Source organism: Rhizobium sp. BK529 (assembly GCF_014194105.1).
Classification (GTDB): Bacteria; Pseudomonadota; Alphaproteobacteria; order Rhizobiales; family Rhizobiaceae; genus Rhizobium.
Genome location: NZ_JACIAU010000001.1, coordinates 2797165 through 3023781 on the forward strand (window position 1 = coordinate 2797165; position 226617 = coordinate 3023781).

General features: G+C 59.8%; 217 protein-coding genes, 5 tRNA genes, 1 pseudogene and 1 riboswitch (1 of these 224 only partly in view). Of the genes and pseudogenes, 98 read left to right on the forward strand and 125 right to left on the reverse strand.

Annotation, left to right across the window (positions count from 1 at the left end; all coding sequences use genetic code 11):
• Positions 1-379 precede the first annotated feature (379 nt).
• On the forward strand, positions 380-2299 hold the full coding sequence (locus FHX08_RS14075) for a glycosyl transferase (protein WP_132652642.1): 1920 nt from the start codon (positions 380-382) through the stop codon (positions 2297-2299).
• A 104-nt stretch (positions 2300-2403) separates the two neighbouring features.
• Here FHX08_RS14075 and fliP read toward each other — a convergent pair whose 3' ends face one another.
• The 13 genes from fliP to flgF form a co-directional block, all read right to left on the reverse strand.
• Positions 2404-3141: a flagellar type III secretion system pore protein FliP gene (gene fliP, locus FHX08_RS14080; RefSeq protein ID WP_132652643.1), complete on the reverse strand. Its 738-nt coding sequence runs from the start codon at positions 3139-3141 to the stop codon at positions 2404-2406.
• Positions 3138-3644 carry a flagellar basal body-associated FliL family protein gene (locus tag FHX08_RS14085; RefSeq protein WP_132652644.1) on the reverse strand — a complete coding sequence of 169 codons (507 nt, stop codon included), beginning with the start codon at positions 3642-3644 and terminating at the stop codon, positions 3138-3140. Before FHX08_RS14085 ends, fliP begins: the two co-directional genes overlap by 4 nt.
• 11 nt (positions 3645-3655) lie before the next feature.
• Positions 3656-4369, reverse strand: a complete 714-nt coding sequence (gene flgH / locus FHX08_RS14090; RefSeq protein WP_132652645.1) for a flagellar basal body L-ring protein FlgH — start codon at positions 4367-4369, stop codon at positions 3656-3658.
• On the reverse strand, positions 4366-4905 hold the full coding sequence (locus FHX08_RS14095; RefSeq protein ID WP_132652646.1) for a MotE family protein: 540 nt from the start codon (positions 4903-4905) through the stop codon (positions 4366-4368). The genes flgH and FHX08_RS14095 overlap by 4 nt, the downstream gene beginning before the upstream one ends.
• Complete coding sequence (locus FHX08_RS14100; protein WP_132652647.1) at positions 4902-6023, reverse strand: flagellar basal body P-ring protein FlgI; 1122 nt, start codon at positions 6021-6023, stop codon at positions 4902-4904. The genes FHX08_RS14095 and FHX08_RS14100 overlap by 4 nt, the downstream gene beginning before the upstream one ends.
• Positions 6020-6502, reverse strand: coding sequence for a flagellar basal body P-ring formation chaperone FlgA (flgA, locus tag FHX08_RS14105; protein ID WP_132652648.1), 483 nt, complete (start codon positions 6500-6502; stop codon positions 6020-6022). Before flgA ends, FHX08_RS14100 begins: the two co-directional genes overlap by 4 nt.
• Positions 6503-6517: 15 nt before the next feature.
• Positions 6518-7306: a flagellar basal-body rod protein FlgG gene (gene flgG, locus FHX08_RS14110; RefSeq protein ID WP_132652649.1), complete on the reverse strand. Its 789-nt coding sequence runs from the start codon at positions 7304-7306 to the stop codon at positions 6518-6520.
• 19 nt (positions 7307-7325) lie between these two features.
• Positions 7326-7667, reverse strand: a complete 342-nt coding sequence (locus FHX08_RS14115) for a flagellar hook-basal body complex protein FliE (RefSeq protein ID WP_132652650.1) — start codon at positions 7665-7667, stop codon at positions 7326-7328.
• Positions 7667-8086, reverse strand: coding sequence for a flagellar basal body rod protein FlgC (flgC, locus tag FHX08_RS14120; protein ID WP_132652651.1), 420 nt, complete (start codon positions 8084-8086; stop codon positions 7667-7669). Before flgC ends, FHX08_RS14115 begins: the two co-directional genes overlap by 1 nt.
• A 4-nt stretch (positions 8087-8090) precedes the next feature.
• Positions 8091-8483, reverse strand: coding sequence for a flagellar basal body rod protein FlgB (flgB, locus tag FHX08_RS14125; protein ID WP_132652652.1), 393 nt, complete (start codon positions 8481-8483; stop codon positions 8091-8093).
• Between the two features lie 170 nt (positions 8484-8653).
• A complete protein-coding gene (locus FHX08_RS14130) occupies positions 8654-9196 on the reverse strand; it encodes a flagellar protein (RefSeq protein WP_132652653.1) in 543 nt (180 codons plus the stop codon).
• A 2-nt stretch (positions 9197-9198) separates the two neighbouring features.
• Positions 9199-10599 (reverse strand): flagellar protein export ATPase FliI, encoded by a 1401-nt coding sequence (gene fliI, locus FHX08_RS14135; RefSeq protein WP_132652654.1) that lies wholly within the window; start codon positions 10597-10599, stop codon positions 9199-9201.
• 15 nt (positions 10600-10614) lie between these two features.
• A complete protein-coding gene (gene flgF, locus FHX08_RS14140) occupies positions 10615-11349 on the reverse strand; it encodes a flagellar basal-body rod protein FlgF (RefSeq protein ID WP_132652655.1) in 735 nt (244 codons plus the stop codon).
• A gap of 238 nt (positions 11350-11587) precedes the next feature.
• On the opposite strand from flgF, the gene motA reads away from it, so the two are divergent.
• The 6 genes from motA (at position 11588) to FHX08_RS14170 (ending at position 16831) form a co-directional block, all read left to right on the forward strand.
• Entirely contained in the window at positions 11588-12460 is an 873-nt protein-coding gene (motA, locus tag FHX08_RS14145; RefSeq protein ID WP_132652656.1) for a flagellar motor stator protein MotA, read from the forward strand.
• On the forward strand, positions 12461-13408 hold the full coding sequence (locus tag FHX08_RS14150; RefSeq protein ID WP_132652657.1) for a FliM/FliN family flagellar motor switch protein: 948 nt from the start codon (positions 12461-12463) through the stop codon (positions 13406-13408).
• A gap of 66 nt (positions 13409-13474) precedes the next feature.
• Positions 13475-14101, forward strand: a complete 627-nt coding sequence (fliN, locus tag FHX08_RS14155; protein WP_132652658.1) for a flagellar motor switch protein FliN — start codon at positions 13475-13477, stop codon at positions 14099-14101.
• 28 nt (positions 14102-14129) lie between these two features.
• Complete coding sequence (gene fliG / locus FHX08_RS14160) at positions 14130-15167, forward strand: flagellar motor switch protein FliG (RefSeq protein ID WP_132652659.1); 1038 nt, start codon at positions 14130-14132, stop codon at positions 15165-15167.
• A 138-nt stretch (positions 15168-15305) separates the two neighbouring features.
• Entirely contained in the window at positions 15306-16385 is a 1080-nt protein-coding gene (gene flhB, locus FHX08_RS14165; RefSeq protein ID WP_132652660.1) for a flagellar biosynthesis protein FlhB, read from the forward strand.
• A gap of 5 nt (positions 16386-16390) precedes the next feature.
• Complete coding sequence (locus tag FHX08_RS14170) at positions 16391-16831, forward strand: hypothetical protein (RefSeq protein ID WP_132652661.1); 441 nt, start codon at positions 16391-16393, stop codon at positions 16829-16831.
• Positions 16832-16887: 56 nt separating this feature from the next.
• Here FHX08_RS14170 and visR read toward each other — a convergent pair whose 3' ends face one another.
• The 13 genes from visR to FHX08_RS14235 all read right to left on the reverse strand — a co-directional run bounded on the left by visR (position 16888) and on the right by FHX08_RS14235 (position 29217).
• Positions 16888-17634, reverse strand: a complete 747-nt coding sequence (gene visR, locus FHX08_RS14175; RefSeq protein ID WP_132652662.1) for a transcriptional regulator VisR — start codon at positions 17632-17634, stop codon at positions 16888-16890.
• An 8-nt stretch (positions 17635-17642) separates the two neighbouring features.
• Complete coding sequence (gene visN, locus FHX08_RS14180; RefSeq protein WP_132652663.1) at positions 17643-18389, reverse strand: transcriptional regulator VisN; 747 nt, start codon at positions 18387-18389, stop codon at positions 17643-17645.
• Positions 18390-18977: 588 nt separating this feature from the next.
• Positions 18978-20669, reverse strand: a complete 1692-nt coding sequence (fliF, locus tag FHX08_RS14185; RefSeq protein ID WP_132652664.1) for a flagellar basal-body MS-ring/collar protein FliF — start codon at positions 20667-20669, stop codon at positions 18978-18980.
• Positions 20670-20782: 113 nt separating this feature from the next.
• The gene (locus FHX08_RS14190; protein WP_132652665.1) at positions 20783-21169 is read right to left on the reverse strand and encodes a hypothetical protein; all 387 of its coding nucleotides are present in this window, start codon (positions 21167-21169) and stop codon (positions 20783-20785) included.
• Between the two features lie 16 nt (positions 21170-21185).
• Complete coding sequence (gene cheD / locus FHX08_RS14195; RefSeq protein WP_132652666.1) at positions 21186-21740, reverse strand: chemoreceptor glutamine deamidase CheD; 555 nt, start codon at positions 21738-21740, stop codon at positions 21186-21188.
• The gene (locus FHX08_RS14200; protein ID WP_132652667.1) at positions 21737-22126 is read right to left on the reverse strand and encodes a response regulator; all 390 of its coding nucleotides are present in this window, start codon (positions 22124-22126) and stop codon (positions 21737-21739) included. Before FHX08_RS14200 ends, cheD begins: the two co-directional genes overlap by 4 nt.
• Positions 22126-23175 carry a protein-glutamate O-methylesterase CheB gene (cheB, locus tag FHX08_RS14205; protein WP_132652668.1) on the reverse strand — a complete coding sequence of 350 codons (1050 nt, stop codon included), beginning with the start codon at positions 23173-23175 and terminating at the stop codon, positions 22126-22128. The genes FHX08_RS14200 and cheB overlap by 1 nt, the downstream gene beginning before the upstream one ends.
• Entirely contained in the window at positions 23172-24083 is a 912-nt protein-coding gene (gene cheR / locus FHX08_RS14210; RefSeq protein ID WP_132652669.1) for a protein-glutamate O-methyltransferase CheR, read from the reverse strand. Before cheR ends, cheB begins: the two co-directional genes overlap by 4 nt.
• A complete protein-coding gene (locus FHX08_RS14215; RefSeq protein ID WP_132652670.1) occupies positions 24080-24547 on the reverse strand; it encodes a chemotaxis protein CheW in 468 nt (155 codons plus the stop codon). Before FHX08_RS14215 ends, cheR begins: the two co-directional genes overlap by 4 nt.
• Before the next feature lie 6 nt (positions 24548-24553).
• Positions 24554-26845, reverse strand: a complete 2292-nt coding sequence (locus FHX08_RS14220) for a chemotaxis protein CheA (protein ID WP_132652671.1) — start codon at positions 26843-26845, stop codon at positions 24554-24556.
• Positions 26846-26863: 18 nt separating this feature from the next.
• Complete coding sequence (gene cheY1 / locus FHX08_RS14225; protein ID WP_003570362.1) at positions 26864-27229, reverse strand: chemotaxis response regulator CheY1; 366 nt, start codon at positions 27227-27229, stop codon at positions 26864-26866.
• Entirely contained in the window at positions 27229-27522 is a 294-nt protein-coding gene (locus FHX08_RS14230) for an STAS domain-containing protein (protein WP_132652672.1), read from the reverse strand. Before FHX08_RS14230 ends, cheY1 begins: the two co-directional genes overlap by 1 nt.
• Before the next feature lie 63 nt (positions 27523-27585).
• Positions 27586-29217: a globin-coupled sensor protein gene (locus tag FHX08_RS14235; RefSeq protein ID WP_132652673.1), complete on the reverse strand. Its 1632-nt coding sequence runs from the start codon at positions 29215-29217 to the stop codon at positions 27586-27588.
• A 648-nt stretch (positions 29218-29865) separates the two neighbouring features.
• Between FHX08_RS14235 and FHX08_RS14240 the strand changes: the two genes are divergently transcribed.
• Positions 29866-31290 (forward strand): glycosyltransferase family 39 protein, encoded by a 1425-nt coding sequence (locus FHX08_RS14240; protein ID WP_132652674.1) that lies wholly within the window; start codon positions 29866-29868, stop codon positions 31288-31290.
• A 6-nt stretch (positions 31291-31296) separates the two neighbouring features.
• Here FHX08_RS14240 and FHX08_RS14245 read toward each other — a convergent pair whose 3' ends face one another.
• Entirely contained in the window at positions 31297-31602 is a 306-nt protein-coding gene (locus FHX08_RS14245) for a helix-turn-helix transcriptional regulator (protein ID WP_132652675.1), read from the reverse strand.
• A 34-nt stretch (positions 31603-31636) separates the two neighbouring features.
• On the opposite strand from FHX08_RS14245, the gene ybaL reads away from it, so the two are divergent.
• From ybaL to FHX08_RS14265, 4 genes are all read left to right on the forward strand, one after another.
• The gene (gene ybaL / locus FHX08_RS14250) at positions 31637-33460 is read left to right on the forward strand and encodes a YbaL family putative K(+) efflux transporter (protein WP_132652676.1); all 1824 of its coding nucleotides are present in this window, start codon (positions 31637-31639) and stop codon (positions 33458-33460) included.
• A 13-nt stretch (positions 33461-33473) separates the two neighbouring features.
• Complete coding sequence (locus FHX08_RS14255) at positions 33474-33893, forward strand: hypothetical protein (RefSeq protein WP_132652677.1); 420 nt, start codon at positions 33474-33476, stop codon at positions 33891-33893.
• A gap of 86 nt (positions 33894-33979) precedes the next feature.
• Positions 33980-36529, forward strand: a complete 2550-nt coding sequence (gene secD / locus FHX08_RS14260) for a protein translocase subunit SecD (protein WP_132652678.1) — start codon at positions 33980-33982, stop codon at positions 36527-36529.
• A 96-nt stretch (positions 36530-36625) separates the two neighbouring features.
• A complete protein-coding gene (locus FHX08_RS14265) occupies positions 36626-37342 on the forward strand; it encodes an ATP-binding protein (RefSeq protein WP_132652679.1) in 717 nt (238 codons plus the stop codon).
• Positions 37343-37443: 101 nt separating this feature from the next.
• On the opposite strand, the gene FHX08_RS14270 is transcribed toward FHX08_RS14265, so the two are convergent.
• The 3 genes from FHX08_RS14270 to FHX08_RS14280 all read right to left on the reverse strand — a co-directional run bounded on the left by FHX08_RS14270 (position 37444) and on the right by FHX08_RS14280 (position 39437).
• Complete coding sequence (locus FHX08_RS14270) at positions 37444-37881, reverse strand: response regulator (RefSeq protein ID WP_132652680.1); 438 nt, start codon at positions 37879-37881, stop codon at positions 37444-37446.
• A gap of 30 nt (positions 37882-37911) precedes the next feature.
• On the reverse strand, positions 37912-38616 hold the full coding sequence (locus FHX08_RS14275; protein WP_132652681.1) for a helix-turn-helix transcriptional regulator: 705 nt from the start codon (positions 38614-38616) through the stop codon (positions 37912-37914).
• 449 nt (positions 38617-39065) lie between these two features.
• Positions 39066-39437 (reverse strand): response regulator, encoded by a 372-nt coding sequence (locus FHX08_RS14280; RefSeq protein WP_132652682.1) that lies wholly within the window; start codon positions 39435-39437, stop codon positions 39066-39068.
• Positions 39438-39697: 260 nt separating this feature from the next.
• Here FHX08_RS14280 and FHX08_RS14285 point away from each other — a divergent pair, with 260 nt between their 5' ends.
• The 4 genes from FHX08_RS14285 to FHX08_RS14300 are packed head-to-tail and all read left to right on the forward strand — an operon-like array spanning position 39698 to position 45458.
• A complete protein-coding gene (locus tag FHX08_RS14285; RefSeq protein WP_132652683.1) occupies positions 39698-41785 on the forward strand; it encodes a sensor histidine kinase in 2088 nt (695 codons plus the stop codon).
• On the forward strand, positions 41772-42197 hold the full coding sequence (locus FHX08_RS14290; RefSeq protein ID WP_132652684.1) for a response regulator: 426 nt from the start codon (positions 41772-41774) through the stop codon (positions 42195-42197). Before FHX08_RS14285 ends, FHX08_RS14290 begins: the two co-directional genes overlap by 14 nt.
• Positions 42198-42200: 3 nt before the next feature.
• Positions 42201-43796, forward strand: coding sequence for a response regulator (locus FHX08_RS14295; protein ID WP_132652685.1), 1596 nt, complete (start codon positions 42201-42203; stop codon positions 43794-43796).
• A 21-nt stretch (positions 43797-43817) separates the two neighbouring features.
• Positions 43818-45458 (forward strand): VOC family protein, encoded by a 1641-nt coding sequence (locus tag FHX08_RS14300; protein ID WP_184327261.1) that lies wholly within the window; start codon positions 43818-43820, stop codon positions 45456-45458.
• On the opposite strand, the gene FHX08_RS14305 is transcribed toward FHX08_RS14300, so the two are convergent.
• The 4 genes from FHX08_RS14305 to FHX08_RS14320 form a co-directional block, all read right to left on the reverse strand.
• Positions 45459-47156, reverse strand: a complete 1698-nt coding sequence (locus tag FHX08_RS14305) for a hypothetical protein (protein WP_132652687.1) — start codon at positions 47154-47156, stop codon at positions 45459-45461.
• 64 nt (positions 47157-47220) lie between these two features.
• Complete coding sequence (locus FHX08_RS14310) at positions 47221-48114, reverse strand: DMT family transporter (RefSeq protein WP_132652688.1); 894 nt, start codon at positions 48112-48114, stop codon at positions 47221-47223.
• Between the two features lie 80 nt (positions 48115-48194).
• The gene (locus FHX08_RS14315; RefSeq protein WP_132652689.1) at positions 48195-49682 is read right to left on the reverse strand and encodes an FAD/NAD(P)-binding protein; all 1488 of its coding nucleotides are present in this window, start codon (positions 49680-49682) and stop codon (positions 48195-48197) included.
• A 95-nt stretch (positions 49683-49777) separates the two neighbouring features.
• The gene (locus FHX08_RS14320; RefSeq protein WP_132652690.1) at positions 49778-50206 is read right to left on the reverse strand and encodes an OsmC family protein; all 429 of its coding nucleotides are present in this window, start codon (positions 50204-50206) and stop codon (positions 49778-49780) included.
• Between the two features lie 154 nt (positions 50207-50360).
• On the opposite strand from FHX08_RS14320, the gene FHX08_RS14325 reads away from it, so the two are divergent.
• From FHX08_RS14325 to ligD, 4 genes are read left to right on the forward strand one after another with little or no spacing between them, the layout of a single operon-like run.
• Positions 50361-50630 (forward strand): hypothetical protein, encoded by a 270-nt coding sequence (locus FHX08_RS14325; protein ID WP_132652691.1) that lies wholly within the window; start codon positions 50361-50363, stop codon positions 50628-50630.
• Between the two features lie 15 nt (positions 50631-50645).
• A complete protein-coding gene (locus tag FHX08_RS14330; RefSeq protein WP_132652692.1) occupies positions 50646-50879 on the forward strand; it encodes a DUF2188 domain-containing protein in 234 nt (77 codons plus the stop codon).
• 12 nt (positions 50880-50891) lie between these two features.
• Positions 50892-51734, forward strand: coding sequence for a Ku protein (locus tag FHX08_RS14335; RefSeq protein WP_132652693.1), 843 nt, complete (start codon positions 50892-50894; stop codon positions 51732-51734).
• Positions 51735-51736: 2 nt separating this feature from the next.
• Positions 51737-54253 (forward strand): DNA ligase D, encoded by a 2517-nt coding sequence (ligD, locus tag FHX08_RS14340; RefSeq protein ID WP_132652694.1) that lies wholly within the window; start codon positions 51737-51739, stop codon positions 54251-54253.
• A gap of 9 nt (positions 54254-54262) precedes the next feature.
• Here ligD and FHX08_RS14345 read toward each other — a convergent pair whose 3' ends face one another.
• From FHX08_RS14345 to FHX08_RS14400, 12 genes are all read right to left on the reverse strand, one after another.
• Entirely contained in the window at positions 54263-55069 is an 807-nt protein-coding gene (locus FHX08_RS14345; protein ID WP_132652695.1) for a Ku protein, read from the reverse strand.
• 665 nt (positions 55070-55734) lie between these two features.
• Positions 55735-55998 (reverse strand): DUF982 domain-containing protein, encoded by a 264-nt coding sequence (locus FHX08_RS14350; RefSeq protein WP_132652697.1) that lies wholly within the window; start codon positions 55996-55998, stop codon positions 55735-55737.
• A gap of 293 nt (positions 55999-56291) precedes the next feature.
• Positions 56292-56367 (reverse strand) — tRNA-Phe (locus tag FHX08_RS14355).
• Between the two features lie 177 nt (positions 56368-56544).
• A complete protein-coding gene (yacG, locus tag FHX08_RS14360; RefSeq protein WP_112541619.1) occupies positions 56545-56757 on the reverse strand; it encodes a DNA gyrase inhibitor YacG in 213 nt (70 codons plus the stop codon).
• 122 nt (positions 56758-56879) lie between these two features.
• On the reverse strand, positions 56880-57500 hold the full coding sequence (locus FHX08_RS14365; RefSeq protein WP_132652698.1) for a Maf-like protein: 621 nt from the start codon (positions 57498-57500) through the stop codon (positions 56880-56882).
• A 59-nt stretch (positions 57501-57559) separates the two neighbouring features.
• On the reverse strand, positions 57560-57778 hold the full coding sequence (infA, locus tag FHX08_RS14370) for a translation initiation factor IF-1 (protein ID WP_003545338.1): 219 nt from the start codon (positions 57776-57778) through the stop codon (positions 57560-57562).
• A 120-nt stretch (positions 57779-57898) separates the two neighbouring features.
• Positions 57899-58375, reverse strand: a complete 477-nt coding sequence (locus FHX08_RS14375) for a low molecular weight phosphatase family protein (RefSeq protein WP_132652699.1) — start codon at positions 58373-58375, stop codon at positions 57899-57901.
• A 5-nt stretch (positions 58376-58380) separates the two neighbouring features.
• The gene (locus FHX08_RS14380) at positions 58381-58854 is read right to left on the reverse strand and encodes a UPF0262 family protein (protein ID WP_132652700.1); all 474 of its coding nucleotides are present in this window, start codon (positions 58852-58854) and stop codon (positions 58381-58383) included.
• Between the two features lie 4 nt (positions 58855-58858).
• On the reverse strand, positions 58859-60157 hold the full coding sequence (gene hisD, locus FHX08_RS14385; protein ID WP_132652701.1) for a histidinol dehydrogenase: 1299 nt from the start codon (positions 60155-60157) through the stop codon (positions 58859-58861).
• Between the two features lie 34 nt (positions 60158-60191).
• Positions 60192-60629, reverse strand: coding sequence for a DUF2948 family protein (locus FHX08_RS14390; protein WP_132652702.1), 438 nt, complete (start codon positions 60627-60629; stop codon positions 60192-60194).
• 113 nt (positions 60630-60742) lie between these two features.
• Positions 60743-62035 (reverse strand): UDP-N-acetylglucosamine 1-carboxyvinyltransferase, encoded by a 1293-nt coding sequence (gene murA, locus FHX08_RS14395; RefSeq protein WP_132652703.1) that lies wholly within the window; start codon positions 62033-62035, stop codon positions 60743-60745.
• Positions 62036-62150: 115 nt separating this feature from the next.
• Positions 62151-62360 carry a hypothetical protein gene (locus FHX08_RS14400; RefSeq protein ID WP_132652704.1) on the reverse strand — a complete coding sequence of 70 codons (210 nt, stop codon included), beginning with the start codon at positions 62358-62360 and terminating at the stop codon, positions 62151-62153.
• 154 nt (positions 62361-62514) lie between these two features.
• Here FHX08_RS14400 and FHX08_RS14405 point away from each other — a divergent pair.
• Together FHX08_RS14405 and FHX08_RS14410 are read left to right on the forward strand one after the other, a co-directional pair.
• Positions 62515-62589: transfer RNA gene (locus tag FHX08_RS14405), tRNA-Thr, on the forward strand.
• Between the two features lie 149 nt (positions 62590-62738).
• Positions 62739-62981: a DUF982 domain-containing protein gene (locus FHX08_RS14410; RefSeq protein WP_132652710.1), complete on the forward strand. Its 243-nt coding sequence runs from the start codon at positions 62739-62741 to the stop codon at positions 62979-62981.
• A 235-nt stretch (positions 62982-63216) separates the two neighbouring features.
• Here FHX08_RS14410 and FHX08_RS14415 read toward each other — a convergent pair whose 3' ends face one another.
• Together FHX08_RS14415 and FHX08_RS14420 are read right to left on the reverse strand one after the other, a co-directional pair.
• Positions 63217-63480, reverse strand: coding sequence for a hypothetical protein (locus FHX08_RS14415; protein WP_132653216.1), 264 nt, complete (start codon positions 63478-63480; stop codon positions 63217-63219).
• Positions 63481-63563: 83 nt separating this feature from the next.
• Positions 63564-63827: a BON domain-containing protein gene (locus FHX08_RS14420; protein ID WP_132652711.1), complete on the reverse strand. Its 264-nt coding sequence runs from the start codon at positions 63825-63827 to the stop codon at positions 63564-63566.
• 159 nt (positions 63828-63986) lie between these two features.
• Between FHX08_RS14420 and FHX08_RS14425 the strand changes: the two genes are divergently transcribed.
• Together FHX08_RS14425 and FHX08_RS14430 are read left to right on the forward strand one after the other, a co-directional pair.
• Positions 63987-64268 carry a hypothetical protein gene (locus tag FHX08_RS14425; protein WP_132653217.1) on the forward strand — a complete coding sequence of 94 codons (282 nt, stop codon included), beginning with the start codon at positions 63987-63989 and terminating at the stop codon, positions 64266-64268.
• A 116-nt stretch (positions 64269-64384) separates the two neighbouring features.
• On the forward strand, positions 64385-66445 hold the full coding sequence (locus FHX08_RS14430) for an ATP-dependent helicase (protein WP_184327262.1): 2061 nt from the start codon (positions 64385-64387) through the stop codon (positions 66443-66445).
• A 58-nt stretch (positions 66446-66503) separates the two neighbouring features.
• Here the strand turns inward: FHX08_RS14430 and FHX08_RS14435 are convergent, their stop codons facing one another.
• The 5 genes from FHX08_RS14435 to mscL form a co-directional block, all read right to left on the reverse strand.
• Positions 66504-67565: an enoyl-CoA hydratase/isomerase family protein gene (locus FHX08_RS14435; protein WP_132652713.1), complete on the reverse strand. Its 1062-nt coding sequence runs from the start codon at positions 67563-67565 to the stop codon at positions 66504-66506.
• Positions 67566-67632: 67 nt separating this feature from the next.
• On the reverse strand, positions 67633-69588 hold the full coding sequence (locus FHX08_RS14440; RefSeq protein ID WP_132652714.1) for a putative bifunctional diguanylate cyclase/phosphodiesterase: 1956 nt from the start codon (positions 69586-69588) through the stop codon (positions 67633-67635).
• Between the two features lie 109 nt (positions 69589-69697).
• Positions 69698-70732: a UDP-glucose 4-epimerase GalE gene (gene galE, locus FHX08_RS14445; protein WP_132652715.1), complete on the reverse strand. Its 1035-nt coding sequence runs from the start codon at positions 70730-70732 to the stop codon at positions 69698-69700.
• 581 nt (positions 70733-71313) lie between these two features.
• A complete protein-coding gene (locus FHX08_RS14450) occupies positions 71314-72480 on the reverse strand; it encodes a pyridoxal phosphate-dependent aminotransferase (RefSeq protein ID WP_184327263.1) in 1167 nt (388 codons plus the stop codon).
• A 122-nt stretch (positions 72481-72602) separates the two neighbouring features.
• Positions 72603-73040 (reverse strand): large conductance mechanosensitive channel protein MscL, encoded by a 438-nt coding sequence (gene mscL, locus FHX08_RS14455; protein WP_132652717.1) that lies wholly within the window; start codon positions 73038-73040, stop codon positions 72603-72605.
• Between the two features lie 219 nt (positions 73041-73259).
• Between mscL and FHX08_RS14460 the strand changes: the two genes are divergently transcribed.
• Complete coding sequence (locus FHX08_RS14460; protein ID WP_132652718.1) at positions 73260-76760, forward strand: PAS domain-containing hybrid sensor histidine kinase/response regulator; 3501 nt, start codon at positions 73260-73262, stop codon at positions 76758-76760.
• Positions 76761-76763: 3 nt separating this feature from the next.
• On the opposite strand, the gene FHX08_RS14465 is transcribed toward FHX08_RS14460, so the two are convergent.
• The gene (locus FHX08_RS14465; RefSeq protein ID WP_132652719.1) at positions 76764-77327 is read right to left on the reverse strand and encodes a TetR/AcrR family transcriptional regulator; all 564 of its coding nucleotides are present in this window, start codon (positions 77325-77327) and stop codon (positions 76764-76766) included.
• Between the two features lie 236 nt (positions 77328-77563).
• Here FHX08_RS14465 and FHX08_RS14470 point away from each other — a divergent pair, with 236 nt between their 5' ends.
• Positions 77564-78751 carry an MFS transporter gene (locus FHX08_RS14470; RefSeq protein ID WP_132652720.1) on the forward strand — a complete coding sequence of 396 codons (1188 nt, stop codon included), beginning with the start codon at positions 77564-77566 and terminating at the stop codon, positions 78749-78751.
• A gap of 112 nt (positions 78752-78863) precedes the next feature.
• Here the strand turns inward: FHX08_RS14470 and FHX08_RS14475 are convergent, their stop codons facing one another.
• The 6 genes from FHX08_RS14475 to FHX08_RS14500 form a co-directional block, all read right to left on the reverse strand.
• The gene (locus tag FHX08_RS14475) at positions 78864-79886 is read right to left on the reverse strand and encodes an LLM class flavin-dependent oxidoreductase (RefSeq protein WP_132652721.1); all 1023 of its coding nucleotides are present in this window, start codon (positions 79884-79886) and stop codon (positions 78864-78866) included.
• A 188-nt stretch (positions 79887-80074) separates the two neighbouring features.
• A complete protein-coding gene (locus FHX08_RS14480) occupies positions 80075-80545 on the reverse strand; it encodes an SRPBCC family protein (protein WP_184327264.1) in 471 nt (156 codons plus the stop codon).
• Positions 80542-80889 (reverse strand): helix-turn-helix transcriptional regulator, encoded by a 348-nt coding sequence (locus tag FHX08_RS14485; RefSeq protein WP_132652723.1) that lies wholly within the window; start codon positions 80887-80889, stop codon positions 80542-80544. Before FHX08_RS14485 ends, FHX08_RS14480 begins: the two co-directional genes overlap by 4 nt.
• Positions 80890-81043: 154 nt before the next feature.
• The gene (locus FHX08_RS14490; protein ID WP_132652724.1) at positions 81044-83257 is read right to left on the reverse strand and encodes a 3-hydroxyacyl-CoA dehydrogenase NAD-binding domain-containing protein; all 2214 of its coding nucleotides are present in this window, start codon (positions 83255-83257) and stop codon (positions 81044-81046) included.
• A gap of 12 nt (positions 83258-83269) precedes the next feature.
• The gene (locus FHX08_RS14495) at positions 83270-84478 is read right to left on the reverse strand and encodes an acetyl-CoA C-acetyltransferase (RefSeq protein ID WP_132652725.1); all 1209 of its coding nucleotides are present in this window, start codon (positions 84476-84478) and stop codon (positions 83270-83272) included.
• A gap of 99 nt (positions 84479-84577) precedes the next feature.
• Positions 84578-86371 carry an acyl-CoA dehydrogenase C-terminal domain-containing protein gene (locus FHX08_RS14500; protein ID WP_132652726.1) on the reverse strand — a complete coding sequence of 598 codons (1794 nt, stop codon included), beginning with the start codon at positions 86369-86371 and terminating at the stop codon, positions 84578-84580.
• Positions 86372-86584: 213 nt separating this feature from the next.
• Here FHX08_RS14500 and FHX08_RS14505 point away from each other — a divergent pair, with 213 nt between their 5' ends.
• From FHX08_RS14505 to FHX08_RS14540, 8 genes are all read left to right on the forward strand, one after another.
• Positions 86585-86974 (forward strand): hypothetical protein, encoded by a 390-nt coding sequence (locus FHX08_RS14505; protein WP_132652727.1) that lies wholly within the window; start codon positions 86585-86587, stop codon positions 86972-86974.
• 93 nt (positions 86975-87067) lie between these two features.
• Positions 87068-87751 (forward strand): DNA-3-methyladenine glycosylase I, encoded by a 684-nt coding sequence (locus FHX08_RS14510; protein WP_132652728.1) that lies wholly within the window; start codon positions 87068-87070, stop codon positions 87749-87751.
• A 76-nt stretch (positions 87752-87827) separates the two neighbouring features.
• Positions 87828-88529 (forward strand): SDR family NAD(P)-dependent oxidoreductase, encoded by a 702-nt coding sequence (locus FHX08_RS14515; protein ID WP_132652729.1) that lies wholly within the window; start codon positions 87828-87830, stop codon positions 88527-88529.
• A gap of 89 nt (positions 88530-88618) precedes the next feature.
• Entirely contained in the window at positions 88619-88984 is a 366-nt protein-coding gene (locus tag FHX08_RS14520) for a VOC family protein (RefSeq protein WP_184327265.1), read from the forward strand.
• 285 nt (positions 88985-89269) lie between these two features.
• Positions 89270-93001 (forward strand): peptidoglycan-binding protein, encoded by a 3732-nt coding sequence (locus FHX08_RS14525; protein ID WP_132652731.1) that lies wholly within the window; start codon positions 89270-89272, stop codon positions 92999-93001.
• Between the two features lie 224 nt (positions 93002-93225).
• Positions 93226-94149 (forward strand): sulfite exporter TauE/SafE family protein, encoded by a 924-nt coding sequence (locus FHX08_RS14530; RefSeq protein ID WP_132652732.1) that lies wholly within the window; start codon positions 93226-93228, stop codon positions 94147-94149.
• Positions 94149-94946, forward strand: coding sequence for a TIGR02186 family protein (locus FHX08_RS14535; protein WP_132652733.1), 798 nt, complete (start codon positions 94149-94151; stop codon positions 94944-94946). Before FHX08_RS14530 ends, FHX08_RS14535 begins: the two co-directional genes overlap by 1 nt.
• Before the next feature lie 230 nt (positions 94947-95176).
• On the forward strand, positions 95177-95737 hold the full coding sequence (locus tag FHX08_RS14540) for a dihydrofolate reductase family protein (protein WP_184327266.1): 561 nt from the start codon (positions 95177-95179) through the stop codon (positions 95735-95737).
• Here FHX08_RS14540 and FHX08_RS14545 read toward each other — a convergent pair.
• Entirely contained in the window at positions 95724-96320 is a 597-nt protein-coding gene (locus FHX08_RS14545; protein WP_132652735.1) for a TetR/AcrR family transcriptional regulator, read from the reverse strand. The genes FHX08_RS14540 and FHX08_RS14545 overlap by 14 nt on opposite strands.
• Before the next feature lie 86 nt (positions 96321-96406).
• Here FHX08_RS14545 and FHX08_RS14550 point away from each other — a divergent pair, with 86 nt between their 5' ends.
• Both FHX08_RS14550 and FHX08_RS14555 read left to right on the forward strand, forming a co-directional pair.
• Positions 96407-97324 (forward strand): alpha/beta fold hydrolase, encoded by a 918-nt coding sequence (locus FHX08_RS14550; RefSeq protein ID WP_184327267.1) that lies wholly within the window; start codon positions 96407-96409, stop codon positions 97322-97324.
• A gap of 57 nt (positions 97325-97381) precedes the next feature.
• On the forward strand, positions 97382-97963 hold the full coding sequence (locus FHX08_RS14555) for a transglycosylase SLT domain-containing protein (RefSeq protein WP_132652737.1): 582 nt from the start codon (positions 97382-97384) through the stop codon (positions 97961-97963).
• Between the two features lie 31 nt (positions 97964-97994).
• On the opposite strand, the gene pdeM is transcribed toward FHX08_RS14555, so the two are convergent.
• Both pdeM and FHX08_RS14565 read right to left on the reverse strand, forming a co-directional pair.
• The gene (pdeM, locus tag FHX08_RS14560; RefSeq protein ID WP_132653218.1) at positions 97995-98720 is read right to left on the reverse strand and encodes a ligase-associated DNA damage response endonuclease PdeM; all 726 of its coding nucleotides are present in this window, start codon (positions 98718-98720) and stop codon (positions 97995-97997) included.
• Between the two features lie 19 nt (positions 98721-98739).
• Positions 98740-101250: a ligase-associated DNA damage response DEXH box helicase gene (locus tag FHX08_RS14565; protein ID WP_132652738.1), complete on the reverse strand. Its 2511-nt coding sequence runs from the start codon at positions 101248-101250 to the stop codon at positions 98740-98742.
• Positions 101251-101345: 95 nt separating this feature from the next.
• On the opposite strand from FHX08_RS14565, the gene FHX08_RS14570 reads away from it, so the two are divergent.
• Positions 101346-101846 (forward strand): RrF2 family transcriptional regulator, encoded by a 501-nt coding sequence (locus FHX08_RS14570; protein WP_132652739.1) that lies wholly within the window; start codon positions 101346-101348, stop codon positions 101844-101846.
• A 31-nt stretch (positions 101847-101877) separates the two neighbouring features.
• Positions 101878-102339 carry a carboxymuconolactone decarboxylase family protein gene (locus tag FHX08_RS14575; protein ID WP_132652740.1) on the forward strand — a complete coding sequence of 154 codons (462 nt, stop codon included), beginning with the start codon at positions 101878-101880 and terminating at the stop codon, positions 102337-102339.
• Between the two features lie 68 nt (positions 102340-102407).
• On the opposite strand, the gene FHX08_RS14580 is transcribed toward FHX08_RS14575, so the two are convergent.
• From FHX08_RS14580 to FHX08_RS14590, 3 genes are all read right to left on the reverse strand, one after another.
• Entirely contained in the window at positions 102408-102575 is a 168-nt protein-coding gene (locus FHX08_RS14580) for a hypothetical protein (protein ID WP_184327268.1), read from the reverse strand.
• A 98-nt stretch (positions 102576-102673) separates the two neighbouring features.
• On the reverse strand, positions 102674-103309 hold the full coding sequence (locus tag FHX08_RS14585) for a YitT family protein (protein ID WP_132652741.1): 636 nt from the start codon (positions 103307-103309) through the stop codon (positions 102674-102676).
• Positions 103310-103504: 195 nt separating this feature from the next.
• Positions 103505-104437 carry a class I SAM-dependent DNA methyltransferase gene (locus tag FHX08_RS14590; protein WP_132652742.1) on the reverse strand — a complete coding sequence of 311 codons (933 nt, stop codon included), beginning with the start codon at positions 104435-104437 and terminating at the stop codon, positions 103505-103507.
• Between the two features lie 141 nt (positions 104438-104578).
• Here FHX08_RS14590 and FHX08_RS14595 point away from each other — a divergent pair, with 141 nt between their 5' ends.
• The 3 genes from FHX08_RS14595 to FHX08_RS14605 are packed head-to-tail and all read left to right on the forward strand — an operon-like array spanning position 104579 to position 106723.
• Positions 104579-104845, forward strand: a complete 267-nt coding sequence (locus FHX08_RS14595; RefSeq protein WP_132652743.1) for a DUF6460 domain-containing protein — start codon at positions 104579-104581, stop codon at positions 104843-104845.
• Between the two features lies 1 nt (position 104846).
• Positions 104847-105344 (forward strand): CAP domain-containing protein, encoded by a 498-nt coding sequence (locus tag FHX08_RS14600; RefSeq protein WP_132652744.1) that lies wholly within the window; start codon positions 104847-104849, stop codon positions 105342-105344.
• 32 nt (positions 105345-105376) lie between these two features.
• The gene (locus tag FHX08_RS14605) at positions 105377-106723 is read left to right on the forward strand and encodes an MATE family efflux transporter (protein ID WP_132652745.1); all 1347 of its coding nucleotides are present in this window, start codon (positions 105377-105379) and stop codon (positions 106721-106723) included.
• Here FHX08_RS14605 and FHX08_RS14610 read toward each other — a convergent pair.
• Together FHX08_RS14610 and FHX08_RS14615 are read right to left on the reverse strand one after the other, a co-directional pair.
• Positions 106699-107787, reverse strand: a complete 1089-nt coding sequence (locus FHX08_RS14610) for a quinone-dependent dihydroorotate dehydrogenase (protein ID WP_132652746.1) — start codon at positions 107785-107787, stop codon at positions 106699-106701. The genes FHX08_RS14605 and FHX08_RS14610 overlap by 25 nt on opposite strands.
• The gene (locus FHX08_RS14615; protein ID WP_132652747.1) at positions 107784-108137 is read right to left on the reverse strand and encodes a DUF952 domain-containing protein; all 354 of its coding nucleotides are present in this window, start codon (positions 108135-108137) and stop codon (positions 107784-107786) included. Before FHX08_RS14615 ends, FHX08_RS14610 begins: the two co-directional genes overlap by 4 nt.
• Positions 108138-108251: 114 nt before the next feature.
• On the opposite strand from FHX08_RS14615, the gene FHX08_RS14620 reads away from it, so the two are divergent.
• The 5 genes from FHX08_RS14620 to FHX08_RS14640 all read left to right on the forward strand — a co-directional run bounded on the left by FHX08_RS14620 (position 108252) and on the right by FHX08_RS14640 (position 111511).
• Positions 108252-108650 (forward strand): hypothetical protein, encoded by a 399-nt coding sequence (locus FHX08_RS14620; RefSeq protein ID WP_132652748.1) that lies wholly within the window; start codon positions 108252-108254, stop codon positions 108648-108650.
• Between the two features lie 90 nt (positions 108651-108740).
• Complete coding sequence (locus FHX08_RS14625; protein ID WP_184327269.1) at positions 108741-109385, forward strand: response regulator; 645 nt, start codon at positions 108741-108743, stop codon at positions 109383-109385.
• Positions 109386-109501: 116 nt separating this feature from the next.
• Entirely contained in the window at positions 109502-110170 is a 669-nt protein-coding gene (locus FHX08_RS14630; RefSeq protein WP_132652750.1) for a helix-turn-helix transcriptional regulator, read from the forward strand.
• Between the two features lie 10 nt (positions 110171-110180).
• Positions 110181-110951 carry a thermonuclease family protein gene (locus tag FHX08_RS14635; protein WP_132652751.1) on the forward strand — a complete coding sequence of 257 codons (771 nt, stop codon included), beginning with the start codon at positions 110181-110183 and terminating at the stop codon, positions 110949-110951.
• A gap of 146 nt (positions 110952-111097) precedes the next feature.
• On the forward strand, positions 111098-111511 hold the full coding sequence (locus FHX08_RS14640; protein ID WP_132652752.1) for a tellurite resistance TerB family protein: 414 nt from the start codon (positions 111098-111100) through the stop codon (positions 111509-111511).
• Between the two features lie 159 nt (positions 111512-111670).
• Here FHX08_RS14640 and FHX08_RS14645 read toward each other — a convergent pair whose 3' ends face one another.
• Positions 111671-112546 carry a transporter substrate-binding domain-containing protein gene (locus tag FHX08_RS14645; protein WP_184327270.1) on the reverse strand — a complete coding sequence of 292 codons (876 nt, stop codon included), beginning with the start codon at positions 112544-112546 and terminating at the stop codon, positions 111671-111673.
• A 444-nt stretch (positions 112547-112990) separates the two neighbouring features.
• Between FHX08_RS14645 and FHX08_RS14650 the strand changes: the two genes are divergently transcribed.
• Entirely contained in the window at positions 112991-114991 is a 2001-nt protein-coding gene (locus FHX08_RS14650) for a methyl-accepting chemotaxis protein (RefSeq protein ID WP_184327271.1), read from the forward strand.
• A gap of 62 nt (positions 114992-115053) precedes the next feature.
• Here FHX08_RS14650 and FHX08_RS14655 read toward each other — a convergent pair whose 3' ends face one another.
• The gene (locus tag FHX08_RS14655) at positions 115054-115437 is read right to left on the reverse strand and encodes a VOC family protein (protein ID WP_132652755.1); all 384 of its coding nucleotides are present in this window, start codon (positions 115435-115437) and stop codon (positions 115054-115056) included.
• Between the two features lie 360 nt (positions 115438-115797).
• Here FHX08_RS14655 and FHX08_RS14660 point away from each other — a divergent pair, with 360 nt between their 5' ends.
• Positions 115798-116079, forward strand: a complete 282-nt coding sequence (locus tag FHX08_RS14660) for a hypothetical protein (protein WP_132652756.1) — start codon at positions 115798-115800, stop codon at positions 116077-116079.
• 10 nt (positions 116080-116089) lie between these two features.
• Here the strand turns inward: FHX08_RS14660 and FHX08_RS14665 are convergent.
• Positions 116090-116163 (reverse strand) — tRNA-Gly (locus tag FHX08_RS14665).
• A gap of 59 nt (positions 116164-116222) precedes the next feature.
• Entirely contained in the window at positions 116223-117317 is a 1095-nt protein-coding gene (locus tag FHX08_RS14670) for a 2'-deoxycytidine 5'-triphosphate deaminase (protein ID WP_165911862.1), read from the reverse strand.
• 73 nt (positions 117318-117390) lie between these two features.
• A riboswitch (SAM riboswitch) is annotated at positions 117391-117469 on the forward strand.
• A gap of 46 nt (positions 117470-117515) precedes the next feature.
• Between FHX08_RS14670 and FHX08_RS14675 the strand changes: the two genes are divergently transcribed.
• The gene (locus FHX08_RS14675; protein WP_132652757.1) at positions 117516-118700 is read left to right on the forward strand and encodes an O-succinylhomoserine sulfhydrylase; all 1185 of its coding nucleotides are present in this window, start codon (positions 117516-117518) and stop codon (positions 118698-118700) included.
• Between the two features lie 190 nt (positions 118701-118890).
• A complete protein-coding gene (apaG, locus tag FHX08_RS14680) occupies positions 118891-119283 on the forward strand; it encodes a Co2+/Mg2+ efflux protein ApaG (protein ID WP_132652758.1) in 393 nt (130 codons plus the stop codon).
• Between the two features lie 10 nt (positions 119284-119293).
• Here apaG and FHX08_RS14685 read toward each other — a convergent pair whose 3' ends face one another.
• From FHX08_RS14685 to FHX08_RS14695, 3 genes are all read right to left on the reverse strand, one after another.
• Positions 119294-120286: an Hsp33 family molecular chaperone gene (locus tag FHX08_RS14685; RefSeq protein ID WP_132652759.1), complete on the reverse strand. Its 993-nt coding sequence runs from the start codon at positions 120284-120286 to the stop codon at positions 119294-119296.
• Positions 120287-120377: 91 nt separating this feature from the next.
• The gene (argF, locus tag FHX08_RS14690) at positions 120378-121295 is read right to left on the reverse strand and encodes an ornithine carbamoyltransferase (protein ID WP_132652760.1); all 918 of its coding nucleotides are present in this window, start codon (positions 121293-121295) and stop codon (positions 120378-120380) included.
• A gap of 45 nt (positions 121296-121340) precedes the next feature.
• Positions 121341-122540, reverse strand: a complete 1200-nt coding sequence (locus FHX08_RS14695; RefSeq protein ID WP_132652761.1) for an aspartate aminotransferase family protein — start codon at positions 122538-122540, stop codon at positions 121341-121343.
• Positions 122541-122963: 423 nt separating this feature from the next.
• Between FHX08_RS14695 and FHX08_RS14700 the strand changes: the two genes are divergently transcribed.
• Positions 122964-123494 carry a GcrA family cell cycle regulator gene (locus FHX08_RS14700; protein WP_132652762.1) on the forward strand — a complete coding sequence of 177 codons (531 nt, stop codon included), beginning with the start codon at positions 122964-122966 and terminating at the stop codon, positions 123492-123494.
• Positions 123495-123793: 299 nt separating this feature from the next.
• A complete protein-coding gene (locus FHX08_RS14705; protein WP_132652763.1) occupies positions 123794-124582 on the forward strand; it encodes a pyrroline-5-carboxylate reductase in 789 nt (262 codons plus the stop codon).
• 125 nt (positions 124583-124707) lie between these two features.
• Here FHX08_RS14705 and phoB read toward each other — a convergent pair whose 3' ends face one another.
• The 7 genes from phoB to phoR form a co-directional block, all read right to left on the reverse strand.
• On the reverse strand, positions 124708-125391 hold the full coding sequence (phoB, locus tag FHX08_RS14710) for a phosphate regulon transcriptional regulator PhoB (RefSeq protein WP_003570612.1): 684 nt from the start codon (positions 125389-125391) through the stop codon (positions 124708-124710).
• Positions 125392-125619: 228 nt separating this feature from the next.
• A complete protein-coding gene (gene phoU / locus FHX08_RS14715; protein WP_132652764.1) occupies positions 125620-126333 on the reverse strand; it encodes a phosphate signaling complex protein PhoU in 714 nt (237 codons plus the stop codon).
• A gap of 44 nt (positions 126334-126377) precedes the next feature.
• The gene (gene pstB / locus FHX08_RS14720) at positions 126378-127193 is read right to left on the reverse strand and encodes a phosphate ABC transporter ATP-binding protein PstB (protein ID WP_132652765.1); all 816 of its coding nucleotides are present in this window, start codon (positions 127191-127193) and stop codon (positions 126378-126380) included.
• 14 nt (positions 127194-127207) lie between these two features.
• Complete coding sequence (pstA, locus tag FHX08_RS14725; protein ID WP_132652766.1) at positions 127208-128530, reverse strand: phosphate ABC transporter permease PstA; 1323 nt, start codon at positions 128528-128530, stop codon at positions 127208-127210.
• The gene (pstC, locus tag FHX08_RS14730; RefSeq protein ID WP_184327272.1) at positions 128527-130008 is read right to left on the reverse strand and encodes a phosphate ABC transporter permease subunit PstC; all 1482 of its coding nucleotides are present in this window, start codon (positions 130006-130008) and stop codon (positions 128527-128529) included. The genes pstA and pstC overlap by 4 nt, the downstream gene beginning before the upstream one ends.
• A 166-nt stretch (positions 130009-130174) precedes the next feature.
• A complete protein-coding gene (locus FHX08_RS14735) occupies positions 130175-131209 on the reverse strand; it encodes a substrate-binding domain-containing protein (protein ID WP_132652768.1) in 1035 nt (344 codons plus the stop codon).
• A 198-nt stretch (positions 131210-131407) separates the two neighbouring features.
• Positions 131408-132631, reverse strand: a complete 1224-nt coding sequence (gene phoR, locus FHX08_RS14740) for a phosphate regulon sensor histidine kinase PhoR (RefSeq protein ID WP_132653220.1) — start codon at positions 132629-132631, stop codon at positions 131408-131410.
• Between the two features lie 245 nt (positions 132632-132876).
• On the opposite strand from phoR, the gene ppk2 reads away from it, so the two are divergent.
• Positions 132877-133758 (forward strand): polyphosphate kinase 2, encoded by an 882-nt coding sequence (ppk2, locus tag FHX08_RS14745; protein ID WP_132652769.1) that lies wholly within the window; start codon positions 132877-132879, stop codon positions 133756-133758.
• Between the two features lie 19 nt (positions 133759-133777).
• Here the strand turns inward: ppk2 and FHX08_RS14750 are convergent, their stop codons facing one another.
• Entirely contained in the window at positions 133778-135004 is a 1227-nt protein-coding gene (locus tag FHX08_RS14750) for a regulator (protein ID WP_132652770.1), read from the reverse strand.
• A 410-nt stretch (positions 135005-135414) separates the two neighbouring features.
• On the opposite strand from FHX08_RS14750, the gene FHX08_RS14755 reads away from it, so the two are divergent.
• The 3 genes from FHX08_RS14755 to FHX08_RS14765 all read left to right on the forward strand — a co-directional run bounded on the left by FHX08_RS14755 (position 135415) and on the right by FHX08_RS14765 (position 137159).
• On the forward strand, positions 135415-136374 hold the full coding sequence (locus FHX08_RS14755; RefSeq protein WP_132652771.1) for a nitronate monooxygenase family protein: 960 nt from the start codon (positions 135415-135417) through the stop codon (positions 136372-136374).
• 124 nt (positions 136375-136498) lie between these two features.
• Positions 136499-136574: transfer RNA gene (locus tag FHX08_RS14760), tRNA-Thr, on the forward strand.
• A gap of 78 nt (positions 136575-136652) precedes the next feature.
• Positions 136653-137159: a hypothetical protein gene (locus FHX08_RS14765; protein WP_132652772.1), complete on the forward strand. Its 507-nt coding sequence runs from the start codon at positions 136653-136655 to the stop codon at positions 137157-137159.
• A 139-nt stretch (positions 137160-137298) separates the two neighbouring features.
• Here the strand turns inward: FHX08_RS14765 and FHX08_RS14770 are convergent, their stop codons facing one another.
• From FHX08_RS14770 to FHX08_RS14790, 5 genes are all read right to left on the reverse strand, one after another.
• A complete protein-coding gene (locus FHX08_RS14770; RefSeq protein ID WP_184327273.1) occupies positions 137299-137826 on the reverse strand; it encodes a hypothetical protein in 528 nt (175 codons plus the stop codon).
• A 122-nt stretch (positions 137827-137948) separates the two neighbouring features.
• A complete protein-coding gene (locus tag FHX08_RS14775) occupies positions 137949-138227 on the reverse strand; it encodes a hypothetical protein (RefSeq protein WP_132652774.1) in 279 nt (92 codons plus the stop codon).
• Positions 138228-138595: 368 nt separating this feature from the next.
• Positions 138596-139309, reverse strand: coding sequence for a hypothetical protein (locus FHX08_RS14780; RefSeq protein ID WP_132652775.1), 714 nt, complete (start codon positions 139307-139309; stop codon positions 138596-138598).
• Between the two features lie 330 nt (positions 139310-139639).
• Positions 139640-140602 (reverse strand): sterol desaturase family protein, encoded by a 963-nt coding sequence (locus FHX08_RS14785; protein ID WP_132652776.1) that lies wholly within the window; start codon positions 140600-140602, stop codon positions 139640-139642.
• Positions 140603-141296: 694 nt separating this feature from the next.
• A complete protein-coding gene (locus FHX08_RS14790) occupies positions 141297-143738 on the reverse strand; it encodes a VapE domain-containing protein (RefSeq protein ID WP_165911863.1) in 2442 nt (813 codons plus the stop codon).
• Positions 143739-144547: 809 nt separating this feature from the next.
• On the opposite strand from FHX08_RS14790, the gene FHX08_RS14795 reads away from it, so the two are divergent.
• Positions 144548-146056: a glycosyltransferase family 39 protein gene (locus FHX08_RS14795; protein ID WP_132653221.1), complete on the forward strand. Its 1509-nt coding sequence runs from the start codon at positions 144548-144550 to the stop codon at positions 146054-146056.
• A gap of 33 nt (positions 146057-146089) precedes the next feature.
• Here the strand turns inward: FHX08_RS14795 and FHX08_RS14800 are convergent, their stop codons facing one another.
• Both FHX08_RS14800 and FHX08_RS14805 read right to left on the reverse strand, forming a co-directional pair.
• Positions 146090-146593, reverse strand: coding sequence for a hypothetical protein (locus FHX08_RS14800; RefSeq protein WP_132652778.1), 504 nt, complete (start codon positions 146591-146593; stop codon positions 146090-146092).
• A gap of 78 nt (positions 146594-146671) precedes the next feature.
• Entirely contained in the window at positions 146672-147514 is an 843-nt protein-coding gene (locus FHX08_RS14805) for a glycosyl transferase (RefSeq protein WP_132652779.1), read from the reverse strand.
• Positions 147515-147881: 367 nt separating this feature from the next.
• Here FHX08_RS14805 and FHX08_RS14810 point away from each other — a divergent pair, with 367 nt between their 5' ends.
• Positions 147882-149372 carry an MDR family MFS transporter gene (locus tag FHX08_RS14810; RefSeq protein ID WP_184327274.1) on the forward strand — a complete coding sequence of 497 codons (1491 nt, stop codon included), beginning with the start codon at positions 147882-147884 and terminating at the stop codon, positions 149370-149372.
• A 616-nt stretch (positions 149373-149988) separates the two neighbouring features.
• Here the strand turns inward: FHX08_RS14810 and FHX08_RS14815 are convergent.
• Positions 149989-150885 (reverse strand): GntR family transcriptional regulator, encoded by an 897-nt coding sequence (locus FHX08_RS14815; RefSeq protein WP_132652782.1) that lies wholly within the window; start codon positions 150883-150885, stop codon positions 149989-149991.
• A 260-nt stretch (positions 150886-151145) separates the two neighbouring features.
• Here FHX08_RS14815 and FHX08_RS14820 point away from each other — a divergent pair, with 260 nt between their 5' ends.
• From FHX08_RS14820 to FHX08_RS14850, 7 genes are all read left to right on the forward strand, one after another.
• The gene (locus tag FHX08_RS14820) at positions 151146-152648 is read left to right on the forward strand and encodes a UxaA family hydrolase (RefSeq protein WP_132652784.1); all 1503 of its coding nucleotides are present in this window, start codon (positions 151146-151148) and stop codon (positions 152646-152648) included.
• 30 nt (positions 152649-152678) lie between these two features.
• Positions 152679-153698 (forward strand): aldo/keto reductase, encoded by a 1020-nt coding sequence (locus tag FHX08_RS14825; protein ID WP_132652785.1) that lies wholly within the window; start codon positions 152679-152681, stop codon positions 153696-153698.
• A 9-nt stretch (positions 153699-153707) separates the two neighbouring features.
• Positions 153708-154154, forward strand: coding sequence for an RbsD/FucU family protein (locus tag FHX08_RS14830; protein WP_184327275.1), 447 nt, complete (start codon positions 153708-153710; stop codon positions 154152-154154).
• A 212-nt stretch (positions 154155-154366) separates the two neighbouring features.
• Positions 154367-155356, forward strand: a complete 990-nt coding sequence (locus FHX08_RS14835; protein WP_132652787.1) for an ABC transporter substrate-binding protein — start codon at positions 154367-154369, stop codon at positions 155354-155356.
• Positions 155357-155457: 101 nt separating this feature from the next.
• Positions 155458-157011 carry a sugar ABC transporter ATP-binding protein gene (locus FHX08_RS14840; protein ID WP_132652788.1) on the forward strand — a complete coding sequence of 518 codons (1554 nt, stop codon included), beginning with the start codon at positions 155458-155460 and terminating at the stop codon, positions 157009-157011.
• Positions 157012-157037: 26 nt separating this feature from the next.
• Positions 157038-158012, forward strand: coding sequence for an ABC transporter permease (locus FHX08_RS14845; RefSeq protein WP_132652789.1), 975 nt, complete (start codon positions 157038-157040; stop codon positions 158010-158012).
• A 65-nt stretch (positions 158013-158077) separates the two neighbouring features.
• Positions 158078-159097 carry a zinc-binding alcohol dehydrogenase family protein gene (locus FHX08_RS14850; protein WP_132652790.1) on the forward strand — a complete coding sequence of 340 codons (1020 nt, stop codon included), beginning with the start codon at positions 158078-158080 and terminating at the stop codon, positions 159095-159097.
• Here FHX08_RS14850 and FHX08_RS14855 read toward each other — a convergent pair.
• Entirely contained in the window at positions 159094-159816 is a 723-nt protein-coding gene (locus FHX08_RS14855; protein WP_132652791.1) for a copper homeostasis protein CutC, read from the reverse strand. The genes FHX08_RS14850 and FHX08_RS14855 overlap by 4 nt on opposite strands.
• 181 nt (positions 159817-159997) lie before the next feature.
• A pseudogene (locus FHX08_RS14860) lies at positions 159998-160138 on the reverse strand (arginase family protein); the annotation flags it as partial.
• A gap of 94 nt (positions 160139-160232) precedes the next feature.
• Here FHX08_RS14860 and FHX08_RS14865 point away from each other — a divergent pair.
• Positions 160233-161099 (forward strand): alpha/beta fold hydrolase, encoded by an 867-nt coding sequence (locus FHX08_RS14865; RefSeq protein ID WP_132653222.1) that lies wholly within the window; start codon positions 160233-160235, stop codon positions 161097-161099.
• 13 nt (positions 161100-161112) lie between these two features.
• On the opposite strand, the gene FHX08_RS14870 is transcribed toward FHX08_RS14865, so the two are convergent.
• A complete protein-coding gene (locus tag FHX08_RS14870) occupies positions 161113-162363 on the reverse strand; it encodes a LysR family transcriptional regulator (RefSeq protein ID WP_132652792.1) in 1251 nt (416 codons plus the stop codon).
• Positions 162364-162798: 435 nt separating this feature from the next.
• Here FHX08_RS14870 and FHX08_RS14875 point away from each other — a divergent pair, with 435 nt between their 5' ends.
• From FHX08_RS14875 to FHX08_RS14900, 6 genes are all read left to right on the forward strand, one after another.
• Complete coding sequence (locus FHX08_RS14875) at positions 162799-163707, forward strand: ABC transporter substrate-binding protein (protein ID WP_132652794.1); 909 nt, start codon at positions 162799-162801, stop codon at positions 163705-163707.
• A 160-nt stretch (positions 163708-163867) separates the two neighbouring features.
• Complete coding sequence (locus tag FHX08_RS14880) at positions 163868-165034, forward strand: ABC transporter permease (RefSeq protein WP_132652795.1); 1167 nt, start codon at positions 163868-163870, stop codon at positions 165032-165034.
• Positions 165031-165975, forward strand: a complete 945-nt coding sequence (locus FHX08_RS14885) for an ABC transporter ATP-binding protein (RefSeq protein WP_132652796.1) — start codon at positions 165031-165033, stop codon at positions 165973-165975. The genes FHX08_RS14880 and FHX08_RS14885 overlap by 4 nt, the downstream gene beginning before the upstream one ends.
• Entirely contained in the window at positions 165972-166721 is a 750-nt protein-coding gene (locus tag FHX08_RS14890) for an ABC transporter permease (protein ID WP_132652797.1), read from the forward strand. The genes FHX08_RS14885 and FHX08_RS14890 overlap by 4 nt, the downstream gene beginning before the upstream one ends.
• A gap of 148 nt (positions 166722-166869) precedes the next feature.
• Positions 166870-167265, forward strand: a complete 396-nt coding sequence (locus FHX08_RS14895) for a VOC family protein (RefSeq protein WP_132652798.1) — start codon at positions 166870-166872, stop codon at positions 167263-167265.
• A 15-nt stretch (positions 167266-167280) separates the two neighbouring features.
• A complete protein-coding gene (locus FHX08_RS14900) occupies positions 167281-169731 on the forward strand; it encodes a glycoside hydrolase family 2 protein (protein ID WP_132652799.1) in 2451 nt (816 codons plus the stop codon).
• A gap of 49 nt (positions 169732-169780) precedes the next feature.
• Here the strand turns inward: FHX08_RS14900 and FHX08_RS14905 are convergent, their stop codons facing one another.
• Positions 169781-170173, reverse strand: a complete 393-nt coding sequence (locus FHX08_RS14905) for a PRC-barrel domain-containing protein (protein WP_132652800.1) — start codon at positions 170171-170173, stop codon at positions 169781-169783.
• Between the two features lie 249 nt (positions 170174-170422).
• Between FHX08_RS14905 and FHX08_RS14910 the strand changes: the two genes are divergently transcribed.
• From FHX08_RS14910 to FHX08_RS14920, 3 genes are all read left to right on the forward strand, one after another.
• Complete coding sequence (locus tag FHX08_RS14910; protein ID WP_184327276.1) at positions 170423-172123, forward strand: long-chain fatty acid--CoA ligase; 1701 nt, start codon at positions 170423-170425, stop codon at positions 172121-172123.
• Between the two features lie 140 nt (positions 172124-172263).
• Positions 172264-173889, forward strand: coding sequence for a glucose-6-phosphate isomerase (pgi, locus tag FHX08_RS14915; protein ID WP_132652802.1), 1626 nt, complete (start codon positions 172264-172266; stop codon positions 173887-173889).
• Positions 173890-174007: 118 nt separating this feature from the next.
• Entirely contained in the window at positions 174008-174811 is an 804-nt protein-coding gene (locus tag FHX08_RS14920) for an alpha/beta fold hydrolase (protein ID WP_132652803.1), read from the forward strand.
• A 3-nt stretch (positions 174812-174814) separates the two neighbouring features.
• Here the strand turns inward: FHX08_RS14920 and FHX08_RS14925 are convergent, their stop codons facing one another.
• The 3 genes from FHX08_RS14925 to FHX08_RS14935 all read right to left on the reverse strand — a co-directional run bounded on the left by FHX08_RS14925 (position 174815) and on the right by FHX08_RS14935 (position 177227).
• Positions 174815-175741 (reverse strand): carbohydrate kinase family protein, encoded by a 927-nt coding sequence (locus FHX08_RS14925; protein WP_132652804.1) that lies wholly within the window; start codon positions 175739-175741, stop codon positions 174815-174817.
• 61 nt (positions 175742-175802) lie between these two features.
• Positions 175803-176498, reverse strand: a complete 696-nt coding sequence (locus FHX08_RS14930) for an orotate phosphoribosyltransferase (RefSeq protein ID WP_132652805.1) — start codon at positions 176496-176498, stop codon at positions 175803-175805.
• A 75-nt stretch (positions 176499-176573) separates the two neighbouring features.
• Positions 176574-177227 (reverse strand): TetR/AcrR family transcriptional regulator, encoded by a 654-nt coding sequence (locus FHX08_RS14935; RefSeq protein WP_132652806.1) that lies wholly within the window; start codon positions 177225-177227, stop codon positions 176574-176576.
• A gap of 102 nt (positions 177228-177329) precedes the next feature.
• Here FHX08_RS14935 and FHX08_RS14940 point away from each other — a divergent pair, with 102 nt between their 5' ends.
• From FHX08_RS14940 to FHX08_RS14950, 3 genes are all read left to right on the forward strand, one after another.
• The gene (locus FHX08_RS14940; RefSeq protein WP_132652807.1) at positions 177330-178154 is read left to right on the forward strand and encodes an NmrA family NAD(P)-binding protein; all 825 of its coding nucleotides are present in this window, start codon (positions 177330-177332) and stop codon (positions 178152-178154) included.
• Positions 178155-178156: 2 nt separating this feature from the next.
• Positions 178157-178639: a DUF1772 domain-containing protein gene (locus tag FHX08_RS14945; RefSeq protein ID WP_132652808.1), complete on the forward strand. Its 483-nt coding sequence runs from the start codon at positions 178157-178159 to the stop codon at positions 178637-178639.
• Positions 178640-178735: 96 nt separating this feature from the next.
• Entirely contained in the window at positions 178736-179377 is a 642-nt protein-coding gene (locus FHX08_RS14950; RefSeq protein ID WP_132652809.1) for a glutathione S-transferase family protein, read from the forward strand.
• Between the two features lies 1 nt (position 179378).
• Here the strand turns inward: FHX08_RS14950 and FHX08_RS14955 are convergent, their stop codons facing one another.
• The 7 genes from FHX08_RS14955 to FHX08_RS14985 form a co-directional block, all read right to left on the reverse strand.
• The gene (locus FHX08_RS14955; protein ID WP_132652810.1) at positions 179379-179915 is read right to left on the reverse strand and encodes a glyoxalase superfamily protein; all 537 of its coding nucleotides are present in this window, start codon (positions 179913-179915) and stop codon (positions 179379-179381) included.
• 186 nt (positions 179916-180101) lie between these two features.
• Positions 180102-181280 (reverse strand): GGDEF domain-containing protein, encoded by a 1179-nt coding sequence (locus tag FHX08_RS14960; RefSeq protein WP_184327277.1) that lies wholly within the window; start codon positions 181278-181280, stop codon positions 180102-180104.
• A 178-nt stretch (positions 181281-181458) separates the two neighbouring features.
• Positions 181459-182499 (reverse strand): dihydroorotase, encoded by a 1041-nt coding sequence (gene pyrC, locus FHX08_RS14965; protein ID WP_132652812.1) that lies wholly within the window; start codon positions 182497-182499, stop codon positions 181459-181461.
• A 63-nt stretch (positions 182500-182562) separates the two neighbouring features.
• Positions 182563-183195, reverse strand: coding sequence for a nucleoside triphosphate hydrolase (locus FHX08_RS14970; RefSeq protein ID WP_132652813.1), 633 nt, complete (start codon positions 183193-183195; stop codon positions 182563-182565).
• The gene (locus tag FHX08_RS14975; protein WP_132652814.1) at positions 183192-183974 is read right to left on the reverse strand and encodes an ATP-binding cassette domain-containing protein; all 783 of its coding nucleotides are present in this window, start codon (positions 183972-183974) and stop codon (positions 183192-183194) included. Before FHX08_RS14975 ends, FHX08_RS14970 begins: the two co-directional genes overlap by 4 nt.
• A gap of 2 nt (positions 183975-183976) precedes the next feature.
• Positions 183977-185041 carry an ABC transporter permease gene (locus FHX08_RS14980; protein ID WP_132652815.1) on the reverse strand — a complete coding sequence of 355 codons (1065 nt, stop codon included), beginning with the start codon at positions 185039-185041 and terminating at the stop codon, positions 183977-183979.
• Positions 185042-185196: 155 nt separating this feature from the next.
• Positions 185197-186216 (reverse strand): sugar ABC transporter substrate-binding protein, encoded by a 1020-nt coding sequence (locus FHX08_RS14985; RefSeq protein WP_132652816.1) that lies wholly within the window; start codon positions 186214-186216, stop codon positions 185197-185199.
• Between the two features lie 232 nt (positions 186217-186448).
• Here FHX08_RS14985 and FHX08_RS14990 point away from each other — a divergent pair, with 232 nt between their 5' ends.
• Positions 186449-187696 carry an ROK family transcriptional regulator gene (locus tag FHX08_RS14990; protein ID WP_132652817.1) on the forward strand — a complete coding sequence of 416 codons (1248 nt, stop codon included), beginning with the start codon at positions 186449-186451 and terminating at the stop codon, positions 187694-187696.
• Complete coding sequence (locus tag FHX08_RS14995) at positions 187680-188156, forward strand: RbsD/FucU family protein (protein WP_132652818.1); 477 nt, start codon at positions 187680-187682, stop codon at positions 188154-188156. Before FHX08_RS14990 ends, FHX08_RS14995 begins: the two co-directional genes overlap by 17 nt.
• Before the next feature lie 4 nt (positions 188157-188160).
• Here the strand turns inward: FHX08_RS14995 and FHX08_RS15000 are convergent, their stop codons facing one another.
• From FHX08_RS15000 to FHX08_RS15010, 4 genes are all read right to left on the reverse strand, one after another.
• A complete protein-coding gene (locus FHX08_RS15000; RefSeq protein WP_132652819.1) occupies positions 188161-189198 on the reverse strand; it encodes a 4-hydroxyproline epimerase in 1038 nt (345 codons plus the stop codon).
• 85 nt (positions 189199-189283) lie between these two features.
• Positions 189284-190534, reverse strand: coding sequence for an NAD(P)/FAD-dependent oxidoreductase (locus tag FHX08_RS15005; protein WP_132652820.1), 1251 nt, complete (start codon positions 190532-190534; stop codon positions 189284-189286).
• Positions 190535-190951: 417 nt separating this feature from the next.
• Positions 190952-191167 (reverse strand): hypothetical protein, encoded by a 216-nt coding sequence (locus FHX08_RS31450; protein ID WP_245508244.1) that lies wholly within the window; start codon positions 191165-191167, stop codon positions 190952-190954.
• Positions 191168-191206: 39 nt separating this feature from the next.
• Complete coding sequence (locus tag FHX08_RS15010) at positions 191207-191830, reverse strand: SDR family oxidoreductase (RefSeq protein WP_245508245.1); 624 nt, start codon at positions 191828-191830, stop codon at positions 191207-191209.
• Between the two features lie 107 nt (positions 191831-191937).
• Here FHX08_RS15010 and FHX08_RS15015 point away from each other — a divergent pair, with 107 nt between their 5' ends.
• Complete coding sequence (locus FHX08_RS15015) at positions 191938-192855, forward strand: LysR family transcriptional regulator (protein WP_132652821.1); 918 nt, start codon at positions 191938-191940, stop codon at positions 192853-192855.
• A gap of 34 nt (positions 192856-192889) precedes the next feature.
• Here the strand turns inward: FHX08_RS15015 and FHX08_RS15020 are convergent, their stop codons facing one another.
• On the reverse strand, positions 192890-193771 hold the full coding sequence (locus FHX08_RS15020; RefSeq protein ID WP_132652822.1) for an aldo/keto reductase: 882 nt from the start codon (positions 193769-193771) through the stop codon (positions 192890-192892).
• Between the two features lie 26 nt (positions 193772-193797).
• Complete coding sequence (locus FHX08_RS15025) at positions 193798-194634, reverse strand: oxidoreductase (RefSeq protein ID WP_132653223.1); 837 nt, start codon at positions 194632-194634, stop codon at positions 193798-193800.
• A 132-nt stretch (positions 194635-194766) separates the two neighbouring features.
• On the opposite strand from FHX08_RS15025, the gene FHX08_RS15030 reads away from it, so the two are divergent.
• Positions 194767-195696 carry a LysR family transcriptional regulator gene (locus FHX08_RS15030; protein WP_132652823.1) on the forward strand — a complete coding sequence of 310 codons (930 nt, stop codon included), beginning with the start codon at positions 194767-194769 and terminating at the stop codon, positions 195694-195696.
• Between the two features lie 11 nt (positions 195697-195707).
• Here FHX08_RS15030 and FHX08_RS15035 read toward each other — a convergent pair whose 3' ends face one another.
• From FHX08_RS15035 to FHX08_RS15055, 5 genes are all read right to left on the reverse strand, one after another.
• Positions 195708-196367, reverse strand: coding sequence for a TetR family transcriptional regulator (locus FHX08_RS15035; protein ID WP_210288202.1), 660 nt, complete (start codon positions 196365-196367; stop codon positions 195708-195710).
• 10 nt (positions 196368-196377) lie between these two features.
• Positions 196378-197043: a class I SAM-dependent methyltransferase gene (locus FHX08_RS15040; RefSeq protein WP_132652824.1), complete on the reverse strand. Its 666-nt coding sequence runs from the start codon at positions 197041-197043 to the stop codon at positions 196378-196380.
• 311 nt (positions 197044-197354) lie between these two features.
• Positions 197355-197630: a hypothetical protein gene (locus FHX08_RS15045; protein ID WP_132652825.1), complete on the reverse strand. Its 276-nt coding sequence runs from the start codon at positions 197628-197630 to the stop codon at positions 197355-197357.
• A gap of 154 nt (positions 197631-197784) precedes the next feature.
• Entirely contained in the window at positions 197785-198156 is a 372-nt protein-coding gene (locus tag FHX08_RS15050) for a cell surface protein (RefSeq protein WP_132652826.1), read from the reverse strand.
• A gap of 200 nt (positions 198157-198356) precedes the next feature.
• Positions 198357-198671 (reverse strand): hypothetical protein, encoded by a 315-nt coding sequence (locus FHX08_RS15055; protein ID WP_132652827.1) that lies wholly within the window; start codon positions 198669-198671, stop codon positions 198357-198359.
• A 392-nt stretch (positions 198672-199063) separates the two neighbouring features.
• Here FHX08_RS15055 and FHX08_RS15060 point away from each other — a divergent pair, with 392 nt between their 5' ends.
• From FHX08_RS15060 to FHX08_RS15075, 4 genes are all read left to right on the forward strand, one after another.
• Positions 199064-200221 carry a site-specific integrase gene (locus FHX08_RS15060; protein ID WP_281412349.1) on the forward strand — a complete coding sequence of 386 codons (1158 nt, stop codon included), beginning with the start codon at positions 199064-199066 and terminating at the stop codon, positions 200219-200221.
• An 84-nt stretch (positions 200222-200305) separates the two neighbouring features.
• On the forward strand, positions 200306-200503 hold the full coding sequence (locus FHX08_RS15065) for a helix-turn-helix transcriptional regulator (RefSeq protein ID WP_184327279.1): 198 nt from the start codon (positions 200306-200308) through the stop codon (positions 200501-200503).
• A gap of 14 nt (positions 200504-200517) precedes the next feature.
• On the forward strand, positions 200518-200718 hold the full coding sequence (locus FHX08_RS15070; protein WP_184327280.1) for a hypothetical protein: 201 nt from the start codon (positions 200518-200520) through the stop codon (positions 200716-200718).
• A 27-nt stretch (positions 200719-200745) separates the two neighbouring features.
• Positions 200746-203409 carry a CHC2 zinc finger domain-containing protein gene (locus FHX08_RS15075; RefSeq protein WP_184327281.1) on the forward strand — a complete coding sequence of 888 codons (2664 nt, stop codon included), beginning with the start codon at positions 200746-200748 and terminating at the stop codon, positions 203407-203409.
• 45 nt (positions 203410-203454) lie between these two features.
• Here FHX08_RS15075 and FHX08_RS15080 read toward each other — a convergent pair whose 3' ends face one another.
• Positions 203455-203964 carry a hypothetical protein gene (locus FHX08_RS15080; protein ID WP_184327282.1) on the reverse strand — a complete coding sequence of 170 codons (510 nt, stop codon included), beginning with the start codon at positions 203962-203964 and terminating at the stop codon, positions 203455-203457.
• Positions 203965-204274: 310 nt separating this feature from the next.
• Here FHX08_RS15080 and FHX08_RS15085 point away from each other — a divergent pair, with 310 nt between their 5' ends.
• The 6 genes from FHX08_RS15085 (at position 204275) to FHX08_RS15110 (ending at position 213952) form a co-directional block, all read left to right on the forward strand.
• Positions 204275-205393: an FRG domain-containing protein gene (locus FHX08_RS15085; RefSeq protein ID WP_184327283.1), complete on the forward strand. Its 1119-nt coding sequence runs from the start codon at positions 204275-204277 to the stop codon at positions 205391-205393.
• 273 nt (positions 205394-205666) lie between these two features.
• Positions 205667-205855, forward strand: a complete 189-nt coding sequence (locus FHX08_RS15090) for a hypothetical protein (RefSeq protein ID WP_184327284.1) — start codon at positions 205667-205669, stop codon at positions 205853-205855.
• Positions 205812-208463 carry a hypothetical protein gene (locus FHX08_RS15095; protein WP_184327285.1) on the forward strand — a complete coding sequence of 884 codons (2652 nt, stop codon included), beginning with the start codon at positions 205812-205814 and terminating at the stop codon, positions 208461-208463. Before FHX08_RS15090 ends, FHX08_RS15095 begins: the two co-directional genes overlap by 44 nt.
• Positions 208464-208467: 4 nt before the next feature.
• Complete coding sequence (locus FHX08_RS15100) at positions 208468-211788, forward strand: hypothetical protein (protein WP_184327286.1); 3321 nt, start codon at positions 208468-208470, stop codon at positions 211786-211788.
• Between the two features lie 820 nt (positions 211789-212608).
• Positions 212609-213058 (forward strand): hypothetical protein, encoded by a 450-nt coding sequence (locus FHX08_RS15105; protein WP_184327287.1) that lies wholly within the window; start codon positions 212609-212611, stop codon positions 213056-213058.
• A gap of 183 nt (positions 213059-213241) precedes the next feature.
• Positions 213242-213952, forward strand: a complete 711-nt coding sequence (locus tag FHX08_RS15110; protein WP_184327288.1) for a hypothetical protein — start codon at positions 213242-213244, stop codon at positions 213950-213952.
• Between the two features lie 165 nt (positions 213953-214117).
• Here the strand turns inward: FHX08_RS15110 and FHX08_RS15115 are convergent.
• The 3 genes from FHX08_RS15115 to FHX08_RS15125 form a co-directional block, all read right to left on the reverse strand.
• Positions 214118-214194: transfer RNA gene (locus FHX08_RS15115), tRNA-Arg, on the reverse strand.
• Between the two features lie 123 nt (positions 214195-214317).
• On the reverse strand, positions 214318-215838 hold the full coding sequence (locus tag FHX08_RS15120; protein ID WP_132653225.1) for a sensor histidine kinase: 1521 nt from the start codon (positions 215836-215838) through the stop codon (positions 214318-214320).
• Positions 215839-215992: 154 nt separating this feature from the next.
• Positions 215993-217984 carry a methyl-accepting chemotaxis protein gene (locus FHX08_RS15125; RefSeq protein WP_132652828.1) on the reverse strand — a complete coding sequence of 664 codons (1992 nt, stop codon included), beginning with the start codon at positions 217982-217984 and terminating at the stop codon, positions 215993-215995.
• 453 nt (positions 217985-218437) lie between these two features.
• On the opposite strand from FHX08_RS15125, the gene rpmH reads away from it, so the two are divergent.
• From rpmH to yihA, 4 genes are all read left to right on the forward strand, one after another.
• The gene (gene rpmH / locus FHX08_RS15130; RefSeq protein ID WP_016552555.1) at positions 218438-218572 is read left to right on the forward strand and encodes a 50S ribosomal protein L34; all 135 of its coding nucleotides are present in this window, start codon (positions 218438-218440) and stop codon (positions 218570-218572) included.
• Between the two features lie 18 nt (positions 218573-218590).
• The gene (rnpA, locus tag FHX08_RS15135; RefSeq protein ID WP_132652829.1) at positions 218591-218992 is read left to right on the forward strand and encodes a ribonuclease P protein component; all 402 of its coding nucleotides are present in this window, start codon (positions 218591-218593) and stop codon (positions 218990-218992) included.
• The gene (gene yidC, locus FHX08_RS15140) at positions 218992-220782 is read left to right on the forward strand and encodes a membrane protein insertase YidC (RefSeq protein ID WP_132653226.1); all 1791 of its coding nucleotides are present in this window, start codon (positions 218992-218994) and stop codon (positions 220780-220782) included. Before rnpA ends, yidC begins: the two co-directional genes overlap by 1 nt.
• Positions 220783-220912: 130 nt before the next feature.
• Positions 220913-221566 carry a ribosome biogenesis GTP-binding protein YihA/YsxC gene (yihA, locus tag FHX08_RS15145; RefSeq protein ID WP_132652830.1) on the forward strand — a complete coding sequence of 218 codons (654 nt, stop codon included), beginning with the start codon at positions 220913-220915 and terminating at the stop codon, positions 221564-221566.
• Positions 221567-221611: 45 nt separating this feature from the next.
• On the opposite strand, the gene FHX08_RS15150 is transcribed toward yihA, so the two are convergent.
• The 3 genes from FHX08_RS15150 to FHX08_RS15160 form a co-directional block, all read right to left on the reverse strand.
• Positions 221612-222169: a fasciclin domain-containing protein gene (locus FHX08_RS15150; protein WP_132652831.1), complete on the reverse strand. Its 558-nt coding sequence runs from the start codon at positions 222167-222169 to the stop codon at positions 221612-221614.
• Between the two features lie 108 nt (positions 222170-222277).
• A complete protein-coding gene (locus FHX08_RS15155; protein WP_132652832.1) occupies positions 222278-222997 on the reverse strand; it encodes an anti-sigma factor domain-containing protein in 720 nt (239 codons plus the stop codon).
• On the reverse strand, positions 222994-223530 hold the full coding sequence (locus FHX08_RS15160) for a sigma-70 family RNA polymerase sigma factor (protein WP_132652833.1): 537 nt from the start codon (positions 223528-223530) through the stop codon (positions 222994-222996). The genes FHX08_RS15155 and FHX08_RS15160 overlap by 4 nt, the downstream gene beginning before the upstream one ends.
• Before the next feature lie 154 nt (positions 223531-223684).
• Between FHX08_RS15160 and argB the strand changes: the two genes are divergently transcribed.
• Positions 223685-224572 carry an acetylglutamate kinase gene (gene argB / locus FHX08_RS15165; RefSeq protein ID WP_037100983.1) on the forward strand — a complete coding sequence of 296 codons (888 nt, stop codon included), beginning with the start codon at positions 223685-223687 and terminating at the stop codon, positions 224570-224572.
• Here argB and FHX08_RS15170 read toward each other — a convergent pair whose 3' ends face one another.
• Together FHX08_RS15170 and FHX08_RS15175 are read right to left on the reverse strand one after the other, a co-directional pair.
• Positions 224573-225346, reverse strand: coding sequence for an isocitrate lyase/phosphoenolpyruvate mutase family protein (locus FHX08_RS15170; RefSeq protein WP_132652834.1), 774 nt, complete (start codon positions 225344-225346; stop codon positions 224573-224575).
• Positions 225343-226413 (reverse strand): bifunctional transcriptional activator/DNA repair enzyme AdaA, encoded by a 1071-nt coding sequence (locus tag FHX08_RS15175; RefSeq protein WP_132652835.1) that lies wholly within the window; start codon positions 226411-226413, stop codon positions 225343-225345. The genes FHX08_RS15170 and FHX08_RS15175 overlap by 4 nt, the downstream gene beginning before the upstream one ends.
• Before the next feature lie 104 nt (positions 226414-226517).
• Between FHX08_RS15175 and FHX08_RS15180 the strand changes: the two genes are divergently transcribed.
• Positions 226518-226617 carry the 5' end (the start) of a pyrimidine 5'-nucleotidase gene (locus FHX08_RS15180; protein ID WP_132652836.1) on the forward strand. The gene runs 608 nt beyond the window's last position, so 100 of the gene's 708 nt are visible here — the first part of the coding sequence; it begins with the start codon at positions 226518-226520; its stop codon lies off the right edge, out of view.

A 226617-nucleotide genomic window follows, 5' to 3' on the forward strand; every position in this document is an offset into this window, starting at 1 on the left:
AACTAGATACAAAAAGGAGGACATACCGGACTATGAATACCGGCGATGACGGACCAGCTTCATGCCACTCGGTGCCTTATTTCTTGGCCCAAACCCGTCATGTCCAGGGCAATCTCGCAGCCAATACTTGCCAACTTCTTAAAAGCAGGGCTCCCGGCCAAGCGCTTCAAATCCATGGTTAATGTTGCTTGAATCAGCCTTCGAAGATGGAGCTTCCCGGAAAGCCCGCATCCAGTTGCACCGGTTTCAAGCAAGCTTCGAATGCCAATATGGCAGAAGCCGGGATCGTATCGTCGGGCAACCTGTAGTCTGCGGGCGGCCTGATTGCGCACCGTCAATCACCATTTCATGCCGGAACATTTCCTCACGGAGTTAGGTTTTGAACAGCAAAGTTTCGTTCTCGGCGGCGTCCCGGGATTATCAGGCCGGTCGCTACACACAGTCCTTGGCAACGCTCAACCAGCTCATCAATACGCAGCAGGACGCCAAGACCTACGCTCTGCTGGCAAAGAATTTGCTGCAGCTCGGCTTCAAGAGCGATGCCGCCAAGGCATATAGCCTTGCCGCCGATCATGCCGGACAGGGCTCGTTCGAATTCCTGAAGACCGCTGCCAAGATCCACCTCGAGGCCGGCAATGAGGACGAAGCCCTGCTGATCGCGATGCGCCATCTCAACAAGGCGCAGGAAGATCCGGAACTTGCCTATATCATTTCATCGATCTATTTCCGCCGCCACCGGCGCGACCTGCTGCGACCGTTCAAGAAAGTGCTGTCCGAGAGCCAGAATCCGGACCATACGCGTCTTGCCGCCCTGCTGCTCAGCGACGACCTCATGGACGAGACAAACCAGACGCTCGCCCGTAATATCTTCCGGCGGTTTCCGGGCAATGCGGCCTTCCGTTTCCTCTATCTCGTCTGCGTCCGTGAATTCAACGAATTCGCCGAGGTAAGCAAGCACCAGGCGCCGATCGACGCCGCGCTCGCCAAAAACGACCTCGACATCTTAAGGAAGGATAACCCCTTCTATCATCTGCACTGGTGCGGCAACGAGGATTACAATCGTTACGCAACCATCGGCACAAAGCCGCTCGACCCGGCTCGGGTGGCCTACCGGCGCGGCCTGCCGCATACGTGGTCCGAGAAGATCCGCATCGGTTACATGTCCTCGGACTTCTGGGATGCGCACGCGACGATGAAGCTGCTGCAGCGCGTCCTCGAGCTTCACGACCGCAACCGTTTCGAAATTACGCTCTTCGACCACACGCAGCCTGAATATCTGGAAAAGAACACCACAGATCGCGGTCGCTGGGGCAAGATCGTCGATGTCTACGGCCTGTCCGACGAGGCGATCCTGAAGGCCGTCCATGCCGAAAACATCGACATCATGGTCGATCTCAAGGGTCATACTTCTGGAAGCCGCGCTTCCGCCTTCAATCTACCGTTGGCGCCAATCCAGGTCGCCTGGCTGGGCTTCCCCGGCAGCACGGTCAACGTCGATCTCGATTATGTCATCGGCGATCATTCGGTGCTGCCTGATGTGGCCAAACCCTTCTACCACGAGAAATTTCTGCGCATGCCGGAAAGCTATCAGCCGAACGACCCGGCAAATCGCCCACGGCCGCAGCCAGTGACGCGCGAGGAGCTCGGCCTGCCGGAAGATGCCTTCGTCTTCGCATCCTTCAACGGTAACCGCAAGATTACCTCGCAGGTGGTCGACAGCTGGTGCCGAATCCTCAAGCGTGCACCTGACAGCGTGCTCTGGCTGATGGCGAATACGGCCCGCAACAAGGAAAACCTGCTGGAGCGCTTCCAGGCTGGCGGTATTTCGCCGAAGCGGATCATCTTCTGCCCGCGTGCGCCATATGAGCAGCATATCAGCCGCCAGCAGGCCGCCGACCTCGGTATCGATACCTTCCCCGTCAATGGTCACACCACCACCTCGGAGCAGCTCTGGGGCGGCCTGCCTGTGCTGACGGTGAAGGGCACGAATTTCGCCTCGCGCGTCAGCGAAAGCCTGCTCAGGGCAATCGATCTGCCGGAGCTCGTCGCCCACGATTTGCAGGCCTACGAGGATCTGGCTGTCGAGCTCGCGCTCAATCCGGGACGTATCGCCGGCTATAAGAAACATCTGCAGGAGAAGCGGTACATCGCGCCGCTCTTCGATGCCGAGCGCTTCTGCCACCACCTCGAGCATGCCTACGAGCTGATGGCCGCGCGCGCCAAGCAGGGTCTCGACCCCGACCATATCGACGTTCCAGCGCTACCGCCGCGCACTCAGCCTTTCGGTTCGAATGACTAAAGTCACGGAGGCACATCCAGCAAACACAAACCCCGCCGAGCGATCTGGCGGGGTTCGTGTTTGTGAAAGGGGACGGCGCAAAATAGCGAGCCGGCTTTTGCCGGTCAGCTGAAGGAGCGCACGAGACTGCCGACCAGAAGGTTCCAGCCATCGATCAATACGAAGAAGAGGATCTTGAATGGGAGCGAGATCGAGGTTGGCGGCAGCATCATCATACCCATCGCCATAGTGATCGTCGCAACAATCAGGTCGATGACGAGAAAGGGCAGGACGATGAGGAAGCCGATTTCAAAACCGCGCCGGATCTCAGAAATCATGAAGGCGGGCAGCAGGATGCGATAGTCGATGAGTCCCGTCGTCTGAACGTTCTGGCCGCGCTCGCGGGCAAGGTCGGCGAAGAGGGCCAGGTCTTTGTCGCGCGTATTGGCCGACATGAACGTGCGGAACGGCTCGGCGATGCGCTGAACGGCTGTAGCCTCATTGATCTGGTTGGCGAGCAGCGGTTGGACGCCGTCCTGCCAGGCCTTATCGAAGGTCGGCGACATGACGTAGAAAGTCATGAATAGCGAGAGCGAGAGAAGGATCATGTTCGAGGGGGTCGAAGAAAGACCCATGCCCGAACGCAGGATCGAAAAGGCAATGATGAAGCGCGGAAAGCTCGTCACCATGATTAGGATGCCCGGCGCAACCGAAAGCACGGTCAGCAGGCCGAATGTCCTGATGATCCAGGCGGCGACGGAGCCGTCGACCGGAATATTCAATAAATCCGTCGGCAGCTGCTGTGCTACCGCCAGTTCCGGCACCGCCATCATGGCAGCAAGGAAAACTATGAGTCGAATCATTCGATGACAAAGGTCCTGAAGATGACCTTCGATACGCGCCCTTGAGAGCGAAGGTCAACACGTTCCTGGATGTCATCCTTGAGATATTGAAAGCCGCGCGGCCCCTCGATCTGCTGGAGAGAGACGGTCCTGATATAAGCGAGGATATCCTGATGAATATCCTCTGCAACCTTGACATCCGGCGGCCCATTGAACATCAGCGCCACTTCGAGTCGAATCCAGTTCTCCGAGGGATAAGCGAGATTCGACGTGACCGGGTCCAGCAGCACGATATTGTTGGCTTCGGTGGCAATTTTCGGAAGACCGCCCTCCGCCTTCCTCTTGGCCTCGGCCTCCTTCGCCTGTTCGGCCTCCGCGGCGCTGCGGATGTTCGGGGCCACGATGTTGCCCACCGCCCAACCGCCGCCGGCGCCGACGAGCGTCAGCGCGGCGAGGCCGATGATCGTCATCACCATGCCGCTCGACTTCTTTTTCTTGCCTTCGCCTGTTTCGTTGTCTGCCATCTTATTCAGCCTCAGAGCGGCGAAAAGAGATCGATAGCCTGCTGGCCGCGTGGCGGCTGCTGCACTTCCATCAGGCGGCCACGGCCACCATAGGAGATGCGGGCTTCGGCGATCTTGTCGTAGGAGATCTGGTTGTCGGAATTGACGTCCTGCGGACGCACGATACCAGCAACGTTGAGGATGCGCAGTTCCTGGTTCAAGCGGACTTCCTGCGAACCGCTGATGACCAGGTTGCCGTTTTCGAGAATGCCTGTCACGACCGCGGCCACGAGAAGGTTGAGTTTGTCGGTGCGCTCGATCTTGCCCTTACCGTCCGTGCTCGTATCGGAGCCATAGGTCAGGTCTGTCTTGGATTGAGGTGTCCAGCCGAAGATCTGAGCATCAACATCCCAATTCATTCCGCTCGAATTTTTGCGGCTGCGGTTGGTCTCGTTGTCGAAGGACCCCTTGTCGTTGATCTGGATAACGACCGTCAAGATATCGCCAACATTAAGCGCGCGCGCATCCTTGAAGAGGGCAGCCTGAGAATCGCTCCACAACGAATAACCCTGTGCGACGGCACGCGGCTGCTTCGGATAGAGCGCCATCTGCGGCGTTTGACCATAGGCGAGACCGCTGCCGATCGGGCTCATGGCGGGCGCGCGGCCGATCTCTCTGACTGCCGTGGACTGGCAGCCTGCAAGGAGGGCGACGGCGGCGATCACAGCCGGTAAACGCTTATTCATGAAGGATCCTTCGAGGTATTGGGATCAGATGCACTTGCGATGATGCCGGCGATTTTTGCGGCCTTGGTGGAATCCATCTCGTTCAGGATCTGGCTCGACTGGCGCGGCCCGAGCCGCATGATGACGGCGGCGGCGAGTTCGGGCCTGACGTCCTGCAACTGCAGGGCGGCCGCATCCGGCTTCATCTTCTTATAGATATCCGTCAGCCCGGCTTCGGCCTGCTTGAGGAAATCATCGCGCCGCTTCAGCCAGTCCTGATATTCTGCCTTGCGTTTATCCATTTCGGCAATGCGACTGTCGATGTCAGCCCGCAACTTCTCAAGTTCCTGCTTCTGCAGAAGGTAGCGCTGATCGCGGGCGGGATCGGCGATATTCGTGCAGAACTGCTTGACCTCGTCCGTCGAGGTGATGTCGCCTGCCGGCGCCACCTCCTGAGCGAAGGCACCGGGAATGGAAAGCAGCACCAAGCCTGCCGCCGGCAGGGTCAGCCGGCGCAGAAGGTCGATAATTGTGCTCCGATTCGTAATATCCATCATTGCAGCACAAGCTCCGCCTGAAGGGCGCCAGCTGATTTGATGCCCTGGAGAATGGCGATGATGCCATCCGGTTTGACGCCGATATTGTTCAGGCCGGAAACGAGGGTACGCAGATCAGGACCATCTATGATGGCCACCCGTCCGCCGGTTTTCTGCGCTTGGATATCCGTCTGCGGCTGGACTGCGGTCTCGCCACGCGAGAAAGGCTCGGGCTGGATGATTTGCGGCGTTTCCGTCACCTGCACCGTCAATGTGCCGTAGCTGACGGCAACCGGCGAGACGCGGACATCCGAGCCGATGACGATCGTTCCGGTGCGTTCGTTGATGACGACCTTGGCTGGCGTGTCGGTTTCGACCACGAGATTTTCGAGATCGGCCATCAGACGCGTCAGATCGGCCTCGCGCGGCTTCGCGATCACGACTTCCTGCGAATCCTTGGCTTCTGCGACAGGACCGCCGAAGCGTGCCTTGGCGTAGCCGTTGACGATATCGGCAATACGGATCGCAGTGGAGAAGTCCGGGTTGCGGAGCTGCAGGACGAGATTGATCGAATCCTTGAAGCGGGACGGCAGCTCGCGCTCGATGATGGCACCGCCTGGTACACGACCGGCTGTTGTCACACCTTCGGTCACCGACGCTGCCTGCCCCTGGGCTTGAAAGCCGTTGACGACGACCGAGCCCTGCGCGACGGCATAGATCTGACCATCGGCACCCGACAACGAAGTCATGACGAGTGTGCCGCCGCGCAGCGACGTCGCATCGCCAAGCGAGCTGACCGTCACATCGATGCGACTGCCGGGGCTAGCAAAGGGAGGCAGGTTGGCGGTGACCATGACGGCAGCCGTATTTTTGGCGTTCGACTGGTTACCCTGCGTGGAAATGCCGAGGTTCTGCAGCATCGCGCGCATCGACTGTTCGGTGAAGGGCGAAGCACGGAAACCATCGCCGGTTCCCTGAAGGCCGAAGACGAGGCCGTAACCGATGAGCTGGTTGTCGCGACCGGCTTGAAGCGAGGCAATGTCCTTGATGCGGGACGTCAGCGCCCAGGCGGGCGCGACGTCGGTCAGGCTCATCGCCAGAACCGCAACCAGGCTCAGGATGCGAAAGAAGAACTTCATTTTGCCCTCACATGGACCGTGCCATCGGCGAGCACGGTGCCGCTGACGATGACGCCGGAATCCATATTGCGTGCACGGATCAACTGGCCGGTCGCGCCATCTTCGAGAGGCGTGCCGGCAGCGGAAATGGTCATCTGCCCGAGCTGGAAGACCAGCCGGATGTTGGAGCCGCGCGTGACCGTATAGGGCTCGCGCAGGGCCGAAACCGAAATCGTCCGGCCCGGCAGGAGGGTGCGCTTGGAAACTAACCCCTCCACCTGGGAGACCGACTTCGCGTAGTCTCCGGCGAGATTGGGATTGGTGACCTCGACTTCCTGAAGCTGGCTGCTCGAAATCGTATCGCCGGGGTAGATGATCGTCGTCGGGACGACGGCATAACCCATGCCGGCCTCCGCCGCTGCCGGCATGACCATGCCGGCGATTACGATCGTGGCCGCAGCCACCCATCCTTGGACGTATCCTGCCTGGCGAAACGTCATGTTCGGCCCTTCCTCTTACTTCAGGTTCTTGCTGACGATGGATGCCATTTCATCAGCTGTCGTGATCACCTTGGAATTCATTTCATAAGCACGCTGGGCCGATATCAGCTCAGTGATTTCCTTGACCGGATCGACGTTCGAGGATTCCAGGTAACCCTGCTTGAGGTAACCCATGTTGTCTTCGTCTGGATTGCTGACGACGGCTTCACCTGATGCCGGCGTTTCCTGGAAGAGGTTGTCGCCGATCGGCTGCAGGCCCGCCTCGTTGACGAAGTCGGCAAGCGTGATCTGGCCGAGCGTGGTCGGCGTGGTCTGGCCAGGCAGCTTGGCAGTGACTTCGCCGGAGCGGCTGATCGTCAGTTCGGTAGATCCCTGCGGAATGGTGATGCCCGGAATGACTTCATAACCGTCGATGGTGACGAGCTGACCCTGGTCATTCTTGTTCAGTGCACCGGCGCGGCTGTAGAGCGTCGTGCCATCGGTCGACTGAATCTGGAAGAAGCCCTTGCCGACGATTGCGATGTCGAGATCGTTGCCGGTCTGGGTCAATTCGCCCTGGAGATGCAGGTTACGCACGGCCGAGGTCTGCACGCCGAGACCGATGTTGGCGCCTTCCGGAACGACCGCCTGGTTGGCGCGGTTGGCGACACCCTTGGCGCGTTCGGTCTGGTAGAGAAGGTCGGTGAACTCGGCGCGGGCGCGCTTGAAACCGGTCGTATTGATGTTCGCGATATTATTCGCGATGACTTCAAGATTGGTCTGCTGGGCATCCATGCCCGTTGCTGCGATGGCGAGCGCTCTCATGTGTTCGTCCTCAAATCAGTTACATCTGCATCTTGGTGACTTCGAGGAAGGCCGAGACGACCTTGTCGCGAATGGCGATTGCAGTCTGGAGGGTCTGCTCGGCCTGCAACATGGAATCGACGACTTCGCGCGTCGAAGCCGTGCCCTTGATGCCGGCGAAGGACATATTTTCCGCGCCTTTCAGGCTGTTGACGGCTTCGGTCGCCATGTTGCCCATAACGGAGGCGAAGCTCAGGCCATTCGATGCGCCGGCCGCAGCCGAAGACGTCGCGGTCGTGGAAGATGCGGAGTTTTCGGTATCGATGCCGCCAAGGGCGCGAGCCATCGAGAGATTGCTGACATTCTGTACGCTGGTGATCATTATTGTCCGCTCTTCAGGAGATCGATCGTCGAGGAGATGAGGTCGCGTGTCTGCTTGATCGTCTGCAGATTGGCGTCATACGAGCGGTTGGCTTCGCGCATGTCGGCCATCTCGATCAGGATATTGACGTTCGGCATCTTGACGATGCCCTTGTCGTCCGCAGCAGGATTGCTCGGGTCGTATTCTTTGGTGAAGTCGCCTTCGTCGACACCGATCTTCTTGACATTGACAGTCTCGACGCCGCTGGCGCGATCGAGCTGCTGACCGAAGGTGATAGTCTTGCGGCGATAGGGATCGGCACCGGGCGTGTCGCCGGTCGAACGGGCGTTGGCAATGTTTTCCGAGACGATACGCAGACGCGTCGACTGCGTTTCGAGCCCGGAACCTGCGATTTTCATTGCTGCTGAAAGCGGATCCATCCGTCTACTTCCTTACCGTCATCAACATCATTCGATGAAAGGAGCTGACCAGCGAGGTGTTCAGGTCGTACTGACGCTTGATCTCGCCGGATTTGGAAAGTTCTTCAGCCACACCGACGGTGTTGCCGGATTCCTGAACGCCGATTTCCTGGTCGAGTGCTGCATCCTTGACGTCGATGTCGCCACTCGTGCTGAAATCGTTGCCGCTCAGATGCATCGGATTGGTGCGCGTCATGGTCACGTCCGACTGATCGAGCACGGCCTGAAAGGGCGTCACGTCCTTCGCACGGAACTTCGGCGTGTTTGCATTCGCAATGTTGCCGGCAACAACCTCCTGACGGATCGTCAGCCATTCGGCCTGCTTTGAAGCCAAGTCGAAAAGTTGAATCGGTTGCATGAGAACTCTCCGTTTTTACTGGGCCGAACCTAGGGCGGTAATCTTGCGTGGGACTTGCGGTAAATGCAGGCTTTACAGGCCATTCTACGGGGTTATTTGCAAACATCGATCAACCGCCGCCAAGCGGTTTCTCCGACAGGGCCTTGCAGCGATTCATCCATTTGCCTGAACTAGTTGTTCTGGTAGACCTCGCCCTTGGAGGTGACGATTACCCACTTGCCGTCACGCTGTTCCAATGTGGCAAGGCGGCTTTCGTCAGGCAGGATCGAGCCGACGCGCACGACATACATGCCCGAGGGATCCTCGATGAGTGCCCGGCCGTTGGCCACATGCAGCAGACGGAAAGAGCCCTTGCCGGGGAACGGCTGGTCCTCCATCGAGGCGTCGCCGTCGCGCTCCTTGCCAAGTTCGGAAACTGTTGCGGTCGTCACATTGTCGAGCGGCGGAACCTTCTTGTCGGGCTCGTTCTTGTTGACCATGGCGAGTGGCGAAACGCTGAAGACATTGCGCGCGGGCCAGTCTGGCAACGTCCGCGAAGTTCCCGTGTCGGCGACGTTGATGCCGAACTTGTCTTCGTTGAAGAAGACGTACCAGGGGAAAAAGGCAGAAGCGCCCGCAAGCGCCAGACCCAAAAAGGTCAGCATGCGGTCAAGCAGCTGCCCCTTATTGCGCGCCTTCAGCGCCGCGATCTGTTCGTCGTCGTAACCGGCCATGATCAGGCCCTCCTTTGAATGGGCGCACTCGGAGTGGGTACGCCAGCGGCGGCTTTGAGAGCACCGGCAAGATCGGCGAAGGCATCGAGCGATTCGCGGTCCCCGGGAGACTGTTTCAGGACGTCATAGATGATCGGCACCTGCTTGACCGCCATGTCGAGATCGGGATCGGCTCCGGGGCGGTAACCACCGATGAGGCGCAGGTCTCGCGTTTCCTCAAAGCGGTGGATCAGCACCTTGAGGCGCGAAACCAGCTTCTCTTGATCGGGAGTCCAAGCCTTGCGGGCAAGACGCGAGATGGAGGCCAGCGGATCGATCGGAGGATAGCGCCCCTCCTCCGCGAGACTCCGCTGGAGAACGATATGGCCGTCCAGAATCCCGCGCGTGGAGTCGGCAATCGGGTCGTTATGATTGTCACCATCGACGAGGATGGAGATGATCGCGGTGATGGTGCCGGCACCTTCTGGACCGGGACCGGCGCGCTCGAGAAGACGCGGCAGTTCGGTGAAGACGGAAGCTGGATAGCCGCGCGCGATCGGCGGCTCGCCGGAGGCGGTTGCCACTTCGCGAATCGCGTGGGCAAAACGCGTAACACTATCGACGATGAAGAGAACGTTTTCGCCTTTGTCGCGGAAGTGCTCCGCAATCGTTACGGCCGTCAACGGCGCCATCTTGCGCAGCATCGGGCTCTCATCGCTGGTAGCCACGACGGCAATCGCCTTCTTCATATTGGCGCCAAGCGTATCTTCGATGAATTCGCGGACTTCGCGGCCGCGTTCCCCGACCAGCGCTATTACCACCTTGTCGAAGGCGTCGGCGCGGGCGAGCATCGACAGCAGCGTCGATTTGCCGACACCGGAGCCGGCGAAAATACCAAGACGCTGGCCGAGGCAGAGCGGGGAGAAGATATCGATCGCCCGCACACCGGTCTTGAAACCGTTTTCGACGCGCTGACGCGTCATCGAAGGCGGCGCAGTATTCGAGATCGAACGGCGCTCCAGGCCTTCGGTGATCGGGCCGAGACCGTCGATCGGCTCGCAGAGGGAATTGATGGTGCGGCCGCACCAGCCATCTGATGGAGAGATACGGAAAGCGCCCTTGCGGATGACGACGTCATGGATGCCGATCGGTTCGCCCGGCTCGATGGGGCAGACATAGATCAGATCCGGCTCCACCCTGACTACTTCGCCGAGATGGATGCCTGTCGCGGATTTATGCGCCACGAACTCGCCGAGGCGCACATACCGGGAAAGGCCGCGGACAGTATAGTGGCCAGCGGCGATCGTGTGCACGCGACCGCCATGGGTCACCGAGAATTCCGGCGAGGCGTAGCGTTTTGCCAGGTCGCCGAGATGTGTGAGCTTCGGCGAGAGAGCGTCCTCGGTCAGCAGCGTGGTGTTCATGCTTCACACCCTGCCTTAGCGGCTGCCGCCCAGCGTCTGCACCGCTTCCTTGAACGAATCTTCGCTGTCACGCATCAGCGACGACACGCTTTCGAAGGCACGATTCACTTCGATGAGCTGCGTCATCTCATGCATCGCATTGACGTTGGAATTTTCGAGATAGCCCTGCTCGACACCGACATTGAAGCGGTCGACCACAGCACGAGGCTGGTCTGTCGTCATGATGCCGCTGTTTTCGAAACGCAGATAACCCTTGCTGATATCGGCTTCGAAGAGGCCGAGCGAGCCAACCTGGCGGTCATTCTGATAGATGATGCCATCAGTGCCGACCTTCGGTTCTCCGCCGGCGGTGTTGAGGACGATTGGCGCGCCGCCTGCATCGAGAACCGGATAGCCACGGATGGAGACCAACTCGCCAGTGTCACGAATCGTGAAGCGGCCGTCCCGCGTCAGAACGCGGCCAGCGGGCGTGTCGAGAGAGAACCAGGCATCGCCCTTGACGGCGAAGTCGAGCATGTTGCCGGTATGCTGCATTTCGCCATGGGTGCCATCCAGGTAGTCGTTGCCCTGAGAGACGAAGGCGACTTTGGTGTTCGTCTTGTTCTGGTTATTCGCCATCATTTCGTCGAACTTTACCTCGGTGCCGCGAAAACCGGTGGTGTTCACGTTGGCCATATTGTCGGCGATCGTCGTCAGGCGTTTTTCGAGGGCCATCTGCGACGACAGGGAAACGTAAAGACCGGATTGCATGTCGGTAAGCTCCACATTGGCGATAAACGGGACGAAACACCGGGCTCCTTTTCGTTCGGCCACGGGTTCCGCTGAGCGGCATCTCAGACATGGGCGCGCATAGGCCCACTCGTCACGTTCAATGTGAAGGCAAATGCTTGCGCGAAGCTGGCAGCGCGCAAAGCCGCTCTCATCAGCCTCACGCAAGGCACAAACCCTATCCGTCGCAAAGAAAACTAACGTTCAGATTGGGCTGACGATGAATATTATTATCGGATTTGTAGTTGTCTGCGGCTGTATCGTCGGTAGCTTCATGGCGATGGGCGGCGAGGTCGATGCTCTTTTTCAGCCCTTCGAATTCCTGATCATCGGCGGCGCCGGCATCGGCAGCTTCATCATGGCGAACCCGATGAAAGTGGTGAAAGATTCCGGCAAGGCGCTCGGCGAAGCCTTCAAGCATGCCGTCCCCAAGGAGCGCAACTACCTCGATACGCTTGGCGTACTCTATTCGCTGATGCGCGATCTGCGCACCAAGTCGCGCAACGAAATAGAAGCGCATATCGACAACCCGGCCGAATCGACAATCTTCCAGTCAGCCCCGACGGTTCTGAAGAACAAGGAACTGACGGCCTTTATCTGCGACTATGTGCGCCTGATCATCATCGGCAACGCCCGCTCCCACGAGATCGAGGCGCTGATGGACGAAGAAATCAATACCATCCTACATGACAAGATGAAGCCCTACCACGCGATCCAGATCATGGGCGATTCGTTCCCGGCCATCGGTATCGTTGCGGCGGTTCTCGGCGTCATCAAGGCCATGGCGCATATCAACGACTCGCCGGAAGTGCTCGGCCACCTCATCGGTTCGGCACTCGTCGGCACATTCCTCGGCATTCTGCTTTCCTACTGCGTCTGCGCGCCCCTGATCTCGCAGATCAAGGTTGTCCGCTCCAAGCAGCATCGTCTCTATGTCGTCGTCAAGCAGACCCTGCTTGCCTACATGAATGGCTCGGTGCCGCAAGTTGCCCTCGAATACGGCCGCAAGACGATTTCGGCATATGAACGCCCGTCGATCGACGCAGTGGAGCAGGAAATGATGAACCCAGGTGGCGAAAACAAGGCAGCTTAAATGACTACGAGCAATGCTTCGCATGACAACCAGACAATGGATCCGGTCCTGCTTGCCAAATTGACCGGCGGTCTTGGCGACAAGGGCAGGGTTGCCAAGCTCTGCAGCTCCTTCGGCGAGATCTACAGCGAATTCCTGCCCGATATCCTGAAGAGCGAAACCGGCCTCGACGTGACAGTCGGCTATCTCGGTTGCGAGATCGGCTACAAGAATCATCTGATCGACGACCTCAGCACCAACATGACGCTGGTCGATGCGACCCTGCGCAATTGGTCCCAGAACATCACCATCGGCTGCGGCAACGGTTTCGTCATTACCCTGATGGAACATCTGCTTGGCGCTACCGCCGAAACGATCGAGGAGCCGGCCGACCGGCTCCTCTCCGTGATCGAGCTCGACCTCGCCAGCATGGTGTTCGACAAGATTTCCAAGGTGCTGCGTTCGGCCGTCAACGCGCCGGGCGGCTTCGAACCCAGCCTGTCTGCTCCCTACGCTCTTGAAGCCCGCGTTCGCCCGCCGGAAGACCGCCCGGATGAATTTGCGGCTGCGATCAACATGTCGATCACGCTTGCCGGCATCGTCTCCGAGTTCAGCCTAATCGTTCCCCAGACAGCGCTCCTGAAGACCAAGGTTGCGCCTCCAAAGCCGAAGAAGCAGCCGAGCAAGTCGCCGGAATGGACGGAGCAGATTGGTGACCAGGTCCGTCGTTCGCAGGTGACCCTCGAAGCGAAGATCCGTCTGCAGGATCTGACGCTGCGGACGATTTCCAAACTGATGGCCGGCGACGTCATTCCGTTCCGCGACAGCGGTGACGTTCGCGTCGAAGTCAGCGCCAACAGCCGGGAATTGTATGTGTGCGAGTTCGGGCGTTCAGGCGACAACTACATGGTGCGAGTGAAAGACACCATGAATTCGGATGATGAGCTGATCCGGCACTTAATGAATTAATCGGTTCTCTCGCTTTCAGCGCTGTAAAGGCAGTTTGAGGCAAGTTTCAACTGGAATAGTGATTTCATGGCTACGAAGAAGACACAGCAGAACAGTGACCTCTCCCTGGACATGCCGGGCAATGAAGCAGATCTGGATCAGGCTATCGACGATCTGCGCGGCGTGCTGAAGAAAGACTCCGACGGCGATCTTCCGCAGTTCGGCGACGACCTGCAGAATGATGCTTTCGCAACAGGAACGGATCTCTCGCCTTTTGGCGGCGATGCCGGCGAAACCTCGTTCGGTGGCGCCGATTTCGCGGGCAGCGATTTCGGTGGAGACGATTTCGGCGGCAGTGCTGCGGGCATGGGCGGGGCAAGTGCCTCGAGCTTCGGTGCAACGCAAAGCTTCGGCGGCAATTCCTTCCAGTCCGCGCCGGCTCCGCTCGGCAGCGCACTGAACTCGAACCTCGACCTGATCATGGATATTCCTATCGACGTCCAGATCGTGCTCGGGACGAGCCGCATGCAGGTTTCGGGACTGATGAACCTCACCGAAGGTGCCACCATCGCGCTCGACAAGAAGATCGGCGAGCCGGTCGAAATAATGGTGAATGGCCGCAGGATTGCGCGCGGCGAGATTACGGTTCTTGATAATGACGACACGCGATTCGGTGTAAAACTGATAGAAGTTTTGAGCACGAAAAAAGCCTGATCCCTGTGTGGGACGGAGAGGTTAGACCATGATGGACTTTGACGATTTCGGCGGCGCACTTGCCGGGAAACCGTTGACCCAGGCTGAAAAGGCGGCGGCAGTTCTTCTCGCTATGGGGAAGGGCGTCGCCGGGCGACTGCTGAAATATTTCACGCAGGCCGAGTTGCAGACCATCATCGGATCTGCCCAGGCGCTTCGCGCCATCCCGCCGGACGAACTTCTGCAGCTCGTCAGCGAATTCGAGGATCTCTTCACCGAAGGCGCCGGCCTGATGGACAATGCCAAGGCGATCGAGGCCATCCTCGAGGAGGGCCTGACACCTGATGAGGTCGACAGCCTGCTTGGCCGCCGCACTGCCTTCCAGGCATACGAGACATCCATCTGGGACCGCCTCGCCGAGGCTGAACCCGCTTTCGTCGCCCAATTCCTGCTGCGCGAACATCCGCAGACCGTTGCCTATATCCTGTCCATGATGCCTTCGTCCTTCGGCGCGAAGGTATTGCTGCAGCTTCCCGACAATCGCCGCGCCGACATCATGAACCGCACGGTTAACATGAAGGGCGTCAGCCCGAAGGCTGCGCAGATCATCGAAAACCAGGTCATGACGCTGCTTGCCGAAATCGAAGCAGAACGCAACGCATCTGGCTCGACCAAGGTCGCCGATCTGATGAACGAGATGGACAAGCCGCAGGTCGATACGCTGCTTACCTCGCTCGAATCAATCAGCCGCGAAGCAGTCAACAAGGTCCGCCCGAAGATCTTCCTCTTCGAGGACCTCATGTTCATGCCGCAGCGCAGCCGCGTCATGCTGCTCAACGATATCTCCGCCGACGTTCTCACAGTCGCGCTGCGTGGTGCATCAGCCGAAATCCGCGAATCGGTGCTTTCGGCCATCAGTCCGCGCCAGCGTCGCATGATCGAATCGGATTTGCAGAGCGGCATGGCCGGCGTCAATCCGCGCGAGATCGCGATCGCCCGTCGTGCCGTCGCGCAGGAAGCGATCCGCTTGGCCAATGCCGGCCAGATCGAGCTCAAGGAAAAAGAAGGCGGTCCTGCGGCCGCCTAGATGTAGAGCCATCGCAGCTGTTGACAAAACCGTTCGACGGCAAGGCAACGATTGATCGGCAGCAAACACGAGGTTACCCTTCATGGAAACAGGCCGCGCTCCAGCAGTGGCCTTTTTCTTTGACGGGAGGCCGGGCATTTGGCCGATGAAGACAAGGACAGCAAAACAGAGGCCCCGACCGCGAAAAAGCGGTCTGATGCTGCCGAAAAAGGTAACACCCCCCACTCACGCGAAATCTCGATCTTCGCGACGATTCTGGCGACTTTCATCTATCTCGTCTTCTTTCTTCCGAACGCGACGTCACGCATGGCCGAAACGCTGCGCGACATTTTTGAACAGCCGGACCAGTGGAGGATCGAGACCGGGCCTGACGTCATCTCGCTTTTTGCGAAACTCGGCTGGGCCGTGGCCGCGTTTCTGGCTCCTGCCTTCATCATGTTCATGGTGTTCGGTATCGCCTCGTCCGTCTTTCAGAACTTGCCGACGCCGGTTCTCGAACGCATTCGCCCACAGGCCTCGCGTATTTCAGCGATCAAGGGATGGTCGCGGCTCTTCAGCCTTCAAGGCCTCATCGAATTCGGCAAATCGCTCTTCAAGGTGGTGGCCGTCGGGGTGATCCTCTCCTTCGTCCTCAGAAGCGAATATTTCGGGTCGATCGATGCGATGTTCTCCGATCCGCAGACGATCATGGTTCGCATGATGACGGCGATGCGCAAGATCATCATCGTCATGCTGGTCGCCACCGCTATTGTCGCCATCGCGGACGTCTTCTGGACGCGTTATCACTGGTTCACCGAACTGAAGATGACGAAGCACGAGGTGAAGGAAGAAAACAAGCAGTCGCAGGGTGACCCCTTCGTCAAGAGCAGGCAGCGTTCCGTCATGCGCGACCGCGCCCGCCGGCGTATGATCTCCAGCGTCCAGCGCGCCACCCTCGTCATCGCCAATCCGACCCACTATGCCGTGGCGCTGCGTTATGTGCGCGAGGAAAATGACGCGCCGGTCGTCCTTGCCAAGGGCCAGGACCTCATTGCCTTAAAAATCAGAGAGATCGCCGAAGAGAACAACATTCCCGTGTTCGAGGATCCACCTCTCGCACGCTCCATGTTTGCGCAAGTCTCGGTGGATAGTGTCATCCCGTCAGTCTTCTATAAGGCCGTCGCAGAACTCATTCATCGGGTTTACGCAGCGGAGGCCAAGAACAAACGGGTAAGATAAGTCGAATGAAAAAATGCCCCTACTCTGCCCAGCGTGAAAAAATCCTTGCAGAAGCGATCATACCGGTCGCAACCGAGCTCAGGCTCCTGGATGCATCCGATCTCATTTCTTTGCTGCGCTTCGAGTATTACGGCAATCTCACCGACCTCGTCGCCTCTGCGGCGGAACTGTTTTTCCATCCCGGCACTGTCAACTTCGGCCTGGGTGGGAATTATACGCTGGAATGGGGCGGCAAGCCCGAAGTTGTACTCGACCTCGAAATCAAACCGCGCGGCGTGACCATCTATGCTCAGCTGACGCTGGCCGAAGATCATGCCGGGATCGAGATCAATCATATTTCCTTTCAGAACGCGTCGAGCGATCCGGATGAAAACACAGCTTTCCTTAAAAAGAGCCTGCGCGAAGCGCGCTATACAGTGGCAGGACCACAGGCGCTCGCCGGCTAAGGTATTTTTCGTTGGGACTATCAGGCCCGGCCCCACAAGTGCCGGGCCTTGCTGTGTCAGCTGATATAGCCCAGGCGTATTGCCTTGGCGATCGCCTGGATCCGGTTGACCGAATCAAGTTTGATGGTCGCCGAACCGAGATAGGCGTTCACCGTATGCACCGACAGACCGAGCTTGTCGGCGATTTCTTCGCTTATGCGGCCGTCGCCAGCAAGCTGAAGACACGCGATCTCGCGTTCGCTCAGCGCTTCGGTCGCCGCCGCACGCCGCTCATCGAGCGACAGCAGATCCATCATGACATTGCAGCAGCGGCCGTGCAGCTCGATGATCGTGTCGCTCGACGGATCGATATCATCGCCGGTGAAGACAACGAAGCCATTGCCGATAGCGCCGAGGCGCACCGGAAAGGCAAGGCCGGAGAAAGGCACGATACCGTCTTTCAATCTCACCATGAAGGGAGAGAAGTCGGCAGGACCCGGAGCCGCACGATCGTGACTACCGGCCCAGAACAGCGGCAAAAGCGAACGATCGATATGGTCGAGCAACGCCTCGCCATGAGCATCGACGAGGGCCTTGCCGAAGCCGGTATTCGAGGGACCCCAATTCTCCAGCTCGCAAATTAGTCGCTGCTTTGCCGGCACACCGGAGCCGCTGACGCGAAAGACGGCGAAGCCCTGCGCATCCGCGAGCTTCTGCATGGCAATCAGGCGCGGGAAAAGGTCGGACCGGCTGGAAATCCTGTTCACACGTACCATGCGCATCTGGTCCGCATTGCTAATCGCCCTGCCCGGTTGCTGCCCCATAATTCCCCTCAGACGAGATTGTTGCGAACGGCGAAGGCTATCGCCTCGGAACGCGTCTTCGTTGCAGTCTTGCGCATCACGCTGGTGATGTAGTTATTGATGGTATTGCGGGAGATACCAAGGATCATGGCGATCTCGTCGCTCGTCTTGCCCTCGGCGATCCAGAAGAGACATTCCAGCTCCCGCTCCGTCAGCTCGAAATCACGATCAACTTTGGTGCCCCCGCAACGAAGGAAGCTCGCGAAATAGCCGGCAAGGAGGCCCACGTCGCGCAGACGTTCCGGGGAAAGAACGAAGCCCTCCGCGAAGAGGAACATCAGCGCCAGCCGGGAGCGGCCGACATTGAAGGTCAGCGAGCAATATTGGCGGCTTGCGTCATGCGGCACCTCGGCGCTTTCGGGAAGGAGCGCGAAGCCTGGCTGCAGCACCTGCATGCACTTGTCGAATTCCGTCGAGCGCGCATAACCGGCAACCAGGTCATTGGCGACCTCCTTCACTAGATCGAAGGGCCAGTCAGACGAGACGATAAAATCCAGACCGCTTTCCTGGATGAGGTCGCAGCGCGCCATCAGATAATGCATGGCGCCGACATAGTCGGTCAGCGCCCGCAAGCCAGCCTGCAACTTTCCGGTTTCAGCAACGACACGCAGACGATCGATCAGTTCGTCGCGCGGCTGAAGATCCGGCACATTGGCTCCGGCAAAACTTGCCATATGCTTCTCGCCTTTATTCGCCTGAAATATATCCATATCCATTGGCAGTGCCCTGCGGCTGAGAAACTATCTATTCTCGGAAAGAAGTTCGGTTTTTGTGAAAGAGATTCAATCACATGCCCCAGCGAATCCCACTTCGAATCACTTAAGGGTAAGCCAAGCAGCATAAATCACCATCTCCGACTTCTGGGGATTTACATTTGAGGCCTTCCGTGCGGTGATTCGATCACCCTCCACTCTCGCAAAGATATATTGAGCTAAGATGATTCTGACTTTGGCCGCAACGTTCCTCGCCTTATGCGCGAGTCAAGGCGGAGAGGATTATTATTAAGCATGATTAAATTACCACAGTCATGACAGGGTGAACGATGCGTCCACATGCCCGCAGGAAGCAAATTTCAAGCCCAGAAGAGCAATGCGCTGTCGCTCTGAGGGCTAAATACTTACATCGCATGGCCTGTGCATGGCCGCTGGACCCGATGCCATGCTGTCTAACGCTCTTTACATCCGAATTCTCTATCGCAAAGAAACCGGCTCTTCACGGGCCGGTTGGGATTGCCGATGACGCTTTCGTGACCACGCGACCGATCCACGGATGAAAAGAAAAAGGCCGGTTTCCCGACCTTTTCATCATGCTGCTTCGTCGATGGCCCATTTTCTGAGGATCTTCGCGGCGCGCTCCTCGTTGATCTCCACCATGCGAGCGAGCTTGCGTTCCGGACCTTCCTTGACGCGGCGATTGAAATTGCCGTCGTCGTCGCCGAGGCTGAGCAGATCCTCGGTGCTGTCGAAGCCGAAGTCGGAACCGAAGCCATCCATAAGGGCGCCGCCCGGGGAAGCGCTTGCCGGTGCAAAATCCGGCAGTTCCAGGCCAGCCGATTCCGGCGACGCATCGCCGAGCGCCGCAATGGAGCCGGAACCGTTGACAGTGCGGATGAGAGGACGGACACCAAGCCAGACGACCACGAAGGCAACTGCGACAAAGGCCAGCGAGTTGATGATGCCGGCGAGATTGCGGCTCAGCATATCCATGACATGGATGCCGCTGTTTGCCTCGTCGAGAAGCTGGTTTTCAAGGAAGTCCATCGCCGTGACGGTGACCACGTCGCCGCGGTTGGTATCGATGCCGGCGGCCGAAGCGACAATCTTCTGCATTTCGGCAATATAGGCATCGATCTTGGCCTGATCAGCCGGTTCGCCAACCATCTTGGCGATACGCCCCCTGTTGACGACGACGGCGACCGAGAGTTTTTCGACCCGGTAGCTGTTGCGCGTCGTGGCCGTGGTCTTGCTATTGATTTCGTAGTTGGTCTGTTCTTCGCGCTTGTCGGACTTGTCCTCCGACTGCGGACCATTGGCGCCGCCGGAGTCGGGTGCCGCTTGCGGAATGTTCTGTTCGACCGTCGTAGCGTTGTCGGACTGACGCTGCTGGGACTGCGCGTTTTCCTTGGTGGAACGAACCGAGCGCTCGACCTTGGATTCGGGATCGTAGATGGTTTCCTGGATCTGTTGGGCGTCAGTGTTCAGGTTGGCCGTGACGCTGGAGCGGAAGTTGTCCATGCCGAGGAAAGGTGCGAGCGCCTTATCGATATTCGATTCGACTTCCTGCTGGACGTTCTGAACGATGTTGAGCGAGCGGTTCAAGGTGCCGTTGGCGGCGTCATCGCCGGAGGCAAGGAGCTGGCCAGCGGAATCGAGGATCGTCACGTCAGCGACATCAAGCCCCGGCACAGCCGAGGCGACGAGGTGGCGGATCGAGGTGGCTGCGTTTCGCCCTGTCGCAGCACTGGCGCGAATCATGACGGATGCCGTGGGCTTCTGTTCAGCCTTACGGAAATTGCCAACTTCGGGCATGACAATGTGGACGCGCGCGGCGGTGATGCCTGAAATCGATTGAATGGTTCGAGCAATTTCACCTTCGAGAGCGCGTACGCGGGTCACTTCCTGCATGAAGGAGGTGAGGCCGAGCGAACCGACGTTGTCGAAGAGTTCGTAGCCGGCATTGGCGCTGTTGGGCAGACCGCGCTCAGCAAGCAACAGGCGGGCTTTGCCCGTCATGCCGGCCGGTACAGTGATGCTGGAACCGTCCGTTCCGACCTGGAAATCTATATTGCTTTCGGCGAGCGCCATGCTGATCTGGTTGAGGTCAGGGGTCTCCAAGCCGATATAGAGCGTTTCCTGGGCCGGTTTGTTGACGAAAATGGCCGCCGCCAGGATGATTGCGATGGAAGCGGCGCCGACCCCACCAAGGATCATCAAACGCGTCCGCCCAAGGGAACCAAAGTTCTTAAAAATCTGAACTAATTGATTTAACAGATTCATTCTGTTCTCGCACGATCCGTCAAAGACAAAGCAGGCTTATTGCCTCATTTGACGAATAGACGCCGAAACTTGTGCGAGCGTTTCGTTCAGCGCCTGCAGGAATGAATCACTTATCAGAAGAAATCGAAGTCACCGGCCGCCTTGCTGAGCGGCTGCGAGTGGCCGTGACGGGTGCCGCCGCCAAGGGCTTTCTGCATTTCGGCAAGCTTGACGAGGCTCAGCGCGGTAGCGACATCGATCGACCAGCCCTGTGGAATCTCGCCTGTGATGGTGTCGATGAATTCGGCCAGACCACGCGACTTTTGTACGGCCAGATCGATGCCCTGCATCACCTTCATGCTATCGGGAGAGTTCAGAATTTCGCTGCCGCCGAGTTCGATCAGCTGGGGTTCGATCCGCTCGATCAAGTAGGCAACGTCGTGAAGCTCGGAGACAATGCGCATCAAGATGTCGCTCAACGCCTCGACCGGCGCTGGCGGGTCAATCGGTGTAAAAGTCATATAAAAATCCTCGCCATCAAAAGAATTCGATACTCGTCTCGGCGGGCTTCTGCGGAGCGGCGGGACGCTGTTCGAGAGCGACGGTTCGCTGCGTTTCGGCACCGGTCAGGGGGTATTGCCGGGCACGGCCGGAAACCGGCCAATATTCGATCTTGCGTCCATGCTCTCCGCCGGTGCTGGAGCTGACCACCGGAATGCCTTCATCCCGCAGGAACTGCACCGCGAAGGCCGCGTTCTGCTCACCGACGTTCGAGAATGTCGAGATCGTCTTCGCGCCTCCGAATATCTTGGCCTCCAGCCGGTCGCGCCGGGCGCCCTTTTTCAGCAGGCCGTTGATCAGCAGTTCCATGAGATGCACGCCATATCGCGTGGCATCGCCGCCGGTCATCGGGGTGTTGCCAGTCCCCGGCAGCAGGAAGTGGTTCATGCCGCCAACACCAGCGACGGGATCTCTGAGGCAGGCTGCCACGCACGAGCCAAGGATGGTCGTGAGCACCGCATCGGGGTCGTTCAGGACCTTATATTCACCCTGGATGATGTGCACGCGGCGGGCCGCACCCTCGATGATCATTTCAGGGCTCCAAACACGGCTTCGATAGCCGCTTTCATCTTTTCGATGGTGAAGGGCTTCGCCAGAACGTTGTTTGCACCTAGCTGTGCAGCCTTCGTCACCAGCGCACGGTCACCCTGTGCGGTGAGGATGATGAAGGCCGCCTTCTTGGTGTTGGGGTTGCTGCGAACAGCCTGCAGGAAGCCAAGGCCGTCCATCTTCGGCATGTTGAAGTCCGAGATCACGAGGTGGTGGGGCTGCTCCGACATGATCTTCATACCCTGCTCGCCATCGCCGGCGGCCGTGATCTGCTTGAAGCCGAGCTGCGTCAGTGCATCACTAAGCAGCAAGCGGCTCGTAACCTGATCGTCAACGATCAGAACTTTGATTTTCTCCGCGATCGACATTATTCGGTCCCTTCCTTTCGGGCGGCTGTCATTTTCAGTATTTCTTCGCCGATAGCAGCCAGCGGAAGCTGCTGCTCAACTGCGCCAAGTTCGTAGGCAACTCTTGGCATTCCGTAAACAACGCAGGTTTTTTCGTTCTGGCCGAGCGTTCTTGCCCCTGCATGTCGCATTTTTAACAGCCCGGCAGCCCCATCGCGACCCATGCCGGTCAGGATGACACCCACGGCGTTGCGGCCGGCAAGCTCGGCAACAGAATCGAAGAGCACATCGACCGATGGGCGATGGCCGTTGACCGGCCCTCGCTCGACCAGTCGGCAGCATGGTGCCGATGCGTTGGATACCTGCAGATGGCGCTCGCCACCGGGCGCAAGATAGACCTTGCCGATCTCGAGACGGGCGCCGTCGGTCGCTTCTTCCACGACCGGCGCGCAGAGGCGGTTCAGTCGTTCGGCAAAGCTCTTCGTGAAGGTCGGCGGCATATGCTGGGTGATGACGGTCGGCGGACAATTCGCCGGGTATTTCTGCAGAACGGCGATCAAGGCTTCCACGCCACCGGTCGAAGAACCGATCGCCACGATCTTGCGGCCGACGCGAAAGTCAGCGACTGCGGGCGGCGGCGTGACGGCCGTAGGCCTGGCGGGCTGGGCGAAATTGCGCTGCGTGCGAGCAGCAGCCTTTACCTTTTCGATCAGGTCGCCGAAGGGGCGCGGTTCGCCCGGCTGCGGCTTGCCGACACAATCGAAGGCACCGATTTCAAGGGCTGCGAGTGTTGCCTCCGCACCGCGATGCGTCATGGTCGAGACCATGATGACGGGCATGGGGCGCAGGCGCATGATCTTTTCGAGGAAGTCGAGGCCGTTCATGTTCGGCATCTCGATATCCAGCGTGACGACGTCAGGGTTGAGCCGCTTGATCGCCTCGCGGGCCTCCAGGGCGTCACCCGCCTGGCCTATGACGTTGACTTCAGGATCGGATCTCAAGACGGCCGAGATCAGGCCGCGCATGGTAGGTGAGTCGTCAACAACGAGAACTCTTGCCGGAGCGCTCATGCCTTCCTCCCGATACCCTTGGTCGTATAGCGATAGGTGGTGATGCCGATATTGTCGAAGACGTGCTTGGCCTCGCCCGAGACGCGTTCGGAGTGGCCGATGTAGAGATGGCCGCCCTCCGGCAACAGGCCGGCGAACCGCTGCCAGATCTTCATCTGCGTCGGTTCGTCGAAGTAGATCACGACGTTGCGGCAGAAGATGACGTCGAACTTGCCCTTGAACGGCCACTGGGCCATCAGATTCAGCTCGTTGTAGGTGATGAGACGCTTAACGCGGTCGTCGACCTGGAATTTGCGGCGCCCCTGCATCTCGACCTCGGTAAACCATTGCTTACGCATAGCCGGGGAGACAGTTTCCAGCGCGTTTTCGTCGTAGGCGCCGGTCCGGGCGATCGCGAGGATCTTTGGGTCGATGTCGGTTGCGAGAATCTTGAAGTCGTAGTCGGCAACGTTCGGCATCATCGACAGAACGGTAAGTGCGATCGAATAGGGCTCCTGCCCGTCAGAAGATGCAGCCGACCAGATCCGGACGCGACCGCCTGCGCGCGCCCGGTTCAAAAGATCGGGCAGCACATGGTCGCGCAAGTGTTCGAAATGATGGTTTTCCCGGAAAAACCGCGTGAAATTCGTCGTCAGGTGCGACAGCATTTCACGCCGGGCGGCAGCACCTGCCGGCGCGGCGACAAGCTCGCAATATTCGCGGAACCCTGAAAGGCCAAGACTACGGATATGCTTCGACAAACGCGAATAGACCAGCGAGGCCTTCGTCTCGTTGAGATAGATGCCCGCATCCGCGTAGATCATGGCCGCGATTTCCGAGAGGTCACGACGCGTTAGCGGGTACTCCCCGCTCGCCAGAACCTCGTCGGCACCGGATTGCCGCTGATCTTTTATGCCAAGTGCATTCATGCGGCTTCGCTTTCAGTGTCGAGGAACAAGGCTTCGAGTTCGATCAGGCAGATCATACGCTTGTCGATCGAGAGTATGCCGCGGGCGAACTGGCGCTGGAGGTCGGAGGAGATCTCCGGCGTCGGCTGGATGTCACTGTCGGTGACCGTCAGGATATCGGAGACGGCATCGACCAGCAGGCCCACCACCTTGCGGCGGACCTGGGCGACGATGATGACGTGGCGAGCGGTCGGAGCGGTCGGCCTCATGCCGAGCCGGGCCGACAGATCGATGATCGGCAGCACCGCACCACGCAGGTTGATGACGCCCACCATATAGGATGGCGAATGCGGCATTCCGGTCGCCGGGGTCCAGCCCCGGATTTCGCGGACCGCCATGATGTTCACGCAGAATTCCTGATCGCCGATACGAAACGCGATAAGCTCGTTTCCACCCAGGGTCAGATTTTTCGCCGTGTACGACATTGCCTCTTATCCTACTGCCGCCAGAGACATTTCCGCCTTCAGGGACTGACCGCGAGAGGCGCCGACCACCGCGTCCACATCCAGGATGAGGGCCACGCGGCCGTCGCCAAGGATCGTTGCTGCGGCAATGCCCGGAACGTGGGTGTAGTTCGCCTCGAGGCTCTTGATGACGACCTGGCGCTGACCCTGGATCGCATCGACCATGAGCGCGCGTTGACCGCCGCCTTCGGATTCGACGAGCAGGGCGACACCTTCGACCGGATTGGCCTGGGTGGCGCGGAAGTTCAGGATGCGACCGACATCGACCAGCGGGCAGAAGGAATTGCGGATCGAGATTAGGCGGTGGTTCGCGCCGAAGGAATGGATCGCAGCAGCTTCCGGCTGGAGGGTCTCGACGATGGCGGTCAACGGGACCACCAGCGTCTGGCCGGCGACCGTCACCACCATGCCGTCGAGAACGGCGAGCGTCAGCGGCAGGCTCATCGTGAAGACCGAACCATGGCCCGGCTTCGAGGTGATATTGATGCGGCCACCAAGTGCCTGGATCGAGCGCTTGACGACGTCCATGCCGACGCCGCGGCCGGAGATGTCGGAGATCTTGTCGGCTGTGGAGAAGCCCGGCAGGAAGATCAGATTGTCGATTTCCTCGTCCGACAGGTTGGCGTCAGCCGGGATGAGATCGTTCTGGATTGCCTTTTGGCGTACTTTTTCGCGGTTGATGCCGGCGCCATCGTCTGCCAGTTCAATCAGGATGCGTCCCGAACGATGTTTTGCAGTCAGGCGGACCGTACCCTCGGTGTTCTTGCCGGCGGCAGCACGCTTTTCAGGCGTTTCGATACCATGGTCGACGGCGTTACGGATCATGTGCGTCAGCGGCTCGGCCAGCTTGTCGATGACCGTCTTGTCCACCTCGGTGTTTTCACCTTCGGTGATCAGGCGGATAGACTTGCCGGTCATGTCGGCGATTTCGCGAACGATACGCGACATGCGCTGGAAGACCGGTTTCACCGGCTGGGCGCGGATCGCCATGACCGAGTCCTGGATCTCGCGGGTGAGTTGCTGCAGCTCTTCGAGGCCCATATTGATTGAGGACGTGCCGGTCGTGTCGTTTTCGATGACACTTTGGGAAAGCATCGCCTGGTTGATGACAAGCTCGCCGACGAGGTTGATCAGGCGGTCGACGCGATCAAGATCGACGCGGATCGTCTGGCCGGCACCGGCGGCATTGTTCTGAGCGGCGGCATTGGCTGCTGCGGCAGCAGCGGCGGCCGATTCCTTCTTTTCGACGCGGGCAGCGGCGGCAGCCATCTGCGTGACGTTGGTCGCCGTCTCCGCGGCGGCAATGGCGGCGGCGGTATCGCTCGCCTTCGCTTCGGCGGCGGTCGCTTCGGAAGCAGCGCCATCGTCGAGGATCGAGAGATCGAACGGAACCGGGATCATCGGCAGTTCTTCGTTGGTATCGCCCGGCTTGCTGTCTTCCGCCGGTCTGACAGTCAGCTCGCAATCCCATTCGGCGAATTCGAAGACCGTGCGGATGGCGTCTTCACCTTTGTCGGTCTTGAGCGTGACGTTCCAGTAGAGGTAGGCGCCTTCGGGATCGAGCTCTTCGAGACCCGGCAGGGCATCGGCGTTGCAATAGATGCTCATTTCGCCGAGACGGGAGAGATCGCGCAGCAGAAGGGTCGCGTCATTGCCCTTCGAATAGAGTTCGAAGCGCGGTTTGAAGATGATTTCGTAAGCAGGCAGATCAATCGGCATCTCTTCCCCGTCGAAGCCATCGAAGGAGAAGGGGATCGGCTGGAAGCCGCTTTCGTCGGTGGGCTTGGGAGCCGGGGCTGCGGCAACCGGAGCGGGGGCAGCCTTCGGCGCCGGCTTCGGTGCAGGCGCCTCGGAGGCGGCCGACGGGGACGGCAGCTCGCCATTGGCGAGCGCTTCCAGTTCCTTGACGAGGCCGCGGCTTCTGCTTTCATCGACGCTGCCGCCGTCGCGGGCAGCATTGGTCAGGTCGGCGAGAACGTCGGCCGACTTCAGCATGACCTTCAGGACATCCTGAGTAGGCTCAAGCTTGTTGGAACGAACGCAATCAAGTGTGGTCTCAAAGACGTGGGCGAAGGCGACGAGATCATCGAGACCAAAGGCGCCCGCGCCGCCCTTGATCGAATGTACCGCGCGGAACACCGCATTGACGGTTTCCGGGTCGCGATCGCCATCATTCATTTTCAGGAGACCGGATTCCAGTTCAGCGAGCTGTTCCTCGCACTCCTGGAAAAAGATCTCTTTGATTTCGTTCATATCCATAGGAGCAAATCCTGGGCTTTAAGCGGTTACACGCTCGATGGCATCGATCAGCTTGGCAGGGTCGAAGGGCTTGACGATCCAGCCGGTGGCACCGGCTTGACGAGCGCGGTTCTTCTTTTCCGCGTCGCTTTCGGTCGTAAGCACCAGGATCGGGATCGCGCGATACTTCTCGTTGCGGCGTACACCTTCGATGAAGCCGAAACCGTCGAGGCGCGGCATGTTGATGTCGGTGACGATAACATCGGGATTGGATTCCTCGAGAACTTCGAGGCCTTCGACGCCATCTTCAGCCTGGATCGTCTCGAAACCTGCATTGTTCAGCGTCACGAGAAGCATGTTTCGGATGGTGCGGGAATCGTCCACCGTCAGTACTTTTTTCTTCATTACCGGATCTCCTTGGCAAGCAGGTGGTCGATGTCGACGCCAACCAGCTGCATGGTTTTCGTAAATGCGTCGGACACCTTCGAGAATGTGAACGACTGCTTGTCCTGGTCCCAGGTCTTCTCGGCGGCCATCAGAACCTGGGCGCAAAGAGCGCCGACGCGTTCGACTGCGGATGCATCGATCGCCAGAGGGTTGCCTCGCATGGAGAGAAGCTTGTCGCGCAATGCGGAAGCCTCATTGAGATCGAGAACCGCTGCCAAATTCAGCGTCTTGGCACTCTTCTTTGCTGCCATCAGCTTTTCCTTATCCCTTGTCCCCGGCCCCGCAAAAACGAGCCGGCGTCATATTCCGACAGGTTAGTAAACATTCCGCCCACCTCTAGCGCTGGCGAGAGGCAGCGGCATGCCGAAATCCTCATTCTGGTATTCGTCGTCGTCGGCCGCTTCCGATCGGGCCGCGATCGCAATCGGGCGAGAGGGCGCGGCACGCACCGGCTGCGGTCGAGTTGCATGGGCGCTTTCGCGAGCAATGCGAAATTCGCGGATGGTCCGGCCGAGTTCCAGAATGACAGTGTGGAGATGATCGGCACCTTCGGCCGAACGCTCCGCAAAACCAGCATTGTCAGCCATTTCCCTACCCAGATCCTTGACGTCGGTAGTGAGAGCTTCGAGACCGGCGGCGTGTTCGTCTGTTTCGCTGGCGATATTGGCGATGGCGGCGTTGATGTCCGTCACCTGACGGACGATGCCGGCAATCGAGTCCTGTGTGCGCCCGACCATCTGGACGCCGGCATCAACCTGCGTCTTGGTGGTCGTCACCAGCGTCTTGATCTCACGCGCAGCCTCCGCCGAACGCTGGGCTAGCGCGCGGACTTCTTGTGCCACGACGGCAAAGCCGCGACCGGATTCGCCGGCGCGGGCAGCTTCGATGCCGGCGTTCAAGGCGAGCAGGTTCGTCTGGAAGGCAATCTCGTCGATCGCACCGATGATCTGGCCGATCTTTTCGGCCGACTGTTCGATATCGGCCATAGCGTTGATGGCGCGGCCGACAACCTCGCCGCTTTCCTCGACAGCCGCGCGTGTGGCCGCTGCGGCCTTCTCGGCAGCCCGGCTGCCGACGGCCCCCTCGCGCACACGCTCGGCGATCCCGGCGATGGAAGCGGCAGAAAGCTGAAGGCGTTCGGCCTGGCTGGACGCATTGCCGGCAAAATTGCGGGATGCGCCGGCGAGAGACTGCGTTGCGGCTTCCGCCTTGGCGTTGCGTTCGGCAATTGCGGCAAATTCGGTCTGGAGGCCATCGAGCGCTGCGTTCAGTGCCTCGGCAATATCGGCATGTGCGCCATCGACCGGAGCGCGCAGCGTCAGGTCACGTGTCTGCAGACCCTCGATGACATCGTGAAAGATGCGGGCGACTTCCGTCTCACCTTGGGCGCGCTGATCGGCGAGCGCGCGCTGCTGGGCGGAGCGAAGCGAATTAAAACGTAAGGAGACGGCGATTTCGACATCCACCATGACGAGGCGGATGATCGACGTCATCAGATCGGTGATCTCACGGGCGCGACGCTTGGCCGAGGGCAGCATCGGCCGGCCGGCCAATTCGTCGGCGAGACCCGATATCACATGTTCCAGCATGACGCCGTGACCGGCCACATGCCAGCGGGGGTCTAGACCCATCTTGCTTTCGGTATCGGAGAGAACCTTGACGCGCTCCGCATAGAGGCTGTCGAAGCGCGCATCCGTCAACACGTCCCAGTGCGAGGATTGCATGTCGTGGAGGCGCTCGATCTGACGTTCGCTTTCGAAATTGCGGGCGGCATCCGGGAAAGACTGGAAACGATGGAAGAGATCGCGCAGGCCGGCCTTCAAGTGGGCTTCAAGCGCCGGCCGGCTACGGCGGACCATCTCGCACTGCTCTGTGTCGAGACCGGCAAAGCGCAGGCGATCGCGCAGGCTGCCTGCCTGTGCTCCTCGAGCCTGATCTGATGGCATATCCTGCCTCAACGCCTGTCCCCAACCACTTTTCCGGGCGAACCCGGCCAAAAACTTTCGCCGCTTCGGAAGAACGCAACACGCGGAGACCGCCTTCGCCATTGGTCACGACCGATGGGCTGAAGCCTCCTGCTCAGCAATTCTGTTTCGGAGCTGCCTGAAGAGATGGATACCGGATCAACCGGTACGGCGGTACGGCGTCATGCCTGGTGGGAACGAGTGCATCTTCCCATTCCGACGTGTAATCCAATGTTTATGGTTAATTCCTTGCTTGAAGGTTAATAAGCCGTTCCAGCCCGTAGCTTTTGAAACAATTAGAGACTTCCCGTAGTAAATACTGGCGATAAGTTGCATCGCTGCTACAAGGCACGCGCAAGCTCTATGTTATAGAGCCAGGTAAAAGAGCCAGACATGATGTCGACAAGGAAAGAGAAATGATAATTCTCGGAATGGGTTCCTGCCTGATCACGATTACGATCGCCGCAGCCATTGCCCTCCTCGATACGATCGCGGCGCACCGCGACAACCGTACGCTTCGCGTCTTCTAAGACGTCCGGCGCCTTAAGCATCCCTTTACCTTTCCCGTTGGCAGCCCAACACCGTTGGTGTATCGACACGCGCTCCTGTGTCAGCGGAAGTAAGGGATTTATGTCAGCTCGGACCGGTCTTATCATCATCCTGGCGTTTACGATCTTCCGCATCGTGACGCTATATTTCGACACGACGGACCTGTTCGTCGATGAGGCGCAATACTGGTTCTGGTCGCAGAATCTCGATTTCGGCTATTATTCGAAGCCGCCGATGATCGCATGGGTGCTCAGGATTTTCACCGAGCTTGCCGGTTCCAGCGACATCTATTGGCTGCGGCTTCCCGGTCCCCTCTTCCATATGGCGACGGCGCTCGTGCTGATGAAGATGGCCAAGCGCTTCGTCGGTTCCAAGATCGAAGGCTGGGTTGGCGCGACCTACATCACGCTTCCGGCAGTCGCGCTCTCTTCGGTATTCTTCTCCACTGACGTCATCCTGCTCTTCTTCATCGCGATCGCGCTTTTTGCCTATTTCGAGCTGACGCAGCGCCGCTCGATCGGGCTCGCTCTTCTCATGGGCTTGGGCGTCGGGCTGGCGTTCCTGTCGAAATATGCGGTGCTCTTCGTCGTGCCGGGCGGTGCGATCGCGATGCTGCTCATTCCGGCAGCGCGGATTTCCGTGCGCGATTTTATCATCGCGGTCGTTACCTCGGCGATCGTTGCTTTCCCGAACCTCTGGTGGAACCTCCAAAACAACAATACGACGGTGCGCCACACGCAGGATATCGCCCACTGGAGCGATCTCGGCATCGATCTCCGCGGCGGGCTGGAATTCTTCTCCGCGCAGTTCGGCGTCGTCGGCCCGATCATCTTCTTTGCCATGCTCTGGGCCGTCTGGAACATGATCCGCGGCCGCAGCGAGCCACGTGAAAAGATGCTTGTCTGGCTGTCGATCCCCGTCGTGCTGCTCATTACCCTGCAGGCGACCGTTGCCAAGGCCTATGCCAACTGGGGCGTGACCGCCTATGTCGCAGGCATCGTGCTTGCGGTCTGGCTGCTTCAGCGCCTGTGGCCGAACGGTCTCAAAACCTCGCTCTGGATCAATGGCGTCGCTTGCCTGCTCTTCCCATTCGCAACGATCTTCTCGCACCAGCTGGTTCTGCCTGGTGGCAAGGAGGTCATGCAGCGCTATCTCGGCCGCTCCGAGGTCAGCCGGCAAGCGGCCGATCTTGCCGCACAGGCCGGCGCCGGTGTCATCGTGACCGATAACCGGGACATGGTCGCCGACCTCTTCCATACGTTGCGGGCCACACCCTACAAGATCTATGCCCGTCCGCCGGCCGACTTACCGGAAAGCTATTACGAGCAGGAATTTGCCCTGCCGGCCGATACCAACGCGCCGGTCCTCTTCCTGACGATCAATCCGCTGACCTGCGCGAACGAGGCGCCGGAGATGCTGAAGAGCTGGCAGCCGACCAATGGCAACTACCGGGGCAAAACGATTTATGCCTACAAGGTTGCCGCCGCCTGTTTGAGGCACCCCTAAAGCGGATCAGTTCACGGGATCAGGCATGCAAAGCCCGGTCCCGCCGCCTTCCACCTCGATAAATCTAACGCCCCCTCCCTCGAAGGCGTGGCGCAGCTGCGCCTCTGTCGCGCGATGGATTTCATGGTGGCGACCTTCATAGTCGCGTATCGTGCTGCGTGAGACGGCTGCTTTTTCAGCAAGGTCCGTCTGCGTCCAGTCGAGCAAACCACGAGCTGCACGGCATAAAGCGGGCGTCAGAATTGTTTCTTTTGCGCCTTGACCCATAGTTCCAAACCACCCATATTGGTCATTATAGATCATATATGTCATGTTTTGAACGGGATTTCCAGATCGGGAGAGCACTATGCCACACGATACGCCTTTGATTTCGACCATCGTCGGGGGCCTCGTGCTGGCATTCATCCTAGGCGCCATCGCCAATCGCCTGCGCCTTCCGCCTCTCGTGGGATATCTTGTCGCAGGCGTTCTCGCCGGTCCGCACACGCCGGGTTTCGTTGCTGATCAGAGCCTCGCGCCTGAGCTTGCCGAAATCGGCGTCATCCTGCTGATGTTTGGTGTGGGCCTGCACTTTTCGCTGAAGGATCTGCTTTCGGTGCGTGGCATCGCGGTGCCGGGCGCCGTTGTGCAAATCGGATTCGCCACCTTGCTCGGCTGGGGACTTGGCGCGCTTATGGGCTGGCCGACGGGGGGCAGCCTCGTCTTCGGCCTCGCGCTTTCCGTCGCTTCGACGGTCGTGCTGTTGAAAGCGCTTCAGGAGCGGCGCCTCGTCGAAACCGAGCGCGGACGCATTGCTGTCGGCTGGCTGATTGTCGAGGATCTCGCCATGGTGCTGGCGCTGGTGCTGATCCCGGCAGCCGCGAGCATTACCGGTGACGGTCACGGTCCTGTCGAGCCGCTTTCGGCGGGTCTCAACCGGCTCCTCGGCCTCGATCTCGGGGTCGGCGGCATCATCGCCATGACGCTGGTCAAGGTGGCGCTGTTCGTCGCTCTGATGCTTGTCTTCGGCCGCAAGCTCATTCCCTGGACCATGCACCGCATTGCTCATACCGGCTCGCGCGAACTCTTTCGCCTCGGAGTGCTGGCGATCGCACTCGGCGTCGCCTTCGGTGCTTCAAAGCTTTTCGGCGTGTCGCTGGCGCTCGGAGCTTTCTTCGCCGGCATGGTTCTGGCCGAAAGCGAGCTCAGCCATCGCGCAGCACAGGAAAGTCTGCCGTTGCGCGACGCCTTCGCGGTCCTCTTCTTCGTCTCCGTCGGCATGCTCTTCGATCCCTATATCCTGATCGAGCGGCCGTTGCCCGTGCTTGCAACCATCTTCATCATCGTCATCGGCAAATCGGTCGCCGCCCTCCTGATTGTCCTGCTTTTCAAGAAGCCGCTCAGCACCGCGCTAACGATTTCAGCAAGCCTCGGGCAAATCGGCGAATTCTCCTTCATCCTCGCAGCGCTCGGCGTCGAACTCGGTCTACTGCCGGGGGAAGGCCGCGACCTCATCCTTGCCGGCGCTATCATCTCGATCATTCTCAACCCGCTGCTGTTCTTCATCTGCGACCGTATGCGGCCGCTGCTGGAAAGCCCGAAGCGCGAGGAGCCGGCGGCAGAAGCCGCTGCTCCGGCGGCCGATCCCGGACACGCACATGAAGAAGAGCAGCTCGAAAGCGATGAGGTTCATCCGACGACTCTCAGCGGCCACGCGATCCTCGTCGGTTATGGCCGCGTCGGCAGCATTGTCGGCCAGAACCTGAAATCGTCAGGCACGCCTTTCCTCGTTATCGAGGATTCCGACAAACGTATTGCTGAACTGCGCACCCAGGGCATTGAAGTGCTGTCAGGCAACGCGGTCGCCCGCGAAACACTCGATCTCGCCAATCTCGCCGGCGCGCGCAGCCTCGTCGTCGCCATTCCGAACGCCTTCGAAGCCTGCCGCATCGCAGAGCAGGGGCGCGCGGTCAATCCTTCGATCCTGATCGTCGCGCGCGCCCATTCCGATGCGGAAGTGGAGGAGCTGCGGCAATACGGCGCCGACACCGTGATCATGGGCGAGCGGGAAATTGCGCTTGGCATGGTTGACCGGCTCGCCCAAGTGCATCATGACAGTGCACCCTATGAAGACGGCCCCTCGGCTGGTACAATCCTGCCGCCGGTGGTGCCTTCGCCGGAAAAAGAATGAGAGATTGGCGCCTTTGAGCCGATGTGGGAGTGAAATTGCCGAGACAGGAGAGACGGAGCTGGAACAGCGCCGCCTGGCAAGCCGTATTGCCGCTTCCGTGGTCATCGCGATTTTCGCCTATCTCGGCCTGCTCTTCGGCGGCAATATCGTCATTGGCCCGTCGTCTGCGCCGAACAGCCTGTCTTCCTCCAGTCGGGATTCGCAGCAGACGCAGGTGACGGCGCGCGACGCTATCCGCGGGCTGCTGATCAGCGACCGCAAGCTGGCACCGAAACAGCAACTCCAGGATGCCGGCCCGGCCGCTCTCAATGCTGCTCCGGCGCTGCAATTTGGCGACTGGCGCCAAGTTGCCCCGGCATCCGAATTCGAGGCTCCGCTGCGCTCTGCCGCCGCCCGGGCCTACCAGTCCCGCGCACCGCCGCTGGCTGCCTGAATCACGTCGCCTTCGGGCGCTTCTGATCCAATAGATACGCCGTAGCGCGATGGCGCCGGCCAAAGCATTATCCAAGGACTTAAAACATGCGTAATTCACCATGGCTGGTGTTCACCTATTCGGTGATCATCGTGCTCGGCCTGTTGATCGCCCTGCCAAACGCGCTGCCACAGAGCGTTTTGCAGCGCGTGCCCTCCTGGTTGCCGCACAACCAGGTTTCTCTCGGCCTCGACCTTCGCGGCGGTTCGCACCTCGTGCTCGAAGTCGATGAAGCCGACCTCACCAAAGAGCGCTTGAATTCGCTGCTGCAGGACGCACGCCGGGTGCTGCGCGAAAAGAACATCCAGCCGAAGTCGGTCGTGCGCAACAACAACAATATCGTTGTTTCGCTTGCCGACCCATCGCAGAGCGACGCGGCCGTCACCCAGCTTCGCACCCTTGGCAATGTGATCTCCAGCGGCATCAGCGCCGGCCAGTCCGACCTTGCGGTCACGGCCGACGGCGGCAACATTACCATTGGCTTCTCGCCGGCCGGTATTGCAACCAATGTCGACAATGCCGTCGCGCAGAGCCTTGAAGTCATACGCCAGCGCGTCGACCAGGTCGGCGTTGCCGAGCCGACGATCCAGCGCATCGGCGCAAACCGCATTCTCGTGCAGCTTCCGGGTGCGCAGGATCCGTCCCGCCTTCGCGAGCTTCTCGGCTCTACCGCCAAAATGTCCTTCCATATGCTCGCCCCGAACGGCCAGGCCGGTCCGGGTGTGACGATCATGAAGGATGACCAGGGCAACTCCTATCCGGTTCTCGATCGCGTCGAGATTTCCGGCGACCGCCTCTCGGATGCTCGCGTCAGTTTCGACCAGAGCCAGCAGCCGGTCGTCACGTTCCGCTTCGACAGTGCCGGTGCAACCCGCTTTGCCGATATCACCCGCCAGAATGTCGGCAATCCCTTCGCGATCGTGCTTGATGACAAAGTGTTGAGCGCGCCCGTTATCCGCGAGCCGATCACCGGCGGTTCGGGCCAGATCTCTGGCAACTTCACCACCGACAGCGCCAATACGCTGGCGGCCATGCTGCGCGCCGGCGCCCTGCCCGCCAAGCTGACCGTCATCGAAGAACGCACCGTCGGCGCCGACCTCGGCGCGGATGCGATCCGCATGGGCCTCTATGCCGGCGTCGTCGGCTTCGTGCTCGTCGCCGCCTTTATCCTGGTGCTCTACGGCACTTGGGGCATCCTGGCGAATATCGCACTTCTCATCCACACGATCCTGACCTTCTCGGCGCTGACGCTTGTCGGCGCGACACTGACCCTGCCCGGCATTGCCGGCGTCGTGCTCGGTATCGGCCTCGCGGTCGACGCGAACGTTCTGATCAACGAGCGTATCCGCGAAGAAACCCGCAAGGGCAAGAGCGCCTTTGCGGCCATCGACACCGGCTTCCGCCGTGCCTACTCGACCATCATCGACGGCAACATGACAGCGCTTATCGCAGCCGCTATCCTGTTCTGGTTCGGCTCCGGTCCGGTTCGCGGTTTTGCCGTCACCATGGCGCTCGGCCTCATCATCTCGATGTTCACCTCGGTCGCCTTCGTGCGCGTGGCGATGATCGAGATCACCCGTCGCCGGAAGATGAAGGTCCTGAACATCAAGCCGCTGATCCCCTTCAGCCCCTACGATAAGCATATCCAGTTCATGAAGGCGCGCTTCTTCGGCGTGACCGTCTCCGCGCTGCTGTCAATCGCTTCGATCGCCCTCTTCATCTATCCGGGCCTCAACTATGGCGTCGACTTCCGTGGCGGTATCCAGATGTCGGTGAAGACACAGGAAGCCGCCGATCTTGGCCGCTTCCGCGAGGGCCTGAATGGCCTTGGCCTCGGCGAAGTGGCACTGCAATCCTTCGGCGACAACAACACCATGCTGGTGCGCGCGCAGCGGCAGGAAGGCGGCGAAGAGGCTCAGACCGCAGCCGTCACCAAGCTCAAAGCCGAGATCGTCAAGATCGACCCGTCCGCGATCGTCACCGGCACTGATGTCATCGGCCCGAAGGTCAGCGGCGAGCTTGCCTGGGCAGGTATCCTGTCCGTCGTGATCGCCAGCCTCGCGATGCTGTTCTACATCTGGTACCGCTTCGAATGGCCCTTCGCGGTCGGCGCTATCGTCACCCTCATCCTCGATGTGACCAAGGCGATCGGCTTCTTCGCGCTGACGGGGCTCGACTTCAACCTCACAGCCATCGCGGCGATCCTGACGCTGGTCGGCTATTCGGTAAACGACAAGGTCGTCGTCTATGACCGCATGCGTGAAAACATGCGCCTCTATAAGTCGATGCCGCTCCGCGAGATCATCGACAAGTCGATCAACGAAACACTAGCACGAAGCCTCTACACAAACGCAACCGCCTTCCTCTCGCTGCTGCCGATGGCGATCTGGGGCGGCAGTGCGGTCGAAAGCTTCGCGATCCCGATGGCTTTCGGCATTCTCGTTGCGGCCGCGTCCTCGATCTTCATCGCAGCACCGATCCTGCTCTTCCTCGGCGACTGGCGCCGCCGTCATGCCAAGGCAGCCGCGCCTTCGAACGATGCAGCCGTGGAAATCATTCCGCCGGATGCCGGCCAGCCACGCAAAACGGCAGGCTGAACCGCCGATATTTAAGTTGAACTTGGAGAGGGCGCCGGTTGCACAGCCGGCGCCCTCTTTCTATGTTCGCTTTAAAGAGATCGGGAGCACCGTCACATGTCTTCCAGCCCGACGCCGAAGAAACCGGAAACCGTTTCCACCGGGTATCAGGAGGAGCGTATCAAACGCTTCCTCGCAACCGCCGCACACGACCTGCAATCGCCTCTCCGTCACATTGCCATGTATGCGGAAATGTTGCTCGACGATCTGGAACCGATGCTGGACAGTGAACAGCTGCAGAGCCTCAAGACGATCATGGACAAGGCCCAGACGGCACAGCGGCTCACCAAGGCACTGATGAGCCTTGCGGGAACGACCCCGCAAGTCACCATCGGTGACGTGCACCTCGCAGACGTTGTGCGGGATGCCTGGAGGCAGGTGCTCGAGGAATCTCCCGCCGGCGGCGCGACATTCGATGCGGAGAATCTACCCCTTATCCGCAGCGATGCTGCGCTTCTGACCATTGTCATGAAGCACCTCTTCTCCAATGCGCTGGCCCATCACGGCACCGCCGCGCCGCATGTTCGCATAAGGGCCGCACGGGAGGGTGCAGATTGGCGCATCATCGTTGGCGACAATGGCTGCGGCATCGAGCCGGCCTACCAGGACAAGATCTTCGATGCCTTTTGGAAGCTGCCGAAGGCCGGCGGTATATCTGGTCCGGGGTTGGGTCTGACGACTACTCGCGAACTGCTCAGCGCGCTCGGCGGCGATATCAGGCTAGACTACTCCGACGAGAACGGCAGCCGCTTTGCGATCCGTCTGCCGGCCTGACCAAAGCGCGCAGCAATCTTACAGATTTGCTTAGCGGGCTCTAAGCCCGGGCTTTCGCGTATCGTTGTCGCAAAACCGCTGCACACTTTGGGCGACATGCCCTAGGCGCTGTAATCGTCCTTCCAGAAATCCGGCACGTCATAGGTCACGTATTCGCGGAGGATGTGCTGCAAGGTTTGCACGTCGATCTCATCCTTACCAATCCGGAAGTCTACACCGTATTCTGGGAATTCCTGGAAATAATTGCCTGAAATATCGGTCGAGATGACGCCGATCGGACCGGTATAGCCGATGCCCCTGAGCTCTGGCACAGTTTCGCGAAAATCTGCGTTCGGCAATAAGCGGTTGTCGAGAAGAATGAGATCGAAGCGGGCAGCCTTCACCTTGTCCAGTGCATCTCCGATCGATTGCGAATATTCGACATCGACGCGCGGTTCGGGAAGATCCGCGATCTTCTTCTTGAGCGAACGGAACTCGATGAATTCGTCATCGACGAACAGTACCTTCACCGCATTCCTGCGTGTTGCTTCCGCACTCATCGTTTCATCTTTCCCTGACATGACGCCAGCTCACGAAACCAGACCGTTTCGCAACGCAATCGCCACCATATGAACGCGGTTGACGGCATCGAGTTTTCGGACCGCGGCCGTTATATGCGAATTGACGGTGTGTTCGGAAAGGCCGAGGATGATGGCAATTTCTGCGGAGGTCTTGCCTTCGCTCGTCCACTTGACGATTTCGGTTTCGCGCTGCGTGAGCCGACCTGACATTTCCTGCGTCAGGATTTCCTCATACAATTTGTCGAAGATGCGCATTGCATCGAGCAGGATATCCGCCACTTCGCCCTGGTCCGGCTCCTGACGCTGGCCGCTGAGCACCAGACAGTAGCGACGTCCTTCAGGCGTAAACAGCGGAATGAACAGGAATGAGCTACCGCTGAATTCATTGAAGATGAGGTCTGACGGATAACCTTCTATCGCCGTACTTTTCCCGTGAACCGGTGCCGTCAAAAACTGTGCCGTCCGCGCCTTCGCGGTTCCGAGCGCCTCCTTGAGGGTCTTGATGAAGAGGCTCATGCGCCGTTCGACGACATTGGTGATGACAACTTCGCGTTCGCCGAAAGGGGTAGCGACTTCCGAGATGCGCGCCAGAGTAAAATTATCGAAATTGTAATGCTGTGCGGCCGCCTTCAACAGTCGAAAAAAATCCGTGCGATTGATGGCCCGGCTAAGTTCCGGACCTGCATGAAAGGGGACTGCGCCAGCATTGGTCATTCCCACTCTTCCTCCTCCCCAATTCCCAGTCCGCCGATCCCGAAATCTTGGGATATACGTCTTAAACGCGAACAGTTACAAAAATTGCGAGGCAGTTGATGATCGGTAACGAAACGGGGGCCTTTCGATATCGCAGGCGGAGACATCTCGACTACAGGTGGTGCATAGGGCAGTTTACGCGAATAGTGGCTCTTACCTAGGTATCCCAATCTCTCTGCATTCAACATCCATGGATGCGGAAGACAGTGCCAGAAGTAAGCGCGGGAGAGCCGGTCGGTCTTTCAGCTAAGGGGTTGGCTGACGTTCGTGGCGGCGAACACGGATCGGGCGGCTCTCTCAGCGCTTTTTTCTTCTCTTTGGTTGCATCTTGAAATGCACCGCCAAGCTTGTCAATTGTGCTTTCTTGCGGTCATCTACCTTTGCATGCGCAGAGATTGCGGTTATCGCAATCACCGATTGCCAACGATGCCTGCGAAATCCAGTGGCTTCTCCAGGTAGAAATCGGCTCCGGCAGCAAGCGCCCGTTCACGGTCTTCCACCGCATCCGAACCGCTGCAAACACCAAGACGCATGGCAGAAAAGCGGTCATCCCGCCGCAGTTGCGCGATCAGCCCGCTACCGCTGTCGAGTGGCATGTAGAGATCGGCGATCAGTATATCCGGCACGCCTTCGCCTCCTTCCAGACGCCTCTCAAGCGCCTCGAATGCGGCCTGCGCGGTGGAAAAGCAGAATAGATCAATATTCACCTGCTGTTTCTTTCGGATATAGTCGAGATAGAAGAGATCATCCCTGCTGTCGTCGACGTAAAACAAGATCGGCATCTGGCCCCACAATCCGGATATTGTTTTCGTTCGCCCCTGCATTGTCCTTCGCTGGGACATTAACGCCACTTCACTAAAATTCGATATCGACCTTCAAGGATTTGCTGTCGAAAGCATGTTTCACGCAAAAAAATCTGCCTATTGAGTATTCGGCGATTTCGGAAAAAATATCTTGCCAACAGGAATGTGGCAGGGAGGTAGCGCGCGTGGGGGATGCCGTTAGATCAGGTCGACACGGTGCGGAAAGCAAACGCTACCGCATGATCGCGCTTATCATCGGCTGTCTGCTGGTCCTGCTCGGTCTGACCGCCCTGATTGGGTGGTTCCTCGAGATCGAAATTATCATCTCGATCGTACCGGGCTTTCCGTCCATGGCGTTCAATACCGCCCTCTGCTTCGTGCTCTCGGGTATCGGTCTCGCCATGTCGATGGAGACGGGCAAGCGCTATCGCATCGCGTCCTCCATTACGTGCGGCCTTGCCGCCCTGCTTTCCGCGGTGCGCCTGACGGAGATCATCACGCTCGGCCGCACGATTCACAATGTCGATGTGTTCCTGACACAGTTTGTCATCTCTCCAGCCTTTGCCGAGCAGATCGGCGGCGGTATGGGGCCGAACACGGCGCTGATCTTCCTGATATCAAATCTGTCCATTCTCCTCGCTCTCCACGAGAGGGAGTGGCGCGGACAGCTTGTACAGGAACTCACCAGCTATATCGCGATCACACTCGGCATGATCGCGCTTGCCGGATATGTCACCGATGCCGAACAGGGGTATCGCTGGGGTCCCTATGCCGCGATGGCACTGCATACTGCTATCGGTCTGGTGGCTTTCGGCTGTGGGCTTCTCGCCAGATCCTGGTGGATGTTGCCAGCCAACAGGGCGCAAATCCCCCTCTGGATACCGGCAACGATCTGTTTTACGGGACTCGTCGTTGATCTCTATACACCGCTTGGCGTGGCGAACGGTATTCTGTATGTCCCGCTCGTGATGACGGCGCTCTGGTTCGGCAATCGCAACGCCCCGATCTTCTTCGCTTTCGTTTGCACCGTCCTGATCCTGCTCGGTTTCTTTGCCGTCGATTATCCACAGGACGAATTCTGGCGAGAGGCTGCCAACCGCTCGATCACAGCTGCGACGCTCTGGCTGGTCGCCATCTTCGTCTTCTATTTCATGCGCAATAGTCAGCATCTGGAGACGGAGCGCATCCGCTTCAGCGCGCTGGTGCGTAATACGCCTGACGCGGTTATCAGCATCGACGATGCGGGCTGGATCACAAGTTTCAATCCCGCTGCCGAGGCGATGTTCGGCTACACGCCGCAGGAGGCGATCGGCAACAACATCAAAATGCTGATGCCGGAACCCTATCATTCCGAACACGACACCTATCTCGGCAATTACCGCCGCACTGGAGAGGAACGCATCATCGGCACGACGCGCATGGTTTCCGGCCGGCGCAAGAACGGCGTGATCTTTCCGATCGACCTCTCGGTTAGCGCTATCGTCACGGGCTCGGGCAAGACCTTCGTCGGCATCGTGCGAGATATCAGTGAGCGCGTGCAGCAAGAAGAGCGGATGAAGACAACGCTCGTCCAACTTGAGGAATATACCGCTGATCTCGAACGCTCCAATCACGATCTCGATGAGTTCGCTTATATTGCCTCGCACGATCTCAAGGAGCCGCTGCGCGGTCTGCACAATCACTCCCGTTTCCTGCTGGAGGATTACGAAGACAAGCTCGACGAAGACGGCGTGCGCCGGCTGAACCGGCTGGTCCGCCTCAGCCAGCGCATGGAAAAGCTCGTCAACGATCTCCTTTATTTCTCGCGCATCGGCCGCCAGCAGCTCGCCGTCAAGCGAACCGATATCGGCACTATTGTCCGCGACGTCGTGTCCACCATGGAGCTTCTTCTGGAGGAGCGGCATGCGAAGGTCATCATCGATGGCGTGCTGCCGGAAGTCATCTGCGATGCTCCACGTCTGACCGAAGTGTTTCGCAACCTCGTGACAAATGCCGTGAAATATAACGACAAGCCCCTGCCACTCGTCAGCATCGGCTATCTGGACCATTATTCCGGCCAGGATGGGACGGCGGCGCGCAACGTCTTCTATGTGAAGGACAACGGCAAAGGCATACCCCAAGAATTCTACGAGGATATTTTCCGCATTTTCAAACGGCTCGAAAAATCGCAGGATTCCGACGACGGCACCGGCGCCGGGCTCACCTTCGTGCGCAAGATCATTGGGCGTCACAATGGTGAGATATGGCTTGAATCCGAAGTCGGCGTCGGCACGACATTTTATTTCACTCTGGGAAGGAAGCGCGAGGGGCAGAATGCAGCAGCGTGACACGCAACCGATCCTCATCGTCGAGGACAGTGAGGACGATTTCGAAGCGACCATGCGGGCATTCAAGCGCACCAATCTGCGCAATCCCATCCGCTGGGCCGCCTCCGGACAGGAGGCGCTCGACGCGCTCGCGTCCATGGCACCGAAGCCCGGCCTTATCCTGCTCGACCTCAACATGCCGGGTCTCGACGGTCGCAAAACGCTGGAAGCGATCAAATCCAACGCGCATTGGCGCAAGATCCCGGTCGTGATCCTGACGACATCGGACGACGAGCGCGACATTGAGGGCTGCTATGCACTCGGCGCCAATACCTATGTACAGAAGCCGGTCGATCTCGACGGGCTGTTCGCCGCCATCCAGCGGCTCAAGGAATACTGGTTCGAAATCGCGATCCTGCCCCTAGAGGACTGACGTTTGGCGGAAGACTGCAGCGTTCTCATCATCGACGACAGCATAGACGACCGAGAAGCCTATCGCCGCATGCTGGCGCGCTTCTCCGGCACGAACTATACTATCATCGAGGCCGAGAGCGGTGACGAGGGTCTTACCCTCAACAGCCAGAGGCGCCCTCACTGTATCTTGCTTGACTATTCGCTTCCCGGCCGCGACGGCCTTGGCGTGCTCTCGGAAATCCTCGAGCAGGATGCCGCCGCCAATGTGGTGATGCTGACCGGCCAGGGCAACGAAACCGTCGCCGTCGAAGTGATGAAGAGCGGCGCGCGCGACTATCTCACCAAGGACGCGCTTTCGCCCGAGACGCTGCATCGCTGCATCCAGAATGCCGTGATGCATGGCGCGCTGGAAGCAAAGCTCGAGCAGAAGCGGCAATCGCTGGAGATCTTTACCCGCGCCATGGCGCATGATCTGAAGGAACCGCTGCGAACGATCAAATCCTTCAGTCGGATCCTGCACGGCTCTGCCGATCTGCCGGCCGAAGATCGCGAACTCCTCGACTATATCCTGAGCGCCGCCGACCATATGGAGGACCTGATCGTCAAGGTGTCGGGCTTCACGAGGCTTGAGGTTTCGAGCGATCTCGAGCTCAAGCCGGTTTCGCTGTCGGCAGTACTCGATCAAGTGGAGCACAATCTGCATCAGCAGATCGAAAGCCGGCAGGCGATCATCATCCGAGGTCGATTGCCGGAGGTGATGGGCGATGCGACGCTGCTCATCCAACTCCTGCAGAACCTCGTCTCCAATGCGATCCGCTATTGCGATGATACGGTGCCTGAAGTGTGCATCTCGGCCGTCACAGAAAGTGGTACGTGCCGTCTGGCGGTCAGCGACAACGGGCCGGGTATCGATCCCAATCATCGCGAATTGATCTTCCAACCGTTCAAGCGTCTTGTCGGCCGCGGTATCGAAGGCACCGGGCTTGGTCTTGCAATCTGTCGGCGCATCGCGCAGCTTCATGGCGGCTCGATCTGGTGCGATGCAAAGATCGGTCGCGGCGCGACTTTCCTTCTCGAAGTGCCGCTTGCCGAGATATCAGGCGAGCGCCCGGTGGCCGCCGAGCAGCCGCAGGCGGCAAAGTCATCCGACCATACGAGCGAAAGCAGCGGCAGACTGGCCGAGGTATTGCTGGTAGAAGACAGCCCGGCGGATATCCAGCTTCTGAAGATCAAGCTGATGCGGCGCGAGAAGGTGAACTTCAACCTGCATGTGGCCACCAACGGCCGCGAGGCGATGCAGCTTCTGGAGCAGCGCGCCGGCATTGCGGACGAGCCGCAGATCGACCTGATGCTGCTCGACATCAACATGCCGATCATGGATGGTTTCGAGGTGCTGCACGCACTTTCGGCCGACGAGCGGCTGAGCCGGATTCCGGTCTGCGTGCTCAGTACGTCAAGCGACGAAAGCGACATGCAACGGGCAAAAGATCTCGGCGCGCTTGCCTATATGGTCAAGCCGCCGACGCTCCAGCAACTGGAGGAAGCACTTGAAGATGTCGACACACTGGAGCTCTTGCCGCGCGGTGACGCACTTGTGCTTTTTGCGGAACAAAACTAGGAAAACATCATTGGCACGGGTATGACGCTGGCAACGACACTCTTACTCGCTCTCCTGGCCTCGCCTTTTCAATTTGGGCTTTCGTCAATGGCTTCAGGCATACACCATATCACCCTGATCACCCGGAAGGTGCAGGCGAATGTGGATTTCTACGCCGGATTCCTCGGCATGCGTCTGGTCAAGCAGACGGCCGGCTTCGAGGACGCAACCCAGCTTCATCTCTTCTACGGCGATGCCGAGGGCACGCCAGGCTCACTCGTCACCTTTCTCGTCTGGGAGGACGGAGCGCCCGGTCGTGCAGGCTATGGCCAGATCAGCGAAGTGTCGTTGGCAGTCGACCCCGCCAGCATCGGTTACTGGCTGACGCGGGCCATGCGTTTCGGTTTCCGCTCCGAAGGTCCGGCAGACGAATTCGGCGAACCGGTGCTGCGGATGAAGGATCCGGATAACGTCATCGTCAAGCTTGCCGGTGCCAAGGATCTGAAATCACCAGCTGTCTGGGATGGCGCCGATGTGCCGGTTGAGCATGCCATACAGCGTGTGCGTGGCGCGACGATGCTGACCGAACGGCCGACTGAGAGCCGCCATTTCATCGAAAGCCATTTCGCTTACCGGTTCTTCGCCAACCGTGGCACGATTGACCGCCTCGTCTCGCAGTCGGGCGACATCATTGACGTGCGCGATGCGCGCGGTTTCTGGTCCGGCGCACCGGGTACCGGCACGGTCGACCATGTGGCCTTCCGAGCAGATGACGACGAAGCCGTGCTCGCGGTTCACAAAGCGCTCGAAAAGGAAAACGCCTCGGCAACCAATCTGCACGACCGCAAATACTTCCGCTCGCTCTATGCTCGTGAGCCCGGCGGCACCCTGGTGGAGCTTGCCACCAACCAGCCGGGCATGCTGGTGGATGAACCGCAGGCGACGCTCGGTACCAAGCTCTTCATTCCGCCAAAAGATTCGATTACCAGTCTCGATGATCTGAAGGTCGTGCTGCCGCAGTTTTCCATGCCCGGCAAGCCGCGCATCAACTATCGCGACCTGCCGTTCGTCCACCGCTTCTATACGCCACCCGATCCAGACGGCAGTGTTTTCGTGCTGCTGCACGGCTCCGGCGGCAACGAGACGACTCTGATGCCGCTGCTGCACAAAGTCGCTCCGCGCGCGACGCTTCTCGGCGTGCGCGGCCGCGCGACCGAGGAAGGCTTCCCGCGCTGGTACAAGCGCATCACGCCCTTCTCTTTTGATCAGGACGATATCAAGAACGAAGCCGAAGCCTTTGCTGCGTTCATCGAAGGTGCAGTCAAATCCTATGGTCTCGATCCGAAGAAAGTCGTCTACGTCGGCTATTCCAACGGCGCGAATCTTCTGAATTCGCTGCTCTATCTGCATCCGAACCTAGTGCATAAGGCTGTGCTGCTGCGCTCCATGCCGGTACTCAACACCTATCCGCATGCTGATCTCAAGGGAACCGACCTGCTCGTCATCAGCGGAAAGATGGATGCTTACGGCAAATATGCAAGCGAGCTGGAAGAGCGGTTGAAGACCTCGGGCGCGACTGTCGATTCCGATATCATCCCCGGCGGTCACGACCTCGGCGACGCCGACGTGCCGATCATCCAGAAATGGCTGCTGCAGGAGAACAAACTGCAGGAAACTCAATAGCTACCAGTGGAAGCGGTCGGGACAAGACGTCGGCACGATATCCGTCGCTGGCGGCGCATTGCGGTCGATGGCATAGAGCCTTGCAAAACCCTCGTCCTTCACAAGATTGACACCTTCCGGCATCACCTCGCCGACATTCTGATCGACCACATCGGCATTGAGGACCAGGACGAAATCGAACTTGCTGCGCCAGTCGACAAGATAGGGTGTGAAGCCTGCGGCTTGCGCCATCAGACCTGGGCAGGAGAGCACGCCTGTCGAAAAGAGGCTTCCTTCCGGCACCGATTTCTCCAACCAGGCAGGAAGAACGGCGAGTGGTTGTTTGCCGCGCGCGCTGAAGAGGGTCGGGACGAAAGCATGCGCCAGCGGGACGGCGATCGTCGGCAGGTGCCGGAAAGTATCCTCGGTGAATGCGTAATGCCGCTGATCGGATTTAATCTCGGCAAAGGCCGGATCGTGCTGCAGCGGCAGAATCGCAGAGCCCGCGGGGACGGCTTCGAGCACCCTCTCCACGCTTGCAACATCTGCCTGGCCCCGCCACCAGTTGAAACCGATCCACGCCGTCCGGCCGAAGACGACGATGTTCAGAACAAGGAACAGGATCAGGGCCTGTCGCCTACCGACCTTTTGAAAGGGGCAGATCATCGCCATGCCGACAAGGGCGGCCATGATCGGAAAGCGCCAGCTTATCCATCCAGTGCCGAAGGCATGCCGTGGCGAGAGGATGGACAGGACAAGAAGGCCCGCCGCAGTGACGGCAAGCCCCGCGTGGACGCGCAGGTTTTTCCCGGCAAGCGCCCTGCTGCAGACCAGCAGGATCGGTACGAGGAAAATCGCGTCGATGAATGCAACATAGGTCCAGATGGCCGAGAGAAGGTTGGAAACCAACAGCACCGGGCTGTCGTTCCAGTCCGCGAGGATGTTGCCGACCTGACTTCCCGGAAGATCGGCTGCAGTCAGCGCCAGCGCGGCCGGCGGCAGCAGACAGGCGATCATTGCGGCCACAAGCCTGCCGGCAAGGCGCAGAACTGCCGAACGAGATTTGACGACATCGAAGCGCCAGGAAAACTCCAGTCCGCAGACAATTGCGAGGAAGAAGCCTACCGAAAACAGATGGACAATGGTGAGCAGTAGCGAGACTGTCACCCGCCACAGGAACAGCCTGATCGCGGAACCAGACTGCAGGCGATGATCCAGCGTCGCAAACAGCAATGCGAGGCCGAGGCCGATCTGAAAATTGATGAAACCGCCGATCAGCGTGGCGCACCAGGCGAAATATAGCATGCCGATCTGCCAGTAATAGCTGCCGCCGAACAGGTGTCGGTGCAGCATGATGGCACCGAACGGCGGCAGGACAATCGCTAAAAACAATAGGATACGAGCGAGCAGCGAGACGCCGATGAAAGGACCGATGAAGCGCGCGAGCAAATCAATGCCGACATTCGTGAAGGCACGGTCCCACTCAATCCCATAGATTTCGGGGAATGGTGCCTCCCTTATGCCGCCGGCAAGCAGCCACATGCGAGCATAGTGGTTCGGATAATCGAGGAGCGGTGGAAATTTGAAGGTTGCAACGAGGATAGCGATCACGGCGATGAAGCAGAGCAGAGGCGCCGTTGAAACCTGCCGCACGGCAACGTCCCGCGGCTTTTCCACCGCGTGAATTTCAGCTGAAAATATTTGATTAAGGTTCGCCATAGCCGATCCTGTCCGAACTTCGGGACAGGTCTAGCAGCCAATGGTCAAGCTTCCTTTAAGCGGGTCACCCTCGCCTTGCGATCATGATGCCGGCAAGAACGATCAAGCCGCCCAGAGCTTGCATTGCGGTGATCGATTCACTGAGAAAAGCCCAGGCGAGAATGGCCGCCACGACCGGCTGGAGAAGCAACGTCAGCGAGGAGAAAGCCGCTGGAAGATAGGCAAGCGCGTAGGCAATCGCCACCTGCCCGCCCGCATGGCTGACAAAAGCCAGGCCGAAGACCACCGACCAGCCGTAGACGCTTGCAGGCAGCATGTGGCCTTCAAAGAAGAATGCGAGCGGGAAAATTCCGACTGCAGCGGAGGCCGTGCTCCACAACATGATGCGGATCGTATCAAAACGGCTGCGAAGCGCGCCAATCGCCAGGATGTAACAGGCGTAGAAGAAGGCGGCGATCATGGCGACGCCATCACCGCGCAAATCGCCACTGCCAAAAGCGGCAGGTCCACCCTTCAGGACGACCACGCCGGCCAATGCCAGGACCAGGCCGAGTACGAAGACGCGGGTCACTTTGGCGCCGAAAAACAGGAAGCCGATGACGGTCACGAAAACCGGCGCAAGATTTGCGAGCAGCGTTGCATTGGCAACCGAGGTCATGGTGATTGACAGGTGCCAGGCGGAGAGATCCAGCGCCAGCACGGCGCCCGGCAGGATCAGCATCCCGTAATCGGAAAGGTTCTTCGGTTTCGGCCCCGTATCCTTGCGCAAAACCGAGAAGATGAAGATCGGGATCAGCGCCAGCGCCACGCGCCAGAAGGCTGTCGCCATCGGCCCGACTTCGGAAAGCCGCACGAAGATCGGCGATCCGCCGATCGCCGCACCGCCGAGAATGAGGGCGATGAGCGGAAGGCGGCTGGACGAGGGAGTTTCGGAAACGGCGGAAGCGGCCTGTGACATGAGATCTCGATGCTTTCTGCGCAGCTTACTCGCAAGCCACGGCTATGCCGCCACTATCAGAAGTCGCGCGCTGACGACAGTCAAAGAACGACAGATCGATCAGAAATAGGTCGTAAATTATGCCGCGCGGCGTCTTTCAGCTTTTCAGTGATTTCGCGGGCGATGAAGACCGTATGTTCGGTTATCTGCGGCAATCCCATCAGTTCGCCGAAAGTACCGCGGGCAAGCGGACCGGAAATGAGCAGGGATGAGATCACCCGGCCATCCGGTCCTAGTGCTTCGGAGTGTTCGGAACAGGCAAGGCCGAGGCCGGTAGGATCAAGAGCGAGATAACCATCCCGCGCAAGCTCGCCGAGCCAGGGCTGTGTCTCCAAAATGCCGCCATGCGCCGGACCGGTCGTGACTATGACTGCGTCGAAGATCCGATCCACTTTTGCGCGGGCATGTCGCGGCTGCAGAGTGACGCGGATCGTTTCATCTTCGATCCTTGCATCGGCGAGAAATGCCGCCAGGATCTCCAGTCGGCCGCCTTCGACCGCCATATCGAGAACTGCCTCGACCTGCGGGGCGATGCGGAAACGATGCACATCCCAATAGGGTCGCAAATGCCGGACGATGCGCCGCCGTTCGGCAACCGGCAGTGCACGCCAGACATCGTGGCCTTGAGAGCGAACCTGATCGATCACCGCATGCCAGCTCAAACCCTGTTCGGCCGCCTGACGGATGGTAAGCCTTACCTTACGTAATAAAGCAGTTGCCGAAAATGCAGGCTCAGTGATGAAATCACCAAAGGCCTCTTGTGGGACCTCCGCGTGACCGCGTGAACGCAGACCGCGGCGGGAAATGGCGACGACTGGACCTTCATGACCGTTTCGCGCAAGGGACGCGATCACGTCCGCTGCCGTCAGCCCATTGCCGATGACGAGAACCCTATCTTGCGGCCGCACGACTTCAAGGGCACCTCGTTTCGTGGTGTCCGCGATGAAACGTGGATGGCCGGCTAGAGTGGCGGCTAGCCTGCCAGGTGCGGCTGGTGGCGGATGGCTGGTGGCGATTACGACGATTTCAGCTTCGGTGAGGCCACCCTTATCATCGAGGATCACCCAGCCGTCGGTCTTGCGATGAACGGCTGTCACGGTTAACCGACGATGACGGATGGCCCCCGACTTCAGGAAGGGTTGCAGAAGCGAGCCGACATAATCGCCAAAGACCCGGCGGCGCGGGAAAAGCTGACCATTCTCGCGCGTGGCTTCGGGATCGTCGCGCACGGCATTGTTCGCCTCGATCCAGCGTTGGAATTCTTCCGGATCATCCGGCTGCAGGCTCATCTTGGCAGCCGGCACATTGATGCGATGGGCAGGGTCGACTGTATCATAGGCAAGGCCGCGGCCAAGCATGGGACGCGGCTCGAAGACCACGATATCGGGTATGTCGCTGCCGACAAGCTTCAGCAGATGATAAGCGACGCCACCGCCGGAAACGCCGCCGCCGATGATGGCGACGACCGGCCGATGAGATTTCTGTTCCGTCGAAGGCTTTATCTGGGACTGCATCTGGGCCGGCATCATTTCATTCGATGCCCGAGCATAAAAGCAGCGCGGAGACTGCGCAATGCTTCCAGCCTATCGTCTATATTTTTTATGGATAATCCATGACGGCCCGATCAGCCGGAGATCGTGGTCGCGAATTCCGGCGTACCTCTGATCGTATTGCTGACCGTACAAATCTCGTCTTCGGCCATGTGGGCGATCTTGCGACGCGTTTCCTCGTCGATATCCCCCTTGATGGAGAAAGCGATATTGAACTTGGCGACACGAGACAGGCCTTCCGTTGCCTTTTCGCCGGTCACATCAGCAGTGATTTCGGTAATCTTGTCGAGAATGCCGAGCTGGCTTGCTGCCATGCGAGCACTCAAAACGAGGCATGCCGAAAGCGAGGAATAGAGCAGATCGAGCGGATTGAAACCCGGCTGGGACGGGCTGGTGACGATATCGAGTTTTCCGCCGGTTACCGACGTGACATGTGGGAAGCCGGTACGGCCGAGAACGGCGTTTGCACCTGTGGGACGGGGACGAGCCTTGAGATCGGCCATTTTGAAATCCTCTATCGAGTACAGGTCTGAGATAATGTTTCCGGCCGAAAGCCGCAATGCGGCGATTTGATTTTCGCTTGGTTGCCCAGCGGAACCTTTCCATCAGTCATTGGTTTTTTCACCTGAGCAATCTGATGAAGAGGCAGGATTTTCCATGCCCGACATCCGCAAGATCAACCGCAAGCCAACAAGCCGTATGGACGCGCGCGACCGGCTGATCGTTGCGCTCTATGCGCAGCTCAGGGCCGAGCGGGAAACACGTGAGACATTGGAATGGGCAATCCGCAACGGTGCAATTTCCAACGACGTGCTGGAGGCGATTGCGTCCGACCCGGTACCCGTCGTCACCAGCGAGGACATCGCATCGCTCGAAAAGATCATCGCGCTCGACGAGCGGCGTAGCCGCTCACGCGGCAACGGCTGACGAGAAGGAACACACATGGCCTATATTACCTATCAGATCGTTCCGCATGACAATGGCTGGGCCTACAAGCTCGGCGACACGTTGTCCGAACCCTACGCAACGCCGGAGCAAGCGATGGACCGCGCAAGGGACGTCGCCTCACGCCAGAAGATCGGCAACGGCGATGCGCTGCTTGCCTATCCCTCACCTGATGGCAGCGGCTGGAAATTTCAGCCGCTTGAAACAGATAAGAGTAGTAGCAGGCTTTGAACGGAGACGAGCATGGCGGCGCGCGCAAGCTGGAAGGGCCATCTGAAGATCGACGACCTTGCCTGCGCCGTTGGCCTCTATACGGCCGTCTCCTCGTCCGACCGTCTCTCCTTCAACATCATCAACCGCAGAACAGGGCATCGCGTGGAACGCCAGTTCGTCGACAGCGAAACCGGCAAGCCGGTGGAGCGCGACGACCAGGTCAAAGGCTACCGGATGGAGAGTGGCGACTATCTTCTCATCGAAGGCGATGAGATCGCCGAGATCATGCCGGAAAGCGACAAGGTGATGGACGTTAAGGGGTTTATTCCCTTCGACGGCATCGACAAGCTCTATTTCGACCGACCTTATTATCTGGCGCCGGTCGATGAACATGATGCCGAAGCGCTTGCATTGATCGCCCGCGGCATGCAGGACGGAAAGGTAGCGGCACTCGCCGAAGCGGTGCTTTTTCGCCGCAACCGCACGCTACTCATTCGCGCGCATGACGACCACATCATCGCAACCTTGCTGAACTTCGACTACGAGGTTCGCTCCGCGACTTCCGCGTTCAAAGACATTCCCGACATCAAGTTCGACAAGGAGATGCTGGAGCTCGCCGGTCATATCATCGGAACCAAAAGTGGCAGCTTCGACCCCAGCGAATATCACGATCGGTACGAGGCGGCACTTGTCGAACTCGTGAAAGCCAAGATCGAAGGCCGCGCGCCGCCGAAACGCAAGCGCGAGCCGGAGCGCAAGGTGGTGGATCTCATGGAGGCTCTGCGCCAAAGTGCCAAGATGGGCGGCAAGGCGCCGGCGAAAAAACCCGCTGTGCGTAAAACTTCCGATAGAAGCAGCAGAAAGGCGAGCTGACCATGGCGCTCGAAACCTATCAGGCGAAACGTGATTTCAAGATCACGCCAGAGCCGCGCGGCAAACAAGGCCGCGCGAAGGGCAATAGCTTCGTCATCCAGAAGCACGACGCCACGCGCCTGCATTATGATTTTCGCCTTGAGATGGATGGCGTGCTGAAAAGCTGGGCTGTCACCAAAGGCCCGAGCCTCAATCCGGAAGACAAGCGCCTCGCCGTCCATGTGGAGGACCACCCCCTCTCCTACGGCGATTTCGAAGGCACCATTCCAAAGGGCCAATATGGCGGCGGCACTGTGATCGTCTGGGACCGCGGCACCTGGACGCCGCTCGGCGACCCGCATAAGGCCTACCGCAAAGGCCACATGGAGTTCGAGCTCGACGGCGAGAAGCTTAGGGGGCGCTGGCATCTGGTGCGTATGCACGGAAAACCCGGCGAGAAGCGCGAGAACTGGCTGCTGATCAAGGGGGACGACGTGGAGGCCCGGCACGAGGGCGCGCCCGATATCCTCGAAGAGCGACCAGAATCGGCCAAAACCGGGCGGCAACTCGAGGAGGTCGCAAAGAATCCGGACGCCATGTGGCAGTCCAAGCCAAAGGGCGGCAAGGCGGTTGTGACCGAAGCACGCTCGCAGAAGGCACGCCCTCGTATCGCCGCAAAGCGCGACTGGCCGAGGGGCGCGAAAAAGGCGGCCATGCCCGACTTCACCGAACCGGAGCTTGCCAAGCTCAAACCAAAGCCGCCGATCGGCGAGCGCTGGATCCATGAGATCAAGTTCGACGGCTACCGGCTGCAGGTGAAGATCAAGGACGGGCGCGTGACGATGCTGACGCGCGGTGGGCTCGACTGGACGGAGAAATTCGGCAAGCACATTGTCGATGCCTTTGCCTCCCTGCCGGTCGCAACGGCTGTTATCGACGGAGAACTCGTCGTCGAGCGCGATACCGGCGCCTCGGATTTCTCCGCCCTGCAACAGGATCTCAGCGAGGGCCGTTACGACCGCTTCGTCTTCTACGCCTTCGATCTGCTCTATCTTGACGGTTACAGTTTGCTGGACGTAGGCCTTCTCGAACGCAAAAATTTGCTGGAAAAGCTGCTGTCCAACGACAGTGGTAAGCTGCGCTACAGCGCGCATTTCAATGAGAATGGCGGCCTGGTGCTTGAGCACGCCTGTCGGCTCAGCCTCGAAGGTGTCGTCTCGAAACACCGCGACAGCAAATATGTGTCCGGCCGAAACGGCGAATGGATCAAATCGAAGTGCTCGCAGCGCCAGGAATTCGTCATCGGCGGCTATGTGCCTTCCACTTCGACGAAGAATGCCATCGGGTCGCTCGCCATGGGCTATTACCAAGACGGCGCCCTGAAGCATGTCGGCCGCGTCGGCACCGGCTATACGGTCGCGACGGCGCAGATGCTTTACGAGCGGCTATCGGCGATGGAGATGAAACAGAATTCCTTCGACGATAAGCTGACAGCAGAGGAACGGCGCGGCCTGCATTACGTCAAGCCGCAGCTCGTTGCCGAAGTGGAGTTCCGCGCCTGGTCGGCCGATGGTAATCTGCGCCACGCGGCTTTCCGCGGATTGCGAGAGGACAAGCCGGCAAAGGATGTTGGGCGCGAGATGGAAAAGACGACGGCGAAAAACCTGCCGGAATCGGCAGTGCAGCTCACTCATCCCGACCGTATCTATTGGCCGGATGAGGGCGTTACCAAAGAAGGCCTCGCGGATTATTACGCGCAGGTCTGGCACTTCATGGCGCCTTATGTCGTCAACCGGCCGTTGGCGCTCCTGCGCCTGCCAGATGGCATTTCCGGCCACCAGCGCTTCTTCCAGAAACATGCCTGGAAGGGCATGAATGACCATATCGAGCAAATTACCGACCCCAAGGACAAGAGCGGTGAAAAGCTGCTGCGCATTACCGATTTCGATGGTCTCGTAGCGCTGGTGCAATCGGCCGTGCTGGAAATCCATCCCTGGGGCGCGACAACGGACAATTGGGAAAAGCCAGACATGATCACCATGGACCTCGACCCCGGCGAGGACGTGCCATGGGAAAATGTGATATCTGCGGCTTATGAACTGAAGGAGCGCATCGAGGGCGAAGGCCTCGCAGCCTTCGTCAAGACATCCGGCGGCAAAGGGCTACACGTGGTGACGCCACTGGAGCCCAAAGCCGGATGGGAGGAGGTGAAAGCCTTTGCCAAATGGCTTGCAGACAGCATGTCTGAGGATGATCCCGATCACTATCTAGCAACTGCGACCAAGGCAAAACGCAGCGGCAAGATTTTCATTGATTATCTCCGCAACGGTCGCGGCAATACTGCCGTTGCTGCTTATTCCGCACGCGCTCGTCCGGGTGCTGCCGTGTCCATGCCGCTGGAATGGAGCGAACTGACCACCGAAATCGGTCCTGCCTATTTCACCGTTGATAACACGCCGGCACGGCTGCAGGCGCTTTCCAAGGATCCGTGGGATGGGTTCTTTGCCGCGGCAAAGCCGCTTCGAAAGCGGAAGCGATAGGCTTCGCTCCTATCGCGGCTTTCCGCGCCCGCTTTCGGCCGCGAGGCTCTTTTTCATAGCATCCATAATATTGATGACGTTGCCCGTCGATTTGACCGGGGCGGGCTTGCGAACTGGTGCTGCTTTCTTGAAGCTCTTCTCCTTGCCACGGATCAGTGCCTTCAGCCGCTTCTGAACCGGATCCTGAACCAGGGATGGGCTCCAGTCCTTTGTCTTTTCCTTGACCAGTTTTTTCATGAGAGTCAGCAACGCGCTATCGACCTTCGCCTTCATGTCGAGTTCGGCCGCCGGTTCGCGGAGTTCATCGCCGTAACGCAGCGTCCACAGAATGATGCCCTTGTCCTGCGGCTCCAGGAGTACGGCGCGTTCGCGTCGATAGAGCACCAGCCGGGCAATGCCGACCACGTCATTGGCGCGCATCGCCTCGCGGATCACACAGAAGGCTTCGGTGCCGACCTTGTCTTCCGGCGCCAGGAAATGCGGCTTGTCGTACCAGATCCAGTCGATCGATCCGCGCGGCACGAAACTGTCGATATCGATGGTGCGGGTGCTTTCCAGCCCTACTTCCTCGATCTCCTCGTCTTCAAGGAGAACATAGTCATCCTCGCCGCGCGGATAACCCTTTACCTGATCCTTTTCGGCGACAGGTTTATGCGTGACGCTATCGACATAGCGGCTTTCGGCACGGTTCTTCGTCGCGCGGTTCAATACATGAAACCGCACCTTGCTCGACTCCGTCGTCGCCGGCGTCAGGGAAACGGACGCGGTGACAAGGGAGAGCTTGAGATAACCTTTCCAGAACGCTTGCCGGGCCATTCGCCATAAACGGAAATAGTCGCGCGAGGTTCCGCCCGAAAGTATCTGTCGAGCAAAAATTCCGGTTTAGCGGCGAAGCTGCTATGAAGAGCAACGGCTTGGCGCGTGAGACCATCACATATGCGCTTCGACAACTTCCTGACACGATTTGGTATCAACTGGTTCCATGTCGTTATGAGCAGGCAAGCAAATGCGAAAAGAAGATGTCTATCGGGCGAAATGGATCGCTCTCGTGCTCACATTGTTTTTCGGCGCGATGATATCCTACGCGAAATTCGCTGGATTGTTTCCACCGCCGAATTTGGACGACGAGGCCCAATATGGACCGCCGGGTTGGTTCTCGAGCTTCGATCTCGGACCACCGCCATTCCTCCGCCCGCCGGAATTCCGACCGGTTAAAGAGCCGCACGACATTTCCGTTTGAACGAAGCATCTCCGGACGAGCCCGTCCCGGGCGAAATAACTGCGTCCATTCAACGAGCGGCTTTTGAGCAAAATGAAGGGCTCCCACTCAATACTCGGCGAGCCCCCCGCATCGGGTTCGGTCCTAGTAATCCTACTACCGCCGCATAGCTACTTTCCTCGCCGCGCTACCGATTCGCAACTCATCCAAAAGGGCTAGGCGTCACGCAGCCCCTTCAGTATGTTAGGCGGCGGGTCACGGTTTATTGGAGAACGGTGATAACTGTGACGTCCGCTTCGTCCGCAGCTCGCATGATCGCTTCCCGGAGTCGGTCCGCATCCGCCTTGCCAGTCATCACATCCAGACAGGCTTTTACGGCAGATAGAAACTCCTCGCCATCGTCGGACGGCCAGTCTCTCATCAAGGCGTTGGCAGCTTCTCCAACCGTGCGAACAGTCATGCGTTCGCCCCTGTCCTTGAAGACAAGGATAAGTGGAGCGAATTCGGCCGAGGTGTCCCATTTCATGGCACTTGGTTCCTGATGGGAAAATATATTGGTAACCACTGCAAGAGGTGTGCCACCGGCGCGCGTAGATGAATGCGGTTACCTGTTAGGGTCGTTTGACGCTGCGTTTCGCGATCATCGAGGCCAATTCGAACGCTTAATCGAATGGGCAAAACATCGGAGGGAGAAAAGCTGACACAGGCTCATCAAATCCTGTGGGCCGATCTTGGCGCCGCTGCCATCGCAGCTATCACGACGTCTAAGAGAATGTCTTTTGGCGCGCAGGAAATGGCTAATCACACAGAAAGATCAGATGGTGCCCAGGACCGGAATCGAACCAGTGACACGCGGATTTTCAATCCGCTGCTCTACCAACTGAGCTACCTGGGCTAACCACGCTTCTTGAGAAGCATTCCGCTTTGGAATGTCGGGGCCTTGGTGCACCCCGGAAGCGAGCGGGGTTATAGCATCTTGTTCGCCCATGGCAAGCATCAAATGATAGTTTTTTGACGGCCCCGAAGTTTTTGGCGATTTGCGAGGAAAAATAAGAGCTTCGCCGTGGAAAACCTAGTTTTCCTCATCCGGATAATCCGCCTTCGTTTCGTCGTCGGCGACAGGAATGGCATAGGAGCCCGTCAGCCAGCGCGACAGGTCCACTTCGCGGCAACGATTGGAGCAGAAGGGATAGTGTTCACGGTTCGACGGTTTGCCGCATTCCGGGCAGGGACGTGTCTTACGCAACGGCTCAACCTTGCCGCCGGTCTTCATTTCATCAGACATGGTTTCCTCCTACGGCATTGGCCCGAAAACTGGAACGAATTTCGGGATGCATGACGCGTAGATTCAAAAAGGTAGAACGTCCTTGGTGTGTCCGAATGGACGCACGGCGCTCTAACCGCAGATCAACCCTCGGGCCAACGGCTATGGACATCGAAGCCTTCGCCAGTCAGAAGCACGATGGTTTCATAAAGTGGCAGTCCCACGACATTTGTGTAGGAACCCACCATTTTTTGCACAAAGGTACCTGCCAGACCCTGGATACCATAAGCGCCGGCCTTGCCGCGCCATTGGCCAGAGGCAATGTAGTTTTCGATCTCAAAGCTCGACAGGCGTTTGAAACGCACTTTCGTCTCGACGATTTTCTGGCGCACCTTGCGGTCGGGCGTGATCAGGCAGATGCCCGTATAGACCACGTGGTTGCGGCCGGAGAGCAGGTGCAGGGAATTCGATGCCTCATCGGCGAATTCCGCTTTGCCGAGGATGCGGCGGCCGACGGCGACGACCGTATCGGCGGACAGAATGTAGCTGCCGTTCCACGTGATGTCGCCCTTGATGGCGGCAAGTGCGGCTTCCGCTTTTTCGCCCGAGAGACGGCGGGCGAGCGAGCGCGGATGCTCCGACTTCTTCGGCGTCTCGTCTATATCCATCGGCAGCAGACGCGAGGGCTCGATGCCGGCCTGATTGAGCAGATCGACGCGGCGGGGCGAGCCCGAGGCCAGAATGAGCTTGTATTTCAGCGCCATGGAACCTCGACCATCGGCAGGCGGGAGCAGAAGCTCTTTGGGAGCTTCGCAGACCAAGCTTACTTGAAGCGGTAGGTGATGCGGCCCTTCGTCAGGTCGTAGGGCGTCATTTCGACCAGAACCTTGTCGCCGGCGAGAACGCGGATGCGGTTCTTGCGCATGCGGCCGGCGGTATGAGCTATGATCTCATGCTCGTTTTCGAGCTTCACGCGGAACGTCGCATTCGGCAGAAGTTCGGTTACGATACCCGGGAATTCGAGGACTTCTTCTTTCGGCATATAAGGGTTTTCTTCCTGTGTGTTGGGTAAAAAGGCGCAAGGCGCCTGAAAATTTGCGCGGAAACTACACAATCAACGGGGATTTGTGAACCTCGTAGATCGGGCTTTCCGACTTTTGTTTCACGCCGATTGTGCGGCGATGCCATTTCTCTTGAGTAGCCGGCTTTCGATAAGGCCGGCCAGGTGATCGCGAACCTCGCGATAACCATCCAATATCTGCTCGCGCGTACCGGTCGCCACTGTCGGATCCATGGTCGGCCAGTAGACGACATCGACGGCGTTGGAACGTGTCAGTTCGAGCGCTGCGTGATGAGCCTGCGGTGAAAGCGTAATGATGAGGTCGAAATAGTCGTCCTCGAGCTCCTCCAGCGTCTGCGGCTGCCGGCGGCCAAGTGAAAGGCCGATTTCCTCCAGCACGACGTCGACGAAAGGATCGCGCTCGCCGGCGCGAACGCCAGCAGACCTTATATAGGTATTGGCAGGCAGAATGCTACGGGCGATCGCTTCCGCCATCGGCGACCGGATGACATTCAGCCCGCACATGAAGAGGATGGCGCCCGGTCGTTTTCCATCCTCCGCTTCGACGTGCGGTCCCATCGCCATCACCCGCGCCAATAGAGTACGCAGACAAGCGTGAAGAGGCGTCGGGCCGTATCGAAATCGACGTCGATCTTGCCGGAGAGCCGGTCCTTCAGGGTCTGCGAGCCTTCGTTGTGGATGCCGCGCCTGCCCATGTCGATCGCTTCGATTCGGCTCGGCGAAGCCGAACGAATCGCCTCGTAATAGCTTTCGCAGATCATGAAATAGTCCTTCACGATCCGCCGGAACGGCGTCAGCGACAGGATATGGGTCGCGACATCCTCGCCCTTTTCCGTGGTGATGGAAAATACGAGCTTGGAATCGACAAGCGAGATGTTCAGCCGGTAAGGACCGCCGGAATGGCCGACGGGGGTGAAGGAATTTTCTTCGATCAGATCGAAGATCGCGACTGCCCGCTCATGCTCGACATCGGGCGTCGAACGGCCGATCGTATCGTCAAGGACAACGTCGCAGAGCCGGAAGTCGTCCTTCGCCATTCCCTCACCTTTCGAGGTTGAGGCGGATCGCGACCGATCGCGCATGGGCATCGAGGCCTTCCGAAACAGCCAACGCAATCGCCGCCGGGCCGAGATTCCGAAGCTGCTGGGGGCCGAGCCGAAGGATCGAGGTGCGCTTGACGAAATCGAGAACCGAAAGGCCGGAGGAGAAACGGGCCGAACGGGCCGTCGGCAGCACGTGGTTGGAGCCGCCAACATAATCGCCGATCACTTCGGGCGTATGGGCGCCGATGAAGATCGCGCCGGCATTGCGGATCTTGTCGACGAAGGTATCTGGATTGGCGACGGCGAGTTCCAGATGTTCGGCGGCGATGCGGTTTGCGAGCGGAATGGCGTCTTTGAGATCGGATACGAGGATGATTGCGCCAAAATCGCGCCAGCTTGTAGCGGCGGTTCCCGAACGGTTCAGCGTCTTCAGTTGCCGTTCGACGGCCGCTTCGACCGCCTTGCCAAATTCCTCGTCGTCGGTGATCAGGATGGCCTGGGAGCTTTCGTCATGCTCGGCCTGGGCTAGCAGATCAGCGGCAACCCAATCGGGATTGTTGTCCTTGTCGGCGATGACGAGCACTTCTGACGGGCCGGCGATCATATCGATACCAACAGTGCCAAACACCTGGCGTTTGGCGGCAGCGACATAGGCATTGCCAGGGCCAGTGATCTTGGCAACCGGGGCAATCGTCTCGGTGCCGTAGGCCAGCGCGGCAATCGCCTGCGCGCCACCGATGCGGTAGATTTCATTGACACCGACAAGCTTTGCAGCAGCCAGCACCGCCGGATTGACCAAACCACTGGTCGCCGGCACGGCGATGACGATGCGATCCACACCAGCGACCTTCGCCGGGACAGCGTTCATCAAGACCGAGCTCGGATAGCTCGCCGTGCCGCCCGGCACATACAAGCCGACGGCTTCGATCGCCGTCCAGCGTGAGCCGAGGCCGACGCCCATATCGTCTTCGTAGATATCGTCCTTCGGAAGCTGACGGCGGTGATGGGATTCGATGCGCAGTGCGGCAACTTTCAGAGCGCCGAGAACCTCGGAGGGGACGACCTCGACGGCTTTCTCGATTTCTTCTTCGGTGACGCGCATCGGCACAGTGGAAAAATCGATGCCGTCGAACTTCTTCGAATATTCGGCCAATGCGATATCGCCGCGGCTGCGCACATCATCGATGATGGCGCGCACGACGGTGTTGACGTCTTCGGAGACCTCGCGCTTGGTTGTGAGAAAAGCCGCGAAGCGCTGCTCGAAACCATCGGATGTCTGATTGAGCCAGATTGCCAAGACCGGAATTCCTTCTTTACTCGAACTGTTTCGCTCAGGTGCCGGGATGGCGCGGTTTGGAGCCCGTTTCCCAGGCGCCGCCGATATCGGCAAGCTGCACCTCGATGCATTCGACATCGAGGGCAATCGAGGCCGTTCCCGCCAGCGAGAGCTCGAGCGTGCCTTCCGGCCCCTCGCCCTTCTGGTCAAATTGCAGGGCGAGCAGCGACAGTACATCGTCTCGTCGGGACCGGTCGATGCCGATCGAGCGGACGGAGAGCACACGTTTGAAAACAAGCGCGGCGCGGCGGCGTTCGAAACCCTTACGCTTGCGGACTGCCTCTTCCCAAACGAAGCGGTTGACGGCGAGCGCAAATTGCTTACCGCGCGGCGACCAGTCGATATCGGCCACCTTGAAGACACTATCCTGCACATGCGCGGAAATGACGGCGAGGTCCTCGGCATCGAGCGCAACAAGCTTCAGGTCGGTCATCCAGCCTCTATCCCGTGTCTTTAAGCCGCGACTGCGGCGATCTGTCAGACAACGGAAATAAGGCGCGGCGTCCAAATACGCAACCGGGATAAAGGGCGTAGAAGCGCCCTTTCTTATTCGCTGACGCGTTCGACGATGGCGCCGCAGCGGGTGAGCTTTTCTTCCAGCCGCTCGAAACCACGATCGAGGTGATACACGCGGGAAACCATGGTTTCGCCTTCGGCCGCAAGGCCGGCAATGACGAGGGAAACGGAGGCGCGCAGGTCAGTCGCCATGACAGGGGCGCCTTTCAGCCGCTCTACACCCTCGATCTTCGCCGTCTGGCCCGACAGCGAAATCTTCGCGCCTAGTCGGGCAAGCTCCTGCACATGCATGAACCGGTTTTCGAAGATCGTTTCCGTAACATGCGAGATGCCGGAAGAGCGGGTCATCAGCGCCATGAACTGCGCCTGCAGATCGGTCGGGAAACCCGGGAAAGGATCGGTGACGATATCGACCGGCTGGATACCAGCTCCATTGCGCTTGATGCGCATGCCATTGTTAGTCGACGAAATCTCCGCTCCGGCGCGGCGCAACGTTTCCAGCGCCGTTTCCAAGAGGACCACATCGGTATTCTCGAGCACGACATCGCCGCCGGCCATGGCAACAGCCATGGCATAGGTGCCGGTCTCGATGCGGTCCGGCAACACCCGATGGCGCGCACCGGAAAGCGAGGTGACGCCTTCGATCGTGATAGTCGACGTGCCGGCGCCGGAAACCTTGGCGCCCATGGCGTTCAGGCAGTTGGCGAGATCCACGACTTCAGGCTCGCGGGCGGCATTGCCGATAACGGTTGTGCCGCGGGCAAGCGTTGCCGCCATCATCAGCACATGGGTCGCGCCGACGGAAACCTTCGGGAAGGTGTAGTGCGTGCCAATGAGACCGCCCTGCGGTGCCTTGGCATTGATATAGCCGCCGTCGATCTCCATCGTGGCGCCGAGTGCTGTCAGGCCTTCGATGAAGAGATCCACCGGGCGCGTGCCGATGGCGCAGCCGCCCGGCAATGAAACGCGGGCATGGCCCTCGCGAGCCAGAAGCGGACCGATGACCCAGAAGGAGGCGCGCATCTTCGCAACCAGTTCATAGGGAGCGGTCGTATCGACGATGGTTCGGCAGGTGAAATGGATCGTGCGGGCATAGGAATCTTCCTGGCGCTCGCGGCGGCCGTTGACCGCAACGTCGACACCGTGATTGCCGAGGATGCGCATTAGCAATTCGACATCGGCAAGATGAGGCACGTTTTCGAGCGTCAGCGTATCGCTCGTCAAAAGCGAGGCGATCATCAGCGGCAGCGCGGCATTCTTGGCGCCGGAAATCGGAATGATGCCATTAAGCTCATTACCGCCGACAATTCTGATACGATCCATGTGCACTTACGGGCGAGGCCCGCCTTTCCTGAAAGTGTTGCCTGTGGGGGCAAGGCAAGAGGTGGGGGTCTTTAGAGCAAATCCCATGACGCTTCAATTCGTCGCGGACCGAACATTACGATTCGTCCATTTTTGCGGCGGGCTTTTTTGCAGCGGGCAGGCCATTCGTCTCGTCCGCCCGGCCGGATCGGCGAGCGCGCACCTGCTGTTTGCGTTTTGAAAGATTTTCTCTCAGCTTTTCGGCCGCCCGTTCCCGGCGCAATGCCGCCTGGGCCTCTATGGCCGCTTTCCGGCTCTGCCGGGCCTTTTCAGTCTCTTCGGTCATTCCCCAGAATTAACCGGATTCGCGCCATTCCAAAAGTGCCTCATCCGTTATTCCCAGAGAAGTTGGAAATTGCGGCTTGCGCTCCTGCCGAAGCTGTGGCAATAGGCGCCCCGTTCACGCGAATTGAGCGTTTCCGCTTCACGCGTCTGGTCCTGCTGCCGTAGCTCAGTGGTAGAGCACACCCTTGGTAAGGGTGAGGTCGGTGGTTCAATCCCACTCGGCAGCACCAGTTTTCTCCCTTAGCATTATTCCCTCGCGCCCATCGGCGCCATTGCTGCCGGCAAAAATCTCGCTAGAATATTAGCATTCTGAAGTCTTCGCGGAGGGAACTCGAAGGCTTCGTCAATGTTTCTATCGAGATATGCTGGAGGAGCGTCGATGGCAACTGAACGCTGGAATAGTCCGATCAAGGTGGGTTTCGAAGAGGCGGGAGCACGCACAGTTAACGGACCGTTTGACGCACTGGCCTGCCTTAGCGATCTCTGGCCTGCCGCACGCGGATTGCAATATCTTAGGGCACGCAGCGTTTGCCGCGCCGCGCTCGATGGCCGCAAGAGCGTTGAGGAGGCCCGCGCGGAGTTCGTGGCGGCCGCCCAGGAAGCAAAGCTTAAAGTGCATTAAGCTTTGGACGGCGGTATTGGACAATAAAGGTCCGATCCGTTCCGAAACAGAGCAATATTTAATTTTCACTTAACCCTGCACAGAGCTCGCGCGAGGCTTTGTCCCCAAAGACATTGCGCCACTCAGCTGTTCATCAATAGAACGACGCCAGCCATCATGATGATGGTTAGGGGCTCGTCACCCTCTGTGGGAGACTGCAGGCGAGCCTCGTCCGAAAGAAACTTCGAATATTCGATCAGCAACCCGAAGTATTCTCATCCTGGATCTGAAGATATCCAACTCCGATGATTGTGCCATCGGCGGTACGGATGAAGGACGGCAGGTAATGCGGTTCGGCGGGCCTACAGACGGCGGCGCTGGTATATTCATTCAGTCCGATCTGGTCCTTCGGCAGGGCCGAATAATTCATATCAGTCTCGAGTGAGGCGGAGGCGGAGCCAGCAAAGGCGCTGCACCCGAGCAGGAGGGCGGCAACCCACAGGCGTATAAGCGTTTGCATCATTGTCTCCAGTCTTGAAATCAGCTCTTCAACACGTGAGACGGGAAGTTGGTTCCTTGAAAAATCCTGTTCCTAGGCGTGATTTACCTCACCAACATGCGGCAATGAACATAACCACTTCCGACAATGGCCTCGGCAATCGCCAGAGCCCGCTCGCTATCACCCCACTGCCGCACAAAGCCCTCGAGGATGACGTAGGGACCGACGGTGGAGACGATGATTTCGGCAGCATCGAGACCGGCTTCGGCATGCAGGGCGCTTTCCACGGACGCGCGTATAGCGGCCGTATTATGGCCCTTTATCCAGGCTTCCTCCTGGGTTGGCGAGATGTGAAACCGCGGCACCATGACCGTCCCTGAGATCGGCTAATGGGATTTAACGCAAGAAGACGACGTTTTGTTGCCACGCATTGCCGGCGCGATGCATAGTCGTCAGGGTGGTGGTGCTTCGAACGCGCGCTGGAGGTGTCAGCCGCCGCTCTGTGATCGCCGTCTGAGGAGACGATGATGAAACTGCTGGTGCCTGCTCTTCTTGCCACGACTCTTTTGGCTGCTGCCCTGCTAGCCGGGTGTTCTGCGGCGGATGGGCCTGCGTTGGAGCCCATTCCCGGCAGCATCACCTATGGTGGGCAGCCGCGGACGAAGCTGACCAAGTCGCCGATCGGCAGCGCCGTCTATAACGACTTTTACAATCAGTATGGCGAGCACGTCTACGAAACCTACATCCTCCAGCCCGACCGTAGCCTGAAGCTGACGCGCCGCGATGTCGTGCCGGACTTTCCGCAATAGCGCACCATGCGTCCACCACGCCCGCTTGACAGCAGAGCCAATCGAGAACATCCAAAGAACATCTGATTTTTATTCGCGGGCGCTGATTCTCTCGCGAGGCCCAACCGGACGGCTGGATGTATCTCGAAAGACTCAATCCCCAGCAGCGGATGGCCGTGGAGCACGGCACTCTCATTGACGGAAGTCATGTGGCCGGGCCGCTCCTGGTCATCGCCGGCGCCGGTTCGGGCAAGACGAATACGCTTGCCCATCGTGTCGCCCACCTCATCCTCAAGGGCGCCGATCCGCGCCGCATCCTGCTGATGACCTTTTCGCGCCGGGCGGCAGCCGAAATGGGCCGGCGCGTCGAACGCATCTGCGGCGAGGTTCTCGGTAAGAATTCCGGCATATTGGCCGATGCCCTGGCCTGGAGCGGCACGTTCCATGGCGTTGGTGCGCGGCTCCTGCGCGACTATGCCGAACAGATCGGCCTCGATCCGGCCTTCTCGATTCACGACCGGGAAGACAGCGCCGACCTGATGAATCTCGTGCGTCACGAGCTCGGCTTCTCGAAGACCGAAAGCCGTTTTCCGACGAAAGGCACCTGCCTTGCGATCTATTCGCGTGCAGTAAATTCGGAAACGAAACTGCCGCTGGTGCTGCGTGACGCTTTTCCATGGTGCGCCACTTGGGAAAAGCAGCTTCGCGAACTTTTCGCCTGTTATGTCGAGGCCAAGCAGAGCCAGAATGTACTCGATTACGACGACCTGCTGCTCTACTGGGCACAGATGGTGGCGGAACCGATGATTGCCGAGGATATCGGCAGCCGCTTCGATCATGTGCTTGTCGACGAGTATCAGGACACGAACAAACTTCAGTCTTCGATCCTGCTTGCGCTGAAGCCCACCGGCCTGGGGTTGACGGTCGTTGGCGACGATGCGCAGTCGATCTATTCCTTCCGCGCAGCGACAGTGCGCAATATTCTGGATTTTCCGGCCTCCTTCAGCCCGGCCGCCAATATCGTCACGCTCGACCGCAACTACCGCTCGACGCAGCCGATCCTTGCCGCGGCCAATGCGGTGATCGACCTTGCTTCGGAGCGCTTCACCAAGAACCTTTGGACGGAACGGGAATCGCCGGAGCGGCCGCGGCTGGTAACGGTGCGCGACGAGAACGATCAGGCGCGCTACGTGGCCGACAAGGTTCTCGACAATCGCGAAGAAGGCGTGAAGCTGAAAAGCCAGGCCGTGCTCTTCCGCGCCTCACATCATAGCGGTCCGCTGGAAGTCGAACTCACTCGCCGCAACATTCCCTTCGTAAAGTTCGGCGGGCTGAAATTCCTCGACAGCGCGCATGTGAAGGACATGCTGGCGGCACTGCGCTTTGCTCAGAACCCGCGCGACCGGGTAGCAGGCTTCCGGCTGATGCAGATCCTGCCGGGTGTCGGCCCTTCGACTGCACAGAAGATGCTGGACCAAATGGCTGACAATGCGAGCCCGATAAACGCGCTTGCTGCCATGCCTGCGCCGCCGCGCTCGGGCGACGACTGGACCTCTTTCGTTTCCACGATGCAAGAGCTGAAAACCGGCAAGGCCGGCTGGCCTGCCGAAATTGAACTGGTGCGGCAATGGTACGAGCCGCATCTGGAACGGCTGCATGAGGACGCGAGCGCCCGGCTTGCCGATCTCATACAGCTCGAGCAGATTGCTGGTGGCTATGTCTCGCGCGAGCGCTTCCTGACAGAGCTCACGCTCGATCCACCCGATGCAACCTCCGGCCAGGCGGGTGTCCCGCTGCTCGATGAGGATTATCTCATCCTTTCAACCATACATTCGGCCAAGGGGCAGGAATGGACAAAGGTCTTCATGCTGAATGTCATCGACGGCTGCATTCCTTCCGATCTCGCCGTCGGCACCACGGCCGAAATCGAAGAAGAGCGGCGGCTGCTCTATGTGGCGATGACGCGCGCCAAGGATAGCCTTGATCTCGTCGTGCCGCAGCGCTTCTTCACCTACGGGCAAAATTCGCAGGGCGACCGGCATGTCTACGCATCGCGCAGCCGCTTCATTCCGGCCACGCTGCTGCAGTTCTTCGAAGTCTGCGGTTGGCCGCAGGTGAAGGCCGATACGGGAGCAGCACAGCAGGCACGGCAGGTGCGTATCGACGTCGGCGCGCGCATGCGCGGGATGTGGCGTTAAAACGCTCCCCGGGAGGCGTACGAGGCGGTTTTCTGAGCAGAATTGCGTTAAGAGAAGCTTAGAGCGAAAGCGGCGGTTTGGCCGGTTCGAAGAAACGGCCAATCATTTCATCGTTGACCAGGGCGATCGTCGGCGGCGACCATTTCGGATTTCGGTCCTTGTCGATGACCGCAGCACGGACGCCCTCGTAAAAATCCGGTCCGAGCAGAATATGCATGCAGGCACCGAGTTCGCGGGCCAGGCATTCGGCAAGCGTGCGGCTCTGGCGCCCGGCTCTCAGCAGCCGCAAGGCGAGCTTGAGGCTAGTTGGCGAACGTGTGAGCATCACGCGGCGGGTCTCGGCGGCGAACTCGCCCTCCTCCTGAGCAAGAGCCGATACGATGTCCTCAACGCGATTGAAGTGGAAGGCACGGTCGATCGTCGCGGCATTGGCTTGAAGCCTGCCCTCGCCCGGTTGATCCGACAGAGCCCGCAGAGCGGCGTCCACATCGTCCGACGAACCTCCCACAGGCAGATCAGCGAGGCGCCGGACCGCCTCTTCGAGACGCGAGGACGGCATATAGAAATCGGCGAGCCCGGCATGGATTGCGTCGGCGGCATTGATATCGAGCCCGGTCAGGGCCATCCATGTGCCGCTTTCACCCGGCATATGGGGCAGCAGCCAGGTGGCGCCGACATCAGGGAAATAACCGATGCCGGTTTCGGGCATGGCAAGGCGGGTGCGCTCGGTGACGACACGGTGGCGCCCGTGGCTGGAAAGCCCGACGCCGCCGCCCATGGTGATGCCGTCCATCAACGCCACGTAAGGCTTCGGATAGGAAGCGATCCTGTGGTTGAGACGAAACTCTTCGCGCCAGAAGGTTTCCGCCAGGCCATCGCCAGCACGTCCGCTCAGGTGAATGGCGCGGATATCGCCGCCGGCGCAGAAGCCGCGCTCCCCCTCGCCCATCACGACAACGCTCGTCACGGAGCGATCCTCCGTGAACTCATCAAGGGCGGCAGCAATCGCGCGTACCATCGGGATCGTCAGACTGTTCAACGCCTTTGGTCGGTTCAGCCGGATGAGGCCGGCTGAACCGCGTCGTTCAACGATGACTTCGCTCTGATTCCTGTTATCCATGGTCCACCTCGCTCCTGCCCTATGAATAAACGGGGTTGGGCCGAGGTTCCAGTGGGCGGTTGTTCAATCAGGCTGAGAGGGACTGCGAAACGTTGGCGTCGCGTCTGACGGCATAGTCGATCGCCAGCTCCAATGGCAGCGGCCGGGAAAAATAGTAGCCCTGAGCCAGGCGCACGCCGAGGCCCTTCAGCGAGTCCGCGACATCTTCGCTTTCCACACCTTCCGCGACGGAGGCGATTCCGAGGTTCTGACAGAGATTGGCGACGGAGCGGGTAATGTTCATGCAGCGCGCATCGCGATCGAAATTCATCACGAAGGCCTTGTCGATCTTCAGCTTATCGAAGGCCAGGCGGTGGATGTGGCTCAAGCTCGAATAGCCCGTACCGAAATCGTCAAGCGCAATCGAGATGCCGGCCGCCCGCAGCACACCGATCACCTGATCGGCTGTGTCGAAGTCTGAGAGCAGCGCCGTCTCAGTGATCTCGAATTCGATGCGCTTCGGATCGACACCAGAACGCCTGATCATGGCGAGCAGGGCCATCGATGTTTCGTGATCACAGATATCACGGGCCGACAAGTTGAAGGAAAGGCGCAAGTGTGACGGCATGATCTTCACCGCGTCGAGCGCCTGACCAAATAGGATGCGGGTCATGCGGCCGATCACGGCGGTGCGCTCTGCCGCGGGAATGAACGCATCCGGGCTGATACGGCCGAAGCGCGCGCTGTCCCAGCGTGCAAGCGCCTCAAAACCGACGACGCCGCCGCTGCGCAGCTCAACGATCGGCTGATATTCGAGCTTCAACTCCTTGGCAAAATTCTCCGCCTGCAATTCGAGCTCAATGAGATATCGCTGCGTCAGGATCTTTTCATGCTCGGGTGAAAAGAGTTCAACACCGCCGGTGCGCTTGCTCTTCACCTGATAGAGGGCGAAGTCTGCTTTTTCATAGAGATCTTCGGCGATGTAGTCGCCCGCTTCCGGATAGACGATGCCGCAGGAGCCGGAGACACGCACCGAACCGTCGGGAATTTCATATGGGTCGCGTACGGTCGCGCATAGAGCAAAGCCGAGATCAGAAACGGTTCTGAGCGTCATATTGCAGGGAAAGATGATACCGAACTCGTCGCCGCCGAGGCGCGACACGATGCCTTGGTCGCCGACCAGAGAGACGAAGCGGCGTGCCGTTTCTTTCAGCACGAGATCGCCGGCGGCATGGCCGAAGACATCGTTGACCGGCTTGAAGCCATCGAGATCGATGATGCCGATAACGGGCGGTGAAGCCGGATTTTTCTGCAGCATCTTTTCGAGCGAGAGGAAGAAGCTTCGGCGGTTGGCAAGGCCTGTCAATTGATCCTGCAGAGCATTGCGGCTGTTAACGAGGTTCAGTTCCTCCGCTTCCGCCTGCTTCTGCTTGAGCTCTTCTGCGAGCCGGACCAGATGCGCGAAATTCTGGAAGTAGCTGTTGATGACACGCAGGAAGGGCAGCACCAAGAAAAGGCCGCTGACCGCTGTGGCAACGAAAACCGGATTGCCGGAAAAGAGGAAGGTCACGACCATGGCCGTGAAGGTAATGACTGTGGTGATTGCCGCCGCGAGCGGCAGATGCATCAGGCAAAAAACGCAGGAAATGCCGGTTACGACGAGGAAATAGGCAATCTGGCCCTGCTGCGAGGCGTCACCATATTGATAGAGGGCGATAGCCCAGCCGCCGAAGCCGATCGTTAGGATCGTGGCGCCTATCAGCGTGACCTTCATCAGCCGCAACGCGCGCTCGGGCGTGACATTTTCCTTGCCTAATATCTCCCACCAGCAGAGACGGAAAACGCAGACGATACTAAGACCGACGGGAATGTAGAGCGAAAGCCAGAGAGGCGCCGACTTGATGTGCGTGATAGCCACCGCCAGCGCATTGATAACAAGAAGAACGTAGAGAATCGGAATCTGTGATGACAAAGCTTTGAACTGCGCCACCAGAAACTTCGGATTATCCTTTTGCAGCCGTAACGATTCTATGAAGTTCTTCATGATTCCTGTTCCCTTGGCTGAACCGGGCCAGAGAAATCTTGATTATTCCTTACTCACGTAACGTCAGGCCACCCGCCCCTACGCCGGAAGGTAAATGTTCAGTTGCGACTCAGAAGGATGCCGCAGCCAGCGCGCGATGGATGCTGTGCAGATCGTCGACACTCTTGTTCATCAGGAAGAGCTCCCAATCGAGAGAACTGCGGACGATGGTTTCGAGCGAGTCATGCTGCGGCACCCAGTCCAGCACGCGGCGTGCAAGCGTTGGGTCGGCGACGACGCTTGCGGCATCGCCCGGCCGGCGCGGCGCCATGTTGATCTTGAAGGAGTGGCCGTTCAGGCGGGTGACCATGTTCAGGACATCGAGCACGGAATAACCGTTGCCATAGCCGCAATTGGCAACCAGCGGACCTCTGCCCTTGCGCAGATGCTGAAGCGCCTTCAGATGTGCTGCAGTCAGGTCGCTCACGTGGATATAGTCGCGCACGCCGGTGCCATCATGGGTCGGGTAGTCGAAGCCATAGACGGCGACGCTGTCGCGCTTTCCAAGCGCGGCTTCGCAGGCGACCTTGATGAGGTGGGTCGCGCCCGACGTGGACTGCCCGGCGCGCAGCTGTGGATCGGCGCCGGCGACGTTGAAGTAGCGTAGCGCTACGTAATCGAAATCATAGGCGGCGGCGGCATCTCGCAGCATCATTTCGGTCATCAGCTTGGACTGACCGTAAGGATTTTCCGGATTGAGCGGCGCCGTCTCCTTGACCGGAGCGGAACTCTTCTGCTGACCATAGACGGCGGCGGTCGAGGAGAAGACGAAGTTGCGGATACCGGCCTTGATTGCAGCGCTCAACAGCACGCGTGTCTTGCCGGAATTGTTGTCGTAATAGGAAAGCGGATCGGAGACGGAGACCGGCACAACCGCAGAGCCGGCGAAATGGATGATCGACTCGATATCGTTCTCGATGAAGATCTTCTTCAGAACGTCGGGATCGGCAATATCGCCGAGATAGAAGCGCGCCGCCGGCGCTACGGCCCAGCGAAACCCGGTGGAGAGGCTGTCAAGTACGACGACGTCTTCACCGGAATCAAGCAGCGTCCAAACCATGTGGCTGCCGATATATCCAGCCCCACCTGTAACCAGAACCGCCATGTCTGCATTCCCTGTTTTATCTTTTTCGGGAGCATCAGAACGGCTTTTTCCTTTCCGATTTTATTATCGAAAGGCCCCGGAAAGGCTTTGCGGCCAGTATGTTTGGAGATGTGGTTAGAGGCGCATTTCAGCCTCTGCTACAATTTTATCGACCAACCGATTTTCGGGGCAAAACGGCTTCGATCCCCTCTTTCTAGGTTCGTCGACATCACGCAGGCGACGAGGCAAATTGGCGCCATGAACAACTTCGCGTTCCAGGCCATGACGATGGGCGTGACGACCACCCTTTGCGGTGGAGGCGTCGGCTTGTGACCTGAAACTGTTCATTTCACCCGACCCAACCCGGCCGGACACGTGCGGGGTTTTCTGTTTCTGCCCCAATGTCCGGCTGATGCATAGGACTCTGGATTTCATTCCGGCCGGAGCGCGCTGCTCTGACCATGATGAAGCTGAAGCGGCTGAAAAGGCCTGGGGGAGGCCAACATGCCCTTCCAACCGCTCAGAGACGGCGAAGTCATCATCGTCGAGGGGCGGAATGTGACGCTGCTTCCGGTCCTGCCGGAAGCGATGCGCCGCTCAGCTTAAATCTTCAGAATATAGTCGCAGAGCCGTTCGGCCGCGACCGTGACCTGCGCGGGATCACGCAGGAAGCAGGCGCGCAGGAAACGCTCGCCGCCTGCTCCGAAGGCTGTGCCAGGTGCGAGGCCGACACCGGTCTTGTCGACGATATCGATCACCGCCTTGCGGCTGTCGTTAACGCCGTCGATACTCAGGAACGCGTAAAGCGCGCCATCCGGCTTCAGCGTCTGGACGCGGTTGGTAGCGATCAGCGCATCGCAGAGGATATCGCGGGCAAGGGTTGCCTTGTCGATATTCGACTGAACGAAGGCATCGCCTTCGTTGAGGGCAGCGACCGCGCCCTTCTGCATGAACTGGGCGACACCCGAGGTCGAATATTGGATCAGGTTTTCCAGCACCTGTCCGGTTTCCGGCGGGGCGACGATCCAGCCGACGCGCCAGCCGGTCATAGACCAGTTCTTGGAGAAGGAGTTGACGAACATCACCTTGTCGCCCGGCTCCATGACATCAAGGAAGGACGGCGCGCGTCCGCCGGCATAGAAATAACGCGCATAGATCTCATCAGCCATGATCCAGAGATTATGCTTGCGCGCCAGCGTCAGGATGTCGCTCAGATCCTTTTTCGTTGCAGTCCATCCCGTCGGATTCGACGGCGTGTTGATGAAGAGACCACGGGTCTTCGGCGTGATCGCCGCCTCGATACGACCAAGATCGACCGTCCAGGTGCCGCCTTCGAACTGAAGCTCTACACCGACCGAACGCGCGCCGGCGATTTCGAGAGCGGCTGCGATATTCGGCCAGGCCGGGGTGAGGTAAACGAATTCGTCGCCGGGCGAGGTTATTGCATGAATGGCGATCTGGATCGCCTGCATACCGGAACCGGTCACATAGAAATGCTCCGATGGCAGCCGGATGCCGAAATGCCTGAGATAATAATCCGATAGCGCCTGACGCAGTTCGGGGATACCCCGCTGCCAGGTATAGAACGTCTCGCCGGCAGCGAGTGCCTGCATGGCCGCCTGATTGATGAAATCCGGAGTCGGAAGATCGCCCTCGCCGACCCAAAGCGGCAGAAGGCCTTCGCGCCCGCGGGCATAGTTGACGACTTCGACGATCCCGCTTTCTGGCGCTGCGACAGCGCGCGGGCTAAGGCTGCTTATGATCGACATGCATATCTCCGGTTCACGCTTTCATAGCGGATTTGCAAAAGCAAATCCCATGACAATGCGTGATGGCATATCGATTTTCGTGATGAATGAGCCCGGCCAGAACGGACGGGCTCGTGCCATCATCAGACGGCCGGGCGTTTAGCAAGAAGGTCGCGGATTTCCGTCAGCAGCGCGACATCTGCCGGCGGCGGCGGAACCTCTGCCGGTGCAGTCTTTTCCTTGCGTTCGACCTGCTCGCGCAGCATGTTCACGCCCTTGACCATCAGGAAGATGATCCAGGCGAGAATCAAGAAGTTGATGAGGACCGTGATGAAGTTGCCATAGGCGAAAACGGCGCCCTGTGCGCGGGCGGCTGCAAGGGTCGGCGCGTTGACCGCCGAGGACAACGGAAGGAAGAAGTTCGAGAAGTCGAAACCGCCGAAGATCGCACCGACGATTGGCATGATGATATCGTCAACCAACGATTTGACGATGCCGCCGAAGGCGCCACCGATGATGACACCGACAGCAAGGTCCATGACGTTGCCGCGAGCGATGAAAGCTTTGAATTCGTTGAGCATCCGATCTGTCTCCCTTTGATGCATCTTCAAAGACATGCCATTGTTTTCATTAGCACACCATCGTCTCAATTAATCAATCGGCAATTGGAAAGATTCAGGCACTGTCCCCTTCCGCGTAGAACTTAAGACCAAGACCGCGGGAATTTTCAAAGTTGCTGAATTGCCCTAAGCTCGAATGCGTTCCGGGAGGACGGCGGATAATCCGCCGGCGGAGGGTCGATGCTTCCAGGCTGGGTCATATTTGCGTTTGCCTTGGGTTATCTTCTGCTGCTTTTCGCAGTGGCAAGCTACGGTGACCGCCGGAGCCGGAAATTCGGCGTGCCGGAAGGCGGCCGGCCTGTAGTCTATGCGCTCAGCCTTGCGATCTACTGCACGTCCTGGACCTATTTCGGCGGCGTCGGCCTAGCTGCCCACCACGGGCTGGAATTTGCCGGCATCTATATCGGGCCGATCCTCGTCTTTACGCTCGGCATGCCGCTCTTGAAGCGCATCATCGAACTTGCCAAGGCCGAGAAGCTGACCTCAGTCGCCGATTTCGTTGCCGCGCGTTATGGCAAGAATTCCACCGTCGCGACCATCGTGGCATTGATCTGCCTCATCGGCACCATTCCCTATATCGCACTGCAGCTTAAATCCATTTCGGCAACGGTCACGGCCATGGTCAACCCTTCGGATTATGGCATCGGCAGCGGCAATCTCTATTTCCTCGACCTGCCCCTGATCGTCACGCTAGTGCTCGCATGCTTCGCCATCATGTTCGGCACCCGCCACACGGATGCGACCGAACATCAGGACGGGCTTATCCTCGCGGTGTCCATGGAATCGATGGTGAAGCTCGTTGCTTTCCTGACTGCCGGCATTTGCGTCATCTGGTTTCTTTTCGACGGGCCGACGGACGTATGGCAAAAGGGATCGGAGAATGAACTGGTCTCTTCTGCCCTTGGCTATCAGACACCGCTCAGCCGCTGGATCACGTTGACGCTGCTTTCCGCCTTCGCGATCATCATGCTGCCGCGTCAGTTTCATGTAACCGTCGTCGAAAATCGCACTGCCAAACAGCTTCGGCTCGCCGGCTTTCTCTTCCCGCTCTATCTGATCGCCATCAATCTCTTCGTGTTGCCGGTAGCGATCGGCGGGCTGCTCACCTTCGGCGGCAGCGGCAATGCCGACCTTTACGTGCTCTCTCTACCGCTTGCAGGGCAAATGCCTGTTGTCTCGCTGATCACCTTCGTCGGTGGATTTTCGGCGGCGACCGCCATGGTGATCGTCGATTCCGTGGCGCTTTCCATCATGGTGTCGAACGATATCGTCATGCCGTTCTTCCTGCGCAGGAAGCTTGCGGGCCTTGCGAGCCAGCGTGACGACTTCGCGAAGAGCCTGCTCAATATCCGCCGCAGCGCCATTTTCGGGGTGCTGCTGCTTGGCTATGCCTATTATCGCTCGACCGACAGCACGGCAGGCCTCGCCTCAATCGGCCTGCTGTCCTTTGCTGCCATCGCGCAGATCGCTCCTGCCCTCTTCGGCGGCATGATCTGGCGCCGGGCGAATGCGCGCGGCGCAATCCTCGGTCTCTCGTCCGGCTTCATCATCTGGTTCTACCTACTGTTCCTCCCCTCATTCGGAGGCCCCGATTATTCCTATGTGGCAAGCAGTTTCCTCGGCTTCATCTTTCCCGGCACGACGCTCTTTACCGGCCCGGATGCCGATCCGCTCGTCAATGCGACGGCGATGAGCCTGCTTGTCAACACCGCAGCCTTCATCGTCGGCTCGCTGACCCGCAACGCCAAGCCGCTGGAGCGAATTCAGGCCGGCATCTTCGTGAAACGGCATTCGCGTTCGCAATTTGCCACGCGCGGCTGGAAGACCCGCATCAGCGTCGGCGATCTCAAGACGGCCATCGCCCGTTATCTCGGCGAGGAGCGCATGGAGCGCTCGCTTGCGACCTATGAGCAGACCTCTGGCCGCAAGCTGGAGGACGACCAGCCGGCCGATATGGCGCTCATCCATTTCACCGAGCAGCTTCTCGGCAGCGCCATCGGCTCCTCATCGGCGCGGCTGGTGCTGTCGTTGATCCTGCAGAAGATCGAGGACGCATCTTCCGACACGGCTTGGCTGCTCGATCAGGCGAGCGAAGCGCTGCAGTATAATCAGGACATGCTGCAGACCGCCCTTTCGCAAATGGACCAGGGCATTGCCGTCTTTGACAGTTCCAACCGATTGACGATTTGGAACCGGCGCTTCCGGCAGCTGCTGGACCTGCCGGAAAATGCCGGCCAGGTCGGTTTTCCATTGTCGGAGATCGTCAATATTCTCAGCCAGCGCGGCGATATTGCGCCCGGCGACCAGTCTCAGGCGGTGCGGCATTTCCTGACGCTCGACAAGCCCTTCCCCCTGGTGCTCGGCGGCGGCGAACGGATCATCGAGGTGCGTTCCAACGCCATGCCGGACAAGGGCATCGTCGCGACCTTCACCGATATCACCCAGCGTGTTGCCGCCGACCGGGCATTGAAACAGGCAAACGAGACACTGGAGCAGCGCGTGGCGGAGCGCACGGCGGAACTCACCCGGGTCAACAAGGAGCTTGCCGAGGCGCGGGCGGCCGCAGATGAGGCCAATATCGGCAAGACCCGCTTCTTTGCCGCTGCCGGCCACGACATTCTGCAACCGCTCAATGCCGCCCGGCTCTATTCGTCGGCACTTGTCGAGCGCATGGCGCTATCGGAAAACGGCCCGATCGTGCGCAATATCGATTCTGCGCTGGAATCGGTTGAATCCATCCTCGGCGCAGTGCTCGATATTTCCCGCCTCGATACCGGCGCCATGCGCCCCAGGTTGGCCGCGGTGCCGCTCTCCGATCTGCTGGAGCGTATCGAGACCGATTTTGCGCCGATCGCTCGCGAAAAGAAGCTCAAGCTCACGGTGATGCCAACGTCGCTGCGGGTGCGCTCCGATCCAAACCTGCTGCGCCGACTGGTACAAAACCTCGTTTCCAACGCCATCAAATATACAATCAGCGGCAAGGTGCTGATCGGGGCAAGGCGGCGAGGCAATCAGGTCATCATCCAGGTGATGGATTCCGGCATCGGCATTCCGCCTTCGAAATTTCGGACCGTGTTCAAGGAATTCGCGCGGCTGGATGAGGGAGCCCAGACCGCCTCGGGCCTCGGGCTCGGACTTTCCATCGTCGACCGCATCGCTCGCGTGCTCAACCACAAGGTCGAGCTTCATTCGACGCATGGCAAGGGAACGGAATTCCGTATCCTCATGCCGCTCGATACGTCGAAGAGCGCGGAAGCTGCGGCGGCCGTCCCTCCCGCCGACGCCACGGCCCAGCCGCTGAAGGGATTGCGCATCCTTTGCATCGACAATGAGCCCAAGATCCTCGAAGGCATGCGGCTGCTGATAGAGGGCTGGGGCTGCGATACGCAGGCGGTCGATTCGCTCTCCGCCGTGCAGGCTCTTTCCATCCGGCAGCCGCCGGATCTCGTCATTGCCGACTACCATCTTGCCGATGGAACCGGGATCGAAGCGATCCTGCATCTCAGGCAGCATTTCGGCATCGATATTCCTTCCCTGCTCGTGACCGCCGACAGGACGCTCGAAGTGCGAGCCGAGGCGGAAAAGCATGGTATTGCCGTTCAGCACAAGCCGGTGCGCCCGGCGGCACTACGCGCCTACATAACCCAGATTTCCGGCATGAAGCGCGCTGCGGCCGAGTGACACTCAAGCCGCCTTGCGCCCTCCGAAAACCTGGCCGACGAGTTCGCTGACCCGGGCCGATGTCGGGACATCGCCGAAGAGGATGCGGTACATGATGGGTGCCACGACGCGGTCCATGACAGCGTCGACATCCGGGAAAGGCTCGCCTCTCTCCTTCGCCCGGATGGCAATCGCCTCGATCTGCTGACGCGTGAAGTTGCAGCACTTATTGGCGTTGTCGCCGGTCTGTGCCGCGAGCACATCGCGGATATATTCACGGCCGGGGCCGGACGACATTTCCTCGGCATACTGCTCGGCCCAGGCTTCCAGATCACCGGGGCCGCTGCCGGTATCAACCGGCTCCATGTCCGGGCGCAGACGCTCGACGGCGACGTCGGCAAGCAATTCCTGCAGATCGCCCCAACGGCGGTAGATCGTGGATGGGGTCACGCCGGCGCGCGTCGCAATCAGCGGAACGGTAATCTCCGCGCGACTCATCTTTGCCAACAGGTCGCGGACCGCTTCATGCACGGAGGCCTGAACGCGGGCGCTTCTGCCCCCAGGGCGGATATTCTCTTTCACTGCCATTTCGAACCCAACCTTTTCCTCCCTGAAGCGAGCGCGATCGTTCAGATTCGGCTGGCACGCTTCAGGTTCCTTTTACGCATAGCGCGACCGCAAAACCGCTGCACACTTTTGCGCGACATGCTCCGGCACCGATCGTTCAAAAACTTTCATACATCCATTAATGCAAATTATTTGCTTTTAGGTTTCGGCTTGCCTAGATAGAGCTAACGCAACGATTTAGCTTTAAGGAGCTATATATGGTCGCCGCTCCCGAATCCATCAAGAATTCATCGCCCATGGGCTTCCATGCTCTGACGCTTGCCATCTTCTTCGGTGCTTCGGCGGCGCCAACGCCGCTCTACCGTATCTATCAGGAAGCCTTCGCCGTTTCCCCCTTCCTCATCACCGTGATCTTCGCCGTCTATTCCTTTGCGCTGCTCGCAGCCCTGCTGATTGCGGGCTCCATCTCCGATCACCTCGGAAGGCGTCCGGTCATTTTCGCCGCGCTGATGCTCGAGATCATCGCCATGGGTCTGTTTTCCATCGCCAGCGGTGCAGAATGGCTGATCGCGGCGCGCATCGTGCAGGGTCTTGCAACCGGTATTGCCGGTGCGTCGCTGGGTGCCGCCCTTGTCGATATCGACCGTGCAAAGGGGCAAATCGTCAACTCTATCGCACCGCTTTCCGGCATGGCGATCGGTGCGATTGGCACCAGCGCATTGATCCAGTACGGACCGGAGCCGCTGCATCTCATCTATGCGCTGCTGCTTGTCGGTTTTGCGGTGCAGGCGGTTGCAGTATGGCTGACGCGGGAGACCGGCGGCAAGCGGCCCGGCGTCTTCACCTCGCTGAAGCCAACGATTTTCATTCCGCAACAGGTGAAAAAGCCGCTGTCTCTGGTGACGCCGATCAATATTGCCAACTGGGCACTCGGCGGCTTCTATCTATCGCTCGTGCCTTCACTGGTCGCTTCGACCACCGGCAGCCGGGCGCCTCTGACGGGTGGCGCAGTCGTCGCCGCGCTGATGCTGTCAGGCGCAATTGCCGTTTTCCTGCGCCGTGGCCGCAGCCCCAAGGCCAATCTCGTCTTCGGCGTCTCCTCTCAAACGCTCGGCATCGCAACGGTCGTTGCTGGCGTGCATCTCGCCAACGTGCCGCTGCTGCTTGTCGGCACGCTTTTCACAGGCGCCGGTTTCGGCACCAATTTCCTCGGCTCGATCGGTACGATTGTGCCGCTTGCCAAGCCGGAGGAGCGAGCCGGTCTGCTTTCGGCCTTCTATATCCAGAGCTACCTGGCCTTCAGCCTCCCGGCGATTCTTGCCGGCTTCCTCGTCAAGTCGATCGGTTACGGCACCACGACGGACATCTATGCCACGGCCATATTGCTTGTCAGCATCACCGGGCTGCTGGTGATGCGCACGACAAGAGAAACAGCGACGGCTTAAAGCGCGTCGCGATCTTCAGATCCGCCACGCTCTAAGCTCCTGTTTCGTATGTCGTTACTGCAAAACCGCACACACTTTTGTGGGACATGCTCTATGCCGTCGCCCCATGTCATCACCGCCAGCCGAGTGCCGGGGCGACGTATTTCAGGATCGATTCAATGACGTGGGCATTGTATTCGACGCCGAGCTGATTCGGGACGGTGAGCAGCAGCGTATCAGCCTCGGCTATCGCCTCGTCCTTCTTCAGTTCCTCGATGAGAGCATCGGGTTCGGCCGCATAGGAGCGACCGAAGATTGCCCTCGTATTCTCGTCGATGAAACCGATCTTGTCCTGCCCTTCGTTGCCGTAGCCGAAATAGGAGCGGTCGCGATCGTTCACCAGCGCAAAGATGCTGCGGCTGACGGAGACGCGCGGCTCACGCTGATGGCCGGCCTCTTTCCAGGCCTCGCGATAGGCGCGGATCTGCTTGGCTTGCTGGATATGGAAGGCTTCGCCGGTTTCATCATCCTTCAGCGTCGAGCTCTGCAGGTTCATGCCGAGCTTTGCGGCCCAGACGGCTGTGGCGTTCGAACCCGCACCCCACCAGATGCGCTCGCGCAGGCCGTCGGAATGCGGTTCGAGCCGAAGCAGGCCGGGAGGATTGGGGAACATCGGCCGCGGATTGGGTTCGGCAAAACCTTCGCCCTTCAGCACTTCGAGGAAAACCTCGGCATGGCGGCGTCCCATATCGGCATCGCTTTGTCCATCAGGCGGGTTGTAGCCGAAATAGCGCCAGCCCTCGATGACCTGCTCCGGCGAGCCGCGGCTGATGCCGAGCTGCAAGCGCCCGCGGGAAATCAGATCGGCCGCGCCGGCATCTTCCGCCATATAGAGCGGGTTCTCATAGCGCATGTCGATGACTGCCGTGCCGATCTCGATGCGGCTGGTCCGTGCGCCGACGGCCGCGAGCAGCGGGAAAGGCGAGGCAAGCTGGCGCGCGAAATGGTGGACACGGAAATAGGCGCCATCCGCCCCCAGTTCCTCAGCGGCAACCGCAAGGTCGATCGACTGTAGCAGCGTATCGCCAGCCGAGCGCGTCTGCGATTGCGGCGAGGGCGTCCAGTGCCCGAACGAGAGGAAACCGATCTTCTTCATGATTTCACCGCCTAAACTGAAGTGTGCCTTGCACGCTTCTTGTCATGATTCCGGATAGGCATATAGGCGCTTCATGAGAGATTTGTGAGGCTTTCGCGAGACGAGGGAGACATCTCGAACGTCCGCCGGCTAGCCACGCCCTGCCGGCAGGGCCCTGTCTGTCATGCGGCCATCGCCTGATCTTCCTGTTACGTCTCCACCAGCTTAGCCAGTCGCGCCGCAACCGTGCCCCAGCCGTCGTAGAAACCCAGTTCTTCGTGCGTGTTGCGGGTCTCCTTATCCTTGTGCATGACAAGGGCATTGTAATCGGTGCCTTCAGGATGGTCGGCGAGTGTGATGATGGCTGTCATGAAGGGTGTCGGCGCGGGACGCCAGCCGCCGAGAAGTGCATTGGTGAAGACGATGCGACGGCCGTCCTGAATATCCAGGTAGCAAGCACTGAGATGATGTTGGAAGGGACCGCCATTTTCACTCATCTCGGTGACGAGGGCTCCGCCGGGTTTGACTTCCATGGTGGCGACGCGGCAGAGCGCCGGTGCGGGAATCCACCATTTTTCGAATTTTGCCGGCGTGGTCCAGGCGCTCCAGACTGCAGCCGGCGGAGCCTTTATGATGCGCGAAATGGTGAGATCGAGATCGGGGTTCACATTGATATTCATTGGGACTTTTCCTCCTTCGATTGCGTGGCGGTGACGAAAGCCTCAAGCCTGTCGGTGCGGGCTTCCCAGATGGCGCGCTGAGCCGAAAGCCAGCCTTCGACCAAGGCGAAACGCTTCTTCTCCAGCGTGCAGGTGCGCACGCGGCCCTGCTTCCTCGTTTCGATGAGGCCTGTCTCTTCCAGCAGATGGATATGTTTCATGAAGGATGGCAAGGCCATGTCGAAGGGCCTTGCGAGGTCGCTGATACTGGCCGGACCGGTACCGAGACGGTTGATGACGGCGCGGCGTGTCGGATCGGCAAGTGCCAGGAAGATGCCATCGAGCTGAGCTGAATAGTAATCCATGAGGCTAAGTATCACCATGTGATAGTTAGCACAAGAGCTAAGTGTCTTTGACTCCGCTCCTCGTGCCCCTAGCATGAAACCCTGCTCATGCCTGGCCAAAGATGAACGGTGTGTGAGGGCGGCGACGGTCCCGATGACCGCGCCGCCTTGCCTATCACGCTGCCTTGTCGGCGGCAGGATAGGGATCGAAGCGACTGTAGAAGGTCTCGCCCTTGGCGGCCATATCCTTCAGCAGCGGTGTTGGCTTGAAGTGATCGCCATAGGCTGCGGCCAGTTTTTCGGCGAGTTCCACGAAGGCCTTAACGCCCATCCCGTCGATGTAGCTCAGTGCACCGCCTGTATAGGGCGCGAAGCCGAAGCCGAGGATGGAACCGACATCGGCTTCGCGCGGATCGGTGACGATACCCTCTTCCATGGTGCGGGCGGCTTCGAGCGCGACCGTCACCAGGAAGCGCTGCTTCAGGGTGGCGACGTCGATTTCGGCGACCGGCTTCTGCGGATAGAGGGTCTTCAGCTCAGGCCAGAGGAACTTCTTGGCGGGCTTGGCCGGGTATTCGTAGAAGCCTTTGCCGTTCTTGCGGCCACGTCGGTCAAGCTCGTCGACCAGCTTGTTAATGAGGGCAAGGTGGCGTTCATCGACGGCCTTAGGGCCGAGATCCGCGACCGCCGCCTTGAGGATCTTCTGCGAGAGATCGATCGCTACCTCATCGTTCAGCGACAGCGGGCCGACCGGCATGCCGGCCATCTTGGCTGCATTCTCGATCATCGGCGCGGGCACGCCTTCGATCAGCATGTCATAGGCTTCGTGGATATAACGGAAGACGCAGCGGTTGACGAAGAAGCCTCTGGTATCGTTGACGACGATGGGCGTCTTCTTGATGGCTGCGACATAATCCAGGGCGACGGCGAGTGCCCGATCACCGGTATTCTTGCCGAGAATGACTTCAGTCAGCATCATCTTTTCGACCGGCGAAAAGAAATGCACGCCGATGAACTGGTCCGGACGCTTGGAATTTTCGGCAAGGCCCGTGATCGGGAGGGTCGAGGTGTTGGAGGCGAAGATGGTGGTTTCCGGGATAACGGCTTCCACCTGCTCGATGACCGCCTTCTTGACGGCACGATCCTCGAAGACCGCTTCAATGACGAGATCGGCGTCCTTGAGATCGGCGTAATCGGCCGAGGGCGTGATGCGGGAGAGAAGCGAGGCACCCTCGTCCTGTGTAAGACGACCCTTACCAATGGAATCCTTGACGAGGCCTTCGCCGACGCCCCTGCCCTTGGTGGCAGCCTCCATATCGCGGTCGATCAGGACCACTTCGAAACCTGCAGCGGCCGTGACATAGGCGATGGAGGCGCCCATGAAGCCTGCGCCGACGATGCCGATCTTCTTCAGTTCCGTTTTGGGCACGCCGGCCGGGCGACGGGCACCCTTGCCAAGCTCCTGCATGGAAATGAAGAGCGAGCGGATCATCGAGAAGGCCTCGGTGGTCTGCAATATCTGCGTGAAATAACGCTGCTCGATCTTCAGCGCCGTATCGAAAGGAACCTGCAGACCTTCATAAACGCATTTCAGGATAGCGAGCGCGCTCGGATAATTGCCTGATGTTTCGCGGCGCAGGATGGCCGGAGCCGCCGGCCAGAGCTGGGCCGCAGCGGGTGTCCAGATGCCGCCGCCCGGCACCTTGAAGGCCTTTTCGTCCCAGGGCGCGATGGGTTTCAGGCCATCCTTGATCATCTGCTTGGCGGCCGGGATCAGCTGATCTGGATCCACCACCTGATGGATGAGGTTCATGGCCTTGGCGCGCGAAGCGTTCAGCGACTGGCCCGTCGTCATCATCTGCAAGGCGGACTGGGCATCGGTGAGGCGCGAGATACGCTGCGTGCCGCCGGCACCGGGGAAGATGCCGACCTTGACTTCCGGCAGCGCGATCTTGACGCTCTTCGAATTGGAGGCGACGCGGCCGTGGCAGGCGAGCGACATCTCGAAGGCACCGCCCATGCAGGTGCCGTTGATGGCCGAAACCCAGGGTTTGCCGCAGGTTTCGATCTTGCGGAAGAGGCCGGTCATGCGGCCGACGAGATCGAAGAGTTTTTGCGCGGCGCCGTCGGGATTTGCGGCCTTCTCCTGCTGGTAGAAGGCGAACATCGACTTGATCATCGACAGATCGGCGCCGCCCGAAAAGGAAGACTTGCCCGAGGTAATAACGACGCCCTTGACGGCGCTGTCGGCGACCGTCGCATCGATGATGGCGTCGAGCTCGCTCATCACGTCCTCGGTGAAGACGTTCATCGACTTGCCGGGCATGTCCCAAGTCACCAGGGCAATACCATCCGCATCGGTCTCGACGGTGAAGTTGGTGTAGCTCATCGTCTCTCTCCCTTAGACGCGTTCGATGACGGTTGCCGTGCCCATGCCGGCGCCGATGCAGAGGGTTACCAGCGCGGTGTTGAGATCGCGGCGTTCCAGCTCATCCAGCACGGTGCCGAGGATCATGGCGCCGGTAGCACCCAGCGGATGTCCCATGGCGATTGCGCCGCCATTGACGTTGATCTGGTCGTGGGGGATGTCGAAAGCCTGCATGTAGCGCAACACGACGGCGGCAAAAGCCTCGTTCAGCTCGAAAAGATCGATATCGGCAAGGTTCATGCCTGTCCGCTTCAGGAGCTTTTCGGTGACATCGACCGGGCCGGTCAGCATGAGGGCCGGATCGGAGCCGATATTGGCGAAAGCCTTGATGCGGGCGCGCGGCTTCAGACCCATGCTTTCGCCCCCGGCCTTCGAGCCGAGCAGGACGGCAGCGGCGCCATCGACGATGCCAGAGGAATTGCCGGCATGGTGGACATAGTTGACGCGCTCGACTTCCGGATGGGCCTGGATGGCGACGGCTTCGAAGCCGCCCATTTCGCCCGGCATCTGGAAGGAGGGATTGAGGGAGGCGAGCGCCTGCATGTCCGTGCCGGGGCGCATATGCTCATCATGGGCCAGGATCGTCAGACCGTTCTGGTCCCTGACCGGGATGACGGAATTCTTGAACCAGCCGTTGTTCCAGGCATTTGCGGCCCGCTTCTGGCTTTCGACTGCGTAAGCGTCGACGTCGTCACGGGAAAAGCCGTATTTGGTGGCGATGAGATCGGCCGACACACCCTGCGGCATGAAATAGGCCGGGAAGTTCACCGAAGGGTCCATGAACCAGGCGCCGCCGGACATGCCGAGGCCCACGCGGGACATGCTTTCGACGCCGCCGGCAATGACGATATCGTCGGCGCCCTGTGCGATCTTGCCGGCGCCGAAGTTCACGGCATCGAGGCCGGAGGCGCAGAAACGGGAGATCTGCATGCCTGGCGCTCTCGTCGAGTAACCGGCTTCGAAAGCGGCAGCCTTGGGAATGACGGCACCGGCATCCATGACCGGATCGACGCAGCCCATGATGATGTCATCGACCGTCTCGGTGTTGAGACCGTTGCGGTCGCGGATCGCCTCCAGCGTCTTTGCCGCGAGGCGGACTGAGGGCACTTCATGCAGCGCGCCATCCTTCTTGCCGCGGCCGCGGGGCGTGCGGACGTGATCGTAAATGAAAACCTCGGTCATTGTCTCATCTCCCTGGCGGCAATCTGTTTTGCCTCAAATCTCGACGGGAGGAGAAAAGCCCCTCCCCACCCCTCCCGACAAGGGGGAGGGAGCACCGTCTCAAAAGGCTTCGGCGGCGAGTTCCATCATCGTGTCTGCGCCGGTTTCGATACGGGTCTTGCGCAATGCAGTTTCGGGCATGATGCGCTCCATGAAGAATTTCGCCGTGATCAGCTTGTTCTTCAGATAATCCTCGCGTGTGTCGCCGGCGGCAAGGCGTTCGTTGGCGGCTTTTGCCATGCGCGCCCACATATAGCCGAGGATGACCAGGCCGAAGAGGTGCATATAATCGGTTGAACCGGCGCCGGCATTGTCGGGCTTGGCCATAGCATTCTGCATGAACCACATGGTTGCGCCCTGCACATCGTTCAAGCCCTTTTTCAGGTGCTTGGTGAAGAAGGTCAGCTGCTCGTCATTGCGGTTTTCCTCGCAGAAATCGCCGACTTCCTTGAAGAGGGCCATAGCGGCGCGGCCGCCGTTCAGCGCCAGCTTGCGGCCAACGAGATCGAGCGCCTGGATACCGTTGGCACCTTCGTAGATCATGGCAATACGGGCATCGCGCACATACTGGCTCATGCCGTGTTCCTCGATATAGCCATGGCCGCCGAAGACCTGCTGGGCCATCACGGCATGATCGAAGCCCCTGTCGGTCATCACGCCCTTGAGGATCGGCGTAACGAGGCCGAGAATATCGTCCGCTGTCTGGCGTTCCTTCTCGTCGCTGGCGCGATGGGCGATATCGGATTTCAGCGCAGTCCAGAGCAGGAAGGCGCGGCCAGCCTCGTTGAAGGATTTGATCGTCATCAGTGCTCGGCGGATATCCGGGTGGACGATAATCGGATCGGCCTTCTTGTCCGGGGCCTTGGGGCCGGACAGCGAGCGGCCCTGGAGGCGCTCTCGGGCGTAGCTGGCGGCATTCTGATAGGCGATCTCGGAAATGGCGATGCCCTGCAGGCCGACCATCAGACGGGCCTCGTTCATCATCACGAACATGGCGTTCAGGCCACGGTTTTCCGTGCCGATCAGGAAGCCCGTCGCTTCGTCGTAGTTCATGACGCAAGTGGCGTTGCCGTGGATACCCATCTTGTGTTCGATCGCGCCGCAGGAAACGCCGTTACGGGCGCCGAGCGCTCCGTCCTTACCGACGAGGAATTTCGGGACGATGAAGAGCGAGATGCCTTTGGTGCCCTCAGGCGCACCCTCGATGCGGGCGAGGACCAAGTGGACGATATTATCGGTCAGGTCGTGCTCTCCAGCGGAGATGAAGATCTTCTGGCCGGAAATCCTGTAGCTGCCGTCGTCCTGCGGCACCGCCTTGGTGCGCAGCATGCCGAGATCAGTACCGCAATGCGGTTCGGTGAGGTTCATGGTGCCGGACCACGTGCCATCCACCATCTTAGGCAGATAGGTATTCTTCTGCTCGTCAGTGCCGTGGACGAGGATCGCGGCTATGGCACCCTGCGTCAGGCCCGGATACATCATTAGCGACATATTGGCCGCTGAAGTATATTCGCCGACCGCGGTGTGCAGTATATAGGGCAGTCCCTGACCGCCGAATTCCTCCGGAACGGCAAGCCCGATCCAGCCGCCTTCCCGATAGGCCTGATAGGCCTCCCTGAAGCCCCTCGGCGTCGATACCGTACCGTCGCCTAGGCGCGTACAGCCTTCCTGATCGCCGGAATAATTCAGGGGGAACACAACTCCCTCGGCCAACTTCGCCGCCTCGCCCAAGATAGCCTCGACCATGTCAGGCGTGACGTCGGCAAAGCCGGGGAGATTGTTGTAACGCTCGAGACCCAGCACATCATTGAGCACGAAGAGCGTGTCGTTCACCGGGGCCTTGTAGATTGGCATGGTTCGAATTCCTCCAATTCGGCGACCGGATCGCGCCGGCAGTGAGACTCTCTTACAAAATATTGACGTTTGCGTAAACGTCAAATTCTACACGCGCGCGATTTTATGAGAGTAAATTCAGATGCGGTAAACCCAATGCTGCCCGTTTCCTTCTCCGGCTAAGCGCGCTACATTCGCTCAGACCTGCAGAAAGAGCCTGGGAGGAGCGATTTCATGAGAAGGACGTGGCCTGCGGAGTTCAATTCCGTTTTCGATGCGGCGGAGGAAGTGACCATCGAACCCGTAGCTGTCGAGCCGATCAACGGCGAAAGACTGGCTGTACATGATGAGCCGCCGGCTCCGCGCAAGGCACTGAGGGTACGCATTTCCATGGAAACCTATGAACGCATCTGGCCGCTGGCCGAGATGCGTTTCCGGCCGGCCGAGGGGCCCTATGCCGGCAAGGCGGTGACGCTGATCGCCACCAATCCGCACTACCATCCCTGGCATCCGGCCGATGGCGGCTCGGAGGAGCGCGTCAGTGACAGCGGACGACACTACAAGACCGATTATCTGGTCGTGCATTTCCTGCTGGATGACGTGCGCGAACCTGTCGCCGCCTGAGCATCATTCAGATAGCTTGAGGACCCGAACCGCTTGAAGGCAGGGCTGCTCCCGGAATAGGCTTGCGGGCGACATCTATTCGGGAGCCAGGCCTTGAGCGATTTCGATATCATCCGGCGACGTGCCGAAGACAGAAAAGGCGGCGCCGATGCGCTGAAAGCGAAGCTGCCGGCGATGCCTGACCACGAGGCGCTGCGCGCTTTGCCCGATGACCGCATCCTCTCCGAAATGACGCGGCGCGTCTTTTACAGCGGCTTCGTACACAAGGTCATCGACAACAAATGGCCGGGTTTCGAAGAAGCTTTCGACGGCTTTGATCCTGCCGCACTCAATATCGCTCCGGATGAATACTGGCACGATCTGACTGGCGATGACCGCATCGTCAAAAATGGCGCGAAGATCATGTCCGTACGCGCCAACGCGGCCTTCGTGCGCGAACTGGCGAAAGAGGCCGGCAGTGCCGGCGCCTTCTTCGCAGATTGGCCGCGCGAGGATCATATCGGCCTGCTCGACGAGCTCAACAAACGCGGCAATCGGCTCGGCGGGATCACCGGTCAATATTTCCTGCGCAGCATCGGCCGCGACTGCTTTATCATGACAACAGATGTCATCGCCTGCCTCAGGGACGCAGGCGTGCCCCTTTCGGCATCGGGAACTGGCAAGAAGGACCAGCAGTTGATCCAGCAGACATTCAACCGCTGGGCCGCGGAAACAGGGCTGCCTCTCGCCTATCTCTCGCGCATCTGCGGGCTTTCGATCGACGCTCCCCAAGAATGAAATATTTCGGGCCGCTGGTTTTTTGCAAGGCCGTGATTGCCTACCTCTCCGGAAGGTTCACTCGAAGGAGAAGATCATGGCCGAGTTTCCCTATCGTAGCGCGCTGATCGTGGGCGCCGGTTCCGGCATCAGCGGCTCACTCGCCCGCAAGCTCTCGGAGCGAGGCGTGAAGGTCGGCCTGGCGGCACGCAATATCGGCAAGCTCGGGCCGTTGCTCGACGAAACCGGAGCCAAGGCCTTCGCCACCGATGCGGCGCAGCCGGCTGCGGTTGCGGCGCTGTTCGAACGCGTCGACGCCGAGATCGGCGAGCCTGATATCGTGATCTATAATGCCAGCGGCCGGGTGCGCGGGCCGATTGCCGAGCTCGATCCTGCCGAAGTGGAGCAGGCGATTGCAACCAGCGCCTTCGGCGGCTTCCTCGTCACGCAACAGGCGGCAAAACGGATGATCCCGCAGGGACACGGCGCAATTCTACTGACAGGGGCGACAGCCAGTATCAAGGGTTATGCGCAATCGGCGCCCTTTGCCATGGGGAAATTCGCGTTGCGCGGACTGGCGCAAAGTGCTGCCCGTGAACTCGGACCGCTTGGCATTCATGTAGCGCATTTCGTCATTGACGGTGTGGTCCGCTCCGCCACGAGACCGGACAAGAAAGACAAGCCCGACGGCACGCTTTCGCCCGATGCGATTGCGCAGTCCTATATCGATGTGCTGCTGCAGCATCGCAGCGCCTGGTCGCAGGAGGTCGAGCTGCGGCCTTGGACGGAAAACTTTTAGTCCAGGCAGTCTCGATAGAGCATACCTCCTTTCCCGAAGGCGCCGAAACCAGTAGGATCGGACCGGCTTCGACAGCCTGGGAGGGGACGATGCTGCGCCTGGACCATGTGACGATCGATACGCGCGATGCGCCTGCCATGATCGCTTTTTTTGAAAACATTCTTGGCGTGAAGGAAGGCTATCGGCCGCCCTTTCCCTCGCGCGGCCATTGGCTTTATCTCGACGATAAGCCGGTGATCCATCTGAGCCTGACGGAGCGGGCGGGTGATTTTCCATCCGGCATCTTCAATCATGTGGCCTTCAGCCTCTTCGAATTCGAACCGGCGCTCGCTCGCATCAAAGCCGGCGGTTATCGCTACGAATATCGCGATATTCCTGATACCGACCTCGGACAGGTGTTCGTCTACGGGCCTGAGGGCGTGAAGATCGAGTTGCAGTACAAGCGGCCGCTCTAAAGCGCTTCGACGCGCAAAACTGGCCTGAGAAAGGCAAAAGTTAAAAAATTCTCATTCCGGTTAACGAGTTCTTTACCACGTTTCGTAAAAGGTGCGCGGTGAGCATTGGCGATCTGCATTCCTTTTATTTGTCTTGCGTCCAGGAGTGCCGCCAAAAACCTATCCAGCTTGAGGAAAGTCTAATTGACTATTTCCTTATGGATGGTGCTCTCCGCTGTGTGCCCCGGTACGCTTCGGAAAAGGCAATGATCGGGCCCAGACCGGGCAATCGAAGCGAGCAAGAACATGAACGGATCGCGATCACATTCTTCCCGGCATTCCGACAGGAGCTCGCTTGATGCGTTAAACCGCACCATCGAGGGTCTGGAAGCGCGGATCGAGGGTCTGATGAGCAGCGGACGCGAACAGCGGCCACGCAGCCCGACGCCGGAGCGCGATTCCTACGCGCCGCGCGCGGCCGATCCGCTTGCGGAAATCCGCCAGCGCCAGCGCGCGCTCGATGCCAGCAGAGATAATCGCGAGCGCGCCTATACGCGCGAACCGGCACCGGCCCTGCTGCGTGAACCGGCCCCTGCCCCGCAACGCGCTTCGGTGCCTTATCCGGCGGCACCGGCCTTCCGCGCCTCCGACGACACGATGACGGAAATCGCCCAGGCACTGGTCAACCTGCGGCAGGATCTGAAGCGTGACATTTCCGAGGGCGTGACGCGCGAAATGAATGCGCTGCGCGGCGAGCTGCGCGAAATCAAGGCGAGCGCCCAGGACCGGCATTTTGCCGACGACATCCGCGCCGACATGGGGCGTCTTTCGCAGAGCATTGCGCAACTCACGAGCCGTTCAGCTGGCCCGGAAGCAACTGGTCTGCGAAACGAATTCGAAGAACTGCGTTCGCTGATGGACGGGCTGGCGCGCGAGGATTCGGTGCGCCACATGGAGCAGCGCTGGGACAACGTTGAAAACCGCCTGGCGGAGCTCGACACCGCCGGGCTGCAGGAAGAGCTCGTATCCCTCGCTTACCGGCTTGACGATATCAAGCGGCAGCTCGGCGGCATGGGGGAAAGCCCGGCCGTGCAGGCGCTGGAAGACAAGCTCATCACGATCGCCTCGGCTGTGGAGCAGTTCGGTAATTTGATCCAGCCGCATGATCGGATCATGTCGGAACAGTTCGCTGCGATGGACACGCGGCTCGACGAGATCAGCCGCGCGATCGCCGCCAGCGGACGCGGCGCGACCGGCACCGACCCGGCGCTGATGCAACGGCTGGAAAACCGTCTTTCTGCCCTCGGCGAACAGATCGAGCTGATGGGTCGGGCCGCCATGAACCGCCCAAATCCTGCCGACGAAATGGCCAGTCGGCTAGAAGCGCTGACGGAGCGCGTGGAAGACCTCGCCAAAGCCGAAGCAACTTCGCGCCTCGACGAGCGGCTGGAGCACCTTTCCTATCTTCTCGAACGCACCCAGAAGACGACACCTCAGCAAGACCTGACCGGCGCGCTCTCCGACATTTCCCGCAAGATCGACGCGCTGGAAAGCGGCTCGGTCAATGATGCGCTCGCCAAGCGGCTCGACTATCTCGCACGCCGCATCGACGAGATGGAAATCCGCCCTGCCCCGGTACCTGTAATCGACGATGGCGCGTTCCGCCGTCTCGAAGGGCGGCTCAGCGACATCGCGGCGCGGCTGGAAGAAAGCACGGCGGCTGCACCGACCGACACGCGCGCGCTGAAGAACCTCGAGGAGCAGATTGCCAATCTCTCCGAGCTCTTGAACACGCCGCGCGAAAACGCAGAAGTATCCGCGGATCTCGATCGCCGCATGGGCGCGATCGAAGATTATATCGCGACCAACGACGAATATATTATCGAGGCCGCACGACAGGCGGCCGAAGCCGTGGTCGACGCCTATTCGCGCAACGGCGGAGCGCAGGGCGCTGCACCTGCTGCCGCCGACATGTCGGCCCTGGTCGCGCTGGCCGACGACCTACGAAATCTCGAAGATCTCAGCCGGGATAGCGAGGAGCGTACGCACAAGACCTTCCAGGCCCTTCACGAAACGCTGCTGCACATCGCTGACCGACTGGACACGATGGAAGAACAGGTTCGCCCCGCCGCCAAAATGCCGGCGGCCGAGGTCGAGTTCCACGTCGATCCTTATGCGCTAGTCGACGCAGGCAAGGAACCTGCCAAGGCTCCGGTGATGCAGGCGCCCAAGGCTTCGCCGGTGCTGCGCACGGCCGATATTGCCGAAGAGGCGCCGAGCCGTATGCCGGAACCGGCATTGGCCGACAGCACCAGCGCGATCGCCATCGAAGCCAACAGCCAACAAGAAAAGGCGGTCGTTCCCGCCAAGGGCAGCCTGCTCGCTAGCCTCGGCCGGAAGCTGATGCCGTCGCGCAAGTCGGAAGCGAAGGCAGCGACCGAGCGCACCGTCATCGACCCCGCTCCATCGATCGATCCCGTCGACGTGATGCCGGCCGAAGCCGCAAACGAGTTGCTGGAACCGGGCTCCGGCGCGCCTGACGTGAAGAAGATACTGGAGCGCGTGCGCGCCAGCCAGAACGCCCAGCGCGGCAAGCCGGCAACCGAAAACGACCGGGCGGATTATATTGCCGCTGCTCGCCGAGCCGCGCAGGCTGCGGCCATGGAGATTGACAGCAATGCAAAGCCGGCGACGCGCGCCGAGCGGCGTGCTGCCAAGCCGGAAAAAGCCGGCAAAGGCGGCGCCTTTTCGCGCTTCCGCCGGCCGATCCTGCTGGCAGTCGGCGCTGTGCTGCTCGCCATCATGGCCTTCCCGCTTGCCCGCACGCTGACGACGGGCCAGAAGGCACCGCCACCGGCTGAAGTCTCGACCCCCAGCACCGCCACCGGGATGCCGCAGGCCAATATGATGGCGCCGACGCCGGTCGTGCCGGAAACCTCGACCCCAGAATCGGCCGCGCAGATGCCGACGACCACACCGGAAGCGATCGGTTCCGAGGCCGGTGCTCCCACAGCGCCCGATCACCTGACCGATGCGACGCCGCTCGACGGCGAAGGTGCGGAAAGCTTCGATCAGGCGCCGGTGCAGGATAGTTCCGGCTTCGCTCCGAACACGCCTGCCGCTCCGGCAGCAACGACCACGGCTCCTGCTGCGGCCTCGATCATCGTTCCCGACACGATCCAGCCGCCGCCGCTCGCCGACGCGGCACGCAACGGCGATGGGCTGGCGCTCTTCGAGATCGCTGCGCGCTATACCGAGGGCCGCAATGGCCTAGCCGCCGATCAGAAGCAGGCGGCGAACTGGTACCAGCTTTCGGCGGACAAGGGCTTCGCACCGGCACAGTACCGGCTCGGCAGCATGTATGAGAAGGGCAATGGCGTCGACCGGGACGTGCAGAAGGCCAAAGGTCTCTATGAGCAGGCTGCAAGCCAAGGTAATGCCAGCGCCATGCATAATCTCGCTGTACTCTATGCTTCCGGCGCGCTTGGCCAGCAGGACTACGTAACGGCGGCTTCCTGGTTCCAGAAGGCGGCCGATCTCGGCATCACCGACAGCCAGTTCAACCTCGCCATCCTCTGCGCCCGCGGCAACGGCGTGCCGGCGGATCTGGAAGAATCCTACAAGTGGTTTGCGATCGCCGCCAAATCCGGCGACAAGGATGCCGCCCAGAAGCGCGACGAAGTGGCCAAAGCCATGAAGCCGGATCAACTCGAGCGCGCCCGCGCCAAGGCCGACCTCTGGAAGCCGCAACCGCTCGACAACAAGGCGAACGGCGTCGAGATCCCCGACGCATGGGCAAGCGCTGCCGCGCCGAAGACGGCAACCGTCGACATGAAGAAGGCGATCCGCAACATCCAGGCGATCCTCAACAATAACGGCTTCGATGCCGGCCCGCCGGATGGAGAGATGGGCGCGAAGACCGTGACCGCCATCAAGAACTTCCAGAAGTCGATCGGCCAGGAGCCGACTGGCAAGGTCAACGACGACACGGTGAAGGCGCTTCTTGAGCGCAACAAACCCGGCGCCAAGGCCATCTGAGACAGCTCGACGGCCCTTGGCCGCCGGCTTTTCGGCTTTTGAGGCCGGCCGTCACAAAACCTGAAAAAAGCCGGATTATGCGGGACATATCGGAGCCTGCATCCGGCTGATCATGGCTTTTTTCCTTCGAAAGCCTCTGGCAACGATTTCACAGTAGGATGTGCCATTCGAGTGGGGACGTGAGAGGGCCGCTCCGGCGGGAGCGGCGATAATCGGGGTCGGCTGTGACAATCTATCTGCCCATCGCAGAATTGTCGGTGAACATCTTCATCATTCTCGGCATGGGGGCCGCCGTCGGCTTCCTGTCCGGTATGTTCGGCGTCGGCGGCGGTTTCCTGATCACGCCTCTCCTGATCTTCTACAACATTCCCCCTGTCGTCGCCGTTGCAACCGGCGCCAATCAGGTGGTCGCTTCTTCGATATCGGGGGCGATCACCCATTTCCGGCGGGGAACGCTGGATATGAAGCTCGGCACGGTGCTGCTCGTCGGCGGTTTGACGGGTGCAACGGTCGGCATCTGGATCTTCTCGCTGTTGCGTGCCATCGGCCAGCTCGACCTCTTCATCTCCCTGCTTTACGTCGTCTTCCTCGGCACAGTGGGCGGGCTGATGCTCTGGGAAAGCGTCAATGCCATGCGTCGCGCCGCCCGTAACGAAGCGCCGGCCCCGCGCCGGCCCGGCCATCAACACTGGGTACACAAGCTGCCGCTCAAGATGCGGTTCAAGAAATCGAAGATCTTCCTGTCGGTCATCCCGATCGTGGCGTTGGGCTTTGCGATCGGCATCCTCACGTCCGTCATGGGTGTCGGCGGCGGCTTCATCATGGTGCCTGCGATGATCTATCTGCTGCGCATCCCGACAAACGTTGTCGTCGGGACCTCGCTCTTCCAGATCATTTTCGTGACCGCCTATACGACGATCGTGCAGGCGGCGACCAATTATTCGGTCGATATCGTGCTCGCCTTCTTCCTGATGCTCGCCGGCGTCATCGGCGCACAATATGGCGTGCGCGTCGGTCAGCGACTGCGCGGCGAACAGTTGCGCGCGCTGCTTGGCCTCCTGGTTCTTGCGGTTGGCCTGCGCCTTGCCGTTGCGTTGGTGCTGACCCCCGAAGATATCTTTTCGGTGGTGATGGGAGTGGGGAACTGATGTTTCGTCTCCTGCTGCTCCTTATCCTTTTCATGCCTGCCGCCGCCTCGGCACAAGTGCTGCTACCTGGACAGGGAACGCAGGCCGAGCGCGAGGGGCTGGAAATCGGCACATCCACCAGCGAGATCGCCATCACCTCCGATTTTCGCGGCGCCGACTTGACGATTTTCGGCGCGGTGACCAACACCGACGAACTGTTGCTCGCCATCGGCCAGTATGATGTCGTCGTGGTCCTGGAAGGACCGCGCGAGGACGCCACGGTGCGCAAGAAGGAACGGGTCTTCGGCATCTGGGTCAATGCCTCATCGATGACTTTCGCCGATGTGCCGCATTCCTATTCGATGTCGAGCTCGCGCTCTATCGACGACATCACGACGCCGCTCGACCTGACCGGAGAGGGTATCGGGATCGATCATATCCCGCTGCGACCAATCGATTTTGCCGGCAATTTCAATAATCTCAACGAATTCCGCGCCGCCTTCCGGCGCATACAACAGGTGGGCGGACTTTACGAACGCGATCCAAGCGGCGTGCGTTTCGTCTCCTCGAACCTGTTCAAGGCAAGTCTGCGGCTGCCGGCCAATATTCCGAACGGCGTGCATACGGTGCGCGCTTACCTCTTCAAGAGCGGGAAATTCATAACGCAGAAATCGCAGCCGCTGCGCGTCATCAAGACAGGCATCGAGCAGACGATCACCGACGCAGCGCATGAGCAGCCGATCTTCTACGGCTGCTTTGCAGTGTTGCTGGCAGTACTGACGGGATGGGGCGCCAGCTTCATTTTCCGCAAGGATTGATCGGGCTTCGATTCGCCGCCTGACGACCACTAGAAAGTTCCTTCAAATGGGCGGGCTCCAGATAGCGTTCCGGGCGGGCGAAGCCTGCTCAGACGTCAGCTGGAGCCCGGCCAAAGGATTTTTCCTCTGCCTCCCAAAACCGCTTGCATTTCGCTATCAGTCACGCTAGCTTTAACTAGTTTCTAAATGCCACCAGTTTTAACTTTGATGCAGAGTGGATGGAGGATAAAATGAGGAAGCTTGTTGTCTGGAACCTGATGACGCTGGATGGCTATTCCGAAGGATCGAAGCCGTGGGATATCGACTTCCACAATCTGGCCTGGGGGCCGGAGCTGGAAAAATATGCCGAGCAATTCGGCGAAGAAGGCGACCTGCTGGTTTTCGGCCGCAAGACCTATGAGGGCATGGCCGCTTATTGGCCGACCGCCGAGAACGAAGATAAGATCAAGGCCTATATGAACGGTATTGCCAAGCTCGCCGTCTCCAGGACCATGGAGAAAGCCGACTGGAACAACACGCGCGTCGTCAGCGATCCGGTTTCCGAACTGGGAAAGCTCAAGAGAGAGGACGGCAAAACGATCTTCATTTTCGGCAGCGCCGAGCTTGTCGATACCATGCTGAAGGCGGGGCTGGTGGATGAAATCCGCATCTGCCTCGTTCCAGTCATCCTCGGCGGCGGCAATCCGCACTTCAAGCCGGCGGCTGGACAGCAGCCGCTGAAACTGCTCGACTCGTCGGTAACGAAGAGCGGTGCCGTGATCCTGCGCTACCAGCCGGTCAGGGCAGCCTGATCCATTTGTCTGCGCAGGCTGCAGCCACCAGGGCTGCGGCCGCTTCGCCCGCAGTTTCCATGTAGGTCGGATCGCGATGCAGCAGCACAGCGGCGAACGAGCCGTCGAGCAGCAAAACAATCTGACGGGCAAGTTTTAGTGGCTCGGCGAGATGCTGTTCTTCGAAGAGAGACGTCAGCCAAGCCTCGACATTCTTCTTGTGTATGGCACCGACTTTGATGGCGGGATGGCCGGGCATATTGGCGAGTTCGGCCGATGTTCTGAGATAGCCACAGCCCTTCCATTTGGGGTGTCGGGCCGAGCGAGCCAGATTCTCGAAAATGCCCTTTATCTTCGCCGACAGATCCCCATCGGTTTCCGCTAACCACCGACGATACACTGCAAGATTGGGCTGGTCGCGGGTTTCGAGATAAGCGGCGATCAGCTCGTCCTTGCTGTCGAAATGGTAGTAGAGGGTGCGCTTCGTGACTGCGGCCTTCTCGGCCACCGCATCGACGCTCACCGCCCTGACACCCTCGCTGTAGAAGAGCTTTGCAGCAGCCGCGACAATGCGTTCGCGCGTATCGGATCCTGATCTCGCCATTCGGCCAATGTATACCGACCAGTGAGTGTCATCAACGCTGGCTTCCGCCTATCATCCCGGCGAAACGTCAATAGAGGAGATGGTACATGCCCGAGGCCAAACGGAGGCAGAGCGAGCTTGCACGAGAAGCAAAATCCGTCTCGATCCGCTGCCGCGACGGCGTAGAACTCCGCGGTCATTTCTGGAACGGCGCCGATAATGGCGGAAATGGCAGCGTCATCATCAATCCGGCAACGGGCGTTGTGGCGCGCTACTATCACTACTACGCGCGCTTTCTCGCGGAACATGGCTTCGATGTGCTGACCTATGACTATCGCGGTATCGGCTTGTCTCGTCCGGCGCGACTGAAAGGCTCGGGCTATCGCTGGCAGGACTGGGGCGAGCAAGATTTCGATGCAGCGCGTCTCTTCATGGAAAACAAACGCCCCGGCGAGCAATTGCTGGTCGTCGGCCATAGCATCGGGGGCTTTTTGCCCGGCTTCTCGGCCAGTACCGAAGGCATAACGCGCGTGCTTGCTATCGGCGCGCAGTATGGGCATTGGCGGGACTATGCGGAGACGCGGCGATGGCGGCTCTTTTTGAAATGGCACGTCGTCATGCCGGCAACCACATTGCTATTCGGTTACTTTCCGGGACGGCGCCTCGGCTGGCTCGAGGATCTGCCGAAGGATGTCGCGCTCGACTGGGCTTTTCAGCGGGGGTGGAAAGACCCGGCGTCAAGGCATTTCGAGAACTTTCGCGCGCCTGTTCTCAGCCTCACCGTTTCGGACGACGAGATCGCCACCGTTCAAGCCCTGCGCCGCGGCTTTTCTCACTATCGCAATGCCCAAGTGGAGGAGGTGTTGCTGAGGCCGGAAGATCTCGGGTTTTCCAGAATCGGGCATTTCGATCTTTTTCATGCGCGGCACGCCTCTGGTTTCTGGCTTGATAGCCTGCTCTGGCTGCGAGACGGGACCAATCCCTGGCCTGGCAAAAGACCACCAGAATATCTCGTATTCGCATAAAAACCGCTCTTTAACGTTTACGAGTTAGTAATCTCTCGAAAATGAGAGGTTTGTATCATGCGTACTCCCACCGTGCTTGCGGTCGTCGGGCTGGCTTTGCTTGCCGGCTGCGCGACGGCGCCGCGCCAGACGCGTAATATCTGCGCTGTTTTCGATCAGAAGGACGGCCTCTTCACCAGCTGGCAGGGGGCAGCGGAGCGTGCCGAGAAGAAATACGGCGTGCCGGTGCCGATCCTGATGGCGACCATGTATGTCGAATCCGGCTTCCAGCCCTATGCACGACCGCCGCGCACGAAACTCTTCGGCTTCATTCCCTGGACACGTCCGTCGACCGCCTATGGCTATTCGCAGGCGTTGAACGGGACATGGGACCACTATCAGTCCGAAACCGGCAACTGGGCGGCGCGGCGCACGAACTTCGCCGACGCGATCGATTTCATCGGCTGGTACCACTACAGCAACGCCCAGGCGACGGGTATTCCGCTCAACGACGCCTACAACCTCTACCTCGCCTATTATTCCGGCCCGACCGGCTACAAGCGCGGCGACTGGCGCAACAATGGACAGCTGCAGCAGACTGCGCAGAAGTTCGCACGAATGGCGGGCACCTATCAGCAGCAGTTGCAGGGATGTAATTGAGCCCTTCCCCTCCCAGTGAAGGGAGCGGGTATCAGCCGCGCAAATTGCCATAACGGACCGAATAGATCCGGTCGCGGCCGAGCAGGTGGGCAATCAAGGAGGTCTTGTCGAAGAGACCTGTCATCGCCTTGTGGCCAAGGTCGAGTCCTCCACTCATGACGCCGAAAGCCGGCATCAGCAGGCGGGCGCCATCCGTCGCGAAACAGGGACGGCGGACGGATCTTTCGCGGCGGCGAACGGTGGCGGCAGGATGCAGGTGGCCGGCAATCTCGCCTTTTTGCAATCCTTCATGCGGCTCATGCCGGAAGGTCAGGCCGGCATAGCAGAGTTCGTCCGAGCAGCTGCCGGGCAAATCCACCGTACCGTCAGGATCGTGATTGCCATTGATCCAGATCCATTCGCGGCCGCGAGCCATTTGGACGATCTGCGTGCGGAAGGCATCCGGCAGATGCTCGGAGCCGACGCGATCGTGGAAATTATCGCCGAGCGAAATGACGATCCTCGGATCGTAGCGGGAGACGACGGCGGCAAGAACTGTCAGTGTCGCCAGCGTGTCATAGGGCGGCAGCATCATGCCGCGGCGGGCAAAAGCCGCGCCCTTTTCCAGATGCAGGTCGGACACGACGAGCATGCCGGCATCCGGCAGATAGAGCGCGCCAAGCGGATCGCAGACGGCGGCAATACCATGAATGGCGGTTTCGACGCCCGGTATTGCGGCAAGCCCAGTCGTGTCGCGCGCCAGCGCAAGGCGGTTCATCACTCTCGTCAATCCAATTTCAAGCCATCGCCTCGGCGATCAGATCGTCGGCGGCTTCGGCGAGCAGCGCGTCATGAGCCTGACCCGGCACCGATTCCCGACCGATTTCCAGCATCACCGGTACGGCAAGCGGCGAAATATGGTCCAGCGCCCGGTGGGTGATATGGCCCCTGATTCGCTTGAGCATATCGCCAAGGCGGGAAATATCCAAAAGGCCCGTTGCCGCATCCTGTCGGGTCGCCTGCAGCAGGATGTGGTCCGGCTCGTGGGTTCTCAGCACATCGTAGATCAGGTCGGCCGAGACGGTGATCTGCCGGCCGGTCTTTTCCTTTCCCGGATGACGCCGCTCGATCAATCCCGCAATCACGGCACAATTGCGGAAGGTGCGCTTCAAAAGGAAAGATTCGTTCAGCCAGGATTCGAGATCGTCACCCAGCATATCTTCATCGAAGAGATCGGAGAGGCTGAGGCGGCCATTGGCGATCATCAGGCCGAGATCCTCAAGGCCCCAGATGCCGAGAGAATAGTCCGTGGCGACGAAGCCGAGCGGTTTTGCCCCTGCCCTGTCCAGACGCCGGGTCAGCAGCATGCCGAGCGTCTGATGCGCCAGCCGCCCCTCGAAGGGATAGACGACCATGTAGCCGCGGCTGCCGCGGGGAAAGGTTTCGATCAGTAGCTCGTCGTGCTTCGGCAGCAGGGATTTTTCCTTCTGCAGGGAGAGCCAGTCGCGCACCTGATCCGGCAGTCGGTGCCAGCGGTCCGGATCATCCAGCATCGAGCGGACCTGATCGGCGAGATAGGTCGAGAGCGGAAACTTGCCGCCGTTATAGGACGGGATTTTCGGATCGAAGGAATAGGCCGGGCTGACCAGCGCCTCGCTCTCCCTGATACCCTCGAAACGCAGCACCTTGCCGGAAAAGATGAACGTATCACCCGGCGCAAGCTGCTCGAGGAAATATTCCTCGACCTTGCCAAGCACCGCGCCGGGGCGACCGAGCCTGCCGCCCTCGCCGCGTTTGGCCATGCGGATATTCAGCATCGAAGCTTCGACGATCGTGCCGAGGTTCAAGCGATACTGCTGGGCGACCTGCGGGTTGGAGACACGCCACCTGCCTTCCTTGGTTTTGCGGATGCGGGCATAACGCTCATAGGTGCGCAGGGCATAACCGCCGGTCGCGACAAAATCGACAACACGCTCGAAGGTTTCCCATGGGAGATCGGCGTAGGGCGAGGCGCTGGTGATCTCGTCGTAGAGTTCCAGCATGTCGAAGGGCTCGGCACAGGCCATGCCGAGCACGTGCTGGGCAAGCACATCGAGCCCGCCGCGGCCGACGGGCGGCGTATCCTGCGCGCCGATGTAGTTTGCATCGAGCGCTGCCTGGCATTCCATGACTTCGAAACGGTTGGCGGGAACGAGGATCGCCTTGGATGGCTCGTCCATGCGGTGATTGGCGCGGCCGATGCGCTGGGCAAGGCGCGAGGCCCCCTTCGGTGCCCCGACATGAATGACGAGATCGACATCGCCCCAGTCGATACCGAGATCGAGCGTCGAGGTGGCGACGACGGCCCGCAGCCGGTTGGCGGCCATGGCGGCTTCGACCTTGCGGCGCTGGGCAACATCGAGCGAGCCATGGTGGAGCGCGATCGGCAGGTTCTCCTCGTTGACCGTCCAAAGCTCCTGAAACAGCATTTCGGCCTGCGAGCGGGTATTGACGAAGAGCAGCGTGGTCTTGTGGTCGATCAGCAGGCGATAGACATCCGGAATGGCGTATTTGGCGGAATGGCCGGCCCAGGGAATGTGTTCTTCCGTATTGAGGATGGAGATATCGGGCTTGGCGCCACCTTCGACGAGCACGAGGCCGGCGTGATTGGCCTTGTCTTCCTCCTGCGCCACCAGCCATTTCTGCAGATCCAGGGGATCGGCGACCGTGGCCGAGAGGCCGATCGTCTTCAGATCGGGCGCCAGCCTTTGCAGTCGGGCAAGGCCGAGCGAGAGCATGTGGCCGCGCTTTGAGGTGACGAGCGAGTGCAGCTCGTCGAAGATGACGTATTTCAAATCCTTGAAGAAGCGCTCCGCTTCCCGGTTTGCCAGGAGCAGCGCCACCTGTTCCGGCGTCGTCAGCAATATATCGGGCGGGTTGAGCTTCTGACGTTGACGCTTGGCGTTCGGCGTGTCGCCGGTGCGGTTTTCGATCGAGATCGGCAGGCCCATTTCCGTGACGGGCTTCATAAGGTTGCGTTCGATATCGACGGCCAGTGCCTTCAACGGCGAGACATAAAGCGTGTGGATGCCGGTAAATGCAGAACCCGGCGGGATCTTACCGCGCCTTGTGAGATCGGTCAGCGACGGCAGGAAACCGGCAAGGGTCTTGCCGGCGCCAGTCGGGGCGATCAGCAGCGTACTCTCGCCTGCTTCGGCGCGAGACAGGAGTTCGAGCTGGTGGGCGCGGGGACGCCAGCCCTTTTCCGCAAACCAGCGGAGGAAGGGGGCGGGCAATGCGAGGCTGGCGTCGGTTTCAATCTGATCCACGGGGCAAATGTAGTTCAAACGCCGACGAATAGAAGCGCTATTGACTCTCCGCTATAATCGTGGATAAATTATATCCATGATTAAGGAGATAGGCTGTGAAACTCGGTGACGGTGTCGAACAGGGTATTCATTGCACGGCGGTACTATCAGGGCTTTCGGAGGGCGGCGTGCTTTCGGCGGCGGCACTTGCCGAATATCACGGCGTGTCGACGAGCTATCTGTTGAAGCATCTGCAGGCGCTTTCGGGAGCCGGAATTCTGGAGACGGTACCCGGACCGAAGGGGGGCTACCGGCTGGCGAAGAAGCCGGAGGATATTTCGCTGCTCGATATCGTGCTCGCGGTTGAGGGACCGGCTCCGGCCTTCCGCTGCTCGGAAATCCGTCAGCGCGGACCGAACCCGTTGCCGCAGCGCTATTTCACCAAGCCTTGCCAGATCACGGCGGCAATGCTGAGAGCCGAGCGCGCCTATCGCGCCGAACTCGCGAATACCAGCGTCGCCGATATCCTGGCCGAACTTTCCGCAGATGATGACGGCGGGATCGCCGCCAGAGGCTGCGCCTTCATGGAAATGCACGAGAGAAAAATGGCTCGATGAGCCGCCCCCCCCCAACCCAAGGAGACATACCATGCAAGCACGTTTCAACTTCGGCAAAGCCGCTCCGGATGCCTACAAGGCCGTCGCCGCACTGGAACAATATGTGCAGGAATCCGGACTGGATAAGCGCTTCATCCATCTGATCAAGCTTCGCGCTTCGCAGATCAATGGCTGCGCCTATTGCGTCGACATGCATTCGAAAGAAGCACGCCATTACGGGCTTTCCGAACAGTGGATCAACCTGATGTGCGTGTGGCGGGAATCGCCCGTCTATGACGCTCGCGAGCGCGCCCTGCTCGGCTGGGTCGATGCGGTGACGAAGATTGCGGAAACCGGTGCGCCGGATGCCGATTACGAGGCCCTGAAGGCGCATTTCTCCGAAGAAGAAATGACCAAGATCACGGTTGCGATCGGCACGATCAACATCTGGAACCGGCTTGCTGTCGGCTTCCGTGCCCAGCATCCGATCGATGCGCCGCAGAAGGCCGCCTGATAAATATCTGCTTATAGGGATTCATCCCGGCGACCGACCCGAAGGTTTCGGGTCGGTTGACACTACGATCACTTGCGATTTGCGACGGCCCTCATGGCACCGGCGTCAGGCAATCTGCCCGAGAGGTCGATGCTGTTGAATATGTCGCGGACGACTTTCGCGATTTCCTCTGCGGAAGCGCCCTTGGCGTATTCTTCCTGCATGCGGCGTCTGACAAGCTTTTCCAGATCTGACATAGCTTACCTCATCATATCCGGCGCGAGGAGAAGTGTCGCGCCTGTACCGATCACAGGCAAGTTACGTTTTGTTTAGAACAGCTTACCGTTTTGTAAGGTTACAAAGCGATGTAGCGGTCGGCGCGATGATTGATGGCGACGAAGAGATTGAGCACGACAGCACCAAGCACGGAATAGAAAACAACCGGCGGCGTGGTGATGAAGAAGGCGGCCGCCAGCACGCACATGTCGATGGCCAGCTGTACGAGGCCGGCGCGAATGCCGAAACGCTCCTGCATGTAGATGCCGAGAATGCCGACGCCGCCGAGGCTGGCGCGGTGGCGATAGAGCGCAAGAAGGCCGTAACCGAGAAGCAGACCGCCAAGAAGTGCTGCCCAGGCCGGCTGGATGGCGGCAATCTCCATGACCTTCGGCTGCAGGCTGGTTAGCAAGGAGGTCAAACCGATGGCAATGAAGGTCTTGATCGTGAAGGCCATGCCGAGACGCTTCCACGAGAGATAGAAGAAGGGCAGGTTGAGCAGGAAGAAGGCGAGGCCGAAGTTCACGCCGAAGGCATAATGCAGGAGGAAGGCGATGCCGGCGGTGCTGCCGGTGAGAAGGCCGGCGCTGGCGAGCACATAGAGCCCGAGCGCGGAAACGAGGCTGCCGGAGAATATGCCCTGCACATCCTCGACCGGCGTGTGGCGCGTCGCGGTGGTATTCCAGAAACCGAGGGCACTGATGAGCTGGCTCATGTCGCGATCTCCGATAGCGGCTGCTCCGGTCAGGCCGGAGGAAGAGAAAATGTACGGTGGATGTGGCGCGTGCCGCACTTTTTGAGCGCGTCGCTTTCCCGCTGAATGAGCAGATTATCAGGCCTATCAAGGTTGCGCGCAAGCAAAATACGTAAGCAATGCTGACCTATTTTAAAAATCGCAAGAAATATGCGTTCAGACGGTTTTGCGCGTAAGGAACAGAATACCGGAAACTGGTTTGCCGCCATCTTTGCGAATGGTAGTTTTGACGATTTCACGAATTTCGAGGCCGTGAGCTGCCGCAAGCCCTTTCACATAGATCTCGGAATGGGCGTAGCGCAGCGACGGCGCCAGATGGAAGCTGTTTCCTTCACCGCCATCTTCCACTGAAAACGCGAAATCGGCGCCAGGCGCGGCGAGCGCATCGAGGATCGCGAAGACACTTTCGAGATTGCCGAGATACATCAGCACGTCGGCAGCCGTCACGAGGTCGGCGCGGTGCCGTTCGCCGTCCGCCAAAACGCCGGAGGCCTCGGGCGATAGCGACAAGTCCGCCTGCGCCAGATGATCATAAACATGCTTTTCGGCAGCCTTTGCCAGCATGTTCTGCGAAAGATCGAACCCTTCGAGCCGCGCGACCCGAGAACGGATCTCGGGGCCTAGCAGACCTGTGCCGCAACCGAGGTCGACGGCGCGCTGGTAGTGCCGGCCAGTCGAAGCAACGAGTGCGGCAAGCTTCTGGGGGACGGAATAGTCCAGCTTTTCGACGAGAGAGGTCTCGAAGCGATCGGCATAATCATCGAAGAGACGCTCGACATAGCGGCTGGACGGCTGGTTTGGCGTCTCGGCATCGCCGAGCAGGACGAGCTTCAGGCCCGCTCCAAAGATATCCTCGGGGTCGAGCTCAAGCGTGCGGCGATAGGCATCGACGGCAGCGTTCACCTTGCCCGCCTTTTCGCGATAGGTGGCGAGGCGATACCAGCCTGCCGCCCAAGCAGGCACGAGTTCCAGCGCCTGTTCCATCAGTTCGGCGGCCGCTTCCGCTTCGCCGCCTTCATCGAGCATTTTCGCATAATCGGCACGGCGGTCGGCGATGACATCGCCGGAGGAAAGCTGGCTTGGTTGCATGATCAGGCCCTGTGATTTGCCGGCATTTGGCGGCGGCCACAAAAAAACTCAAGTCCTATCTCAGAGGCGGTACTGTCTTGGCGGAAAAGGCTTGCGGGCGAATCGCCGCGACCGTATCTCAAGGCAAACAGGAGATGGCGCATGTCCGATCAGGTGAACAGGTTTCTCGGCGATTCCATTGGCCGCACGATCATCAAGCTCTTGGTGGTGTCGCTGATCGTCGGCTTCGTCATGGCCATCTTCGGGCTTACCCCCTGGGAGCTCATCTATAACGTCCGCGATTTCGTGCTCCACCTGTGGCGGCAAGGCTTCGCGGCGCTTGGACGCGTCGGCGACTACCTGCTTCTCGGCGCCACGATCGTCATCCCGATCTTCATCATCATCCGTCTTTTCAGCTATCGAAAATAACATGGCTTCAATCATCCTTTCGCGTCGCGGCCTGCTGCAGCTTTCAGGTCTCGCGGTAGTGGCCGGCATCGCCGGCTGCACGACCACCCCGAAATTTGCAACTACCCCGTCCGATGCCGTCGACGAGACAGCGTCAGCGCTGCCCCTCGTCAATCAGCTTCGCGCCAAGAACGGCCTGCCGGCGCTCAGCGCCGATCCACACGCCAGTGCGGCCGCCATCTTCCAGGCCAAGCGCATGGCAAGCGCCGGCAAGATGGCACATCTGATGGGCATGACCGACAGTTTCGGCACCCGCGTGAAGGCGAGCGGTGTTGCCCTGCCGGCCGCCGAAAACATCGCGTCCGGCCAGCAAAGCGTCGATGCGGTCGTCACCGCCTGGATCAATTCCCCCCACCATCTGGAAAATATGCTCGGACGCTATAGCGGTATCGGCGTTGCCGTTGCACATAATACGTCTTCGAAGAATCTGCCCTATTGGGCGATGGTGCTTTCCAGCTGAGGCGATTCTGCCTCGGTCATCATGAGGCAAATATGGATACCGGCAGCAACAGAAATACATTGGCATTCGACGTAACGCACCGGCTCGTGCTGTCGATTGCCATTCCCATGACGCTCGGCTTCATGACCACGCCGCTGCTCGGCATCACTAACACCGCCGTCGTCGGCCATATGGGCGATCCCGAGGCGCTGGCGGGGCTGGCGATCGGCGCCATGCTGTTCGATCTCATCATGGGCAGCTTCAACTTCCTGCGTGCTTCTACCACCGGGCTGACGGCACAAGCGCTTGGGCGACGCGATCAGCATGAACAGCAGGCGGTCTTCTGGCGCGCGATCGTTTCCGCGCTCGGCTCCGGTCTGGCGCTGCTCATCCTGTCACCGCTCTTGATCTTCATCGGACTGAAGCTGATGGGCGCGGAAGGCCGGATTGCCGAGGCAACCAGCACCTATTTCTCGATCCGCATTCTCGCCGCGCCGGCCGCGCTTGCCAACTACGCGCTTCTCGGTTTCGTGCTCGGTCGAGGACAGGGGCGGACGGGGCTGCTGCTGCAGGCGCTGATCAACGGGATCAACATCCTGCTTTCCATCTATCTCGGCCTGTCGCTCGACTGGGGTGTCTCGGGTGTCGCCTGGGGCACGATGGCAGGTGAAACGGCCGGCGCGATCGTCGGCCTTTTCATCGTGCTGCGCAGTTTCGACAGGGCACACCAGCCGAACCGGATGGAGGTGTTTTCACGGAACAAGCTCGCCGAACTCTTCGCGCTGAACCGCGACATCCTGATCCGCACCTTCGTGCTGATCGGCTCCTTTGCGATCATGACCCGCATCGGCACGAGCTTCGGCGCCATCACGCTCGCGGCCAACGCCGTCTTGATGAACTTCTTCCTGCTGTCTGGCTATTATCTCGACGGTCTAGCCAATGCTGCCGAACAGATCACCGGCCGGGCGATCGGCGCGCAATACCGACCGGCCTTCGATCGAGGCTTGAGGCTCACGACCCTTTGGTCCTTCGGGCTGGCGGCGATCATCTCCGCCTTCTTCTATTTCGCCGGCCCTGCACTTATTTCCGGGCTGACCAGTTCGCCGGAAGTACAAGCAGCGGCAGAAACCTATCTGCCCTGGGCAGCAGTGACGGGGCTGACAGGAGCGCTTGCGTTCTTAATGGATGGCGTCTTCATCGGTGCGACATGGTCCGTCGACATGCGCAACCGCATGCTGATGTCTTTTGCAGGCTATCTTGCCATGCTTGCCGTCTTCGTGCCGCTCTTCGGCAATCACGGCCTGTGGCTGGCGATGAACGCCTTCCTGCTGTTTCGCGGTTTCTTCCTGGTGGTGCTGATCAAACCGCGGGCGGCTCAGACATTCCGTGCTGCCCAGTAATCCACGCTGATATCCCTGATATCCCGGATCGAGGCAACCTTCTCGCGATCAAGCAACTTCGACAGGCCGCGTACGATCGCGCCGGGAAGGCCCGGCCCTTCGTAGACCATGCACGAATAGAGCTGCACGAGATCGGCTCCCGCCCTGACCTTTTCCAGCGCCGTTTCGGCCGAGGAGACGCCGCCGACGCCGATAATCGGCAGGGCCGGACCGACGCGCTTGCGCATCTTGGCTAGCACGGTCGTGGACTTTTCGAACAGCGGCGCGCCCGAAAGGCCACCGGCCTCCTTCGCCTGGGCCTGATCCCTCAGTCCGTCGCGCGAAAGCGTCGTATTGGAAACGATCAGGCCATCGAGAGCATGCGAGAGCGCCTCGGCGGCGATGTCATCCATGCCCTCTTCGGTGAGATCGGGTGCTATCTTCAGGAAAACCGGGATCTTTCGGCCGGCCTTCTCGGCTTCCTCATCGCGCGCGGTCAGCACTGCCGACAGCAGTGCGGCCAGGCTTTCGCGCGCCTGCAGATCGCGCAGGCCCGGCGTGTTGGGCGAGGAAATATTGGCGGTGAAATAGCGGGCGACGGAATAGAAACGGCGGATGCCGGCGACGTAATCGGCGATGCGATCCTCGCTATCCTTGTTGGCGCCGATATTGACGCCGACGATGCCGGCGCGGCCGATCTGCGAGAGGCGGCGGAAGGCTGCTTCGTGGCCTTCATTGTTGAAACCGAGCCGATTGATGACGCCTTCATCCTCCACCAGGCGGAAGATGCGCGGGCGCGGATTGCCGGGCTGCGGCTTCGGCGTAACAGTGCCGATTTCGGTGAAGCCGAAGCCGAGCTTCAGCAGCGCCTCGGGCACTTCGGCATTCTTATCGTAGCCAGCAGCCATGCCGAGCGGATTGGGGAAGTCGATGTCAGCAACGGTCTGGCGCAGGCGCGGATCCGGCGCAAGGCGGCAGGCGGGCACGACGCCCGACTTCAGCGCTGCAATCGACATGCCATGTGCGGTTTCGGGATCGACGAGGAAGAGGCCGCGGCGGGCGATGCGCTTGAAGGGATCGATCACGGTGCGAGCTCCGGGAAGATATGGACGCCGGCATCGTCGAGCGGCAACTCTGTCTCCCAGAGCACGGCCGAAAGCGGCAGGTCGGCATAAAGATGCGGGAAGAGCGCGCCGCCGCGCGAGGGTTCGAAGACGAGCTTATCGCCGAAATTGCGACCATCGACAGCAACGAGGACAAGGCCGGTCTGGCCGGCAAAATGCAGGGCCGCGGTCTGCTTGACCTGATCTGCTGTCGAGAAATGGATGAAGCCGTCCTTCTGGTCGATGCCGGCGCCATGAAAAACGCCGGTTTGTCTGGCTTCCTGCCAGAGCGCCTCCGGCACGATCTTGTAAAGGGTCGGTGTCGCGGTCATGATGATCCCGTTGGCTGGCCTTCCATGAGGAGGGCTTTGCCCCAAAGAGACGGCGATGTCCACGCCTCGGGGCGCAAAAACGGACAGGCGCAACGCTTTGCGGAGGATGAGACGATGAAGGCATTTGCAATCCTGCTTGCCGCCGGTCTTCTGCCGCTCGCGGCATTGGCGGCAGAACCAGACGCGGCACGTTTCCAGCTCGAACGCAGCGGCGACCACTTCGTGCGCCTCGACCGGCAGACGGGGGCGATGTCGCTCTGCATGGAAAAGGACGGCGCTCTGGTCTGCCGTATGGCGGCCGACGAACGCGCTGTCTACGAGGATGAACTCGACCGGCTTGCCGACCGTGTCAGCGCGCTGGAAAAGAATGCGGCCGCCCGTCCCGCCTTGCCGACGGATGCGGAGGTCGACCGCTCGATTGGCATCATGGAACGGATGATGCGCAGTTTCATGGGAATTGTGCGGGAATTCCAGGCGGAAGACGAAGCCAATCCCCTTCCGCAGCGGAGTTGATCTGGTTATATTCATATAAGTAGAGGGTCATGTTCGTGCAGGGGAGCCGGGCAGGACTGACGGGATCGAGCTCTTGGGAGGGAGTTTTCGATGCAACAAACCATCATCATTGCCGACGACCATCCGCTTTTCCGCGACGCGCTGCGCCAAGCGGTGCTCGGTATGGAAGGCCGGCAGGCAATCGTCGAGGCCGGAGATTTTGCTGCGGCAAGAACGGCAGCGGGTGAGAACCCGGATGCCGACCTCATGCTGCTCGACCTTGCCATGCCGGGTGTCAGCGGCTTTTCGGGGCTGATGGCCCTGCGCTCGGAATTCATCAGCCTGCCGATCGTCATCATCTCGGCGACCGACGATACGTCAACGGTCCGCCGGGCGCTGGAACTTGGCGCCTCCGGCTTCATCTCGAAGTCCTCGGGTATCGAGGATATCCGCCGCAGCATTCAGACGGTGCTGGCGGGCGGCATTGCCACGCCGGAGAGCTATCGTGGCGGACAGGAACAGGACCCTGATGTCGCCGACCTCATCCACCGGCTGCATACGCTGACACCGCAGCAAAGCCGGGTGCTGACGATGCTCGGCGAAGGACTGCTGAACAAGCAGATCGCCTATGAGCTCGGCGTTTCCGAAGCGACGATCAAGGCGCATGTCTCGGCGATCCTCCTGAAGCTCGACGTCGACAGTCGCACGCAGGCGGTCATCCAGCTCGGCAAGATCAACATGGCTATGGTCGCCTGAGGCTGCCTATCAGCAGGACAGGATTTTATTCCTCATTTGCGCTTTACTCGGGGAAATGCCTCGGTTAATCTGCCGGCGATAGAAAGCGGCCGGATGGACCGCGGGACCGGACGCATATGCTGTCACATGACCAGATCTGGGGAGCGATCGACAGGCTTGCCGAACGGCATGACCTGACGCCGTCGGGTCTTGCGCGGCGGGCCGGGCTCGATCCAACCTCTTTCAACAAGTCCAAGCGGCTCTCGGTGGACGGACGCCTGCGCTGGCCTTCGACGGAATCGATTGCCAAGGTGCTAGAGGCAACGGGCGCGAGCATGGAGCAGTTTCTCGGCTTCATGCGGCCGGCAGGTGCTGCCGCCGCCAGCCTGCCGGATAGTATTTTTGCCTCACAGGGAAGCTCCATTCCCCTGCTCGGTTTTGCGCAGGCAGGCGCCGGCGGCTTTTTCGACGACGGTGGCTTTCCCGCGGGGCAAGGCTGGGATGTGGTGGAATTTCCGGCCGGCCCCTCGCAGAAGGCCGGCGTCTATGCGCTCGAAGTGCAGGGCGAGAGCATGATGCCGCTCTATCGCGACGGCGATGTGCTGATCGTGGAGCCCGGTGCGCAGGTGCGCCGCAACGATCGTGTCGTCGTCAAGACGCGCGAGGGTGAAGTCATGGCCAAGGTGCTCCTGCGCCAGAGCCCGCGCTCCATCGAATTGCTGTCGCTCAATCCCGAACATCCTAACCGAACGGTCGAGCTCTCCGACGTCGAATGGATTGCCCGAATCATCTGGGCCAGCCAATAGGAAAATAATCATGCGCCCTGCAGCCTTCGTCACAGGTATCGCGGGGATAGCGGCGGTGATCGGCCTGCTTTTGGCGGGGCAAGCGCGGCTCGATGGAGGCGGCGAAGCAGCCCCTGATGCGGACAGCGTGGCCGCGGCGCTGCCCGATGCAAATACCGACGCGGCAAAACCGCCGGCAACTCTGACGGATGAGGATGCGGCGCTGATCGCCCGGGCAACGGAGCCAGCGCCGGCCGGGCCGGCAGCTACTCCGTCCAGGAACGCGGCCGGGGCTTCCCCCCGAAATGCGCCAGCGGATAGAGCAGCACAAAAAACTCCTGCGCCGACTGAACCGCAGCAAGCCACATCAGACGGAAAGGACAGCGTGGAGTTGCTGCGGCCGACGGTGGAGAGCGCCGGAATCCTCTCCTTCGGCAAACGCAGACTTCAAATTGCCAATGTCGTCGAGACGCCCGTGGACAAAAGCTGCGGCTCGGAAGGCAGGCAATGGCCGTGTGGCATGATGGCAAAGACGGCATTGCGGCTTTATCTGCGTAACCGCACGATCGATTGTAATCTTCCTTCGGATGCGTGGGAGGACATGGCGAGTGCGTCCTGCCGACTGGGGCAGCAGGATATCGGCGCCTGGCTCGTGGACAATGGCTGGGCGGAGGCTCAGCCCGGCTCGCCGCTTGCTGCCGCAGGAGAAAAGGCAAAACAGGCAAAACAGGGCATTCATGGCGAAGATCCGCGCCGCAGACCGGCGGCTGCACCACGACCGCAGTCCAATGATCCGTTATAATGGTGATCCCTTGTAATGACCGTCCTTCGGGTTGGCCGAAACGGGCTGCCTGATCGAGCCGCCATCGGACTCCGTTTGAGTCAACAGAATGCTTCAATCCGACCAAGAAAGGCTCTAATCTCCGCTCATCGAAGAGGGAATCAGACATGAACAAGCCGCTTTCCGCCCACGACGCGCTGATCTACGTGATGGTGATGGCATCCGCCGTCGACAGCACTATGAACGACCGGGAAATGGAAAGGATCGGCCAGCTCATCGGCTTCCTGCCGGTGTTCCGCGATTTCGACGACGACAATCTGATTTCCGTCGCCCGCGACTGCGCCTCGCTGCTGGCCGGTCCGGAGGGGCTGGATGTGGTGCTGGAGACGGTGCGTGACACGCTGCCTGCCCGGCTCTACGACACGGCCTATGCGCTGGCGGTCGAAGTCGCCTCGGCCGATCTTTCCGTCAAAGCTGAAGAATTGCGCCTGCTCAGCCTGCTGCGCGACCGTCTCGGTCTCGACAAGCTGACCTGTGCTGCCATCGAGCGCAGCGCGATCGCCCGCTTCCGCAAGGGCTGAGGTTTCGGGATTTCGGACGCAACGCGGCTACGCACTTTTGCTGGAATTGCTTTTCTGCACGCAATTCCGGAGGCAAAACCGCTGCACACTTTTGCTGGAATTGCTTTTCTGCACGCAATTCCGGACGCAAAACCGCTACGCACTTTTGCTGGAATTGCTTTAATAGAGCCCGTAAGGGAAATAACGCAGATAGATTTCCTGCAGGCGGCCATTGCGCGAGAGTGTTGCCAGCGCGTGGTCGATCGCCGCCGTCAGCACGCTGTCGTTCTGGCGCAGCATGATCGTCATTCCCTCGCCGAGGAAATGTTCTGACGTGTAGGGACCGTCGAACAAGGCACAGCATTTGTCCGATGCGGGCGAAGCGACCCAGAACGAAAGCTGCAGCGCATCGGCAAAAGCGGCATCGACCTTGCGTTCCTTCAAGGCCGCCAGCAGCGCTTCCCTGTTGTCGAAGGGCTGTACCTTGATAGCGGGGAAGAAGGCGGAAAGCATCGCCTCATGCACCGTATCCTTGACGACGCCGACGGAATGGCCGGCGAGCCCGGCAGCCGTCGTCCCTTTCACAGAGGCGGCGGTGTTGCGCACGAAGCGGGCCGGCAGCATCAGATAGGGACGGGAGAAGAGGAATTCGCGGCGCAGCTCCGGCGTGACGGCAATACCGGCAATGACGGCATCGCCCTGTGAGCCGGCGAGCGCCTTTTGCAGGTCGGCAAAGGGCAGCGCCTGGATCTGGCACTTGTCGGCAATCTCCAGCTCGGCACAGATCTCGCGGGCGAGATCGACGTTGAAGCCCGCAAGCTTTCCTGTCTGATCGGTGAAATTGAAGGGCGGGAAATCCACCGAGGTCAGGAAGCGCAGGCGCACGAGCGAGGACAGATCAGGCTTTGCCAGGCGCTCGCGGGAATCGAAAAGCAGCGGCACGGACGAACCCACCTGCTGTGCAAAAACAGGAAACGCCGAAAACAATACGATCGAAACCAGGCAAAGGATGAAAACCCGTCCGGAAGCCAGAAACGCCGGTTTAGATTGCACCATTATGCCCTGCCTAGAGATCGCGCGCGAGCTTGCCGCTCAGTCGAGATGTAACAGAATCAACGCCATCGGGGAATATGGCCAAGCCGCGTCGCAAGCCCCGAGAGACGCGAAAGGAAAGCCGCGACCTTCAAAGCGGACTCTTCAAGCGCAAGACCCTATGCAAATTACCCGGACATTCAGCACAGATTGTATTTTCGCAGTCTTTACGGGGATAGCAGCGGGACCCCCGAAAACTAATAGGAATCGCACGCACCGTTAGCGCGGAATTAAGCAATATCCCATCTTACTTGTGGCGACGACATCGGCCCCTCCTGCCGACCGCATGATGCGCATGTCGAACCTCTTAAGGTATCCCCGCCAGCGCAATACCGAAGAATCGTTCCGCAACAATTGATTTCCAAGCACCGGGTACGCATCACGCCCGGCCAATCGGGTGACTTTTCCATGCTGAAACATCTGAAAATCCGTACAAAGATCATATCGGTCGTCGCGCTTCTAGGAGTGATCGCGATGGGCGGACTGGTTTACATCATCTCCGAATTCCGCGGTGCAGATGCAACCTACAGCGCCTTCATCGATCATGAAGCCGTCGCTGCGATGCAGGGTTCGCGCGCCAGCGCCTCGGTTGTCTCCTCGGTGCTGCAGGCGAGCATGCTCGCCAATATCAAAGCGGATACCCCGGCCTTCGCAACGGCGATTTCGACGCCGAGCAAGCTGCCGCAGGCTCGCGACCGGCTGAAGCAGGCGCTCGACCTGGTACCGAGCCGCAAAGCTGCAATCGACGAAATCCTGGCAGGTATCGATGAGCTCGAAAGCCTTTCCAACAAGGCTGTCGAACAGGCGAAAGCCAAGGACAGCGCTGCCGTCCAGCAAACCATCACGCAGATGAACGCCAAGCTGAACGTTCTGACGCCGAAGATGACGGCCAATAACGATGCGATGATGAGCATGGTCAACGATGGCGGCGACGCGCTTTCGGCGACTGTCAACGGCCGTATCGGCCTTTGCTTCGCCCTGATCGGCCTCGCCGTCGTCGGCGCCATCGGCCTCAGTGTCGTCATCTCCCAGATCGGCATCACCACCCCCATGGCCAAGCTGCGCGATCGTATGGCCGGCCTGGCGGAGGGCGATACGGACAGCGAAATCGCCGGGCTCGACCGCCGCGACGAAGTTGGCAAGATGGCAGAAGCCGTCGCGGTCTTCCGCGACAATGCGATCGAACGCCGCCAGCTCGAAGCCCGTGCCGAAGCCGACCGCAGCCTCAGCGACAACGAGCGCCGCGAACGCGAAGCACAGAAGGCTGCGGAAGCCGCCGATCTCGAACGTGCCGTCACTGCCCTCGGCGAAGGGCTGCGCCGGCTTGCCTCCGGCGACCTCGTCGCACGCATCGAATCGCCCTTCGTCGCGCATCTCGATGCGCTGCGCCAGGACTTCAACAACTCTGTCGAGAAGCTCAACGAGACCATGAACATGGTCGGCTCCAACGCCCGTGCGATCAGCGCCGGCGCCAACGAGATCCGTTCATCTGCCGACGAGCTTTCGAAACGCACCGAGCAGCAGGCCGCTTCGGTCGAAGAAACGGCTGCAGCTCTCGAAGAAATCACCACGACGGTGAAGGACGCAGCAAAGCGTGCCGAAGAGGCAAGCCAGCTCGTCGCTCGTACCCGTCTCGGTGCGGAACGGTCCGGCGAGATCGTCCGCAAGGCGGTTTCGGCCATGCAGCAGATCGAGCAGTCCTCGGTCGAAATCGGCAATATCATCGGCGTCATCGACGATATCGCCTTCCAGACCAATCTCTTGGCTCTGAACGCCGGTGTCGAGGCTGCGCGCGCCGGTGAAGCCGGCAAGGGCTTTGCCGTCGTCGCACAGGAAGTGCGCGAGCTTGCCCAGCGCTCGGCAAACGCCGCCAAGGAGATCAAGGCGCTGATCACCACTTCGGGCACGCATGTGCAGACCGGCGTCTCGCTGGTCGGCGAAACCGGCAAGGCGCTTGATGCGATCGTCCACGAGGTGCAGGAAATCAACCAGCACGTCCATGCGATCGCCGAAGCGTCCCGCGAACAGTCGACCGGCCTGCAGGAAATCAATACCGCCGTCAACACCATGGATCAGGGCACGCAGCAGAACGCTGCCATGGTCGAGGAATCCACCGCTGCAAGCCATAGCCTTGCCACGGAAGCGACGGCCCTCAACAACCTGCTCGGCCAGTTCCGCCTCACGGGCACCGGCGGCTTCGTCGCGGCCGCCCCGATCTCGACGGCATCGGCTGCACCGCGCACGGCCGCACGACCGGCAGCGAGAGCTCCGGTGCGTGTTGCCGAGAGCACCGCGCGCCCGGCCGCTTCCCCTGCCCGCGCGCTTGGCCAGAAGATCGCCAGCGCCTTCGGCATGAACGGCAGCGCTGCCCCGGCCGCCAGCCAGGAGGCTGACTGGACGGAGTTCTGAGCCGGAGACACGATTGAATGACAGATGGGCGGCTTCGGCCACCCATTTCTGTTTCGTTATTCTTAAGCCGGCGGACGCCAGCCGACCTCGACGAGAATATTGCCGGGGGCGGTGCAATAGAACAACCAGCCGCCACGAATGGCAGCCGGCGGTCCCGAGACGACCGCATTGTCTGCCGCCAGCCGGCCATGAAGCCGGTCGACATCGGATCTTTCGGCGAGGATGAAGCCGAGATGATAGGTCTGCCGCTGTAACTCGACCTGATCGACACCGCCGAACTTCGGCAGCGGGCGGCTCAAGACGATCTCGGTGCCGTGATCGTCGTGAAGGATCGCCCGACCGATCCGCTCGTTCATCTCCTGTTGTGACAGGGAGAAATAACGCAGGAAGAAATCGGCCGTGGCGGCGATATCAGGCACGTAAAAATCAAGATGGTTCAAACGCATGATTGTCTCCTTTGAGAGTAAAATCCCGGAGGAGTGCGTCTTCTAACGCTCCGCATGCCGCCGGGACGCCGCACTCGCATGCGGGCCACGTCGCGGGTTCTCGTGTGAAACACGGAGCAGAGCTTCCGATAATGGAAGGGACCGGGCTTACCTCATCCGGTCCTGCCTTTTTCGACAGTGCCGCTCTAGCAGATCGCGCCACGAGCGGCAACCAGATCAATCGAGTGGCATCCTGACGCCGGCAGCTTTTACAGAAGGTTCGTGGCGAGATCAGATCGAAGTGATCGCCTCCGTTTCCATCGTGAGCTTTCCGCGATTTGGGGTACAATGACACCTGCAGCGGAAGGAAAGGCTCCGGACATGAAACTTATTGCACTTGGCCTCATCGGTGCGCTTGGGCTCGCCGGCTGCACGGCTGTCGAATATACCGGCCCGGGCATCGAGCCCATCCCCGGCAGCATCACCTATAATGGCCAGCCGCGCACAAAACTCACGAAATCGCCTGTTGGATCGACTTTCCCGCACAATTTCATCGATCAGTACGGCCGCCAGGTCGAGGAGACCTACATCATCCGCCCGGATCGCACCCTGGCGATCGCTCACCGCCGGTATCGGCCGATCAATATTTTCGGAAGAGATTGACGAGGGCAGCTGGAGCGGGTGAAGGGAATCGAACCCTCGTATTCAGCTTGGGAAGCTGCTGCTCTACCATTGAGCTACACCCGCCGACCGATTGAGACTTCCAACAGATGGCCGCCGCTGTCAAGTCGCAGCATCACCGCAGATCAGATGCGGAAATGCTTCGAGAGCTTGAGGCCCTGGGCCTGATAGTTGGAGCCGAGGCCTGAGCCATAGAGGCTCGAGGGCTGCTCCTGCATGTGTTCGTAGATCAGGCGGCCGACGATCTGGCCATCTTCCAGGATAAACGGCACTTCGTGGCTGCGCACTTCCAGCACCGCGCGGCTGCCGCGCCCGCCGGCCGGCGCATGGCCGAAGCCCGGATCGAAGAAGCCGGCATAATGGACGCGGAATTCGCCGACGAGCGGATCGAAGGGTGTCATTTCTGCCGCGTAGTCAGGGGGAACGTGCACGGCCTCGCGCGAGACAAGGATATAGAACTCATCCGGATCGAGGATCAGCTCGTTGCGGCCACGGCTATAGAGCGGCTCCCAGAAATCGAAAATATCGTGCTGCGCCTTCTTGTCGACATCGACGACAGCCGTGTGGTGCTTGCCGCGATAGCCGATCAGGCCGTCCTTGTCGCCCGTCAGGTCGATCGACAGCGCGATGCCGCCGCCGGAGATGTTCGGCTGCTTGGCGGCGACCAGTGTTTCCGTCTCATGCAGCTTCAGAAGATCAGGCTCGCTCAGCACCGGATGGCCGACACGGAAACGGATCTGCGACAGGCGCGAGCCGCGACGCACGACGATGGGGAAGGTCCGCGGGCTGATTTCGAGGTAGAGCGGGCCGGAATAGCCTGACGGAATCTTGTCGAATTCCTGCGCATAGTCGGTGATGACGCGGGTGAAGATATCGAGACGGCCGGTCGAGCTCTTCGGATTGGCCGAGGCCGACATGTCGGCCGGCAGATCGAGGTGCTCGATCAGCGGCACGATATAGACGCAGCCGGTTTCCAGTACTGCGCCTTCGGAGAGGTCGATGACGTGCAGGCTCAGCCGATCCAACTTGTCGGAGACAAGATGGGATGGGCCGGGCATGAAGCTGGCGCGCACACGAAAAGCCTTGGCACCCAACCGCAGATCCAGACTTGCGGGCTGAATCTGATCACGATCAAGCTCGCGCTCGCTTTTGAGACGCCCCGTTTCAAACAGCGCGGCAATTGCGCGGTCGGCCAGAATTCCAGTTTCGCGAGCCATCATGCCCCATCCATAATCTGCCGCCGACAAAACCAAAGTCGGGGAATTGACGCAAGCACAGAACGGCAGTATTGCAAATTTATCCCGTGGTGATTTGGCCGGTCGGCTTGCAGCCACGTTAAACAAGTGGCTAAAAGGACCGGGTATGAAACCGGTCTGCTTTTGCGGCCGGTTTTTTTGTTGTTTGAAAGTGGTGATGGCATGAGCAAGACCTGGCGCCCTGCAACCCAACTCGTCCACGGCGGTACGCTGCGCTCGCAATATGGCGAGACTTCGGAGGCAATCTATCTCACGCAGGGTTTCGTCTACGATACGTCCGAAGCGGCAGAAGCGCGCTTCAAAGGCGAGACGGATGGCTTCATCTACGCGCGCTACGGCAGCCCCACCAATGATATGTTCGAAAAGCGCATGTGCATGCTGGAAGGTGCGGAAGACGCCCGCGCCACGGCCTCCGGCATGGCCGCCGTTACCGCCGCCATCCTCTGCCAGCTGAAGGCCGGCGATCATATCGTTGCCGCGCGCGCCCTCTTCGGCTCCTGCCGCTGGGTGGTCGAGACGCTGGCGCCGAAATATGGTATCGACTGCACGCTGATCGACGGGCGCTATCTCGAGAACTGGGAAAAGGCTGTTACACCGAAGACCAAGGTGTTCTTCCTGGAAAGCCCGACCAACCCGACGCTGGAAGTGGTCGATATTGCCGGTGTCGCCAAGCTCGCCAACCAGATCGGCGCCAAGGTGGTCGTCGACAACGTCTTCGCAACGCCGCTCTTCCAGAAGCCGCTGGAACTCGGCGCCCATATTGTCGTCTATTCCGCCACCAAGCATATCGACGGCCAGGGCCGCTGCCTCGGCGGCGTCGTGCTCTCCGACAAGGAATGGATCGACGAGAACCTGCACGACTATTTCCGTCATACCGGCCCGGCCATGTCGCCCTTCAACGCCTGGACGCTGCTGAAGGGCATCGAAACGCTGCCGCTGCGCGTCAAGCAGCAGACGCAGAATGCCGCAAAGATCGCCGACTTCCTCGCCGATCAGGGCAAGGTCGCCAAGGTCATCTATCCCGGCCGCAAGGACCATCCGCAGGCCGATATCATCGCCAAGCAGATGTCGGGCGGCTCGACGCTCGTCTGCTTCGAACTGAAGGGCGGCAAGGACGCGGCGTTTGCGCTGCAGAACGCGCTCGAGATCGTCAAGATCTCCAACAATCTCGGCGACTCCAAGAGCCTCATCACGCATCCGGCCACAACCACGCACAAGAACCTGACGGACGAGGCGCGCGCCGAACTCGGTATTTCGCCGGGCACGGTACGCCTTTCGGCCGGCATCGAAGATACGGATGATCTGATTGAAGATTTTGCCCGCGCTCTGGCCAAAGTTTCGGCCTGATCCTCAAGGCACGGCTGCAGAACAAACGCTGCAGCCGCGACATTTGCCTTGAAATTAACACTGAGAGTTAGGCTTAATGAACGAAAGCCCGCCCAATCGGGGATGGCAAGGCCGAGATTACTGTACCGTTTCTTGACGCACGAGGCCCGTTATAAGATACGAGTAATGTATCCTGACTAAGGTGTAAGGCATGTATCGCGCTCTCACACGAGATATCGAAGTCGTTGTCGAACCCTTTTATCTGGAGGAGCAATCCGATCCGGACGACGATCGTTACGTCTGGGGCTACCGCGTCGTGATCAGCAACAATTCCGAAATCGCCGTGCGCCTCGTCAACCGCTACTGGAATATCACCGATCAGAACGGGCAGATCGACGAGGTGAGCGGCCCCGGCGTCGTCGGCGAACAGCCGCGGCTGCAGCCGGGCGATACCTATGAATATTCATCGGGCTGTCCGCTGGATACGCCATCCGGCCTCATGTTCGGCCACTATCAGATGGAGACGGACGAAGGCGAGATGTTCGATGTCGACATACCCGCCTTCTCCTTGGATTCACCCGGCCTGCTCAGAGTGCTGAACTAATCCTGTCCACCTACTCCGCCGGTGCCAGTTCATGCACCGGGAAGCGGTACGTCGTCGAGCAGAATTCGCAGGTCACCGAGATCTCGCCATTTTCCTGGCTCGCCTCGATTTCCTCGGCGCTAAAACCCTTCAGCACGCCGCCGATCTTTTCCCGCGAACAACTGCAACGATCGAAGACCGCGCGCGGTTCGTAGACGCGCACGCCGCGCTCGTGGAAGAGGCGGAAGAGCAGGCGCTCGGTACCGACGAGCGGATCGGTAAGCTCATCGGCATCGACGGTCTCGACGAGCGAGCGAGCTTCCATCCAGGCATCATCCTCGACATGGGCGCGCGCTGCGGTGTCGCCGTCGCCGCCATGGAGATCGGGCTGGCGCATGCGCTCCGGCGCTTCCGGCAGGAACTGGGCAACAAGACCGCCGGCCCGCCAGCGGTGACGCGGCTTGCCGTTCTCGTCGCGGTCGAAGAGTTCGGCAGCGGCAAGGCGAACCCGCGTCGGGATCTGCTCCGACTGGCGGAAGTAGACGCCGGCAATGTCTTCCAGCGAGGCGCCATCCAGCGCTACGATGCCCTGATAGGGCTGGCTGAACTTACCCTGGTCGATGGTGAAGGCGAGGACGCCCTTGCCAAGAAGTTGTTCCGGCTCGGTCTCGCCCGAAGCGACTGCCTTGTCGAGCAGGGCCTGGTCGAAACGGGCATAGGCGCGGACATTTTCCGGCGTCGAGAAATCGCAGACCAGAAGATCGACGGGGCCGTCGCTTTTCGTCTGGACGGTGAACTTGCCTTCGAATTTCAGCGAGGTGCCAAGCAGCACCGTGAGCACCACCACTTCCGCCAGAAGGCGGGCGACGGGGGCGGGATAACGATGCCGCTCAAGAATCGCGTCCAGCATCGGGCCGAGCTGGACGGCGCGACCGCGCACATCAAGCCCTTCCACCTGAAAAGGGACGACATGATCATCGCCGGCGAAATCGAACTCGCCGAGAGCGGCTGCAGCTTCTGCCATGGCTTTCACTCCTATTTTATAGGAGCAGCCGACTAGCGCGCCGGCCGCTCGCGCAGCCGCGAGTTTGGGACTCGCGACATCCGATTATGGTTCAGATCGCGCCCAGGCACCAAGCAAGAATCGACTTCTGCGCATGAAGACGGTTTTCCGCCTCATCGAAGACCACGGATTGCGGGCCATCGATCACCTCGTCCGTCACTTCCTCACCGCGATGAGCGGGAAGGCAATGCATGAACAATGCGTCTTTGCCGGCCTGCGCCATCAAATGCGCGTTGACCTGATAGGGCTGGAAGACATTGTGACCGCGGGCCCGATGTTCCTGATTCATGGAGACCCAGGTATCGGTCACCACGCAATCGACGCCGGCGACCGCACGGTCGGCATCATGGCATAGCATGATTTCGGCGCCCTCATTGCGGGCCCAGTTCAGATAGTGATCCTTGGGCTCGGAACCAAGGGGTACAGCCATGTTCATGCGATAGCCGAAACGAGCAGCCCCTTCGACGAGGGAATGCAGTACGTTGTTGCCGTCTCCGGTCCAGGCGATCGTCTTGCCCTTGATCGGGCCGCGATGCTCTTCGAAGGTCATGATATCGGCCATGATCTGGCAAGGGTGCGTGTCGTCCGTCAGCGCGTTGATGACGGGAACGGTCGCATGTTCGGCGAGCTCCAGCATGCGGCTGTGCTCGGTCGTGCGGATCATGATCGCATCGACATAGCGCGACAGCACCTTGGCCGTATCACCGATCGTCTCGGCGCGGCCGAGCTGCATTTCGGTGCCCGAGAGGAACAGCGTCTCACCGCCGAGCTGGCGCATGCCGACATCGAAGGACACGCGGGTTCGGGTCGACGGCTTCTCGAAGATCATGGCCAGCATCTTGCCGGCGAGCGGCTTGTCGGCGGCACCCGCCTTGAACGCCTGCTTTCGCACCTTCGCATCGTCCATGATGGTTCTGAGATCGGATGCGGTGACTGCGGAGAGATCGAGGAAGTGTTTGGGGGAAGCCATTGTTCGTTACCTGCTACGCCCGCCAGCGGGCGGGGCATTGTCCTTTCAAGCGGTCTTCTTGACCTTGGCGGCACGGATGCTTTCGGCGGCACGCTCGAGACGGGCAATGCCCTCGCGCGCCTCTTCGGCGGTTACGACCAGCGGCGGCAGCAGACGGATGACATTGTCGCCGGCGGGGATGGCCAGAAGATGGGCTGCGCGGATCTCCTTCAGGAGCTCAGCCGAGGGAATGGCAGCCTTGACGCCGAGCAGCAGGCCTTCGCCCCTGATATCCTCGATCACATCGGGATAACGATCCTTGAGCGAGGCGAGGCCCTGACGGAAGACGAGGGTGACATCGCGGACATGCTGCAGGAAACCATCGGCCAGGATGACATCCAGAACCGCGTTGCCGACAGCCATGGCCAGCGGGTTGCCGCCATAGGTGGAACCATGCGTGCCGGCCTTCATGCCAGAGGCGGCCTCTGCCGTCGCCAGGCACGCACCGAGCGGGAAACCGCCGCCGATGCCCTTGGCAACCGCCATGATATCGGGCGTGATGCCAGACCACTCATACGCGAAGAGCTTGCCGGTACGGCCGACGCCGGTCTGAACCTCGTCGAGAATGAGGAGCAGGCCGTGTTCATCGCAGATCTGGCGGAGCGCCCTCATGAATTCAGGCGTCACCGGGCGGACACCGCCCTCGCCCTGTACGGGCTCTATAAGGATGCCGGCCGTCTTGTCGGAAATCGCGGCGCGCACGGCCTCGATATCGCCGAAGGGAACCCGATCGAAGCCGGGGGTCTTCGGGCCGAAACCTTCGAGATATTTCTCCTGGCCGCCGGCGGCGATGGTCGCCAGCGTGCGGCCGTGGAAGGCGCCTTCGAAGGTGATAATGTGGAAACGTTCGGGATGTCCCTTGGAGAACTGGTAGCGGCGCGCCGTCTTGATGGCGCATTCCAGAGCCTCGGCACCGGAATTGGTGAAGAACACCTTGTCGGCGAAAGTGGCATCCGTCAGCCGCTTGGCAAGCTTCTCCTGACCAGGCACTTCATAGACATTCGACAGGTGCCAGACCTTGTCGGCCTGATCCTTGAGAGCAGCCACGACATGCGGGTTGCCGTGACCGACTGACGTGACAGCGACGCCTGCGCCAAAATCGAGATATCGTTCGCCGGTTTCGGTGATCAGCCAGACGCCCTCACCTCGCTCGAACCGCAACGGGGCACGAGAATAGGTATCATAAAGCGGCGAGGCTTCAGCCATGGCGCGAACTCCTGCAACAGGTTATGAGACAACGGACTCCGGCTAACAAAACCAGGCCCGAAAAATCAAAAATGCCGCCTTTCGGCGGCCGAGAGCACTATTTACTTTTCGCACTGCAATGTCAACAAAACTGAGGATTTAGCGCATGCGTCAAGCAGGCAATCGGCTTTACAGGTCTATCAACAGCTAATGTTGCAGAAATGACTCGCTCGGGAAGCAAGTTGGGGAAAACTACGAATTCGGATTCATCCGATTCCTGCGACTCTTGTCACAGAGTCAGGCTCACACTAGGTTAAAGTTCAATTACTAGACTGCATGCGGCGGAACTAGTCACCTAAATTTATCAGGCGTTTCTTGCTTCGGAAGCTTCCGAGGCAACGGTGAGGGATTCTGCCATCACCAACGCAAAGGCGGAGACAGGGCATGAACTGGACAGACGAGCGTGTCGAGAAGCTCAAGAAGCTTTGGTCGGAGGGGTTGAGCGCCAGCCAGATCGCTGCGCAGCTTGGCGGGGTGAGTAGAAACGCTGTTATCGGCAAGGTTCACCGGCTCAGTCTTCCCGGCCGCGCCAAGGCCGGCGGTACGGCAACCACGGCGCGTGCGCCGAAGCGCAATACCTCGGCACCGCGCGCTCCGAACTATACATCTCGCATCGCCACCCGCACCGTGACGCGCCAGCAGGGCGCAACGATGCTGAAGGAAGAGATCGAGATCGAAACCGTCGAGGAGATGGACTACGTGCCGGCCGCAAACGTGGTCGTGCCGATCTCCCGTCGCCTCGGACTGACGGAGCTGACAGAGCGCACCTGCAAGTGGCCGGTCGGCGACCCGCTGAAGGACGACTTCTACTTCTGCGGCTGCGACTCCCCGGATTCATCGCCCTACTGCAACTATCATGCGCGCCTCGCCTATCAGCCGGTCAGCGAACGCCGCAAGGCTGTCCGGGTCGCCTGATCGGCGACCTCCAACAGACCAAACGTACCGTCACCCCTCCTCGCCGATGCGCGGAGGGGTGATTTTTTTAGCCGGCACAGGAGCGCGGGAAAACGGCTCCCGGCCACGGTCGTTCGAAGGCCGAGCTCTGCCGGCCTTCCACCATGCCTGACAATGCGAACTTATGTGGCCAACATCACCGATGCGTTTCAGCCTCGACCGGCATGGAACGGTCGTCATGGCGCTGTAGCGCGATTTTCTGATCCAGATGCGGTATTCTCGTCGAGTAGCACGGCGCAAACAGTCGCTCAGGGGTGCCAATGGAGATCGATCCGAAGCGCATGACAATGGGATTCGTCGGGACGGGCACGATTACAGAGGCCGTCGTCACCGGATTGGGCAAGACAGCGTTTCGCGACACACCGATCGTGCTGTCACCGCGTAACGCAGGCGTCGCCGCCCGTCTCGCGGCGGCAAACGAGAATGTGTCGATCGCTTTAAGCAATCAGGATGTCCTCGACCGCTCCGATCTCGCATTTTTGGCCGTGAGGCCGCAAATTGCCGAGGAGGTCGTCCGCTCGCTCCGATTTCGGCCGGGCCACCATGTCATCAGCTTTGTCGCGGCCACGCCAATGGATCAACTGCTGGCGTGGATCGATCCACCGGTTCGCCTAAGCCTGGCAATTCCACTTCCGTTCGTCGCAGATCTTCAGGGGGCGACTGCGATCTACCCGCCCGACGAAGTTTCCCACGCCCTCTTTTCGGCGCTCGGAACGGCGATCCAGGTTGAAAACAAACTTGAGTTCGAACTTCTCGCGGTGGCGAGCTGCCTGATGGCCAGCTATTTCGGCATCCTTGAGGCGACGTCGACCTGGCTGCAGAGCCAGGGGCTTTCGGGACCGTCTGGCGACGCCTACCTCCGTCAATTGTTTTCCGGCCTCGCCCATGCCGCCCGTTCAAAACCTATGGCGAGTTTCGACGAGCTCATCGGTGAGCATTCGACCAAGGGCGGATTGAATGAACAGGTGCTCGAAGACTTTCGCGCGTTCGGCGGCATGGCGGCTCTGCAAAAGGCTCTTGATCGAATTCTTGCGCGCATCCGCCTGTAAAAGCAGGTTCTTTCGAGGCTCGCTTCGGCGCTGGGTGTCGGCTTTCATTAGGAGTTGGGAGTTCCACATAGACAAACAGGCCGCCCGTCAAGCGGGCGACCCGTCTGGACCTCCGATCACTCGGATTAAGCTTCCATGGAATATCCCGCACCGCGGACGGTGCGGATGACGTCCTGCATGTTGGAGAAGTTCAGCGCCTTGCGCAGGCGGCCGACATGGACGTCGACGGTGCGTTCGTCCACATAGATGTCATGGCCCCAGACGCCGTCCAGAAGCTGGGAACGGGAGAAGACCCGGCCCGGCGATGACATCAGGAATTCCAGCAGGCGGAATTCGGTGGGACCGAGGCGGACTTCGCGGCTCTTGCGATGAACGCGATGGGTTTCGCGATCGAGCTCGATATCTCCACACTTCAGAACGGTGGAGAGAACCTCGGGACGGGCGCGGCGCAGCATCGCCTTGACGCGGGCGACAAGCTCCGGCGTGGAGAAGGGCTTGACGACATAGTCGTCGGCGCCGGTCGAGAGACCGCGAACGCGCTCGCTTTCCTCGCCGCGTGCCGTCAGCATGATGATCGGCAGGCGCTCGGTCTCCGGTCGCATGCGCAGTCGGCGGCAGAGCTCGATGCCGGAAACGCCCGGCAGCATCCAGTCAAGGATGAGCAGGTCCGGCGTGCGCTCCTGAAGCCGGATTTCCGCCTCGTCGCCACGGAGGATCGTATCCACCTCGAAACCTTCCGCTTCGAGGTTGTAGCGGAGAAGCACGCTGAGTGCCTCTTCATCTTCAACAACTGCAACTCTTGGGATCATGCGTGTCAGTCTCCTAATGCATGATCCTTAAACCGGGGGTGATTTAAACAAGGGACCATGCAGAAACTCGGAATTGGCTGCACCTAAAGCGTGTCGCGATCCTTCGGATCCGCTGCCGCGCTGTAAGCTTTTTTCGCATGTCGTTATCGCAAAACCGCTGCACACTTTTGCGCGACATGCTTTCTGCGCGCCCCCGGCGAGGGCGCGCATGCAATGGGCAGGTCCGGATTACTCCGTGACTGCGCCGACGGTGTTGGAGCTGTCGTCCTTCGGACGCTCGCCCTCCGGCTGGGAACCGGTTGCCATGTAGTAGATCGTCTCGGCGATGTTGGTCGCATGATCGCCGATGCGCTCGATGTTCTTGGCGCAGAAGAGAAGATGCGTGCAGCTCGTGATGTTGCGCGGATCTTCCATCATGTAGGTCAGGAGTTCGCGGAACAGCGAGGTGTACATCGCGTCGATTTCATCGTCGCGCTCGCGGATCGACTTTGCCTTGTCGGCCGAACGCGTCGTGTAGACGTCGAGCACTTCCTTGAGCTGGACGAGCGCCAGTTCGGAAAGATGCTCGAGACCGCGGGCGAGCTTGCGCGGAACGCCGGTGCTCTGCACGGCGATGACACGCTTGGCCGTGTTCTTGCCGAGATCGCCGACGCGCTCGAGGTCGGCGGCGATACGGATCGAACCCATGATCTCGCGAAGGTCGGAGGCCATCGGCTGGCGACGGGCGATCGTGACAATCGCCTTGTCGTTGATTTCGCGCTCGGCATGATCGAGGATCACGTCGTCCGAGATGACTTTCTGTGCGAGCGCGGTGTCACCGTTGACGAGCGCGCGAACAGCGTCGGCACCCATCTGTTCGGCAAGGCCGCCCATCTCGGCAATGCGCCGGGACAGGAACTTCAGGTCGTCATCGTAAGCAGAGAAAATATGTGTCGATGCCATGGGGCTTTGTCCTCGAAAATCGGGAAGGCTTCACATCTCCAAACTCAGCCGAACCGGCCCATGATATAGTCCTGGGTACGCGGATCGTCCGGGTTGGTGAACATCTTGTCGGTGTCGTTCTCCTCGACCAGGTTGCCGAGGTGGAACATGGCTGTACGCTGTGATACGCGCGCGGCCTGCTGCATGGAATGCGTCACGATGACGATGGTGTAGTTTTCACGCAGCTCGTGGATCAGCTCTTCGACCTTGGCGGTTGCGATCGGGTCGAGCGCCGAGCAGGGCTCGTCCATCAGGATGACTTCCGGGCTGACGGCGACGGCGCGTGCGATGCACAGACGCTGCTGCTGGCCGCCGGAAAGCCCGGTGCCGGATTCATGCACGCGATCCTTGACTTCATTCCAGAGGCCGGCGCGCTGCAGGCTGGACTCGACGATCTGGTCGAGGTCTGCCTTGGACTTGGCGAGGCCGTGAATGCGCGGGCCATACGAGACGTTTTCGTAGATCGACTTCGGGAACGGGTTCGGCTTCTGGAACACCATGCCGACACGGGCGCGGAGTTCGACGACGTCGATGTCGGGATCGTAGATGTCGTCGCTGTCGAGCGTGATCTTGCCGGTCACGCGGCAGCCGTCGATCGTGTCGTTCATGCGGTTCAGCGACCGAAGGAAGGTAGACTTGCCGCAGCCGGACGGGCCGATCAGGGCGGTCACGGTGTTTTCGCGGATGTTCAGATTGACATCGAAAAGGGCGCGCTTTTCGCCGTAATAAACGGAGACATCCTGACCGATCATCTTATACGGGACGTTGCTCATTTTCTGGTCCAGCGCCTTCTCAACTGCTGCTTCCGTCAACATGTTCATGATCTCTACTCCGTTTACCAGCGGCGCTCAAAGCGACGACGCAAGAGGATAGCTCCGATGTTCATGACGATCAGGAACAGGAGCAGGACGATGATGGCACCCGAGGTTCTTTCCACGAAGGCGCGCTCGGCTTCGTTGGCCCACATGTAGACCTGAACCGGAAGTGCGGTGGAGGGATCGAGCGGAGTGGTCGGCGCCTGGGCGACGAACGCGACCATGCCGATCAGGAGCAGCGGCGCGGTTTCGCCGAGTGCGTGGGCAAGGCCGATGATCGTGCCGGTCAGAATGCCGGGCATGGCGAGCGGCAGCACATGGTGGAACACCATCTGCATCTTCGAAGCGCCGAGGCCCAGCGCCGCCGAGCGGATCGACGGCGGCACGGCGCGGAGCGCTGCACGCGTCGCGATGATGATCGTCGGCAGCGTCATCAGCGTCAGCACCAGACCACCGACGAGCGACGCCGAACGCGGCAGGCCGGCGAAGTTGATGAAGACCGACAGGCCGAGCAGACCGTAGACGATCGAGGGAACCGCGGCGAGGTTGTTGATGTTGACCTCAATCAGGTCCGTGAGCCTGTTCTTCGGCGCGAATTCCTCGAGGTAGATCGAGGCGGCGACGCCGATCGGCAGCGCAAGGACGAGAACGATCAGCATCAGGTAGAGCGAGCCGATGAGGGCGACGCCGAGACCTGCGGCTTCCGGACGGCTGGAATTGCCGTTGACGAAGAGGCCGGTGTTGAACTGCTTGTGGAGAGCGCCGCTCGCCTTCAGTTCGTTCATCCAGGCGACCTGCTTGTCGTTGACCTTGCGGTTCTTCTCGTCGACCGAAAGATTGATCTGGCCTTTGTTGGCGCTGTCGATATTGGCATCTGCAAGCACCGTAACATTGACGGTCTTGCCGATGATCGACGGGTCTGCAACGACCATGTCGCGCAACTGGATCGGCGCGCCCTTGGACAGCATGGCGGTTGCGTCGCGCACATCAGGACGGCTCGAGGCATTGATGCCGAGCTGCTTGACGATCGCGTCACGCAGCAGAACCGGATAGTTGGCGGCGACCAGAACCGAAGGGTCGGTCGCACGCTTGTTATCAGGGTCAATCGTCTTCTCGGCGAACTCGATCGGCAGCGTGATCGACGTCTGCTGGAACGCCGTATAGCCGTTGCTGATGACTGTCCAAAGCAGAATGAAGAGGAAGATCAGGCCGAATGCGATGGCTGCGATGCCATAGGCCTGGAACCGGCGCTCGGCAGCGTAGCGGCGCTTGATGCCGATATCGCGACGCGCAGGCGCCTTCGACACGGTGACGCCGGCGGCGGGGGAAACAATATTCGTCATTCGTACTGCTCCCGGTATTTGCGCACGATGTAGAGCGCATAAATGTTGAGGCAAAGCGTGATGCAGAACAGCGTGATGCCAAGTGCGAAGGCAACCAGCGTCTGCGGCGACGTGAACTCGAGGTCGCCGGTCAGCTGGTTGACGATCTTGACGGTCACCGTCGTCATCGGCTCGAAGGGATTGAGCTGAATGCGGGCGGCGACACCGGCGGCAAGCACCACGATCATGGTTTCGCCGATGGCGCGGGAAGCCGTCATCAGCAAAGCGCCGACGATGCCCGGAAGGGCCGCCGGGAGAACCACCTTCTTGATGGTTTCGGAGCGCGTGGCGCCGAGACCGAGCGAACCGTCGCGCAGGGCACGCGGCACTGCGGTGATGATATCGTCCGACAGCGAGGAAACGTAAGGGATCAGCATGATGCCCATGACGATACCAGCGGTGATGACGCTCTGTGCCTGGATGAAGTTCGTATAGTTGCCGGTCAGCAGACCGCTGATCTGCGCCGAGAAATCACGCAGGAACGGTCCGACGGTGACGAGCGCGAAGAAGCCGTAGACGATCGTCGGAATGCCGGCGAGCACCTCGAGAAGCGGCTTCGAGATGGAGCGCACCCTCGGAGAAGCATATTCAGCCATGTAGATGGCGGCAAAGAGGCCTACCGGCACGGCGACCAGCATGGCGACCAGGCCGATATAGAGCGTGCCGAGCAACAAGGGGATCAGGCCGAACTGGCCGAAAGACGAGCCGCCGGCGCCGGCAAAACGCGGATCCCAAACCGTGCCGAAGAAGAAGTCGGCGAAGGGAACGACCGCAAAGAAGCGGCCCGCTTCCGTCAGCATGGAAAGCACGATGCCGATCGTCGTCAGAATGGCGATGGAGGACGCGACAAGGAGCGCCCAGAGCATGACGCGTTCGACACGGTTGCGGGCGCGGAAACGCGGAGCAACGGAGCGCAGCGCGTAGAAAGCGCCTGCAACAGAAATGAGCAGCACGATCGCCGTCATGATGACGCGACTCGTCATACTCTCGGCGTTCAGGGCTTTTGCGGCATCGATCATGTAGGGCTGCGGCTCGCCGGCGAGCGGTACGCCCTTCTCGCTGAGCTTTGCCTGCAGGCCGGCAGGATTGCCAGACAGCGAAGAAAGCTCATCCGGCGTCAGCAGGTTCATGCCGCGGGCAACCGTGGCGACCATGCTGTAGGCGAGATCCTGCTGGACGGCCGGCTGCGCCTTCACGTCATCAGGAAAGGCGCCGCGAACGGAGGAAGAGATAATGCCCGGGCTGACGGCCAGCCAGACACACAGAACGATCAGGGAAGGCAGAACAGCCCAGATCGCGGCATAGGCGCCATAATAGGCCGGCCGCGAATGCAGGGCAGCAGATCTGCCCCCGGAAACGGCCATAGCGCGGCTGCGCGCAGCCACATAGGCAACGGCGCCGATCACTACCAGGCACAAGAGTATGATGGATGTGCTCATTCGTTACGTCCCCAGGCCCACAGCCCCCAAAGAGCCCGGCAGCTCCAGGAGCATGCCATCGGCTTCGACATCATGGAGAAGAAATCACCCGCTCGGCACCCCATTGGGCCGGACGGATAAAGCGATGCCGGCGCGACGCCCCCGAGCGCCGCGCCGGCAAAGTTCATTACATGGTCTTGCCAGCCTCTACGTCCTTGCGGATCGCATCGCGCTCTGCATCCGGAGCAGCAACGAGACCGTATTCGGCGAGCGGGCCGTCAGGGCCGATCATCTGGTCGGATACGAAGAAGTTGACATATTCCTTCAGGCCCGGAACGGCGCCGAGATGTGCCTTCTTGACGTAGAAGAACAACGGGCGGGAAACCGGGTAGGTGCCGTTAGCGATGGTTTCCGTCGACGGAACGATGCCGCTCATGGTCGCAACTTTGAGCTTGTCGGCATTGTTTTCGTAGAAGGAGAGGCCGAATACGCCAACGCCGGTCTTGTTGGCAGCGATGCGTGCCAGCGTTTCCGGATAGTCGCCGTCGATGTCAACGGCAGCGCCGTCCTTGCGGACTGCGACGCAAGCCTTTGCCTGGGCAGCCTTGTCGGAGATTTCCTTGGCGATAACGTCGGTTGCGCCGGAAGCCTTGCAGCCGGCAGCCAGAACGTTCTGTTCGAAGACTTCGCGGGTGCCGTGCTTTTCGCCCGGGATATAGGCAGCGATATCAACAGCCGGAAGCTTCGGGTTGACGTCGGACCACTTCTTGTACGGGTTGGCGACGAGCTTGCCGTCGACAACGACCTGCGCAGCGAGGGCCTTGTAGATATCGGCCGGAACGTAAGCAACGTCCGGGTTGGAAGCGTCGGTTGCGAAGACGATGCCGTCATAACCGATCTTGACTTCCTGAATGTCCGTTACGCCGGCGGCCTTGCAGGCTTCCAGCTCGCTCTTGTTGATCGGGCGCGAAGCGTTGGCAATGTCGATCGTGTCTTCACCGACGCCCTTGCAGAATTCCTTCAGACCAGCGCCCGTGCCGCCGGATTCGACGACCGGCGTCTTGAAGTTGGTGAAGGTCTCGCCGAAAGACTCGGCAACGATCTTCGCGTAAGGCAGGACGGTGGACGAACCAGCAACCTGGATCTGGTCGCGAGCGACAGCAACGCCAGCGAAAGCGGCGGTTGCAGCGAGCGCGGCAACAGTGAGTTTAAAGGTGTTCATTTGAATCTCCCGGCATTTGGGCTTGTGTGAGTGCGGCCTCAGAGAGGCCCTCGCATTGCCTTTTTTCATCGGCAGGACTCTCTTAGCTCCTTAAGCACCGTCCTTTTATGTCAAACCGATGAAACATTTATGACAGGTTAAGTTGTTGATTTTTAATGTGAAAATATTCTCGTATCAAATTGTGTGCGACATATTGCGTCAGAAGCGCACGGTAAACTCGGTCCCCTTGCCAACTTCGGATTTGACGATCAGCCGCGCACGGTGGCGCGTCAGAATGTGCTTGACGATGGCAAGCCCCAGCCCCGTGCCCTTCTTGGAACGGCTGTCCTCGATGCTGACGCGATAGAAACGCTCGGTCAGGCGCGGCACGTGTTCGGCCGGAATTCCCGGCCCCTTGTCGATGACGCTGACTTCCACCGGCTGGCCGGCGCCGTTCTTCAGCCAGACATCGACCGTCTCGCCCTCCTGCCCGTATTTGCAGGCATTTTCCATCAGGTTCTCGAAGACCTGGACGAGTTCGTCGCGGTCTCCCAGAACTTCAACCTTACCCTCAGGCAGGTGCAGGTTGATCGAGACGCCGACATCCCTTGCAAGGGGTACGAGCGAATCCCTGACATGACCGAGAAGCGGCACGAGATCCACCTTCTCGTCGGGGGCGATATGCGATTTGAGCTCCAGCCTTGACAGAGACAGGAGATCGTCGACGAGCCTGCTCATGCGCGTCGTCTGGTCGAGCATGATGCCGAGGAAGCGTGCCTGCGCCTTCGGATCGTTTTTCGCCGGCCCCTGGATGGTTTCGATGAAGCCGCGCAGCGAGGCCAGCGGCGTGCGCAGCTCATGGCTGGCATTGGCGACGAAATCCGAGCGCATGCGATCGATGCGGCGCACCTCGGAAATATCGCGGAAGGAGAGGATGTAAAAGCGTTCGTCGCGGCCGTCATCATCCTTGAATTCGACGGGGGCGCTGCGAACGATATAGACGCGCTCGGATGGCAGCCGCTCGGAATGTTCGATCTGGTTCGGCGCGTTTGTGGCGATGGTTTCGCGCACCATGTCCAAGACGCCCGGCGAACGCAGCCGCGCCGATATATGCGAGCCGAGCGTCACCTCGCCGAATGCCTTTTCGGCCGCGCGGTTCTGAAAGAGCACCGAGGCATCTTCCGAGAGCACCATGACCGGGATATCGAGCCCAGCCAATGTGGCGGAGACCTCCGGCAGGCGGCTCGGAAGCAGTTCGGGCTCCGGCTCGACCGGCTCGACGGCATCGGGCTTGATGACCGGGGCCTCGTTGAAGAGCGACGCGAAAGCCATCACGAGCAGCAGGGCAAGCACGATCCACTTGTTCATGCCCGCAGCCAGCGCCACCAGCGCGCTCAAGAGCGTCGCCAGCAAAACCGGGCGCTCGCGCCGAATTCGCGCCAACAGGCTTTTCGTCCACGGCATGTCGTCTTCCAAAGTGCCTCTCACGGCATCGATTCGTTTTCTTTACATTCAAACTCTGCCTGATAGCCGCGTTTCATGACAGAAGTTTTCCGTTTGCGAAACTTGCGCGAAAAGCCGCAGCCGCGCGACGGCGAATTGCGCTTTGCTTACGCAGTGGATTTGATTTTCAATGATAAATATGTTCGCCTCTTGCAAAACGAAACCATCAAGCACCGGAGGGAGCGATGGCCAACGATGTCGAAAGCAGGGCCGTGGAACTGGAGATCAGGGGCAAGAGGCGCGTCTTCGATATCGACGATCCCGTCCTGCCCGGATGGGTGGATGACCACGCGCTCGAATCCGGCGACTATCCTTACAAGAAGAAGCTGAAGGAAGACGAGTATTACCAAGAGCTCAGGCAGCTGCAGGCAGAGCTGGTAAAGGTGCAGTTCTGGCTGCAGGCGACGGGCAAACGGGTGATGGCCCTCTTCGAAGGGCGCGATGCCGCCGGCAAGGGCGGCGCGATCCAGGCCTCCTCGGCGCATATGAACCCGCGCCTTGCCCGCGTGGTGGCGCTTGCCAAGCCGACCGACCGGGAACAGGGCCAATGGTATTTCCAGCGCTATATCACGCAGTTTCCGACATCGGGCGAATTCGTGCTCTTCGACCGCTCCTGGTACAATCGTGCCGGCGTGGAGCCGGTCATGGGCTTCTGCACGTCGAAACAATATGAGGATTTCCTGCACCAGGCGCCGCAGGTGGAGAAGGTCATCGTCCACGAAGGCATATTCTTCTTCAAATTCTATCTCGATATCGGCCGGGAAATGCAGATCAAGCGCTTCCATGACCGGCGGCATGACCCGCTCGCCTGCTGGAAACTCTCTTCGATGGATATAGCCGCCTTGACCAAATGGGGCGATTATAGCGAGAAGCGCGACCGCATGCTGAAGGAAACCCACACGGAATTCGCCCCCTGGACGGTGATCCGTGCCAATGACAAGCGCCGGGCGCGGCTGAACCTCATCCGCCACATGCTTGACACCATCGACTATGACGGCAAGAACAAGGACGCGATCGGCGCGCTCGATGACAAGATCATCGGCTCCGGTCCCGGCTTCCTGAAATAAACCGAGGCAACCGGGCCGCTTACTGGCCCGGCAGGATGCGCACGGCAAAGAGATTGATGCCGCGGGCCTTGCCGTCGACATCGCTGTTGATCATCAGCCGGCCCGGAGAATTCGGCGCGAGCGAGCGGTCGAAGCGCACCTGGAGCAGCGCATCCGACTTTTCACGCGTGACATTGAAACGATGGCGGGCGCAATTGCCGAGCGACTGGAAATCGCACTCGACGGTGATCTGGGTCGGCTCGTCCGTAGTGGACTGCAGGGTGAGCGCCACGGTCGAGGACTTGCCGGCGAGCTGCTGCAGCACATTGGCGGGAATGCTGACGGAGACGTTGCCATCGGTATTGCCGCTCTCGGAGGTCAGGCGCACGGCTGGGCCTTCGGTTTCGGTGACGTTTTCCGAGCGCGCACGCGGACCGGCCTGGATCTTGTCGGTATCGGCAGGCTTGAAGACTTCGATCCAGTCCGCCGAGAAGCTATTCTGCGGATCGATGGCGACCGGTGCATCGTTCTGCGGCGACGCGCCGTTGCCGGCACTCTCCTCGCCATTGAAATCCTCCGGCTGCGTGCTGGCAGGCGGATTTGCGACGCTGGTATCGCGCTCGGCCGCCGTCTTCAGCAGACCGGAAGTATAGGCCCACCAGCCGCCCATGCCGATGAAGGCGAGAACCACGCACCAGACGAGCAGACGCGAAAAGAACTTGCGCGGCTTGCGGCGGACAGCGGCCCTCTCGGGGCGAAAATCCATGCCGCCGGCCTTCTGCGGCGTTGCGCGCATCTCTCCGCGCATTTCTCCAGCAGGTGCCGCCCCCAGCTGATCGGCGCTGCTGGCGTGAACATCGTCCAGGCTCGCATCATCGACATACCCGGCGGCATCATAGCCGCGCGTTTCGCCGACAACGGCGAGATGGTTGTCCTCATGCGCGCGATAAGCGGGCTCTTCTGCGCGATCGGCCGGCTCTTCCACCTGATGCACGGGCTCAGGCATCTCGACGACGGGCGGGACGGGAACCTCCGGAGGCCCCTGGCGCGGGTGAAGGCGGGCGCGCTCCTCGCTCTCGATCGTATGGATCGTGGTTTCCAGACGATGGCGGTGATAGGCCACGACATCGGCATCGGTGATATCCTGCTTACGCAGGCCGGCTTCCAGCGCCTGACGCGCAGACTGATAGATGCGTGCGCGAACTTCCGCGCTGTCGCGGTCGGAACTATCGAGCGCAGTTCTGATGGCCGTTTCTAGTCCGCTCACGTCGGGTCCTTCGCGTTTCGTCGCGACATCCACCCCAAAAGCGTGTCGCGATTTTCAGATCGCTTGCCATGCTTCAGGCTCCTGGTTTCGCACGTCGTTACCACAAAACCGCCGCACACATTTGCGCGACATGCTCTAGAGATTGAATGTCTGTCAAAATTCGGTAACGGCAAGTACGGCAAACCGCAAGCCTTGCAGCCCCTTCGGAGCGCATGGGCGGGGGAAAAGCGATGCCGCCCGGCGTTCCCAAGGTTTCATTTGATATTCTGAAAGTGGACAGGATTACGGAAAAGGCGCAGCTTTCGCTCTTACTCTTTTCCCCGAGCTCTTTTCCTCTGGCGCTCTTTTCCTTGGGCGCCGGCTCTGATACATCAGTTGACGTTTTCGTAAACGTCAAAAACGGTGACCGCATGGCCTTGCCGCCGATCCTCACGGATAATTTGAGACTGCCGGTCATCGGCTCGCCGCTTTTCATCATTTCGCATCCGGCGCTGACGCTGGCGCAATGCAAGGCCGGCGTGATCGGCGCCTTTCCGGCGCTGAACGCGCGGCCGGAAAGTCAGCTCGACGAGTGGCTGGCGATGATGTCAGAAGATCTTGCCCATCATAATGCCAGGCATCCGGAACGGCCGGCCGCCCCCTTCGCGGTCAACCAGATCGTCCATATGTCGAACAAGCGGCTGGAGCACGATCTGATGCTCTGCGTGAAATACAAGGTGCCGATCGTCATTTCCTCGCTCGGCGCGGTGCCGGAGGTGAATGCAGCGGTTCATTCCTACGGCGGCATCGTGCTGCACGACATCATCAACAACCGCCATGCCAATTCGGCGATCCGCAAGGGCGCGGACGGGCTGATCGCGGTTGCGGCAGGAGCGGGCGGACATGCGGGCACGCTTTCCCCCTTCGCGCTGGTGCAGGAAATCCGCGCATGGTTCGACGGCCCGCTGCTGCTCGCCGGCGCGATTGCGACCGGCGACGCCATTCTGGCAGCCCAGGCCATGGGCGCCGACATGGCCTATATCGGCACCCCCTTCATCGCGACCGAGGAGGCGCGCGCCGCCGACGCCTACAAGCAGGCGATCGTCGAGGGTGCTGCCGCCGATATCGTCTACTCCAACTATTTCACCGGCGTGCACGGCAACTACCTGAAACCCTCCATCCGCGCCGCCGGCCTCGACCCGGACAACCTGCCCGACGCCGATCCCTCGAAGATGGATTTCGAACAGGCAACGGGCGGCGCAAAGGCCTGGAAGGACATCTGGGGCAGCGGCCAGGGCATCGGCGCGATCAAGGCCGTGGAGCCGGTGGCAAAGCTGGTCGACCGGCTGGAAGCGGAATATCAGGCCGCTCGCGCCCGGCTGGCGCTTTGAAGCGGAGGCCTTCCACAGGCTTCAGCTTTTTTGCCCGGGGGCATAAGAGGGTGCTTGAAATCTTGAGACAATGCCTGTATCAGCCCCATGCAAATCGCGGGCGACACGCTTCGCCCGCCGGATTGCCGCTTTAGCTCAGTCGGTAGAGCACATCATTCGTAATGATGGGGTCACGTGTTCGAGTCACGTAAGCGGCACCATTTTTTCTTTGAAATTCAAAAATTACCCTCCCCACTACCACATAGTAGTTTTGCTTTTTCACATTTGAGGGGCCACGCATGGATGTGCCTGCCGAAGTCGATCTTTCAACTCAGAGACAAAAGTGGGCTTGGGCGACGTTGCTTTGTGTTCTGGTATCGCCAGTCTTCCTCATTCTGAAAACACTCGTTTTTATGCTTGGCCTGGACGCGTTCCTGTTTTTTGGGGCATTCATCGTCGTCGCTATTGTGGGGTTTCTTCTTGGCCCGGTGTCGGTGGTTTGGAGTGGGTATATAGCGTTGACCGACGTCATTCTTGGCCTTTCGGAAGACCACAAATACTTCTTGTGCTGTTCGTCGAAAAACCGATTTGAATCAGAACTTGTTTCATGGGTGCCAGTTTTAATGTTTCCGGCAGGGATGACCAGCTGCCTACTTCTAGCTCGGTTGATGTTTTGGAAATCTCTCACGCTCCGACAGATGATATTGGTTGTCGCGGTCTCGACTGTTATCGCGCAAGGTTTGTTGTGGTACTATGAATGGCAAGAGGTGATCGTAAACTGCTCGACCGTTCAGTGTAATTTTTGAAGTGATTTGCGAATTGAGGTAGTTGATAACCTCATATACCGCGCCCTCATTAAGCCCTTTCACCCATGAGAACCGACTGAAACTGAAGCACCTCCTGCTGGGTACTACTTGCCCAACGACCTTTGAGCGAAAGCAGATTTCAATCGGCATTAAACGCCCTCCCGGTCAAAAAGGCGGAAAGGTCCGTCGCCAGTTTCCTACATCCCGAACTAAAATCTTTAAGTTCCGACATTCCGATAGGCTGATCAGGGCTAAAATCGAGGTTCCCAGAACTAAAATAGGGTGGGATGAGTCGCGGCTCCATCTGCCGGATCTCTTCCACCGACGATACGGGCTGATTCTTATGCCAGTGCGCTACATGCCAGTGAGCTAACTTGTTGCGCATTTCAGTCTTCCGCTTAACGCGCTGCATAAGTTTTTCGAAATCGGAAAGATGATGTCCCGAAAGGCACTGCTGACCAACAACTTTGAGCACCCTGCATTTAATCTCGATGTGTCGTGCGGCGTCGAACGATAACAAGCTCAGAGCTCGCGGTGCAGGGTGCATGAACTGCGCATATAGTAGTGCAAGAAAAGACTCGATCTGAGAAAAGGCGGCAATCCCATTTCCGACTTCTGCTTTCATGGGCTCCAATGGCGGCAGGGAAACAGGGTTGATTTTGGGCACGTTCGACTCCGCCACATAGTTGCACCAGCCTTCTATTGGCTCGGCTTGAAGACTAAGACGACGCCGCTATTCAGCAGCTGCTTGGAGGGCGCACGATACTGGCGCCCTCCAACCTTGGTGGCCTAGGCGGCTTGCCAGATCGCGTTTATGGCCTCGATTGGCGGATGATCCCAGTTCGTAACAAGGCCGCCCTCAGCAATAATGACCGCGAGACGATCGTTCTGATCCATCATCGCACGAACCAGCCCATACACTTCTTGCGGGGTGTGATCCGTATGGAGGTAGAATAGTGAATACTGGAATTTAAAATGCGGCCCCAGTTCCGCTATGCGCGCCTGCACAGCGTCGTAGTTTTGACCCGGGGAAATCAGGTCATACGCAACAAAGAGATTATATGCCATGTGGAGATTTTCCTGTGATCTGCCACGGAACGGGTTGACGCTCCTCCACGCGAGATTAAAGTCTGAGGTGCCTTCATGCCTCGCCGTCCCTGGCTTGGTTTGAGTTAGGGTGATGGTTGTAGTGGACCATCACCCTATACGCTTCATGCAAGCGCTGATTCTGGCAAGCGGCAAGCATCCTCAATGCCCTAGATTCTCGTCGTATCCCAAGATAATTCACATGAATCCGGTCGCGATCTTGGCCTGCGCGGCGGCTGCGTCCCTCAGTCGACCATCTCCTGATAGACCGCTTCGGGGAGAAGAATTTAATCGGCCCAGATCGAACGTCGATCTGGGCCTCTTCGTATGCATCGGAATTGTAGCCGGCCTCAAAAGCCGAACGCATCCCGCCACTTGTCATTCCAAGCCGCCACGTCGTTCAAGGCTTTGCCAAAATTGCTGTTGGTCAGCATTGCGGATGCCATTTTCAACTCATCCGTATTGCTCCCATCCGACCTGCTGATGATCATCCCCGCCTCGATCAGTGAGGACTGGGCCGTCTTCAATCCCGCCGCAAGGGTCTTGCTGGTGCTGTTTCCATTCTTGTCTTCGATGTTCGAGATGATCGCGCCACCGTTTCCAAGCTGGAAGCCGATCACGAATTCGCCGTTACCGAACTTGGATCTGTTGTCCCGTATCAGGCGCTGAATGGCGTTGGCGATCGCGTTGTCATCGCTGATGCTGGGATTCTTCGCCTTTTCGGCTTTGACCAGCGAGGCGAACTTGTTCCCATCGTCGTTGATGAGCTTCTTGATGACGTCGGTAACACCGGCATCGCTGGTTTTGAAGTTGCCAGAATCCAGGAAATCGAGCGCGCTCGAGACGATCCCGTCGTTGCTCTGTTTGACGTCGAGCAGCGCGTTGTTGATTGCCGATGAGGCCTGAGCCTTCACGGCGCTCGTTTGACTGGAAACGCCGTTAGCGATGGCTGCGATAGTGTCGGCAGCCGATTTCCCGGCTTGCTGTTTGTTGGGAAGCAACGATGCGTTCGTCTGCTGCAGGATAAGCAGTGCAGCATTGTTCGCTGAAGAGATCGCGGTCATTTTCATTCCTCTGGTACCGGAATTCCCCCCATCGGAATTCGCAGCACGGAAGAGCTTGGGCCATCATGCCCAGCAACCTAAATACGAGATATTCGTTGCCACAACTTTGAATTCGGCGCGTTAACAAAACGCTTATTCCGCGTGCTAAATCCTAGACGCGAAATAAAGAACCCGGCTCGGTGGCCGGGTTGTCCTGACGTCGCTGCGCGTCAGAAAATCGAACCGTAATCATAGGCCGGCTCGCGCCTGTCGGGGCTCCATTCCTTCGCCTCCTCCGCATCGCCGCGAACGAAAGCTGCCGCTCATCACAACAGAGCGATGCCAGCTTCGCTACCGGCGCTGTTGCGAGCCCGACAGCCCCTGCGGCGAGGCAGGTTTTGCGCTTATGGGGCTTATGCCGAACTTGGCCTTGGCAGCTTGCCCCGCGCGTTGGAAGAAACGGATTTCTGTGGCGATGCTTTCGCGGAACGGATCGGTTCGGTTGAAGTAGTCGCGGTCCAGACCGAGCTTCGCACCGTCTGCCTCGCCCTCGTAATAAGTGCCGAACAGATGATCCCAGATCGGGAAATAATTGGCGAAATTCTTGTCGTGATGTTCCCGCATTCGGGAGTGATGGATGAAGTGGTCGCGTGGTGACTGGATCACGTATTTGCCAAACCAGCCATGCCAGGGAATGGCACTGTGCTTGACGAGACCAATGGCGCCGAAGGTGATGGTCACGAAGGCGAATTCGGCCGTCGGCAGGCCGACAAGCAGCGCCGGAACGACCATAATGACCAGGTTTATGGCCTTCTCCAGCGGATGCTCCCGCGACGACGTCAGCGCGTTGAACTCTTCGGCTGCGTGGTGAAATTCGTGCAGCCGCCATAGGACGGGCAGCCGGTGCATCAACCGATGCTGCCAGTAGCTCAAGAAATCTGACAGCACCAGGAACAAGAGAACATGTGCCCAGCCTGGTAGCCTTCGGGCAAGGTCCAGGTGGGGGATATCCTGAGCCGCGTGGGTGATGGCATAGGACAGACCAAATGATGCGAGCGCCGCAAATAGCGTAATCATTCCCGTCGCCTGAAGGACGAAATAGACGATGTCGGTGATTGTGGATTTGCTGCGTTCGAAGAAAACCCGACGGAACCCGGAATTGCCGTACCCCACATAGGTGAGTTCCACTGCGAAAACCGCCAGAACCAAGCCGATGGATATGGCGAAACTGAGCGCCATTGCCCGACCATTCAGATAATAAGTGTTATAAAAAAAACTCCCCAGCTTGTGTACGCAGTATTCGACTAGCTCCATGGCACTGCTCCAAACGCGAACCCTTACAGCTTGGTCCTGACGATGCGCTTTTGCCAGATTGCTCAAAGGACGAAGGGGTCGTCCTTTCGATGTATTACCGGCGGTGGAAGTGCAGTCCCGGGGGGAGGCATGGAGGAGGGGCGAGGAGCATCAGGCACCGCCGATCGTGGGACCTCGGGCCGTGCCGAGATTTGTTCCACAGCCGCCGCTCGACACTTCGATGTGCGGCCCAGTCAACCCATAACGACCGCTGAGGGTCTGAGCAACGTCTTCAAGCGGCGGATTTGCTGCACCGGCAAAATCGTGTCACCGTTCGCAGGGCATCCGCCCGGATCATCGAAAACCGCAGTCCTCGACCCGCGGAGGAGGTGGAGGAGGTTAGAACGCATTTTTCAAGACTAGCCGGAAGCACCTTGTATTTCGTCGTAAATAGGCCGGCAAAACCCGCTTCCGGCACCTTTCAGCAAACAACCTCCTCCACCTCCTCCAGCAGACGATAACGATACCGAATCAACAACTTGACCCGGAGGAGGTTACCTCCTCCATACACCCTCCACCTCCATGAACCTCCTCCAAAATCTGTCTTCACCGGAGGAGGTTCCAGGCCTGGAGGAGGTTGCGTGGAGGAGGTTCGCCATGCTTCGGGAAGCAAAAAACCCGGCTCTGTGGCCGGGTTATCAGGGTGTCGTGCGCGTCAGAAAATCGACCCGTAGCCATATGCCGGCTCATGCCTGTCGGGGCTCCATTCCCGAGCCTCGTCCGGATCGCCGCGAACATAGGCCGTCTTTTTCTCGCCGTCGCGGAAGCGGACACCCTTGTCCCTCTTCTCGAACCCGAGGCCGGTCATCGCCGCACGCATATGGGCGTGATGCGCCTTCGTCAGTTTATTGATGGTTTCCGGGCCATCGAAGCCGACCAGCTTCCAGACATCCGTGGCCTTGATCTTCAGCGGGCCTTCCGGAATGCGCTCGCCAAGGATCTCCAGCCACGGGCCAAAATCCGACGATTCATGGGCAACGCCGGCTGCTGCATTCCGCAATGCCTGACTATCCAGAGAAATATTCTCACCCGCCTCCCTCTCGGCAGCCTCCGCCCATAGCTGGTCTCGCGCCGCCGCAATGCCGGCGGGATCGGCCGCCGTCGCGCGGACGATCCAGAAGCGGCGGTTGCCGGTGGTGTCGGTCAGGTAGCGGCTTTCGTTGGTGGTGCCGAAGAGGATGAATTGCCGTTTGCGGTCGCTCCTAAAGCGGCCATAGGAGAGCCTGGCGCTATCTTCCTGCGTGGGGACGAAGGATTTGACGCGGTTGGTGTCGCGGCGGCTCAGGCCGTCGAGTTCGGGCATTTCCAGGATCCAGCGGCCGGCGGTTTTTTCGATGGTCACCTTGGCGTCGGCGCCGATTTCGAGCTGGTCGGTGAACCAGTCGCTGTCATGGCAGAGCGCCAGGATGGCCGAGGATTTGCCGATGCCCTGGGGGCCCTCGACGACGAGCATGTGATCGAATTTGCAGCCCGGATCCCTGACGCGGCGAACGGCGGCGCAGAGGATCTTGCGGCCGAAGGCGCGGTTGAGGGCCGTGTCCTCGGCGCCGAAATAATCGACGAGCCAGGTGTCGATGCGCGGCTTTCCATCCCATTGAAGGCCGGCGAGATAGTCGTGCACCGGATGATAGGCCCGCCGCTCGCCGATCAGCACCAGGGCATCGACAATGTTGTCCTTGGACGGCTCTCTGCCCTGCGCGCGGGCGAGCTCGAAGCGGATTTCCGCCAGCCGCGCGTCGCTCATGGGAACGATGCCGCCGTTGCGATGGATCTCCAATTCGACCGAAAGCAGGTTGAGCTTGATGAACCATCGGCGATCGACCAGCCATTGTTCGAGTTCGATATCGAAGCGCTCGATGCCCATCAGGCGACCGAAACGCCCGGACGCATCTGGGACCTGCGCGGGACGCGCGCTCGCGGAGGGCTCAACAGACCCTTCCCGCTTGACCTGCACGACGCGCGCCTCCTCCATCTCAGAAACGGGCTCCATCTCGGCAACGGGCTCCGGCCTCCAGTCGCGAAGCGTGGCGCTCATGAAGGCGTCGAGCTGGCTTTGCGTCCATCCGGCATCGGCGGCATCGGCGCAGTCCCAGCCGCGGCGTGGAAAACGGCCGGCCCGCCAATCGTCGAAACGGTAGCGCTCGATATCGGAAGCCTGCGCCGCATCGGTGAAGCCGACGCGCTGCACATGCGCGCCGACCGCGGCCAGGCGGGCGGCGATATCATCGGCAGCCGAGAGGCCCGGGCCGTCGAAATCAGGCCAGATCAGCACGTGCCGGCCCGAGAGCGGCGACCAGTCCGTGTGCGTGACGCCTTGGGTTCCGCCCGGCCAGGAGACGACGGTTCGCCCTGATAACAGGTGCAGGCGGTCGCGGCACTTTTCGCCCTCGACAATCACCACCGGGCCATCGTTCCCGGTCGTTTCATCGGAAAGCGTTTCGAGGCCGTAGAGCGGCCGCGGCTTCGGGAAGGGGAAACGCGACCAGGTCTTTCTGCTATCGGGGAGGCGAACGAACATGACCATCGGCGTCTCCTTGCCGCCATCAGGCAGATCGCGGCGCAGGACGTAGCCGAGAAGGGAGCCATCGGCATTTCGATAGGGAAAGACCGTCGATGGGGTGAAGGCGCCCCATTCCGAGGGCGTCCCCCGCCGTTTCGGATTATAGAGCGTGATGCGCCGGCCGGCCTGAAGCAGACGGTGCGGCGGGGCAAGGGGCACCAGTCCCTCGTAGATGGTCGCTGCCGGGATATGTCGAGGAGGAACGTTCGGCTTGATGTCGTCGCGGCCGCCGAGAATGCGGATCGCTTCGGGAAGATCGACGCCTCTGATCTCCTGCACGAAATCCAGCACATCCCCCTTCCTGCCGCAGCCGAAGCAATGGAAGCGCTCGACCCCATCCTGGCCGGCGAAGATCGTGAACGATGGGGTGTCTTCGGCATGAAAGGGGCAGCAGGCGGAAAATTCCTGCCCGCTGCGAGTAAGCTTGCAGCCGTATTGCGCAGCTGTCGAAGACAGGGACACGTCGCGGCGCAGCCGCTCGATGCAGCCTGAGACACCCGCCCCCGGCGATGGCTGATATTGCGAGATTCTATCCATGGATTTTCCGATGAAACTCGAGGGCCGACGCCTATGCGCTTTGCCGAGAAGAGGCTTTCGGATTTGACGCAACGCGCCTCGTGGACATTTCATCCATCCAGGCGCCGACTTCGTCGGACCTCCAGAAGTTGTTTTTCGCGACCCGGATGGGCGCGGGAAACTTCCCGTCCCTCACCCAGCGCCAGAGCGTCACATTCGACACCGGAGCGATCTTCTGAACGTCGCTCGCGCTTAAAAGCGTGTAGGAGATTGGCCTGCCAGTCATGCTCATTGCTCTGAAACTCCGATCAGAAGCAGAATGCGCAACGATGGTTGTCTTGATGAATGCGATGCATTTCACTGCGATACCTGCCCGATGCCGGACGGCATGGCTTGCTTTCGGATCTCAATGCCCAATCACCGGCAAGACCGGCTTGCAAAGACGCGTCGGGCGGCGCCCTTCAAATTCCACCGAAAGCGATGCACCACGGTGTCAACCTGTGGCCGGTGTGACACAGAAGAAAACTTCCAGGCCGAGTTCGGACTATCTCCGCCCGCGATACGCTTGATATTTGCGACCGCATGTTGCGATCTGTCGGGGAACGACCTGCGAAGGTCGAGGGGACTTACGACGACGAAAAAGTGATCGACTGGCTCGGGCTTGGCCCAAGTCAGGCCGCAGACGCCGCATCGCATGAGACGAGGCAAGGCTGAACGGCACATTGCGAGGAGCCGCCGGTAAATCTTGTCCATTCAGTCAGCCAGCCATGACCATTGAAAGCACGTTGCCCTCGGCGAGCGAGGAAAATGTCGTTGCCGAACGCGGACCGATGCTTTTCGGCATTGGTCAGAGCATCGCGGCAGCCGGACTTTTCCTGGCGGGATATTTCGTTCTCAACATCGCGCTTCGCCTGATACAGCCCGACACGCTCGGTCTCGATGAATCCGAACAGGCATTTTTCTCGCAATTTCTCCTGCTGGGCTACGGCCCGCAGCCGCCATTCTATAACTGGCTGCAATATGCGGTGGTTTCGGTCGCCGGCCTGTCGCTCTGGACGCTCGTGGTTCCCAAAAACATCCTGCTTTTTCTCTGCTATCTGTTCTATGGCTTTGCCGCACGAGAAGCGCTGAAGGATAAGTCGCTCGCAGCCATTGCCATGCTGAGCCTCATTATCCTGCCGCAAGTCGGCTTTCTGGCGCAGCGCGAGCTTACCCATACCGTGGCGCTGCTGGTTGCGACCTCGCTGTTTCTCTACGGCTTTTTCAGGACGCTTCGGCAGCCGACATTCGCCTCCTATCTGGTGGTCGGCATCGCCGTCGGCGTCGGGCTGATCTCCAAATATAATTTTGCCATTCTGCCGGCTGCGGCTTTCCTTGCGGTATTGCCGGACAGCCAATGGCGCCGCCATCTTTTTGACTGGCGAATGCTGGTGGCGATTGCCGTCGCCATTCTCATCGTTCTGCCGCATGCGCTGTGGCTGCCCGACAACATCCAGAGCGCTTCAGCCGCAACTCTCGAGCGGATGGGCGCCAGGCACGAAGCGGGCAGCGCCATCCTGCGGATCGGCAAGGGGCTTGTCTCACTGCTCATTGCCGTCATTGGTTTCTCAGCACTGCCGATCGTCCTGTTTGCAGCCTGCTTCCGGCGCGATTTTTTCCGCGCGCTCAAGGCAACCAGCCCAATGATACGGCTGATCGAACGCATGATGGCAGCAAGCCTGCTTTCGGTCGTCATCGTGATCATCGGCGGCGCAAGTCATATTCACGAACGGTGGCTTGACCCGTTCCTTCTCGTCCTGCCGATCTACCTGTTCCTGAAAATGCAGGCCGCAGGCTTCGACATGTCGGCCGGGGTTCGCCGTTTTCTGCCGGTCGTGCCGGCGGCGATGGTGATAATAATGTCGGTGCTGACCCTCAGGATCGTCGGGGCCGGCTTTCTTGGAAGCTACCCGATCCTCAATGTGCCCATGGCGGAATTTGCATCAAAATTGGGTGAAAGCCGCAAGCCGGTTCTCGTGATTGCCTCCAGCAAATACCTGGCCGGCAATATTCGCTTGCAATGGCCTGATGTGCCCACCGTCTTGCCCGATTTTCCCGATCGTCAGACGAGCAGCTACGCGCGCGCCGACGGACCCGTGCTCATTGTCTGGCGCGGCCGCACGGCGAGCGATGCGACCATTCCACCAGAGTTTGCGGCCCGCCTGCAGGCAGCCGGCATCGAATTGCCCCAAACACAGGCCCTGACGCTGCCTTATCTCTTCGGGAATCCGAAACATGCCTTTTCCCTCGGTTATGCCTGGGTCGAGGGCCGGCTGTCGGATGGATATGCGGTGAAGTGATCGCCGGCGTCGATTGCGTGCCAATAATGGCAGTCACTGCCGCTGCAGATCGATGCGGCTCGTCACCACCGACTGGCCGGACGCCGGATCGCGATCGACGGTCTGCAGGCGAAGGCCGTTCTGCCCCACTTTTTGGATCATCATGTTTGCGCTCCGATCGCCATTGGTGACGCGCGCCCAGGTGACATTGAAGGTGAGGGCATCCCCTCGCCTGCTGCCGACAAGCCGGGAAGGCAGACCCGAGGGGCCTGTGTAATTGCCGGTATACCGTTGGCCGGATGCCTTCACATTTGCCGAAAAGCTTCTCGTGATGAAGGCGAGACCGCGACAGCTGCCATTCATGGCAACGGCCGAAGCGCTCGCATCGGATTTGAGATTGCACGATACATTGACCTTCGCGCCGCCGATCCTGGTCAGGACCATTCCGCCTCCGCTCCAGTCGCCCGCCAATGAATTGAGGAAATCCGCTTCGGACGCGTTGGCGCCGGCAGCGAGGCCCGTGAGCGAGAGCACTGTTGCGAAAAGAGCAGGACGCATGAGAGCACCCAGGGAGTTTTCCTGGGCTGACAACAGTCAAAGCGAGAAATTGTTCCGCCGAAATCGGAACTTCGGCCGTCACTCGTGCCAGTGCTCAGCCACCCAGGGGGTCGGGAGAATATAGTGGCGCAGGTAGCGGAAGGGCGGCTTGCCGTCGCGTTTGCTGATATCGAAGACGCCCCTGACATGCTCGAGCCTCGTTTCGGCCCGGCCTCTCGGGCCGAATTTCCCTTCGATGGCGTTCTGCGGGTGGAAGCCGCGCGGGAAGAGGACAACGCGAGCGCTGGATGGCAGGCGCGGGGCAAGAAAGTAGTTCAGCGGAAAGGCCCAGTGGCAATCCTGCCGGAAATGCAGTACCCACCGGCGCGGAAAGAATTTGACGCCTCCGGGCGCATTGCGGGTTACGAAGCGCTGCTCATACTTATATTCATCGGCCACTTTCTGCGGGTCGGCCCTGAACTTTTCCTGCAGCGGCACGAGCTTGCCGACCGGAAAGCGAAAGAGCGAGCTCTGGCCGAGCCTTTCGAAAGGCGTCGTCTGGTTGCGGGCCATGACGACATCATCAGGCCCCCCGACTTTGAAGAAGTCATCGAGGGAGGCAACGACGACCAGGTCGAGGTCCAGATAGAGGACAGGCCCGCTCAGGCTTCCGAGCTTCGGCCCCCAAAGCCTCGCCTTCGGCCAGATGCCCCGCGTATTGACCGGCATTTCGACGTCGAGCGGCGGCAGATCCTCGCACAGGATGCCGGGATGGAGATCGTCCCGGGAGTCGGTGAAGCATGTGAAGGTAAAGGGCGGCGTGATGTTGCGCGCCACCATCGCATACAGCCGGTTGACGAAAGTCGGTCCGTATTTTGTACCCCAGTTGATGCAAATTACCTGTTTAACGCCGCCGCTCGCAGCCAAAACATGCGCCATCATATCTCGCCATTTCCGTGCCCGGATCCGAACCCTTCGCATCCGCGATGGAGCGGTTCACAGGCCTGCATCAGGTTCCACTTGGGAATAACCTGGCGGAAATGCAATCCTGACATCCGAGAGCCCTGGCAGCCTGCCAGATCTCCATTTTCCGGCGGATAGCCACCGAAACTTCCTTCGCAAAACGCCTTGTATTTGAAATTTGCCGGCGCCGGAAGCGCTTTAAAGCGTCGACATCGAAGAAAGCTATGACTTGCGCTTTACCTGCTACCAGCAGGAGCATAAAAGACTGCCGACACCCCCCATTGCACCTGGCCCATCAGCACAAAGCCGTTTTTCCGTTTCGCTGAGAAAGCTCGAGAGGTCCATCATGTCCGCACCATCGAAGCAATCCAACCGCACGTTTGTCGTTGCCACCATCATGCTCGCGACCTTCATGGTGGCGATCGAGGCCACGATCGTTGCGACCGCGATGCCACGCATCGTCGGCCAGCTCGGCGGCTTTTCCTATTACAGCTGGGTCTTTTCCGCCTTCCTGCTGGCGCAGTCGACGACAACGGTCATCTACGGCAAGCTTTCCGACATTTTCGGCCGCAAGCCGGTGCTGATCGGCGGCATCCTGGTTTTCCTCGTCGGCTCGCTCTTCTGCGGGCTGGCCTGGTCGATGGCCTCGCTCATCATCTTCCGTCTGGTGCAGGGCCTTGGCGCCGGCGCAATCCAGCCGGTGACGATGACTGTTATCGGCGACCTGTTCACGCTGGAGGAGCGCGGCAAGGTACAGGGCGTGATGGCGACCGTCTGGGCAGCCTCGGCTGTCGTCGGACCGCTTGCCGGCGGTATCATCGTCGATACGATTTCCTGGGCCTGGATCTTCTGGATCAACCTGCCGATCGGCATCTTCTCGATCATCGCCTTCCTGATCTTCCTGAAGGAGGACGTGGCGCACAAGCAAGCGAAGATCGACTATCTCGGCGCCATCCTGTTTTCGATTTCCATCATCGCGCTCTTGACGATCCTGACGGAGACGACCGCACCGGCCTGGATCCTCATCGCGCTTGCCGTGGTCTTCATCGTGACCGGCATCCTTTTCGTGCTGCAGGAGAGGCGCGCGCCGGAACCGATCATTTCCATCGCGCTCTGGAGCCGGCGGCTCGTCGCGACCAGCAATGCCTGCATGCTGCTCGCCGGCATGGCGCTGATCGGCCTCTCGACGATCCTGCCGATGTATGTGCAGGGCGTGCTCGGCCGCTCGCCTGTTGTCGCCGGTTTCACGCTGACCATGCTCGTCGTCGGCTGGCCTCTGTCGGTGATGCTTTCGAGCCGCTTCTTCCGGGCATTCGGCATCCGCAATACGCTCAGGGTCGGCAGTTTCATGTTCCCCTTCGGCGCCTGCTTCCTGCTGTTCCTCACGCCGGAAAGCCACCCGGCGGTTGCGGGCGCCGGCTCCTTCTTCATGGGCTTTGGCATGGGCCTCATCAATCTCACCAGCATCGCGCTGGTGCAGGACAGCGTGGAGTGGTCGATGCGCGGCAGCGCCACAGCCTCGATCATCTTTGCCCGCAGCCTCGGCAATACGCTCGGCGCCACCGTGCTCGGCGCCATCCTCAATGCCGGGATCGACCACTATGCGACGGGTGAAGCGGCAAACAGCCTGCACAATGTCCTGAACGAGCCGACCGGTCTTTCGGAACTCGCCGGCGATGCGACGGTACGCGGCATTTTTGACGCCGCACTCCACTGGAGCTTCTGGGGCGTCGTCCTCGTGGCGGTACTGACCTTTGCGACGACCTGGCTCATTCCGATCGGCCGCGGCGTGAAGGCGCAGGGTGGGGGTGCGGCGAGCGAGGCAGCCTCCCATTAGACCTGATCTTTTTCCCGAAGTGCAAAAATGCAATAACAAAGGAATGACGCTCGCCCGGGTCATTTACAACCGCTCATTCCTTGGATAAGGCGAATTATAGCATCAATAAAACCGGGAGCTGAAATACTAATGATTGTTTCGGGATTTTTCAGACAAAGTCATATTTCAATTTTTGTGCTCTCTACAATGTTAGGTCTGTCGGGATGCGTCACAAATAATAATGGTATCCAGAATTCCGAAGATCATAGTCGAGCTCTAAGTGGAGAGCGGACAAAAATGGGCCAGTCTTACATGCTGAATCCAGATTGCAGCCCAAGAACAATGCCGAGTGTAAAACTAATGCAAGCCCCGGAGCACGGATCCGTCGAATTCGTGAGGGAAAATATTTTCGCTAACTATACGAACGCCCCGCAGAGCAGGTGCAATTCCAGGAAATCTCCCGGAGTATCCGAATACTATACTTCCAAGAGCGGCTATTCTGGAAAAGATATGTATAAAGTGAGAGTGTCTTACGGGGAAGGGACCATCAAGGACGTGACCGTCAACATCAACGTGATCAAGAATTAGAGAGGGACGAGCGTCGGCGGTCGCGTGAGCCGAGGCGTCGCTCGGCAGTTCACGCAGTCTCAGCCGCCTGCGGGATGGACTGCAGCAGCGTTTGGCGGGCCGAGCGAAGGTGGATGCGGCAGGCGGCCTCGATCCTTGCCTGATCGCGGGCTTCGAGTGCTGCGATATAATCGAGGTGTTCGTGGATGGCGCGCTCGTTGCGTTCGCGGGCGGCCGCCTTGTTCCACTGGTAATGATAGTGGAAGATGATGGCGATCGCGTCATAGAAATCGGCAATGAAGCGGTTCTTCGAGGCGCGGTGGATCAGGAGATGGAAACGCTCGTCGAGGGCCGAGAATTCCTTGAAGCGATTGTTGATATCGGAGAGCACCGAAACGTGCTCCTTCTTGATCGCCGCAAGATCGGCCCATGCCTGATGCCCGGCAGGCAGCTTGCCGAATTCGGCGGCCGAATGCAGCTCGAACATTTCGCGCACGTCGGCAAGCTCCAGCGCGAATTCGCGGGTAAAGCCCTTCAGCGTCCAGTGGCTGTTCGGGCGTTTTTCGATCAGGCCGAAACGCGAGAAGCGGATCAGGAATTCGCGCACGCTCGTCGTGCCCGTGCCGATCTCGCGGGCGAGCTCCAGCTCGTTGATCTGCATGCCGGGGGCGGCTTCATCCGACAGGATGCGCTGCATGAAACTGCGCTCGATGATGTCGTGCAGGGAATCGGTTTCTTCCGAGGGGAAGAAGTCGCGGTCGGTCGGCTGGCGCAGGACGATCTTCTGGCGCTTGTTCCAGCGGATGATGCCCTCGTCGCTGAGGCGGGTCAGGATAGCGCGTGCCGTGCTGCGGCTGACGCCGAGCTGGGCGGCAATCTCAGGCTCCGAAGGCAGCGCGGTATCCATGCGCAATGCTGCCGCATATCGATTGTAGGCTTCCTTGAAGACCGTATTCTGTCTTGCCATCAGACCCCGCTTTCCGCCCGACGATACGGCCCAAGAGACACGGCCATCATGCCCGCCGCCAAGAACGGGCCTAGCCGGACCAGGAGCCTCTTCAAGCGACCTTTATCTTATTTTCAGTCGCATGCGGCCGTTTGCCTCCCTCGTCCACAGGATCAATATTCCCGTTGACTTGAAAATGTTTATTGTAGATAAAAAACAAAATCAATGCGCAATTGAGGCAACAAGCGCCGATCAACGGACGCTTCCTCAGGGAGAAGAAATTGGACAGACAGCCTTGGATCATCCTGTCGGCAGGAGACAATGTCGCGGTCGCAACGGCACCGATCGCTGAAGGATCCGATGTCGCCAATGTGACGACGCGGCAGAAGATCGACGCCGGCCACAAGATCGCCATAACGGACATCCCGCAGGGCATGCCGGTGGTGAAATACGGCCAGGCGATTGGCCGTACCACGGCGGATGTGAAAGCCGGCGACCATGTTCACAGCCACAACCTGCATTTCGAAAACGACCGCCTCGCCGCAACGGCCAATTCCGCTCCCGAAGAAGCCAGTGCCGAAGACAGGGCGCGCACCTTCATGGGCTATCGCCGTGCCGACGGGCGGGCTGCGACGCGCAACTATATCGGCATCATTGCCAGCGTGAACTGTTCCACCACGGTCTGCAGGGCGATCGCCGACGAGGCCAACCGCACGATCCTGCCGCATTATGACGGGATCGACGGTTTCGTGCCGATCGTTCACGACCAGGGCTGCGGCATGAGCTCGACCGGCGACGGCATGAATGTGCTGCACCGCACGCTCGCCGGTTATACGCGGCATGTGAATTTCGGCGGGGTGCTGATGATCGGCCTCGGCTGCGAGGTCAACCAGCTGACGCTCTACGGCCAGAGCGGCGCGGGCGCCTCCAAGCGGCATTTCAACATTCAGGATGCCGGCGGTTCGCGCCGCGCGGTCGAGCGCGCCATGGGCGTACTGCGCGAAATCGCCGCCGATGTCGGCCGTGAAAAGCGCGTGCCGATGTCTGTCAGCGAGATCATCATCGGCCTGCAATGCGGCGGTTCCGACGGCTTTTCGGGCATCACCGCCAATCCGGCGCTCGGCGTTGCAGCAGACCTGCTGGCGGCCGCCGGCGGTACGGCGATCCTCTCGGAAACCTCCGAGATCTATGGCGCGGAGCATCTGCTGCGCAGCCGCGCCGTTAGCGAGGAAGTCGCAAAGAAGCTCGATGAGAAGATCGCCTGGTGGGAAGACTATGTCGCCCTGCACGGCGCCTCGCTCGATAACAATCCGTCGCCGGGCAACAAGCGCGGCGGCCTGACGACCATTCTCGAAAAGTCGCTCGGCGCTGTCGCCAAGGGCGGCCGCTCGCCGCTGACTGCCGTCTATGGTTATGCCGAGCGCGTCACGGCTCCCGGCCTCGTGTTCATGGACACGCCCGGCTACGATCCGGTCTCCGCCACCGGCCAGGTGGCCGGCGGCGCCAACATGATCGCGTTCACGACCGGCCGCGGCAGCTGCTTCGGCTGTCGCCCCGCCCCCTCGCTGAAGCTCGCCAGCAATTCGGCGCTCTATGCCTCGATGGAAGAGGACATGGATATCGATTGCGGCACCATCGTTACGGGTGACGCGACGATCAGCGCCAAGGGCCGCGAGATCTTCGATCTGATCGTCGAGACGGCCTCGGGCAAGAAGACGAAAAGCGAAATCTTCGGCTACGGCGATAACGAATTCGTTCCGTGGCATCTCGGCGCCACGCTCTAAGTGATATTAAGGTCTTCACGGGGAGGAATGATGAAGACGAGGAGAATCGGCAAGACGGCGCTTGAGGTGACCGAAATCAGCTTCGGCGCCGCGGCACTCGGCGGCCTTTACCGCGCCTGCCCGCGCGAGCAGGCGATGGAAACGCTGGAAACGGCGTGGAACCACGGCATCCGCTATTACGATGTGGCGCCGTGGTACGGCCTTGGGCTCGGCGAACGACATGTCGGCGATTTCCTGCGCGGCAAGCCGGAAAATGACTATGTGCTGTCCACCAAGGTCGGCCGCCTGCTGCGCCCGGTGCCGACCGGCAGCGTTCCGGATTACAGCTATGTCGATCCGCTCTCCTTCGATGCCGATTACGATTATTCCTATGACGGCATCATGCGGTCGGTCGATTTCAGCTATGCGCGGCTCGGCCTCAACCGCATCGATATTCTCTATGTCCACGATATCGGCGGCTATACGCACGGTGCTGCCAAGAATGCGGTTCATCTGAAGAATTTCCTCGACAGCGGCATCAAGGCTCTGGAGCAGCTGAAGTCATCTGGCGCGATCAAGGCGTTCGGTCTCGGCGTCAACGAAGTGCCTGTTTGCCTCGACGTGATGCGCAATGCCGATATCGACGTGATCCTGCTTGCCGGCCGCTACACGCTGCTCGACCGGTCGGCGGTTGCCGAGCTCATCCCGCTCTGCCGGCAGAAGGATACGTCGCTGGTCGTCGGCGGCGTTTTCAATTCCGGCATTCTGGCAACCGGTCCGGTGCCGGGATCGCATTTCGACTATATGCCGGCAAATGACGAGGTGCTCGGCAAGGTGGGCGCGATGGAAGCGGTGGCCAAGCGTCATGGCGTTCCGCTTGCCGCCCCCGCCCTGCAATTTCCGCTGCGCGATCCGATCGTCTCCTCGGTGCTGATCGGCACGGCAAGGCCTTCGAGCCTCGTGCGCAACATGGAAAATTTCGAACCGCAGCTTCCCGCCGATATCTATTCCGAATTCGAGCCCTACACGCTGGTCGCCGCACCGCTTGGCGAAGAAGCCGTCCGGGTCTGAGGAGACAACATGCTTAAAGGTATTCACCCGCTTCTCGGTCCCGATCTGCTCTATGCGCTGAAAAGCATGGGGCATGGCGACGATATCGTCATTGCCGATGCCAATTTCCCGGCGAGCAGCATGGGACCCGACGTCATCCGGGCCGATGGCGTCAGTGCCACCGATATGGCCGAGGCGATCCTCACCCATATGCCGCTCGATACATTCGTGCCGCAGTCGGCATGGCGGATGGAAGTGGTCGGCGATGCCAAGGCCGTGCCGGAAGTCTGCGCCGAATTCCAGGAGATCGTCACCCGGCGCGCCGGAAATTTTCCCATCGCATCTGTCGAGCGCTTCGCCTTCTACGAGATGGCGCGGAAGGCCGCTTATATCGTCGCGACCACCGAATTCCGGCTATACGGCAACCTTATTTTGAAGAAGGGCGTCGTGCATCCGCACGAGGTGCGATTCGACTAAAGACCTTATTTTAGGTCTTTATGTATTTGAAATAAAAACAAATGCTTGGAAGGCAATTTGATGGGCTACGAAGGCGAAATCAGCGCACTTGCAATTTGATCGCGCCTCGGCTAGCTTCTTCCTGCAAATGTTTTTTATCGATAAAAATCGTCCGCTCGCGTTCAGCGGTCTGGTTTCATTGGAGGAGAACGCACCTTGAGAGGAGAACCCTTATGAGCATCGTGAAAACCCTTCTGTCCCGCCGGGCCTTTACGGCACTTGCGGGCGCCGCCGTCATTGCGACGGCGATGCCGGTCACGTCCTTTGCTGCCGACGTGACGATCCCGATCATCGTCAAGGACACGACGTCCTTCTACTGGCAGATCGTTCTGGCCGGCGCTCGCCAGGCCGGCAAGGATCTCGGCGTGAAGGTACCGGAACTCGGCGCCCAGTCGGAATCCGACATCAACGGCCAGATCTCGATTCTGGAAAATGCCGTTGCCGGCAAGCCAGCCGCCGTCGTCATTTCGCCGACCGAATTCAAGGCACTCGGCAAGCCGATCGATGAAGCCGCCAAGTCCGTTCCGGTCATCGGTATCGATTCGGCAGCCGACTCCAAGGCATTCAAGTCGTTCCTGACGACGGATAACGTCCAGGGTGGCCGTATCGCTGCTGACGGCCTTGCCGCCGCCATCAAGGCCGCGACGGGCAAGGAAGAAGGCGAAATCGCCATCATCACCAGCCTGCCGGGCGTTGGCTCGCTCGACCAGCGTCGCCAGGGCTTCCTCGATGAAATCAAGTCGAAGTATCCGGGCCTCAAGGTGATCGCCGACAAGTATGCCGACGGCCAGGCAACCACCGGCCTCAACATGATGACCGACCTGATCACGGCAAACCCGAAACTCGTCGGCGTCTTTGCGTCGAACCTGATCATGGCACAGGGTGTTGGCCAGGCGATCGCTGAAAACAAGCTCGGCGACAAGATCAAGGTCATCGGCTTCGACAGCGACGACAAGACGGTCGGCTTCCTCAAGGACGGCGCACTCGCGGGCCTCGTCGTTCAGGACCCCTATCGCATGGGTTATGACGGCGTGAAGACGGCTCTTGCCGTTTCCAAGGGTGAAAAGGTCCCGGCAAATGTCGATACGGGTGCAAACCTCGTCACCAAGGCGAACATGAAAGAGCCGAAGATCGACGCGCTCCTGAACCCGAAGATCAAGTAATAACGACAGACGAGCCGCGCCGGCTTCAAAACCGGCGCGGCTTTTTCCATCCATGGTATGTTTGGGATGGAGAGCAGACGTGACAAGAGGAGGAGAGGTCCATGACCGGACTGGAAGAGGTCAGTCATCGCCACGATGACAGCGCGACGCTGAAAGAAGCCAATCGAATTCCCGCCGGATCGCCCATCCTCGAACTGAAAGGCTTGCAGAAGAATTACGGTCACGTGCAGGCGCTGAAGCCGGCGACGCTGACCTTCTTTGCCGGCGAAATCCACGCCATCGTCGGCGAAAATGGCGCCGGCAAATCGACGCTGATCAAATTGCTCACCGGCGTCATCACCCGCACGGCCGGCGAAGTGTTCTGGTGCGGCCATCCGGTGGGGCTGTCGACGCCGAACGAGGCGATCGCCCGCGGCATCAATGCCGTCCACCAGGAAGTCGTGCTCTGCCCGCACCTGACTGTTGCCGCCAATCTCTTCCTCGGCGACGAGGTCAATCGCTACGGCCTGATGCGCAAGAAGCAGATGGAGAAGATGGCGCAGTCTGTGCTCGACGATCTTGGCTTCGGCCTGCCAGCCGGTGCGCTGCTGAGCTCGCTGACGATCGGTCAGCAGCAGCTCGTCGCCACCGCGCGCGCGGCGATGCGCGGCACGCAGTTCCTGATCTTTGACGAGCCGACTGCCTATCTCACCCGCCAGGAATCCGCGCAGCTCTTCAAGCTGATCCGCCGGCTGCAAGGCGAAGGTGTTACCATCGTCTATATCAGCCATCGCATGGAAGAAGTCTTCGAACTGGCAGACCGCGTCTCGGTGCTGCGCGACGGCACGCATGTCGGCACGCGGCTGATCGGCGAGACCAACGAGGCCGAGCTCATCGCGCTGATGATCAACCGCACGATCGAACAGATCTACCACAAGGAAGACATTCCGATCGGCGAGACGATTCTCGATGTCAGGGGCCTCACCGGCCCGGGCTTCGAAGACGTGTCGCTGAGCGTCAAGGCAGGACAGATTGTCGGCCTTTATGGCCTGATCGGCGCCGGGCGCAGCGAATTCGCGCTCGGGCTCTACGGACGCCAGCCGACAAGCGCCGGCGAAATCCACTGGAAGGGCAAGCGCGTCAACATCCGCAACGAACGCACCGCCATGGAGCTCGGAATTGCGCTGGCACCGGAAAGCCGGCGCGACCAGGGGCTTTGCCTCAACCAGTCGATCGGCCTCAACATCAACTTGCCGGTCTTCGGGCGGCTGAGCCACGGACCGGTCATCAATCATACGCGGGAGTCGGCCAATGCCGACAAACAAATCCGCGATCTCAGCATCAAGACGCCGAGCCGGCGCGTGCCGGCCTCCAGCATGTCGGGCGGCAACCAACAGAAGATCGTCATCGGCAAGTGGTTGAGCCACGGCGCCCGGCTGTTCATCTTCGATGAGCCGACCGTCGGGGTGGACGTCGGCACCAAGGCGGAAATCTATCGGCTCTTCGCCAAGCTGCTGAAAGAGGGGGCAGGCATCATCCTGATCTCCTCCTACCTGCCTGAGGTCTACGAACTGGCCGACCGGCTGCACGTCTTCCGCGGCGGCAAGCTCGTCGCGAGCCATGATTTCCACGCGGCGACGCATGAAGAAGTGCTCAGCGAAGCGATCGGCGTCTGAGCCAGAAGAATAAGAGGGAGAAAATCATGACTGCCACCCCCACCGAAATCGTCGCGCCGCCGCCGCGCCGGAAGATGAATATTCTGTTCGGCCTGACGCTGATCGGCTTGCTGATCTTCCTCTGGGTCGTGCTCGGCTTCGTCACCCCGAGCTTCTGGACGCCGCTCAACATTTCCAACCTGCTGCGCCAAGGCGCGATGACGGCGATCCTGGCGCTCGGCCAGACCTTTGTCATCATTACTGCGGGCATCGACCTTTCGGTCGGCGCGATCGTCGGCTTCTGCACCGTCATCATCGCCTGGCTCTTACAGACCGGCGTACCGCTCTGGGCGGCGATCGTGCTGACATTGGCAATCGGAGTCGCGATTGGCGCCTTCCATGGCTTCGGCATCGTGCATATGGGCCTGCCGCCCTTCATTATCACGCTGGCGACGCTGACGTCGCTGCGGGGCATCGGCCTCTTGATCACCAACGGCTCGACGATCAGCATTACGGACGAAGGTTTCAGCAATTTCGCCCGCGCCGATTTCCTCGGCGTTCCGAGCCTGTTCTGGATGGTCATCCTGGTGGCGGTCCCCTCCTTCGTCTTCCTGCATCTGAGCCGCTGGGGCCGCTATCTCTTCTCCGTCGGTTCGAATGCAGAAGCCGCGCGGCTTTCCGGCGTCAACGTCAAGGGCATGATCTACCTTGCCTATATCCTTTCGGCCTCGTTTGCCGCCTTCGTCGGCGTGCTGCTCGCCTCGCGCATTGCGATCGGCAACGCGACACAAGCCGACGGCTGGGAATTGCAGGCGATCGCTTCATCCGTTATCGGCGGCACGTCGCTCTTCGGTGCAGTCGGTTCCGTGCACGGCCCGCTGATCGGCGCCTTCATTCTGGCGACCATCAACAACGGCGCCAACCTCCTGAACGTCAACTCGTTCTGGCAGCGTATCATCACCGGCCTGCTGATCATCGTCATCGTCTATTTCGACCAGCTTCGCCGGCGCCGGGCAGGCTGAGCGGGACGCAAAACGAAGCCGGCCCAAAGGCCGGCTTTCTTCATTTCAGCAATGCGAGACCTATCATGAAAGCAGTGCTCTGCCGCGAACCAGGCGTCCTCGATCTCGTCGAGCGCCCTTCTCCCGAAACACCTGATACTGGTTGGGTACGGCTTGCCGTCAGCCATGTCGGCATCTGCGGCACGGACTATCACATCTTCGAAGGCAAGCACCCCTTCCTCGAATATCCGCGCGTGATGGGACACGAGATCTCGGCGACCGTGCTGGAGGTCGGCGACGGGGTGGCGATGGCCATTGGTACACCTGTTATCGTCAATCCCTACCTCTCTTGCGGGACCTGCGTCGCCTGCCGCCAGGGCAAGCCCAACTGCTGCACCAATATCAAAGTTCTCGGCGTACATACGGACGGTGCATTCTGCGAGGAAATCGTCGTGCCGGCGGGTAATCTCTATGCCGCCAAGGGTCTCAGCCTGGAGGCCGCGGCGACCACCGAATTCCTGGCGATCGGAGCACATGCCGTGCGCCGCTCCATGGCATCAGCCGGTTCCCGCGCGCTTGTGATCGGCGCAGGTCCGATCGGCCTCGGTGCGGCGATCTTCTCGCGTATCGCCGGTCATGACGTGACGCTGCTCGACACCAGCGCGGACCGGCTGCAGATGGCATCGGAACGCTTCGGCTTCACATCCGGCATCGTCGCTGATGACGGTACCCTCGATGCCGTGAAGGCTAAGACTGACGGTGACGGTTTCGATGTCGTCTTCGATGCGACGGGCTATGGACCTTCGATGGAGAAAGCCTTCAGCTTCGTCGCCCACGGCGGCGCGCTTGTGCTCGTCAGCGTCGTGAAGGACGATATCCGCTTCTCCGATCCCGAGTTCCACAAGCGGGAAATGATGGTGATCGGCAGCCGCAATGCGACGCGGGTCGATTTCGAGCACGTCGCGGATTCGATCGCCGGGGGTCTCGTGCCGGTCGACAAGCTGATCACGCATCGCACGACACTTGCCGATGCGCCGCGCGATCTCGCCCGCTGGGCGCACGAAAAGAGCGGCCTCATCAAGGCTGTGATCAAGGTCGCTGATTAAAGCGTATCGATTGCGGCGCGCATCTGCCTGACGACCGCGACATCCGTCCGGTTCGAGGTCGGCACATCGAAGCCGAACGAGACGGCGCGCGGATCGGCACTGGCAACGGGTGAGCTGCAGGAGCCGTGAATTTCGTGAGCACCGGTCGCCCGCAGGATTTGGACGGCATTGCTCGGGCGCACACCGCTGCCCGGCATGATCGAAATGCGGCCGGCTGCCTTAACTGAGATGCACTTCAGCGTTTCCAGTCCGTCCATCGCCTTCGGCACACAGCCCGAGGTGAGGATGCGCTCGCAGCCGAGCTCGACCGCCTGTTCGAGAGCGGCATCCGGATCGGGCACGAGATCGAAGGCGCGATGCAGCGTCGAGCCGAGGCCGGCGGCATGCGCCTTCAGGCGACGAATGAGCGGCATGTCAAGCGCGCCGTCCGGCCGGTTTGCGCCGATGACGACGCCGGCGAGGCCAGCGGCCCTGACAGCATCGATGTCGGCCAGCATCGCCTTCTCATCCGTCGCGTCGAAAATGAAGGGGCCGGCATGCGGACGGATCATTGCATAGACGGGGATCGGAGCTTCGGCGGCAATCCGCATCAGGCTCGGGAGTGGCGTCAGCCCGCCGAGTTCCAGCGCCGAGCAGAGCTCGATACGGCCGGCGCCGCCCTCGATCGCAGCCGTGAGGCCCTGAGCGCTATCGACGCATACTTCCAGCAAAACGGCCATGGTCCGAACCCTCTTCTTCCGCTAGCACCGCCGATTGTCCGCCAACCGCCGATTCCACGCTATAGCCTGATTATTTTGCCGGGATCAAACCAATGCATCGTAATAACGGCGGCTCTCGACCTCATCTCGACCGTTCAGAGCGCGCTCCCTTCGCTGGAACGTAGACGTTATGCCGTGTTCATGGCGCTGCCGTTCCGAGCGCCGGCATGATGACATCGTCGATGCAGTCGGCATCGACGTGGATGAAGAAGCCATCCAGCTCCTCTCGCGTCAGGTGATCGACCGCTTCGCGCGCGGCGGGCTCGATGCGCATCGCGCGTACGGGCAGGCCGCCCGTCATCTAACCACCACGCACTGTGCAGATGCCTTGGAACCCTGACCCTGAAAAGCGCTTTATCTACGAAGGAGGCGAACACATGGACACGCGCGTCAGACATTGCAGGGTTCAGATCGGACCGGTGGACACTTTCTACCGAGAGGCAGGACCAGAACGTGCGCCTGTCGTTCTCCTGCCGCACGGCTATCCCTGTTCATCCTATGAATTTCGCAATCTGATGCCGAGACTAGCCGACAAATGGCGGCTGATCGCTCCTGACTATCCCGGGTTCGGCTATAGCGGTACACCCGATGACTTCGACTACAGCTTCGACGGTTATGCCATGTGGCTCGACCAGTTCGTGACGCAGCTGAAGATCGAGCGCTTCGTGATCTACCTTCACGATTTCGGCTCGCCGGTCGGGGTTAGGCTGGCGATCATGCGGCCTGAAAGGGTTGTGGCTCAGATCATTCAGAACGGTGACATACCTTACGAAGATGCGCTTGGCCCGAAGTACGCCGATATCGAGAAATTCTGGTCGCTGCCCGATCAAGAGATGCGTGCGGCGATGAGAAAGGCTGTTACGGAAGAAAACTTCCGCGACGAGTTCTTAAATGATGTCCGTGCAGATTTGGTTGGATTCATCGCGCCGGACCTTTGGCAATTGCACTGGTCGCTGGTGACCGAGCGGCGAAAGGACGCCGCCGCAGACATTCTGTTTGACCTCAAGGCGAACCGCCGATGGTTTCCTGAGCACCGCCGATATCTTCAGCAGTACAAGCCGCCGACATTGATCGTGTGGGGGCCGCAAGATCACTACATGCCCGAAGAGTCAGCGCGAGCCTATCTGCGCGACCTGCCAGATGCCGAATTGCATCTCCTGGATGGCGGCCATTGGCTGCTTGAAACCAACCTCGATGAGGTTATTTCGCTTATGCGATCATTTCTCGAACGGATCGAGTCCTAACCGGCAACGGCAGTTATCTGTTTTTATCGCCAAAAGCTGCCTGTCCGCTTCCCGTGAGGGCGGGACTTTGCTCGACAGGCATGGGAACAATTTTTGCCGCCGTCGCAATCAGCAGGTCGCAAGCGTCAGCCGCGGCTTTCCGATGGTTGAAGGCCACGTGGTAGGACATGGGCATCGGTTCGGCGAGTTCGACAATGCGTACCCGATCGGCGATCGGCATGGCACTGACGCGGCCGAGGAAGGAGACGTAGCCGTGATTGGCGACGAGATCGACGATCACAGGAAGCGAATCCGCCGCGGTGATGTCCCGGTCGCGGAGGCGGCGATGCAGGGTGCGGTCATAACCGAAAGCCATGGCGGCATGGCCGATGCCGGTCCGCGGGCTCGGCGTGCAGATGGGATGACTGGCGACAAGCTCGGCGGCGGTGGCTTCCGTGCTGTCGGGCGGGGCGATCGCCACCATATCCGTGCGCAGCAATTCACGATGCCGGAAGCTGTCCAGGCCGAAGACGGAATCGAGGATTGCCACATCGATGCGCCCGGATTTCAAGGCCTCGCGCAAATCGTCAGCGGTCATCGAGACGAGCGACAGGGCGTTCTTGTTGCGCCCGGCATTCCACTCCGCAACGAGGCTGCCGAGGCAGCGCGCGACCCAGCTTTCCGCGCCCGTGGGAATGATGGCGCCGATGCGCAGCGAACGCGCTGTGCGCTGATAACGTTCGTCCGCGGCGGATTTCAACTCGTTCCAGGCGAGGCTGATCGTCGAAAACACTGTATAGGCAAGACGGCCCTCCTCCGTCAGCGCCGAGCCCTGAGCCTGGCGCTCGAAGAGGCGGGCGCCGAAGAATTTCTCAAGATTGGCAATCTGCAACGAAAGCTGCGGCTGACCAAGGCGAAGACGACGGGCTGCTCTGTTGATGCTGCCCTGATCGGCAACTTCCAGATAGCGCTCGATGGTGACGAGCTTGACGGGAATGCGGGCGGCCCACTGACCGTAAGCTTCCGGTTCGCGATGGCCAAGCCTGCCGCCGAGCTGCTCAATTGCGGTTAGGATCGGCGTCAATCCCTCCAGAGCCCTGCCGCCGGCGAGCAGGATGACCAGCTCGCCCGAAGAACGTTCGGCAAGTTTCAGGGCAAGCTCCGTTTCCAGATTGTCGATCGCCGCAGACACGGTCGACACGGAGATGTCGAAGCGGCGCGCCGTCTCGCGCATGGAGCCGGAGGACAGGACATGGCTTGCGATGAAAAGGGCGCCGAGATGCACGGCTTTCTCCGGAAACTACTGAAAAGGCGGAGGATATGACGTGTTCGTGAAAAAAGATATCCCTGCTCACAAGGGTGCAGGCTATCGTTCACCTAAACAAGAAGTCCGGTCGGCGGCAGAACCGAAAATAAGCAACCGGAACATCGTGGCAACACGCAAGGGGACAAAAACAAATCGCGCCGGCCTTGGAAAAGGAAATGCAATTCCGCGAACGGTTTTGCATTCGCCGCCATAATCGCGCCGCGACAGCGAATACTGGAGGGGGCTGCTTCGATTTTCGGGCATCGAATTTTCGAGGATGCACACTATTTCCATGACGCACGTATTTCCGGCATGATGGCCTGAGAGCCAGCCTGCCGGCCAGGGTTTCATGCGCGCAGGCTTCGCATCCGGGGCTTTCGCGACGTTTAACGGTGTTCAACCAAGGGGATAATCATGCTTAGGAAATTCGCACTTGCCGTCTCGCTTTCCGCTTTTGCGGTCGGCGCGGCCCACGCCGCAGACGTCGTCGTTTCGTCGAAGATCGACACCGAAGGCACGCTGCTCGGCAATGTCATCGCTCTCGCCCTGGAAGCCAACGGCATCAAGACGCAGGACCGTATCGCGCTCGGTGCCACGCCGGTCGTGCGCAAGGCGATTACCGCAGGCGAAATCGACATCTATCCGGAATATACCGGCAATGCCGGCTTCTTCTTCAACAAGGCCGATGATGCTGCCTGGAAGAACCTCGACCAGGGCTATCAGATGGCCAAGAAACTCGACTATGACGCCAACAAGATCGTCTGGCTGACACCGTCGCCGGCCAACAATACATGGGCGCTGGCCGTGCGCAGCGACGTTGCCGGTCCGAACAAGCTCAAGACCATGTCCGACTTCGGCAAGTGGGTTTCGGGCGGCGGTGCTGTCAAGCTTGCGGCATCCGCCGAATTCGTCAACTCCGCCGGCGCCCTGCCCGCCTTCCAGACCACCTATGGCTTCACCCTGAAGCCGGATCAGGAAGTCGTGCTTTCGGGCGGCGATACGGCCGCAACGATCAAGGCGGCCGCCGACCAGACCAACGGCGTCAATACCGCCATGGTCTACGGCACGGACGGCGCGATCGAAGCGGCCCAGCTGACGGTTCTCGAAGACGACAAGAGCGTGCAGCAGGTCTATGCACCGACCCCGATCATCCGTGAAGCGGTGCTGCAGGCCAATCCCAAGATCCAGGAAATCCTCGCTCCGATCTTCCAGAGCCTGACGGCAGACGAGCTGCGCAAGCTCAACGCCAAGATCCAGGTCGATGGCGAGCCGGCGAAGTCGGTTGCCGAAAGCTATCTGAAGGAAAAGGGCTTCCTGAAGTAATTGCCTACTGCCTAATTCCTTAAATCGGGATCGATTTGCGGATAAAATTATGCAGCGTTTATAAGTGCTACAGCGCCCTTTGCCCGTCTGAAAAGGCACGCGGCGCTGTCGTGCTCCGCCCGGGATTCGGGCGGGGCCTGTTGCGGACAGGGTTGGATCGATGGAAGAAACCTTAGCGGTCCGCAAGCTGGACCGGCTCGGCGTGGTACTCGTGGCAGGCGGCATTGCGGCGACGGCTCTTCTGCCTTTCATCTATGTGAAGGCGAACCGTATCGCCGCCGGCAAGCCGATGCTGCTGACGCAGCTCATCCCCCAGACTTCCGTGATCATCCTGCTGGTGCTTTTGGTTGCCACCGCATTGACAACGCTTTTCCTGCGCAGCGCTCTTGTCCGTCTCGGGCTCGGCACACTCTGTCTCGCCGCCTTGATTTTGGCGATCGGGCTCGTGGCAACGGCTGCGACACCGCCCGGCAGCACCGTGGCGCGCATGACGCCCGGCGGCAGTTTCTGGGTGCTCTTCGGGGTCATCGGCCTCATCATCTCCGATGCGCTGGCGAAGATCCGGCTGACGCCCTGGATGCGCGTCCTGACCCTTGTCGCCTATACCGCCCTGCTCGGCATCTGCCTTTCATCGGGCCTGCTCGACAGCCTGTCGATCCTCAGGGAATTTTCCACGCGTTCGGCGCAGTTCTGGACCGAGGCCTATTCCCATCTGCTTCTGGCGTTCGGCTCGCTTGCGATTGCCATCGTGCTCGGGTTGCCGCTCGGCATCCTCTGTTTCTGGGTGCCCAAACTGCGTGCAGTCGTGCTGCAGACGCTGAGCCTCATTCAGACTATTCCGAGCCTGGCGCTCTTCGGCATATTGATGCTGCCGCTCGGCTACCTTGCCGCGCATGTGCCGCTTGCCGCCGATATCGGCATTCGCGGCATCGGCACGGCGCCGGCGCTGATTGCGCTGGTGCTCTATTCGCTGCTGCCGATCGTCGCCAATACGGTCGTCGGCCTTGAAGGTGTCGATCCATCCGTGCGCGACGCTGCCGCCGGCATGGGGCTGACGCGCCGGCAGATCTTGACCGGTATCGATCTGCCGCTTGCCTTTCCGGTCATCCTCACGGGCATCCGCATCGTGCTCGTGCAGGCGATCGGCATGGTGACGATCGCCGCGCTGATCGGCGGCGGCGGCTTCGGCATTTTCATCTTCCAGGGGCTTGGCCAGACGGCCATGGACCTCGTCCTGCTCGGCGCCGTGCCGACCGTTTTCTTCGCCTTCTCCTCGGCCGTCATCCTCGATGCGGTCATCGAAAGCATCCAGGGGCCAGCCACATGAGCATGATCGAGATCAGGAATGTCACCAAGCGCTACGGCTCGGCCACTGTCGTCGACAATGTCTCTGTCAATGTCGAGAAGGGCTCGATCACCGTGATCGTGGGCACGTCGGGCTCCGGCAAATCGACGCTCATGCGGATGATCAACCGGCTGGTACCGATCACCGAGGGTCAGATCTTCGTCGGCGGACAGAACATTATGGACGTGCCGGCGACTGAGCTTCGTCGCAAGATCGGCTATGCCATCCAGGGACACGGCCTGTTTCCGCACCGGACGGTCGCACAGAATATCGCCACCGTGCCGCAGCTGCTCGGTTGGGATGCTGATCGTACCGACAAGCGCGTCACCGAACTGCTCGGCCTCTTCAATCTCGACCCGGCGACGTTCGCGGAAAAATATCCGCATCAGCTTTCCGGTGGCCAGCAGCAGCGCGTCGGCGTTGCCCGGGCGCTGGCGGCCGAGCCGGAACTCCTCTTGATGGACGAGCCTTTTGGCGCGCTCGATCCCGTCATCCGCGGAAAGGCGCAGGACGATCTGCTGGCGATCCAGAAACAGTTCGGCACGACTGTTGTCCTCGTCACGCATGACATGGACGAGGCCTTCCATCTCGGCAACCAGATCGCCGTCATGAGCGGCGGCAGGATGCTGCAATGCTCGACGCCGGAAAAGATCCTGACGGAGCCTGCCGATCCCTTTGTGCAACAACTCACCGGCACATCCGATCGGGCGCTGAAGCTGATGTCGCTGACGCCGCTGAAGGACAGCATGCAGCCTGCCAAACCCGGCCTGCCCTATTCGCTGGCACAGTCGCTCAGCTTGCGCGACGCGCTTGCCGAAATGATCTGGCAGGGCGTCGACGAGGCGGCCGTACAGGATGCGAACAAGGCGCCGGTGGGTTCGATCACCATGGAGCGGCTCCTCGAATTGGGCCGCAAGGCATGAGATTCATCGTCGCCAACCTCTTTCGCGCGCTGGCACTGGTGGTGCTGCTTATCCTGATCTTCAGGACGGAGTGGCTCTCCTTCATGCTGGTGCCGCTCACCAACAACAATGCGCCGCCGGTCTATACGCAAAACAGCCTTGCTTCGCTGGCGCTCGGGCATCTGGAGCTGGTTTTCGTCTCCATCATCGGTAGCGCAGTGCTGGCTGTGCTCGGCGGCATTTTCGTCACGCGTCCGAGCGGAGCGGATTTCCTGCCGCTGTCGCGGGCGATTGCCAATGCCGGTCAGACCTTTCCGCCGGTCGCAGTTCTGGCGCTCGCCGTCCCCGCCACCGGTTTTGGCGCCACGCCGACGCTGATCGCGCTCTTCCTCTACGGGTTGCTGCCGATCTTCGAGAATACGGTCGCGGGCCTCAAGCAGGTATCGCCGCAGGTGCTGGACGCCGCCGACGGCATGGGCATGAACGGCACGCAGCGCCTCTTCAAGGTCGAACTGCCGCTGGCACTGCCGCTGATCCTCGAAGGGCTGAAAGTCGCGACCGTCATCAATATCGGCACGGCGACGATCGGCTCGACCGTTGCGGCAAAGGGCCTCGGCGAGGTGATCATTGCCGGCCTCATCTCCGACAATACGGCTTTCATCCTGCAGGGCGGTTTGATCGTCGGCCTCATGGCGGTGCTGATCTATGATGTCGTCGGCCTGCTCGAAGGCGCGATTACCCGCAGAATGGGCTTGCGTCCCGCTTGAGAGGGCGGCTACCAAGGCAGATAGAGCGCACCTTCGTTTTCTTCGAATCACGAAAGTGCTCTATCTGCTTGTTTTTACGCAATTCCGGATGCAAAGCCGCTGCACATTTTGCTGGAATTGCTTTGGATATCAGCGATGGGAGACCGCCTTGGCCAAGATGATCCATTCCATGATCCGCGTGCTGGACGAGGCGCGCTCGGTCGATTTCTACAGCAAGGTCTTTGGACTCAAGGTTGCCGACCGCGTCGATTTCGAGACCTTCACGCTGATCTACCTAAGCAATGACGAGACCGGCTTCGAGTTGGAGCTGACAGTCAACAAGGGCCGCATCGAGCCCTATAATCTCGGCGACGCTTACGGACATCTCGCCGTTTCTGTCCAGGAAGTGCAGGTCGAGCACAAGCGGTTGACGGATCTCGGCCTCAATCCCGGCAAGCTCGTGGAACTCAACCGCGACGGCAAGCTCTTTGGGCTGTTCTTCTTCATCACCGATCCCGACGGCTACAAGATCGAAGTGCTGCAGCGCCACGGTCGTTTCCAATAAGATAAGAGGCTTGTCATGATTGGGAGGAGAGAGCTTCATAACGGCTGGACGCTTTCCTGTAACGATACAGGAAGAGGCGCTCTGTCAAAGACCATTCCGGCCACGGTGCCCGGCTGCGTGCATCTCGATCTGCTGGCGAACCGGCTGATCCCCGATCCCTATCTCGATATCAACGAGATCACAAATGACTGGATCGGCAGGACGGAATGGGCCTACCGGCTGAATTTCGAGGCCGAGCCTGACGCCGGCAAAGTGCAGGAACTGGTCTTCGACGGGATCGACACGATTGCGACGATCTGGCTGAACGGCGAGGAGATCGGCCGCACTTTCAACATGCACCGCACCTATCGCTTCGATGTCTCGTCGCTGCTGCGGCATGGTGAGAACGAGCTCAGCGTCACCTTCCATTCCGCCTATGCCTATGGCGCCGAAATGGAGAAACACTACGGTTACCGTCCCAACAACTATCCGGGTCCGGGTAACCTGATGCGCAAGATGGCCTGCAATTTCGGTTGGGACTGGGGTCCGACGCTGGTGACCGCGGGGCTCTGGAAGCCGGTGCGGCTGGAAAGCTGGGATCGCGCGCGGCTTGCTGAAACGCGAGTCTCGGGAGCACTTGCCGGTGGCGACGGGCTCGTCAAGGTGCATATGCGGCTGGCGAGGCATGGCGATGCCGGGCCGGCGAAGATCACCGCCGAGATCGGCGGCGTCACGCAGACGCTCATGGTCGAGGCGGATGCGGAGGAGGTTTCGTTCGAAGTCCGCGTGCCCTCGCCGCAGCTCTGGTGGCCGCATCATCTCGGCGCGCAGCCGCTTTATCCGCTGGAGATCCGGCTGGAAGACGAGAGCGGCAACGTACTCGACACCTATGCGAAGAAAATCGGTTTCAGGTCGCTGCGGCTCGATACGTCGCCGGATGCGCATGGCTCGGCCTTCACCTTCGTCATCAATGACGTACCGATCTTTGCCTGTGGCGCCAACTGGATACCGGATGACTGCTTTCCCTCGCGCGTAACGGCGGAGCGCTATGCGGCGCGGATCGAGGAAGCCAAGGCCGCCAATATCAACCTGCTGCGCGTCTGGGGCGGCGGGATCTTCGAGCGGGACGAATTCTACGAGGCTTGCGACCGGGCCGGCATGCTCGTCTGGCAGGATTTTCTCTTCGCCTGCGCCTCCTACCCGGAAGAAGAGCCGCTGCGGAGCGAGGTCGTTGCCGAGGTGCGGGACAATGTCGTGCGGCTGATGCCGCATGCGTCATTGATCATTTGGAACGGCAATAACGAGAATATCTGGGGCTTCGACGAATGGGGCTGGCGGCCGATCATCAAGGACGGCGTGAGCTGGGGGCTCGGCTATTATCTCGATGTCCTGCCAAAGCTCTGCGCCGAGCTCGACCCCGACCGGCCCTATTATCCCGGCAGCCCCTATTCGGGCTCCATGGAGATCGAGCCGAATGACGATCGGCACGGTTGCAAACATATCTGGGACGTCTGGAACGACGTCGGTTACGAGGTTTATCGCAATTACATTCCACGCTTCTGCTCGGAATTCGGCTGGCAGGCGCCGCCCACATGGGCAACGCTCCAGGAGAGCGTGCATGACGAGCCGCTGACGCCGGAATCGCGTGGGGTTTTTCATCATCAGAAGGCGACCCAGGGCAATGACAAGCTCGTCAAAGGGCTTGCCGGGCATCTGCCCGTGCCGCAGACGATGGATGACTGGCATTTCGCCACGCAACTCAATCAGGCCCGCGCCATCCGCTTTGCCGTCGAGCACATGCGTTCGCATCGCGATATCTGCAAGGGCGCGGTCGTCTGGCAGTTCAACGATTGCTGGCCGGTCACATCATGGGCAGCTCTCGATTCGGCCGGACGGCGCAAACCGCTCTGGTATGCGATGCAGCAGGCCTTCCACCCTCGCCTGCTGACGATCCAGCCGCGCAGAAATGGCCTTTCGGCGGTCGCCGTCAACGAGCAGACGCTGTTCTGGCGCTCGAAGATCAGCGGCAAGCGCATGCGGCTTGATGGCACTGTGCTGGCGGAGTTCGAATTCTGGCGGCTGCTCTGCGATCGGTTCGAGGCGAGGGAATTTCCTTTGCCCGATGATGTTGCGAAAGCCGGTTCGGTGAATGAGGAAGTCATCGTCGTGCAGATGCTTGACAAACGCGCCTTCCATTACTTCGTCGAGGATGTCGATCTTAAGCTCCCGGAACCAGAGATCGATATTGCGTTGGCAAGATCGACTGGGGGCTACGAGGTCACGGTAAGCGCCAAGGTTTTTCTGAAAGACCTCTGTCTGATGGCGGATCGGCTCGATCCTGCGGCGGTGGTCGATTCCATGCTGGTAACCCTGCTCCCCGGCGAGAGCCATGTCTTCCGCCTAGTGACCGAGAAACAGCTGTCGGCCGAGGAGATCGTTGTTGGAACCGTACTGCGCTCCGCCAATGATCTCTTGAACGCAAACTGAAAGGCCCCGCTCTGGCGGGGCCTCTGCCGGCTCGTTCTCGCGGATAACGTTACATCCAGTAGGGTGGCACGCCGTAGTAGTCATAAACGCGGCGACCGTTGTCGTTGTACCAGGTGTCGTCATCATCCGCGTAGCTCGGCGCGCCTTCGATCTGCTCCTTCGTGAGATCGATGCGGTAGCCGTCCAGCTGGGTATCGTAGGTCAGCTTTGCCCATGGCAGCGGATAGTGGTCATGGCCGATGCCGAGGAAGCCGCCAAAGCTCAGAACGGCATAAGCCACACGGCCGTCCTGCTTCCCGAGGATGAGGCGCTCGATGGAACCGATGTGTTTGCCATCGGCGCCATAGACGCGGGTGCCTTCCACGCGGTCGCTGGCAATCAGCGTCGGCGTATCCTTTACATTCGGGTCACGGCGGGTGGCGTCGGTATCCTCATTCAACATTGTGCACCTCCTTTGTTGTTTCCTCGTGGGTTCATCCACACCAATCAAACGTGTCCTACGCTTCAAAGTTCCCTGTTGCAGGCTGCCCCGTGTGCCCTCGGGATATTGACGTTTACGTCAAGGTTATTGTAGCCTCAAGTTGCTTGAACCGTTCAAGCAATGGCATAAGCTGCCTTTGACGGAGGATGGAGGAATCTTCCGATTCAGACCGGATAAATCCGGTTTCGGCGGCCGAATGGGAGAGAGAAAATGAACAGCATTTCCGCCCACCCAAGCGGTGCGAAACCGGAAAAACCATGGCTTGCTAACTATCCGGACGTCGTTCCGGCCCAGATTCCCCCGCTGGAATTCACATCGCTTCCCGACCTTCTGGAAAAGAATTGTGCACGTTTTGCCGGTCGCAAAGCCTTTTCCAGCATGGGCAAGGCAATGACCTATCGCGAGCTCGAGGCGCAAACCCGCAAAGTGGCTGCCTGGCTGCAGAGCGTCGGCCTGCAGAAGGGCGACCGTGTCGCTGTTATGATGCCGAACGTGCTTCAGAACCCCGTCGCAGTCTATGGCATCCTGCGCGCCGGGCTGATCGTGGTGAACGTCAACCCGCTCTATACGCCGCGCGAGCTCGAACACCAGCTCAACGATTCCGGCGCCAAGGCCATTTTCGTTCTCGAAAACTTCGCGCGCACCGTCGAGCAGGTGATCAACAAGACGGACCTGCGCCATGTCGTCGTCACCTCTCTCGGCGAAATGCTCGGACTCAAGGGGCATATCGTCAACTTCATCGTCCGCCGGAAAAAGAAGCTGGTGCCATCCTGGTCCATTCCGGACCATAAAAGCTTCCGCCAGGTGCTTGCCGAGGGCGCGAAGAAGACGCTGGCGCCTGTCGCGCTCTCCGGGAGCGACATCGCCTTCCTGCAATATACTGGAGGTACGACTGGAATTGCCAAGGGTGCGGTGCTCACACACCAGAACCTGCTTGCCAACAAGCTGCAGCTGCAGCTCTGGCTGAAATCCGCCTTCGACAAGAAGAAGCAGCCTGATGTGCTGAACTTTCTTTGCGCGCTGCCGCTCTATCACATCTTCGCGCTGACGGTGAATTCGCTGATGGGCATGTCGCTCGGCGCCCATAATGTGCTGATCGCCAACCCGCGCGATATTCCGGGGCTTGTGAAGGAATTCCAGAAGTCCGATATTCATATCTTCCCCGGCCTCAACACGCTATTCAATGCGCTGCTCAACAATGCCGATTTCGCCAAGCTCGATTTCTCATCGCTCGTCATGTCGCTCGGCGGCGGCATGGCCGTACAGAGACCGGTGGCGGAACGCTGGTTGAAGGTGACCGGCTCGCATATCACCGAGGGTTACGGACTTTCGGAGACCTCTCCCGTCGCCACCGCCAACCGCTTCGATTCTCCCGAATTCACTGGCTCGATCGGACTTCCCATTCCCTCGACGGAACTCGACATCCGCGACGAGGCCGGCAATTCTCTGCCGCTTGGCGAGATCGGCGAGATCTGCATCCGTGGGCCGCAGGTGATGACCGGCTACTGGAACAAGCCGGAGGAAACGGCGCAGGTGATGACGCCGGACGGCTATTTCCGCAGCGGCGACATGGGCTTCATGGACGAGCGCGGTTACACCAAGATCGTCGACCGAAAGAAGGACATGATCCTTGTCTCCGGCTTCAACGTCTATCCGAACGAGATCGAGGAAGTGGCCGCCATGCATCCAGGCGTCCTCGAAGCCGCCGCGATCGGCGTGCCGGACAGGCATTCCGGCGAAGCGGTGAAGCTCTTCATCGTGCGCAAGGATCCTGATCTCACCGAGGCCGAGGTGAAGGCCCATTGCATGGCCAATCTCACCAATTACAAGCGGCCGCGCTTCATCGAATTCCGAGCCGAGCTGCCGAAGACGCCAGTCGGCAAGATCCTGCGCAAGGACCTGCGTGGCTGAATTTAACGGTCTCGTGAAATTGAGAGCCATCCGCTTGTCGCGGGTGGCTTTTTTCATATTTCGACAGATGGCTGAACTTGATTTGAACCGGAGAAAGGGAATAGTTTCCGCAGCCCTCTCCGCCTCCAAAGGAGCCTTCCATGAATGCCATCGTCGAACAACTGAAGAGCATCGCTGTTGCCACAAAGGCCACCGATCTGCGCGCCGCATTTGCAGCCGATCCGCAGCGCTTCTCTCACTTTTCCGTATCGCTTGACGACCTGCTGATGGATTATTCCAAGACGGCCGTGAACGACGAGATCCTGAAGCTTCTGGTGAAGCTCGCCGAAGAAGGCGGCGTCGAGAAGAAGCGCGAGGAGATGTTCTCCGGCAAGGCGATCAACTTCACAGAAGACCGCGCCGTGCTGCATACGGCGCTGCGCAACCGCTCCAACACGCCTGTTCTGGTCGACGGCAAGGATGTCATGCCCGACGTGAACGCCGTGCTTGCCGCCATGGGCAAGTTTGCCGACGGCATCCGCTCCGGCGAGCTGAAGGGCGCTACCGGCAAGAAGATCACCGATGTCGTCAATATCGGCATCGGCGGTTCGGATCTCGGCCCGGCTATGGCGACGCTGGCGCTCGCCCCGTTTCATGACGGCCCGCGTGCCCATTTCGTCTCCAATATCGACGGCGCTCATATCGGCGACACGCTGAAGCTGGTGCAGCCGGAGACGACGCTGTTCATCGTCGCCTCCAAGACGTTTACGACCGTCGAGACGATGACCAATGCGCAGACGGCGCGTAAATTCATCGCCAGCGCTCTCGGCGAAGCTGCCGTTCAGCACCACTTCGCCGCAGTGTCCACAGCGCTAGACAAGGTCGCAGCTTTCGGCATCGAAAGCGAACGCGTCTTCGGCTTCTGGGATTGGGTCGGCGGCCGCTACTCGATCTGGTCGGCCATCGGCCTGCCGCTGATGATCGCTGTTGGCCCGGTTAATTTCGGCAAGTTCCTCGATGGCGCACACGCGCTCGACAATCATTTCCGTCAGGCGCCGATCACCGAAAATCTGCCTATGCTGCTCGGCCTGATCGGCTTCTATCACCGCAACGTGCTGGGTTATCCGACGCGCGCCGTGCTGCCCTATGACCAGCGCCTGTCGCGCTTCCCGGCCTATCTGCAGCAGCTCGACATGGAATCGAACGGCAAGGGCGTGACCATCGACGGCACGCCCGTCGAAAACAATTCCGGCCCGGTGGTCTGGGGCGAGCCCGGCACCAATGGCCAGCACGCCTTCTTCCAGCTTATCCATCAGGGCACGAGCATCATCCCGGCCGAGTTCATGATCGCCGCGAACGGTTTCGAGCCGGAGCTGCGCCACCAGCATCAGCTTCTGATGTCGAACGTCCTCGCCCAGTCGGAGGCCCTCATGAAGGGCCGCACCTTCGCGGAAGCCAAGAAGCAGCTGACCGACAAGGGCATGGACGACAAGAAGGCCGATTTCATCGCCCCGCACCGCGTCTTCAACGGTAACCGCCCGTCGATCACCTTCGTCTATGACAAGCTGACGCCTTACGCGCTCGGCCGCCTGATCGCGCTCTATGAGCACCGCGTCTTCGTCGAAGGCGTACTCTTCCGCATCAACTCCTTCGACCAGTGGGGCGTGGAGCTCGGCAAGGAGCTGGCGACCGGCCTTCTGCCGGTCGTCGAAGGCAAGGAAAGCGCTGCAGGTCACGACTCTTCGACACAGGGGCTCGTTGCTGCACTGGCAAAGCTCGCCAAGTAATCCCGGCGATTGCGCCGCTATCGAAGCCCATCCGCCGCGCGGGTGGGCTTCTTTGTTTGACCCTGTCGAAATGCAGCGCATCTCGTCGTCTATAGGGAGAATGACAACGGAGGAGCCGATGACTGCCATGGATCACGAGCTGGTGAAATTCGAAGCCGAGGGCGCACTGCCATTGCCCCCCGCAAACGAGGAGGGTTTCGTCGAGAACAAAGGCGCGCGCATCTGGTATGCGAGTTATGGCGCTGGCCCAGCGGTCATCCTGCTGCATGGCGGGCTCGGCAATAGCGGCAACTGGGGCTATCAGGTGCCCGATCTCGTCGCGGCCGGGCATCGGGTCATCGTGGTCGACAGCCGCGGGCATGGCCGCAGCACGCGTAACGAGCGCCCCTACACCTATCACCTGATGGCTTCCGACGTGCTGGCCGTCATGGATCATGCCGGGATCGAAGAGGCGGCCTTCGTCGGCTGGAGCGATGGCGCCTGCACGTCGCTGATTCTCGCCGATCAGCATCCGGATCGGGTTTGCGGCGTGTTCTTCTTCGCCTGCAATATGGATCCCAGCGGCACGAAGGAATTTAAAGCGACGCCCGTCATCGACCGCTGCTTCAGCCGTCACCGGAAGGATTACCAGGCGCTATCGGCGACACCTGACCAGTTCGAGGCTTTCGTCGGCGACGTCTCGAAAATGATGGCGACGGAGCCGAATTATACGGCCGAGCAGCTGGCCGGCATCGAGGTGCCGGTCTCGATCGTGCTCGGCGAGCATGACGAATTCATCAAGCCGGACCATGCCGATTATCTGGCAAGGACGATCCCGGACGCGGAATTCGTGCTGCTGCCCGGTGTCAGCCATTTCGCGCCGCTACAGCAGCCGGACCTCTTCAATTGCGAGGTCCGGGCCTTTCTCGACCGGATCGAATGAGGCTCAAAGGCCGATTTCGCGTGCCCAGGGCGGATTTGCGCCCGCGCGGGAGACGGTGACTGCCGCGGCCTTGGCGCCAAGAGCCAGAGCATTGCGCAGGGCCTGTTCATCGAGATTGGCAACCTGCGCCTTGGTCAGCAGATTGTCCATCTTCAGCGAGGCGAGGACGCCGGCATCGAACGTGTCGCCAGCGCCGACGGTATCGACGACCGTGACCCGTTCGCTCGGCACGGTAACCTTGCGCGCGCTCGTATAGCCGGTCGCGCCTTCGGCACCCTTGGTGATGACCACGAGCTTGGCGCCGTGGTTCAGCCAGTGGGCGGCGAGCGCGTCATGGTCGCCTTCCAGGCCGAACCATTCGAGATCCTCGTCAGAGAATTTCACGATGTCGGACTTGGCGGCCATGCGCTTGATACGGGCCATATGCGCGGCCTTATCCTTGATGAAGCCCGGGCGGATGTTCGGATCGAGCGAGATGACGCGCGTGGCCGCTTCGCGATCGAGGAGCGCCTCGTAGGTTTCGCCGCAGGGGCTGGGGATGAGGCTGATCGCGCCGAAATGCAGGGCTTCGCAGTCATCACCGAGGGTTGGCAGATCATCTGTGGTGATCATGCGGCCAGCGGTGCCCTCATCATAGAAGGCATAGGTCGCGTGGCCATTGACGAGCTTGACGAAGGCGATCGTCGAGGGGCGCGGCGTGATGGCGCAAGGGCTGTAATCGACATTGCTGGCCTTCAGCGTATCGAGCAGGATTTCGCCCATCATGTCATCGGCGATGCCGGTGAAGAAAGCGGTCGGGATACCCAGGCGGCCAAGGGCGATCGCCGTATTGAAGATCGCGCCGCCGGCATAGGGTGCAAAGCCCTTTTCGCCCAGAGTCGTATCTCTCGGCAGCATGTCGATCAGAGCTTCGCCGCAGCACAAAATCATCGAATTCCTCCCAACGGACTTGCGCGTTCTTCAATCGATTAAGCGAGCTTTTGTCAAAAGGCTAGAGCGAAAGCTCACTCACGCCACCATTTCTCGCCGACCAGGCAAGCGGCGCATCGAGGAACGCCTCGACTTCCTGCAGCGTCCTGTCGTCGAAGAGCTTCTGCTGCTTGGCGATCGCCAGAACTTCGCGCCAGGTGGCGATATGGTGGAACTGGACCTTGCCATTGGCAAAACGCTGATGTGCCTCTGGGAAGATGCCGTAGAAGAAAAGCGCAATGCCGTGATCGACGATGCCGCCGGCGGCTCTGACGGCATCGATGAACGTGAACATGCTGCCGCCGGCGGTCGTCAGATCCTCGATGACGAGAACGCGGGCGCCTTCCTTCATGTCACCTTCTATCTGCGCATTGCGGCCATGGCCCTTGGGCTTCTTGCGGACATAGATCATCGGCAGGCCGAGGCGATCGGCGAGCAGTGCGGCGAAGGGAATGCCGGCGGTCTCGCCGCCGGCGATGCAGTCGAACTGCTCAAAACCGGCGTCGCGCAAAAGTGTGCTGGCGGCAAAATCGATCACGGTCGAGCGGATGCGCGGGAAGGAGAGAAGCTTGCGGCAGTCGATGTAGACAGGGCTCATGATGCCGGAGGCATATTTATAGGGCGTCTCGGCGTTGAAATGCACCGCCTTGATCTCCCAGAGCATCTTTGCCAGCAGCTCTGCCATAGTGGCGCGGTCGGGAAATGTGGTCTGGATCATGCGGCTCTCTCCTTCGGCTGACGTTCCAGCGGCAATAGCAGCAAGAGCGGCCGGTTTCCAGACAGAACAGGGCCGTCAGCCCAGCAGACGGCCGATATCCGCAACCTGCATCTTCTTGAAGAGCGCGATTGCCTGCGCACCCTCTGCCTCTTCCAGCGAAACCGCGTAACGGACAGCGGCAGCGAGAAGCTGCATTGTCAGCCGGGAAATGGCCAGAAGCTCCACCTTGGTCCGCTTGGGCCACAGCTGTTGTAGCACTGAAAGAAGGGCCTGGGCATGGAATTCCATGTCTTCGGCATCGACCTCTTGAAGAAGCTTGTCGGTGTGGGTCGCATGCCAGATATCGCGCATGACGGGTTCGCGGCGGAAGAAGGCGTAATATTCATCCGCGATGACACAGAGCGCAGTGCGCAGATTGTCAGCATTCGTCACCTTGGCCAGTTCGGCGGCCACGCACTGACGACCCTCCTCGTTGAAACGTTCGGCGAGCGTGCGGATGATCGAGGTCTTGTCCGGGAAATATTGGTAGAGAGCACCAAAGGAAAGATCAGCCCTTTCAACAATTTCGCTCATTTTCAGCGCATCGCTGCCATTCTTTTCGATGAGCTCCGAGGCGACCGCCAGGATTTTCTCGAAGCGTTCACGTCCACGCTGCTGGGTCGGGATACGGCGTGGCTGACCGGTCGGCTCCTGCTGACGCTTGCGCCTTGCGATCATTCCTTCTGCCATCGGTGCTGCCCTCTCAACTGTTGACAAAGAAAATAAGAGAAACTATCTCATTTTGCAAATGAGAGAGTTTCTCTTATTTGCAAACCGAGGAGGAGTTTCGACATGCAGAATTCCGAAATCGTATTGATCGGCGGATCAGGAAAAACCGGCGGGCGCATTGCCGCTAAGCTGGAGGAGCTTGGACTTGCGGTGCGCAAGGCGTCCCGCTCCACGTCACCAGCCTTCGACTGGGAGGATCGCTCGACCTGGCGCAGCGCATTGAAGGGCGCAACGAGCGCCTACGTTGCGTTCCAGCCGGACCTCTCCGTTTCCTGGGCCGCTGAAGCCATCGGAGAACTTTGCAGGATCGCGCTGGAGTGCGGGCTGCAGCATATCGTGCTGCTTTCCGGCCGCGGCGAAGAGGGAGCGCGGCGCAGTGAGGAAGCATTGAAAGCATCCGGGATCGACTACACGATCCTGCGCGCCTCGTGGTTCTGCCAGAATTTCAGCGAAGGCGCTTTTCTCGAGCCGCTCGTTGCCGGCAGACTGGAGCTTCCGGCGGGCGATGTCAGGGAGCCTTTCATCGATGCCGGCGATATTGCCGATGCAGCGCTGGCGGCACTGACTGATATCAGGCACCGCAACAGGCTCTATGAGTTGACCGGTCCCCGCGCCCTCACCTTCCGCGAAGCCGTCGCCGAAATCGCCGCCGCCTCGGGGCGTCCGATCGACTACGAGCAAGTATCGATGGCGGATTTTGCAGCAGGACTTTCGGCAGTGGGAACGCCTGGGCCAGTCATCGCGCTTCTGGAGGAACTTTTCGGCCAGGTGCTCGACGGCCGCAATTCGGAAGTTATGGGCGGCGTTACCGATATTCTCGGCCACCCGGCGCGTGATTTCACTGACTATGCGCGGAAGACCGCAGCAACCGGAATATGGAGGGCATGACCATGCAGATCGCTCTTGTCCTATGTCTCGTTGCCGCCGCCATTGGCAGCGGCCTTGTGGCCGGCATCTTTTTTGCCTTCTCGACCTTCATCATGACTGCTTTCTCGCGCATTCCGGCCGAGCAGGGTATTGCGGCGATGAATTCCATCAACGTGACGATCGTGCGCTCGCCCTTCATGCTGCTCTTCGTGCCCACCGCGATCCTCTGCATCGTCATTGCTGTGCTGGCCGTCCTGAATTGGCGCGGCGGCGCCTCCTCGCTGATGTTAAGCGGAGCGGCGCTCTATATCGTCGCGCCCTTCCTCTCCACCATCATCTTTAACGTGCCAATGAACGATGCGCTGGAGAAGGTGAGCGGCAGCGAGCCGGAAGCGGTTGCGCTCTGGACGACCTATCTCCGGGACTGGACCTGGTGGAACCATGTGAGGACGATCGCCTCGCTGTTCGCCTCCGTCGCCTTCGTCCGTGCCCTGATGATCGTCTGAATGATTGTTTGCCGAACGACGCGGCGTTCGCAGGAATCGGGTGGCTGGTTTCGAGCCGGCATGCGAATGTCGACCAGTTGCAGCGAAAGGATCGCCATGTTCACGCTTCATGATTATCTGCCGTCGCAGAATGGCTGGAAAGTCAGGGTTTTGCTTGGCCTGCTCGAAATGCCCTACAGCAGCCGCGATGTCTCGATCTTCGAGGGCGAGAGCCGTACCGAGGCTTTCCTGAAGCTCAATCCGGTCGGCGCCATTCCGGTTCTCGAGCTCGACGATGGGCGTGCAATTGCCGAATCCAATGCAATCCTCACTTATCTCGCCGAGGGCACACGTTTTCTGCCATCGGACCGCTACCTGCACGCCAAGGCCATGCAGTGGTTGTTCTTCGAACAATATCATGTCGAGCCGGTCATCGGCTCGCTGCGTTTCTGGACGCTGACGGGACGGCTGGAGCGTAATCAGAGCATGGTCGCGGGGAAACGCGAAGCTGCAACCCGTGCTCTCGCCGCAATCGAACGCGGCCTCGCCGACAACCCGTTTCTTGTCGGCGAAGAGCTGACCATCGCGGACATTGCCGTCTACGCCTATAGCCATCGGGCCGAGGATTGCGGCTTTTCTCTCACCGCCTATCCCGCGTTCGCCGCCTGGTGTGGCCGCGTTCTCGACGCCATCGGTCCTGACTATCCGGTGTATCCCTATAGCCTCGACCCGCATTCCGGTGCCCGCACGGAGCTTTAGACTAGGTCTGCTCGCAGAAAGCGATGCGATTGCTGAAGGGGTCGATGACGGTCATTTCCAGCCCCCAGGGCGCTTCCTCTACGCCGGGCTTCATGTAGCGGTAGTCCTTGCCGGCGAGTTCGGCGTGATAAGCCCGCACATTGGCGACACGGACGAAGGCCTTGGCACCGGGGCTGGCATCCCCCGAATGCTCGCTCAGGTGCAACTGCATGTTCTCGCGGGAGACTTGGCAATAAAGCGGGAAATTCTCGCCGAAACGATGCTCCCAATCCAGTGTAAAGCCCAGGAAGCCACAATAGAATTCCATGGCTTTCTCCACCGAAAAAATGCGGAAGATCGGCACAGGCGGTTCTATCCCCACAGGAGATTTGACGCCTTCGGCCTCATCCAGTTTTGCAGAAAGAATGTTCCACTGCGTGAAGCCGAATTGTCGGGCGACGATTTCGAGTGTTTCGCTATGGGTGAGGGAAATGCCGCGGTCGGCAAGCGCCTGCCGTAAAGTCTTGGCCATAAGCTTGGCATCGCGAAAATCGCGCATGAGTTCATCCTTCCGTTGGCGGCAAACAGGAAGATCAGTGCCCGCGTCTGCTGACCCGTTCGCCATCGATTGCCAGAAGCAAGGATGTGAAGGTGGATATGGATGCATTCACCATAATGCTTGCGCATCGCGGAGCGGCTGGCTGCATCCGGCCTATTGACAGCTTACGAAAGACAAATGTGGGGATCAAGAGGCCGATCGCGCGGCACCCGATGGTACCGAATGCAGATGGCTGGCGAGTTCGACGCGATTGCGGCCGGCGCGTTTGGCGGCATAGAGCGCCTTGTCCGCCTCGCCGAGCATGGCGTCGAAATCCAGCGGCTTGGAACGGCCGGGGGCGACGCCGACACTGACGGTGCATTTCAGCACCTCATCGTCGATATAGATGTCTCGATCCTCGAAGGCCTTGCGGATGCGCTCGGCGACCAGTTCGGCGCGGCCGGGCATGATCTCCTTCAACACCAGTGTAAATTCCTCACCACCGAGGCGAGCGGCCGTATCGCCGTTGCGGCAATTGGCGGAGAGTTCACTCGCAAACACTCTAAGGACGTGATCACCGGCGGCATGACCATAGCGGTCGTTGACCGATTTGAAATGGTCGATGTCGAAGACGATGACGGCGGTGGAGACGCCCATGGTCCGGGTGCCGTACCGATCGAACAGGGCGCGGCGATTGAGCAGACCGGTCAGCGGGTCGGTTATCGCGTCTATGCGGTGACGGGCAGCAAGCCGCCATTGATGCAGCGCCAGCGACAGGGCACCGATGCCAGTCATGCCGGCGATGCACATGGCAAGGCTGAGATTTTCCGCCCAGTTGTTGGGAGCGGCGTCCAGCACCAGCTTGCCGTCCCAGATCAAAACCGAAGCACAAAGCACGAAGGAAATCGCGGTCAACGTATAGAGCGCGGTGATGCCGGAAATGGGTGCGGGTGCTTCCGCGCGACCGAGCCAATATTGCCGGGCAGTGGCAAAGAGCAGGAAGGCAATGGCGAGGTTATCGGCCATGAAGGCGAGGCCATTCAATCCGGCGATCATTGGTGGGATAGTGACAGCCATGGCGATGAGTGCGCGAATGACGATGCCTGATATCGGTAGCCTGTTCGTGCGGAACTGGTAGCCTGCACCCCAGATGATGGCGAAGCCGGCATGGAACAGCACGAAGTTGCCGGTGCCGAGGACAGGCCCGGGCCGTTCCACATAAAAGCCATAGACGAAAATGCCGACGACGACGAGAACGAGGCCGAATGTGCCCGTGAGAAGAACGGTTTCGGCCCGGCGCGCGAGCCAGCTTCCCATGAGCGTTACGGCAAGGCAGGTAGCGGAAACGCCAAGCGCCAGCAGCAATGAATTATAGTCAAGCATCATGCTTTTGAATCCCCGCGGCTACTGCCGCGCCGATAACATTCTAAAAATCTATCGCGTCACTGCTAAGGAATGTCTTATGCATTCTGTTAAAAAGTCATGCATTGCGCAGCGTAATGTTACAAATTCAACATTACGCCACAACTATAAGAAGAGAATATTTAAGCTTGTATTGCCGTTCTCAGGTTCTGACCTGCCAATGCAGTGGGAACATGGGATCGAAGACAGTGACCGGACCGGCGCCGGTTTCGATCTTGGCGGGGAAGACCACGGGCTCGGCCTGTCGCTCCAGCGTGATGCGCTCCTCATTCGGCTCCAGCCCATACCAGACCGGGCCATTCAGGGAGACGAAGGCCTCCAGCCTGTCGAGCGCGCCCTCCTGTTCGAAGACATGGGCAAGGCAGCTCATCGTATTGATCGAAGTATAGATTCCCGCGCAGCCGCAGGCGCATTCCTTCAGCGGATCGACATGCGGAGCCGAGTCCGTACCAAGGAAGAACCTGGCGTCGCCGCTTGTGGCGGCGGCGCGCAGCGCCAGCCTGTGGTTCTCGCGCTTGGCAACGGGCAGGCAGTAATAATGCGGGCGAATGCCGCCGACGAGGATGGCATTGCGGTTGATGATCAGGTGATGCGTCGTGATGGAGCCGGCGAGATTGGCCTTGGCCGATTTGATGTAATCGATGCCGTCAGCCGTCGTGACATGTTCCATCGTCACCTTCAATTCCGGCAGGCGCTTGCGCAACGGGTCGAGCACCGTCTCGATGAAAACAGCCTCGCGATCGAAGATATCGACATCCGGCGTCGTCACCTCGCCATGGACACAGAGCGGCAGGCCGATCTTCGCCATGCGCTCCAGCACCGGCATCGCCTTTTCCATGTTGCGCACACCGCCATGCGAATTTGTCGTGGCACCGGCCGGATAGAGCTTTACGGCGGTGACGAGCCCACTCTTCTTGCCCTCTTCTACATCGTCGGCGCTCGTATGCTCCGTGAGATAAAGCGTCATCAGCGGCTGGAAGCGATGACCTGATGGAAGCGCCTTCATGATGCGTTCGCGGTAGGCCGCGGCATCGGATGTCGTGACGACCGGTGGCACGAGGTTCGGCATGATGATAGCGCGTGCGAAGGTGCGGCTCGTATCACCGATCACGCCTTCCAGCATGGCCCCGTCGCGCAGATGCAGATGCCAGTCGTCAGGACGGCGGATGGTGATCGATTGCATGGGAGCCTCCGAAGCTATGCGATTGCGCCTCGATAGCACCAAGACCGGCCTGGAAACAACTGTTCAGGCCAGCGCAATTTCCAATGTCATATCGGCAGGACGGCGGTTTTCGAGAATCAGGCGGCCGTTCGGCAGGTCGTTGCCATAGACCTTGGCGCTCGCTTCTTCCTCGGTCAGCTTATAGCCGCGCCAACGATCCCAGAGACGCTCTTCCAGCACTTCCATAGGTGGGGCGAGCATGATCGTGTAATCGAAGATGCCGTCGAGCTCGGCCCATTTTCCCTGTGTGAAAAGCAGATAATTACCTTCGATGACGATGAAGCGGTCTTGGGGATCGATCGGCCGGGCCGAGGCGATGGCAAGCTCGCGTGCACGATCGAAGACGGGAACAAGGACTTCCTGATCAGCGAGGCGCACAGCCTTGATGATATCGAGAAAGCCGCGCACGTCGAACGTTTCCGGAATGCCCTTGCGGGCCAGCAGACCGCGCTCGATGAGAACCGCATTGTCCATATGGAAGCCGTCCATGGGCAAGACGGCTGCGCTCTCGCCCATCGCCTTCAGGGCGCTCACGACATTCTCAGCCATAGTGGATTTGCCGGCGCCGGGCGGGCCGGCGATCGCGATCAGAAAGCGGCTGGAATTGCCGGCGCGGTCCAAAACCTCGCCGACAATGTCGTCAATTCTTGCACTCATGCAGCAACGGGCTCCGCAGGGGCTGCTTTGGCGCCGGTCATGAAGGCGACGGCGTCGGACATTGTGTATTCCTTGGGATTGATGACCGTCAAGCGGCGCCCAAGGCGGTGGATATGGATGCGATCGGCCACCTCGAAGACATGCGGCATGTTGTGCGAAATGAGCACAATCGGGATGCCGCGGGCGCGCACATCGAGGATAAGTTCCAGCACGCGGCGGCTTTCCTTGACGCCGAGAGCTGCGGTCGGCTCATCCATGATGATGACCTTTGAGCCGAATGCTGCCGCACGGGCAACGGCGACGCCTTGGCGCTGACCGCCCGATAGAGTTTCCACCGCCTGGTTGATGTTCTGGATGGTCATCAGGCCGAGTTCCGACAGCTTGTTACGCGCCTGCTTTTCCATCGCCGGCCGGTCGAGCATGCGAAACCAGGAGCCGAGCGGACCTGGTTTGCGGATCTCGCGGCCGAGGAACATGTTGTCGGCGATCGACAGTGCCGGCGAAAGCGCAAGGTTCTGATAGACAGTCTCGATGCCCGCTTCGCGCGCTTCCATCGGCGATCTGAATTGCACTTGCTGGCCTTCCAGAGTGATCATCCCCTCATCGGGCGTGATCGCGCCCGATATTGCCTTGATGAGCGAGGATTTGCCGGCGCCGTTGTCGCCGATGACGGCAAGGATTTCGCCCGGATAGAGGTCGAAATCGGCATTGTCGAGCGCGGTCACGCGTCCGTAACGCTTGACGAGGCCCCGAGCAGTGAGAATGGGTTCGACAGCCATGATTATACCGAAACCTTTCTGATCCACTGATCGATAGCGACGGCGGCAATGATCAGCACGCCAGTCAGCAGGACTTTCCATTGCGGGTCGGCGCCGAGCATGTTGAGCCCCATCGACACGACGCCGACGATCATGGCACCGAAAAGCGTGCCGAGAATGGAGCCGCGGCCGCCGAAGAGTGAGATTCCGCCGATCACAGTCGCGGTGATGGCCTGGAGATTGTAATCGGTGACGGCCGAAGACGGCGAGATCGAACCGTTGCGGCCGATGGAAACCCAGGCGGCGAAGGCGGCGATGACGCCCGATATCGTGTAGACGGTCAGCAATACCTTCTTGGCTTGGATACCCGAAAGCTTGGCCGCTTCAGGATCATCGCCAACCGCATAAACGTGCCGACCCCAGGCCGTGTGATTGAGGACATACCAAAGCAGCAGGACGAGCAGTACCATGGCGATAACGCCAAGGGTCAGGACTGCGCTGCCGACTTTGAAACTTGCGGCGAAGAGATGAAGCAGCGGCGCCTGTTCGTCGACATCGGTGTCGCGGATCGTCTCATTGGCGGAATAGATGAAATTCGTCGCCATGACGATATTCCAGGTGCCGAGCGTCACGATGAACGGCGGCAACTTCATGAAGGCGACGAGGAACCCGTTCAGCAATCCGCAGGCACCACCCACAATGAGGCCGGCGACAACCGCGATCGGTGTCGGTATGCCGTAGGTGATGGCGACATTGCCCATAATGACGGCCGAGATGACCATGATGACGCCGATCGAAAGGTCAATACCGGCGGTCAGGATCACCAGCGTCTGGGCCGCGCCGAGAATACCGACGATGGCGATCTGTTGCAGGATGAGCGTCAGCGTGTAGGACGAGAAGAAACGTCCGCCGATCGCTATTCCGAAGATCACGATCGCAAGCACCAGCACGATCAGCGGCACGGCGGCCGGCGTCGAATGCAGAAAATGCTGCGCGCGCTTGATCAGCGAGATACTCTCGTGCTCAAACGAGGCGACGCTCTTGTCGCTGTCGTCGAGGACGCGTTCAAATTCCTGTGCTCCGGTCATTGTTCCTCCTTCGCATCCGCGCGCCGAACCCACGCGGAAGCCGCCGCCGATATGTTTCCGGTCTTGCTTAGCCGGTTTGTCGGGCGACGGCGTATCGTCCGCCCAAAACGGCCGGGGATCAAGCCCCGGCCTTTCTACTGTCAATCAGGCAGGGCTCAGCCCCAGCACTTGGCCGTGCCTTCCTTGGTGTCGATCGACTTGAGGCCCGAGACTGGCTTGTCGGTAACGAGCGAAACGCCGGTGTCGAAGAAGGACTTGCCTTCGGTCGGCTTCGGCTTTTCACCGCTATCGGCGAACTTCTTGATCGCTTCGATACCGAGCGACGCCATCAGCAGCGGATATTGCTGTGAGGTGGCACCGATCACGCCTTCCTTGACCGACTTGACACCCGGGCAACCGCCGTCGACCGATACGATCAGCACGTTCTTTTCCATACCGACGGCCTTCAGTGCCTGATAGGCGCCGACAGCGGCCGGTTCGTTGATCGTGTGGATGACGTTGATGCCAGGATCCTTCTGCAGAAGGTTTTCCATAGCCTTGCGGCCGCCTTCCTCATTGCCGTTCGTTACGTCATGGCCGACGATGCGCTTGTCATCTTCATCGCCGATCTTGTTCGGATTCTTCGGGTCGATACCGAAGCCCATCATGAAGCCCTGGTCACGCAGGACGTCGACCGTCGGCTGCGACGGCGTCAGGTCGAGGAAGCCAACCTTTGCGTCCTTGGCCTTGTCGCCCAGCGTTTCCTTGGCCCACTGGCCGATCAGCTTGCCGGCGAGCAGGTTGTCGGTGGCGAAGGTGGCGTCGGCGGCATCGGCCGGCTCAAGTGGCGTGTCGAGCGCAATGACCAGCAGACCGGCATCGCGAGCCTTCTTGACCGACGGGACGATGCCCTTGGTGTCGGAAGCGGTGAGCAGGATGCCCTTTGCGCCGTCGGCAATGCAGCTTTCGATCGCTGCGACCTGGCTTTCGCTGTCACCGTCGATCTTGCCGGCATAGGACTTCAGCGAAACGCCGAGTTCCTTTGCCTTGGCGGTCGCACCTTCCTTCATCTTGACGAAGAAGGGATTGGTGTCCGTCTTGGTGATCAGGCAAGCGGAAACATTTGCCGCCATTGCCGGAGCGGAAAAGGCGACGCCGAGTGCGAGCGCGCCGAAAGCGAGAACTGATTTCTTCATGAACTCCTCCCAGAGATTGGCCGGCCCGCCCCCAGGCGGCACCGGAATTCGTGCACGGCGAGACTTTCAGGATGCGACGTTAGCCCCTCCCAAAGCCATCCCGTGCCTTGACGATGCCAATTAAGAGCGAAAGAAAACGGCTTGTCAATAAATAAATCCAATTGAATTATTAATTCGATATGGCATGCTGATCGAAATTAGGGCATAGGCCGTTAAACGGGAGGAGTGGCCAATGTCGTCCTTGGAAGGTCCGGATTCCATGCCGGTTCCGCCACCAATTCTGAATCCATCGGGAGGTGCGAACCAGATCAGGGTGCGCGCCTATAACGAACGGCTCGTGCTGTCGCTGGTGCGTCTCTACGGCGCATTATCGAAGGCCGATATTGCGCGCCGCAGCGGGCTTTCGGCCCAGACCGTTTCCGTCATCATGCGGGCGCTCGAGAAGGAAGGCCTGCTGTCGCGCGGCGAACCGATCCGCGGCCGCGTCGGCCAGCCATCCATTCCGATGCGGCTCAATCCGGATGCCGTCTATTCCTTCGGCGTGAAGATCGGCCGGCGAAGCGCCGACCTGGTGCTGATGGATTTCGTCGGCAAGATCCGGCTTCAGTTGCACAGGATCTATGCCTATCCCCTGCCCCACGAGATCCTGTCCTTTGTCACCCAGGGGATCAAGGAACTGGAAGGAAAGCTCGACGAGCGCGAGCGCGGCCGCATCGCCGGACTTGGTATCGCAGCACCTTTCGAGCTCTGGAACTGGGCAGACGAAGTGGGGGCGCCTGCGGGGGCCATGGAGGTCTGGCGTGACTTCGATCTCCAGGCCGAAATCGCTGAACAAGTTTCCTATCAGGTCTTCCTGCAGAACGACGCCACCAGCGCCTGCGGCGCCGAACTGGTGTTCGGCATCGGCCCCTCCTATCCGGATTTCGTCTATTTCTTCATCGGCTCTTTTATTGGCGGTGGGATCGTGCTGAATTCATCGATCTTTTCCGGCAAGACCGGCACGGCGGGCGCGATCGGTCCACTGCCGGTGCGCGGCAAGAATGGCGAAACGCTGCAGCTTCTGGAGATCGCATCGATCTTCGTCTTGGAAAACATGCTGCGTGAGCGCGGCATAGACCCGCAACCGCTCTGGTATTCGGCCGACGATTGGGTGGATTTCGGCGAACCGATGGAGGCCTGGATCCAGGATACGGCTAAAGCTCTGGCGCAGGCAATCGTGGCGGCCGCCTCGATCATCGACTTCAGCGCTGCCGTCATCGATGGCGGTTTTCCCGACTGGGTTCGCCGGCGTATCGTGCAGGCGACGATCTATGAGGCCGAAAAGCTCGACCTGCAGGGCGTCGTCATGCCGGATATCGTCGAAGGCGTGGTTGGTGCTCAGGCGCGTGCCATCGGAGGCGCAAGCCTGCCGATCTTCGCGCGTTATCTCACCGACCAGAATGTACTTTTCAAGGAGATCGACAATGCTGAAAGGGCTTGACCCGCTGCTGAGCCCCGAACTGCTGGCGACGTTGCGCGGCATGGGCCATGGCGACGAGATTGCCATCGTCGACGGCAACTATCCGGGCATCGAACATGCACGGCGGCTGATTCGGCTCGACGGGCACCATCTCATTCCAGTTCTCGATGCTGTGCTCAGCATACTGCCGATCGACGATTTTGTGGACGAGGCGATCTTCCGCTCAACCGTGAAAGCCGAGCGTGACAAGCTCGATCCGGTGCATGAGGAAATGATTGCCTGCTGCGCCAGATACGAACCGGAGCGAGAGGTCATTCCACTCGTGGGGCAGGATTTTTACGTCCGGGTGCGCGCGGCGCACGCCGTTATCCAGACCAGCGAGCCGCGGCTCTATGCCAATATCATCCTGCGGAAGGGCGTGATCTATCCTTCGGCCGCTGACGAACCAGCCAAGGCTGAAGTTGATCCCTTCGTTTACTGAATTGTCAGATTTCGCCCGCCGATGGTCCCCAGACATCCGTCAGGGCAAAACCGAGGGGATGCGGGTCGAAGGGGTCGAGCGCGACCTGAGACAGGCCGAAGGTGAAACCGCGGCCTGATATCGTCGGGATGACAGCCGGCTTACCGGCGACTTCCGTCAGCGCCTGCAGGCCGACCTCGAATTCCGAGCCGATGATCGACTTCGACTTGAAGACGTCGCCAACCTTTGCCTTTCCGCGTGCGTAAAGCGTTGCAAGGTTCGCCGAGTTACCGGTGCCGCACGGCGAACGGTCGGCGCGCCCCGGCCACATGGTCGTGCAGGTGCGCACGGTGCCATCCGACTCGATATCGCGGAACATGACATAGGCCACACCGGAGATTGCCGGGATTTCCGGATGAACGACAGGCATATGGCGGTTGATGAGCTCCTTCAGGATCATGCCGGCCTGCACCAGGGCTGCGGCGTTGGCCTTCTCGATCGTCAAATTGACCTGAGCGACGTCTACAAGCGCATAGAAAATGCCGCCGTAGCAGATGTCGGTCTTGATCTTTCCCCAGTGCGGCGTGTCAATCTCGACATCCAACTCGTGAACGAAGGACGGCACCATGGTGAGCTTGACCTTCTCGCATCGACCGTCGCGGCAAGTCGCAGTCGCCTTGACCAAGCCGGCTGCGGTTTCCAGCGTAACGATGGTCTCCGGCTCCTTCATCTCGACGATGCCGGATTCCAGGAGAGCGGTCGTGACACAGATCGAATTCGAGCCGGAGCTCGCATGCGCCTGATCGGGCTGCAGGATGATGAAGGCAGCGTCTGCATCCGGATGTTTCGGCGGCAGGAGCAGGTTGACCGAACCGATCGGCGCGCCGCGCGGCTCGAGGCAGAGGAAACGACGGAGCTCCTGGCCCTTGGGATCGGTGTTCAGCCAGTGAAGCTGGGCGGCGACCGTCTCGCCTGGGATCTTCGGCACGCCGCCGATTGCGACCTTGCCGATTTCACCTTCAGCATGAACATCCAGAAGCTGGATCGTACGCTTCCATCTCATCTTTCGAACTCCAGGTCAGACATGAAGCGGGATGCCGCCATCGCCGCGATTTTCCGGTCGTCGACAGGTGCCGACATGACTGCTCTCAATACCTGTCGATACGGAACGGCTTAATATCGACAGGCGTTTGGACGCCCATCACCATATCCGCGATCAACCGCGCTGTCGTTGCCGAATAGGTAAGACCCAGATGGCCGTGGCCGGTGGCATAGAAGACGCCTGATATTTTCGAAGAGGGCGAGATGATCGGGATCGTATCCGGCAGTGCCGGACGGTGGCCCATCCATTCGCTGGTGTCCTGAACCTTGAGGTCTGGCAGGATGCGCTGCGCGTGGCGCACGAGCACACGCGGGCGCCGGAAATCAGGTGCGGCCGTCAGGCCGGCAAGCTCGACGTTGCCGCCGACGCGGATACCGCCTGCGGTCGGTGTCACCATGAAGGCGCGATGCGGCCAAATCACCGAATAGCGCATGGAAATACCGGGCTGCATGATCTGCGTATGATAACCGCGCTCGGTTTCGAGCGGGATAGGCTCGCCGAGGGTCTCAGCGAGGAAACGGGTATGGACCCCGGCGGCCAGGACCACCTTATCTGCTTCGATGCGGTTGCCGCCTTCGAGAAGGACAGAGGTCTTGCCGTCATTCTTACGCTCCACGCCCTTTACCTGGCCGGAAACAAAACCGGCACCGGCAGCCTTCGCCGCATCGGCGAGCTTCACGACCAGCTTATAGGGATCACGGATCGACTTGTTGTCCGGCAGCAGCACCGCCTTGGCGATTTTCGGCGACAGCGTCGGCTCGTAATATTGGATCGCGCCATTGCTCAGCACTTCGAATTCCATGCCATAGCGGCGCATCAGCTCGAGGTGGCCGCGGTCTGCATCGAATTCGGCCTCGGTCTCGTAGATTGCCAGGCAGCCTTCCTCGGTCATCAGGTCCCGTGCACCGATGGCATCGAGCATGGCACTGATATCGCCGAGGGCGATCTTGGAGAGACTCATACCCGCATCCTCGATTTCCCTCAGGCGTGCGGGACGGCCGGCGGCGAGGAAGCGCAGGAACCAGGGCAGGATTTTTGGCGCGTAGGACGGCCGCAGCCAGACCGGACCTTCCGGATCGATCAACCAGCGCGGCAGCTTCTTCCAGGTCGAGGGGCCGGAGCCGGCTGCGAAATCGAGCGCGATGCTCGCCATATTGCCAAAGGAAGTTCCCCTGCCTGGCTCGCCCTTGTCGATTAAAGTGACCTGAAAGCCACGCCGCTGCAGCTCGAAAGCAATCGAAGCGCCGACCACACCGGCGCCGACAACGGCCACCGTCTTATTTGTTTCATTCGCCATGTCTTGTCCACCGCACGGCAGTCGATTGCCGTTCGAGATGTGATATATCACAACGAAGCGGATGCCTATGATTTTTTAAATGCGCTTCTTGGGCGCGATATGCCCCGCGGCCATGAAGGCTTTGCGCGAAACGCCGCACCCGCCGATCATGGCATCCCTGTCACGCCCACAGAGGGAGCGAAGGCTTAAGGAGAGATTCGATCCAGAAAAGAAAAGAGCCCGACGCGGGAGGAGGTGCGTCGGGCTCTTGATCCTGACTGACAACTGGGAGGAGGAGTGTTGTCAGTCCGATGAAGGGAGCGCTGGGAGGAGGAGTGCGCTGCCTTCGTCATTATTAATACCCAATTCATTTGATGGAGAATAGCGAAATTACCGCAATGCAGCAATGCATTGAACGCAATGCTTGCCTCAAAAGTGTCAGGCCTCCGCCTCATTTTGCAGCATCTTTGACCAAATGATCAAAACTATTCCGCAAATTGTGCCCGCATAAAATCCACATAGAGCTTGATCGTCCATGTCGCGGCGCGCTTTCACGAATCCACGCGCATCATCGCCGACAAGGTAACGCAGCTGGTCCTTGCCATCTGTCGCGGCTTCGTAGACCACCTTGGCGACATCAGAAGAGGTCATCATCTTTGCAGCAACCATGGCTGCAAAGGCGCGCTGAGCGCGCTACAGGAATTCGTTATAATCTGGCAGGCCCGCGGGATCGATGGCGAAATCGGCGCCGGCGCGCTCCCGGAAACTGGTCTCCGCGACGCCGCCATGCGGGATCACCGACTTCACGCCAATGCCAAGGGCCAGCAGCTCATAAGACAGGGCCTCGGTGAAGCCTTCGAGTGCGAATTTGGAGGCACAATAGATCGACAGCGTCGGCAAGGTGAAAAGACCAGCGCCCGAGCTGACATTGATGACGAGGCCAGCCTTGTTTGCCCGGAAATGCGGCAGGATCGCCCTTGTCACATCCATAACACCGAAGACATTGACGTCGAACTGCTGCTGGATCTTTTCGCGCGACGTCGCTTCGAAAATGCCGTTCTGGCCATAACCGGCGTTGTTAACGAGCACATCAATGCGCTCGAACTTTTCGATGCCGGCCTCGACGGCGGTGTCGATGCTGCCGCGGTCCTGAACGTCGAGCCTGCTCACCAGGACACCGGCGAGCTCCGTCAGCTCGGTTTCTTTTTCCGGGCTGCGCATAGTGGCAATGACATTCCAGCCATTGGCGTGGAAGAGCCGGCTTGCCGCCTTGCCAATGCCGGAGGACGCGCCGGTGATGAGAACTGTCTTTTTCATAATCTGCCTCATGGGTTTTGAGATTGATCCCGGAGGGCTAGATAGGTTCGACCTATTGTCCTTATAATCCGCATATTTGCGGATGACCCATTGCAGGATTTAGGACAATGCAAAAGACCGGTCTGGTTGAGCTCAATGCAGTCGTCGCTGTTGCGGCCGCGAAGAACTTCCGCGCAGCTGCGAGCGAGCTCGGCATGTCGACTTCGGCGCTCAGCCATGCGGTGGCGGCATTGGAAAGCCGGATTGGCGTCAGGCTGTTCAACCGCACGACCCGCAGCGTTTCGCTGACCGAGGCTGGCGAACAGTTTCTCGGCAAGATCGGTCCTGCGCTGAAGGATATCTCGGCGGCGATGGAAGCGGCGACACAGGCGCGCGCCACGCCGGCCGGAACGCTGCGCATCAATACGTCGGAAGGCGGAGCGCGACGGATCCTCATGCCGATCGTGCTGGAATACGCCAGGCGTTTTCCGGACGTGCATGTCGATATCGTCAGCGACGGGCGCATGGTCGATATCGTCGCCGACAGTTTCGATGTCGGCATCCGGCTGATCGAAACCGTGCCGCAGGACATGATCGCTGTGCCGCTGAAAGCGGAGGAGCGCTTCTTCGTCGTCGGCGCTCCCTCCTATTTTGATAGGCGCGGAAAGCCGCAGACGCCGAGCGATCTTCTCCATCATGCCTGTCTGCGTCTGCGGCTGCCGAGCGGCGCGGTCTACCGCTGGGAGTTCGAGCGGCACGGCCAGGAAATCCGCCTTGATGTGAAGGGGCCGATGACGCTGCAGAGCATGGACCTGATGCTGGAAGCAGCCGTCGGCGGCGCGGGGCTTGCTTATATGACGCGACAGAATGTGGAGGCCGATGTTGCCGCAGGCAGGCTGATCACCGTACTCGAAGACTGGACGCCGCCCTTCCCCGGCATCTGCCTCTATTATTCCGGCCACCGGCATGTACCGCCGACGCTGCGTGCGTTTCTGGACGTGGCACGCGAGATGACGCGAGCCCGAAACGAAAACGGCCGCGGCTGAAACCGCGGCCGCTTCGTGGTCGGTCTAGACCTTATCAAGCGGCCTTGAAGAGCTTCTTGCCTTCGGCGTCAAGGGCGGTGAACTCCTCATCGGACAGCGTGATGTCGACGGCCGCGACGTTTTCTTCCAGATGCTTGACCTTGGAGGTGCCGGGGATCGGCAGCATGACGGGGCTCCGCTTCAGCACCCAATCGAGTGCGATCTGGCTTGGCGCCGCATTGTGCTTCCTGGCGATCGTATCGAGCAACGAGCCGGGCTTGGCGAGATCGCCGGCGGCCAGCGGATACCATGGGATGAAGCCGATATTATTCTTGGCACAATAATCGAGCACATCTTCGCTGGTGCGGTCGACGAGGTTGTAACGGTTCTGGACCGTGGCGACCTTGAAGACCTTGGAGGCAGCTTCGATATCCGCGACCGAGACTTCGCTGAGGCCCGCATGGCGGATGAGGCCTGAATCGAGCAGCGACTTGATCGTGTCGAACTGCTCCTTGGCCGGGACCTTCGGGTCGATACGGTGCAGCTGCCAGAGATCGATCTGATCGACACCGAGGTTGCGCAGGCTCTTATGCACCTGCTGGATCAGATATTCCGGACGGCCGAGCGGCAGCCAGATATTCGGTCCATGGCGCGTCAGGCCGCCCTTGGTGGCGACCACGAGACCTTTCTTGTAGGGGTGAAGCGCTTCCTTGATCAGCCATTCGGAAACGTCCGGACCATAGGAATCGGCCGTATCGATGAAGTTGATGCCGAGTTCCGGCAAACGCTTCAGCGTGCGGATCGATTCATCGTGATCGGCTGGATTGCCCCAGATCCCGTCGCCGGTAATGCGCATGGCGCCGAAGCCGAGGCGGTTGACCTCCATATCGCCACCGATCTTGAAGCTACCGGATTTCGCTGCATTGTAATCGCTCATCGTCTTTCCTCTCTTGGTCAATAAAATCACTCAAAATCGGTGGAGCTGGAAACCTGCTCCCAGGCGTCGAATTCGGCCTTGAGAGACCCAAGCTTCTCGCGAACGAGGTTGATCGCGTCGCGCCCAAGCAGGAGATGGGCTGGCGGATTGTCGGATGCAATGAGCTTAAGCATTGCAGCCGCTGCCTTTTTCGGATCGCCGGGCTGATTGCCGTTGCGTTGGAGGCGGCGCTGGCGCAGCGGCTCGAAGACCTGGTCATAATCAGCGATCGAGCGCTCAGCACGCACCATCGAGCGGCCGGCCCAATCGGTCCGAAAGCCGCCGGGCTCGACGGCCGTCACATGGATGCCGAAGCTTTTGATCTCCTTGCCGAGGCTTTCGGAAATGCCCTCGAGGGCAAACTTGCTGCCATGATAGAAAGCGATGCCCGGCATGGTGATGATCCCGCCCATCGAGGTGACATTGAGGATATGGCCGCTGCGGCGCTTGCGCATATAGGGCAGCACCGCCTGAATGACAGCCACCGGGCCGAAAACATTGACTTCGAACTGGCGGCGCAGATCTTCCATCGTCGATTCCTCGACGAGACCCTCATGGCCATAGCCGGCATTGTTGACGAGTACGTCGATCGGACCGACCTTGCTTTCGATCTCCGCGACAGCAGGGGCGATAGAGGCGGTATCGGTGACATCGAGAAGCTTGCCGAAGGCAAAACCGGGTTTCAGCGCTTCAAATTGCTTTCGGGCTTCTTCATTGCGCAAGGTCCCGACCACCTTGTGGCCTTCGGCAAGGGCGGCTTCCGCAAGGGCACGGCCGAAACCGGTGGAAACGCCTGTGATAAAAAGGATTTTGGATTTGGATATCAAAATCTTCACTCCGTCGGGTTGGCTGGTCGCGGGAAGATAGGCTCATCCGATAATTTCGATAACCTCATTAAACGGCGATGGCCTTTTTAGAGAAACTTATTAATCTGGGACTTGAAAACGGAGATGAGTATGCGTCAGGACATGCTTGACGGCATGGTGACCTTTGTCGTCGTGGCCGAGGAAAAGAGCTTCTCAGCCGCCGCCGTCAGGCTGGGAGTGTCGCCGTCGGCCATCAGCCAGACGATCAGCAAACTGGAGAGCCGGCTGCGGTTGCCGCTGTTCAATCGGACCACCCGAAGCGTGAGCTTGACGGAAGCCGGCAATCGCTATCTGGAGCGGATTCTCCCCGCCTTGGGTGAGCTTGCGGCCGCCAGCAAGGACCTGGACGCAGATGTCGGCCGGCCGGCCGGTCTTCTGCGGCTCAATGTGCTGCGCGCAGGCTATATGATCGCCATCCAGCCGCTGCTTCGCGATTTCCTGGAGGCCTATCCCGATATTCAGGTCGAGGTGAAGATGGAAGCCTCGATGAGCGACATCGTCGCCGAAGGTTTCGATGCCGGTATCCGCTTCGGCGAGACGGTGGCCAAAGACATGGTCGCCATTCCGATCGGTCCGCAGATCACCGCCCATGTCATCGCCTCGCCGGAATATCTCGGCCGGCGTGGCATGCCGAAACACCCACGCGACCTGCTGCATCACGATTGCATCGGCTTCCGTTTCGTCACGAGCGGCCAGGTCGAACGCTGGGAATTCGAGAAGGATGGTGAGCGCATCGATATTACGCTCCATCCGCGGCTGATCCTCAACGATTCCGCAGCATTGACGCAAGCGGCACTAGACGGGATCGGCATTTCCTACATGATCAACGGCTATATCGAACGGTTCCTCGAAGACGGCAGATTGGTGCGGATCCTATCCGATTGGAGCCCACCGCTCTCGGGCCTGACGCTCTATTATCCGGATCGGCGGCGGGTGCCGGCAAAGCTGCGCGCGCTTATCGACTTCCTGAAACGGCATCGCTCCGAGGCGCCGCCAGCGACTGAAAGCGTGATCGTCTAGACAATGAATTACTAGAGACCGGCCTTCGCCTCTTCGCCGAATTCGGCCAGCATCTTCCAGAGTTCACCAAAGATTTCGCGTGCGAAGGCTTCCATCGAGACGCCTTCCTTCGAGCCGCCGGCGATCCGCTCCTGCCAAAGCTCACTACCGACGCGCAGCGCGCCTATGACGATTGTCGAAAGCAGGCGCATGCGCATCCCCGCGTCCGGGCCACTAACCTCGCGGACAATCAGCGCCCCGGTCAGCTTCTGCTCCAGCTTGGCATATTTGAGCTGGTCGCGGGCCTTAAGGGTAGGCGTACAGTGAATCAGTTCGCCGAGTGCTAGGGTGCGCTCGTCGCCAGCCGACGCAATCGCCGTGGCGATAAGGGCTTCCTCGACGGCCTTGACGGGAGATTCGCTGGCCGGGCGGGCGGCAATCGCCGCCATCAGGCGATCGGCAAAAGCATCCTGCCAGGCGAAGACGACCTCCTCCTTTGACGGGAAATAATCAAAGAAACTGCGCTTTGAGACGTCAGCGGCTTCCGTGATCTCCTCAATCGTTGTCGCATCGAAACCACGTTCCAGAAAGAGGCCCATCGCAGCCTGCTCGATGCGCTCGCGGGTCTGGCGCCGCTTGCGCTCACGCCTGCCCTCCACGGGCTCGGGCTGTTTCTTCTCAGTCACTTCCATCAGGTGTCATTCAGTCATCCCCATCGGAGAAAACGGCGATCTCCATATCCGCTTCGCTGGTGCGATATTTGAAGCGATCGCGCGACAGCTCAAGCGGCTTGCGACGCGAAATCCGATAGACGGAGGCTGGCGGCAGGTTGCGGACCGTGCCGCCGATGCGCGTCGCCTTCAGGCCGAGGCGATCAAGGATCGGGCGTGGGACGGGACAGCGGGGCCCATAGGTAAACTGATAGAAAGCACCGCCGGCCCGCATATAGACAAACGCGCCTGCCAGGATCGAGGCGATCTTGCGCGGCGACATGGACAGCAGCGGAAGGCCGCTGATGACGGCGCCGACGGGTTCGCCTTCGAAAATTTCGGCCTGTGCCAGATGGGCGGCATCCATCTGCAGAACGCGCGCATCGGGGAAACGCTTCCGAAGCGACTCGATGAATTCAGGGCCGTATTCGATGAGTGTCAGGTCGCTCTCACTAATGCCCCGCGCAAGCAGCGCGCGGGTGAAGACGCCGGTGCCGGGACCAAGCTCGATGATCGGGCCATCCAGCGCAGCAATCTCGCTGGTCATGATCCGGGCGAGCGAGTCGCCGGATGGCGCAATCGCGGCAACCCTCAGCGGGTTGTTCAGCCAGGAGCGGAAAAAATGCAGGAAATCGGAGCATGCACTCTTTGCGATCATGATTATCCCACCTGTCTGAAACGTGGCCGACTACGACGATCTCCCGCAGCATGGCAATTCCAAGGCAGGCACGTCAATCCGTCGTCTTTGCACACGTCTTTCTCGTCGCCATTCCCCGTATTTTCGTACCGAGTGATTCGAACGGCGAAAGACCTCAAGACATGCGATGTCCATTAGACGGCACTTCCGCGCCACCGGCTCCAGTGCAACCGAAAACATGTCTGGAACGGAAAAGGCAGCCACGAAGGCTGCCCTCTTTTCGCGGCAGGGACATCAATCCCCTTCCCCCGTCTTATGCCATTAAATTGCTTTTAGTAGTTGCAGCCCGAGCTGCTGGTCGGGTTGAAGCGGAGGCTGCAATCCATGTTGAGCGGCTTCTTTGGGCTGTACTGGTAAGGTACGGAGCTGCTGGATGCGCCATTGACCGAACCGGTCGCGCGGGGCTCCTGGCGAGCGTTGGTGCTCTTCTGCTGCTTTACGACCTGCTGATGCTGAGCGGGAGCTGCATTCGCAGGTGCAAAAGCCGAAACGCTGATGATTGCGCCGAAGGCCACGGCCACGAGCCCATTCTTCATTACGTTGGTCATTTCTTGTCTCCTTGGGAGGATGGTTGGAATTTACGCCAAGGAGCTAGGAAGCGGATTTGTCACATTCCACTGCGCTGCAACAGAGATCACGAATACGTGACATTCGGTTGCGCACAAATAAAAGGCGGCTTTTCGCCGCCTTTTATTTGCCGGCTCAGTAGCCGTTATCACACGGCATGCTGCCGGGACCGATCGATCCACCAAACGTACGGTTGCACATCGTTTTGGGTTCGGGACTGTTCGAGGGCTGGCGGCCAATAGAGCCCGTGGTACCGGATTCAACCCCGAACGCAGCGAGGGGATACCAATAACCATCAGAGTGACGACGGGTACCGGGGCGTTCCGTGCGGAAGCCGCGATAGCCATGCCAATAACCGGCATGTTGTTTATATTGCACCATTTCCATGTTCGACGGGACCGGGGTTTGGGTCTGTTGAACAGGCGCCGCCAGCGCAGGAACGGTAGACGAGAGGGCGAGAAGAGCGCTGAGCGCAACGGCGGATGGGGCTAGATTAAGCATTTTCATGATAAACCCTCCTTACTGGATTTACGTATGAAAAATGCGTTCTGCGCGCGCGAAGTTCCAACGTCACACGCGACTTCCTACACTCGTGATTGCAGGCGATCCGGCGTGACTCGAAGCCAAAAAAATCAAAAAATGTAATCTTTCAAAGCAGTGAGAGCAGAGGCCCGCGACAATTCATCGGATGTTTGAATTCACTGTTCTCAATTCGCGTACAAAGGACGGTAACCCTGGCTTGCGATACAGGAGACATATTGCCGATGGGCGGCACCGCTTGCATTCGATTCCCGTTCTGCGGGATCGCGGTGGCCGGTCATCTGCGCACGCAGGTCGTACTGCCTGTTGGACTCGTCATACATCGCGTTGGCATCGGACACGCAGAGGCCATGTGCGATGTCAGGCGGATTGACGGGGGAAGCAACCGGTACAAGCACCGGCGCATTGGCACGGTCAATGCAGCCGGCTAGGGCGACCATCATCGCGATGAGGCCTACCGCACCAAAAAATCCGCTCTTCATGCAATCCTCCGGCCGCTCGCCTGACACATCCATCGCTTCCGCAGATAGACACCGAAGATTGCGCGAAACTAGGCAGGAGGATCCGATGGAAAACTTGCTCGCAGACTTCACGGTAAAGCCGGAAGATAACCGCGGACGCTGCGGACAATGAGTTATATTATTTCAGGAAAAGAATGGCGCACCCGAAGTGCGCCATTTTAGTTTCCAGAGAATTCCGAGGCGTTCTTGTATATATTTGATTTATAACATTTTTTATCGACGCCTCTTCCAATCCGTTCCGGTTTGTTCTACATGGGTCCGACACTCAATGTAGGAACAGATGTGGGAACGTTTTGAAAAATTTGTCTAGACAAATTTTGGAAGAAAAGCTTGCTCGGCGGCAGCGGAAGCCTTTGACGGCGGCGTTTGTGAAGTCGGTTGCCGCGGCTGGCAAATACGGTGACAGCAATGGGTTGTTTCTCTTCGTGAAGGAGAGCGGCGCGAAGTCGTGGGTGCAAAGAATTGTCATCCGCGGGAAACGCCGGGACATCGGATTGGGTAGCGCGGATCTCGTGACGCTTGCGGCAGCGCGAGACGCCGCGCTCGACAACAGGCGGGCGGCGCGGGCCGGGCTTGATCCGATCGCGGATAAGAAAAAGGTCCGGTCAATCCTGACATTTGAGCAGGCGGCGATTGCGACGCACAAGGAACTGGAACCGACGTGGAAGAATGAGCGCGATCGCAAGGCGTTTCTTGCGACGCTGACGACCTATGTGTTTCCACGGTTCGGCGCGACGTCTGTTGCCGATGTTTCGAGCGCCGATGTGCGGCAAGCGATATTGGCCGCGCGGCAGGTGGCGCCGGAAGTCGCTCGAAAACTGATCTTTCGCATCAGCGCGGTTTTCAAGTGGGCCATTGCCGAGGGAATGCGGGCGGATAATCCGGCTCGGGCCGACGCGCTGGCGCTTCCAAAGGTCGAGCGCACGCAGGAACACCGGAAGGCCCTGCCCTATTCCGAAGTCGCCGGCTGCATTGACAGTGTGAAGCAATCCAATGCCTGGGCCATAACCAAGCTCGCATTTGAGTTCCTTGTTTTGACGGCCGTGCGCTCTGGCGAAGCGCGGGGCGCAAGCCCCGACGAAATCGACCGGCAGGCGAAGGTGTGGACGATCCCCGCCAAGCGGATGAAGATGAAGCGCGTCCACCGGGTTCCGCTCTGTGCCCGCGCTCTGGAAATTCTGGACGAGGCCGCAAAGATCAATGGCGGCTCCGATCTCATCTTTTCTAGCATCCGCGGCAAAGCGCTCTCTGACATGACCCTGTCGAAGCTGGTCAAAGAGCTTGGCTATGACGCAGATATTCACGGTTTCCGAACGTCTTTCAGAACGTGGGTGCAGGAGAAGACAGATTTCCCCCGCGAGGTCGCGGAAACAGCGCTGGCGCATGGCGTCGGCGATGCGGTCGAGCGGGCCTATGCGCGATCAGACCTCTTCGAGAGGCGGCGTGAAATGATGGATGAATGGGCGAAATTCCTGAGCGGGAAGAGCGATATTAAACAACAGGTTGCCTGATTTTTCAGGCAATCTGTTCTACTAGCCAACCGTTTCCAATTATCGCTTGGGAGGTCCGAAACATTCCACATAAGGAAACGGGAAATGACAGACAGGATTCTCCGCCGCCCGGAAGTTCAGAATAAGACCGGCCTGCCGACTTCGACCCTCTATGCAATGATAGCCGAAGGGCGGTTTCCGCGGCCGGTCAAGATCGGCAAACGCGCTGTCGGCTGGCTTGAAGGCCAAGTCGAAAGCTGGATTAGCGAATGCGTCGCCAGTGCAACGCCGCCCCTCAATTGAGGCAGGGCAGCGCAATGAACATCAAAGTCAAAAGCATGCGGCTGGCAACGCGGGACGGGCGTCTTCTTGAGGCGCCCGCGCGAGCCATCGACCCCTTCAATCCCCGCGGCCTGACATTTGCCGATCTCGACGAAGTGGCGAGGCTTGAAATCCTCGCCATTCCCGAGCGGCTGAAACAGCTTGCCGCGGAAATCCACCAGCCAGAACTTCTCTGATCGCCTCGATCTAAAGCGGAAATCCCGATGCCCCGGATACCTGAATACGCGCCGTCGAAGACGGACGCGAACGATATTGCACGTCTGCGCCGCGACGTGTCGCTCGCCTCGACTGTCATGCAATTTGGCTACAAGCTCATGCGAAACGGGCGCGAGTTTGAAAGTTGCTGCCCATTCCATGCCGAGAATACCCCGTCATTCAAAGTCTATATCGGCAATGACGGCATGGAGCGTTTCCATTGCTTCGGCTGTGGCAAGCAGGGTGATGTGCTGGATTTCGTGCGGGAAGTGAAGGGCGTCGATCTGCCCGAAGCGATCCGCATTCTCGCTGGAGGCGGCTTGGGCCGGCCCAATGTTCGGCCGCTGCCGGCACTCGATGCCTATGCCGGTAGCGTGCCGATCGCGCCGCCGACGGATGCGCTGCAGCCAGGCCAGCGCATCAGGCTCTATAATCCCAAGCGGAAGGGCGAGCGCTCCGAATGGGGCGCCTTTGCGCCGTCGCTGGTCTTTCCTTATCGTTATGCGGACGGTTCGCTTCTCGGCTACGTGCTGCGCCATGATCTGCCTGACGGCGGCAAGGAAACGCCGATGGTGATGTTTGTGCGTCTGCCGGACGGAACGGAAACATGGTGCCGCTTTCCATTTCCCAAGCCACGGCCGATCTACGGGCTCGATGCGCTCGGCGATCGGCAGGTGATGATTGTCGAGGGCGAGAAGTGTCGGGACCGGTTGCGCCAGTCGAGCGGGCGAACCGTCGTTTCATGGGCGGGCGGGACGCAGGGCGTCAAGCATACGGACTGGACGCCGCTTGCGGGCCGCGACGTGATTATCTGGCCTGATTTCGATGGGCCGGGCATGGCGACATCACATGAACTCGCACTGCAGCTTGTCGAGCTTGGGGCGCGCGTTCGTCTTGTTGGTTTCGCAGATCCCGGCGCTGCCGGCAATGGCAAGGCCTATCGTTTCGGGGACTGGCGGGCCGGCCGCTTTCCGCCCCGCGGATGGGATTGCGCCGATGCGCTTGACGATGGCTGGACGCAAGCCGAGCTTGATGCCTTCATGCACGCGACGGTTCGCCCTTTTGTGCCCGCGGCATCGACAGACGAGAAGCAGGAGCAAGCCGCGCCCGTTGATACGTCGGCGCCGCGAAAGCGGAAGCGCGCCAAGACCACGCCCGCTACTGCCGAAGATGGCGATGGCGAGGACGACGATAGGCCGATCATCGAATATCACGAGGCCGCACTTTCGGAGGCCGTCACGCGCGCCTGCAATATCGTGCTCGATGAGGCTCCGCTCTACGCCCGCGGCACGGCTCTCTTTCGCCTCGTGCGCATCACAGGGAAAGAAATGTCGGTGCTGGTGCCAGCAGAGGAAGTGAACCTTACGGAGATGCTGACCAAAGCCATCCATTGGCGCAAGCAGGATGGAAGAACGGCCAGCGGATCGCGAAAGGTGAAATGCCCGCCGCTTGTCGCAAAGGCCGTGATTGCACGGTGCGGGGATTGGCCGTTTCACCAACTCAAGGCCATTGTCTCCACGCCGATCATGCGCAGCGATGGCACTGTCTTCACCGCCAAAGGCTTCGATCTGAAGAGCGGCATTTATTTCGATTCTGATGCGACATGGCCTGACATCGCCGAGCGCCCAGATAAGGCCGCCGCAGCGGCTGCTTTGGACACGATCCGACAGCTTGTTTCGACTTTCCCCTTCGTGGGCAGCGTCGATGAATCGGCGACCATTGCCATGATCCTGACGGCGATCGTCCGCCCCGCCCTGAGAACCGCCCCGCTGTTCGGCGTGAATGCGACGGCGCCGGGTACGGGCAAATCCAAGTTGGTCGATATTGCCGCCATCCTCGCGACGGGCAAGATTGCGGCCGTCAACTCCTATTCGGGCGATGATGAGGAGCTGCGCAAAGTCCTTGAATCTCGGCTCTTGAAGGGTGACAGCTTCATCAACCTGGACAATCTGTCGGTGGCGCTTCGTTCCGATCACCTGTGCCAAGTGCTGTCGCAGGAGGAAGTGAATATTCGCCCGCTCGGCAATACCATCTCGCTGGACTCTACGACGGCCGTGATGTTCTGCGCGACCGGCAACGGCTTGCGCTTTGCCGGCGACATGACACGGCGCGTCGTGCTGATCAATCTAGATGCCGGCGTCGAGCGGCCGGAAGAGCGCGTCTTTGAAAGCGACGTCATCGAGGATACGCGCCGGCGGCGGGTGGAGATCGTCACCGCGTGCCTGACGCTGTTGCGGGCATTCGTCGCTAATCAGGGAGAGAAGGTTTCGCCGGCGCTCGGTTCCTTCGAGGCGTGGTCAAACCTCGTGCGCTCGGCGCTCGTCTGGCTCGGCCTGCCGGACCCGCTCGGCAATTCGGCCAAGATCAGGGAGAACGACCCGGAAAAGGAGAGAACATCGGCGATCATTGCGGCGTTGCCGGCCGGCAAGCCTTGGGCTGCTGCCGACATTGCAAGGATGGTCGATGAAGGCGCATTTGATCCGATTGGCAACCGCCGGCATGAAGGGCTGATAGAGGCGCTTGGCGATTTCATCGAGCGCGGCCGGCTGAATACCACGCGGTTTAGCGGGTTCTTGCGCAAGCATACCGGGCGGATCGTTAACGGCCAGATGATCGCCCAAGCGGGGAAGAACCGCGTTAACGCAGTCCTTTGGAGAATCGACTCCACATAAGGAGACCTGCAAAGCTTCCCACCTCGCTCAACAGCGCGAGTACCACTATATATTACCCGTATTACAGCACTGATAGTTATTTATCCAATAATTTAGAGGTTTAGTTGAGACCGTCCGGCAATTACTGCACCGGATATTTCGATGCTTGTTTCGGATTAGCTTTGATCCCAATAACGTATGAACCACGAATGATTTATGGTGGCCCGCATCTGTGATGGATGTGTAGACAAAATCAGAGAAGAAAAGTTGCTTTCCGCAGCCGCTGCAAGTGTATTTTTCCAGATACATATCTTCATTTGCAAGAGCACCACCTTTGAGATCAAGCATCATTTCAACTCTTTGAATATCAAACTCGTCTGATTTTGAGAACCTTTGGGGATCAAAAGTAGAGAGAAGTAGCGAAAATTCTTGAGGTGAAACTGTGTTTACGGTTTCATAATCAAGTGATGTATTAATCTTATGCGCGGACACAGCGGCGGTTGAGCTTGACGAACCGACTGCTCCCTTGTTGCCTTTAATAGTATTTTCGCGCTTCTCCTCTCGATCGTCCGACATCTGCGTTCCTCCAAGAAAGCGACAGGTTGCATAATCATCGAGATACGATTTTATCGTGAGCGCGGCAATTAACGAAAAGGTATTAAGCACAGACTGGCACATCCCATTTCACATTTGCAGAAATCGTTTCCCGCGACCTTTAGACCACTCTGAAAATAGGCGAGTAGAGTGGAGGAGCGCTTTCGAGCAGGTAAGCTTTGTCTTCGGCTATATTGTCCACAGCTACGATCCACCTAACACCTTGACCCAAACGGCCGCGTGAACTCTGAGTTGAGATCGCGCGAGATAATCGCGTTTGCGGGAGGGCAAAATGAAAGGACAATGGCAAGGGAAATTTGGTGGCTACGCGACCGGGAATGTAACTGTCGAGATCGACGACAACGAACACGATTACTCAGGTCGAGCCTGTATATTTCAGGATGGAATCAATCAATATGTCTTCGTCGTTGAGTTTCGAACGACGGATAAGGCGAAAGTCCAGCATATCCGAGAGCGTATTTCGGTGCAGAGGGTGGCTAGCACTTCAGTTGTTGAGATCGAGGAACTTCAACAGGCTTTTCCCAACGTGTTTTTCCCGGACCGCGTAGAATTGACGCTCACTCTAACGCGGAAGGGTCTCAGGGCTGCAGCATCAACGTATGTTGGTGCCCATCTCGTCGGCAATCTGGACGTGGTTCTAACCAGCGGATCCGCTGATAAGCGAAGCAAACTTACTCCAGACAGACGGATCAAGACTTGGGAGAAGTTTAAGGTTGATGTCGGACGACTTGAGCCTGACCGCTTCATCTTCAGGGGACAGCCGGTCGTAAATAGGCTCCGATCGTCATTTCATCGTACAAACCGCCGCGATCTAAATCGCTTTTCGAACACCGACATTCCCATGCTTCATGGAATGGTCAGTTCCAAGACACGCCATTATTTTGACTTAAGGGATAATATCCAAAATGCCTCGTTTTGGAATCTGCTGCAACATCACGGCTATCCGACGCCACTACTAGACTGGACTCACTCGCCATACGTTGCCGCGTACTTTGCATATCGTAACAAGCCCGCTGTGGACTCAGAACCAAGGCGAATTCGTATATTCAAGTTCGACCGAGTTGCATGGCAGAACGATTTTTTGACGCTCTCCTCAATCGTCAACGTCATGCCTCACTTTTCAATCCTTGCTCCGATTTCACTTGAGAACCCTCGTGCGCTTCCCCAGCAGGCGATATGCTCGATAACTACTGTCGATGATGTCGAGTCGTATCTGGATATGTGCGGCAAGTTGCGGAACAAGACATATCTCAGCGTTTATGAGCTTCCATATACCGAACGCGGTGCCGTTCTATCGGATTTGCGTCTTATGGGGGTGGCCGCGGGTTCTCTTTTTCCGGGCATCGATGGCGCCTGTGAGGAAATGCGCCTTAAAAACTTCGGTCCGTAAGACCTGCTCGGCACAATGCCTAGGCTGCCGACGTTGAATAGGGTTATTTAGTCCATATACGGAAAGTGTCAGTCTGTATCTGGCAGGTAATGACTCTACCATTTTTCTAGAAGAGGTAAGGAAATGTCTATGCACTTCCTGCTTCCTATGCGGCCCTCAGAATTCATGGGCTACTCTGAGACCTAACTCTCTCCCGCCGTCTGTCTCGGACTCAACCCTTCTCGCCGATGGTCGCTGTGATCCTCAACACACGATGGCGAAAGGCTGCAGGACGTGGTGAAAGTCCCTCTCTATCAGGAAAGCGAAGAACGGGTTGCGCTGCGGCCCGAATATACCGAGACGCTGGTCGGCGGCGCGACGGCCGATGCCTTTGGCTCGGCGATCGGCAAAGGGCTGCAGTCCGTTGCCGGTGGCATGGATGTCATGGCCGACGCGGTGCCGCGTGCAGCAGATGCGCGATGATGCCGCCGTCAGCGACGGCGCCAATCAATGGCTGCAGGCCAAGGACAAGCTGCTCTACGACCCCGATACCGGCTATGCCAATGCGCAAGGCCGGCAGGCGGTCGATGGATACGACGCCTACGCCAAGAGCGTCGAGGGGTTGAAGCGCGATATCGTTGCTAAGATGTCGCCGGCGCAGGTGGCGCAGTTCAACAGCAAGATCGCCGCCTTTGAAACCGACGCGCTGCGATCCGGCATGATCAAGAAGGCCGACGAAACCAAGAAATGGTTTGTTCAAGAGCACGCATCGGCAGCCGAAAACTACTCACGGCAGGCGATCCAGACGCCCGACGATGATAACAGGTGGAATGGCTTCGTCGGCCGCGGCCTGCAGGAGCTTGATGCCCGCGGCGCAAAGGAGGGATGGGGCGAGCAGCGCACGCAGCTTGAGCGCGCCACCTATATCAGCAACGTTCGCCTACAGTCTGCGTTGCGCATCGCCGAAAACGACCCGATCAAGGCCGCAAAATACGCCACCGATCACGTCACCGACATCACGCCACAGGATCACATGATCCTGCTCGACAGGCTGAAGCCCGATCTCAAGAAGGCGGCGAGCGCAGACGCAGCGCATTTCAGCGCCTCCAATCCGGCGCCGGGGCAGTTTGCAGCGCCGGGCCTTAGCCACGATCAATATGCGCTGCTTTCCGTCATCTCGGGCACGGAATCGCCGGCCTACGACATGATGAACGGCGGCCAGCGCATCAGGGACTATGCCGCCCATCCCGGCTTCATCGGCGCCGGCGGCACGACGACGGCAACGGGCCGCTACCAGTTCGTCAAGGGCACCTGGGACATGGCGGCCAAGGCGCTCGGGCTGACGGATTTTTCGCCGGCCTCGCAGGATCGCGCCGCCGCCTGGCTGGCGCAGGCCGATTACCGCACCAGAACCGGCCGCGATATCAATCAGGACATTGCCGCCGGCAACTATGCCGCCGTGCGGGCCGGGCTTTCCAAGACTTGGGAAGGGCTGGCGAAGCTTTCCGATGCCGAGTTTGCAAAGCGCATGGGTGCGGCACGGTCGGCGCCTCTTGCCGTTGCGGCCGGCGCGCCATCGACAACGGCCGGGCCGGGACCGGCAGTGCCGCAAACCGCCGGGCCGCAATTCTCGCCGGTGACGGAGAGCGTCTTGGCCGGCTTGCCGCCTGCTTATGCCGATGAAATCCGCGAGGGTGCGGCCGATGGTGCGCGGGCCGCGGCCACGCAGCAGGCAGCGCGGGACAAGGCCGCACAGGCGGCACAGGCCGATGCGTACCGGCTGCGCATCGCCAACGGCGACACGTCTTTGACCGTGCAGGATATCAACGCGGATACCGTCATCGATGACGGCGACAAGGCCACGCTGATCAATGCCTTCAATGAGAAGAACAAGGATGCACTCGAAACGCGCGCCAATGTCGAGGCGTTTCATGCCGGCAAGCTGGTGATCGACCCCTACAGCGAAGCCGACCGCAAGGCCAATGACAACGTCTGGCGCGCACTGGCTGCGAATGCCGCGCCGTCACAGGTCCAGCCACTCATGTTCAAGCTGATCGAGCAGACAGGCACCGTGCCGACGCGTGTCAGCAGTGTGCTTCGCGCCAATCTGGCGAGCCGGGAGGAAGGCGCAACGATTTTTGCCCTCGATGTCGGCAAGCAGATTTCAGCTATCAATGCCGGCGCACTCGGCCGCATGGCTGGCGGGACTGAATTCGCCGATGCCGTGGCCCTCTATTCGCACTATGTCGATGACGTGGGCCTGACACCCGAAATTGCCGCGAAGCGCATCATCGATAGCAAAGACCCCGACAAGGTACGCCAGCGCTCGGCGCTGATGGATACCAAGCAGATGAAGGACGCGATCGACGGTCTGGCGACGGAGGGAAAGGTCAAGGGGCTTTTCGACAAAGGCATTTTCTCCTTTGCGCCGAGCCTTGGCAGCAGTGCCGCGCAGTCGGCCGCGATCGTCAGCGATTATAAGGATGTTCTGACGGAAAGCATTTTCGACGCCGCCGGCGATGTAACTGCCGGCACGGCGCTCGCGAATGCGCGCATCCAGCGCCGCTATGGCACGTCGGAATTTGCGATCGAAGGGACAAACGCCGTCACCTATCTGCCGGCGGAAAAGATGTATCGGGCCGATGCGAACGGCTCGCACGGTTATATCAGAGAGCAATTGAACGCCGCGCTTACCGCCGAAGGCATCAAGCACGGAGACGCCTTCCTCGTCGCCGACAAGGACACCGAGAACGACGTCGCCGCCGGCATCCCGCCCCGTTATCAACTTTTTTACAAGGATGAAAACGGCGTTCTGCAGCACTACCGCAAGCCGTTTTACGCGACCGCGCCAACCGCGGAAGAGATTGCCGACGTCAAAAAGGCAGAGGCCGACAAGAAGCTCGCCGAACTGGAGGCCCGCCGGCAGGAAATCCAGCAGAATATCGAAGACGGCCGCGACCGCGAAAAGACCATGCAAGCCTTTCTCGATGGGCCGCCGAAAATACCTTGGCCCAAGCCCGCGCCCGCCAAACCCAAGCCGCCACTCGGTAGCCGCGCCCGCCCGTCGCCCAACCTCAAGAAGAAGAATTGATCCTATGCCATTCGATGAAAACCGCGCACTTCCTGCCGCCCCTTCGGAAACCAGCTATCTCCTGCAGCAACAGGTCGGGGTGCCTCCCGCAGAGAAAGGCCCTAGCTACCTTTCAACGGCCGGCGCTGCCTTTCGGCAAAGCAACCTGATCGGCTCGCTGTTCACCTCCGACAAGCTCTATGAGAAGGCGACGGGCGGCTATTACGATATCGACCATGATTTTCGCCCGTTCGATCCGGAAAACCTGAAAGGCTACGAAGAATATGCCGATCATTTCATCGACGTTTTCAACAAACGGGCGATGAATGCGGTGAAGGCGGATATCGATCAGGAAAAGAGGGACCGCAACGTTCTGGATCGGTCCGGGCTGATCGGCATGGGGATCAATGGCCTGATCAGTTCGCTCGATCCGACAATTCTGCTGCCGAGCGGCGGGCCGGTGAAGCTCGCCGGCGGTGGATATTCGCTCGCCAAATCCGCCGTGAGAATGGGCGTCTACGCGGCCGGCTCTGCGGTCGCGCAGGAAGCGGGCCTTCATGCGACCCAAGAATTGCGCACGCCTGTCGATACATTGAAGAATATCGGCAGCTCCACGCTCTTGTGGGGGACGCTCGGCGGCGGTGCTGCTGCGGTGATGACCCGCTATGAAGCTGCCGCTGCGGCACGTGCTTTCGATGCCGCCAAGGCGCCCGATTTCGATGCCGGCACGAATGGGCTCCACGCCGAAATGACCGGCTTTTCTGTTCCGCCCTCTGCCGGTGCCGCCGGCGTGAAACCGGAAACACTTGGCGATCTCTCCATTGCCGGGCGGGCAGCGTCGGCCGTTGCCAAGGCGACCGCCAAGCTCAATCCGCTGCTGCGCACGCTGAACAGCCCTGCCGTTTCCGTGCGTCAGATCGGATCGCAGATGATGGAAAACCCCGTTTATCTGACGAAGAACATGGCCGGCGAGGGCGATATCGCCGCCGAAACCGCCATGCACGAATTCACCCGCGGCGCCGTCGCGCAAGCCGTCGAGGCACAGCGCGGCGCCTATCTCAATGCACGCAAGGCCGGGCTGTCGCTCACGGAAAGAGAATTCTATGAGGAGGTCGGCCGGGCCATGCGCCGCGGCGACAAGAGCGATATTCCCGGCGTCTCGGAAGCTGCGAGCGCGTGGCGCTCCCATGTCATCGAGCCCCTAAAACAGCGCGCGATCGATACCGGCCTTCTGCCCAAGGACGTCGATGTGACTACCGCGGAATCCTACTTTTCCCGCATGTGGAACCGGCCAGCGATCGAAGCCAATGAGCAGGAATTCAAAGGCATCCTTCGCGAATATTTCGACGGGCAAGTTTCCGCCGCGATGGTGCGCGAGGCGGCCGAGAAGGAAAGGACGCTTTCAAGCCTCGAAAGCGTAAAGGCCGATCTGCAATCCGGCATGGCCGGGCGCAAGGCCGGTCTCGACGATCTCGCCGGCGGCATTGCCCATCATCTGCCCGACGAAGCGCTCGAGCAATTCGAAACGGGTTTCCAGCAGGTGGCCGGCGGCATTGCCCGCGATCTCGATGCCGACGATCTTGCCAAGCTCGCCAAGGTCGATCGCCAGATTACAGATCATGCTTCGCGCGGCACGTTCGAATTCTTGGATGATGCCGACCGCGCCGATTACGTGAAGGGCATTGTCGATGATGTCTACGACATGCTGACGGGCCGGGCGAATGACGGCTTCCTGCCGCCGAATTTCACGATTGCCGCCCGCGGCCCGCTGAAAGAGCGTTCCTTCAACATTCCCGATGCGCTGGTCGAAAAGTTCCTTGAACATAACGTCGATCTCGTCGGCCGGCGCTATGCCCGCGTCATGGCCGCCGATACCGAACTTGCCGAGCGCTTCGGATCTCCGACCATGAAGGAAGCTTTCGAGCGCGTGCGGCTGGAATATGCCGAGCTTCGCGCAAAGGCCGGCAATGATCCCGTCGTGCTGAAACGCCTCAATGAAAGCGAACGCTCCGATATTGCCGATCTGCAGGCGGTGCGCGACATGCTGCGCGGTAACTACCGGCCTGAAATCCAAAACACGGCATGGGCGCGGGTTCTGGCCGGCGCCGGCGCGTTCAACTACATGCGGGCAATGGGCGGCGTGCTGATCGGCTCGCTGGCCGATGCCGTGCGGCCGGCAATGGTGCATGGCCTTTCCGCCTACATCAAGGACGGCCTCGCGCCGATGATCCGCGGCGTGGCAGCGGCGGGCTTGAGCAAGAAGGAGGCACAGCTTGCCGGCGCCATCAGCGAAAAAATTCTCGCCTCCCGCATGGCCTCGCTCGCCGAGATTACCGACCCTTACGCCCACGGCTCCGTGTTCGAACGCTTCCTTGGCAACATGACGGTCGGCTTCTCCCGCATGACCGGCCTCTTACATTGGGATGATTTCCAGAAGACGCTTGCCTCTCGCATGATCCAGAACCGCATTTTGGCGAATGCAGAGAAGGCATCGAAAGGCGGCTTCGCCTCGCTGCCGAGCAAAGAGCGCGCCTATATGGGATACCTCGGCATCGGCGGGCAGCGCGCCGAAGACTTGGGCCGCTTCTTCGCCAGCCACGGCGAAACGCTCGACGGCGTCAAGGTCGCCAACACGGAAGCATGGGGCGACGACGCAATCGCCGCTGCCGCCCGCCGCGCCTTCCGCGCCGCGATCAACAAGGACGTTGATTCCATCATCGTGACCAAAGGCGTCGGCGACGTGCCGCTATTCGCTTTAACGCCTGTCGGCCGTGCCCTCTTACAGTTCAAATCCTTCGCCATCGCTTCCAATCAACGGGTCCTGATCCGCGGCCTGCAGGAAGACAAGACCCGCCTTGTCGGCGGCATCGTCGGCATGACGACGATCGGCACCTTCATCTATGCGCTGAAGCAGTTGGAAGCCGGCCGGGAGCTTTCCGACAATCCCGGCACATGGGCAATGGAAGGGCTCGATCGCTCCGGCATCTTCGCTGTCGGCTTCGAGCTCAACAACGCGCTTGAGAAATTGGGCGTGCCCGGCCTCTATGCCGGTGCGTCGGCACTCTTCCCGAATGCCAGCCAGAAGGCGCCGGCAAGCCGCTACGCCTCGCGCTCCGTGGTCGGCAGCCTTCTCGGCCCGACCTACGAGCTTGCTTCGGATGCCACGAGCCTTGCCGGCCTCGCTGTCGCCAATGCGAAAGGCGCGATCACAGGTAATGCGCCCGGCATGACGGAAGGTGATGTTGCCACTGTTCGCCGGCTGACGCCGTTCGCAAGCCTGCCTTACTGGCGGTGGCTGATTGATGGTGTACTGATGCCGGAAGCGAAGGAGGCTGTCCGCCGGTAATCGACGTCACTGACAGGTCGCCGAAGGTTGCCTTTGCCAGCCCTGAAAGCGGCCATGTCGGCCTCATACTTGCGCTCGCGCCGCTGCTTGCGCCAGTACGCCCAGACCTCCAGCACAATAAAGCGAAGCAGTTCCCGCCCCATAGCAGCCATTAGAATTTCCAAGACATACCCCGAGATGTTGACCATTTCTCGGGGCTATCAGCCCCGACTGCTACCCTCAGACTGGATCAGGTCTGCGCGGATCATTACGCTGATGGATGCCTTTGCCGGCCCTGAAAGCCTCCATATCCACCCCATACTTGTCCTCACGCCGCTTTTCGCTCCAGCTAGTCCAAGCGAACTTGACACCGAGTACGACGAGCCCTTTTGCGAGCGCGCTGATTAAGGCTTTGAACAGGCAACCCAAGACGATACCCCCAATGGTCAGAGCGATGCGCCCCGACAACTATTTGGGGAAGGCATTGCGGCAGTACGAGGGCTGATTTCGGAATAAGTGCAATTTCGAAGGGCGACTTCCCTGTGGCGAGGATGGTGATGAGGCGCGGCAGAACCGCCCGATCACAATCCTCGCTTTCTATTCTCCGTGCTCATTTGTCCGAGTGTTGTATGAGACGCCGAGCCCAGCGGACAATCTGCGCAGGCCCCGTGCTAAAGCCAGTTACTACGATAAGACCCATGAGCAACCGCAGGCCGGATACGGGGAGAGTCCCCATCGCGGTGGCTTTAAATCCAACAACTTCGATACTGAGGGAGCTAATTTCATCCATGAGCACACGTCTCCTTAAATATGAGAACATCGTGCTCTGCTGCTGCTGCGCATGGTGAGCAGCTTTTTGATTCGGCGCAATAGCGCATCCCGAACCAAAGACCGTCAATCCGGTTCTCGTTATGTTTTATTTAAGTGTCGCACTTGTGAGCGGAAACGCGCCGAGGCTCACGAAGTTTTGCTGGAAGAAATCACCGCAGGTCGGCACGGCCCTATTGATTTCGAAGCCGACGATATAGAGCCCTTCATCGCTGTGACCCTTCGCTTCGCAAAGGCGATGGAAATGGGCACCGCCCATGAAAACCTTCGCCTGCTAGCGCAGGTAATCGCAGGCTTAAAGAAGAACAAGGCGCTCACAGCGGACACGTTCATGCGGTGGGCCGGTGTTCTCGAGCAGATGACCCGCGACGAGTTAGTCACGATCGGCATCGCATATAGAACATTCAAGGCACATCAGAATGCCCCCGAATTGAAGAGACAGGGGTTTGGGTGCACATTTTAACCGGCATGCTCAACGCGGGATACTCAGAGGGCGACATTGCCCCTTTGGCAAGCTGCGTTACTCGATATGGCCTTCTGTCGTTGCATGCGGGCTACGGTGGAGTTGCGGGATATGAACCTACCAGTTGGCCAATGGAGCTTGGCGAATTGGCCCATCTGGAGTTGGTCATGACGGAGGCAGGCAATGAGCGATGAACCAATTGAATACGGTGATCAGCTGTTTCATCCGAGTTGGACATTTGAATTTATGGATATCGAGCCGATAGGATGCGATCGAAAGATTGTTCCGATCGAATTGAAAGCGTGTCCTTCTGCGGAAGAATATGGGGATTTGCATCTAATTGCAGATGATTTTGAGCATTCACTGCAATGCTTTGCCGAAGCCAGCAAGTTCGGCATACCCGACCCCGCAAACGTTTTAGCGAAGGCCTTGATCTTTTCTGCTGTGATGGCTTACGCGCGCCCGTTTTCCTCTGGCGTACGTGTGAAGCTCACCCCTGAGATGTTCGACGGTATCTGGAATGATAACAATAAGGCCCTTCACACCTTTCTCTTCGAACTTAGAAATCGTCACGTCGCGCATTCTGTGAACGATTTCGAACGCTGTGACGCAGTTGGAGTCATCGTGACGTATCCGGACTTACAACGTGAAGGCAATGCGAGCGGGGTTGGTGTCACAACTCTATCCACCATCGGATTGACCGCATCGAAGATCCAGGAAGCGCAAGCACACATTCCTTTGGTGGTCGAATTCGTACGAGCTCGCATCAACGAGCTTAAAATTAAACTTCACGCTGAGATGAAAGCCGAGCTGGCTGCCGGAACGCCGTGGAAGATGGCGCCGATGATTCGTTTTCCCGATACCACCAAGATCGCGAAGAGGAGAAGCCGCTAGATCTGTATTCCTGCTTGCTGGCCGCCCCACCCGTCGGGCTAAATCAGTTCCGAGAAAACCCGATTAGTTCTGATTTCTTCCGCGCTTAAAGGTGGGGACAAATGTGGGAATCACAGACAGCGAATACACCAAGCCATTGATTCTGCAGCACTTTTCGGAAGGAAGTGGCGCACCCGAAGAGATTCGAACTCCTGACCCCCAGATTCGTAGTCTGGTGCTCTATCCAGCTGAGCTACGGGTGCGCTTGCAGAAGCGGCCGTGCCGCTTGCGTGGGCGGTTCTCTAAAGGGTCTTTTCGGGCAATGCAATAGCAATTCGAAAAAAATCGCGACTTTGATTCCGCAAAGCACATTTGCGGAAATCGCATCACTTTTCGGCGTGCGACCGGCTGCGGTAATCTTCCAGCGAAACCGGGCGATCCGGAATTTCGATGCGGAACTGCGTGCCGACCGACGGCTTTTCCACAAGGGCTATGGTCCCGCCATGCGCCAGCACCAGCTCCCGGGCGATGGTGAGGCCGAGGCCCGTGCCGCCCGAGCGTGCCGAGCCACGGAAGGCGGCAAACAGGTTTTGCCGAGCCTTCAGCGGCATGCCGGGGCCTGTATCGTCCACGGTGATGCTGACGACGCTGCCGACGCGCTGAGCGGCGACGGTGATGCGTCTGACGCCCCCGGTTCGCTCTTCGCCCGGTGAAGTCAGCGCCTGCAGGGCGTTGCGGCAGAGATTGTGGATGATGCGGAACAGCTGCTCGCTATCGCCATCCACTTCCAGATCCGGCCCCATCTGCTCGACGAATTCGACGCCGCTCTGCGGGTCGATCGCGAGGATATCCTTCACCTCCTGCACAAGTTCGTAAAGGCGGACGCGGCGGCGGCGCGGCGCCGATTCGGTTGCCTTGCCATAGGAGAGGACCTCGGTCGTGTAACCGACGGCGCGATCAATGGTGCGCAAGAGTTTTGGTGCAAAGCTCTTCACCATGGGATCGTCGACATCGACGAGGCGGTCGGACATCAGCTGGGCTGATGCCAGGATATTGCGCATGTCATGATTGATTTTAGAGACCGCCAGGCCGAGGGCGGCGAGGTTTTTCTGCTGCTTCAGCGTCTTCTGCAGTTCGAGCTGCATGGACGTCAAATTGCGGCCGGCAACGGCCAGTTCATCGCGCCCGCCATCGCCGACATAGACGTGCTGGGGATTTTCAGGATCGGAGGCGAACTGCTGCATGCTGCCCGTCAGCTTGCGGATCGGTCGGATGAGAATGCGGTTGATGGCGAAGAAGATCAGCGTCGCGGTGAAGAACGAGATCAGGATAGAGAGAAGCAGAACATTGCGGGCGTAGGCGAACATGGCCTTGCGCAGCGGCTTGTCCTTCATGACCACCTCTACGCCGGTATCGGTCTCGCCCACCGCACCGTAGACGCGGATCATGCGATTGCCGCCGAAGATCATCGTGTCCAACGCATCGCGCATCGCGGTCAATGGCGGAATGTCACTGAGGTCGTAGGATTCGTCGACCGAGGTCGGCATTTCGCTCATGGCAAGCAGGCGGGAGGTTCCTTCCTTGCGCAGCACGATCGCCTTGGTGCCTGTTGCTTCCAGCGTCTCCTTCTGCAGCGCGCGCGGCAGCTCTACCGGCTGCAGCCCGTCGATAACGATGGCAGCTGCTGCGGCCGTATTCAGCCGATCTTCGAGCCAGCGGACGCGCATGCTCGCAATCGAGGGGAAGAAGATCAGAATTTCCGCCAGCATGATGAAGACCACGGTAAGCCAGAGCAGCTTGCCCGAAAGGCCGCCGAATTTGCCGGCACTCAGATACGGGCCTTTTACAGCCTCACCCGCAGCCGTGTTTTCCGTTGTGGAAATTTCGCCCTGGTCTTGAACCGGCATCTCGTCCTGTCCGTGCGGCGAATGGCCGCTCATCAGAATGAGCTCTTATAATAGACGAGAATGCTCCGCTTTCAAATCTTTGCGAGGAGCGGCAATCATCACAAATGAAAACGCCGCCCGCAGGCGGCGCTCCGAATCCTTTTCGGGACCGGGATCAGAACTCTTCCCAGTTCTGCTCCGCAACAGCCGCATTGCCACTGAACGCACGCGTGACACGGCCAATTGTGCGGCGGGCAGGAGAGGCGATCGGCTGATAATGGTCCTGACGGACAACCGCGACCGGTGCTTCGTTCGAAACCTTGAAGCGAGAGATGAGGCGCACGAGGCCATCGGCTTCGGCCGACAACTTATGCGTCGCGGCCGAGGTCTCTTCCACCATCGCTGCATTCTGCTGCGTGACCTGGTCCATCTGGTTGACGGCTGTGTTGACTTCCTTGAGGCCGGTCGACTGTTCCTTCGCCGCAGTCGCGATCGAATGGATATGATCGTTGATGGCGATAACCCGGGTGCCGATTTCGGACAATGCCTCACCCGTTGCCTGGACGAGCTTGACGCCAATCTGCACCTCATCGCCAGATTTGGTGATGAGCGCCTTGATATCCTTGGCTGCGGTGGCCGAGCGCTGGGCAAGCTCGCGCACTTCCTGCGCGACAACGGCAAAGCCCTTGCCGGCCTCACCCGCGCGGGCAGCCTCGACGCCGGCATTCAAGGCAAGCAGATTGGTCTGGAAGGCGATTTCATCGATGACGTTGATGATCTGGCTGATCTCACGGGATGCCTGCTCGATACGGCCCATGGCATCGACTGCGTTGCGCACGACGACGCCGGAGCGCCCAGCGTTTTCCTTTGCCTCCGAAACCATGACGGTCGCTTCCTGGGCACGTTCGGTAGAGTTCTGCACGACGGCAGTGATCTCGTCGAGAGCGGCGGAAGTCTCCTCGAGTGCCGCAGCCTGCTGTTCCGTGCGCTTGGAGAGATCGTCGCTGGCATTCCTCAGCTCGTTGGTGTTGCCGTTGATCGCTTCCGTCGTCTCGCGCACTTCGCGCATGGTCGTCTGCAGCGTTGCCAGCGTGTTGTTGACGTTTTTCTGCAGTTCGGCGAAGGCGCCCTGGAACTGGCCACGCATGGTCTGCGTAAGATCACCTTCGGCAAGGCTTGCGATAACACGGCGGGTTTCGTTGATACCGGAATCGACGCTCGACAGCAGCGTGTTGATGTTGCCGGCGAACTGATTGAGGCTCTCGTCCTCATAGTCCTTGTTGATACGATGGCTGAAATCACCGGCAGCAGCGGCGGCAACGACGACGGACATACTGGACTGCAAGTCGTCGCTCTTGGCGCGCATCGCCGCCTCCTGGGCGTTCATGCGCTTGATGACGAGACCGTTTTCCTTGAAGACGGCAACGGCAGCCGCCATTTCGCCAATCTCATCCTTGCGGCCGGCAAAAGGCACCTCGGCCTGGAAATTGCCGTTTGCGACTTCCTTGATCGCGTGTGTCACCTTCTTGATCGGCCGGCTCAGGTGGCTCGTGCCGATATAGAAGCCCATGCCGACGCCGGCTGCGATGCCGATACCGGTGATGCTGAGCACCAGCATCAGGATCCAGCTGCGGAAATCCTCGATCTCATCGTTGACCGCCGTCAACTCTGCCTTGTCGGTGTTGACGATGGCATCGATCTCGGCCTGGAAGGCCTTGCGGTTGGCGCGGTTGGCGTCGTTGTTGCCCTGCTCGTTAGCCGCCTGCGGGCCCACTTGCGTGCCGAGGCGAGCCGTCTCGGTGCGGAAGGTGCGGAATTCCCTGGCGCGGTCCACAAGCTTGGCGAAGGAAGCCTTCTGGCTGTCGGGCACCAGCGGCGCCCAGCCGGCGATGACCTTGTCGATCTCATCCAGATCGGCCATCAGGCCCTTGGCGAAGGCCGGCGTTTCCTGAAGGGTCTTTGCGGCGTAGATGCCGCGCGATTCCATGACGACAGCGGTGACGAATCGGTTGAGGCGCTCGCCAGCATAGGCGCGGGCCGCCGCATGTTCGTAAGCGGTCAGGTTTTCATTGTATTTGTGCATCGCAGAAAGGGCGGTAGCACCAATCAGAAGCGCAACGCCGCCCATGACGGAAACAAGAAGATTGATTTTGCCACGGATTTTCAACGAACGCTCCCTCGCTTTGCACAACGCCTGGAAAGAAAATTCCCAGCCGATAGGCAGAAGATCAGGTAAATTCGTTAATGTTGTATTTCGAATATTAATGATGACAGCTACAGAAAATTACCCCTATTTACTCTGATGAACGGTTTTGGCCCGTCCAAAATCGAGCACCTTCAAGGAATAAAAGCGACGGCTGGAAGCGTACGGACGGCTGGAGGCGAAATTCACAACCAGATCGTGAAACGCCACATTCGTTAATACCGCAGTGCGAAATCTTGCTTTCCGCCGCTGAGATCCAGTGAATCCGACAGCGTTAATTGACTTTGGAAAGCTTCATCCGTATAAGCCGCCGCACGTCCGGTCATTCAAGGTCTTTCGTGACCTCGCCCGTTCGAAAACCACGCTCCTTGCATTATGCAAATTCAAGAAGGGCCGCACTCCGCGGTGTTTAAATAAATGAAGCGTACCTATCAGCCCTCGAAGCTTGTTCGCAAGCGCCGCCACGGTTTCCGTGCGCGTATGGCCACTAAGGGCGGCCGCAAGGTCATCGTTGCTCGCCGCGCTCGCGGCCGCAAGCGTCTTTCGGCCTAAGGCCGGAATTGCCCGATAATGGCGGGCGACTTGAAGACCAAAGAAGACAAAAAGATTGTCGGGCGGCTGAAGAGCCGCCCGCAATTTCTTGCAGTCCGCGAAGGCGAAAAGCGCCGCGGCAGTCTCTTCCTTCTCGAGGTCTTGAACCGCAAGGAAGAAGACAGCGAAGCCCGTGTCGGCTTCACGGTTACCAAAAAACACGGCAATTCGGTCGAAAGAAACCGCATGCGACGGCGCCTGAAAGAGGCGGTGCGGCTTCATGCAGGGTTTGCAATGCAGCCCGGACACGACTATGTGGTTGTCGCGCGCAGGGACGTTTTGACAGCGTCCTTCGACGAACTGGCCGCGGAATTGAAAAACCGCGTGAAAACCAGGCCTAAACATAGGCGCTCGAAAGACGAGCGCCCCAGGAACGTATGATGGAAAACAACCGCAATTACTTCATTGCGATCGCTCTCTCGGTGCTGATCGTCCTTGGCTGGCAGTTCCTCTATATGAACCCACGCATCGAGGCTCAGCGTAAGGCCCAGGAAGCCCAAAAGGCGCAGCAGCAGACCGAGCAGACGCAGCAGCCGGCAGCCCGCAGCCAGGGCACCCAGCCGAATGGCGCCGCCCCGACTGGCCAAGCCGCCGCGACCGCGACCCGTGAAGAAGCACTTGCAAAATCCCCGCGCGTTGCCATTGAAACAGCCGCCCTTTCCGGTTCCGTCAACCTCGTCGGCGCTCGCCTCGACGACCTGAGGCTCAAGGGCTATCACGAGACCGTCGACGACTCGAGCCCGATCATCACGCTCTTCTCGCCGGCTGATACCAAGGACGGCTACTTTACCGAACTCGGCTTTGTCGGCAGCGACGCGACAGGCACCGTTCCCGGCCCCTCCACACTGTGGGCCGCACCGGAGGGCGCAAAGCTCACGGAAAAGACACCGCTGACGCTGACTTATACCAATGACCGAGGCATTACCTTCGCTCGTACGATCTCCGTCGACGAACGCTATATGTTTACGGTGACGGACAAGATTCAGAATACCGGCGAGACGCCGATTTCCCTCTCTTCTTATGGCCGCGTAACACGCTATAACAAGCCGACGACGCCATCGGTATACGTTCTTCATGAGGGCTTTATCGGCGTCATCGGCGATGACGGCCTGATCGAGAGCAAGTATACGGCCGTTGAGAAGGAAGCCGTCACGCCTGCAAAATCCACTGGCGGCTGGCTCGGGATCACCGACAAATACTGGGCGGCCACGATCATCCCGCCGCAGCAGACAGCCTATGACGCCCGCTTTTCGCATTTCACCGATGGTCAGCCACGCTATCAGGCAGATTACAAGGGTGATGCCTTCACGATTGCGCCCGGTCAGTCGATCGAACTCCGGAATATGGTATTTGCCGGCGCAAAGGAAGTTCCCGTCATCGACGGCTACGAAGCGACCTACAACATCCCGCGCTTCGACCGCCTGATCGACTGGGGTTGGTTCTATTTCATCACCAAGCCGATGTTCAAGCTGATGGACTTCTTCTTCCGCTACTTCGGCAATTTCGGCGTGGCGATCCTCTGCACGACCATCGTCGTCAAGGCGCTGTTTTTCCCGCTCGCCAGCAAGCAGTATGCTTCGATGGCGAACATGAAGCGCGTGCAGCCGAAGATGGAAGAACTGAAGGCCAAGTTCGGCGACGACCGTATGGGCCTGCAGCAGGCGACGATGCAGCTTTACAAGGAGGAGAAGATCAACCCGATCGCCGGCTGCTGGCCGGTGGCGCTGCAGATCCCGATCTTCTTCTCACTCTACAAGGTGATCTACATCACCATCGAAATGCGTCACGCGCCGTTCTTCGGCTGGATCAAGGACCTTTCGGCGCCCGATCCGACGTCGATCGTCAATCTCTTCGGCTTGCTGCCGTTCGAGGCTCCGACCCTCCTGCATCTCGGCGTCTGGCCGCTGATCATGGGTATCACCATGTTTTTCCAGATGCGCATGAACCCGACCCCGCCCGATCCGACGCAGGCGATGATCTTCAACTGGATGCCGCTGGTCTTCATGTTCATGCTGGCAAGCTTCCCGGCCGGCCTCGTCATCTACTGGGCCTGGAACAACACGCTCTCGGTGATCCAGCAGTCGGTCATCATGAAGCGCCACGGCGTGAAGATCGAACTCTTCGACAACTTGAAGGGCATGTTCAAACGAAAACCGGCGCCATCGAAATAGTCCGAAAGCCCCGCTCCGGCGGGGCTTTTTGTTTCGGGCCTCATGATCGCCAGACCGCGCGAACCTTGACAATCCCCCTTAAAAACACGAAGCCGGTTTCCTTCCCGAACCCGGAGATTGCAGAATTCATATGACTGAAATCGCAAAGCCGCTCTTCGGCCACCCCTGGATCTTCATCCGCGGCGTGCCCTCCATGCAGTTCCTGCCGCCGGAGGGACCGCTGGAAGTGGCTTTCGCCGGCCGCTCGAATGTCGGTAAATCCTCGCTGATCAACGCTCTCGTCGGTCAGAAGGGTCTGGCGCGGACCTCCAATACGCCCGGACGTACGCAGGAGCTCAACTATTTCGTCCCCGACGGCTATTCCGGCGAGGGCGGCGATCTGCCGCCGATGGCGCTGGTCGATATGCCGGGCTACGGTTATGCGCAGGCACCGAAGGAGCAGGTGGATAGCTGGACGAAGCTCGTTTTCGACTATCTGCGCGGCCGCGCAACGCTGAAGCGTGTCTATGTACTGATCGACAGCCGCCACGGCATCAAGAAGAATGACGATGACGTCCTGACGCTGCTCGACAAAGCCGCTGTTTCCTACCAGATCGTGCTGACCAAGACGGACAAGATCAAGGCGCCTGCCGTGCCGAAACTGATTGCCGAAACGTCGGAAAAGATCCGCAAGCGGCCGGCCGCCTATCCCGCCGTGCTCTCTACCTCCTCGGAAAAGAATGAGGGGCTGGACGAGCTGCGACAGGCGATCGCCGAGACCGTCGGCATCAGCAACTGGAAATAAAAGAGGCGCCAGAAAAGCGCCTCCAGTCGCGGCTGGTACCAGGCTTTACATCTTAGGCAGCAGCACCTTGTCTATGACGTGGATCACGCCGTTCGACTGTTTGACGTCGGCAATGGTGACGTGGGCGACACTGCCATTTTCATCCGTCAGCGTAATCTTGCCCATGCTTTCCTTTGCCTTGAGCACGCAGCCGCCGACCGTCTTGATGTCGTGCTCGCCGCCGTCATCCTTGATCATCTTGGCGACGGTCGTAGACATCGCATCGGCAGCAACGACATGGCAGGTCAGGATTTTGACGAGCTTATCCTTGTTTTCCGGCTTCAGCAGCGTGTCGACGGTGCCTTTCGGCAGGGCAGCGAAGGCTTCATTGGTCGGAGCGAAGACGGTAAAAGGGCCTTTACCTTCCAGCGTGCCGACAAGGCCGGCGGCCTTCACGGCAGCAACCAGCGTGGTGTGATCCTTGGATTTGACTGCGTTATCGACGATATTCTTGTTCGCATACATCGCAGCACCGCCGACCATCGGGTTCTTGGCTTCAACGGCGAAAGCGACTGCGGAAAAGGCGGCCGCGAGTGCTATGGCACGCAATAAGGACTTGATCATGATTTTCTCCTCTGCACCCGGCGCAGTCGCCGGCCCAATGCCCTGCGCCGCCCGGATATCAGCAACTACGGAAGACGCTGCAGAAGAGTTTCAGGAAAAGATCTTTATCTACGGCCGATGGAGCGCACCGCTGGCAAGAACAGGACCGGTCGGCTGATGAGTGGGGGAGCCGCCGAATGGCTCCAGGCTGACGGCAAGTGTCGCGCCATCGGAAATCTGGCCGCGCAAATCCGTCGGGATCACTAGTTCACCATCCATTCCCGGCTGGAAAACGCCAAGGGAACGAGGCGTGCCGCTGCCAGGTACCAGCCAAAGCTCAAGAGATTTCTCCTCGGGCTTGCCGGCCGCAACCGGGACGATCTTCAGCCGGCCGCTCTGGATTTGATAAGATGCTGCCAAATTGACCTGATTGTTCTGCCCTGAAAGTTCCGCGATCAGCGGCCGCGCTGCCGGAGGCTGCGGCACAAGGCCCGAGGCAAAGGCGATCACGCCGAGCGTGACGGCAAGCGAGGCAAATGCCAGCGATCGCCAGAAAACGGCGGAATTCCAGAGGCCATGCGAAAAGCGCGGCACACTTTCTGCGTCGGCGAAAAGGCGCGCTTCGATCTGCTTGAAGGTCTCACGGCCGGGTGCGGCCGTGCCGTATTCGTCATTGAAGCTGGAGAGATTGACCTCCCAGCGGCTGACGATGGCGGCAAACTGTCGATCGCGGCGCATGCGCTCCTCGACGATCCTGCGATCTTGAAGAGAGAGGACGCCAAGCACATATTCGCCGGCGAGAACCTCATCCCGGGAGCGGTCTCCCTTGCTTCTGTCGGGCGATGTCATCGTTCCATGCACTCTCTCAGTTTCAGCAGGCTGCGTCTTAGCCATGTCCGCATCGTATTCAGCGGGATACCAAACTGATCGGCCAGTTCCCGATAGCTTAGTCCTTCGACATATGCTCGCTTCACCGCGACCGCACGATCAGCTTCCAACTCTTCCATGCAGGTGTCAATCCGCCTTCCTTCATCCCCTATCACGACTTGCGCTTCGGGATCGGGACCGGCATCGGCAAGATCAAGCATGCTGTCGACTTCGTCGGCAACTGGCTTGCGCGCCCTGATCGCATCGATCGACTGATTGCGGGCGATTGCCGCGAGCCAGGCGGCCGATGTCAAAGAGCCGGCCGTAAACGCACCTGCGCGCTGCCATATCTTGATATAGACTTCCTGCAGCACCTCCTCAGCCTCGTTCCTGTTTCCAAGAATACGAAGGCAGATTGCCAGAAGTTTCGGACTGGTCTGGTTATAGAGAGCGGCGAAAGCCTTGCGGTCGCCGAGCGCTACGCGGCCAATCAAATCTGCAAAATCGCCAGTCATGTCGCCCTCGAATGAACGATTTCAGGTTCAATAGTTTCAATACGAGCTGGCAGGTTCCCAGGCCGGCCATAGATACAAAAAACTATTGCATGCCGGATTATTCCCTCTGTCAAAAACTTGAGATAAAAGGCCGCCATCAATCCGCGGGGTCCCCATGAACGAGTCCGAAAGCGAAATCCAGGCACGTCTTCTCGCACAGGCGCTGCCCTTCATGCAACGTTACGAAAACAAGACGATCGTCGTGAAGTACGGCGGCCATGCCATGGGCAATCCCGAACTCGGCAAGGCCTTTGCCAGCGATATCGCGCTTCTGAAGCAGTCCGGCGTCAACCCGATCGTCGTGCATGGCGGCGGCCCGCAGATCGGCGCCATGCTGACGAAGATGGGCATCGAATCCAAATTCGAGGGCGGCCTGCGCGTTACCGACCAGAAGACGGTCGAGATCGTCGAAATGGTTCTCGCCGGCTCCATCAACAAGGAGATCGTCGCGCTCATCAACCAGACCGGCGAATGGGCGATCGGCCTCTGCGGCAAGGACGGCAACATGGTCTTTGCCGAAAAGGCGCGCAAAACCGTCAAGGACCCCGATTCCAACATCGAGCGTGTGCTCGATCTAGGCTTCGTCGGCGAAGTCGTGGAAGTGGACCGCACGCTGCTCGATCTTCTCGCCCGCTCCGAGATGATCCCGGTCATTGCGCCGGTTGCTCCGGGCCGCGACGGCGCGACCTATAATATCAACGCCGACACGTTTGCCGGTGCGATTGCCGGCGCGCTGAACGCCACCCGACTGCTGTTCCTGACGGATGTGCCCGGCGTGCTCGACAAGCAGGGCAAGCTCATCAAGGAACTTTCCGTTGCAGAAGCACATGCGCTAATTGCCGACGGCACGATTTCTGGCGGCATGATCCCGAAGGTCGAAACCTGCATCGACGCGATCAAGGCCGGCGTGCAGGGCGTCGTCATCCTGAATGGCAAGACCGCCCATTCCGTGCTGCTCGAAATCTTCACCGAACATGGCGTCGGTACGCTGATCGTTCCCTGATTACCCAGCGGCGGCGTAGATCGCTGCCGCTGCTTCCTTCAGCTTTTCCATCATGGCCCGGTATGGCCCTGGACCGTAGCTGATGCGCGAGACGCCGAGCCTAGCGAGATCAGCCGGATCGGGGGCGCCTGCCTTCATCATGATATTGACCGGCAGCGTGGAAGCCGCGCAGACTTTCTCGATCAAAGCCGGCTCGATGAGACCAGGTACGAAGAAACCGCTGGCGCCTGCCGCAGCATAGGCCTTGCCGCGCTCAATCGCCGCATCGACCAGACCGGCATGCCTGGACCCATCGCCCTCCTGCAGGAAAAGATCGGTGCGCGCATTGATGAAGAAATCAATGCCCCTTCCCTTCGCCATTTCCCTGATGGCGCGAATGCGCGCTGTCTGGGCCTCGACTGCATGAAGACCGGTTTCGCCTACCTTTTGATCCTCGAAATTGATACCGACGACGCCAGTATCAAGCAGCTTTGCGACATTGGCCGCTGCACCAGCTGGCTCCGTCGAATAGCCGCCTTCGAAATCGACAGAAAGCGGCAGATCGTTGACGGCGGTGATTGACCGTGCCGTCTCGATGAGCACGTCCATCGGCAGCTTCTGGCCATCGCCATAACCATGGGCGGCTGCAACGGACCAGCTGCCGGTCGCAAGCGCCTTTGCGCCGGCTTCCGTCACGGCTTTGGCCGTTCCAGCATCCCAGATGTTGTATAGAATGACGGGGCTGCCCTTGCGATGCAGCTTGCCGAAAATCTCGGCCTTCTCAGCCTGATTCATGCCGTCCTCTCCATCTTGTGTGTACTGATCTTTTCCTCGTGCCGCAGCAGCCATTGCTTGCGCCAGAGCCCGCCGCCATAACCTGTCAACGATCCATCCGCACCCAAGATGCGATGGCAGGGCACGATAATGGCGAGCTGGTTGGCGCCGTTGGCGCGGCCGACGGCACGCACGACTTCGGGCCGCTCCATTTCCCTCGCGAGATCGCCGTAGGCACGTGTCTGACCGACCGGGATTTCTATGAGCTTTGCCCAGACATGTTTTTCGAAGGGCGTGCCTCCAAGAGCCAGCGGCGTCTTGAAGACGGTCAGCCGCCCCTCGAAATAATTCCTGATTTCAGCCTCGATCTGATCTATCGGCGACGTGCGGCCGATTGCGACAGAGGAACGGACGCGCTTCTGCAGCGCGTCGAGTTCAGTCGGCAGCGCCCTACGGTCGTGAAATTCGAGAAGGTGCAGATGCGTCTTGTCGGCAACCGCGATCATCGGCCCGAGGGGCGTGTCGAACCAGTCGGCAAAGAGCAGTTCGCGGTTCTGCGAGAGCGCTGGTGCCTGGCCGACGAGGCGCTGGAAGGCTACCCGGAAGCCACTCGGCGACTCATATCCCGCGTCGAACTGCGCATCGATGACACGTGCGCCATCGGCCAATTGCCGGGCAGCTTCGCCAAGCCGGCGATAACGGACGATATCGTGGAATGTCATGCCAAGCGCCCGCTTGAAGGCACGGCGCACAGTCGAAGGATGATGGCCCCGGCGAATGAGCTCATCTTCGGTCCAGCGCACGTGCGGCTCGTTGTCGAGCCGCGCCAGCAGTTCGTCGACGATCGGCTCCCGGCCGGGCTGTTCCAGCGGCCTGCAGCGTTGGCAAGGGCGAAACCCGGAATGGATGCAGGCGGCGATCGTATCGAAGAAGATCGTGTTTTCGCGCTTCGGCTTGCGCGCGGGGCAGGTCAGACGGCAGAAAATGCCTGTCGTCTTCACGCAGACGTAGGCCTGGCCCTCATAATCGGCGCTGCGAGCGATCAGGGCGTCATAAAGCGTATCATCATTGGGGCGTTCGAAAAGCATGTCCGCTTTCTAGCATCCCGAACCTCAACCGTCCGCCGAAAATCGGGCGTCTATTTTTCTCTTCGTGATTTTCTTAGTGCGGCAGCCATGCCATAAGGGCAGCCATGACAAAGATTGACCGCACGCCCAGCAAGAACGATTTCGAGCATGTAACCGAATGGGTCTTCGACCTCGACAACACGCTCTACCCGCATCACATCAATC

What these genes read in the sequence shown, in the direction of transcription:
- FHX08_RS14795 (WP_132653221.1), top strand. Translation starts at nt 144,548, where the DNA reads ATGCTTTTCGGCATTGGTCAGAGCATCGCGGCAGCCGGACTTTTCCTG.
- cheD (WP_132652666.1), bottom strand. Translation starts at nt 21,740, where the DNA reads ATGATCATCGAGGGTGCGGCCCGCCGCGTGCACATCATCCAGGGTGAA.
- FHX08_RS14215 (WP_132652670.1), bottom strand. Translation starts at nt 24,547, where the DNA reads ATGTCGTACACGGCGAAAAATCTGACCCTGGGTGGAAACGAGCTTATC.
- FHX08_RS15010 (WP_245508245.1), bottom strand. Translation starts at nt 191,830, where the DNA reads ATGAAAAAGACAGTTCTCATCACCGGCGCGTCCTCCGGCATTGGCAAG.
- FHX08_RS14925 (WP_132652804.1), bottom strand. Translation starts at nt 175,741, where the DNA reads ATGATTTTGTGCTGCGGCGAAGCTCTGATCGACATGCTGCCGAGAGAT.
- FHX08_RS15160 (WP_132652833.1), bottom strand. Translation starts at nt 223,530, where the DNA reads ATGACTGGCGATTTTGCAGATTTGATTGGCCGCGTAGCGCTCGGCGAC.
- FHX08_RS14265 (WP_132652679.1), top strand. Translation starts at nt 36,626, where the DNA reads ATGTCTTCCAGCCCGACGCCGAAGAAACCGGAAACCGTTTCCACCGGG.
- FHX08_RS14625 (WP_184327269.1), top strand. Translation starts at nt 108,741, where the DNA reads ATGCAACAAACCATCATCATTGCCGACGACCATCCGCTTTTCCGCGAC.
- FHX08_RS14900 (WP_132652799.1), top strand. Translation starts at nt 167,281, where the DNA reads ATGATTGGGAGGAGAGAGCTTCATAACGGCTGGACGCTTTCCTGTAAC.
- FHX08_RS15050 (WP_132652826.1), bottom strand. Translation starts at nt 198,156, where the DNA reads ATGAAAATGCTTAATCTAGCCCCATCCGCCGTTGCGCTCAGCGCTCTT.
- FHX08_RS14645 (WP_184327270.1), bottom strand. Translation starts at nt 112,546, where the DNA reads ATGGTGCAATCTAAACCGGCGTTTCTGGCTTCCGGACGGGTTTTCATC.
- FHX08_RS14475 (WP_132652721.1), bottom strand. Translation starts at nt 79,886, where the DNA reads ATGAAGAAGATCGGTTTCCTCTCGTTCGGGCACTGGACGCCCTCGCCG.
- FHX08_RS15080 (WP_184327282.1), bottom strand. Translation starts at nt 203,964, where the DNA reads ATGTCGGACGATCGAGAGGAGAAGCGCGAAAATACTATTAAAGGCAAC.
- FHX08_RS15020 (WP_132652822.1), bottom strand. Translation starts at nt 193,771, where the DNA reads ATGAGCGATTACAATGCAGCGAAATCCGGTAGCTTCAAGATCGGTGGC.
- ybaL (WP_132652676.1), top strand. Translation starts at nt 31,637, where the DNA reads ATGCCACACGATACGCCTTTGATTTCGACCATCGTCGGGGGCCTCGTG.
- FHX08_RS14640 (WP_132652752.1), top strand. Translation starts at nt 111,098, where the DNA reads ATGAACAAGCCGCTTTCCGCCCACGACGCGCTGATCTACGTGATGGTG.
- FHX08_RS14415 (WP_132653216.1), bottom strand. Translation starts at nt 63,480, where the DNA reads ATGCAAACGCTTATACGCCTGTGGGTTGCCGCCCTCCTGCTCGGGTGC.
- FHX08_RS14280 (WP_132652682.1), bottom strand. Translation starts at nt 39,437, where the DNA reads ATGCCGATCTTGTTTTACGTCGACGACAGCAGGGATGATCTCTTCTAT.
- FHX08_RS14470 (WP_132652720.1), top strand. Translation starts at nt 77,564, where the DNA reads ATGGTCGCCGCTCCCGAATCCATCAAGAATTCATCGCCCATGGGCTTC.
- FHX08_RS14685 (WP_132652759.1), bottom strand. Translation starts at nt 120,286, where the DNA reads ATGGCAGAAGCTGCAGCCGCTCTCGGCGAGTTCGATTTCGCCGGCGAT.
- FHX08_RS15070 (WP_184327280.1), top strand. Translation starts at nt 200,518, where the DNA reads ATGAACATCAAAGTCAAAAGCATGCGGCTGGCAACGCGGGACGGGCGT.
- FHX08_RS14410 (WP_132652710.1), top strand. Translation starts at nt 62,739, where the DNA reads ATGGCAACTGAACGCTGGAATAGTCCGATCAAGGTGGGTTTCGAAGAG.
- FHX08_RS15015 (WP_132652821.1), top strand. Translation starts at nt 191,938, where the DNA reads ATGCAAAAGACCGGTCTGGTTGAGCTCAATGCAGTCGTCGCTGTTGCG.
- FHX08_RS14670 (WP_165911862.1), bottom strand. Translation starts at nt 117,317, where the DNA reads ATGATGGCTCGCGAAACTGGAATTCTGGCCGACCGCGCAATTGCCGCG.
- FHX08_RS14345 (WP_132652695.1), bottom strand. Translation starts at nt 55,069, where the DNA reads ATGGCCCGGCAAGCGTTCTGGAAAGGTTATCTCAAGCTCTCCCTTGTC.
- phoU (WP_132652764.1), bottom strand. Translation starts at nt 126,333, where the DNA reads ATGGCATCGACACATATTTTCTCTGCTTACGATGACGACCTGAAGTTC.
- FHX08_RS14660 (WP_132652756.1), top strand. Translation starts at nt 115,798, where the DNA reads ATGAAACTTATTGCACTTGGCCTCATCGGTGCGCTTGGGCTCGCCGGC.
- FHX08_RS14635 (WP_132652751.1), top strand. Translation starts at nt 110,181, where the DNA reads ATGCGCCCTGCAGCCTTCGTCACAGGTATCGCGGGGATAGCGGCGGTG.
- FHX08_RS14300 (WP_184327261.1), top strand. Translation starts at nt 43,818, where the DNA reads ATGACGCTGGCAACGACACTCTTACTCGCTCTCCTGGCCTCGCCTTTT.
- FHX08_RS15040 (WP_132652824.1), bottom strand. Translation starts at nt 197,043, where the DNA reads ATGATCGCAAAGAGTGCATGCTCCGATTTCCTGCATTTTTTCCGCTCC.
- FHX08_RS15065 (WP_184327279.1), top strand. Translation starts at nt 200,306, where the DNA reads ATGACAGACAGGATTCTCCGCCGCCCGGAAGTTCAGAATAAGACCGGC.
- pstA (WP_132652766.1), bottom strand. Translation starts at nt 128,530, where the DNA reads ATGACGAATATTGTTTCCCCCGCCGCCGGCGTCACCGTGTCGAAGGCG.
- FHX08_RS14515 (WP_132652729.1), top strand. Translation starts at nt 87,828, where the DNA reads ATGGCCGAGTTTCCCTATCGTAGCGCGCTGATCGTGGGCGCCGGTTCC.
- FHX08_RS14375 (WP_132652699.1), bottom strand. Translation starts at nt 58,375, where the DNA reads ATGGGACCGCACGTCGAAGCGGAGGATGGAAAACGACCGGGCGCCATC.
- FHX08_RS14955 (WP_132652810.1), bottom strand. Translation starts at nt 179,915, where the DNA reads ATGCGCGATTTTCGCGATGCCAAGCTTATGGCCAAGACTTTACGGCAG.
- FHX08_RS14500 (WP_132652726.1), bottom strand. Translation starts at nt 86,371, where the DNA reads ATGCCAATCTACAAGGCCCCGGTGAACGACACGCTCTTCGTGCTCAAT.
- flgC (WP_132652651.1), bottom strand. Translation starts at nt 8,086, where the DNA reads ATGGATCCGCTTTCAGCAGCAATGAAAATCGCAGGTTCCGGGCTCGAA.
- FHX08_RS14970 (WP_132652813.1), bottom strand. Translation starts at nt 183,195, where the DNA reads ATGAGTGCAAGAATTGACGACATTGTCGGCGAGGTTTTGGACCGCGCC.
- FHX08_RS15085 (WP_184327283.1), top strand. Translation starts at nt 204,275, where the DNA reads ATGAAAGGACAATGGCAAGGGAAATTTGGTGGCTACGCGACCGGGAAT.
- rpmH (WP_016552555.1), top strand. Translation starts at nt 218,438, where the DNA reads ATGAAGCGTACCTATCAGCCCTCGAAGCTTGTTCGCAAGCGCCGCCAC.
- FHX08_RS14465 (WP_132652719.1), bottom strand. Translation starts at nt 77,327, where the DNA reads ATGGCAGTGAAAGAGAATATCCGCCCTGGGGGCAGAAGCGCCCGCGTT.
- FHX08_RS14335 (WP_132652693.1), top strand. Translation starts at nt 50,892, where the DNA reads ATGGCGGCGCGCGCAAGCTGGAAGGGCCATCTGAAGATCGACGACCTT.
- FHX08_RS14695 (WP_132652761.1), bottom strand. Translation starts at nt 122,540, where the DNA reads ATGGCTGAAGCCTCGCCGCTTTATGATACCTATTCTCGTGCCCCGTTG.
- FHX08_RS14435 (WP_132652713.1), bottom strand. Translation starts at nt 67,565, where the DNA reads ATGGATAACAGGAATCAGAGCGAAGTCATCGTTGAACGACGCGGTTCA.
- motA (WP_132652656.1), top strand. Translation starts at nt 11,588, where the DNA reads ATGAATATTATTATCGGATTTGTAGTTGTCTGCGGCTGTATCGTCGGT.
- FHX08_RS14390 (WP_132652702.1), bottom strand. Translation starts at nt 60,629, where the DNA reads ATGACCGACCTGAAGCTTGTTGCGCTCGATGCCGAGGACCTCGCCGTC.
- FHX08_RS14460 (WP_132652718.1), top strand. Translation starts at nt 73,260, where the DNA reads ATGCTTCCAGGCTGGGTCATATTTGCGTTTGCCTTGGGTTATCTTCTG.
- FHX08_RS14650 (WP_184327271.1), top strand. Translation starts at nt 112,991, where the DNA reads ATGCTGAAACATCTGAAAATCCGTACAAAGATCATATCGGTCGTCGCG.
- FHX08_RS14920 (WP_132652803.1), top strand. Translation starts at nt 174,008, where the DNA reads ATGACTGCCATGGATCACGAGCTGGTGAAATTCGAAGCCGAGGGCGCA.
- apaG (WP_132652758.1), top strand. Translation starts at nt 118,891, where the DNA reads ATGTATCGCGCTCTCACACGAGATATCGAAGTCGTTGTCGAACCCTTT.
- FHX08_RS14285 (WP_132652683.1), top strand. Translation starts at nt 39,698, where the DNA reads ATGATCGCGCTTATCATCGGCTGTCTGCTGGTCCTGCTCGGTCTGACC.
- FHX08_RS14985 (WP_132652816.1), bottom strand. Translation starts at nt 186,216, where the DNA reads ATGAAGAAATCAGTTCTCGCTTTCGGCGCGCTCGCACTCGGCGTCGCC.
- pstC (WP_184327272.1), bottom strand. Translation starts at nt 130,008, where the DNA reads ATGAGCACATCCATCATACTCTTGTGCCTGGTAGTGATCGGCGCCGTT.
- murA (WP_132652703.1), bottom strand. Translation starts at nt 62,035, where the DNA reads ATGGATCGTATCAGAATTGTCGGCGGTAATGAGCTTAATGGCATCATT.
- FHX08_RS14575 (WP_132652740.1), top strand. Translation starts at nt 101,878, where the DNA reads ATGCAAGCACGTTTCAACTTCGGCAAAGCCGCTCCGGATGCCTACAAG.
- FHX08_RS14855 (WP_132652791.1), bottom strand. Translation starts at nt 159,816, where the DNA reads ATGGCCGTTTTGCTGGAAGTATGCGTCGATAGCGCTCAGGGCCTCACG.
- infA (WP_003545338.1), bottom strand. Translation starts at nt 57,778, where the DNA reads ATGCCGAAAGAAGAAGTCCTCGAATTCCCGGGTATCGTAACCGAACTT.
- FHX08_RS15175 (WP_132652835.1), bottom strand. Translation starts at nt 226,413, where the DNA reads ATGCTTTTCGAACGCCCCAATGATGATACGCTTTATGACGCCCTGATC.
- FHX08_RS14950 (WP_132652809.1), top strand. Translation starts at nt 178,736, where the DNA reads ATGTTCACGCTTCATGATTATCTGCCGTCGCAGAATGGCTGGAAAGTC.
- FHX08_RS14485 (WP_132652723.1), bottom strand. Translation starts at nt 80,889, where the DNA reads ATGGATTACTATTCAGCTCAGCTCGATGGCATCTTCCTGGCACTTGCC.
- FHX08_RS15030 (WP_132652823.1), top strand. Translation starts at nt 194,767, where the DNA reads ATGCGTCAGGACATGCTTGACGGCATGGTGACCTTTGTCGTCGTGGCC.
- secD (WP_132652678.1), top strand. Translation starts at nt 33,980, where the DNA reads ATGCGTAATTCACCATGGCTGGTGTTCACCTATTCGGTGATCATCGTG.
- FHX08_RS14150 (WP_132652657.1), top strand. Translation starts at nt 12,461, where the DNA reads ATGACTACGAGCAATGCTTCGCATGACAACCAGACAATGGATCCGGTC.
- FHX08_RS14240 (WP_132652674.1), top strand. Translation starts at nt 29,866, where the DNA reads ATGTCAGCTCGGACCGGTCTTATCATCATCCTGGCGTTTACGATCTTC.
- pgi (WP_132652802.1), top strand. Translation starts at nt 172,264, where the DNA reads ATGAATGCCATCGTCGAACAACTGAAGAGCATCGCTGTTGCCACAAAG.
- FHX08_RS14450 (WP_184327263.1), bottom strand. Translation starts at nt 72,480, where the DNA reads ATGTCGATCATAAGCAGCCTTAGCCCGCGCGCTGTCGCAGCGCCAGAA.
- FHX08_RS15155 (WP_132652832.1), bottom strand. Translation starts at nt 222,997, where the DNA reads ATGACATCGCCCGACAGAAGCAAGGGAGACCGCTCCCGGGATGAGGTT.
- flgA (WP_132652648.1), bottom strand. Translation starts at nt 6,502, where the DNA reads ATGACGTTTCGCCAGGCAGGATACGTCCAAGGATGGGTGGCTGCGGCC.
- FHX08_RS14525 (WP_132652731.1), top strand. Translation starts at nt 89,270, where the DNA reads ATGAACGGATCGCGATCACATTCTTCCCGGCATTCCGACAGGAGCTCG.
- FHX08_RS15000 (WP_132652819.1), bottom strand. Translation starts at nt 189,198, where the DNA reads ATGAGATGGAAGCGTACGATCCAGCTTCTGGATGTTCATGCTGAAGGT.
- FHX08_RS14095 (WP_132652646.1), bottom strand. Translation starts at nt 4,905, where the DNA reads ATGATGGATATTACGAATCGGAGCACAATTATCGACCTTCTGCGCCGG.
- FHX08_RS14800 (WP_132652778.1), bottom strand. Translation starts at nt 146,593, where the DNA reads ATGCGTCCTGCTCTTTTCGCAACAGTGCTCTCGCTCACGGGCCTCGCT.
- FHX08_RS14620 (WP_132652748.1), top strand. Translation starts at nt 108,252, where the DNA reads ATGAAGGCATTTGCAATCCTGCTTGCCGCCGGTCTTCTGCCGCTCGCG.
- FHX08_RS14555 (WP_132652737.1), top strand. Translation starts at nt 97,382, where the DNA reads ATGCGTACTCCCACCGTGCTTGCGGTCGTCGGGCTGGCTTTGCTTGCC.
- visR (WP_132652662.1), bottom strand. Translation starts at nt 17,634, where the DNA reads ATGGGGCAGCAACCGGGCAGGGCGATTAGCAATGCGGACCAGATGCGC.
- FHX08_RS14495 (WP_132652725.1), bottom strand. Translation starts at nt 84,478, where the DNA reads ATGACCGAGGTTTTCATTTACGATCACGTCCGCACGCCCCGCGGCCGC.
- FHX08_RS14350 (WP_132652697.1), bottom strand. Translation starts at nt 55,998, where the DNA reads ATGAAATGGGACACCTCGGCCGAATTCGCTCCACTTATCCTTGTCTTC.
- FHX08_RS14430 (WP_184327262.1), top strand. Translation starts at nt 64,385, where the DNA reads ATGTATCTCGAAAGACTCAATCCCCAGCAGCGGATGGCCGTGGAGCAC.
- FHX08_RS14480 (WP_184327264.1), bottom strand. Translation starts at nt 80,545, where the DNA reads ATGAATATCAATGTGAACCCCGATCTCGATCTCACCATTTCGCGCATC.
- FHX08_RS14630 (WP_132652750.1), top strand. Translation starts at nt 109,502, where the DNA reads ATGCTGTCACATGACCAGATCTGGGGAGCGATCGACAGGCTTGCCGAA.
- FHX08_RS14980 (WP_132652815.1), bottom strand. Translation starts at nt 185,041, where the DNA reads ATGACCGGAGCACAGGAATTTGAACGCGTCCTCGACGACAGCGACAAG.
- FHX08_RS15045 (WP_132652825.1), bottom strand. Translation starts at nt 197,630, where the DNA reads ATGACCAACGTAATGAAGAATGGGCTCGTGGCCGTGGCCTTCGGCGCA.
- FHX08_RS14100 (WP_132652647.1), bottom strand. Translation starts at nt 6,023, where the DNA reads ATGAAGTTCTTCTTTCGCATCCTGAGCCTGGTTGCGGTTCTGGCGATG.
- FHX08_RS14840 (WP_132652788.1), top strand. Translation starts at nt 155,458, where the DNA reads ATGACCGGACTGGAAGAGGTCAGTCATCGCCACGATGACAGCGCGACG.
- FHX08_RS14330 (WP_132652692.1), top strand. Translation starts at nt 50,646, where the DNA reads ATGGCCTATATTACCTATCAGATCGTTCCGCATGACAATGGCTGGGCC.
- FHX08_RS14960 (WP_184327277.1), bottom strand. Translation starts at nt 181,280, where the DNA reads ATGATGCTTGACTATAATTCATTGCTGCTGGCGCTTGGCGTTTCCGCT.
- flgH (WP_132652645.1), bottom strand. Translation starts at nt 4,369, where the DNA reads ATGAATAAGCGTTTACCGGCTGTGATCGCCGCCGTCGCCCTCCTTGCA.
- FHX08_RS14275 (WP_132652681.1), bottom strand. Translation starts at nt 38,616, where the DNA reads ATGACCAATGCTGGCGCAGTCCCCTTTCATGCAGGTCCGGAACTTAGC.
- FHX08_RS15110 (WP_184327288.1), top strand. Translation starts at nt 213,242, where the DNA reads ATGAGCGATGAACCAATTGAATACGGTGATCAGCTGTTTCATCCGAGT.
- FHX08_RS14085 (WP_132652644.1), bottom strand. Translation starts at nt 3,644, where the DNA reads ATGGCAGACAACGAAACAGGCGAAGGCAAGAAAAAGAAGTCGAGCGGC.
- fliF (WP_132652664.1), bottom strand. Translation starts at nt 20,669, where the DNA reads ATGAATCTGTTAAATCAATTAGTTCAGATTTTTAAGAACTTTGGTTCC.
- FHX08_RS15105 (WP_184327287.1), top strand. Translation starts at nt 212,609, where the DNA reads ATGGTGAGCAGCTTTTTGATTCGGCGCAATAGCGCATCCCGAACCAAA.
- FHX08_RS15100 (WP_184327286.1), top strand. Translation starts at nt 208,468, where the DNA reads ATGCCATTCGATGAAAACCGCGCACTTCCTGCCGCCCCTTCGGAAACC.
- FHX08_RS14835 (WP_132652787.1), top strand. Translation starts at nt 154,367, where the DNA reads ATGAGCATCGTGAAAACCCTTCTGTCCCGCCGGGCCTTTACGGCACTT.
- FHX08_RS14735 (WP_132652768.1), bottom strand. Translation starts at nt 131,209, where the DNA reads ATGAACACCTTTAAACTCACTGTTGCCGCGCTCGCTGCAACCGCCGCT.
- ligD (WP_132652694.1), top strand. Translation starts at nt 51,737, where the DNA reads ATGGCGCTCGAAACCTATCAGGCGAAACGTGATTTCAAGATCACGCCA.
- flgG (WP_132652649.1), bottom strand. Translation starts at nt 7,306, where the DNA reads ATGAGAGCGCTCGCCATCGCAGCAACGGGCATGGATGCCCAGCAGACC.
- FHX08_RS14520 (WP_184327265.1), top strand. Translation starts at nt 88,619, where the DNA reads ATGCTGCGCCTGGACCATGTGACGATCGATACGCGCGATGCGCCTGCC.
- FHX08_RS14655 (WP_132652755.1), bottom strand. Translation starts at nt 115,437, where the DNA reads ATGCGTTTGAACCATCTTGATTTTTACGTGCCTGATATCGCCGCCACG.
- FHX08_RS15170 (WP_132652834.1), bottom strand. Translation starts at nt 225,346, where the DNA reads ATGAATCAGGCTGAGAAGGCCGAGATTTTCGGCAAGCTGCATCGCAAG.
- FHX08_RS14765 (WP_132652772.1), top strand. Translation starts at nt 136,653, where the DNA reads ATGGATGTGCCTGCCGAAGTCGATCTTTCAACTCAGAGACAAAAGTGG.
- FHX08_RS14540 (WP_184327266.1), top strand. Translation starts at nt 95,177, where the DNA reads ATGAGGAAGCTTGTTGTCTGGAACCTGATGACGCTGGATGGCTATTCC.
- FHX08_RS14235 (WP_132652673.1), bottom strand. Translation starts at nt 29,217, where the DNA reads ATGCCATCAGATCAGGCTCGAGGAGCACAGGCAGGCAGCCTGCGCGAT.
- FHX08_RS14850 (WP_132652790.1), top strand. Translation starts at nt 158,078, where the DNA reads ATGAAAGCAGTGCTCTGCCGCGAACCAGGCGTCCTCGATCTCGTCGAG.
- FHX08_RS14600 (WP_132652744.1), top strand. Translation starts at nt 104,847, where the DNA reads ATGGCTTCAATCATCCTTTCGCGTCGCGGCCTGCTGCAGCTTTCAGGT.
- flgF (WP_132652655.1), bottom strand. Translation starts at nt 11,349, where the DNA reads ATGCAATCCGGTCTTTACGTTTCCCTGTCGTCGCAGATGGCCCTCGAA.
- FHX08_RS14780 (WP_132652775.1), bottom strand. Translation starts at nt 139,309, where the DNA reads ATGACCGCGATCTCTTCAGCGAACAATGCTGCACTGCTTATCCTGCAG.
- FHX08_RS14305 (WP_132652687.1), bottom strand. Translation starts at nt 47,156, where the DNA reads ATGGCGAACCTTAATCAAATATTTTCAGCTGAAATTCACGCGGTGGAA.
- FHX08_RS14810 (WP_184327274.1), top strand. Translation starts at nt 147,882, where the DNA reads ATGTCCGCACCATCGAAGCAATCCAACCGCACGTTTGTCGTTGCCACC.
- FHX08_RS15005 (WP_132652820.1), bottom strand. Translation starts at nt 190,534, where the DNA reads ATGGCGAATGAAACAAATAAGACGGTGGCCGTTGTCGGCGCCGGTGTG.
- FHX08_RS14905 (WP_132652800.1), bottom strand. Translation starts at nt 170,173, where the DNA reads ATGTTGAATGAGGATACCGACGCCACCCGCCGTGACCCGAATGTAAAG.
- FHX08_RS14400 (WP_132652704.1), bottom strand. Translation starts at nt 62,360, where the DNA reads ATGACCGAAGAGACTGAAAAGGCCCGGCAGAGCCGGAAAGCGGCCATA.
- fliP (WP_132652643.1), bottom strand. Translation starts at nt 3,141, where the DNA reads ATGATTCGACTCATAGTTTTCCTTGCTGCCATGATGGCGGTGCCGGAA.
- FHX08_RS14315 (WP_132652689.1), bottom strand. Translation starts at nt 49,682, where the DNA reads ATGATGCCGGCCCAGATGCAGTCCCAGATAAAGCCTTCGACGGAACAG.
- FHX08_RS15150 (WP_132652831.1), bottom strand. Translation starts at nt 222,169, where the DNA reads ATGATCAAGTCCTTATTGCGTGCCATAGCACTCGCGGCCGCCTTTTCC.
- FHX08_RS14615 (WP_132652747.1), bottom strand. Translation starts at nt 108,137, where the DNA reads ATGACCGCGACACCGACCCTTTACAAGATCGTGCCGGAGGCGCTCTGG.
- FHX08_RS14700 (WP_132652762.1), top strand. Translation starts at nt 122,964, where the DNA reads ATGAACTGGACAGACGAGCGTGTCGAGAAGCTCAAGAAGCTTTGGTCG.
- FHX08_RS14535 (WP_132652733.1), top strand. Translation starts at nt 94,149, where the DNA reads ATGTTTCGTCTCCTGCTGCTCCTTATCCTTTTCATGCCTGCCGCCGCC.
- FHX08_RS31450 (WP_245508244.1), bottom strand. Translation starts at nt 191,167, where the DNA reads ATGATGACCTCTTCTGATGTCGCCAAGGTGGTCTACGAAGCCGCGACA.
- FHX08_RS14930 (WP_132652805.1), bottom strand. Translation starts at nt 176,498, where the DNA reads ATGATCCAGACCACATTTCCCGACCGCGCCACTATGGCAGAGCTGCTG.
- yihA (WP_132652830.1), top strand. Translation starts at nt 220,913, where the DNA reads ATGACTGAAATCGCAAAGCCGCTCTTCGGCCACCCCTGGATCTTCATC.
- visN (WP_132652663.1), bottom strand. Translation starts at nt 18,389, where the DNA reads ATGGATATGGATATATTTCAGGCGAATAAAGGCGAGAAGCATATGGCA.
- FHX08_RS14320 (WP_132652690.1), bottom strand. Translation starts at nt 50,206, where the DNA reads ATGGCCGATCTCAAGGCTCGTCCCCGTCCCACAGGTGCAAACGCCGTT.
- FHX08_RS14975 (WP_132652814.1), bottom strand. Translation starts at nt 183,974, where the DNA reads ATGGCTGTCGAACCCATTCTCACTGCTCGGGGCCTCGTCAAGCGTTAC.
- mscL (WP_132652717.1), bottom strand. Translation starts at nt 73,040, where the DNA reads ATGCTCAACGAATTCAAAGCTTTCATCGCTCGCGGCAACGTCATGGAC.
- FHX08_RS14310 (WP_132652688.1), bottom strand. Translation starts at nt 48,114, where the DNA reads ATGTCACAGGCCGCTTCCGCCGTTTCCGAAACTCCCTCGTCCAGCCGC.
- FHX08_RS14865 (WP_132653222.1), top strand. Translation starts at nt 160,233, where the DNA reads ATGGACACGCGCGTCAGACATTGCAGGGTTCAGATCGGACCGGTGGAC.
- FHX08_RS14830 (WP_184327275.1), top strand. Translation starts at nt 153,708, where the DNA reads ATGCTTAAAGGTATTCACCCGCTTCTCGGTCCCGATCTGCTCTATGCG.
- FHX08_RS14325 (WP_132652691.1), top strand. Translation starts at nt 50,361, where the DNA reads ATGCCCGACATCCGCAAGATCAACCGCAAGCCAACAAGCCGTATGGAC.
- flgB (WP_132652652.1), bottom strand. Translation starts at nt 8,483, where the DNA reads ATGCAACCGATTCAACTTTTCGACTTGGCTTCAAAGCAGGCCGAATGG.
- FHX08_RS14230 (WP_132652672.1), bottom strand. Translation starts at nt 27,522, where the DNA reads ATGGCAGCAAAGAAGAGTGCCAAGACGCTGAATTTGGCAGCGGTTCTC.
- FHX08_RS14220 (WP_132652671.1), bottom strand. Translation starts at nt 26,845, where the DNA reads ATGGATATGAACGAAATCAAAGAGATCTTTTTCCAGGAGTGCGAGGAA.
- FHX08_RS14675 (WP_132652757.1), top strand. Translation starts at nt 117,516, where the DNA reads ATGAGCAAGACCTGGCGCCCTGCAACCCAACTCGTCCACGGCGGTACG.
- FHX08_RS14190 (WP_132652665.1), bottom strand. Translation starts at nt 21,169, where the DNA reads ATGACTTTTACACCGATTGACCCGCCAGCGCCGGTCGAGGCGTTGAGC.
- FHX08_RS14290 (WP_132652684.1), top strand. Translation starts at nt 41,772, where the DNA reads ATGCAGCAGCGTGACACGCAACCGATCCTCATCGTCGAGGACAGTGAG.
- FHX08_RS14505 (WP_132652727.1), top strand. Translation starts at nt 86,585, where the DNA reads ATGAGAAGGACGTGGCCTGCGGAGTTCAATTCCGTTTTCGATGCGGCG.
- FHX08_RS14490 (WP_132652724.1), bottom strand. Translation starts at nt 83,257, where the DNA reads ATGAGCTACACCAACTTCACCGTCGAGACCGATGCGGATGGTATTGCC.
- FHX08_RS14585 (WP_132652741.1), bottom strand. Translation starts at nt 103,309, where the DNA reads ATGAGCCAGCTCATCAGTGCCCTCGGTTTCTGGAATACCACCGCGACG.
- FHX08_RS14605 (WP_132652745.1), top strand. Translation starts at nt 105,377, where the DNA reads ATGGATACCGGCAGCAACAGAAATACATTGGCATTCGACGTAACGCAC.
- FHX08_RS14790 (WP_165911863.1), bottom strand. Translation starts at nt 143,738, where the DNA reads ATGGATAGAATCTCGCAATATCAGCCATCGCCGGGGGCGGGTGTCTCA.
- FHX08_RS14595 (WP_132652743.1), top strand. Translation starts at nt 104,579, where the DNA reads ATGTCCGATCAGGTGAACAGGTTTCTCGGCGATTCCATTGGCCGCACG.
- FHX08_RS14885 (WP_132652796.1), top strand. Translation starts at nt 165,031, where the DNA reads ATGAGCATGATCGAGATCAGGAATGTCACCAAGCGCTACGGCTCGGCC.
- fliG (WP_132652659.1), top strand. Translation starts at nt 14,130, where the DNA reads ATGATGGACTTTGACGATTTCGGCGGCGCACTTGCCGGGAAACCGTTG.
- galE (WP_132652715.1), bottom strand. Translation starts at nt 70,732, where the DNA reads ATGGCGGTTCTGGTTACAGGTGGGGCTGGATATATCGGCAGCCACATG.
- FHX08_RS14130 (WP_132652653.1), bottom strand. Translation starts at nt 9,196, where the DNA reads ATGGCCGGTTACGACGACGAACAGATCGCGGCGCTGAAGGCGCGCAAT.
- FHX08_RS14815 (WP_132652782.1), bottom strand. Translation starts at nt 150,885, where the DNA reads ATGGCAAGACAGAATACGGTCTTCAAGGAAGCCTACAATCGATATGCG.
- fliN (WP_132652658.1), top strand. Translation starts at nt 13,475, where the DNA reads ATGGCTACGAAGAAGACACAGCAGAACAGTGACCTCTCCCTGGACATG.
- FHX08_RS14270 (WP_132652680.1), bottom strand. Translation starts at nt 37,881, where the DNA reads ATGAGTGCGGAAGCAACACGCAGGAATGCGGTGAAGGTACTGTTCGTC.
- argB (WP_037100983.1), top strand. Translation starts at nt 223,685, where the DNA reads ATGAACGAGTCCGAAAGCGAAATCCAGGCACGTCTTCTCGCACAGGCG.
- FHX08_RS14995 (WP_132652818.1), top strand. Translation starts at nt 187,680, where the DNA reads ATGCTGAAAGGGCTTGACCCGCTGCTGAGCCCCGAACTGCTGGCGACG.
- pstB (WP_132652765.1), bottom strand. Translation starts at nt 127,193, where the DNA reads ATGAACATGTTGACGGAAGCAGCAGTTGAGAAGGCGCTGGACCAGAAA.
- FHX08_RS14775 (WP_132652774.1), bottom strand. Translation starts at nt 138,227, where the DNA reads ATGGCATATAATCTCTTTGTTGCGTATGACCTGATTTCCCCGGGTCAA.
- FHX08_RS15095 (WP_184327285.1), top strand. Translation starts at nt 205,812, where the DNA reads ATGTCATGGCCGACGCGGTGCCGCGTGCAGCAGATGCGCGATGATGCC.
- FHX08_RS14420 (WP_132652711.1), bottom strand. Translation starts at nt 63,827, where the DNA reads ATGGTGCCGCGGTTTCACATCTCGCCAACCCAGGAGGAAGCCTGGATA.
- FHX08_RS14380 (WP_132652700.1), bottom strand. Translation starts at nt 58,854, where the DNA reads ATGGCGAAGGACGACTTCCGGCTCTGCGACGTTGTCCTTGACGATACG.
- FHX08_RS14825 (WP_132652785.1), top strand. Translation starts at nt 152,679, where the DNA reads ATGAAGACGAGGAGAATCGGCAAGACGGCGCTTGAGGTGACCGAAATC.
- FHX08_RS14590 (WP_132652742.1), bottom strand. Translation starts at nt 104,437, where the DNA reads ATGCAACCAAGCCAGCTTTCCTCCGGCGATGTCATCGCCGACCGCCGT.
- FHX08_RS14935 (WP_132652806.1), bottom strand. Translation starts at nt 177,227, where the DNA reads ATGGCAGAAGGAATGATCGCAAGGCGCAAGCGTCAGCAGGAGCCGACC.
- FHX08_RS14940 (WP_132652807.1), top strand. Translation starts at nt 177,330, where the DNA reads ATGCAGAATTCCGAAATCGTATTGATCGGCGGATCAGGAAAAACCGGC.
- FHX08_RS14785 (WP_132652776.1), bottom strand. Translation starts at nt 140,602, where the DNA reads ATGGAGCTAGTCGAATACTGCGTACACAAGCTGGGGAGTTTTTTTTAT.
- FHX08_RS14755 (WP_132652771.1), top strand. Translation starts at nt 135,415, where the DNA reads ATGGCCTTGCCGCCGATCCTCACGGATAATTTGAGACTGCCGGTCATC.
- yidC (WP_132653226.1), top strand. Translation starts at nt 218,992, where the DNA reads ATGGAAAACAACCGCAATTACTTCATTGCGATCGCTCTCTCGGTGCTG.
- FHX08_RS14990 (WP_132652817.1), top strand. Translation starts at nt 186,449, where the DNA reads ATGTCGTCCTTGGAAGGTCCGGATTCCATGCCGGTTCCGCCACCAATT.
- FHX08_RS15035 (WP_210288202.1), bottom strand. Translation starts at nt 196,367, where the DNA reads ATGGAAGTGACTGAGAAGAAACAGCCCGAGCCCGTGGAGGGCAGGCGT.
- FHX08_RS14890 (WP_132652797.1), top strand. Translation starts at nt 165,972, where the DNA reads ATGAGATTCATCGTCGCCAACCTCTTTCGCGCGCTGGCACTGGTGGTG.
- FHX08_RS14880 (WP_132652795.1), top strand. Translation starts at nt 163,868, where the DNA reads ATGGAAGAAACCTTAGCGGTCCGCAAGCTGGACCGGCTCGGCGTGGTA.
- FHX08_RS15055 (WP_132652827.1), bottom strand. Translation starts at nt 198,671, where the DNA reads ATGAAGAGCGGATTTTTTGGTGCGGTAGGCCTCATCGCGATGATGGTC.
- FHX08_RS14200 (WP_132652667.1), bottom strand. Translation starts at nt 22,126, where the DNA reads ATGTCGATCGCGGAGAAAATCAAAGTTCTGATCGTTGACGATCAGGTT.
- cheR (WP_132652669.1), bottom strand. Translation starts at nt 24,083, where the DNA reads ATGAATGCACTTGGCATAAAAGATCAGCGGCAATCCGGTGCCGACGAG.
- FHX08_RS14550 (WP_184327267.1), top strand. Translation starts at nt 96,407, where the DNA reads ATGCCCGAGGCCAAACGGAGGCAGAGCGAGCTTGCACGAGAAGCAAAA.
- FHX08_RS14945 (WP_132652808.1), top strand. Translation starts at nt 178,157, where the DNA reads ATGCAGATCGCTCTTGTCCTATGTCTCGTTGCCGCCGCCATTGGCAGC.
- FHX08_RS14365 (WP_132652698.1), bottom strand. Translation starts at nt 57,500, where the DNA reads ATGGCGCTGAAATACAAGCTCATTCTGGCCTCGGGCTCGCCCCGCCGC.
- FHX08_RS14705 (WP_132652763.1), top strand. Translation starts at nt 123,794, where the DNA reads ATGGAGATCGATCCGAAGCGCATGACAATGGGATTCGTCGGGACGGGC.
- rnpA (WP_132652829.1), top strand. Translation starts at nt 218,591, where the DNA reads ATGGCGGGCGACTTGAAGACCAAAGAAGACAAAAAGATTGTCGGGCGG.
- FHX08_RS14440 (WP_132652714.1), bottom strand. Translation starts at nt 69,588, where the DNA reads ATGAAGAACTTCATAGAATCGTTACGGCTGCAAAAGGATAATCCGAAG.
- FHX08_RS14545 (WP_132652735.1), bottom strand. Translation starts at nt 96,320, where the DNA reads ATGGCGAGATCAGGATCCGATACGCGCGAACGCATTGTCGCGGCTGCT.
- FHX08_RS14170 (WP_132652661.1), top strand. Translation starts at nt 16,391, where the DNA reads ATGAAAAAATGCCCCTACTCTGCCCAGCGTGAAAAAATCCTTGCAGAA.
- phoB (WP_003570612.1), bottom strand. Translation starts at nt 125,391, where the DNA reads ATGATCCCAAGAGTTGCAGTTGTTGAAGATGAAGAGGCACTCAGCGTG.
- yacG (WP_112541619.1), bottom strand. Translation starts at nt 56,757, where the DNA reads ATGTCTGATGAAATGAAGACCGGCGGCAAGGTTGAGCCGTTGCGTAAG.
- cheB (WP_132652668.1), bottom strand. Translation starts at nt 23,175, where the DNA reads ATGAGCGCTCCGGCAAGAGTTCTCGTTGTTGACGACTCACCTACCATG.
- FHX08_RS14580 (WP_184327268.1), bottom strand. Translation starts at nt 102,575, where the DNA reads ATGTCAGATCTGGAAAAGCTTGTCAGACGCCGCATGCAGGAAGAATAC.
- FHX08_RS14115 (WP_132652650.1), bottom strand. Translation starts at nt 7,667, where the DNA reads ATGATCACCAGCGTACAGAATGTCAGCAATCTCTCGATGGCTCGCGCC.
- argF (WP_132652760.1), bottom strand. Translation starts at nt 121,295, where the DNA reads ATGGCTTCCCCCAAACACTTCCTCGATCTCTCCGCAGTCACCGCATCC.
- FHX08_RS14845 (WP_132652789.1), top strand. Translation starts at nt 157,038, where the DNA reads ATGACTGCCACCCCCACCGAAATCGTCGCGCCGCCGCCGCGCCGGAAG.
- FHX08_RS14245 (WP_132652675.1), bottom strand. Translation starts at nt 31,602, where the DNA reads ATGACATATATGATCTATAATGACCAATATGGGTGGTTTGGAACTATG.
- FHX08_RS14805 (WP_132652779.1), bottom strand. Translation starts at nt 147,514, where the DNA reads ATGATGGCGCATGTTTTGGCTGCGAGCGGCGGCGTTAAACAGGTAATT.
- fliI (WP_132652654.1), bottom strand. Translation starts at nt 10,599, where the DNA reads ATGAACACCACGCTGCTGACCGAGGACGCTCTCTCGCCGAAGCTCACA.
- FHX08_RS15075 (WP_184327281.1), top strand. Translation starts at nt 200,746, where the DNA reads ATGCCCCGGATACCTGAATACGCGCCGTCGAAGACGGACGCGAACGAT.
- pdeM (WP_132653218.1), bottom strand. Translation starts at nt 98,720, where the DNA reads ATGAACCGCCTTGCGCTGGCGCGCGACACGACTGGGCTTGCCGCAATA.
- FHX08_RS14425 (WP_132653217.1), top strand. Translation starts at nt 63,987, where the DNA reads ATGAAACTGCTGGTGCCTGCTCTTCTTGCCACGACTCTTTTGGCTGCT.
- FHX08_RS15120 (WP_132653225.1), bottom strand. Translation starts at nt 215,838, where the DNA reads ATGCCGGTTCAAGACCAGGGCGAAATTTCCACAACGGAAAACACGGCT.
- FHX08_RS14875 (WP_132652794.1), top strand. Translation starts at nt 162,799, where the DNA reads ATGCTTAGGAAATTCGCACTTGCCGTCTCGCTTTCCGCTTTTGCGGTC.
- ppk2 (WP_132652769.1), top strand. Translation starts at nt 132,877, where the DNA reads ATGGCCAACGATGTCGAAAGCAGGGCCGTGGAACTGGAGATCAGGGGC.
- pyrC (WP_132652812.1), bottom strand. Translation starts at nt 182,499, where the DNA reads ATGCAATCGATCACCATCCGCCGTCCTGACGACTGGCATCTGCATCTG.
- FHX08_RS14910 (WP_184327276.1), top strand. Translation starts at nt 170,423, where the DNA reads ATGAACAGCATTTCCGCCCACCCAAGCGGTGCGAAACCGGAAAAACCA.
- cheY1 (WP_003570362.1), bottom strand. Translation starts at nt 27,229, where the DNA reads ATGAAGAAAAAAGTACTGACGGTGGACGATTCCCGCACCATCCGAAAC.